At 68.7% G+C, this 220827-nt stretch carries 223 protein-coding genes, 3 tRNA genes, 1 pseudogene and 1 riboswitch (1 of these 228 only partly in view); of the genes and pseudogenes, 129 read left to right on the forward strand and 98 right to left on the reverse strand.

Going from position 1 to position 220827, the window contains the following annotated elements:
* The 3 genes from infB to rbfA all read left to right on the forward strand — a co-directional run.
* Positions 1-2303, forward strand: a 2303-nt coding sequence (gene infB, locus ETO60_RS04250; protein ID WP_234026322.1) for a translation initiation factor IF-2, incomplete at its 5' end; no start/stop codon positions are given.
* A 3-nt stretch (positions 2304-2306) separates the two neighbouring features.
* Entirely contained in the window at positions 2307-2843 is a 537-nt protein-coding gene (locus tag ETO60_RS04255) for a DUF1697 domain-containing protein (protein ID WP_130003127.1), read from the forward strand.
* Positions 2843-3238 carry a 30S ribosome-binding factor RbfA gene (gene rbfA / locus ETO60_RS04260; RefSeq protein WP_130003129.1) on the forward strand — a complete coding sequence of 132 codons (396 nt, stop codon included), beginning with the start codon at positions 2843-2845 and terminating at the stop codon, positions 3236-3238. The genes ETO60_RS04255 and rbfA overlap by 1 nt, the downstream gene beginning before the upstream one ends.
* 110 nt (positions 3239-3348) lie before the next feature.
* Here the strand turns inward: rbfA and ETO60_RS04265 are convergent, their stop codons facing one another.
* Entirely contained in the window at positions 3349-5040 is a 1692-nt protein-coding gene (locus ETO60_RS04265; RefSeq protein WP_234026323.1) for an AbgT family transporter, read from the reverse strand.
* 58 nt (positions 5041-5098) lie between these two features.
* Here ETO60_RS04265 and ETO60_RS04270 point away from each other — a divergent pair, with 58 nt between their 5' ends.
* Positions 5099-5689: a thymidine kinase gene (locus ETO60_RS04270; protein WP_130003131.1), complete on the forward strand. Its 591-nt coding sequence runs from the start codon at positions 5099-5101 to the stop codon at positions 5687-5689.
* 24 nt (positions 5690-5713) lie between these two features.
* Positions 5714-6397 (forward strand): site-2 protease family protein, encoded by a 684-nt coding sequence (locus ETO60_RS04275; RefSeq protein WP_130003133.1) that lies wholly within the window; start codon positions 5714-5716, stop codon positions 6395-6397.
* On the opposite strand, the gene glpD is transcribed toward ETO60_RS04275, so the two are convergent.
* Positions 6335-7891 carry a glycerol-3-phosphate dehydrogenase gene (glpD, locus tag ETO60_RS04280; protein WP_130003135.1) on the reverse strand — a complete coding sequence of 519 codons (1557 nt, stop codon included), beginning with the start codon at positions 7889-7891 and terminating at the stop codon, positions 6335-6337. The genes ETO60_RS04275 and glpD overlap by 63 nt on opposite strands.
* 47 nt (positions 7892-7938) lie before the next feature.
* Between glpD and truB the strand changes: the two genes are divergently transcribed.
* From truB to ETO60_RS04300, 4 genes are all read left to right on the forward strand, one after another.
* A complete protein-coding gene (gene truB / locus ETO60_RS04285) occupies positions 7939-9021 on the forward strand; it encodes a tRNA pseudouridine(55) synthase TruB (protein WP_130003137.1) in 1083 nt (360 codons plus the stop codon).
* 4 nt (positions 9022-9025) lie between these two features.
* Positions 9026-9295, forward strand: a complete 270-nt coding sequence (gene rpsO / locus ETO60_RS04290) for a 30S ribosomal protein S15 (RefSeq protein ID WP_130003139.1) — start codon at positions 9026-9028, stop codon at positions 9293-9295.
* A 178-nt stretch (positions 9296-9473) separates the two neighbouring features.
* Positions 9474-11807 (forward strand): polyribonucleotide nucleotidyltransferase, encoded by a 2334-nt coding sequence (gene pnp, locus ETO60_RS04295; RefSeq protein ID WP_130003141.1) that lies wholly within the window; start codon positions 9474-9476, stop codon positions 11805-11807.
* A 132-nt stretch (positions 11808-11939) separates the two neighbouring features.
* The gene (locus ETO60_RS04300) at positions 11940-12968 is read left to right on the forward strand and encodes a sensor histidine kinase (protein WP_234026324.1); all 1029 of its coding nucleotides are present in this window, start codon (positions 11940-11942) and stop codon (positions 12966-12968) included.
* 3 nt (positions 12969-12971) lie between these two features.
* Here ETO60_RS04300 and pyk read toward each other — a convergent pair whose 3' ends face one another.
* Positions 12972-14426, reverse strand: coding sequence for a pyruvate kinase (gene pyk, locus ETO60_RS04305; RefSeq protein ID WP_130003145.1), 1455 nt, complete (start codon positions 14424-14426; stop codon positions 12972-12974).
* 154 nt (positions 14427-14580) lie between these two features.
* On the opposite strand from pyk, the gene ETO60_RS04310 reads away from it, so the two are divergent.
* On the forward strand, positions 14581-14817 hold the full coding sequence (locus ETO60_RS04310; RefSeq protein ID WP_130003147.1) for a DUF2312 domain-containing protein: 237 nt from the start codon (positions 14581-14583) through the stop codon (positions 14815-14817).
* Between the two features lie 225 nt (positions 14818-15042).
* A complete protein-coding gene (locus tag ETO60_RS04315) occupies positions 15043-15837 on the forward strand; it encodes an SDR family oxidoreductase (RefSeq protein ID WP_234026398.1) in 795 nt (264 codons plus the stop codon).
* Between the two features lie 26 nt (positions 15838-15863).
* Here ETO60_RS04315 and ETO60_RS04320 read toward each other — a convergent pair whose 3' ends face one another.
* Entirely contained in the window at positions 15864-16628 is a 765-nt protein-coding gene (locus ETO60_RS04320) for a CPBP family glutamic-type intramembrane protease (protein ID WP_130003151.1), read from the reverse strand.
* Between the two features lie 54 nt (positions 16629-16682).
* Here ETO60_RS04320 and ETO60_RS04325 point away from each other — a divergent pair, with 54 nt between their 5' ends.
* Both ETO60_RS04325 and ruvC read left to right on the forward strand, forming a co-directional pair.
* Positions 16683-17426: a YebC/PmpR family DNA-binding transcriptional regulator gene (locus ETO60_RS04325; protein ID WP_130003153.1), complete on the forward strand. Its 744-nt coding sequence runs from the start codon at positions 16683-16685 to the stop codon at positions 17424-17426.
* A gap of 31 nt (positions 17427-17457) precedes the next feature.
* Complete coding sequence (gene ruvC, locus ETO60_RS04330) at positions 17458-17934, forward strand: crossover junction endodeoxyribonuclease RuvC (RefSeq protein WP_130003155.1); 477 nt, start codon at positions 17458-17460, stop codon at positions 17932-17934.
* Here the strand turns inward: ruvC and ETO60_RS11210 are convergent, their stop codons facing one another.
* Entirely contained in the window at positions 17935-18102 is a 168-nt protein-coding gene (locus ETO60_RS11210; protein WP_165362111.1) for a hypothetical protein, read from the reverse strand.
* A 182-nt stretch (positions 18103-18284) separates the two neighbouring features.
* On the opposite strand from ETO60_RS11210, the gene ETO60_RS04335 reads away from it, so the two are divergent.
* Complete coding sequence (locus ETO60_RS04335) at positions 18285-18632, forward strand: arsenate reductase (protein ID WP_130003156.1); 348 nt, start codon at positions 18285-18287, stop codon at positions 18630-18632.
* On the forward strand, positions 18626-19687 hold the full coding sequence (locus ETO60_RS04340; protein WP_234026325.1) for a glycerophosphodiester phosphodiesterase family protein: 1062 nt from the start codon (positions 18626-18628) through the stop codon (positions 19685-19687). The genes ETO60_RS04335 and ETO60_RS04340 overlap by 7 nt, the downstream gene beginning before the upstream one ends.
* Here the strand turns inward: ETO60_RS04340 and ETO60_RS04345 are convergent.
* On the reverse strand, positions 19675-20427 hold the full coding sequence (locus ETO60_RS04345) for a bacteriorhodopsin (RefSeq protein WP_130003158.1): 753 nt from the start codon (positions 20425-20427) through the stop codon (positions 19675-19677). The genes ETO60_RS04340 and ETO60_RS04345 overlap by 13 nt on opposite strands.
* Before the next feature lie 52 nt (positions 20428-20479).
* Entirely contained in the window at positions 20480-21244 is a 765-nt protein-coding gene (ubiG, locus tag ETO60_RS04350; protein WP_130003161.1) for a bifunctional 2-polyprenyl-6-hydroxyphenol methylase/3-demethylubiquinol 3-O-methyltransferase UbiG, read from the reverse strand.
* A 50-nt stretch (positions 21245-21294) separates the two neighbouring features.
* Here ubiG and ETO60_RS04355 point away from each other — a divergent pair, with 50 nt between their 5' ends.
* Both ETO60_RS04355 and ETO60_RS04360 read left to right on the forward strand, forming a co-directional pair.
* A complete protein-coding gene (locus ETO60_RS04355) occupies positions 21295-22587 on the forward strand; it encodes an aspartate kinase (protein WP_130003163.1) in 1293 nt (430 codons plus the stop codon).
* Between the two features lie 115 nt (positions 22588-22702).
* Positions 22703-25306, forward strand: coding sequence for a TonB-dependent receptor plug domain-containing protein (locus ETO60_RS04360; RefSeq protein ID WP_130003165.1), 2604 nt, complete (start codon positions 22703-22705; stop codon positions 25304-25306).
* Here ETO60_RS04360 and ETO60_RS04365 read toward each other — a convergent pair.
* Positions 25279-25713: a hypothetical protein gene (locus tag ETO60_RS04365; RefSeq protein WP_130003167.1), complete on the reverse strand. Its 435-nt coding sequence runs from the start codon at positions 25711-25713 to the stop codon at positions 25279-25281. The genes ETO60_RS04360 and ETO60_RS04365 overlap by 28 nt on opposite strands.
* Positions 25714-25845: 132 nt before the next feature.
* Here ETO60_RS04365 and ETO60_RS04370 point away from each other — a divergent pair, with 132 nt between their 5' ends.
* The gene (locus ETO60_RS04370; protein ID WP_130003170.1) at positions 25846-26886 is read left to right on the forward strand and encodes an NAD(P)H-dependent flavin oxidoreductase; all 1041 of its coding nucleotides are present in this window, start codon (positions 25846-25848) and stop codon (positions 26884-26886) included.
* On the opposite strand, the gene ETO60_RS04375 is transcribed toward ETO60_RS04370, so the two are convergent.
* Complete coding sequence (locus tag ETO60_RS04375; RefSeq protein WP_130003172.1) at positions 26883-27479, reverse strand: phosphatase PAP2 family protein; 597 nt, start codon at positions 27477-27479, stop codon at positions 26883-26885. The genes ETO60_RS04370 and ETO60_RS04375 overlap by 4 nt on opposite strands.
* Positions 27480-27666: 187 nt before the next feature.
* On the opposite strand from ETO60_RS04375, the gene ETO60_RS04380 reads away from it, so the two are divergent.
* The gene (locus ETO60_RS04380; protein ID WP_234026327.1) at positions 27667-28542 is read left to right on the forward strand and encodes a dienelactone hydrolase family protein; all 876 of its coding nucleotides are present in this window, start codon (positions 27667-27669) and stop codon (positions 28540-28542) included.
* A gap of 48 nt (positions 28543-28590) precedes the next feature.
* Positions 28591-29250: a Crp/Fnr family transcriptional regulator gene (locus tag ETO60_RS04385; protein ID WP_234026328.1), complete on the forward strand. Its 660-nt coding sequence runs from the start codon at positions 28591-28593 to the stop codon at positions 29248-29250.
* On the opposite strand, the gene ETO60_RS04390 is transcribed toward ETO60_RS04385, so the two are convergent.
* Complete coding sequence (locus ETO60_RS04390) at positions 29247-29687, reverse strand: hypothetical protein (protein WP_130003176.1); 441 nt, start codon at positions 29685-29687, stop codon at positions 29247-29249. The two genes, ETO60_RS04385 and ETO60_RS04390, sit on opposite strands and share 4 nt — an antisense overlap.
* Before the next feature lie 71 nt (positions 29688-29758).
* Positions 29759-30448, reverse strand: coding sequence for a queuosine precursor transporter (locus ETO60_RS04395; RefSeq protein WP_130003178.1), 690 nt, complete (start codon positions 30446-30448; stop codon positions 29759-29761).
* A gap of 165 nt (positions 30449-30613) precedes the next feature.
* Between ETO60_RS04395 and ETO60_RS04400 the strand changes: the two genes are divergently transcribed.
* The 6 genes from ETO60_RS04400 (at position 30614) to ETO60_RS04425 (ending at position 39333) form a co-directional block, all read left to right on the forward strand.
* On the forward strand, positions 30614-31927 hold the full coding sequence (locus tag ETO60_RS04400) for a NupC/NupG family nucleoside CNT transporter (RefSeq protein ID WP_130003180.1): 1314 nt from the start codon (positions 30614-30616) through the stop codon (positions 31925-31927).
* 10 nt (positions 31928-31937) lie between these two features.
* Entirely contained in the window at positions 31938-32867 is a 930-nt protein-coding gene (locus ETO60_RS04405) for an isopenicillin N synthase family dioxygenase (protein WP_130003182.1), read from the forward strand.
* Positions 32868-33089: 222 nt separating this feature from the next.
* Positions 33090-36533, forward strand: coding sequence for a TonB-dependent receptor (locus ETO60_RS04410; RefSeq protein ID WP_130003184.1), 3444 nt, complete (start codon positions 33090-33092; stop codon positions 36531-36533).
* A gap of 131 nt (positions 36534-36664) precedes the next feature.
* A complete protein-coding gene (locus ETO60_RS04415) occupies positions 36665-37390 on the forward strand; it encodes an energy transducer TonB (RefSeq protein ID WP_130003186.1) in 726 nt (241 codons plus the stop codon).
* A gap of 105 nt (positions 37391-37495) precedes the next feature.
* Positions 37496-38524, forward strand: coding sequence for a mannose-1-phosphate guanylyltransferase (locus ETO60_RS04420; protein WP_130003188.1), 1029 nt, complete (start codon positions 37496-37498; stop codon positions 38522-38524).
* A complete protein-coding gene (locus tag ETO60_RS04425; protein WP_165362112.1) occupies positions 38521-39333 on the forward strand; it encodes a class I mannose-6-phosphate isomerase in 813 nt (270 codons plus the stop codon). The genes ETO60_RS04420 and ETO60_RS04425 overlap by 4 nt, the downstream gene beginning before the upstream one ends.
* A 34-nt stretch (positions 39334-39367) precedes the next feature.
* On the opposite strand, the gene ETO60_RS04430 is transcribed toward ETO60_RS04425, so the two are convergent.
* The 4 genes from ETO60_RS04430 to ETO60_RS04445 form a co-directional block, all read right to left on the reverse strand.
* Complete coding sequence (locus ETO60_RS04430) at positions 39368-39757, reverse strand: response regulator (protein ID WP_130003190.1); 390 nt, start codon at positions 39755-39757, stop codon at positions 39368-39370.
* A gap of 80 nt (positions 39758-39837) precedes the next feature.
* Positions 39838-40140 (reverse strand): polyhydroxyalkanoic acid system family protein, encoded by a 303-nt coding sequence (locus tag ETO60_RS04435; RefSeq protein ID WP_130003192.1) that lies wholly within the window; start codon positions 40138-40140, stop codon positions 39838-39840.
* Positions 40140-40895: a hypothetical protein gene (locus ETO60_RS04440; protein ID WP_130003194.1), complete on the reverse strand. Its 756-nt coding sequence runs from the start codon at positions 40893-40895 to the stop codon at positions 40140-40142. The genes ETO60_RS04435 and ETO60_RS04440 overlap by 1 nt, the downstream gene beginning before the upstream one ends.
* Positions 40895-42109, reverse strand: a complete 1215-nt coding sequence (locus ETO60_RS04445; protein WP_130003196.1) for a toxic anion resistance protein — start codon at positions 42107-42109, stop codon at positions 40895-40897. The genes ETO60_RS04440 and ETO60_RS04445 overlap by 1 nt, the downstream gene beginning before the upstream one ends.
* Before the next feature lie 146 nt (positions 42110-42255).
* On the opposite strand from ETO60_RS04445, the gene ETO60_RS04450 reads away from it, so the two are divergent.
* Positions 42256-43329 carry a sensor histidine kinase gene (locus ETO60_RS04450; protein WP_165362113.1) on the forward strand — a complete coding sequence of 358 codons (1074 nt, stop codon included), beginning with the start codon at positions 42256-42258 and terminating at the stop codon, positions 43327-43329.
* Between the two features lie 7 nt (positions 43330-43336).
* Here ETO60_RS04450 and ETO60_RS04455 read toward each other — a convergent pair whose 3' ends face one another.
* A complete protein-coding gene (locus ETO60_RS04455) occupies positions 43337-45076 on the reverse strand; it encodes a fatty acyl-AMP ligase (protein WP_130003199.1) in 1740 nt (579 codons plus the stop codon).
* 131 nt (positions 45077-45207) lie between these two features.
* Here ETO60_RS04455 and ETO60_RS04460 point away from each other — a divergent pair, with 131 nt between their 5' ends.
* The 4 genes and pseudogenes from ETO60_RS04460 to ETO60_RS11370 form a co-directional block, all read left to right on the forward strand.
* Positions 45208-45825, forward strand: coding sequence for a regulatory protein RecX (locus tag ETO60_RS04460; protein ID WP_130003201.1), 618 nt, complete (start codon positions 45208-45210; stop codon positions 45823-45825).
* Positions 45822-46322: a DUF192 domain-containing protein gene (locus ETO60_RS04465; protein ID WP_234026329.1), complete on the forward strand. Its 501-nt coding sequence runs from the start codon at positions 45822-45824 to the stop codon at positions 46320-46322. Before ETO60_RS04460 ends, ETO60_RS04465 begins: the two co-directional genes overlap by 4 nt.
* Before the next feature lie 109 nt (positions 46323-46431).
* Positions 46432-46845 carry an NADH:ubiquinone oxidoreductase subunit NDUFA12 gene (locus ETO60_RS04470; protein ID WP_130003205.1) on the forward strand — a complete coding sequence of 138 codons (414 nt, stop codon included), beginning with the start codon at positions 46432-46434 and terminating at the stop codon, positions 46843-46845.
* Positions 46846-47090: 245 nt separating this feature from the next.
* A pseudogene (locus tag ETO60_RS11370) lies at positions 47091-47270 on the forward strand (DUF2155 domain-containing protein); the annotation flags it as partial.
* Positions 47271-47305: 35 nt separating this feature from the next.
* On the opposite strand, the gene aat reads toward ETO60_RS11370, so the two are convergent.
* A complete protein-coding gene (gene aat, locus ETO60_RS04480; RefSeq protein WP_130003207.1) occupies positions 47306-48058 on the reverse strand; it encodes a leucyl/phenylalanyl-tRNA--protein transferase in 753 nt (250 codons plus the stop codon).
* 153 nt (positions 48059-48211) lie between these two features.
* On the opposite strand from aat, the gene ETO60_RS04485 reads away from it, so the two are divergent.
* From ETO60_RS04485 to ETO60_RS11220, 8 genes are all read left to right on the forward strand, one after another.
* Positions 48212-48287: transfer RNA gene (locus ETO60_RS04485), tRNA-Trp, on the forward strand.
* A gap of 523 nt (positions 48288-48810) precedes the next feature.
* Positions 48811-48960 carry a hypothetical protein gene (locus ETO60_RS11215; RefSeq protein WP_165362114.1) on the forward strand — a complete coding sequence of 50 codons (150 nt, stop codon included), beginning with the start codon at positions 48811-48813 and terminating at the stop codon, positions 48958-48960.
* Positions 48961-49237: 277 nt separating this feature from the next.
* Positions 49238-49432 carry a preprotein translocase subunit SecE gene (secE, locus tag ETO60_RS04490; RefSeq protein WP_130003209.1) on the forward strand — a complete coding sequence of 65 codons (195 nt, stop codon included), beginning with the start codon at positions 49238-49240 and terminating at the stop codon, positions 49430-49432.
* A 58-nt stretch (positions 49433-49490) separates the two neighbouring features.
* Positions 49491-50027, forward strand: coding sequence for a transcription termination/antitermination protein NusG (gene nusG / locus ETO60_RS04495; protein ID WP_130003211.1), 537 nt, complete (start codon positions 49491-49493; stop codon positions 50025-50027).
* A gap of 127 nt (positions 50028-50154) precedes the next feature.
* Positions 50155-51861, forward strand: coding sequence for a cation:proton antiporter (locus ETO60_RS04500; protein ID WP_130003213.1), 1707 nt, complete (start codon positions 50155-50157; stop codon positions 51859-51861).
* Positions 51862-52083: 222 nt separating this feature from the next.
* A complete protein-coding gene (gene rplK, locus ETO60_RS04505; protein WP_130003215.1) occupies positions 52084-52515 on the forward strand; it encodes a 50S ribosomal protein L11 in 432 nt (143 codons plus the stop codon).
* A gap of 2 nt (positions 52516-52517) precedes the next feature.
* On the forward strand, positions 52518-53219 hold the full coding sequence (rplA, locus tag ETO60_RS04510) for a 50S ribosomal protein L1 (RefSeq protein WP_130003217.1): 702 nt from the start codon (positions 52518-52520) through the stop codon (positions 53217-53219).
* A gap of 117 nt (positions 53220-53336) precedes the next feature.
* Complete coding sequence (locus ETO60_RS11220; protein ID WP_165362115.1) at positions 53337-53513, forward strand: hypothetical protein; 177 nt, start codon at positions 53337-53339, stop codon at positions 53511-53513.
* 37 nt (positions 53514-53550) lie between these two features.
* Here the strand turns inward: ETO60_RS11220 and ETO60_RS04515 are convergent, their stop codons facing one another.
* From ETO60_RS04515 to ETO60_RS04525, 3 genes are all read right to left on the reverse strand, one after another.
* Positions 53551-54315 (reverse strand): competence/damage-inducible protein A, encoded by a 765-nt coding sequence (locus ETO60_RS04515; protein WP_130003219.1) that lies wholly within the window; start codon positions 54313-54315, stop codon positions 53551-53553.
* Between the two features lie 60 nt (positions 54316-54375).
* Positions 54376-55890, reverse strand: a complete 1515-nt coding sequence (locus ETO60_RS04520) for a flavin-containing monooxygenase (protein WP_130003221.1) — start codon at positions 55888-55890, stop codon at positions 54376-54378.
* Positions 55891-55972: 82 nt separating this feature from the next.
* On the reverse strand, positions 55973-56746 hold the full coding sequence (locus tag ETO60_RS04525) for a Crp/Fnr family transcriptional regulator (RefSeq protein WP_130003223.1): 774 nt from the start codon (positions 56744-56746) through the stop codon (positions 55973-55975).
* A 156-nt stretch (positions 56747-56902) separates the two neighbouring features.
* On the opposite strand from ETO60_RS04525, the gene ETO60_RS04530 reads away from it, so the two are divergent.
* Genes ETO60_RS04530 through metH form a run of 4 tightly spaced genes read left to right on the forward strand, consistent with a single transcriptional unit; the run spans position 56903 to position 62536 of the window.
* Positions 56903-57892 carry an ArsR/SmtB family transcription factor gene (locus tag ETO60_RS04530; protein WP_130003225.1) on the forward strand — a complete coding sequence of 330 codons (990 nt, stop codon included), beginning with the start codon at positions 56903-56905 and terminating at the stop codon, positions 57890-57892.
* Complete coding sequence (gene metF, locus ETO60_RS04535) at positions 57892-58812, forward strand: methylenetetrahydrofolate reductase [NAD(P)H] (protein WP_130003227.1); 921 nt, start codon at positions 57892-57894, stop codon at positions 58810-58812. Before ETO60_RS04530 ends, metF begins: the two co-directional genes overlap by 1 nt.
* The gene (locus ETO60_RS04540) at positions 58809-59855 is read left to right on the forward strand and encodes a homocysteine S-methyltransferase family protein (protein WP_130003229.1); all 1047 of its coding nucleotides are present in this window, start codon (positions 58809-58811) and stop codon (positions 59853-59855) included. Before metF ends, ETO60_RS04540 begins: the two co-directional genes overlap by 4 nt.
* Positions 59852-62536: a methionine synthase gene (gene metH / locus ETO60_RS04545; RefSeq protein ID WP_130003231.1), complete on the forward strand. Its 2685-nt coding sequence runs from the start codon at positions 59852-59854 to the stop codon at positions 62534-62536. The genes ETO60_RS04540 and metH overlap by 4 nt, the downstream gene beginning before the upstream one ends.
* Here the strand turns inward: metH and ETO60_RS04550 are convergent.
* Positions 62517-63749, reverse strand: a complete 1233-nt coding sequence (locus ETO60_RS04550) for a cation:proton antiporter (protein WP_130003233.1) — start codon at positions 63747-63749, stop codon at positions 62517-62519. The two genes, metH and ETO60_RS04550, sit on opposite strands and share 20 nt — an antisense overlap.
* 143 nt (positions 63750-63892) lie before the next feature.
* A riboswitch (glycine riboswitch) is annotated at positions 63893-64006 on the forward strand.
* 156 nt (positions 64007-64162) lie between these two features.
* Here ETO60_RS04550 and gcvT point away from each other — a divergent pair.
* Genes gcvT through gcvPB form a run of 4 tightly spaced genes read left to right on the forward strand, consistent with a single transcriptional unit; the run spans position 64163 to position 68691 of the window.
* Positions 64163-65305, forward strand: a complete 1143-nt coding sequence (gcvT, locus tag ETO60_RS04555) for a glycine cleavage system aminomethyltransferase GcvT (protein ID WP_130004525.1) — start codon at positions 64163-64165, stop codon at positions 65303-65305.
* Between the two features lie 3 nt (positions 65306-65308).
* Positions 65309-65680, forward strand: coding sequence for a glycine cleavage system protein GcvH (gcvH, locus tag ETO60_RS04560; RefSeq protein WP_130003235.1), 372 nt, complete (start codon positions 65309-65311; stop codon positions 65678-65680).
* A 39-nt stretch (positions 65681-65719) separates the two neighbouring features.
* Positions 65720-67084 (forward strand): aminomethyl-transferring glycine dehydrogenase subunit GcvPA, encoded by a 1365-nt coding sequence (gcvPA, locus tag ETO60_RS04565; RefSeq protein WP_130003237.1) that lies wholly within the window; start codon positions 65720-65722, stop codon positions 67082-67084.
* Positions 67081-68691, forward strand: coding sequence for an aminomethyl-transferring glycine dehydrogenase subunit GcvPB (gene gcvPB / locus ETO60_RS04570; protein ID WP_130003239.1), 1611 nt, complete (start codon positions 67081-67083; stop codon positions 68689-68691). The genes gcvPA and gcvPB overlap by 4 nt, the downstream gene beginning before the upstream one ends.
* Here the strand turns inward: gcvPB and ETO60_RS04575 are convergent.
* A complete protein-coding gene (locus ETO60_RS04575; protein WP_130003241.1) occupies positions 68663-69973 on the reverse strand; it encodes a lipopolysaccharide biosynthesis protein in 1311 nt (436 codons plus the stop codon). The genes gcvPB and ETO60_RS04575 overlap by 29 nt on opposite strands.
* Positions 69974-70089: 116 nt before the next feature.
* Here ETO60_RS04575 and ETO60_RS04580 point away from each other — a divergent pair, with 116 nt between their 5' ends.
* Positions 70090-70824 carry an Nmad3 family putative nucleotide modification protein gene (locus ETO60_RS04580; protein WP_130003243.1) on the forward strand — a complete coding sequence of 245 codons (735 nt, stop codon included), beginning with the start codon at positions 70090-70092 and terminating at the stop codon, positions 70822-70824.
* Here ETO60_RS04580 and mmsB read toward each other — a convergent pair.
* Genes mmsB through ETO60_RS04600 form a run of 4 tightly spaced genes read right to left on the reverse strand, consistent with a single transcriptional unit; the run spans position 70811 to position 74713 of the window.
* Positions 70811-71680 carry a 3-hydroxyisobutyrate dehydrogenase gene (gene mmsB / locus ETO60_RS04585; protein ID WP_130003245.1) on the reverse strand — a complete coding sequence of 290 codons (870 nt, stop codon included), beginning with the start codon at positions 71678-71680 and terminating at the stop codon, positions 70811-70813. The genes ETO60_RS04580 and mmsB overlap by 14 nt on opposite strands.
* A 59-nt stretch (positions 71681-71739) precedes the next feature.
* Entirely contained in the window at positions 71740-72522 is a 783-nt protein-coding gene (locus ETO60_RS04590) for an enoyl-CoA hydratase-related protein (RefSeq protein ID WP_130003247.1), read from the reverse strand.
* Positions 72519-73559 (reverse strand): enoyl-CoA hydratase/isomerase family protein, encoded by a 1041-nt coding sequence (locus ETO60_RS04595; RefSeq protein ID WP_130003249.1) that lies wholly within the window; start codon positions 73557-73559, stop codon positions 72519-72521. The genes ETO60_RS04590 and ETO60_RS04595 overlap by 4 nt, the downstream gene beginning before the upstream one ends.
* Before the next feature lie 2 nt (positions 73560-73561).
* The gene (locus tag ETO60_RS04600; RefSeq protein ID WP_130003251.1) at positions 73562-74713 is read right to left on the reverse strand and encodes an acyl-CoA dehydrogenase family protein; all 1152 of its coding nucleotides are present in this window, start codon (positions 74711-74713) and stop codon (positions 73562-73564) included.
* A 47-nt stretch (positions 74714-74760) separates the two neighbouring features.
* On the opposite strand from ETO60_RS04600, the gene ETO60_RS04605 reads away from it, so the two are divergent.
* Entirely contained in the window at positions 74761-75129 is a 369-nt protein-coding gene (locus ETO60_RS04605; RefSeq protein WP_130003253.1) for a hypothetical protein, read from the forward strand.
* On the opposite strand, the gene ETO60_RS04610 is transcribed toward ETO60_RS04605, so the two are convergent.
* From ETO60_RS04610 to ETO60_RS04620, 3 genes are read right to left on the reverse strand one after another with little or no spacing between them, the layout of a single operon-like run.
* Entirely contained in the window at positions 75116-75424 is a 309-nt protein-coding gene (locus ETO60_RS04610; RefSeq protein ID WP_130003255.1) for an I78 family peptidase inhibitor, read from the reverse strand. The genes ETO60_RS04605 and ETO60_RS04610 overlap by 14 nt on opposite strands.
* Positions 75421-75891, reverse strand: a complete 471-nt coding sequence (locus ETO60_RS04615) for a hypothetical protein (RefSeq protein WP_130003257.1) — start codon at positions 75889-75891, stop codon at positions 75421-75423. Before ETO60_RS04615 ends, ETO60_RS04610 begins: the two co-directional genes overlap by 4 nt.
* A gap of 19 nt (positions 75892-75910) precedes the next feature.
* On the reverse strand, positions 75911-77410 hold the full coding sequence (locus tag ETO60_RS04620; protein WP_130003259.1) for a CoA-acylating methylmalonate-semialdehyde dehydrogenase: 1500 nt from the start codon (positions 77408-77410) through the stop codon (positions 75911-75913).
* 101 nt (positions 77411-77511) lie between these two features.
* Here ETO60_RS04620 and ETO60_RS04625 point away from each other — a divergent pair.
* From ETO60_RS04625 to ETO60_RS04655, 7 genes are all read left to right on the forward strand, one after another.
* Positions 77512-77585 (forward strand) — tRNA-Gly (locus ETO60_RS04625).
* 276 nt (positions 77586-77861) lie between these two features.
* Positions 77862-78887 carry a patatin-like phospholipase family protein gene (locus ETO60_RS04630; protein WP_130003261.1) on the forward strand — a complete coding sequence of 342 codons (1026 nt, stop codon included), beginning with the start codon at positions 77862-77864 and terminating at the stop codon, positions 78885-78887.
* Between the two features lie 128 nt (positions 78888-79015).
* Positions 79016-82399 carry an amidohydrolase family protein gene (locus ETO60_RS04635; RefSeq protein ID WP_130003263.1) on the forward strand — a complete coding sequence of 1128 codons (3384 nt, stop codon included), beginning with the start codon at positions 79016-79018 and terminating at the stop codon, positions 82397-82399.
* Positions 82400-82541: 142 nt separating this feature from the next.
* On the forward strand, positions 82542-83831 hold the full coding sequence (locus ETO60_RS04640) for an alkaline phosphatase PhoX (RefSeq protein ID WP_315850265.1): 1290 nt from the start codon (positions 82542-82544) through the stop codon (positions 83829-83831).
* Positions 83832-83906: 75 nt separating this feature from the next.
* Positions 83907-84368 carry a Dps family protein gene (locus ETO60_RS04645; RefSeq protein ID WP_130003267.1) on the forward strand — a complete coding sequence of 154 codons (462 nt, stop codon included), beginning with the start codon at positions 83907-83909 and terminating at the stop codon, positions 84366-84368.
* Positions 84365-85012, forward strand: coding sequence for a 6-phosphogluconolactonase (locus tag ETO60_RS04650; RefSeq protein WP_234026330.1), 648 nt, complete (start codon positions 84365-84367; stop codon positions 85010-85012). The genes ETO60_RS04645 and ETO60_RS04650 overlap by 4 nt, the downstream gene beginning before the upstream one ends.
* Positions 85000-85482 (forward strand): NUDIX hydrolase, encoded by a 483-nt coding sequence (locus tag ETO60_RS04655; protein ID WP_130003269.1) that lies wholly within the window; start codon positions 85000-85002, stop codon positions 85480-85482. Before ETO60_RS04650 ends, ETO60_RS04655 begins: the two co-directional genes overlap by 13 nt.
* Here ETO60_RS04655 and dinB read toward each other — a convergent pair.
* A complete protein-coding gene (gene dinB, locus ETO60_RS04660; RefSeq protein WP_234026331.1) occupies positions 85479-86573 on the reverse strand; it encodes a DNA polymerase IV in 1095 nt (364 codons plus the stop codon). The two genes, ETO60_RS04655 and dinB, sit on opposite strands and share 4 nt — an antisense overlap.
* A 101-nt stretch (positions 86574-86674) precedes the next feature.
* On the opposite strand from dinB, the gene ETO60_RS04665 reads away from it, so the two are divergent.
* Entirely contained in the window at positions 86675-87961 is a 1287-nt protein-coding gene (locus ETO60_RS04665) for a multidrug effflux MFS transporter (protein WP_234026332.1), read from the forward strand.
* Here the strand turns inward: ETO60_RS04665 and ETO60_RS04670 are convergent.
* Genes ETO60_RS04670 through crtY form a run of 5 tightly spaced genes read right to left on the reverse strand, consistent with a single transcriptional unit; the run spans position 87958 to position 94235 of the window.
* Positions 87958-89865 (reverse strand): acetyl/propionyl/methylcrotonyl-CoA carboxylase subunit alpha, encoded by a 1908-nt coding sequence (locus ETO60_RS04670; protein ID WP_130003273.1) that lies wholly within the window; start codon positions 89863-89865, stop codon positions 87958-87960. The genes ETO60_RS04665 and ETO60_RS04670 overlap by 4 nt on opposite strands.
* A 36-nt stretch (positions 89866-89901) precedes the next feature.
* Complete coding sequence (locus ETO60_RS04675; protein WP_130003275.1) at positions 89902-90900, reverse strand: phytoene/squalene synthase family protein; 999 nt, start codon at positions 90898-90900, stop codon at positions 89902-89904.
* Between the two features lie 23 nt (positions 90901-90923).
* Entirely contained in the window at positions 90924-91505 is a 582-nt protein-coding gene (locus tag ETO60_RS04680; RefSeq protein ID WP_130004531.1) for an LOG family protein, read from the reverse strand.
* Positions 91506-91513: 8 nt separating this feature from the next.
* Positions 91514-93049: a phytoene desaturase gene (locus ETO60_RS04685; protein ID WP_130003277.1), complete on the reverse strand. Its 1536-nt coding sequence runs from the start codon at positions 93047-93049 to the stop codon at positions 91514-91516.
* A complete protein-coding gene (gene crtY, locus ETO60_RS04690; protein WP_130003279.1) occupies positions 93042-94235 on the reverse strand; it encodes a lycopene beta-cyclase CrtY in 1194 nt (397 codons plus the stop codon). Before crtY ends, ETO60_RS04685 begins: the two co-directional genes overlap by 8 nt.
* Before the next feature lie 124 nt (positions 94236-94359).
* Here crtY and ETO60_RS04695 point away from each other — a divergent pair, with 124 nt between their 5' ends.
* From ETO60_RS04695 to ETO60_RS11225, 7 genes are all read left to right on the forward strand, one after another.
* A complete protein-coding gene (locus tag ETO60_RS04695) occupies positions 94360-95265 on the forward strand; it encodes a MipA/OmpV family protein (RefSeq protein ID WP_130003281.1) in 906 nt (301 codons plus the stop codon).
* Positions 95266-95385: 120 nt separating this feature from the next.
* Complete coding sequence (locus ETO60_RS04700) at positions 95386-96627, forward strand: metal-dependent hydrolase family protein (RefSeq protein WP_234026333.1); 1242 nt, start codon at positions 95386-95388, stop codon at positions 96625-96627.
* Between the two features lie 172 nt (positions 96628-96799).
* Complete coding sequence (locus ETO60_RS04705; RefSeq protein ID WP_130003283.1) at positions 96800-97042, forward strand: XrtV sorting system accessory protein; 243 nt, start codon at positions 96800-96802, stop codon at positions 97040-97042.
* Positions 97043-97234: 192 nt separating this feature from the next.
* Positions 97235-98629: an exopolysaccharide biosynthesis polyprenyl glycosylphosphotransferase gene (locus tag ETO60_RS04710; protein WP_130003285.1), complete on the forward strand. Its 1395-nt coding sequence runs from the start codon at positions 97235-97237 to the stop codon at positions 98627-98629.
* Between the two features lie 53 nt (positions 98630-98682).
* Positions 98683-100038, forward strand: a complete 1356-nt coding sequence (locus tag ETO60_RS04715) for an O-antigen ligase family protein (RefSeq protein ID WP_130003287.1) — start codon at positions 98683-98685, stop codon at positions 100036-100038.
* Between the two features lie 13 nt (positions 100039-100051).
* The gene (locus ETO60_RS04720) at positions 100052-101461 is read left to right on the forward strand and encodes an oligosaccharide flippase family protein (RefSeq protein WP_165362116.1); all 1410 of its coding nucleotides are present in this window, start codon (positions 100052-100054) and stop codon (positions 101459-101461) included.
* Between the two features lie 58 nt (positions 101462-101519).
* Positions 101520-101684: a hypothetical protein gene (locus ETO60_RS11225; protein ID WP_165362117.1), complete on the forward strand. Its 165-nt coding sequence runs from the start codon at positions 101520-101522 to the stop codon at positions 101682-101684.
* Positions 101685-101726: 42 nt separating this feature from the next.
* Here the strand turns inward: ETO60_RS11225 and ETO60_RS04725 are convergent, their stop codons facing one another.
* Genes ETO60_RS04725 through ETO60_RS04740 form a run of 4 tightly spaced genes read right to left on the reverse strand, consistent with a single transcriptional unit; the run spans position 101727 to position 105941 of the window.
* Positions 101727-102617 (reverse strand): CpsD/CapB family tyrosine-protein kinase, encoded by an 891-nt coding sequence (locus tag ETO60_RS04725; protein WP_130003292.1) that lies wholly within the window; start codon positions 102615-102617, stop codon positions 101727-101729.
* Complete coding sequence (locus ETO60_RS04730; RefSeq protein WP_130003294.1) at positions 102614-104065, reverse strand: GumC family protein; 1452 nt, start codon at positions 104063-104065, stop codon at positions 102614-102616. Before ETO60_RS04730 ends, ETO60_RS04725 begins: the two co-directional genes overlap by 4 nt.
* A gap of 8 nt (positions 104066-104073) precedes the next feature.
* Complete coding sequence (locus ETO60_RS04735) at positions 104074-105321, reverse strand: hypothetical protein (protein ID WP_130003296.1); 1248 nt, start codon at positions 105319-105321, stop codon at positions 104074-104076.
* Complete coding sequence (locus tag ETO60_RS04740) at positions 105318-105941, reverse strand: polysaccharide biosynthesis/export family protein (protein ID WP_130003298.1); 624 nt, start codon at positions 105939-105941, stop codon at positions 105318-105320. The genes ETO60_RS04735 and ETO60_RS04740 overlap by 4 nt, the downstream gene beginning before the upstream one ends.
* Positions 105942-106003: 62 nt before the next feature.
* On the opposite strand from ETO60_RS04740, the gene ETO60_RS04745 reads away from it, so the two are divergent.
* Positions 106004-107611: a tetratricopeptide repeat protein gene (locus ETO60_RS04745; protein WP_130003300.1), complete on the forward strand. Its 1608-nt coding sequence runs from the start codon at positions 106004-106006 to the stop codon at positions 107609-107611.
* Positions 107608-108390: a WecB/TagA/CpsF family glycosyltransferase gene (locus ETO60_RS04750; protein ID WP_130003302.1), complete on the forward strand. Its 783-nt coding sequence runs from the start codon at positions 107608-107610 to the stop codon at positions 108388-108390. Before ETO60_RS04745 ends, ETO60_RS04750 begins: the two co-directional genes overlap by 4 nt.
* Here ETO60_RS04750 and ETO60_RS04755 read toward each other — a convergent pair.
* From ETO60_RS04755 to ETO60_RS04780, 6 genes are all read right to left on the reverse strand, one after another.
* Entirely contained in the window at positions 108347-109567 is a 1221-nt protein-coding gene (locus ETO60_RS04755) for a glycosyltransferase family 2 protein (RefSeq protein WP_130003304.1), read from the reverse strand. The genes ETO60_RS04750 and ETO60_RS04755 overlap by 44 nt on opposite strands.
* 3 nt (positions 109568-109570) lie before the next feature.
* Positions 109571-110719 carry a glycosyltransferase family 4 protein gene (locus ETO60_RS04760; RefSeq protein ID WP_130003306.1) on the reverse strand — a complete coding sequence of 383 codons (1149 nt, stop codon included), beginning with the start codon at positions 110717-110719 and terminating at the stop codon, positions 109571-109573.
* A gap of 22 nt (positions 110720-110741) precedes the next feature.
* Entirely contained in the window at positions 110742-111626 is an 885-nt protein-coding gene (locus tag ETO60_RS04765) for an EpsD family peptidyl-prolyl cis-trans isomerase (RefSeq protein WP_165362118.1), read from the reverse strand.
* A 22-nt stretch (positions 111627-111648) separates the two neighbouring features.
* On the reverse strand, positions 111649-112365 hold the full coding sequence (epsI, locus tag ETO60_RS04770; protein ID WP_130003310.1) for an exosortase-associated protein EpsI, V-type: 717 nt from the start codon (positions 112363-112365) through the stop codon (positions 111649-111651).
* Entirely contained in the window at positions 112362-113300 is a 939-nt protein-coding gene (gene xrtV, locus ETO60_RS04775) for an exosortase V (protein WP_130003312.1), read from the reverse strand. Before xrtV ends, epsI begins: the two co-directional genes overlap by 4 nt.
* A 201-nt stretch (positions 113301-113501) precedes the next feature.
* Positions 113502-114053 (reverse strand): FxDxF family PEP-CTERM protein, encoded by a 552-nt coding sequence (locus tag ETO60_RS04780; protein WP_130003314.1) that lies wholly within the window; start codon positions 114051-114053, stop codon positions 113502-113504.
* Between the two features lie 368 nt (positions 114054-114421).
* On the opposite strand from ETO60_RS04780, the gene ETO60_RS04785 reads away from it, so the two are divergent.
* Positions 114422-115651 (forward strand): DUF1996 domain-containing protein, encoded by a 1230-nt coding sequence (locus ETO60_RS04785; protein WP_145963479.1) that lies wholly within the window; start codon positions 114422-114424, stop codon positions 115649-115651.
* Between the two features lie 61 nt (positions 115652-115712).
* On the opposite strand, the gene ETO60_RS04790 is transcribed toward ETO60_RS04785, so the two are convergent.
* A complete protein-coding gene (locus tag ETO60_RS04790; protein ID WP_130003318.1) occupies positions 115713-117320 on the reverse strand; it encodes a cryptochrome/photolyase family protein in 1608 nt (535 codons plus the stop codon).
* Between the two features lie 5 nt (positions 117321-117325).
* Positions 117326-119503 carry a primosomal protein N' gene (locus ETO60_RS04795; RefSeq protein WP_130003320.1) on the reverse strand — a complete coding sequence of 726 codons (2178 nt, stop codon included), beginning with the start codon at positions 119501-119503 and terminating at the stop codon, positions 117326-117328.
* 60 nt (positions 119504-119563) lie between these two features.
* Between ETO60_RS04795 and ETO60_RS04800 the strand changes: the two genes are divergently transcribed.
* Together ETO60_RS04800 and cobT are read left to right on the forward strand one after the other, a co-directional pair.
* The gene (locus ETO60_RS04800) at positions 119564-120253 is read left to right on the forward strand and encodes a DUF4197 domain-containing protein (protein WP_130003322.1); all 690 of its coding nucleotides are present in this window, start codon (positions 119564-119566) and stop codon (positions 120251-120253) included.
* A 50-nt stretch (positions 120254-120303) separates the two neighbouring features.
* The gene (cobT, locus tag ETO60_RS04805; RefSeq protein WP_130003324.1) at positions 120304-122118 is read left to right on the forward strand and encodes a cobaltochelatase subunit CobT; all 1815 of its coding nucleotides are present in this window, start codon (positions 120304-120306) and stop codon (positions 122116-122118) included.
* Positions 122119-122143: 25 nt separating this feature from the next.
* Here the strand turns inward: cobT and ETO60_RS04810 are convergent, their stop codons facing one another.
* A complete protein-coding gene (locus ETO60_RS04810) occupies positions 122144-122617 on the reverse strand; it encodes a PilZ domain-containing protein (RefSeq protein WP_165362119.1) in 474 nt (157 codons plus the stop codon).
* A 152-nt stretch (positions 122618-122769) separates the two neighbouring features.
* On the opposite strand from ETO60_RS04810, the gene ETO60_RS04815 reads away from it, so the two are divergent.
* From ETO60_RS04815 to ETO60_RS04825, 3 genes are read left to right on the forward strand one after another with little or no spacing between them, the layout of a single operon-like run.
* Complete coding sequence (locus tag ETO60_RS04815) at positions 122770-123444, forward strand: nitroreductase (protein ID WP_130004535.1); 675 nt, start codon at positions 122770-122772, stop codon at positions 123442-123444.
* A 32-nt stretch (positions 123445-123476) separates the two neighbouring features.
* Positions 123477-124997 carry a cysteine--tRNA ligase gene (cysS, locus tag ETO60_RS04820; RefSeq protein WP_130003328.1) on the forward strand — a complete coding sequence of 507 codons (1521 nt, stop codon included), beginning with the start codon at positions 123477-123479 and terminating at the stop codon, positions 124995-124997.
* Positions 124994-125932, forward strand: a complete 939-nt coding sequence (locus ETO60_RS04825) for a D-2-hydroxyacid dehydrogenase (protein WP_130003330.1) — start codon at positions 124994-124996, stop codon at positions 125930-125932. The genes cysS and ETO60_RS04825 overlap by 4 nt, the downstream gene beginning before the upstream one ends.
* On the opposite strand, the gene ETO60_RS04830 is transcribed toward ETO60_RS04825, so the two are convergent.
* A complete protein-coding gene (locus tag ETO60_RS04830) occupies positions 125919-126272 on the reverse strand; it encodes a hypothetical protein (RefSeq protein ID WP_234026335.1) in 354 nt (117 codons plus the stop codon). The two genes, ETO60_RS04825 and ETO60_RS04830, sit on opposite strands and share 14 nt — an antisense overlap.
* A gap of 1 nt (position 126273) precedes the next feature.
* Entirely contained in the window at positions 126274-126477 is a 204-nt protein-coding gene (locus ETO60_RS04835; RefSeq protein ID WP_130003332.1) for a hypothetical protein, read from the reverse strand.
* Positions 126478-126564: 87 nt separating this feature from the next.
* Between ETO60_RS04835 and ETO60_RS04840 the strand changes: the two genes are divergently transcribed.
* From ETO60_RS04840 to ETO60_RS04870, 7 genes are all read left to right on the forward strand, one after another.
* Complete coding sequence (locus ETO60_RS04840; RefSeq protein ID WP_234026336.1) at positions 126565-127212, forward strand: S24 family peptidase; 648 nt, start codon at positions 126565-126567, stop codon at positions 127210-127212.
* A gap of 67 nt (positions 127213-127279) precedes the next feature.
* Positions 127280-127951, forward strand: coding sequence for an MBL fold metallo-hydrolase (locus tag ETO60_RS04845; protein ID WP_315850266.1), 672 nt, complete (start codon positions 127280-127282; stop codon positions 127949-127951).
* Between the two features lie 160 nt (positions 127952-128111).
* Positions 128112-128291 (forward strand): 50S ribosomal protein L32, encoded by a 180-nt coding sequence (gene rpmF / locus ETO60_RS04850; RefSeq protein ID WP_130003336.1) that lies wholly within the window; start codon positions 128112-128114, stop codon positions 128289-128291.
* Positions 128292-128316: 25 nt separating this feature from the next.
* Positions 128317-129372, forward strand: a complete 1056-nt coding sequence (plsX, locus tag ETO60_RS04855) for a phosphate acyltransferase PlsX (protein ID WP_130003338.1) — start codon at positions 128317-128319, stop codon at positions 129370-129372.
* Positions 129369-130337 carry a beta-ketoacyl-ACP synthase III gene (locus tag ETO60_RS04860; RefSeq protein WP_130003340.1) on the forward strand — a complete coding sequence of 323 codons (969 nt, stop codon included), beginning with the start codon at positions 129369-129371 and terminating at the stop codon, positions 130335-130337. Before plsX ends, ETO60_RS04860 begins: the two co-directional genes overlap by 4 nt.
* A 71-nt stretch (positions 130338-130408) precedes the next feature.
* Positions 130409-130711, forward strand: a complete 303-nt coding sequence (locus tag ETO60_RS04865) for an integration host factor subunit alpha (RefSeq protein WP_165362120.1) — start codon at positions 130409-130411, stop codon at positions 130709-130711.
* Positions 130708-131121 (forward strand): MerR family transcriptional regulator, encoded by a 414-nt coding sequence (locus ETO60_RS04870; protein WP_130003342.1) that lies wholly within the window; start codon positions 130708-130710, stop codon positions 131119-131121. Before ETO60_RS04865 ends, ETO60_RS04870 begins: the two co-directional genes overlap by 4 nt.
* A 42-nt stretch (positions 131122-131163) precedes the next feature.
* On the opposite strand, the gene ETO60_RS04875 is transcribed toward ETO60_RS04870, so the two are convergent.
* The 3 genes from ETO60_RS04875 to ETO60_RS04885 are packed head-to-tail and all read right to left on the reverse strand — an operon-like array spanning position 131164 to position 133271.
* Positions 131164-131934 carry a DsbA family protein gene (locus ETO60_RS04875; RefSeq protein WP_130003343.1) on the reverse strand — a complete coding sequence of 257 codons (771 nt, stop codon included), beginning with the start codon at positions 131932-131934 and terminating at the stop codon, positions 131164-131166.
* 24 nt (positions 131935-131958) lie between these two features.
* Positions 131959-132639 carry a thioredoxin domain-containing protein gene (locus ETO60_RS04880; RefSeq protein ID WP_165362121.1) on the reverse strand — a complete coding sequence of 227 codons (681 nt, stop codon included), beginning with the start codon at positions 132637-132639 and terminating at the stop codon, positions 131959-131961.
* Between the two features lie 59 nt (positions 132640-132698).
* Positions 132699-133271 carry a DUF721 domain-containing protein gene (locus tag ETO60_RS04885; RefSeq protein WP_130003347.1) on the reverse strand — a complete coding sequence of 191 codons (573 nt, stop codon included), beginning with the start codon at positions 133269-133271 and terminating at the stop codon, positions 132699-132701.
* Positions 133272-133300: 29 nt separating this feature from the next.
* Here ETO60_RS04885 and ETO60_RS04890 point away from each other — a divergent pair, with 29 nt between their 5' ends.
* The 5 genes from ETO60_RS04890 (at position 133301) to ETO60_RS04910 (ending at position 138484) form a co-directional block, all read left to right on the forward strand.
* A complete protein-coding gene (locus ETO60_RS04890) occupies positions 133301-134557 on the forward strand; it encodes an A/G-specific adenine glycosylase (protein WP_130003349.1) in 1257 nt (418 codons plus the stop codon).
* Between the two features lie 91 nt (positions 134558-134648).
* The gene (locus ETO60_RS04895) at positions 134649-135971 is read left to right on the forward strand and encodes a serine hydrolase domain-containing protein (protein WP_130003351.1); all 1323 of its coding nucleotides are present in this window, start codon (positions 134649-134651) and stop codon (positions 135969-135971) included.
* Positions 135968-136864, forward strand: a complete 897-nt coding sequence (nudC, locus tag ETO60_RS04900) for an NAD(+) diphosphatase (RefSeq protein ID WP_130003353.1) — start codon at positions 135968-135970, stop codon at positions 136862-136864. Before ETO60_RS04895 ends, nudC begins: the two co-directional genes overlap by 4 nt.
* 127 nt (positions 136865-136991) lie before the next feature.
* Positions 136992-138101 carry a PAS domain-containing protein gene (locus ETO60_RS04905; protein ID WP_315850267.1) on the forward strand — a complete coding sequence of 370 codons (1110 nt, stop codon included), beginning with the start codon at positions 136992-136994 and terminating at the stop codon, positions 138099-138101.
* Positions 138101-138484: a response regulator gene (locus tag ETO60_RS04910; RefSeq protein WP_130003355.1), complete on the forward strand. Its 384-nt coding sequence runs from the start codon at positions 138101-138103 to the stop codon at positions 138482-138484. The genes ETO60_RS04905 and ETO60_RS04910 overlap by 1 nt, the downstream gene beginning before the upstream one ends.
* 42 nt (positions 138485-138526) lie before the next feature.
* Here ETO60_RS04910 and ETO60_RS04915 read toward each other — a convergent pair whose 3' ends face one another.
* Entirely contained in the window at positions 138527-138919 is a 393-nt protein-coding gene (locus tag ETO60_RS04915; RefSeq protein ID WP_130003357.1) for a DUF1489 family protein, read from the reverse strand.
* 40 nt (positions 138920-138959) lie between these two features.
* Positions 138960-140441, reverse strand: coding sequence for a magnesium transporter (gene mgtE, locus ETO60_RS04920; RefSeq protein ID WP_130003359.1), 1482 nt, complete (start codon positions 140439-140441; stop codon positions 138960-138962).
* Positions 140442-140544: 103 nt separating this feature from the next.
* Here mgtE and ETO60_RS04925 point away from each other — a divergent pair, with 103 nt between their 5' ends.
* The 5 genes from ETO60_RS04925 to ETO60_RS04945 all read left to right on the forward strand — a co-directional run bounded on the left by ETO60_RS04925 (position 140545) and on the right by ETO60_RS04945 (position 144933).
* Positions 140545-141012, forward strand: coding sequence for a peptidylprolyl isomerase (locus tag ETO60_RS04925; protein WP_130003361.1), 468 nt, complete (start codon positions 140545-140547; stop codon positions 141010-141012).
* A 62-nt stretch (positions 141013-141074) separates the two neighbouring features.
* Positions 141075-141758: a guanitoxin biosynthesis heme-dependent pre-guanitoxin N-hydroxylase GntA gene (gene gntA, locus ETO60_RS04930; protein WP_130003363.1), complete on the forward strand. Its 684-nt coding sequence runs from the start codon at positions 141075-141077 to the stop codon at positions 141756-141758.
* Positions 141755-142345: a DUF1989 domain-containing protein gene (locus ETO60_RS04935; RefSeq protein WP_130003365.1), complete on the forward strand. Its 591-nt coding sequence runs from the start codon at positions 141755-141757 to the stop codon at positions 142343-142345. The genes gntA and ETO60_RS04935 overlap by 4 nt, the downstream gene beginning before the upstream one ends.
* 47 nt (positions 142346-142392) lie before the next feature.
* Positions 142393-143733 carry a tRNA (N6-isopentenyl adenosine(37)-C2)-methylthiotransferase MiaB gene (gene miaB / locus ETO60_RS04940; RefSeq protein ID WP_130003367.1) on the forward strand — a complete coding sequence of 447 codons (1341 nt, stop codon included), beginning with the start codon at positions 142393-142395 and terminating at the stop codon, positions 143731-143733.
* A 153-nt stretch (positions 143734-143886) separates the two neighbouring features.
* Entirely contained in the window at positions 143887-144933 is a 1047-nt protein-coding gene (locus ETO60_RS04945) for a PhoH family protein (protein WP_130003369.1), read from the forward strand.
* 34 nt (positions 144934-144967) lie between these two features.
* Here ETO60_RS04945 and ETO60_RS04950 read toward each other — a convergent pair whose 3' ends face one another.
* A complete protein-coding gene (locus ETO60_RS04950) occupies positions 144968-145180 on the reverse strand; it encodes a hypothetical protein (protein ID WP_130003371.1) in 213 nt (70 codons plus the stop codon).
* Between the two features lie 171 nt (positions 145181-145351).
* On the opposite strand from ETO60_RS04950, the gene ETO60_RS04955 reads away from it, so the two are divergent.
* Positions 145352-146863 (forward strand): aldehyde dehydrogenase family protein, encoded by a 1512-nt coding sequence (locus ETO60_RS04955; protein WP_130003373.1) that lies wholly within the window; start codon positions 145352-145354, stop codon positions 146861-146863.
* Here the strand turns inward: ETO60_RS04955 and ETO60_RS04960 are convergent.
* Genes ETO60_RS04960 through cysD form a run of 3 tightly spaced genes read right to left on the reverse strand, consistent with a single transcriptional unit; the run spans position 146847 to position 150414 of the window.
* Complete coding sequence (locus ETO60_RS04960; protein WP_130003375.1) at positions 146847-147590, reverse strand: 3'(2'),5'-bisphosphate nucleotidase CysQ; 744 nt, start codon at positions 147588-147590, stop codon at positions 146847-146849. The genes ETO60_RS04955 and ETO60_RS04960 overlap by 17 nt on opposite strands.
* Entirely contained in the window at positions 147590-149512 is a 1923-nt protein-coding gene (gene cysC, locus ETO60_RS04965) for an adenylyl-sulfate kinase (RefSeq protein WP_130003377.1), read from the reverse strand. Before cysC ends, ETO60_RS04960 begins: the two co-directional genes overlap by 1 nt.
* Positions 149512-150414, reverse strand: coding sequence for a sulfate adenylyltransferase subunit CysD (cysD, locus tag ETO60_RS04970; protein ID WP_130003379.1), 903 nt, complete (start codon positions 150412-150414; stop codon positions 149512-149514). Before cysD ends, cysC begins: the two co-directional genes overlap by 1 nt.
* Positions 150415-150738: 324 nt before the next feature.
* Between cysD and ETO60_RS04975 the strand changes: the two genes are divergently transcribed.
* Entirely contained in the window at positions 150739-151878 is a 1140-nt protein-coding gene (locus ETO60_RS04975; RefSeq protein ID WP_234026337.1) for an alkaline phosphatase D family protein, read from the forward strand.
* Here ETO60_RS04975 and ETO60_RS04980 read toward each other — a convergent pair.
* Positions 151836-153254: a sigma-54-dependent transcriptional regulator gene (locus ETO60_RS04980; RefSeq protein ID WP_130003383.1), complete on the reverse strand. Its 1419-nt coding sequence runs from the start codon at positions 153252-153254 to the stop codon at positions 151836-151838. The two genes, ETO60_RS04975 and ETO60_RS04980, sit on opposite strands and share 43 nt — an antisense overlap.
* Before the next feature lie 322 nt (positions 153255-153576).
* On the opposite strand from ETO60_RS04980, the gene ETO60_RS04985 reads away from it, so the two are divergent.
* From ETO60_RS04985 to ETO60_RS05025, 9 genes are all read left to right on the forward strand, one after another.
* Positions 153577-154716, forward strand: a complete 1140-nt coding sequence (locus ETO60_RS04985) for an NAD(P) transhydrogenase subunit alpha (RefSeq protein WP_130003385.1) — start codon at positions 153577-153579, stop codon at positions 154714-154716.
* A gap of 118 nt (positions 154717-154834) precedes the next feature.
* Complete coding sequence (locus tag ETO60_RS11380) at positions 154835-155407, forward strand: PEPxxWA-CTERM sorting domain-containing protein (protein ID WP_234026338.1); 573 nt, start codon at positions 154835-154837, stop codon at positions 155405-155407.
* Positions 155408-155628: 221 nt separating this feature from the next.
* Entirely contained in the window at positions 155629-155934 is a 306-nt protein-coding gene (locus ETO60_RS04995; protein ID WP_130003387.1) for an NAD(P) transhydrogenase subunit alpha, read from the forward strand.
* Positions 155935-155966: 32 nt separating this feature from the next.
* Positions 155967-157490: an NAD(P)(+) transhydrogenase (Re/Si-specific) subunit beta gene (locus ETO60_RS05000; RefSeq protein ID WP_130004545.1), complete on the forward strand. Its 1524-nt coding sequence runs from the start codon at positions 155967-155969 to the stop codon at positions 157488-157490.
* Entirely contained in the window at positions 157487-157819 is a 333-nt protein-coding gene (locus ETO60_RS05005; RefSeq protein WP_130003389.1) for a hypothetical protein, read from the forward strand. Before ETO60_RS05000 ends, ETO60_RS05005 begins: the two co-directional genes overlap by 4 nt.
* Positions 157820-157892: 73 nt before the next feature.
* Entirely contained in the window at positions 157893-159053 is a 1161-nt protein-coding gene (locus ETO60_RS05010; protein ID WP_130003391.1) for a deoxyguanosinetriphosphate triphosphohydrolase, read from the forward strand.
* A 4-nt stretch (positions 159054-159057) separates the two neighbouring features.
* Positions 159058-159732 (forward strand): NAD(P)H-binding protein, encoded by a 675-nt coding sequence (locus ETO60_RS05015; RefSeq protein WP_130003393.1) that lies wholly within the window; start codon positions 159058-159060, stop codon positions 159730-159732.
* Between the two features lies 1 nt (position 159733).
* Positions 159734-160192, forward strand: a complete 459-nt coding sequence (locus ETO60_RS05020; protein WP_130003395.1) for an ABA4-like family protein — start codon at positions 159734-159736, stop codon at positions 160190-160192.
* Positions 160189-160797 carry a DUF938 domain-containing protein gene (locus tag ETO60_RS05025; protein WP_199798857.1) on the forward strand — a complete coding sequence of 203 codons (609 nt, stop codon included), beginning with the start codon at positions 160189-160191 and terminating at the stop codon, positions 160795-160797. Before ETO60_RS05020 ends, ETO60_RS05025 begins: the two co-directional genes overlap by 4 nt.
* 66 nt (positions 160798-160863) lie before the next feature.
* Here ETO60_RS05025 and ETO60_RS05030 read toward each other — a convergent pair whose 3' ends face one another.
* On the reverse strand, positions 160864-160989 hold the full coding sequence (locus ETO60_RS05030) for a hypothetical protein (RefSeq protein WP_390612586.1): 126 nt from the start codon (positions 160987-160989) through the stop codon (positions 160864-160866).
* 96 nt (positions 160990-161085) lie between these two features.
* Here ETO60_RS05030 and ETO60_RS05035 point away from each other — a divergent pair, with 96 nt between their 5' ends.
* Positions 161086-161334 carry a hypothetical protein gene (locus tag ETO60_RS05035; RefSeq protein WP_130003401.1) on the forward strand — a complete coding sequence of 83 codons (249 nt, stop codon included), beginning with the start codon at positions 161086-161088 and terminating at the stop codon, positions 161332-161334.
* 1 nt (position 161335) lies between these two features.
* Here the strand turns inward: ETO60_RS05035 and ETO60_RS05040 are convergent, their stop codons facing one another.
* On the reverse strand, positions 161336-162856 hold the full coding sequence (locus ETO60_RS05040) for a CpaF family protein (RefSeq protein ID WP_130003402.1): 1521 nt from the start codon (positions 162854-162856) through the stop codon (positions 161336-161338).
* 191 nt (positions 162857-163047) lie between these two features.
* On the opposite strand from ETO60_RS05040, the gene ETO60_RS05045 reads away from it, so the two are divergent.
* From ETO60_RS05045 to ETO60_RS05055, 3 genes are all read left to right on the forward strand, one after another.
* Positions 163048-163965 (forward strand): DMT family transporter, encoded by a 918-nt coding sequence (locus ETO60_RS05045; RefSeq protein ID WP_130003404.1) that lies wholly within the window; start codon positions 163048-163050, stop codon positions 163963-163965.
* 66 nt (positions 163966-164031) lie between these two features.
* Positions 164032-165855, forward strand: a complete 1824-nt coding sequence (gene glmS / locus ETO60_RS05050; RefSeq protein ID WP_130003406.1) for a glutamine--fructose-6-phosphate transaminase (isomerizing) — start codon at positions 164032-164034, stop codon at positions 165853-165855.
* 92 nt (positions 165856-165947) lie between these two features.
* On the forward strand, positions 165948-168290 hold the full coding sequence (locus ETO60_RS05055) for a putative bifunctional diguanylate cyclase/phosphodiesterase (RefSeq protein ID WP_234026340.1): 2343 nt from the start codon (positions 165948-165950) through the stop codon (positions 168288-168290).
* A gap of 69 nt (positions 168291-168359) precedes the next feature.
* Here ETO60_RS05055 and purQ read toward each other — a convergent pair whose 3' ends face one another.
* The 9 genes from purQ to infA form a co-directional block, all read right to left on the reverse strand.
* Positions 168360-169028, reverse strand: coding sequence for a phosphoribosylformylglycinamidine synthase subunit PurQ (gene purQ / locus ETO60_RS05060; protein ID WP_130003408.1), 669 nt, complete (start codon positions 169026-169028; stop codon positions 168360-168362).
* Entirely contained in the window at positions 169025-169264 is a 240-nt protein-coding gene (gene purS / locus ETO60_RS05065) for a phosphoribosylformylglycinamidine synthase subunit PurS (RefSeq protein ID WP_130003410.1), read from the reverse strand. Before purS ends, purQ begins: the two co-directional genes overlap by 4 nt.
* Positions 169265-169350: 86 nt before the next feature.
* Positions 169351-170157 (reverse strand): phosphoribosylaminoimidazolesuccinocarboxamide synthase, encoded by an 807-nt coding sequence (gene purC / locus ETO60_RS05070; RefSeq protein ID WP_130003412.1) that lies wholly within the window; start codon positions 170155-170157, stop codon positions 169351-169353.
* A 139-nt stretch (positions 170158-170296) separates the two neighbouring features.
* Positions 170297-170899: an NAD(P)H:quinone oxidoreductase gene (gene wrbA, locus ETO60_RS05075; protein ID WP_130003414.1), complete on the reverse strand. Its 603-nt coding sequence runs from the start codon at positions 170897-170899 to the stop codon at positions 170297-170299.
* Between the two features lie 105 nt (positions 170900-171004).
* A tRNA-Phe gene (locus tag ETO60_RS05080) sits at positions 171005-171080 on the reverse strand.
* Positions 171081-171168: 88 nt separating this feature from the next.
* A complete protein-coding gene (gene yacG / locus ETO60_RS05085) occupies positions 171169-171357 on the reverse strand; it encodes a DNA gyrase inhibitor YacG (protein ID WP_130003416.1) in 189 nt (62 codons plus the stop codon).
* Positions 171332-172315, reverse strand: coding sequence for an Rne/Rng family ribonuclease (locus ETO60_RS05090; protein ID WP_130003419.1), 984 nt, complete (start codon positions 172313-172315; stop codon positions 171332-171334). Before ETO60_RS05090 ends, yacG begins: the two co-directional genes overlap by 26 nt.
* On the reverse strand, positions 172308-172898 hold the full coding sequence (locus ETO60_RS05095; RefSeq protein WP_130003421.1) for a Maf family protein: 591 nt from the start codon (positions 172896-172898) through the stop codon (positions 172308-172310). The genes ETO60_RS05090 and ETO60_RS05095 overlap by 8 nt, the downstream gene beginning before the upstream one ends.
* 9 nt (positions 172899-172907) lie before the next feature.
* Complete coding sequence (gene infA, locus ETO60_RS05100; protein WP_130003423.1) at positions 172908-173153, reverse strand: translation initiation factor IF-1; 246 nt, start codon at positions 173151-173153, stop codon at positions 172908-172910.
* A 177-nt stretch (positions 173154-173330) separates the two neighbouring features.
* On the opposite strand from infA, the gene ETO60_RS05105 reads away from it, so the two are divergent.
* Positions 173331-175793, forward strand: a complete 2463-nt coding sequence (locus ETO60_RS05105; RefSeq protein ID WP_165362122.1) for a TonB-dependent receptor — start codon at positions 173331-173333, stop codon at positions 175791-175793.
* A gap of 64 nt (positions 175794-175857) precedes the next feature.
* Positions 175858-177798, forward strand: a complete 1941-nt coding sequence (gene uvrC / locus ETO60_RS05110; RefSeq protein ID WP_130003427.1) for an excinuclease ABC subunit UvrC — start codon at positions 175858-175860, stop codon at positions 177796-177798.
* 15 nt (positions 177799-177813) lie between these two features.
* Here uvrC and ETO60_RS05115 read toward each other — a convergent pair whose 3' ends face one another.
* The 11 genes from ETO60_RS05115 to ETO60_RS05165 all read right to left on the reverse strand — a co-directional run bounded on the left by ETO60_RS05115 (position 177814) and on the right by ETO60_RS05165 (position 187760).
* Entirely contained in the window at positions 177814-178554 is a 741-nt protein-coding gene (locus tag ETO60_RS05115) for a class I SAM-dependent methyltransferase (RefSeq protein WP_130003429.1), read from the reverse strand.
* Positions 178555-178628: 74 nt separating this feature from the next.
* Positions 178629-179567, reverse strand: coding sequence for an acyl-CoA thioesterase (locus tag ETO60_RS05120; protein ID WP_130003431.1), 939 nt, complete (start codon positions 179565-179567; stop codon positions 178629-178631).
* Between the two features lie 81 nt (positions 179568-179648).
* Positions 179649-181823: a sodium-translocating pyrophosphatase gene (locus ETO60_RS05125; protein WP_130004549.1), complete on the reverse strand. Its 2175-nt coding sequence runs from the start codon at positions 181821-181823 to the stop codon at positions 179649-179651.
* Positions 181824-181968: 145 nt separating this feature from the next.
* The gene (gene thiL, locus ETO60_RS05130) at positions 181969-182799 is read right to left on the reverse strand and encodes a thiamine-phosphate kinase (RefSeq protein ID WP_130004551.1); all 831 of its coding nucleotides are present in this window, start codon (positions 182797-182799) and stop codon (positions 181969-181971) included.
* A 32-nt stretch (positions 182800-182831) separates the two neighbouring features.
* Positions 182832-183293, reverse strand: coding sequence for a transcription antitermination factor NusB (gene nusB / locus ETO60_RS05135; RefSeq protein ID WP_130003433.1), 462 nt, complete (start codon positions 183291-183293; stop codon positions 182832-182834).
* The gene (gene hisD / locus ETO60_RS05140; protein WP_130003435.1) at positions 183290-184582 is read right to left on the reverse strand and encodes a histidinol dehydrogenase; all 1293 of its coding nucleotides are present in this window, start codon (positions 184580-184582) and stop codon (positions 183290-183292) included. The genes nusB and hisD overlap by 4 nt, the downstream gene beginning before the upstream one ends.
* The gene (gene hisG / locus ETO60_RS05145; RefSeq protein WP_130003437.1) at positions 184582-185232 is read right to left on the reverse strand and encodes an ATP phosphoribosyltransferase; all 651 of its coding nucleotides are present in this window, start codon (positions 185230-185232) and stop codon (positions 184582-184584) included. The genes hisD and hisG overlap by 1 nt, the downstream gene beginning before the upstream one ends.
* Before the next feature lie 59 nt (positions 185233-185291).
* A complete protein-coding gene (locus ETO60_RS05150) occupies positions 185292-186203 on the reverse strand; it encodes an alpha/beta fold hydrolase (protein WP_130003439.1) in 912 nt (303 codons plus the stop codon).
* Positions 186200-186553, reverse strand: coding sequence for a DUF1428 domain-containing protein (locus ETO60_RS05155; protein WP_130003441.1), 354 nt, complete (start codon positions 186551-186553; stop codon positions 186200-186202). The genes ETO60_RS05150 and ETO60_RS05155 overlap by 4 nt, the downstream gene beginning before the upstream one ends.
* A 23-nt stretch (positions 186554-186576) precedes the next feature.
* On the reverse strand, positions 186577-187473 hold the full coding sequence (locus ETO60_RS05160) for a pirin family protein (RefSeq protein ID WP_130003443.1): 897 nt from the start codon (positions 187471-187473) through the stop codon (positions 186577-186579).
* On the reverse strand, positions 187470-187760 hold the full coding sequence (locus tag ETO60_RS05165; RefSeq protein ID WP_234026341.1) for a BolA family protein: 291 nt from the start codon (positions 187758-187760) through the stop codon (positions 187470-187472). The genes ETO60_RS05160 and ETO60_RS05165 overlap by 4 nt, the downstream gene beginning before the upstream one ends.
* A 54-nt stretch (positions 187761-187814) precedes the next feature.
* Here ETO60_RS05165 and ETO60_RS05170 point away from each other — a divergent pair, with 54 nt between their 5' ends.
* Positions 187815-188411 carry a J domain-containing protein gene (locus ETO60_RS05170; RefSeq protein WP_130003445.1) on the forward strand — a complete coding sequence of 199 codons (597 nt, stop codon included), beginning with the start codon at positions 187815-187817 and terminating at the stop codon, positions 188409-188411.
* On the opposite strand, the gene ETO60_RS05175 is transcribed toward ETO60_RS05170, so the two are convergent.
* Positions 188406-189299, reverse strand: coding sequence for an oxygenase MpaB family protein (locus tag ETO60_RS05175; RefSeq protein ID WP_130003447.1), 894 nt, complete (start codon positions 189297-189299; stop codon positions 188406-188408). The two genes, ETO60_RS05170 and ETO60_RS05175, sit on opposite strands and share 6 nt — an antisense overlap.
* A 183-nt stretch (positions 189300-189482) precedes the next feature.
* On the opposite strand from ETO60_RS05175, the gene ETO60_RS05180 reads away from it, so the two are divergent.
* Together ETO60_RS05180 and ETO60_RS05185 are read left to right on the forward strand one after the other, a co-directional pair.
* Positions 189483-190430 (forward strand): AAA family ATPase, encoded by a 948-nt coding sequence (locus tag ETO60_RS05180; RefSeq protein WP_130004555.1) that lies wholly within the window; start codon positions 189483-189485, stop codon positions 190428-190430.
* Positions 190431-190505: 75 nt separating this feature from the next.
* A complete protein-coding gene (locus tag ETO60_RS05185; protein WP_234026342.1) occupies positions 190506-192722 on the forward strand; it encodes a transglycosylase domain-containing protein in 2217 nt (738 codons plus the stop codon).
* A gap of 29 nt (positions 192723-192751) precedes the next feature.
* Here the strand turns inward: ETO60_RS05185 and ETO60_RS05190 are convergent, their stop codons facing one another.
* From ETO60_RS05190 to pyrE, 9 genes are all read right to left on the reverse strand, one after another.
* A complete protein-coding gene (locus tag ETO60_RS05190; RefSeq protein ID WP_130003449.1) occupies positions 192752-193171 on the reverse strand; it encodes a PaaI family thioesterase in 420 nt (139 codons plus the stop codon).
* Complete coding sequence (locus tag ETO60_RS05195; protein WP_130003451.1) at positions 193168-193620, reverse strand: PaaI family thioesterase; 453 nt, start codon at positions 193618-193620, stop codon at positions 193168-193170. The genes ETO60_RS05190 and ETO60_RS05195 overlap by 4 nt, the downstream gene beginning before the upstream one ends.
* Before the next feature lie 60 nt (positions 193621-193680).
* Positions 193681-194160, reverse strand: a complete 480-nt coding sequence (gene ruvX, locus ETO60_RS05200; RefSeq protein ID WP_130004559.1) for a Holliday junction resolvase RuvX — start codon at positions 194158-194160, stop codon at positions 193681-193683.
* 2 nt (positions 194161-194162) lie between these two features.
* Positions 194163-195296: a DUF3089 domain-containing protein gene (locus ETO60_RS05205; protein ID WP_130003453.1), complete on the reverse strand. Its 1134-nt coding sequence runs from the start codon at positions 195294-195296 to the stop codon at positions 194163-194165.
* An 83-nt stretch (positions 195297-195379) separates the two neighbouring features.
* Positions 195380-196312: a signal peptidase I gene (gene lepB / locus ETO60_RS05210; RefSeq protein ID WP_130003455.1), complete on the reverse strand. Its 933-nt coding sequence runs from the start codon at positions 196310-196312 to the stop codon at positions 195380-195382.
* Entirely contained in the window at positions 196309-196710 is a 402-nt protein-coding gene (gene acpS, locus ETO60_RS05215) for a holo-ACP synthase (RefSeq protein ID WP_130003457.1), read from the reverse strand. Before acpS ends, lepB begins: the two co-directional genes overlap by 4 nt.
* Positions 196707-196985 (reverse strand): pyridoxal phosphate biosynthetic protein, encoded by a 279-nt coding sequence (locus tag ETO60_RS05220; protein WP_130003459.1) that lies wholly within the window; start codon positions 196983-196985, stop codon positions 196707-196709. The genes acpS and ETO60_RS05220 overlap by 4 nt, the downstream gene beginning before the upstream one ends.
* Complete coding sequence (locus ETO60_RS05225; RefSeq protein ID WP_130003461.1) at positions 196982-197725, reverse strand: pyridoxine 5'-phosphate synthase; 744 nt, start codon at positions 197723-197725, stop codon at positions 196982-196984. The genes ETO60_RS05220 and ETO60_RS05225 overlap by 4 nt, the downstream gene beginning before the upstream one ends.
* The gene (pyrE, locus tag ETO60_RS05230; protein ID WP_130003464.1) at positions 197722-198321 is read right to left on the reverse strand and encodes an orotate phosphoribosyltransferase; all 600 of its coding nucleotides are present in this window, start codon (positions 198319-198321) and stop codon (positions 197722-197724) included. Before pyrE ends, ETO60_RS05225 begins: the two co-directional genes overlap by 4 nt.
* 252 nt (positions 198322-198573) lie before the next feature.
* Here pyrE and coxB point away from each other — a divergent pair, with 252 nt between their 5' ends.
* From coxB to ETO60_RS05280, 11 genes are all read left to right on the forward strand, one after another.
* A complete protein-coding gene (gene coxB / locus ETO60_RS05235) occupies positions 198574-199635 on the forward strand; it encodes a cytochrome c oxidase subunit II (RefSeq protein WP_390612683.1) in 1062 nt (353 codons plus the stop codon).
* Positions 199636-199674: 39 nt separating this feature from the next.
* The gene (gene ctaD, locus ETO60_RS05240) at positions 199675-201414 is read left to right on the forward strand and encodes a cytochrome c oxidase subunit I (RefSeq protein WP_130003466.1); all 1740 of its coding nucleotides are present in this window, start codon (positions 199675-199677) and stop codon (positions 201412-201414) included.
* A 64-nt stretch (positions 201415-201478) separates the two neighbouring features.
* Positions 201479-202396, forward strand: a complete 918-nt coding sequence (locus ETO60_RS05245; protein ID WP_130004563.1) for a heme o synthase — start codon at positions 201479-201481, stop codon at positions 202394-202396.
* Positions 202393-202518, forward strand: a complete 126-nt coding sequence (locus ETO60_RS11450; RefSeq protein ID WP_255416990.1) for a hypothetical protein — start codon at positions 202393-202395, stop codon at positions 202516-202518. Before ETO60_RS05245 ends, ETO60_RS11450 begins: the two co-directional genes overlap by 4 nt.
* A gap of 1 nt (position 202519) precedes the next feature.
* Positions 202520-203131: a cytochrome c oxidase assembly protein gene (locus ETO60_RS05250; protein WP_130003469.1), complete on the forward strand. Its 612-nt coding sequence runs from the start codon at positions 202520-202522 to the stop codon at positions 203129-203131.
* A 14-nt stretch (positions 203132-203145) separates the two neighbouring features.
* Complete coding sequence (locus tag ETO60_RS05255) at positions 203146-203967, forward strand: cytochrome c oxidase subunit 3 (RefSeq protein WP_130003471.1); 822 nt, start codon at positions 203146-203148, stop codon at positions 203965-203967.
* 157 nt (positions 203968-204124) lie between these two features.
* Positions 204125-204697 (forward strand): SURF1 family protein, encoded by a 573-nt coding sequence (locus ETO60_RS05260; protein WP_130003473.1) that lies wholly within the window; start codon positions 204125-204127, stop codon positions 204695-204697.
* A gap of 55 nt (positions 204698-204752) precedes the next feature.
* Positions 204753-206153, forward strand: coding sequence for a threonine synthase (gene thrC, locus ETO60_RS05265; RefSeq protein WP_130003475.1), 1401 nt, complete (start codon positions 204753-204755; stop codon positions 206151-206153).
* Positions 206153-207043: a class I SAM-dependent methyltransferase gene (locus ETO60_RS05270; RefSeq protein ID WP_130003477.1), complete on the forward strand. Its 891-nt coding sequence runs from the start codon at positions 206153-206155 to the stop codon at positions 207041-207043. The genes thrC and ETO60_RS05270 overlap by 1 nt, the downstream gene beginning before the upstream one ends.
* A gap of 9 nt (positions 207044-207052) precedes the next feature.
* Complete coding sequence (locus ETO60_RS05275) at positions 207053-207424, forward strand: dihydroneopterin aldolase (protein WP_130003479.1); 372 nt, start codon at positions 207053-207055, stop codon at positions 207422-207424.
* 3 nt (positions 207425-207427) lie between these two features.
* Complete coding sequence (locus tag ETO60_RS05280) at positions 207428-207763, forward strand: Rossmann fold domain-containing protein (protein ID WP_130003481.1); 336 nt, start codon at positions 207428-207430, stop codon at positions 207761-207763.
* 18 nt (positions 207764-207781) lie between these two features.
* Here ETO60_RS05280 and ETO60_RS05285 read toward each other — a convergent pair whose 3' ends face one another.
* The gene (locus ETO60_RS05285) at positions 207782-208312 is read right to left on the reverse strand and encodes a hypothetical protein (RefSeq protein ID WP_130003483.1); all 531 of its coding nucleotides are present in this window, start codon (positions 208310-208312) and stop codon (positions 207782-207784) included.
* Positions 208313-208487: 175 nt separating this feature from the next.
* Here ETO60_RS05285 and rplU point away from each other — a divergent pair, with 175 nt between their 5' ends.
* The 3 genes from rplU (at position 208488) to ETO60_RS05300 (ending at position 209862) form a co-directional block, all read left to right on the forward strand.
* Positions 208488-208874 carry a 50S ribosomal protein L21 gene (rplU, locus tag ETO60_RS05290; RefSeq protein WP_130003485.1) on the forward strand — a complete coding sequence of 129 codons (387 nt, stop codon included), beginning with the start codon at positions 208488-208490 and terminating at the stop codon, positions 208872-208874.
* A 6-nt stretch (positions 208875-208880) separates the two neighbouring features.
* Positions 208881-209147: a 50S ribosomal protein L27 gene (gene rpmA, locus ETO60_RS05295; RefSeq protein WP_130003487.1), complete on the forward strand. Its 267-nt coding sequence runs from the start codon at positions 208881-208883 to the stop codon at positions 209145-209147.
* Positions 209148-209256: 109 nt separating this feature from the next.
* Positions 209257-209862 carry a TetR/AcrR family transcriptional regulator gene (locus ETO60_RS05300; protein WP_130003489.1) on the forward strand — a complete coding sequence of 202 codons (606 nt, stop codon included), beginning with the start codon at positions 209257-209259 and terminating at the stop codon, positions 209860-209862.
* Here the strand turns inward: ETO60_RS05300 and ygfZ are convergent.
* Positions 209847-210590, reverse strand: coding sequence for a CAF17-like 4Fe-4S cluster assembly/insertion protein YgfZ (gene ygfZ, locus ETO60_RS05305; RefSeq protein ID WP_130003491.1), 744 nt, complete (start codon positions 210588-210590; stop codon positions 209847-209849). The two genes, ETO60_RS05300 and ygfZ, sit on opposite strands and share 16 nt — an antisense overlap.
* Positions 210591-210637: 47 nt before the next feature.
* Between ygfZ and pyrC the strand changes: the two genes are divergently transcribed.
* Entirely contained in the window at positions 210638-211678 is a 1041-nt protein-coding gene (pyrC, locus tag ETO60_RS05310; RefSeq protein ID WP_130004565.1) for a dihydroorotase, read from the forward strand.
* On the opposite strand, the gene rarD is transcribed toward pyrC, so the two are convergent.
* Positions 211665-212591, reverse strand: coding sequence for an EamA family transporter RarD (gene rarD, locus ETO60_RS05315; RefSeq protein ID WP_130003493.1), 927 nt, complete (start codon positions 212589-212591; stop codon positions 211665-211667). The genes pyrC and rarD overlap by 14 nt on opposite strands.
* Positions 212592-212749: 158 nt before the next feature.
* Between rarD and ETO60_RS11550 the strand changes: the two genes are divergently transcribed.
* Positions 212750-213190 (forward strand): glycine zipper 2TM domain-containing protein, encoded by a 441-nt coding sequence (locus ETO60_RS11550; RefSeq protein ID WP_130003495.1) that lies wholly within the window; start codon positions 212750-212752, stop codon positions 213188-213190.
* Between the two features lie 136 nt (positions 213191-213326).
* Here the strand turns inward: ETO60_RS11550 and astD are convergent, their stop codons facing one another.
* Together astD and ETO60_RS05330 are read right to left on the reverse strand one after the other, a co-directional pair.
* On the reverse strand, positions 213327-214739 hold the full coding sequence (astD, locus tag ETO60_RS05325) for a succinylglutamate-semialdehyde dehydrogenase (protein ID WP_130003497.1): 1413 nt from the start codon (positions 214737-214739) through the stop codon (positions 213327-213329).
* 2 nt (positions 214740-214741) lie between these two features.
* A complete protein-coding gene (locus tag ETO60_RS05330; protein ID WP_130003499.1) occupies positions 214742-216214 on the reverse strand; it encodes a protein adenylyltransferase SelO family protein in 1473 nt (490 codons plus the stop codon).
* A gap of 191 nt (positions 216215-216405) precedes the next feature.
* Between ETO60_RS05330 and ETO60_RS05335 the strand changes: the two genes are divergently transcribed.
* The 4 genes from ETO60_RS05335 to ETO60_RS05350 all read left to right on the forward strand — a co-directional run bounded on the left by ETO60_RS05335 (position 216406) and on the right by ETO60_RS05350 (position 220696).
* Positions 216406-217203: an alpha/beta hydrolase gene (locus ETO60_RS05335; protein WP_234026344.1), complete on the forward strand. Its 798-nt coding sequence runs from the start codon at positions 216406-216408 to the stop codon at positions 217201-217203.
* Positions 217204-217238: 35 nt separating this feature from the next.
* Complete coding sequence (locus ETO60_RS05340; RefSeq protein ID WP_165362123.1) at positions 217239-218366, forward strand: glycosyltransferase; 1128 nt, start codon at positions 217239-217241, stop codon at positions 218364-218366.
* Between the two features lie 108 nt (positions 218367-218474).
* Positions 218475-219311 carry a tetratricopeptide repeat protein gene (locus ETO60_RS05345; RefSeq protein ID WP_165362124.1) on the forward strand — a complete coding sequence of 279 codons (837 nt, stop codon included), beginning with the start codon at positions 218475-218477 and terminating at the stop codon, positions 219309-219311.
* 44 nt (positions 219312-219355) lie between these two features.
* The gene (locus ETO60_RS05350) at positions 219356-220696 is read left to right on the forward strand and encodes an outer membrane protein assembly factor BamB family protein (RefSeq protein WP_130003507.1); all 1341 of its coding nucleotides are present in this window, start codon (positions 219356-219358) and stop codon (positions 220694-220696) included.
* Between the two features lie 9 nt (positions 220697-220705).
* On the opposite strand, the gene ETO60_RS05355 is transcribed toward ETO60_RS05350, so the two are convergent.
* Positions 220706-220827 carry the 3' end of a glutamate--cysteine ligase gene (locus ETO60_RS05355; protein ID WP_130003509.1) on the reverse strand. Its footprint extends 1264 nt past the window's final position, so only the last 122 of its 1386 coding nucleotides appear in the window; the start codon falls outside the window, past its right edge; it ends in the stop codon at positions 220706-220708.

Here is a 220827-nt window from a genome sequence, read left to right on the forward strand (position 1 = left end):
CCCCGCGCCCGGCGGCACGCGGTCCGGCACCCGCCGGCGAGACACCGCAGGAGCGCGTGGCGCGCCTCGCCCGCGAGGCCGAGGAAGACCGGCTGCGCATCGCCGAGGAGATGCGTCGCCGCGAGGACGAGGAGCGGCAGCGCGCGGCCGAAGAGGAACGGCGCCGGGCGCAGGAAAGCCGCGCCGCGCGCGCGGAGACGGCCGCCACCGCGGCAACGGCCGAGGAGCCCGTGGACGCACCCGCCGCGGCATCGCCGGAGGCGGACACCGCCACGGACGCGCAGCCCAAGGAGGAAGCGGCGGCCGCCCCCCCCGCTCCGCGGCGGTTCACACCCGTGGCCCGGCCCGAGATCAAGCGGCCGGAAAAGAAGAAGGACGAAAAGAAGGGGCGCACCGAACGCACCGACGACAGCCGCCGCGGCGGCAAGCTGACGGTCAACCGCGCCCTCAACGCCGACGAAGGCGCGCGCGCGCGCTCGCTCGCCGCTCTCAAGCGTGCCCGCGAGAAGGAACGCCGCGCACAGGGCGGAGGCAACCGCACGCGCGAGAAGCAGGTTCGCGACGTGGTGGTGCCCGAAGCGATCACCGTGGGCGAACTCGCCAACCGCATGGCGGAGAAGGGCGCCGACCTGGTGAAGGCGCTGTTCAACATGGGCATGATGGTCACCGTCAACCAGACCATCGACCAGGACACCGCCGAACTGCTGGTCGAGGAATTCGGCCACAACATCACCCGCGTGTCGGAAAGCGACATCGACATCGACACGTCGACCGATCAGGATCCCGAAGACACGCTGCGCCCGCGGCCGCCGGTGGTCACCATCATGGGGCATGTCGACCATGGCAAGACCAGCCTGCTCGACGCGCTGCGCGGCACCGACGTGGTCAAGGGCGAGGCCGGCGGCATCACCCAGCACATCGGCGCCTACCAGATCACCACCAAGGGCGGAGACAGGATCACCTTCCTCGACACGCCCGGCCACGCCGCCTTCACGGAGATGCGGCAGCGGGGCGCCAACGTCACCGACATCGTGGTGCTGGTCGTCGCCGCCGACGACGGGATCATGCCGCAGACGGTGGAAGCCATCAACCACACCCGCGCGGCCGGGGTGCCGATGATCGTGGCCATCAACAAGGTCGACAAGCCCGAAGCCAATCCGCAGCGCGTCCGCGAACGCCTGCTCGAGCACAACGTGGTGGTCGAGGCGATGTCGGGCGACGTGCAGGATGTCGAGCTGTCGGCCAAGACGGGGGCGGGGCTGGACCAGCTCATCGAGGCCATCCAGCTGCAGGCCGAACTGCTCGACCTCAAGGCGCGGCCCGACCGCGATGCCGAAGGGATCGTGGTGGAGGCGCAGCTCGACAAGGGGCGTGGCGCGGTTGCGACCCTGCTGGTCACGCGCGGCACGCTGAAGCGGGGCGACACCTTTGTCGTCGGCACGCAGAGCGGCCGGGTCCGTGCCCTCGTCGATGACAAGGGGCGGCAGATCAAGGAGGCCACGCCTGCCATGCCGGTCGAGGTGCTGGGCCTTGGCGGCGTGCCGATGGCCGGCGACCTGCTGACCGTGGTCGAGAACGAACAGCGTGCCCGCGAGGTGGCGCAGTACCGGCAGGAGCAGGCGACGGCCAAGCGCACCGCGCTGGCGCCGACGAACTTCGACACCATGTTCTCCAACCTCAAGAGCGACGTGATCGAATACCCGGTGGTCGTGAAGGCCGACGTCCAGGGGTCGGTGGAGGCGATCACGACGGCGCTTCACAACCTGTCCAACGATCTCATCAAGGTCCGCGTGCTGCATGCCGGGGTCGGCGCCATCACCGAGACGGATGTGAGCCTTGCGGCCGCGTCCAAGGCGCCGATCATCGGCTTCGGCGTGCGCCCCAACGCCAAGGCGCGGCAGATGATCGAGCGGGACCGGGTGCGGATGATGTATTACGACGTCATCTACCACCTCACCGAAGACGTCGCGCGCGAGATGGCGGGCGAACTCGGACCGGAAAGGATCGAGCATGTCGTCGGCCGCGCCGAGGTCAAGCAGGTGTTCCCGGCCGGCAAGCGCGACAAGGCCGCCGGTCTGCTCGTGCTCGACGGCGTCATCCGCAAGGGTCTGTCGGCGCGTCTCACCCGGGCCGACGTCATCGTGTCGGCCACGACCATCCAGTCGCTCCGCCGGTTCAAGGACGATGTGGACGAGGTGCGCGCCGGCCTCGAATGCGGCGTCGTGCTGGCCGACACGAACGACATCAAGCCGGGCGACAATCTGGAAGTGTTCGAGGTGGAGGAGCGCGAGCGCACTTTGTAGGCGATGAGGCGCTACGCTGCCCTGCTCGGTTCGATCAACGTTGGCGGCAACCGGCTCAAGATGGACGAGCTTAGCGCGGCGCTTGAGGACCACGGGTTTGCGAATGTCGCCACCGTGGTGGCAAGCGGGAATGTGCTGTTCGATCATCCCCAGACCGCGGATGCGAAGCTGGAGGACGAGATCGCCAGCCTGGTCAGGAGCCGCTTCGGCATAGCGACGTTCGCAACCGTTCGTACGCAGGCGGAATTGACGGCGGCGCTTGAGGAAAGCCCGTTCGCGGGCGTGGGCGAGGACAAGTTCGTTCACGTCCATTTCCTCAGCCAGCAGCCGACTAAAGCGCAGTTCGACAAGCTCATCGCCGACCACGAAGGGCGGGGCCGCGAGAAGCTTGCGCCCGGCATCCGGGCGCTGCACATCGATTTTGTGGACGGCGTGGGCACCAGCAAGCTCACTGGCGCCTTCATCGAAAAGCGGCTGGGCTCAAAAGGGACGGCACGTAACGTGCGGTCGATCAAGAGGATTATCGAGAAGCTAGGCTGATGGCACGCAACACATCCACCCCCGAACAGCAATCGGTTCGCGTCCTGAAGGTCGGCGAGCGGGTGCGGCACATCCTGTCCGAGCTGCTCGTCCGGCAGGAGGTGCATGACGACACGCTGACCGGCCACTCGGTCAGCGTGACGGAGGTGCGGATGTCACCGGACCTGAGGCAGGCGACGGCGTATGTGAAGCCGCTGCTTGGCCGGGACGAGGAGGCGGTGCTCAAGGCTCTGAGAACCAACACCGCTTTTCTGCAGCGCGAAGTGGCGCGGCGGCTGGGGCTGAAGTCCGCGCCCAAGCTGCGCTTTCGCGGCGACGACAGTTTCGACGAGGCCGAACGGATCGAGCGTCTGCTCAGCAATCCGCTGGTGGCGCGCGATCTGGAGGACGACTAGGCCGGGCGGCAATCCGCTGGGGTCGTCGCCGCGGCCGGGGCCAGCACAGCGGCGAGCGGTGCCGACATGGCAGGGACTCGCCGCGGACGGTGCGCGAACCTGCCCGTCACTCAGCCGGCCGGCAAGGCCGGAGCCGCGGGCGCCGCGACGCCGGGCGGGGTCATGAACACGCTGGCTCCGGGTCCGAGCGGCAGGTCCAGCGCCACCCACGCGATCACCAGCGCCAGTCCCGAAACCAGCAGCCCGATCGAGTAGGGCAGCATCGTTGCTGCCAGCGATCCCAGTCCGAAATCCTTCTGCCACCGCTGGCAGAAGATGAGGATCAGCGGGAAGTAGACCATCAGCGGCGTGATGATGTTGGTGGCGCCGTCGCCCACGCGGTAGGCAGCGGTGCTCATCTCCGGGGTGATGCCGAGCAGCATCAGCATCGGCACCATGACCGGGGCAAGCAGCGCCCACTTGGCGCTGGCCGACCCGACGAACAGGTTGAGCAGCCCGGTGATGAGGACGATGCCCCCGAGCAGCGCCCACGCCGGCAGGCCGCTGGCCTGAAGCCCCTCGGCGCCGTTCACCGCCAGGATGAGGCCCAAATTGGACCACCCGAACATGGCGACGAAATGCGCCGCCGCGAACGCCAGCACGAGGTAGTAGGCAAGGTCTTCCATCGCCCCGGCCATCATCTTCACGAGGTCGCGGTGATCGCCGATCGTGCCCGCGGCCCGTCCGTAGGCCCAGCCGGCCAGCAGGAACAGCAGGAAGAACCCCGCCACGAGGCTCTGGTAGAACGGGGTCAGCCGCGCTTCGGGGATCGCATCCTCGTTGATCAGCGGCGTGCCCGGGCCGAGCGTGAACACAAGCCACAGGCCGATCACGAACAGGGCCGCAAGCCCAGCGCGCCTCAACCCCTTGCGCTCGGCCGGGGACAGGGGGCGGTCGCCATCCTCGGGCGAGACGCTGGCCCCGTCCATGTCGACCGCCGCCGGATTGCCGTGCGTCTTCGCATCGGCCCGGCGCTGCGCCGCGACGACGCTGCCCGCGCCGGCCGGATTCCAGGGACCGAGCCGCGGCTCGACGATGCGGTCGGTCACGTACCAGATGACCGGGAGGAACACGAACGTCATGGCGGCGATGAAGTACCAGTTGCCGGCGATGTTGGCGGTGAAGCCTCCGAACACCGTCTCCACGGCCGCTTCGGTGATGCCGAACAGCAGGGCGTCTAGCTGTCCGGGCAGGAGGTTGGCGGAGAAGCCTCCCGACACCCCGGCGAAGGCGGCGGCAATGCCGGCGACGGGGTGGCGCCCGGCGGCGTGGAAGATGATCCCGGCCAGCGGGATCAGCACGACATAGGCCGCGTCGGCGGCAAGGTTGCCGATCATGCCCACCAGCGCGACGATCGGCGTCAGCAGCGCCCTGGGCGCGTCGCGCACACCGGCGCGCATCGCGGTGCCGAACAGGCCGGCGCGCTCCGCCACCCCGGCACCCAGCATCACCACCAGCACGTAGCCGAGCGGGTGGAAGTGGGTGAAGGTGGTGGGCATCTCGACCCACAGCCGCTGGATGTTCTCGGGATTGAGCAGGCTGGCAGCCGCGATCACGCGCGGTTGCCCCGTCGCCTCGTCGATCTCGGTCGGGTGCAGGACCTGCCACCCGGCGAGTGCGGCAATGACGGAGATGAGGATCAGCCCGCCGATGAGGTAGAAGAACAGGAACACCGGATCGGGGAGGCGGTTGCCGGTGCGCTCGATCCATCCGAGCACCCCGCCGACCTTGCGTGGGTTTGCCTGCGCCGCCTCACTTGCCAAGATCCGTCCTCCCGCTTCCGGCCTTGTGCGCCCCGTCCATCTGTTCGATGGCGACGGCATGGCCAAGCTGTATTTCTACTATGCGAGCATGAACGCTGGCAAATCGACCAACCTCCTGCAAGCGGATTTCAACTACCGCGAGCGCGGGATGGCGACAATGCTGTGGACCGCGGCGCTCGACACGCGCTCTGCCGGGCAGCCGATCGCGAGCCGGATCGGGCTCGAGGCGGACGCGCACCGGTTCACCGCGACGACGGAGCTGTGGGAGGAGGTGACCGCCGCCAACCGCCTGCAGCCGCTCGCCTGCGTGCTGGTCGACGAGGCGCAGTTCCTTTCCCGCGCCCAGGTGTGGCAGTGCGCGCGGCTGGCGGACGAAGCCGGCATCCCGGTGCTGTGCTACGGGCTGCGGACGGATTTCCGCGGCGAGCTGTTCGAAGGCTCGGCGACCTTGCTGGGGATCGCCGATGCACTCGTCGAGCTGAAGGCGGTGTGCCACTGCGGTCGCAAGGCGAGCATGAACCTGCGCGTCGATGTGCAGGGCCATGCCGTCGCGGAGGGTCTGCAGACGGAGGTCGGCGGCAACGAGCGCTACGTCGCCCTGTGCCGGCGGCACTTCACCCAGGCTCTGGCCGCGCCGCTGGCGGGCTGAACCCCCGCTTCCCATATCGCCCCCATGTCCGACACCCTGACGCTGATCCTTGTCCTCGTTCCGTCGCTCGTCATCGCCATCGTCTTTCACGAGGTTGCGCATGGCTGGGTCGCGAATGCGCTGGGCGATCCCACCGCGCGCGAGCAGCGCCGGCTGACGCTCAATCCGGTGCGGCATGTGGACCCGGTCGGCACGCTGCTCGTGCCGGGACTGCTCGCCCTGGCGAACGGACCTGTCTTTGGCTGGGCCAAGCCGGTGCCCGTCATCAAGGAACGGCTGCGCAGCCCGCGCTGGGGCATGGTGGCCGTGGCCGCAGCCGGGCCGGGCATCAATTTCGCCATGGCGGCGGCGGCGGCCGTGATCATGGGGCTGGCCTTGCGCGCGCTGGCCGCCGGCGCCGACGCGCCGTGGCTGGCGGCCCTGCTCCCCGGCCTCGACCTGTTCATCCTCATCAACATCTTCATCGCGCTGTTCAACCTGCTGCCCATTCCGCCGTTCGACGGTTCGCACATCGTCGAGGGCGTGCTGCCCCGCCGGGCCGCGGCAGTCTATGGCCGGCTGCGGCCGTTCGGCATGGCGCTGTTCTTCGGGCTGATCGCGTTGACCTGGTTCGTTCCGCAGTGGGGGCTGCTGGAACGCGTGGTGCTACCCCCGGTGGAGGGGGCCCATGCTCTCGCCATGCAGATCGCCGGTCTGGTGCGCGGCTAGCCACCGGCCGAGCGCCTCCACGGCCCCGTCTTCCAGATGCAGGCCGAGTTTCGACCGGCGCCAGAGCATGTCCTGTGCCGTGACGGCGAATTCGTCCCGCAGCAGGTGGTGTGCTTCGGCGGCGTAGAAATCGCCGCCGAAGTGCTCGCCCAGATCCTCGAGGCCGTTGGCGCCGCCGAGCACCCGCTCGATGCGGGCGCCGTATGCGCGGGCGAGCCGCCGGGTTCCCGCCGGCGGAAACCACAGCCAGCGCCGCTGGCAGGCGGCGACGAACTCCTCGAAGCCAAGCGGATCGATGCCCTCGCCGCCGGGAAGCGGCGCGTCGCTGTTCCACGCCCGCATGCCGCTCAGACCGGCGGCGCAAAGCCGGTCGAGCGCCTGCATGGCCAGCCGGCGGAAGGTCGTGATCTTGCCGCCGAACACCGACAGGATCGGCGGTTGCGCGCCGTCCACGCCGGTGTCGAGGTGAAGAAGGTAGTCGCGCGTGACCGCCGCGTCCGAGGCGGCCTCGTCCTCGACCAGCGGACGCACCCCGGCATAGGCGAACACCGCGTCGGCCGGGGCAACCGGCACCCGCAGATACTCGCTGACGGCCGAACAGATGTAGGCCGCCTCCTCGGGCGAGCAGGACACGGCCGCAGGGTCGCCGGTGAACGCCACGTCGGTCGTGCCGAGCAGGGTGAAATCGTGCTCGTAGGGGATGGCGAACACGATCCGGCCGTCGCGGTTCTGGAAGATGTAGCAGTGGGGCTCCGTCCACAGGCGCGGCACGACCAGATGGCTGCCTTTCACCAGCCGCAGCCGCGGCCGCGGGCGGTCGGGGAGCGCCTCGCGCAGCACCGTGTCGACCCACGGCCCGGCTGCGTTGACCACCGCCCGGGCGGTGACCGCGAACGGCTCGTCCCCGAGGCTCCGGACCTGCGCAGTCCAGCCGCGCCCGTCGCGGGTCAGGCCGAGGCACCGCGTGCGGGTCATGATCCGGGCGCCGCGCTCGCGGGCGTCGAGGGCGCTCAGCGCGACGAGCCGCGCATCCTCGACCCAGCAGTCGGCATAGGCGAACCCCTGTCGCAGCCTGTCCTGCAGGATGCGATCATGCGGCGGCTGCCTGAGGTTCACCGCCCGCGAGCGCGGCAGCAGGGCGCGCCCGCCCAGATGGTCGTAGAGGAACAGGCCCGCGCGCAGCAGCCAGGCGGGCCGCAGCCCCTCGTCGCGCGGCAGCACGAATTCCAGCGGCCAGACGATGTGGGGCGCCATGCGCAGCAGCACCTCGCGCTCGGCCAGCGCCTCGCGCACGAGGCGGAAGGCGCGGTGCTCGAGATAGCGCAGTCCGCCGTGAATGAGCTTGGTGCTCGCCGACGAGGTGTGCGCCGCCAGATCGTCCTGCTCGACCAGCAGCACGGACAGGCCGCGTCCGGCCGCTTCCCGGGCGATGCCGGCGCCGTTGATGCCGCCGCCGACCACGAGCAGGTCGACGCTGTCCGGGATGGAGGCCATGCGCTTCGAACATGGCGCGCCGCGCCGCGATTGGCTAGAGGCAAGCCATGGCCGACCCTCCCGCCTCTCCTCACGGTTGGCTCATCCTCGACAAGCCGCCGGGGCTGGGCTCGACCCAGGCGGTCGCCGCGGTCAAGCGCGCGCTGCGCGAGGCGGGGCACGGACGGGTCAAGGTGGGGCATGGCGGCACGCTGGACCCGCTGGCGGAAGGGGTGCTCCCGGTGGCGCTTGGCGAGGCGACCAAGCTTGCCGGAAGGATGCTCGACGCAAGCAAGGTGTATGCCTTCACCGTGCAGTTCGGCGAGGAAACCGACACGCTGGACGCCGAGGGAGAGGTCGTCGCGCGCACCGACCACCGTCCGCCGCGCCTGGCGATACCGGCCGTGCTGACACATTTCACCGGCGCCATATCGCAGATGCCGCCAACCTTTTCGGCGATCAAGGTGGATGGCCGGCGCGCCTACGATCGCGCGCGGGCGGGCGAGGCCGTGGAGATGACCGCGCGGCCGGTGACGGTGTTTTCGCTCGAGGAGGCGGGGCCGGTTCTGCCGCCCGACGGAGGGGCGACGCCGCATGGCGGGCAGGAGCGCGCCGCACCGGAGAATGGCCGGGGACGCGGGCGTCCCGATCGTGACCCGCCGCTCGCAAGCACCTTTGCCACGACGCTGGGACGGCCCGACCCCTATGATCCGGCCGCGCCCCTCGAGCTTGCCGACAGCGTGACGCTCGTCGCCCACGTGTCCAAAGGCACCTACATCCGCAGTCTTGCCCGTGACATCGCCCGCGCGCTCGGCACGCTGGGACACGTGACCTGGCTGCGGCGCCTGAGAGCCGGTCCGTTCACCGAGGAGCAGGCGATTTCGCTGGACATGCTGGCCGAAATCGGCAAGGGCGCGTGTCTCGACGACATTCTCCTGCCGCTGGAGGCGGGGCTGGACGGCATCCCGGCCCTGCACCTCGATCCCGACAGTGCGCGGGCGGTCCGCCAGGGCCGCGTCATCTCGGGACTGCCCCACGAGGACGGGCTTCACCTTGCGACGTTGGCGGGCACCCCGGTGGCGCTGCTGGAGGTGAGGAACGGAACGGGCCGCGTGGTCCGGGGCTTCAACATCGCCGATGCCGCGGAGTGAAGACATGACCGTGACCGCCGAAAAGAAGCAGGAAATCATCAAGGACAACGCCCGCGATGCGAACGACACCGGCTCGCCGGAAGTCCAGGTCGCCATCCTGACGGAGCGGATCCGCAACCTGACCGAGCATTTCAAGGACCACCACAAGGACAACCACTCCCGGCGTGGTCTGCTGATGATGGTCAACAAGCGCCGCACACTGCTCGCCTACCTCAAGAAGAAGGATGTCGAGCGGTACAACAGCCTGATCCAGAAACTGGGTCTGCGCAAGTAAGAGGTTCCGGAGAAGGCGGCCTGCGGGGCCGCCTTCTCTGCATCTGGCACGCCGCGGCATCCGGCCGCTTGCGTGCCTCGGGGCCGGACCTTGGCCCCCGCCGGACCGGGACGGTAGCACCCCGGCAATGAGGCCCCGCTGCCGCAATGGGGCGCAGCGGGTCGACAAGGAAAACTGAATGTTCGACACCAAGACTGTCTCGCTGGAGTGGGGCGGAAAGACCCTCACCCTGGAAACCGGCCGCATCGCCCGTCAGGCGGACGGCGCCGTGCTGGCCACCTATGGCGAAACCGTGGTGCTGTGCGCCGTGACGGCCGCCCGCACCGTGAAGGAAGGGCAGGACTTCTTCCCGCTCACCGTCCATTATCAGGAAAAATTCTCGGCCGCGGGGCGCATTCCCGGCGGCTTCTTCAAGCGCGAGGCGCGCCCGACGGAAAAGGAAACGCTGACCAGCCGGCTGATCGACCGGCCGGTGCGCCCGCTGTTCCCGGAAGGGTTCTACAACGAGATCAACGTCATCGCCCAGGTGCTGTCCTATGATGGCGAGAGCGAGCCGGACATCGTGGCGATGATCGCCGCGTCGGCGGCGCTGACCCTGTCCGGCGTGCCGTTCATGGGCCCGATCGGCGCGTGCCGCGTCGGCTTCGTCGATGGCGAATACGTCCTCAACCCGATGGCGGAAAAGGCGCTGGCCGAGGGCCGGCTCGACCTCGTGGTCGCCGCCACCCGGGACGCGGTGATGATGGTGGAGTCCGAGGCGAAGGAGCTCACCGAGGACGAGATGCTGGGCGCGGTGACCTTCGCCCATGCCGAGTGCCGCAAGGTCATCGACGCGATCATCGCGCTCGCCGAACAGGCGGCCAAGGATCCCTGGGAGCTTCAGCCGGTCGAGGACAAGACCGCCGCGCTGGAGGAACTGCGCGGGCTCATCGGCGAGGATCTCGCCGCCGCCTACCGCATCACCAACAAGGCCGCCCGCCAGGACGCGGTGAACGCGGCGCGGGCCAAGGCCCGGGCGCATTACGAAAGCCTCGATCACGAGGATCCGGCCCAGTATCTTGGCAAGCTCAAGCTGGTGAAGACGCTTGAATCGGACATCGTGCGCAAGGCCATCCTGAAGGACGGTCAGCGGATCGACGGGCGGCGCGTCGACGAGGTCCGCCCGATCGAGGCGATCGTCAACTTCCTGCCGCGTGCGCACGGGTCGGCCCTGTTCACCCGCGGCGAGACGCAGGCGATCTGCACCACGACGCTGGGCACCAAGGATGCCGAGCAGATGATCGACGGGCTTGAGGGGCTGAGCTACTCCAACTTCATGCTGCACTACAACTTCCCGCCCTATTCGGTCGGGGAGGTGGGCCGCTTCGGCGCTGCCGGCCGGCGCGAGATCGGGCACGGCAAGCTCGCCTGGCGCGCGCTGCACCCGGTGCTGCCGTCAAAGGAGGAGTTCCCCTACACCATCCGCGTCCTGTCCGACATCACGGAGAGCAACGGCTCCTCGTCGATGGCGACGGTGTGCGGCGGGTGCCTGTCCATGATGGACGCCGGCGTGCCGATCCAGCGGCCGGTGAGCGGGATCGCGATGGGCCTCATCCTCGAAGGCGAGGAGTTCACCGTGCTCTCCGACATCCTGGGTGACGAGGACCATCTGGGCGACATGGACTTCAAGGTCGCCGGAACGGAAGCCGGCATCACCAGCCTTCAGATGGACATCAAGGTGGCCGGCATCACCGAGGAGATCATGCGCAAGGCGCTTGCCCAGGCCAAGGAAGGGCGTGCGCACATCCTGGGCGAGATGACCAAGGCCCTGGGTTCTGCCCGGAGCGAGCTGTCGGCCCATGCGCCGCGGATCGAGACGATGCAGATCGACAAGTCCAAGATCCGCGACGTCATCGGCACGGGCGGCAAGGTCATCCGCGAGATTGTCGCGGAGACCGGGGCCAAGATCGACATCGATGACGAGGGCCTGATCAAGATCAGCTCCTCCGATCCGGCGCAGATCGAAGCGGCGCGCAAGTGGATCGCCGGGATCACCGAGGAAGCGGAAGTCGGCAAGATCTATGACGGCAAGGTCGTCAACATCGTCGATTTCGGCGCCTTCGTGAACTTCATGGGCGGCAAGGACGGCCTCGTCCACGTGTCCGAGATGCGCAACGAGCGGGTGGAAAAGCCGACCGACGTCGTGTCCGAAGGCATGGCGGTGAAGGTCAAGGTGCTCGAGATCGACCCGCGCGGCAAGGTTCGCCTCTCCATGCGCGTCGTGGACCAGGAAACCGGCGAGGAACTGGAAGACACCCGCCCGCCGCGCGAGCCGCGTGGTGACCGCGGTCCGCGCGAAGGGGGCCGGGGCGGCCGTGACGGCGACCGTCGGCGGCCGCGCGGCGATGGCGGCCGCGAGGGCGGACGCGGCGGTGACCGCGACCGCGGCCCGCGCGCCGAACGCCGCGAGGAAAGCGGGGACGGGCAGAGCGGAGGCGATCCCGATCACCTGCCCGCGTTCCTGCGCGACTGACGCGGGCACAGGCTGAGCAACCGGGGGCCGCAGGCAAATGTCTGCGGCCCTTGGCTTTTCCTGGCCACCCATGTAGGTGGCGCGCGCGATGAGGGGGCACACAGGACAATGACCAGCGCGTCCGATTCACAGATGTCGGTGCTTTTCACCCGCTTTCCGCTGGCGAAGGGGCGCCCCTGGATCGGCCATGCGGTGGCGGTGGTGGCCACGCTTGCCGCCTGTGCGCTGCGGTTCGCTCTGGATTCGTCGCTGCCGACGGGCTTCCCGTTCCTCACCTTCCTGCCGGTGGTCATTCTCGTCGCCTTCCTGTTCGGCGTGGGGCCGGGCGTCGTCTCGGCGGTGCTGTCGACGCTGCTCGCGTGGTACTTCTTCGTTCCGCCGCCAAACAGCTGGGTGCTCAGCGACACCTCGGTCGTCGCCCTGCTGTTTCTCGTCTTCATCCTCGCCGTGCAGGTGGTGCTCATCCACTGGATGCAGCGGGCCAACGCCGCGCTCGATGCCGAGCGCCGGCGCAGCGACGAACTCGTGAGTCACCGGGAGACGCTGTTCAAGGAGCTGCAGCACCGGGTCGGCAACAACCTGCAGATGATCGGGTCGCTCATCGCGTTGCAGAAGCGGCGCATGGACGACCCGGCGGCGCGCGCCGCGCTGGACGAGGCGAGCCGTCGGCTTGGGCTGGTCGGGCGGATCCAGCGGCAGCTCTACGATCCGGCCGGGGCACAGCTCAGCCTTGCGGCCTATATCGACCAGATCTGCCGCGACGTGATCGCCGCCTCCGGGCGCGACGGCATCAGCTACGAATTCGTCGCCAATGCCGATGCCAGCCTGCCTCCCGAAAAGGCGATCCCGACCGCGCTCGTGATTGCCGAGGCGCTCAACAATTCGCTGGAGCACGGCTTCGGCAATGGCGGCAACGGCAAGGTGGTCGCCAGCGTGGCGCGGGCCGACAACAAGGTGGAGATCATCGTCGCCGACAACGGCGCCGGGCTGCCGGCTGGGTTCGACATCATGCAGGCCGAGAGCCTCGGCCTCAGGATCGCGCGGACGCTGGCGCAGTCGCTGGGCGGGTGCTTCACGCTCGAGGCGGCGCCGGCAGGCTCGGGCACGGTGGCCCGGCTGGTGATCACGAACGAGCTGGCGTCGCCGCCGCTTCCTGCCTAGCCCTCAGCGCTCGTAGCCGGACAGCTCGTTTCCGGTGAGGGTCACGACATGGAGGAGGTTGGTCGCCCCCGGCGTGCCGAACGGCACCCCGGCGAGCACCACGAGCCGGCTCCCGGCCTGGCCGAAGCCGTGGCGCAGGGCCATGCGCCGCCCCTTGGCGATCATGCCCTCGAAACTGCCGATGTCCTTCGTGACCACCGGATGCGCGCCCCACAGCAGCGCGCAGCGCCGCGCCGTCTCGCGCGAGGGGGTCAGCACCAGCACCGGCACGCTGGGCCGCTCGCGCGCCACGCGCCGGGCGGTCGAGCCGGAGGCGGTGAACACCGTGATCGCGCCCACGGCGATGGTGTCGGCAATGGTCATGCACGCGTGCGAGAGAGCGTCGGCCGTGGTGGCGTCGGGCGGCGTGTCGAGGAACCGGACGCGGGGCAGATAGGCGTCGTCACGCTCGACCTGGGTGGCGATCCGGCTCATGATCGCGACCGCTTCCTCCGGCCATTCGCCCGCGGCGGTCTCGGCCGACAGCATGACCGCATCGGCGCCGTCATAGACGGCGTTGGCGACGTCGGAGACTTCCGCGCGGGTCGGGGCGGGCGACTCGATCATCGACTCCAGCATCTGCGTCGCCACGATCACCGGCTTGCCCGCGCGGCGGGTGGCGTTGACGATCTTCTTCTGGAGCGGCGGCACTTCCTCCGGCAGCAATTCGACGCCGAGATCCCCGCGGGCGACCATGATCCCGTCCGCCAGCTCGATCAGTTCGTCCAGACGCCGCACGGCTGACGGCTTTTCGATCTTGGCGCACAGCAGCGCGCGTCCGCCGATCAGCTTGCGCGCCTCGGCAAGGTCCTCCGGCCGCTGCACGAAGGACAGGCCGATCCAGTCGCAACCCTGCTCGACCGCGAAGGAGAGATCGGCCCGGTCCTTCTCCGTCAGCGCCGGGATCGGGATCTCGGCATCCGGAACGTTGACGCCCTTGCGGTCGGAGATGACCCCGCCGACATCGGCTGAACACAGGATGCTGTCCGCGTCGGCGCGGATCACCCGCAGCTGGATCTTGCCGTCGTTGATGAGCAGCCGCTGTCCCTTTTCCATGATGCCGAACAGCTCGGGATGGGGCAGGTGGACGCGGTTCTCGTCGCCGGGCGCGGAATCGCGGTCGAGGGTGAAGTGGCCGGAATGGCGGATCACCGCCCGTCCGCCCTGGAAGGTCCCCACGCGCAGCTTGGGGCCCTGAAGATCGGCGAGGATGGCGACGGGGCGCTCCAGCCGGGCCTCGATGGCGCGGATCGCGGCGACAACCTCGGCATGCCCCTCGCGCTCGCCATGGCTCATGTTGATGCGGAACGCGTCGGCGCCCGCGCGCAGCAGCTTCTCCAGCATCGCCGGAGTGCGGGACGCCGGACCGACGGTGGCGAGGATCTTGACCTTGCGGGCGCGGGGTTGAAGCTTTGCCATGGGGCCGGGCCTATGCCATCCCGCGCGCCGGACGCAAACCCGTTCGCGCGATCGGGCACGGATTGCGCAGCCGATTGCTGCCTTGCCGCCACGGGCCTCGCTGCGTTAACGCCCTGCCACCGATTCACCCTCTCACCACCGGAGCTTCACGACAATGGCCGATGCCACCGACGACCGTCTGCGCCTGCTGATCGAGCGGATCGAGCGCCTCGAGGAGGAGAAGAAGGGCACGGCCGACGACATCCGCGACGTGTACGCGGAAGCCAAGGCCGTCGGCTATGACACCAAGATCATGCGCCAGATCGTCCGGCTGCGCAAAATGAAGCCGAACGACCGCGAGGAGCAGGAGACGATCCTCGAAACCTACAAGAACGCGCTCGGCATGGGCTGACGCGACGACGGGTCCGGAACACCTTGGGCAGCCCGTGATTGAGGAGGCAAGACCAGCAACGGGCAGGAACCTCTCATGAGCGGCAAGGCTGACGCCAAGGCGTCGAAGAAGGACAAGAAGGGCAAGGGCGGCGAGAGCAAGCCGAAGAAGGGCGGCGCAAAGACCAAGGGCGCCTTCGTCGGCAAGACGGCCGAGGAGCCGCGCCTGCCGGGCCACGAAAGCCAGATGGAGCGCAAGCCGAAATGGGAGCCGCGCTACCCCGGCTCCGGCCGGCTCAAGGACAAGGTGGCGATCGTCACCGGCGCGGACAGCGGCATCGGACGCGCCGTCGCCGTGCTGTTCGCGCGCGAGGGGGCGAATGTCTGCATCTCCTATCTCGAGGAGCATGACGACGCCGAGGAAACCCGCAAGGCCTGCGAGAAGGAGGGCGCGCAGGCCTTCGTGATCGCCGGCGATCTGGGCGACAAGGCGCATTGCGAACGGGTCGTGGCGGAGACCATCGACCGCTTCGGCCGCCTCGACGTGCTCGTCAACAACGCCGGCGAGCAGCATCCCGACGAGGACATCACCGACATCACCGTCGAGCAGCTTCAGCGCACGTTCCAGACGAACATCTACTCGATGTTCTACATGGTGCAGGCCGCCCGGCCGCACCTCAAGCGGGGCGCAGCCATCGTGAACTGCACCAGCGTGACGATGTACAAGGGCGCCAAGATCCTGCTCGACTACAGCGCCACCAAGGGCGCGATCACCGCGTTCACCCGCTCGCTGTCGGAGAGCCTGATCGAGGACGGGATCCGCGTCAACGCGGTCGCGCCCGGACCGATCTGGACGCCGCTCAACCCGTGCGGCGGGCAGCCCAAGGAGAAGATCCCGACCTTCGGCCAGGACACGCCGATGGGCCGCCCCGGCGAGCCGAACGAGGTGGCGCCCTCGTTCCTGTTCCTCGCCTGCGAGGATGCCTCGTACATGTCCGGGCAGGTGCTGCACCCCAACGGCGGCACCATCGTCAACGGGTGAAGACGGCGTGCGGGTGAGGGGCGCGCTCAGCCCGCGCCGGTCACCTGCTCCGTCAGCAGCGCGAGCGTCACGGCCGTGCCGTTGTGCAGCATGTGCAAGGCGATGGCCGACCACAGGCCGTAATGCACCCGGGCATAGCCGAAGATGGTCCCGGCGATCAGCTGCGGAATGACCAGCACGAACACCACCCAGTTCTGCGGGCCGGTGTAGTTCCAGATGTGAATGCTGGCGAAGGCGAGCGCGCTGGCCCAGAAGAACAGCGGAAAGGCGCGGGCATACCACGCCGGCCGGTCATGCTGGCGCAGGGTCCACAGCGCCGCGGCCGCCATTGCCGCCGTCCCGGCCCCGATGGCCAGCGCCGCGATGTTCGGCGACGCGCCTCCTCCCGCGGCAACGAAGGAGAGGGCCGCCGCCCCCGCGCCGAGGGTCAGCAGCGCGAGCGCGTGCCCCGGTCGTCCGGACAGCCAGCCGCGAAAGAGCGTCTCCTCCATCACCGGCGCGCCGACGATGATGAGCAGCAGCACCGGCGCGGTCCAGGCAAGATCCTGCAGCGCGTTGTCCGGGAACTCGGCCCCGGCGAGATAGGCCGTGCCGCCGATCACCAGCAGCGCCGCCATCAGCGCGAAATCGAGCAGCAGCAGCCGCCCCGTCGCCGCCACGCTCCGGCGGTCGGGCCGGCGCGCGCGGGCGGGCACCCGCGGGCGGCGTAGGAAGCGGGCGAACTGCCGCCATTCCCCCGGCAGGGTGGAGGCCGGCTCCGGCCGTGACAGGGTTGAGATTTGGTGCATCATGCGGCTATTGCGCCCTCACCGTAACCAACCCGTGAAAGAGCGACGAACAGCCCCATGGCAGGTCATTCCAAATTCAAGAACATCATGCACCGCAAGGGGGCGCAGGACAAGAAGCGCTCGAACCTGTTCTCCAAGCTTTCCCGCGAGATCACCGTTGCGGCCCGGATGGGATTGCCCGACCCCGACATGAATCCGCGCCTGCGCCTCGCGGTCAACGCCGCCAAGGCGCAGTCGATGCCCAAGGACAACATCCAGCGGGCGATCGACAAAGCGAGCGGGGGTGACGCGGAGAACTACGAGGAGGTGCGCTACGAAGGCTACGGACCGGGTGGCAGCGCGATCATCGTCGAGGCCCTGACCGACAACCGCAACCGCACCGCCACCAATGTCCGCACCGCCTTTGCCAAGAACGGCGGCAATCTGGGGGCGAGCGGGTCGGTGTCGCACGGCTTCGAACGGCTGGGGCTGATCGTCTATCCGGTGGCGGCGGGTTCGGAGGAGCAGGTGCTCGAGGCCGCCATGGAGGCCGGCGCGCAGGACATCGCCTCGGGGGCGGACGGGCACGAGATCTGGACGGCGCCCGATGACCTGCACCAGGTCGCCGCCGCGCTGGAAGCGGCGCTGGGAGAGGCGGAAACGGTCAAGCTGGCGTGGAAGCCGACGCTCACCGTGGCGCTGGGCGCGGCGGAGGCGGCAACGCTGCTCAAGCTCATCGACGCGCTCGACGACGACGATGACGTGCAGACGGTATGGGGCAACTACGAGATCAGCGACGAGGTGATGGAGGCCGTCGGCTGAGCCGCGGACGCGGCCCGGCGCCGGGTAGCCGGTGACGCTTATCCTGGGCCTCGATCCGTCGCTGTCCTGCACGGGATGGGGGCTGATCCGGGTTGACGGCGCGCGCCTTTCGCACATCGCCAACGGGCAGATCGCCCCTCCGCGCGACAGGGGACTGCCGGAGCGTCTCGCGGCGCTTCACGCGGGCGTCGGCCGCGTCATCGCCCTGCACCGGCCGGAGCGCGCGGCGTGCGAGGAAGTGTTCGTGAACAGGAATCCGCAATCCACGCTCAAGCTCGCGCAGGCCAGAGGCGCGGTGCTGGCCGCCTGCGGCGCGGCGGGGCTGCCGGTCAGCGAACACGCCGCTCGACTGGTGAAAAAAGCGGTCGTGGGGACCGGCGCGGCGGAAAAGCCGCAGATCGCCGCGATGCTGCGCGTGCTGCTGCCCGGCGCGGACATCAGCGGACCCGATGCGGCCGACGCGCTGGCGGTCGCCATCGCCGACGCGCATCTGCGCCCGCCGCGTTGATCAGGGCAGGTCGCGCGGATCGGACACGATGCGCGCCTGATCGCTCAGCGGCCCGCCCGCGACCGGCTCCGTGCCGATCCGCGGCGCGGCCGGGGCAAAGGGGCCGGTCCTCTGGGCGTAGTGGTAGCCGAAGTAGCCGATGGCACCCAAGGCGAGCAGTCTGAGCATGGGAAAACTCCTTTGTGGAAGGCCAAACGACCCAGCCCGTCGCTGGCTCCCGGCAAAGGCGCTGTCCAACAGGCTGGCTGATGCTCTAGAACCGGGCCGCCGCTGCGGACGCCGCGCCGCCGGCCTTTGTCTTCAGGACCGTGTCACATGCGGTCCATGTGTGTCTCCGGAGCGACGAGCCGATGACCCTGACCCTCTACGGCATTCCGAACTGCGACACCGTCCGCAAGGCGCGCCGGTGGCTGGACGGGAACGGCATCCGCCACGCCTTTCACGATCTGCGGGGCGAGGGTCTGGAGCGGGACGTGCTTGAGCGCTGGGCGGACCGCGCCGGCTGGCAGTCGCTGCTCAACACGCGGTCGACCACCTTCCGGACGCTCGGCGACAAGGAGCGGGTCGTCACCGACCGCGGCGCCGCCATGGAAGCGATGCTGCAACATCCCACGCTCATCAAGCGGCCGGTGGCGGAGCGCGGCGAAACGGTGCTGGTCGGCTTCAACGCGAGCGAGTGGGAGAACGCGCTGTGCTGAGATGGACCGGGCTGGCATGGCTGGGCGCGGTGCTCGTCTGCCCGCTGGCGGCGCAGCCCCTTCTTGCGGAGAGCAGCATGCTGATCATTGCCCATCGCGGCGCCAGTGGCGAACGGCCCGAGCACACGCTCGCCGCCTACGAACGCGCCATCGACCAGGGCGCCGACTACATCGAACCCGATCTCGTCGTCACCCGTGACGGCGTTCTCGTCGCCCGGCACGAGAACGAGATCGGCGACACGACGGATGTGGCCACCCGCCCTGAGTTCGCCGGCCGGCGGCGCGCGAAAACCGTCGACGGCGTGCTCGTCAATGGCTGGTTCGCCGAAGATTTCACGCTGGCGGAACTGCGCACGCTGCGGGCGCGGGAGCGGCTTGCCCAGCTCAGGCCCGCCAACGCCCGCTTCGACGGGCTGTTCGCGGTGCCCACATTCGCGGAGATCATCGCGCTTGTCCGGGCGAAGGAGGCGGAAACGGGCCGCGCGATCGGCATCTACCCCGAACTCAAGCACCCGACCTTCCTGCTGCGCGAGACGGGGATCGATGTCGTCGATCTGCTGGTCGTGGAGCTGGAACGGGCGGGTCTCAGCCGCCCGGACGCGCCGGTGTACGTGCAGTGCTTCGAGGTCGAGCCGCTCCGCCGGCTGCGGCGGCGCACGCCCGTCGCGCTGGTGCAGCTCGTCGCCGCGAGCGGCGGGCCAGCCGACCAGACGGGGCTCGCCTACGCGGACATGATCACCCCGGCAGGTCTGGCCGACATCGCGACCTATGCCGACGCGATCGGTCCCGATCTGCGGCTCGTCCTTGACGAGAGCGGGGCGGCGACGCCGCTGATCGCGGCGGCGCGGGCCGCCGGGCTGCGGGTGCATGGCTGGACGCTGCGCAAGGAAAATCTGTTCCTCCCGCCGCGCCACCGCGCCGGCGGAGGAGAAGGGGGCACGGGGAACCTCGCGGGCGTGTGGCGCGAACTTGCCGCGGCCGGGCTGGACGGCGTGTTCACGGACGACCCCGGTCCCGCCGTCGCGGCCCGGGACGCGGCCGCTCAGGCGCGCTGACGACCGTAGATCGCGGGATCGCCGTGGTGGTCGTGCGCCTCGCGGGTGTGATGCGCCGGCACGGCCTGTGCCAGCCTGCGCAGCGAGGCGAGGTCGTAGAGCGAGAAGCCGACCTTCGAGAGGATGGGCAGGATCACGAACAGCGCCACGTCGGTCGTGCTGCCCAGCAAGCCGATACCGGACGGACCAAGCGCCCACACCAGCGGGTATCCCACCCACATGACCGACAGGAAGGTCGCGACGCGGACGTAGGTGGAGCCGACCGTCTCCCCCTGCGTGAAGGCGATCCGCCGGAACGGGCCCCAGGTGACGAAGAAGATGATGCCAAGACAGACGCAGCCGACCGCGTACCACACCCACCGGATCGTCTCGTCCACGGTCAGATCCGCCATCAGTCCCGACAGGATCATGATGACGTCGGCGCCCATGATGGTGATGATGAGGGACGCGTGCTTGCGAACGGTGAACATCGCCGTCCAGGCCAGAGTCGCCAGCAGCAGCGGGGTCGTCACCACCCAGTCGATGTAGCGGGTGAGGTAGACCTCCCGCCCGTCGACGAGCAGGATGCCCTGTCCCATCGCGCTCGCCATGTAGGCCAGCCCGGACCAGATGGGGATGAAGGCAGCGGCGGCATATTCGTAATGCGGCACGCCGCGCGGGTCGCGGCTCCAGGCGATGATGACGGCCGCGCCTGCCGCCATGGCGGCCACGTAGATCCACAACCACCCTGCTTCGGCCACACCGTGTCTCCTGCTGCGCCCCTGGCCGCGCGATGGCGCCGCCCTGCTGGCTTCAACAGGTTGGCAGGGTGCAGGTTCCGGTAGGGCGCCGCGCCGCGACGATGAAGTTGAGCGCCATGCTGTCGCTGAGGTGCAGGCCGCGCGCGGGATCGAAGGCGATCCCGCTGCTCTGCATGACGTCGAGTCCCTGTTCCGCCAGCATCGCTTTCAGTTCGTCCGGGGTCATGAAGTCGCGCCACCGATGCGTGCCGCGCGGGATCATGCCCGTCCACTCGGCCGCACCGGCGAGCAGGAGGGCGGACGCCGCGGTGCGGTTCGGCGTGGAGACGATCAGCAGGCCGTCCGGCGCGACGCTGTCGCATACGGCGCGCAGGAACGCGGGCTTGTCGGCGGTGTGCTCGATCACTTCCAGCGCCGTGACGAGGTCGAACCGCCCCACATCAAGCGTCCCCAGCTCGCCGGCAAGGTAGCGGATGGCGAGACCGCTCGCGTCGGCGTGGACGGCGGCGGCCGCGATGTTCTCAGCCGCCGCGTCGACGCCGGTGACCTCGGCGCCCAGCCGCGCGAGCGGCTCGCACAGCAGTCCGGCCCCGCACCCCACATCGAGCGCGCTGCGCCCGCTCAGCGGCCGCCGGTCGGCGCTCCCGGTGTGCCAGTGGCGGTCGATCGCCTCGCGAATGAAGGCGAGCCGCACCGGGTTGAGCCGGTGCAGCATGGCCGAGCTGCCCGCCGGGTTCCACCAGTCCTCGGCCAGCGCGCCGAAATGGGCGGCATCGTCGGGGCGGATGGTGCGGGCCGGGATGGTTGCATCGCTCATGTCGCGTCCCTAACAGCAGGGCGGTTCGCAGGCCAGCGGAGGGAGGTGTCGTGGCGCGCATCGTGATGAAGTTCGGCGGCACGTCCATGGCGGGAACCGAACGCATCCGGCGCGTCGCCAACATCGTGCGCCGGCAGCAGATCGCTCCTGACGGAACCCGGCACCAGATCGCGGTGGTGGTGTCGGCAATGGCAGGCGAGACGGACCGGCTGGTCAATTTCTGCCGCGAGGCGAACCCCATGTACGACCCGGCCGAATACGACGTCGTCGTCGCCAGCGGCGAGCAGGTGACCAGCGGCCTCCTCGCGCTGACGCTGCAGGGGATGGGCTGCCCGGCGCGCTCGTGGCTCGGCTGGCAGCTGCCCATCCGCACGATCGAGGCGCACGCCAAGGCGCGGGTCGACGCAATCGACGCCGACGCGCTGACCGCCTCGCTGGAGCGGGGCGAGATCGCCGTCATTCCGGGCTTTCAGGGCGTGTCGGCGGACGGACGGGTGACGACGCTGGGACGCGGGGGGTCCGACACCTCGGCCGTGGCGGTGGCCGCGGCGCTGAAGGCGGAACGCTGCGACATCTACACGGATGTCGACGGCGTCTACACCACCGATCCGCGCATCGTGGCGCGCGCCCGCAAGCTCAGGGCCGTGACCTACGAGGAGATGCTGGAACTCGCCAGCGTCGGCGCCAAGGTGCTGCAGACCCGCTCGGTCGGCCTGGCGATGCGCGAACGGGTGCGGGTGCAGGTGCTGTCGAGCTTCATCGACGACGATGCGGCGCCGGCGGACACGCTGCCCGGAACGATGATCATCTCGGAAGCCGAGATGGAGCAGATGGTGGAGGAGGGACTGATGGAGCGGCAGCTCGTCACCGGGATCGCGCACGACAAGAACGAAGCCAAGGTCATCCTGACCCGCGTGCCCGACCGGCCCGGATCGGTCGCCAACATCTTCGCCCCGCTGGCCGCCGCCTCGATCAACGTGGACATGATCATCCAGAACGTCGGGCGCGACAAGGGCGAGACGGACGTGACCTTCACCGTTCCGCAGACCGACCTGCTGCGGGCGCAGGCGCTGCTGGAGGACAGGCGGGAGATCATCGGCTACAACCGCATCATCACCGACAGCCACATCGCCAAGATCAGCGTGGTGGGCGTCGGCATGAAGAGCCATGCGGGCGTCGCGGCCACCATGTTCCAGGCGCTGGCGGAACGGGGGATCAACATCCAGGCGATCACCACCTCCGAGATCAAGGTCAGCGTGATGATCGACGAGGACGAGACGGAACTGGCCGTCCGGGTCCTGCACACGGCCTATGGCCTCGACGCGCCGGACGAAGTCGGGTGATTGTCGCCACCGGGCAACAATCGTTCAAAAAACGCGCATTCAGCCATCGCGATGTTTCACTGGCGGTGCCGCGCCCGGTATGACGGGGCGGAACCCTGCTGAAGGAGCACACCGGATGGCGTCTCACCTGCTTGCCCTCTCGACCAGCATCGCGGCCCTGACCATCCTTGCCACCGGCGCCCAGGCGCAGGTTCAGGGCGGGCAGCCGCCTGCCGGATCGCCCGCGGCCGAGGGAGCCGACACGCCGCAGGGGCAGATCATCGTCACCGGCACCCGCCGGCAGGATCGCACCCTCGCGGACAGCCCGGTGCCGATCGATGTCATCGGCGGGGATGCCCTCGTCCAGAGCGGCTTCACCGAGACGAACCGAATCCTTCGCGACCTGGTGCCCTCGTTCAATTTTCCCCAGCCGTCGATCACCGACGGCACCGATGCGCTGCGCCCGGCGACGCTGCGCGGACTGTCGCCGGATCAGACGCTGGTGCTCGTCAACGGCAAGCGCCGTCACACCTCCGCGCTCCTCAACATCAACGGCTCGGTCGGGCGGGGTTCGGCGGCGGTCGACCTCAACACCATCCCGCCGCTGGCGATCGAACGGATCGAGGTGCTGCGCGATGGCGCCTCCTCGCAGTACGGGTCCGACGCGATCGCCGGGGTCATCAACGTCCAGCTGCGCCGGGCGGAGGGCGGCCGCGCCCAGGTGACCTACGGCCAGTATCGCACGACCCTTCGCGGAGTGCCGGAGATCGACGGCCTCCGGCTGGTCGGGGGCCAGCCGGTGGTCGACACGACCAGCGGCAGCACCACCGGCGTCAACACCGTCTACCAGCTCAACGAGATCGGCGAGCGCGAGCGGCGGGACGGCGGCACGCTGACCGTGGCGGCCAACATCGGCCTGCCTGTCGGAGCTGCGGGGTATCTCAACCTGACCGGCCAGTTCCAGGACCGCGATGCCACCAACCGGGCCGGACCGGATCCGCGGCGGCAGTTTCCGCTCGTCGGCACGGCGCTCGACCCGCGCGAGTTCACCTTTGACCGCTTCAGCCACCGCTACGGCGATGCGGCGGTGACCGACTACAACCTGTTCCTGAACGCGGGTTACACGCTGTCACCCGAGGCGGAACTGTACCTGTTCGGCAGCTACGGCATCCGCGACGCGGAAAGCGCCGGCTTCTACCGGCGCGCCAACGACGCGCGCAATCGCGACTTTTCCGCCTCGACGACGGCGTTCGTGCCCTTCTATCCCGAAGGCTTCCTGCCGCGCATCGTTTCGGAAATCGAGGACTCCTCCATCGCCGGCGGCGTGCGCGGCGAGCTGGGCGGCTGGAACTACGACCTGTCCGCCGTCTACGGCACCAACGCCTTCAACTTCAACGTCGAGAACAGCTTCAACACCTCCTTCGGACAGGCGAGCCAGAGGCGCTTCGATGCCGGCACCCTGTCGTTCGGGCAGACGACGATCAACCTCGACGTGCAGCGCGAATTCGACCTCGGCATCGGCAACGGGCTGTCGGTCGCGCTCGGCGCGGAATACCGTGACGAGAACTTCAAGATCGTCGCCGGCGATCCGCAGAGCTGGCAGGCCGGGCCCTTCGCGGCCTTCGGCGCGCCTGCCGGAGCGCAGGTGTTCCCCGGCTTCCGTCCCGCCAACGAGGTCGACGCCAGCCGCAACTCCAAGGCGGTCTATGCCGAGCTGGAGACGGAGTTCTTCGACGCGCTGACCGTGCAGCTCGCCGGCCGGTTCGAGGACTACAGCGACTTCGGCAGCACCACGAACGGCAAGGTCGCCGCCCGGTTCGAACCCGTCGGAGGGCTGGCGGTGCGCGGCTCGTTCTCCTCGGGTTTCCGCGCGCCCTCGCTTCACCAGCAGTTCTACGCCACCAGCTCAACCAACAACGTCAACGGCGTGCTGCTGGAGATCGGGACGTTTGCCGTCACCGACCCGGTGGCGGTGGCGCTCGGGGCGCAGCCGCTGCGGCCGGAGAGTTCGCGCAACCTGTCGGCCGGCGTCACGTTCTCGATGCTCTCCGGCCTCAACATCACCGCCGACTACTACCGGATCGACATCGACGACCGGATCGTCATCACCGAAAACCTGCAAGGCGCCGATGTCGTGCGCATCCTGCAGGGCGCCGGGTTCAACGCCATCACCTCCGCGCGCTTCTTCATCAACGGCATCGACACGCGAACGGAAGGCTTCGAGATCGTCGGAACCTACCGGGTGCCCGATCTGGGCTTCGGCCGCATTGCGCTGACCGCCGGGTTCACCCGCAACGAGACGGAAATCCGCGACCGCGCGGTGCTGCCGACCCTGCCGGGCCTGACGCTGTTCGGGCGGCAGGAATCGCTGCGGATCGAACAGGGACAGCCGCGCACGAAACTCAACCTCGGCGCCGATTGGGATTACAGCGTCTTCGGCCTCACCGCGCGGGCCAACCGCTTCGGCGAGGTTCTGGTGCCGGGCATCGACGCCGCGCGGGACCAGGTGCTCGCCAACCAGTGGGTCGTCGATCTCGAGCTTCGGGCGAGGCCCGTTCCGGCGCTGGAGATTGCGCTGGGTGCCAACAACCTTCTCGACAGCTACCCCGATCCGGTCCGCCGGGGGATCGTGGACGGGCAGAACTACGGCCTGAACGGCTACTTCCTGCCCTACAGCGCGTTCTCGCCCAACGGCTTCAACGGCCGGTTCCTCTACGGCCGGATCAGCGTCGAGTTCTGAGCGGCCTCGGAATTGCGGATGGTGTCGAGCATCGCCTGACCCGCGCGACGGGCCGCCGGGACGTCGTCGGCCGCCGCGGCGGTTCGGGCGGTTTCGAGCTGCTGGCGCAGCGTGCCGCCGATTTCGGCGGGAACGGCATCCCCGGCGCCGCCGAGCCGCTGCTCGAGTGTTCCCACGGCATCCCGCACCGCCGCGGCGTCCGTGGCATCGACAAGGGCGCGCGCCGCGATGCCGAGATCGGAAAAGGCCTGGCGGGTCTCCAGTTCCGTCTGCGCGATCCCCGGGGCCTCGGCCGGCCCATCCGTCACGGCGACGCCTTCTGTTCCACCCTGCGGCTGCTGTCCGCAGGACGCTGCGAGGAGAGCAGCAGCCAGGACGGGGATGCTGGAAAGGGCGGCGTGGCGCATGGTGGTGGTCTCTCGATCGTTGACGACAGGGATCCAACGCGCCGCAATGCGTCGGTTTCCGCGTTCCTCCGCTGCCGACCGCGTGGCAAAGCGGCTTGCTGCGGCGGCAGCGCGCCCGTAAGTGCCGCCGTCATGACGCAACACCCTTGCACGGCACGGCTGATGCGCCGTGGCGCAGACTTTCTCGGCAGCGAGCACGCCATCCTGTGCGGCGCGATGAGCTGGGTCTCGGAACGTCGCCTCGTGTCCGCCATCTCGAACGCGGGCGGGTTTGGCGTCATCGCCTGCGGGGCCATGACCCCCGATCTGCTGGACAGCGAGATCGCCGCCACGCGCGCGCTCACCGACCGCCCGTTCGGTGTCAATCTCATCACCATGCACCCGCAGCTCTTCGACCTGATCGAGGTGTGCGACCGTCACGGGGTGGGGCATGTCGTGCTCGCCGGGGGAATTCCGCCCAAGGGGAGTGTGGAAGCCATCAAGGGCGGCAAGGCGGACGCGAGAGTGATCTGCTTCGCGCCGACGCTTGCGCTTGGCCGCAAGCTTCTGCGGTCAGGAGGGGACGCGCTCGTCATCGAGGGCATGGAGGCGGGCGGGCACATCGGTCCCGTCTCGACCAGCGTGCTGGCGCAGGAGATCCTGCCGGAGCTGGCGGCGGATCACCTCGTCTTCGTCGCCGGGGGCATCGGGCGGGGGGAGGCAATCGCCGGCTACCTCGAAATGGGTGCGGCCGGTGTGCAACTTGGCACGCGCTTTGCCTGCGCCACCGAGAGCATCGCCCATCCCGCGTTCAAGCAGGCCTTCTTCCGCGCGTCGGCCCGGGATGCGGTGGCCTCGGTGCAGATCGACCCGCGCCTGCCGGTGATCCCGGTGCGCGCGCTGCGCAACAAGGGCGGCGAGCTGTTCAACGACCGGCAGCGCGAGATCGCCGCAACTCTCGACCGCAATGAAATCGCGCTGGAGGAGGCTCAGCTTCAGGTCGAGCACTACTGGGCCGGGGCGCTGCGCCGCGCGGTGATCGAGGGTGACGTGGAAAACGGTAGTCTGATGGCCGGGCAGTCCGTCGGCATGGTCAAGCGCGAGGAGCCGGCGGCCGAAATCATCGCGCAGCTGATGGACGAGTGCGAAACGGCCCTGACACGCCGTCGGGAGCCGGCGGCTGCCCTCTCCTAGTCAGGAAACCAGCGGGCAAAGCCGCGCGTCACCGTAGCCTCGGCGATCCAGCCGATGATCGCGCCGGCGGTGATGTCGCTCACATAATGGGCACAGCGCGGGATCTGCACGAGGGCGATCGCCGTGGCGAGCGCGCCTGCCGCAGGGGCAGCAGCGGGATACTCGTGGGCCACCGCCCGCGCGACCGCCACGGCGCCGGCCGTGTGCCCGGAAGGGAAGCTGTTGTACGGGCCCTCGTTCCGCTGCCCTTTGCCCGACTCGTAGCGGTTCTCCTCCACCAGAAGATGCGGCCTGGTGCGATCGACGCTCTTCTTGATGACCGCCTTCATCCCGGTCGCGAGAAGGTGCGCGGCGAGCATGCGGGCGCCTGTGCGGGCGAGCTTCGGGCGACCGGTTGCCAGCCCGGCGGCGAGGGTGGCTGCGCAGATGGCGATCAGCGGTGGCTGATCCGCGACCTCGCTCATCGTGCCCAAGACCCGGATGACTGGCGTGCGCCGGTATTCGCCGGCCTTCTGGGCGATGGCGACGTCGAGCTGCTCGACCGCGTTGGCGTCCTCGGTCGCCGGAGGGACCATCGCATCAGGCGTGTTCATTGACAGGGTTCCGTGTGAGTGGGCAAGGGCGTGACCGCTGCCCGACCAAGACCTGAGGCGCGCCGTGGTTCCCGTCCTCTGCCCGGCTGTGCGCCCGGCGTTTGCCTCGCGCTGCCGCCAGCGCTACGTTCCGGGAAGGATCCGCAAGGCAGTCGACAGGGAGCGCGGGGCGATGTGCGAGGAAGCGATGCTGCGCAGGTGGGCGCACGAGGAACTCAGCCGGCGCACCTTCGGGATGGCCGGAGTGGCCGGCGCCGCGGGCCTGCTTGCGGCGTGCGCGGCGGCCGGTCCGGCCGGGGCGGGCGCAACTGCGGCGGCGTCGGGAACGGTGCGGGGCGGGCGGGTCAACGTGCCGCTGGCAGAGGGCACGAATGACGCCTATTTCACCGCGCTGCGCACGGGCCGGCATCCGGCAGTCATCCTGTGGCCGGACATTGCCAGCCTGCGCCCGGTGTTCACGCAGATGGCCGACCGGCTGGCAGGACACGGCTTCGCGGTGCTGGTCCTCAATCCCTACTACCGGGACACGCCGGCACCCGTCTTCGCCGATTTCGCCGCGTTTGTCGCGCAGGGCGGCTTCCAGCGCGTCGGGCCGTGGCGGAGCCGGCTGACGGCGGAGACGATCGGCGCCGACACGCGCGCGGCCGTCGCCTGGCTCGACGCGCAGCCGCAGGTCGACACCGCGCGCGGCATCGGCACGCAGGGCTACTGCATGGGCGGTCCCTTCACCTTCTGGAGCGCCGCAGCGATCCCTCAGCGGGTGAGGGCCGCAGCGAGCTTCCATGGCGGCGGACTGGTGACCGACAATCCCGGCAGCCCGCACACGACCTTCGGCGCGACCCGCGCCCATTACCTCGTCGCCATCTCGCAGGACGATGACGCGAAGGCGCCCACCCACAAGACGATCCTCTCCGAAGCGGCCGCTGCCGCAGGGCGCCCCGCAGTCGTCGAGGTCTACCCGGCGGACCATGGCTGGACCGTGCCGGACTCGCCCGTCTACGACCGCACCCAGGCCGAACGCGCGTGGGAGGCTCTCCTGGCGCTGTACGCACGCGCGCTCTAGCGGCCCGGAACAGCCGCGGTGCCAGGCATCGATTGCAGTGTCTGCGCGGTGCGCGACAGCGCCGCCTGCGCCTCGCTCCGGCCGGACGAGCGGGCGGCGCTGGCCCGGCTGGGCCATCACCGGGTGTACGAACGGGGCGAGACCGTGTTCGCCGCCGGGGATCCTCAGGACGTCTGCGCCACCCTGACACAGGGACTGCTCAAGGTGTCGCACCATGACGAGCAGGGGCACGAGCGGATCCTCAGCCTCGTGCACCCGTCCGGCTTCGTGGGCGAGTTGTTCTCGCCGCTCATCCGCCATGACGTGATCGCGCTCGCTCGCAGCACCGTCTGCGTGTTCGCGTGGGCGGACTACGAAGCCGCCATCGAACAGCATCCCGCGCTCGCACGGGCGCTGCTGCGCCGTGCCGCGGAGGATCTGTATACGGCCCGTGCCCAGATCGCCCTCGACGGTCGCCGGTCGGCAGCGGCGCGGGTCGCGGGGCTGCTGCTTTCCCTGTCCCATGCCGCGAGCCCGTCCCCCTGCCACGGGGCGGTGCAGTTCGACCTGCCGGTCAACCGGGGAGAACTGGCCACGCTGCTGGGACTGACCATCGAAACCGTCAGCCGCCAGTTCGGGCGGCTCGAGAGGGACGGTCTGCTGCGCCGGCACGGAACGCGCGGCGTCGAACTGCTCGACACCGCGCGCCTCGAGCAGCTGGCAGCCTAGAGGAGAAAGGCCGCGAGGGTGACGATCGCGACACCCCAGCCAAGCACCAGCGCCGGGAGGATGAGGGTCTGCACCACCGCGTCACGGCCACTGCACCGCCCCGTCAGCGTCATGATGCCGTCCCGCGCGAACTCGTCCATGCGCGGCGCGGGAGCTGCGCCGGCCGGACCCATCTGCGCCCACAGCATCGGAACGAAGTAGAACGCCGCCGTGAACAGCACGAAGATGACCATGGGCAGGATCATCTCGGGGCTGGTGAAGCCGACGAACATCACCGCGAGATAGGCGAGGAACAGGCCGAAATAGGTCACGTGCAGGGCAACCGGCAAACCGAAATTGCGCTGCTCGATGTCCTGCCGGATGTTGGCCACCGGCGTGGACAGCCGGGCCAGCGCGGCGCTCTGCTCCAGCTCGGCCTTGGTGATCAGACGGGTCATCGGGCATCTCCTTGGTTGATGCCCGCGTGTGACACGCCTCTCGGCGCCGCGCTTTGATCCCGATCAAATCGTCAGCGGGCGGAGCGCGGGGCCGTTGCGCCGTCAAGCCAGCGGCCCAGCCGCACCGCCGCCACGATCAGGGGCGGCACGAACACGAAGGACAGCACGATCTTGGCCAGCGCCTGCCCCAGGATCAGCTCGCCGATCGGAAACTCGCCATAGAACGCCAGCGTGATGAAGATGACGCTGTCGATGGCCTGGCTGATGGCCGAGGCGATCGCTCCACGGATCATCAGCACTCCGCCGCCCTGCGACGCCGAGGAACCGCCCGATCCGCGCAGCTTGTCGAAGATCCAGACATTGAGGAGCAGGGACACGCCATAGGCGACCGGACCCGCAGCCATGATCCGCGGCGTGCTCGACAGCACGGTCTGGAAGGCCGCAATTCTTTCGGCCGGCATCTGCGCCGAGGGCGGCAGTTGCAGCACCACGAAGATCAGCAGGATGGACAGCGCCAGCGGTGCAAACCCCCACAGGACAAGCCGGTCGGCCGTCTGCCGCCCGTGCAGCTGCGCCACCGCGCTTGACAGCACCACCAGCAGCAGGAAGGCGAAGATGCCGCTTTCCACCGCGAGCGGACCCAGCGCCACCTGCTTGAAGGCCAGCACGCCGGCCACCACGGTCATCCCGCCATAGACGAGGGCAAAGGCGAACAGCGATCGCGCAAGCACCGGCGCAGCGGCGGGAGAACCATCGGGCATGTCCGGCTGCTATGGCCGGCGGGCGCAAAAGGAAAGCCCTGCGCGCCGATGCCGGACAACCGTCCACAAGTGAGTTGCACTGGCGCCGATGGTGTGATTGACGCACCCGCGACGCACACGCGGTAGGGCCGGCACCGTCGGTTGGGTGTGCCGGAGGGAACCGCAATGCCGCCATACGTCATTAGCCTGCTGGGCATTGCCGCCATTCTGGCGATCGCCGTCCTGCTCTCGACGGCGCGCCGCCGGATCCGGTTGCGGGTCGTGGCGGCCGCCTTCGCGCTTCAGGCGCTGCTCGCCTTTCTGGTGCTCGCCACCACCGGCGGACGCCGCGTGATCGGGGCGATGTCGGATGGGGTGGCGGCGCTGCTGTCCTATGCCAATGCGGGAACGGCATTCCTTTTCGGCGCGGACAATCCGCTTCAGAACACCTTCGCGCTCGGCGCGCTGCCGGTCATCGTGTTCTTCGCGTCCCTGGTGTCGATCCTCTATCACCTTGGCATCATGCAGCGCGTCGTGCGCTGGGTCGGCGGCGCGATCGGCTGGCTGACGGGGATCAGCCGGGTCGAGTCGCTGGGCGCGGCCGCCAACATCTTTGTCGGCCAGTCGGAAAGTCCGCTCGTCGTGCGCCCCTATCTTGCCGCGCTTCCGCCGAGCCGGCTGTTCACGCTGATGAGCGTCGGCATGGCTGGCGTGGCAGGCACGATCCTCGCGGCCTATGCGGGGCTGCTCGGCCCGTCCTACCTGCCCTTCCTGCTGGCCGCCGCGTTCATGTCCGCGCCGGGCGGCATACTGATGGCCAAGATCATCATGCCCGACGAGGGCGAGCCGCAGCCTCTCATCGACGGGCCCATCGCGCTGCCCGACACCCGCATCAGCGGGGAAGGGCCGGCCGCCATCACCGAAGGCGAGAAGCCGCACGAAGTGGAGGCCGCCGAGACGTTCGAGGAAGGGCATCGTCCCGCCAATCTCATCGAGGCGGCGGCGCAAGGAGCCCAGACCGGCGTGCGGCTGGCGGTGGCGGTCGGCGCAATGGTGCTCGCCTTCGTCGCGCTCGTCGCGCTCGCGAATGGCGTTCTGGGCTGGGCCGGCGGCCTGTTCGGAATCGCCGATCTGTCGTTCCAGCGGCTGCTCGGCTTCGTCTTCGCGCCGCTGATGTTCCTCGTCGGCGTGCCTTGGGAACAGGCGGGCGTTGCGGGCGGGCTGTTCGGCACCAAGATCGTGCTCAACGAGTTCGTCGCCTTCATCGATCTTGGCGCACTCGGCCCCGAGGCCCTGAGCGAACGCAGCCGCGCCATCGTGACCTTCGCCCTGTGCGGGTTTGCCAACTTCTCGTCCATCGCCATCCAGATGGCGGTCACCGGCGGACTTGCTCCGAACCAGCGACCGGTTATAGCGCGGCTCGGCCTGCGGGCGCTCGCGGCGGGGTCGCTCGCCAATCTGATGAGCGCGGCGCTTGCCGGGCTGTTTTTGCCTTACTGAGAGGGCCGCCATGTCCGACATCGCCATCGTCTCGCTTGCCCGCCCGCTTCCCGATGTGGCCAGCGAACTGGGCCGCTCGTTCGAGGAATACGGCTTCGGCGTGGTGCGCGACCACGGCATCCCGGCCGAACTCATCCGCCGGGCGGAAGAGATGTCGCGGGCCTTCTTCGCGCTCCCCGAGGAGGTGAAGCGGTCCTACCATCTGCCCGGCAAGGGCGGGGCGCGCGGCTATACGCCGTTCGGCACCGAGCGGGCAAAGGACGCGGCCGTGCACGACCTCAAGGAGTTCTGGCACGTCGGGCGCAGCCTGCCGGAAGGGCATGCCTTCTCCGCGGTGATGGCGCCCAATGTCTGGCCGGAGGAGATCCCGGGCTTTCGCGCCACGTTCGAGGCGCTCTATGCCGCGTTCGAGACGGCCGGCGCCCGCGTGCTCGAGGCGGTCGCGCTCCATCTCGGACTGCCGCAGGACTGGTTCGCCGACACGGTGCGTGACGGCAATTCCGTGATGCGGCTGCTCCACTACCCGCCACTTGACGGCGCTGATGCCGAAGGCGCCATTCGCGCCGCCGCGCATGGTGACATCAACACCATCACCCTGCTGCTGGGGGCGGAGGAGGCCGGGCTGGAACTGCTCACCACCGCGGGCGAGTGGAAGGCGGTCGACGTTCCCGAAGGCGCGCTGGTCATCAACATCGGCGACATGCTCGATCGTCTCACCAACGGACGGCTGCGCTCGACCACGCACCGGGTCGTCAACCCGCGCGGCGAGGCGGCCTACCGGTCGCGCTATTCGATGCCGTTCTTTCTGCACTTCCGGCCCGACTTCGTGATCGAGACGCTCCCGTCCTGCATCGACCCGGCACACCCCGACGACCACCCGGCCCCGATCTCCAGCCACGAGTTCCTTCAGCAGCGCCTGCGCGAGATCAACCTGGCCTGAGTCGCGCCGGTCGTGACGAAGCCGCGTGCAGTGCGACCTTTATGCAACATCGAACATGCTGAAAACGCTCGACTTCTTGCGCCCCGTCACAGGGGGCTCACCGGATTGCGCTGCTGTAACGAGCCGGTAACAAAAGCTGTCTCCTAGCCGGCCCGACCACGCCGACGGCCACGGGCCTGCGTGCGCGCATCAGCATGTGAATGGACACTAGGGGTTGATCCGATGAAACTCAGATACCTGCTCGCAGCCAGCGTCGCGAGCCTTTCGGCGGCAGGCGTGCTGGCGCCGGCCGTGACCATGGCGCAGGAGATCACCTCGACAATCCAGGGAACGGTGCTGGACGACTCGGGCAATCCGGTGGCCGGCGCGACGGTCATCGTGACCGACACCCGCACCGGCGCCTCGCGGACCAGCGTGACGGGTGCAGCGGGCACCTTCGTCGTGCAGAACCTTGTCACCGGCGGCCCTTACACAGTGTCGGCGAACGCCGAGGGGCTTGAGGGCCAGACCGTCGGCAACATCTTCACCTCGCTCCAGGGGCCGACCGCGCTGACCTTTTCCCTGTCGGCCGGGACGGGCGAGATCGTCGTCACTGGCACGCGAGTCCGGGTGACTCAGCTTGCCGTCGGACCGGGCAGCAGCTTCACGGCCGAAATCCTCGCCAACGCGCCGACGTTCAACCGCGACGTGCGCGACATCATCCGTATCGATCCGCGCGTCAGCCTCGACCGGGATGACGGCGGTTCGGGCGCCGACCGCATCTCCTGCCTTGGCGGCAACGACCGCGGCAACGCCTTCACCGTCGACGGGATCAGCCAAGGCGACATCTACGGCCTGAACGACACGGGCTTTTCGTCGCGCTCGTCGGCACCGATCCCGTTCGATGCCGTGCGTGAGACGCAGGTGCAGTTCGCTCCGTTCGATGTCGACTTCGGCAATTTCACCGGCTGCGCCATCAACGTCATCACCCGGTCGGGCACCAACGAGTACCAGCTGGGCGGCTTCTTCGAATATTCGAACAGCGACCTTCGCGGGGACACGGTGGCCGGCCGGCCCGTGGCGCGCATTGAACCGGAGAAGCGCTGGGGCGTCTATCTTGGCGGACCGGTGATCCGCGACCGCCTGTTCCTGTTCGGCGCCTACGAGAACCAGCGCGCCGGCCAGTCGCAGGATGACGGTCCGGCCGGGGCCGGCTTCGCCAATGAGCTGCGCGGCGTCTCGCTCCAGCAGTTCAACGAGATTTCCGAAGTCCTGCGCACCGTATACGGCATCGATACGGGACCGCTGGTGACCAACCGGCCGTTCACGAACGAGCGATGGTTCGTCCGCGGCGATCTGCAGATCACCGACGATCACCGTCTGGAGGCGACCTACCAGAAGCTTCAGGAAGCCGCGACGCGTCCGGACGACTTCTTCACCGGCCAAACGTCGCCCCAGGTGGTCGGTCAGAACACCTTCTTCCGCAGCGGCACCGACTCCGACTACTATTCCGCCCGCCTGTTCTCGCAGTGGACGGACAGGGTCGCGACCGAGCTGCGCTTCTCGCGCTCCAAGGTGCAGGACATTCAGGATCCGATCGGTGGCGGCGAGGCGCAGTCGGCCAATCCGATCCCGCGCATCATCGTCGGTGTGCCGAACACGGGCGGGGTGCCGAACGGCACGGTGCTGGCGGGTCCGGGCAACTCGCGCTCGGCCAATGACCTGCGCTCGACCATCGACCAGTACCGGGCGGTGTTGCGGATCGATGCCGACAGCCACCAGCTCAAGTTCGGCATGGAAGTGAACCACGCCGACCTGTTCAACCTGTTCGTGCAGAACGCGACCGGGACGCTGGTCTTCCGCAACATCAACGACCTGCGTGCCGGTCTGCTGTCGCCGGGCCTTGGCAACAACCAGACGAGCACGACCCCGGCCAACGTGGTGGGCGGCCAGACCGAAGGCGCGTTCGGCAACTTCTCCGCCACCGGCGACGTCAACGACGCGGCCGCGGCCTTCAACCGGACCATCTTCTCCGTCTTCGCGCAGGACGAGTGGCGGGTGACGTCGCAGCTCGGTCTGACGGCGGGTGTGCGCCTCGACTGGTATGACGGCGGGCGGCCGGACCTCAACCCGAACTTCGTGCGCCGGTACGGGGTCAACAACAATGGCGGCTTCAGCAGCCTCGATCCCATCATCATGCCGCGCGTGGCGCTGACCTACGACATCGACGAGTTCGGGGTGTTCTCGCGGGCGCAGCTGCGTGCCGGCGTGGGCGTGTTCTCGGGCGGCGATCCGCTGGTGTGGTTCGGCAATGCCTTCCAGAACGACGGCAGCGCCTTCGCCCTGGGCACGACCCAGGCGGCCGGATGTCTTCCGCAGGCGCCTGGACAGATCAGTGTGCTCCAGAACGGGCGCTTCACGGGTCTGCCGACCTGCTTCCGCGACGCGGCGATCGCCACTGCGGCGGCCGGACAGGGCTTCACCCAGTCGATTGATCCGGACATCAAGGTTGCCAGCGTGCTGCGCGCCAATGTCGGCTTCCAGACGACGCTCGACCTGACCGACACCGGCTTCTTCAGTGGCTGGAACCTTAACCTCGACTACATCTACAGTCGCTATCGCAACCCCTACACGGTGGTCGACCTCGCGCAGACGCCCGACATCCGGGCCGGTCTGAACGGCTTCACCATCGACGGACGGCCGATCTACCAGGCGATCGACACGCTGCGTCCGGGCTGCACCGCGACACTCGTCGACATCAATCCGACCCCGGTTTACCAGGGCGTCACGGCTGCCTGCTTCAGCACGGCCCGCATCAACGAGCTGATGCTCACCAATGCCGGTCCGTTCCGCAGCCACAACGCCTCGGTGATCCTGTCGAAGCGGTTCGATGGCGGTGTGCTGACGGAAGGCGGGTCGAGCTTCTTCAGCCTCGGCTATGCGTTTTCGGACGCGCAGGACCGGCGCAATATGTACAACTCGACCGCCGGGTCGAACTACTCGCTGTCGGCCGCCTTCGACCGGCAGAACCCCGACCCGTCGCGCAGCTTCTTCTCCAGCCGGCACAACATTTCGCTGGGGGCGAGCTTCGGAGAGGAATTCTTCTCCGATCTGACCACCCGCCTCGGGCTGACCTTCGTTGCCCGGTCGGGGCGTCCGTACAGCCTGACCTTCACCGGCAACGGCGTGTTCAGCGACAGCCGCTCGGGGGCCGACAACGCCCTGCTGTACATCCCGAGCGGGGCGAACGATCCGAACGTCTCGCCGCTGTCCACCCCTGGCGTGGCCCAGCGCGTGACCGACTTCGCCCAGAGCCTCAAGTGCGCCCGCGACTACATCGGCCGCTCGATCGAACGGAACACCTGTTCGAACGACTGGTTCTATGACCTCGATGTCCAGCTGTCGCAGGAACTGCCCGGTCCCGGCCGGCTGTTCGGCCGCAACGATCGCCTGCGGGTCTATGCGATGGTCGACAACTTCCTGAACCTGCTCGACTCCGACTGGAACGTGCAGCGCCGGCGTGACTTCGCCGGTCGTCAGGACGTGGCGCAGGTGAGCGGTGTCGATGCTCAGGGTCGCTACATTTTCACCAACGCCAACGGCATCGATACGTTCGACGCCGACAACGGCATCAACGTGTCCTCGTCGGTGTGGCGCCTCAAGGTCGGGGTGAACTACGACTTCTGATCACGCCGGCTGTGACTGCGGCGAAGGCGGCGCTCCCCGGAGCGCCGCCTTTGCTGTGCCTGGGCACACGATGTCGTCACAGGGCGGAGCGCAAATGCGGTGTTAAGCGTTCAAGGCTACACTTTGCCGCCATGACCCGCAGCGTCCCCTCCAGCAGCGTGCGGCCCGGCCCGCTGGTGCTGGTGATCGCATTGCACGCCGCGGCCCTGCTCGGGCTCGGCTATGCGTTTGCACCCGCGGCCTTCGCGCCGGCGGAGCGGATGGCGCTGGAGGCGATCAGCGTGTTCACACCGATGCCGCCTCCCGAGCCGGTGGTCGAACCGCCACCCGCCCCTGACCGGCGGCCTGCCGGCGCGGCCGGCGCAGCCGGCGCACGCGGCGAAGCACGCCCGCGCGAGGCGCCGCCGAGCGCAATCCAGCTTGCCCCGCCGCAAGCCTTGCCCCGCGCCGCCTCCACGGGCGCTGATCCCGATGGAGGCGCCGCTGACGCGGGAGCGGGGACGGGCGCGGGCGGAAGCGGAACCGGGACGGGCGGAGGTGGATCGGGGCGCGGAGACGGAGGCGGATTCACGCCGACGCGGCCGGTGAAGATCGCCGGGGACATCAACTCCGCCGCGGACTTCCCGACCCCGCCCGGCGGCCGTCAGGTGCGGCGCGGCACCTTTGTCGAGGTGTTCATGACCGTCGGCGTCGACGGCCGGGCGCGCAACTGCCGGGTGGTGACGCCAAGTCCCGACCCCGAAGCGGACCGGATCACCTGCCGCCTGGCCGAGGAGCGGTTCCGGTTCGAACCTGCCCGCGACGCCTCCGGCAATGCCGTGGCCGCGCAATACGGGTGGCGGCAGCGATGGTTCTGAGCCGGAGGGGCTGATGCGATTGCATGCGGGCGCCGCAGCGCGCATAGCGGCACCGCCGCCGGCGAGACGTGCGGTCGTCCATGGTGACCGGAGTGGCGTGAGCGTATGAGTGTGACACCGGTGGTCCTGTGCGGTGGCGGCGGAACGCGGCTCTGGCCGCGCAGCAGGCGTTCCTGTCCCAAGCCATTCCAGCCCCTGCTCGGCCCGCGCACCCTGTTCCAGAGGACGCTCGACCGTCTCGCCGATCCGGCGCGGTTCGGGCAGCCGATCATCGTGGCCGGCAGCGTTCATGCCGAGCTGGTCGCCGACCAGCTCGACCGGCCGGCCACGCTGATGATCGAGCCAGCCGCGCGCAGCACGGCGCCCGCGATCGCGCTTGCGGCGCATGCGGTCGATGCCACCACGGTTCTGCTCGTCTGCCCGAGCGATCATCACATCGCCGACGACGCCGCCTTCGCCGATGCCGTGGCGCAGGCGGAGCGGCTGGCGCAGGAAGGCTGGCTCGTCTCGCTCGGGATTGCACCGACCGCGCCGGAAACCGGCTACGGCTATATCCGCCGCGGAGCACCACTGGCGCATGGCTTCGTCATCGACTCCTTCGTCGAGAAGCCTGACCTCGCGCGGGCCACCGCCTTCCTGGCGGACGGCGCGCATTTCTGGAATGGCGGCATTTTCGCGTTCATGGCCGGTCGCTTCCTCGAGGAGCTGCAGGCCTTCCGGCCGCACATGGCGGGTGCTGTGGCCGAGAGCATGGCCGCCGCCGCAAGGGGCGCGTCGGTGATCCGCCCGGCAGCGGCGCCCTTCTCCACCATTTCGGGCGAGTCCATCGACTACGCGGTGATGGAGAACACCACACGGGCGGCCGTGGTCCCGGTGGCGATGGGCTGGTCCGACATCGGCAGCTGGAGCGCGCTGCAGGACGCACGGCCTTCCGATGCCGACGGCAACAGCGTGTGCGGAGCGCCAGCGGAACTCGTCGACTGCCGCAACGTCATGGTCGACAGCGACGGTCCGCGCGTCGCGGTCGTCGGCCTCGAGGATGCCATCATCGTCGTCGACGGCAATGACGTGCTCGTCACGTCGCGCGCGCACGCGCAGCAGGTCGGCGCGCTGGCGGCGCAGGCGCGGTCATGAGCAACCCCGGCCTCTCGCTCCTGCCGTCGCGTCTGGTGGAGAAAGTCTGGGGGCGGACGCATCTGCCGCCTCCCTTCAACACCACGTCGGCAGAGCCGGTGGGCGAGATCTGGTTCGAGCCGCCGCCGGAACTGGAGACGCTGCTCGCGAAGTATCTGTTCACGTCGGAAAAGCTGTCGGTGCAGGTTCATCCCGACGATGCGCGCGCGCCCGAAGGGTCCCGCGGCAAGGAAGAATGCTGGCTCGTGCTGGCAGCGGAACCGGACGCCGTGCTGGCGATCGGCTTTACCGAGACACTGCCGGCGGCGCGGATCCGCGCCGCGGCGCTCGATGGCAGCATCGAGGGTCTGCTGGCGTGGCATCCGGTCCGGGCAGGGGACTTCTTCTATCTTCCCGCAGGGACGGTGCACGCCATCGGCGCCGGGGTCACGATCGCCGAACTGCAGCAGCACAGCGATGTCACCTACCGCCTGTTCGATTACGGCCGGCCGAGGGATCTGCATCTCGACGAGGCATTGGCGGTGCTGACACCCGGCCCTTATGCCGATCCGCGCCGATGCCGGGTTCGTGACGAGGAAACGGTGCGCCTTGTCGACGGGCCGCACTTCCGCGTGACGCATGTATCCGGTGCTGCGGACCGGTTGGTGCTCGGCAGCCATCGCGGCGCGGCAATCGTCCTGCCGCTCGACGGCACGCTGTCGGACGCGCGAGGGACGACAGTCGGCGCCGGCCAGTGCGGCTGGGTCGACGATGCGGCAGCGCTGAGCGCGTCTGCCGATGCCCGCTACCTCGTGTTCAGCGCGTGCTGAGCATGCCGGCTGGGGCGTTGCCGGTCACGCGCCCTCAGGCGGCTTTGGCGAGGCCGACCGTCTCCAGCAGCAGCCGCAGATCGGCCTTGCTGTAAGGCTTGCTGAGCACCGCTGCGGCGCCCATCCGTTCAAAATGGACGTCGAGATCGTCGTAGCCGGACGCGACGGCGAACGGGATGCGGCGCCGGGTCAGATCGTCGGCCACCGCCTCGCTTGTTTCGTCGACAAGATTGTAGTCGAGGATGGCAAAATCGACCGGCTGATCCTTGAGGACCTGCATCGCGCTTTCCACGGATCCGGCCACCGCGACATCGCCGAAGCCGAGTTCGCGCAGGCAATCCTCCGCCTCCATGGCGATGATCATGCTGTCCTCGACCACCAGCACCCGTCGCGCGGGAACCCCGTTCATCTCATGCGAACTCATGAGCCCGTCCTATCCCGGCGCCGTTGGCGCAAAGCTCGGGAACCATGGCAAATCTTCCCTGTGAATGCAACTCGCAGGACTCAGCGGTCGCTCAGCAGCTTGCGTCCCTTGTCGGCAATGGCGCCCGCGACGAGCGGTTCGACGAACGTTAACGCCGGTGGCAGGCGGACCTGGAACACGACCTGGCTGTCCTCGATGGTGATGTCGCCGTCGACCCGCGCACCGAGCGCGGCGACGCTGATCTCCATCTGATCCTCGCTGCGCCAGCTGGTCGCCACGTCGGCGACGCGGCCGGGGATGTGCTGGCCGATCTCGCCGCTGTGGGCGCGCAGGCGGCGGCGCACTTCGTCGCGGGGAAGGCTGTGCGGAATGGCCACGCGCATTAAGGGGCATCTCCGTTGTCGCTGCTGCCGTAGCGGGTGGTGAGGAAGCGGTTGCTGATCGCCAGCTTGTCCAGCGACCCTTCGGCGAGCTGGCGGGAAATCGAGTCCACCTCGTCGCTGATCCGCTGCAGGCTGTCGGTCACCTGTTCGTCAGGGGTGACGCCCGCATGGGCATGACTGCGCAGATGTGACGGAATCGCGCGGTAGCTCTCGACCGTCTCGGGCAGAATCTCGCCGACCAGCTTGCGCACCTCGCGCACCTGGGGGTGGTTCTGGTCCACAGCCTGAAGTTGACTGCCAAGCTCGTCGAGCTGAACGCCGAGGTCATCAATGATCCGCACGGCCGGCGGGGGCAGGGCGGGCCGCTGATGCTCCAGCCACAGTTCGGTGCGGGCTACCATCTGCTTCACGTCACCCTTGTTGAGGTCGGCGCGGGCCGGCACGCGGATGCGGGGAAAGGTGGAGAACACCATCACCGCCACGACCATCGCAAAAAGGGTCAGCATCACCCCGAGGAAGCCGAGTCCGCCGATGAGCAGACCCGTGACCATGGCCGCGAACAGAATGGCCGCGATGGCGAGGAGGATCCGCATCAGCTTGCGCAGCATGTGACGGATCTTGGCCTGCGCCGCACCGCGACCCACGGACCGGCGCGGCGGACCGGCGCGCCGGTGCCGTCCCCCCGTGCGGTTGTCGTCGCGCAGGCGCCGTCCCTCGATGATCAGGCGGTCGCTGTCACGGGTCAGATCGCCCATCACCCCTCCAGCGACAGCAGAGACGGTTCGGCGCTCTCGACCTGGCGCTGCGCCCGCGCCTGCCCTTCGGCGCGCGCGATGTAGCCTTTGGATTTCTCCACCTCGTCGGAGAGCACGTTCACCGTCTGCTTCATCGAGTCGAGTGCCCGCAGCTTGAACTGGTCGACCTCGTCCATGGTGTCATAGACGTTCTGGAAGGCGCGCTGCAGCACCTCCAGCGGTATGGTCGACGCGGCGGCCTGCTCGTGGATCTTGCCGGTCTGCTCGCGCAGCATCTTGCCGGTGGAGTCGATGATGCTTGCCGTGGTGTCGTTGAGCGCGGTGATCTGCTGGAGCACGAGCCGCTGGTTGGTCATCGCCTCGCTGACGGTGACAGCCGTGCGCAGGGCGCCGACGGTGGTGGTGCTGGCGCGATCGACGCCTTTCACCAGCTCGACATTGTTCTTCTTGACGAGGTCGAGAGCCAGATAACCCTGCACGCTCACGGCCATCTGGGTCAGCAGGTCCTGCGTGCGCTGGCGCACGTAGAACAGCGCCGTTTCGCGGATCGCCTTCGCCTTGGCCGGATCGGTGGCGTCGAGCTCCGCGGCTTTCTCCTCCAGCTTCTCGTCGAGAGCACGCGAGATGTGGATCATCTGTTCGAGCTTGCCCATGGCTTCCCACAGCTTGGCGCGTTCGACGTCGATGGCGGCGTTGTCCATCAACAGCTCGTCCTTGCCGTTGGCCAGCTTGGTCAGGATGTCCTGGATGTGCGTCTGCGCGCTCTGGTACGAGCGGAAGTAGTCGTTGAGCTTGTTGCCGAACGGAATGATGCCGAGCAGCTTGCGCGGACCGGTCAGCTTGCCGCGGCGGCTCGGGTCCAGCGACTCCACCGTGCGGCGCAGCTCGGCCAGATTGGCCCCGACGCCCTCGTCCTTGTCCATGGCCCGGATCGGCCGGTCGAGGAAGCGGTTGGACATCGCGCTGGCCGCGGCGATCTCCTTGCGGCCCATGTTGGTGAGCTGGTCGACCTTCTTGCCGAATTCGGGCGAGTTGGCATCTTCGGCCACGAGCGCATCGACATAGGCGTCAACCTTCTCGTCCAGCTTCGAGCGCACCTCCGGGCTCACCGGAACCAGGCCCACGGCCTTCTCGGGCGCGACGACCGGCACGGGGTCGGGCGGCGTCAGCTTGAGGTCGGTGGCGGTTGCCGTGGCCGTCGGGCTGGTGCTCATCGCTTTCTCCGCATGTCTCCGCTGTGTCCGCAGCATTTCTGTGTTACATGGCTAAAACACAAGGGGCAAGCGATCGCCGCCTTGCCCGGGTGCAGCGGAATGCCCATTGTCACAGCAGGACACATCGAGCCGAGGGAGGGGTGCACATGACGGAGCTGCGGGTGCCCGGTTCCGCGCGCGTGGGTGACGATGCCGGCTTTGCGCCGTCCGTGGCCATGCCGGCGCATTCGCGTGACCTTCTTCTGACGCTCGTCGAGCAGAGCCGTGATTGCATCAAGCTCGTCGACCTCGACGGGCGGCTGCTGTTCATGAACGGCAACGGGCGCGCCGCGATGGGCATCGAACGGATGGCGGATGTCGAGGGCGCCGAGTGGGCGTCGCTTTGGCCGGCGGAATCGCGGGCTGTCGTCGCAGACTCTGTCAGGCGCGCCGCGGGTGGTGAACCATGCCGCTTCGAGGGTTTCTGCCCCACGGCGCGGGGTGAGGAGCGTTGGTGGGATGTCGGCGTTGCGCCCATCCGCAGCGACGAGGGTGTCATCACCCACATTCTCGCAACATCGCGCGACGTCACCCGGCTCGTCCTCGACCGGATGGAGGAGCAGCGGCGCCGGGAAGCCGCGGAGCACGAGGCGGCGCGGGCCGACACTGTGGCGCGCGAGATGCGGCACCGGTTCAAGAACCAGCTGGCGGTCATCACCTCGCTGCTGCGGCTCAGCGCCCGCCACGCGGCCGACGTGCCGGATCTCGTCGCACGCTTCGATCAGCGGCTTGCCGCACTGGCGCGGGCACAGGACTTCATGGCCGCCGACAGGAATGAGACGATGCCGGCGAGCGAGGTCATTCCGCTGCTGCTCAGGATGAGCGGCGCTGCCGAGAAAGTGCGCACGGGCGACCTCACCGACGCGCTGCTCGGCAACGATGCCATTCAGACCGTTGCGCTCATCCTCGGCGAGCTGCTGACCAACGCGCTCAAGCACGGCGCGCTGGCGCAGGACAGCGGAAGGATCGAGGTCGCGGCGCAGTGCGCGGACGGCCGCCTTGCCGTGACCTGGCTGGAGGACGCAGGGCACCCCGTCCAGCCGCCCGAACGCAAGGGGGGCGGGCTGAACCTGCTCGAACGCATGGGAGCGGTCACGGGCGCCAGGCCGGAGGTGACCTGGTCTCCGACCGGGTTGCGCGTCACCTTCTACGTCAGGGCGACGGTGCCGCCGGTCGCCTGAGTGCGGATCACGCGGCCGCGCGCAGGTCGAGCGGCTGCAATTCGCCCGAAAGATACATGCGCTTGGCCTTGGCGCGGCTGAGCTTGCCCGAACTCGTGCGCGGCAGGGTCCGCGGCGGCACCAGCTCGACCAGACAGGGGACGCCCGTCACCGCCTGGACCTTGTCGCGGATCTGCTGGCGCAGCTTCAGCCGCTCGTCCGGATCGGACACCCGGCAATGCACCAGCACGGCCGGACGTTCTTCGCCCGAGTCCAGCTCGACCGAGAACGCAGCGATGTCGCCATGGTTGAAGCCGGGAAGCTGCTCCACCGCCCACTCGATGTCTTGGGGCCAGTGGTTCTTCCCGTTGATGATGATCATGTCCTTGGCCCGGCCCACGATGAACAGGTGGCCGTCGACCAGATAGCCCATGTCGCCCGTGTCGAGCCAGCCGTCGTGCAGGCATTCGGCCGTCGCCTCTGGATTGCGGAAGTAGGAGTGCATGACCGACTGCCCGCGGCACCAGACCCGGCCGATCTGCCGGTCCGGGCGGGGCTGACCGTGCGGACTGCGCACTTCGATCTCCATGCCGGGAAGGGCGACGCCGCAATCGACGATGGCGCGATAGCGCGCCGGGCGGCTGAGATCGCGCGGGGTGCCCGACAGACGTTCCTCCTCGACCAGTTCGACGCGGATCCCCTCTCCCGGTGGCATCACCGTCACCGCGAGGGTCGCTTCGGCAAGACCGTAGGATGGAGTGAAGGCGCTGGCCTTGAAACCCGCGGCGGCGAAGGCGTTGACGAAGTTCTGCATGACGTCCGGCCGGATCATGTCCGCACCGTTGCCCGCCGTCCGCCACCGCGACAGGTCGAAGCGGTCCTCGACGTGGCTCTGGCTGGAGATGCGCCGCGCGCAGATGTCGTAGCCGAAGGTCGGCGAATAGGAGAGGGTGTAGCCCTTGTTGCGGCTGATGAGGTCGAGCCATGCCAGCGGCCGGCGGGCGAAATGCTCGGTGCGCAGAAAGTCCACCGAGGCCTGATTGGCGATCGGCGACAGGAGGCAGCCGACAAGCCCCATGTCGTGATACCAGGGCAGCCAGCTCACCACGCGGTCGTCCACTCCGAGATCGACCATGGTGGCATGGCCGTACAGGTTGTGCAGCAGGGCGCGGTGCGTCACCGCGACGCCGGTGGGAAACCGCGTGGACCCGCTCGAATACTGAAGGTAGCAGATGTCGTCCGGCGCGGCGTCGTGAAGAGGGCAGTCGGGCGCCTCGCGGGTGGCGAAGCCGTCCCAGCCCTGCGCCGCGCACCCCTGCCGCGCCGCCGCGACATCGATCAGGGACGCCAGCTCTTCGGGGTAAAGCAGCAGCACCGGGTCGCAGCTGGCGAGCTGGTTTCCGAGCTGCTCGAGGTAGCCCTCCTTGCCGCCGAAGCTCGTCGGCAGCGGCAGCGGGACAGGCCAAGCGCCGGCATAGACGCAGGCGCAGAACAGCGTGGCGAACTGCGGCGACGTTTCCGCGATGAGCGCCACACGGTCGCCGGGGCGGATGCCGGCGGCAACCATGCGCCGCGCATGGGCAAGCGCTTGCTCGCGCAGCGCCATATAGGGCAAAACATGCTCGAGCGAGCCGCGCGCGTCGTGAAAATTCAGTCCTTTCTCGCTCCTGGCGGCATAGTCGATCGCCTCCGCAAACGTGGCGAAGTCGGCGCGCCGGCGCGGCAGCGGACAGTCGTTCGGCGTCGGGATAAGTCCAGCGTCGGTCATGGCGTCGTTGTCTCTGAAGTCCCCCGGCCCTGTGGTTGCAAGCCTGTTAAAGCGTGCCATGTCACGAGGCAAGTGACGCCCCGGTGAACACCTGTTGCAGCGCTGCGCATTGCTGTGGCACGTCACCTGTCATGGACCGCAGGCGCAGCAGACAGAAGCCACGGCCGCTGACCGCCGCGCGTCTCGACGAACTGGCGCTGGCCTATGTGGCGCGGTTCGCCACCAGCACGGGCAAGCTGGAAACCTATCTGCGCCGCAAGCTGCGCGAGCGCGGCTGGGATGCGGAGGGGAGTGCCGGCGGCGGCATTCCGGATGACGGCGATGCGGCCGTGCAGGCCATCGTGCAGCGGTTCGTCGCGGCCGGATACGTGGATGACGCCGCCTTCGCGCAGGGACGGGCCCGCGCGCTCGCACAGCGCGGGTATGGGGCGCGCCGGGTCGATGCGGCGCTGCGCGCGGCGGGGATCGACGCGCCGCTGCGAACCCGCAGCGGACCTTCGCCCCGGCAGCAGCGGGAAGCCGTGCTCGCCCTGGCTCGCCGCCGCCGCATCGGCCCCTTTGCCGACGCCTCCCACATCGGAGCGAGCGATCCGGCCGCGCGGCAGAAGGCGCTTGCCATGCTGCTGCGCGCGGGTCACGAACCGGACATGGCCCGGGCGGTGCTCGCGCTGCGCACGCCGCAGGAGGCGGACGCATGGCTCGCGGACACGGACCAAGACCGGCACGAGGACGGAGGAAAAGGCTGGTGAGAACTTGGCACATCCTAGCGGTCGCCGCGGCGACACTGGCGCTGCCGTCATGCTATTCGCAAGCGGCTGAGTCGCAGGCCCCGGCAACCGGTGTCGCCGCGCCGCAAGCGTCCCGCCATCCGCTCAGCGGGCTCGAGGTGGTGCCGCTGACCGTCACCAGCGCCACCGGCACGCACCGCTTCCGGGTGGAAGTCGCCCGCACGCCGGCGCAGCAGCAGCGCGGACTGATGGAGCGCACTTCGCTGGCGCCGGACGAGGGCATGATCTTCCCCTACAATCCGCCGGCGATGCAGAGCTTCTGGATGCGCAACACGCCGCTGTCGCTCGACATCATCTTCATCGGGCCGGACGGGCGCATCATCAACATCGCCGCGCAGACGCAGCCGCTCAGCGACACGCCCGTGCTCTCGGATGCGCCGGCTAGCTTGGTGCTCGAAATCCGGGGCGGGCGGGCTGCGGAACTGGGCATCCGGCCGGGCGACCGGGTGGAGTGGTAAAGACGGCGGGCATGGCTGCGACCGAGCCGGGCGCAGCATGCGCGGGTGCCCTCTGCGCGGTGCACAGGCTTCTTTCCCGGCCGCGGGCTTTCGGCTAACGGCTGCCCGCATGAGCGTATTGGCCAAGATCTTCACCTGGTGGAACGGCGCCACCATCGGCACCGACCTGTTCACGCGCCGACGCGGCGAAAAGGTGGGCACGGACGCGCAGGGGAACGTCTACTACCGCGAGAAACGCCGCGGCAAGGGCGCCGGGCGCGAACGCCGGTGGGTCATCTACGAAGGCGCCAACGATGCGAGCCGCGTGCCGCCGGAATGGCATGGCTGGCTGCATGGGGCCTTCGACGACGTGCCGGAAAGCCACCTTCCCCCGGCGCGCATCTGGGAAGCGGACTATTCCCCCAACGCGACCGGCACGGCCGCCGCCTACCGCCCGCAGGGAGCGCTGGAGCGGGGTGGCCGCCGACCGCGAACCTCGGGCGACTATGACGCCTGGTCCCCCGACAGCGACGCGGCGGCATGACAGGCCTCGGCCCGGCACGCGCGGGCGGAGCGCTCATGGCCGCGACGCTGCTTGCCGTATCCGGCTGTTCGGACGCGTCACCGCCATCGCCGCGCGCCGCCGAGACGCAGCTGCCTCCCGAACTCGCGCAGGCGCCCGCCGAGCCACCGGTCACGGCCGAAGACGCGCCCGGCACGCCGATGGCCGAGCGGGTGGCCACCATCGGCGTGCTGAACAAGCGCAACAATCTGTCGCAGGATCTCGAGATGCGGCCGGGCGAGACGCGGCGGATCGGCGACCTCGTCGTGCGTCTTTCCGCCTGCGAGCGGACGGCGCCTTGGGAAGTGCCGCCCGAGACGGGTGCCTTCGTTCAGGTGCAGGTGGCCGAGCGGCGAGGCGGCGGCGCGGAGAGCTGGCGGCAGATCTTCTCGGGCTGGCTGTTCAAGAACTCGCCCTCGCTCAACGTGGTCGAACACCCCATCTACGATGTCTGGGTCAAGAACTGCGCGATGAGCTTCCCGGGAGACGAGGCGCCGGCGGGTACCGCGCCCGCCGCATCGCCGTCACCGGCGCCGTCTCCGACCCGGTCTCCTGCGCCCACTGCCTGAAACCACGCCACCGCATCGGCGATCGTCATCGCAGGCGTGCCGCGCGCCGCCCTGACCCGGCGCAGGTATTCGGCCTGGTCGATCGGGACCGCGCCCATGCTGGCAAGATGCCCGGTCATGAACTGGCAGTCGAGCAGGCAGAACTCCGCGCGGCGCATCGCCGCGACCAGCCAGGCGAGCGCAACCTTGGAGGCGTTGTCCGCGCGGCTGAACATGCTTTCGCCGCAGAACACCCGGTCGAACGCCACACCGTACAGCCCGCCGACCAGTTCACCCTCCTGCCAGCACTCGATCGAGTGGGCATGCCCGGCCTTGTGAAGCGCGACATAGCTTGCCTCGATCCGTCGGCTGATCCAGCTGTCGGGCTGATCGGGCCGGGGTTCCGCGCAGCGGGCGATGACCTGTTCGAAGGCGGTGTCGCAGGTCACGGCAAAGCGGTCGCGCGCCAGCACCCGGCGCATGGACCGCCCGAGGTGCAGCCCGTCGAGCGGGATCACCGCCCGTTCGCGCGGCTCGACCCAGAAGATTTCGCTGTCCTCCCGCGCCTCGGCCATCGGAAAGATGCCCGAGCGGTAGGCGTCGAGCAGCAGACGCGTCGGAATGGGCTTCTGAACGGCAGCGTGCATGGACGCCTTTCACGACGGTGCGGGTGTGCTCAGGCAGCGCACATCGCCGCCATCGGTTCCGCGTCCCGTCGCATCCGGGCACCCGCGCTGACGTGTGGGGCGCTGCGGCCTCTTGTCACGTTCGCGCAACATGCCTAAGCCCGCACCGGCTGCAGGGGTGTAGCTCAGCTGGTAGAGCATCGGTCTCCAAAACCGAGGGCCACGGGTTCGAATCCTGTCACCCCTGCCATTCCTCCCGCCATGACCGAGGCGCCGGGCCGTGCTTCGGACGCCCTTCAAACCGAGGCGGTGCAGGCTCTGGCTGAGGTTCCCCCTCACGAACCCGGTAATCAGGGCCGCTTGCGCTCGACCGGCCACGTGTGGTTGCCCGAGCAGGGCCTCTCCGACGACAAGGCACGCATGTCGCGGTGCCGCGCCACAGCTGCGCTTCCTGCCGCGTTAAAGGCTTGGTGCAGCGCGATCAGGGAAGCATTCACCGGCCAGCAAAGAGCGGCGGTGCTCGGCTGGCGCGGGTATCCTACACGGCTTTTGGAGCCTGACCCTCTGGCCCGTCGAGATCCACAAACCAGCAGAAGGTGCCGATCGGCGGAAGCAAATGGTCTCGCCAGACGGGCGGCCCGTCATCCGCCCCAATTCGGCACACCTCAACCGAAGCATGCATGATCGGTTGACGAGTGGTCAAAGCAGGAGGAACTTTGCGGCGAGTGGAGTGTTTCTGTCGTTGAGTCGAGGCACTAGCGAGGGAGCGTACCATGGCCACCTACACCATTCGAAGCAGCCAGCCTGATCCGTGGATCGTTCCGCGTCCGTATTGCGACCCCTCGATCCGGCGGCAGACCTACGGTCGGATCCAGCCGATGGAGCAGCCGGGTTTCTGGCGGCGGGTGCTTGGCCGCGCGTGAGACGGTGCGCGGGCGGGCGTTCTTCCGGGTGACGCGCTGCGCCTGCGGCTGACGTGCATCAACCTGTTATCGCGTCCGGCCGTGGCGGCAATACGGATAGCGAGGCGGAACGGCGCTCTTGCGCATCCGGCCGGGTTGGCATAGGGGCGGATGTGCTGCCTGCGGGCGGCGCCCACCCGAGCAGCGTGCCCGCCGCCGACCATCAGGTCCTGACGGTTGGCCGATGGCTCGCGCGGCTGCGGCCGCGTACCCGCCACCCAGATTTCTGCCGAGGACCATGGCCAAGACTTCTCCCGCCGAATTCATCAACCAGGTGCGGACCGAAGCCCGCAAGGTGGTGTGGCCCACGCGCGAGGAAACCGTGCGCCGGGCGATCTTCGTGTTTATCATGACGCTGATCCTTTCCCTGTTCTTCCTCGGCGTGGACTCGGCCTTCGGCGCAGTGGTGCGTTGGCTTCTCTCACTGATCTGAGCGCAGGGACGAGGCTCCCGCGCCGGCATCGGGCATCGACAGGAACACGGAACACCTCATGGCACGCTGGTACATCATTCACGCTTACTCCGGTTTCGAGAACAAGGTCCGCGACTCAATTCTAGCCGAGGCTGCCCGTCTGGGGCTGTCGGACGGTGTGGAGCAGGTCGAGGTGCCGACCGAGACCGTGACGGAGGTGAAGCGCGGCAAGAAGGTGCAGAGCGAGCGCAAGTTCATGCCGGGCTACGTGCTGGCCAAGCTCAACATGACCGACGACATCTACCATCTGGTCAAGAACACGCCCAAAGTCACCGGCTTCCTCGGTTCCAACAACAAGCCCCAGCCGATCTCCGAACGGGAAGCCGCGCGCTATTTCGGCGGAATGGAGGAGGCAAAGGCCGCGCCCAAGAAGCAGGTCAGCGTGCCGTACGAGATCGGCGACCAGGTCAAGGTGCTCGACGGGCCGTTCCAATCCTTCAACGGGGTGGTCGAGGAGCTCGACTTCGACAAGCAGCGGGTCAAGGTGTCCGTGTCGATCTTCGGGCGCGCGACGCCGTTCGACCTCGACTTCGAGCAGGTTGAACTCGTCAAGTAAGCGGCCCGCCCCTGGCGCGGCCTTCCGGACCGGAATTCCGCATCCCGCGGGTGGCGCGCGCGCCTGACTGCGGGCATGGTGGGGCGGCGGCCGGCCGGTGTGCCCGCCGGTCCGAGCGGGAGATCCGATGGCCGAGCTTGTCACCCACTCGCTGTTCTCGGAAATATCGGCCCTGCTCATTCTGGCCGGAGTGGTCGGGCTGATCGGGCACCTCCTGCGCCAGCCGCTCGTGGTCAGCTACATCGTGGTCGGCATCATCGCCGGTCCCTCGCTGCTCAACCTGGTCCAGTCGGAAGGGCCGCTCGAACTGCTGTCGGACCTCGGCATCGCGGTGCTGCTGTTCCTCGTCGGGCTGAAGATGGACTACCGGCTGATCCGGTCGCTCGGCTTTGTCTCGCTGACCACCGGCCTCGGCCAGGTGGTGTTCACCTCCGTCTTCGGCTTCCTCATCGGTCTCGCCCTGGGCCTCGGCGTCGTGCCGAGCCTCTACATCGCGGTCGCGCTGACCTTTTCGAGCACCATCATCATCGTCAAGCTGCTCACCGACAAGCGCGAACTCGACTCGCTGCACGGGCGGGTCGCGCTCGGCTTCCTCATCGTGCAGGACATCGTCGTGGTGCTGTCGATGGTGGCGCTGTCGACCCTCGTGATCGGCAGCACCGTTACCGGCAGCGACACGACCGTCGCCGGTGCGCTGGCGGCGGCGGCGTCGATGGCGGGGCTGGTGGTGCTGATCATCCGCTACGCGGCGCGGCCGCTGACTCGGCGCCTGGCCGAAAACCAGGAACTGCTGATCCTGTTCTCGCTTGGCCTTGCCGCGCTGTTCGCTGCCATCGGCGAGTATCTGGGCCTCGGCATCGAACTCGGCGGGCTGTTTGCCGGCGTCGCCTTGGCCTCGACGCCCTATCGCGACTCCATCGCTTCGCGCATGGCGCCGCTGCGCGACTTCCTGCTGCTGTTTTTCTTCCTCCATCTCGGTTCGCAGCTCGATCTCGAGGTGCTGGGCGCCAATGTGCCTGCTGCGCTGGTGTTCTCCCTCTTCGTGCTGATCGGCAATCCGCTGATCGTGATCGTCATCATGGGGCTGATGGGCTACCGCAAGCGCACCGGCTTCCTCGCCGGGCTGACGGTCGCGCAGATCAGCGAGTTCTCGCTCATCTTCATCGGCATGGGCGTCGCGCTCGGACAGGTGACGGAGGCGGAACTGGGGCTCGTCACCCTGGTCGGGCTGATCACCATCGCCGCCTCCACCTACATGATCACGTTCTCGCACCGGCTGTATCCGCTGTTCGAGCCGCTGCTCGGCTGGGCGGAGCGGGCACGGCCGAAGCGCGAGGAGGCGGACGAGCAGCGCGACCGGCCCGCGCCGCCCAAGGTGCTGCTCCTCGGGCTGTCGAAGCTCGGCGGGGCGCTCGCCCGCCGGCTCCAGGCCGCAAACGTGCCGCTGCTGGCCGTCGATTTCGACCCGGGCGTGGTGGAGACGTGGCAACGGCTGGGGCTGAACGCCGTCTACGGCGACGCGACCGACCCGGACTTCCTGTGCGAGCTGCCGCTCCAGCATGCCCGCTGGGTCATCTCGACCTTCGCGCATCACGGGCCGAGCATGACGAGCCACGATCCGCGCCAGACCCTCATCAACACGCTGAAGGCGGAAGGGTTCGGCGGGCGCGTCGCCATTGCCGTCTACAACCACGATGCGAAGACCGACATGAAGGCGGCCGGCGCCGACATCATCCTGCAACCGTTCGAGGATGCGGCGGAGGCCACCATGGCGCGGGTCATGGCCGAACTGGAGAACGAACAGGAAGAGCCGCCTCAGGCGCAGGCCGTCTGATCCGCGTCGCCACCTCGTCCCGTCCACGGCCTCGCCCGGACAGCGGCGGAGCAGAGGCCGCACCCCGCGCTTGTGTCCCGCGCCCGATGTGCTATGGGGCGCGCCTTCCGAAGACCAACGGAAACCCTTGCGGGAGGCGCTGCGCACGCGCGCCGCTTGCACCGCTTACCATGAGCCGGGCCGCGCCTGCGGCCGGGCGACATTGAGAAAGGAGGCCTCATCATGGCCAAGAAGATTACTGGCTACATCAAGCTGCAGGTGCCCGCCGGCACCGCCAATCCGTCTCCCCCGATCGGCCCCGCGCTCGGTCAGAGAGGCGTCAACATCATGGAGTTCTGCAAGGCCTTCAACGCCGCGACGCAGGATCTCGAGAAGAGCGCGCCCATTCCGACGGTCATCACCGTCTATGCGGACCGCTCGTTCTCGTTCGTCACCAAGACCCCGCCGGCTTCCTTCTACCTCAAGAAGGCGGCCAACCTGAAGTCCGGGTCCAAGGAACCGGGCAAGGTGTCCGCCGGCACCATCAAGCAGTCCGCCGTGCGCGAGATCGCCGAGGCCAAGATGGCGGACCTCAACGCCAACGACATCGAACAGGCGATGAAGATCATCGAGGGGTCCGCCCGCTCGATGGGTCTCGAAGTGGTGGAGGGCTGATCATGGCGAAGATGACCAAGCGGCAGCAAGCCATTGCGGCGAAGATCGACCGCGAGCGGCTGTACACGGTGGACGAGGCGCTTGCCACGCTGCGCGAACTGGGCGAGCTGACCAAGTTCGACGAGACGATCGAAGTGGCGATGAACCTGGGCGTCGATCCGCGGCACGCCGACCAGATGGTGCGCGGCATGGTGTCGCTGCCCTCCGGCACCGGCAAGGATGTGCGGGTGGCGGTGTTCGCCCGCGGCGACAACGCGCAGAAGGCGCTGGATGCCGGTGCGGACAAGGTCGGTGCCGAGGACCTGATGGAGGACATGCAGGCCGGCAATGTCGACTATGACCGGGTCATTGCGACGCCCGACATGATGGGGGTCGTGGGGCGGCTGGGCAAGCTGCTCGGTCCCAAGGGGCTGATGCCCAATCCCAAGCTCGGCACCGTCACGCCCAACGTTGCGCAGGCGGTCAAGGACGCCAAGGGCGGTCAGGTCGAGTTCCGCGTCGAGAAGCAGGGCATCATCCACTCCGGCATCGGCAAGATGAGTTTCGCCGACGACGCGCTGAAGGCCAACTTCCGCGCTCTGACCGATGCGGTGGTCAAGGCCAAGCCGGCCGGCGCGAAGGGCAAGTATGTGCGCAAGGTGTCGCTCTCTTCGAGCATGGGTCCGGGCCTGAAGCTCGACCTTGCCGAGGTCGAGGGGGCCTGAGCCTCACGCCGGAACCCCCCGCGGGATACCACCCGCCGGGGGGTTCAGGCACCGCGCACCGGAGCCATCGGCGTTCTCGGGCGTTCCCGTTTTTGCGAACAGTGAGAAAGGTGAGCGATGGGCTGGCTGTGGATGCTGGTGACGGTGCTTGGGGTGGTCCTGCTCGGGGCGGCGATCCTCTACGCCTTTCGCGCCAACAAGTCCGCGCCGCCGCGCAACGTGGCTGTGGCGGAGGAAGGCGCGCGGGAGGTGCGCGACGAGCTTGCCGAGGATCAGGCGCGCCGCGGGGAGTGACAGGTCGGGGAGTGACAGGCCTGCGGTTCGGCCGTGGTCAGATGCCGCCCTCGGTCACGTCCCAGCCGCTTTGCTCCAGCTGACGGCGCAGGTCATCGCGGCAGGCCGCCATCCGCTCGGCATCGGTTGACCGGATCACGAAGTTCGATCCGACGCGGCCTTCGCGGAAGAAGGGATAGCTGCCGATCTGGCAATCGTTGTGGGCGCGCTCGACGTCGCGCAGCAGGATGGCGACCTCGCTCTCCGGGATGAAGCCGCCGATCGTCGCGCTCTGCAGCGGGCGCCCGCCCTCCAGAGTTCCGGTCAGAGCATCGAGCATGCCGGCGGTGATGTGCGGCACGCCCGCCATGAGGAAGATGTTGCCAAGCCGGATGCCGGGTGCGCCGGACATGCGGTTGGGGATGAGTTCGGCGCCTTCCGGCACCCGCGCCATGCGCAGCCGGCCCTCGGTCAGCCCGCCCTTGTCGCGGTAATAGGCGTCGAGAGCGGCGCGCGCCTCCGGGTGGATCACCACCGCCAGACCCAGCGCCCGCGCCACCGCATCGACGGTGATGTCGTCATGCGTGGGTCCGATGCCGCCGGTGGTGAACAGATAGTCGTGCTCTGCCCGCAGCGCGTTGACGGTGGCGGCGATCCGTTCCTCGTCGTCCGGCACCACCCGCACTTCCTGCAGGCGAATGCCCTGCACCTGTAGCCAGCTCGCCACCTGGGCGATGTTGCGGTCGTGCGTGCGGCCGGACAGGATTTCGTCGCCGATGACGCACAGCGCCGCCGTGTAGATCCGCTCGGAGTCGGGTGTCATGCGGCGGCGTCTATACGAACAGCGTTGTGTCCGCACCAGCCGGACGGCGGCCACTCAGGGTCATGCCGCAGCAGCTTCCGCACGGTCTGCACCCGCGCGGGCATCTGAAAGGGCCTGACCGGGACTTCGCCCGAAGTCGAGGATGCCGTCCTCCACCGGCTGCTGCATCATCCTGCGGTCGCGCCGGTAGTCCTGGCTGAGCCGCCACGGCCAGGTCTTGGCGCTCTGCGGCATCAGGTGCAGCGCGCGCTGAAGATATCCGGAGGAAAAATCGAACACGTTCTCCACGGTCAGTCCGTGCTCCGCCGGCAGGCGCGGAACGGCGACCAGCGCGCCCTTTTCGGCCATGGTGTTGAGCACCCGGCACACGAAATCGGCGTTGAGATCGGCGCGCAGGGTCCAGCTCGCGTTGAGGTAGCCGAACACGACGGCAAGGTTCGGCACGTTCGAGAACATGCAGCCCTTGTAGTAGAAGTGGTCGCTGAACGTGACCGGCTCCCCGTCGAGGCTGATGGCGATCTTGCCGGCGACGGCGAGGCTGAGGCCCGTGGCGGTCACGATGATGTCGGCCGGCAGCAGCGTGCCGGATGCCAGCCGCACACCTTCCGCTTCGAACCCGGCGATGGTGTCGGTGACGATGCTCGCCCGGCCGTCGCGGATGGCGGCGAAGAAGTCGTCATCCGGGACGAGGCACACCCGCTGCTCCCACGGATTGTAGGGCGGGGTGAAGGCCGCCCGGTCGAACTGCGGCCCGAGCGCCCTGGCGATGCGGTCGTGCATCAGCTTGGCCACCTTGTCGGGACGCGTGCGTGCCCGCTTGAAGCCAAGATCCTGCATGACGATGTTCTTCCACCGGGTGAGCCGGTAGGCCAGGCGTTCCGGAAGGATCCGGCGCAGCAAATTCGCCAGCCGGTCCTTGGCTGGCCGGCCGAACATCCAGGTGGGGGTGCGCTGCAGCATCGTGACATGGGCGGCATCACGCGCCATCGCCGGAACGATGGTCACCGCCGTGGCGCCGGATCCGATCACGACGACACGCTTGCCGGTGTAATCCAGATCCGCCGGCCAGAACTGGGGATGAACGACCCGCCCCCGGAACGCGCTCAGGTCGAAGCCGGGATCATAGGGCGTGTCGTAGTCGTAGTAGCCGGCGCCGAGATACAGCCAGCGGGCGGTGACCTGCCGCGCCGGCCCGTCGCCATCCTTGATGTCCACGGTCCAGCGGGCGTTGGCGTGGGACCAGTCGGCGCGGATCACTGTGGTGTTGAAGCGGATGTGCCGGGCGAGATCCCGCTCCGCCACGATGCGGTGGAGGTATTCGAGAATGGCGTCACCGTCCGCGATGCTCTTCTCGTGACGCCACGGGGCGAACTCGTAGCCCAGCGTGTGCATGTCGCTGTCGGACCGCACACCCGGATAGCGGAACAGATCCCAGGTGCCGCCGATCTCCGCCCGGCGTTCCACAATGGCGAAGCTGCGGCCGGGACACTTGTCCTGCATGTGCGCGGCCATGCCGATGCCGGACAGTCCGGCGCCGACGATCAGCACATCCACGTCGACGTCACCGCTCGCCATCACTCGTCTCCCGCGCTCGTTCCGGAGAGACTAGGCCGTCGCCGCCCTTTTGGCCAGACGCTCGCATCGCGCGGTCGGACCGTCAATCCAGCACCCCCTCCAGCGTGCCTAGGCCATCCTCCCCATAAAGGTAGGCCGAAACGAAGTCGCCGAACTGCTCAAGCCGCGCACGGTCCTCCACATACAGGCTGCCGCGACGGAACACGGCGATGCCCGCGCGCCGGAGCTGGCCAAGGCTGCGGTTCATGTGGATGGGCGTGACGCCGCACATCTCGGCGAGGTTCGCCTGCGTCAGTGGCGTGCGCACGACGCCGGGTTCGCCGAGGCCCACCATCTCCAGCCGGTGCCACAGTTCCGCGAAGATGTGCGCAACCCGCTGAGCCGCCTGAAGCTGCTCCAGCTTGCAGATCCATTCGCGGTGGATGGCGGCGTCCAGAAGGGTGGAAAACCACAGCAGCCGCCCGAGCTTGGGATCGGTGGCCAGAACCTCGTCGATCTTGCGGTGAGGGACCACCGCGACGCGCGCCGTGCCAAGAGCCACGAGATCGTGATCGAGGCGCTTCAACGCATAACCATGGAGGTCCACGAAATCGCCTGGCACCTGGAGGCTCACGATCGACCGCTCGTTGTTGTGCCAGATGGTGCGGATCATGAAACCGTCGACGAGCATCGCGCTGCAGTCGAGAACCTCGCCCCGACGGATGAGCACCTCTCCGTCGGCAAGCGTGCGCACATCGCTCGGCAGCGCCTCGAGCCGCTGCTTCTCGGCCGTGCTCAGCAGGCTGCGGCGCCGTCCAAGCAGAAATCGGCCCGTGTTGGGGTAGCGCTCCCACTCTGGAAGTTCAGCCTTGGTCATTGCGCGTCCTGTCCCCTCCTGCCCACGCCGCGCGGGTCGTCGTCAACTCCGGTCCACATGTGGCGCGCTTCACTGGCATGCGCATGAAACCCTTGTCAATTTGTCCGATGGAACTGAGCGTTTACAGATATAAAAAAGCCTTTATATGTAGCGGTCATGCGCAGTGAAACGCTCTTCCGCGCCCTTGGCGACAGCACGCGGCTTCGCATTCTTCATCTGATCGGCTCCACCGAGCTGGCGATCGGGGAACTGGCCGCCATTCTCAATCAGAGCCAGCCACGGGTTTCGCGTCATGTCGCGATCCTGTGCGATGCCGGTCTTGCCGAAAGGCGGCGCGAGGGCAGCTGGGTGTTCATCCGTGCCGCTGCGCCCTTGGCTCGGGACGGGCAAGTGTCGATCGAGGTGGCGCGGCTCTTGGCGGCGGTGCGGCGGGCCGACGGTGAACTCGGCGACGCCTGCCGGCGCGATGTCGAGCGCCTTGAAGAGATCAAGGCGCAGCGCGAGAGCGCGGCGGCCGCCTATTTCGCGGCACACGCGCATCAATGGGACGAATTGCGGCGGATGCACAGTCCCGACACGCAGGTCGAGGACGCCTTGCTGAAGGCGCTCGGCAACAGGTCCATCGGCCATCTTCTTGATCTGGGGACGGGCACGGGACGCATGGCCGAGTTGATGGCGCCGCTGGCGACGCGGGTGACGGCGCTCGACAAGAGCCTCGACATGCTGCGGCTGGCGCGGGCCCGTCTCCAGCATCTGCCGCAGACCGGGGTCGAGGTCGTGCACGGCGATCTGGCGGCGCTGCCCTTTGCGGCCTTCTCCTTCGACACGGTGCTGCTCCACCAGGTGCTCCACTTCGTGCAGGATCCGGTGGCCGCTCTGCTCGAATCGGCGCGGGTGACCGCTCCCGGCGGGCGGGTCGCGGTGGTGGACTTCGCGTCCCATCAGCTCGACGAGCTGCGCGAGCGGCACGCGCATGTGCGTCTGGGATTTGCCGACGACCAGATGGCGCAGATGTTCACCCGTGCGGGGCTGGTGATGGAGGAGACGGCGGCGCTCGAAGGGGGCAGGCTGGTGGTCAAGATCTGGATCGCCGCCAAGCCCGATCATCCCGTCAGCGCGTCGGTCCCTTCGGCGAGGGCGTCCTGATGCTCGACCGTGTCCGCGAACAGCGCACTGCGGCCGAACCGTCGCTGTTCGCGTCCCTGCCCGGTGACATCTCGGCCAGCTTCGAGTTCTTCCCGCCCAAGACCGAGCGGATGGAGGAACAGCTCTGGGACGCCGTGCTCCAGGTCCGGGATCTGCGGCCCGCCTTCGTGTCCGTCACCTATGGGGCAGGGGGGTCGACGCGTGAGCGGACGCACAACACGGTTGCCCGCATCATTGCCGAAGCCGGGCTGCCGGCGGCGGCCCACCTCACCTGCGTGGATGCCAGCCGCGCGGAGACCCGCGCGGTGGCGGAGCGGTACTGGAGTGCAGGCGTGCGGCACATCGTTGCTCTTCGCGGCGATGCCGGCACCCCCGGCGCGCCGTTCACGCCGCATCCCGAAGGCTATGCCAGCGCCGAGGAACTCGTGCGTGGCCTGCTCGAGGTGGCACCCTTCGAGATCACCGTCGCCGCCTATCCCGAAACGCATCCGGACGCCGTGTGCGCGCGCAGCGACCTCGACAACCTCAAGCGCAAGATCGACGCCGGCGCGACGCGCGCCATCACCCAGTTCTTCTTCGATGCGGAGACGTTCCTGCGGTTCCGCGACAAGGCCGAAGAATGCTGCATCGGCGTGCCGCTCATCCCGGGCATCCTGCCCGTCACCAATGTCGCGCAGGCGCGCCGGTTCGCGGAACAGTGCGGTGCGCACATGCCCGAATGGCTCGACGGCCTGTTCGACGGCCTGGACGAGCGTCCGGCGGCGCGGCAGCTGGTGGCCGCCACCGTGGCGGCCGAGCTGTGCCGCAAGCTCTATGCCGGCGGGGTGCGGCAGTTCCACTTCTACACGCTCAACCGGGCCGAGCTGTCCTATGCCATCTGCCACATGCTGGGCATGCGGCCGCACGGGGGCCGTGCATGAACGCCCGCGATGCCCTGCTTGCCGCGGCCAGTGAGGCCATTCTGGTCAAGGACGGCCCTTATGGCACCGCCATCCAGGCGTGCGCCCTGTCGGCCGACGATTATGGCGGATCGCTGGGCCTTGAGGCCGAGCAGAAGGGCAACAACGATCTTCTCAATCTGACCCAGCCCGGCGTGGTGCGCAGCATCTGCGACAGCTACATCGCCGCCGGCGCGCGGCTTCTTGCCACCAACACCTTCAACGCGAACCGCATCAGCCAGGCCGACTACGGGGCCGAGCACCTCACCGGCGCGATCAATCACGCCGCAGCCCGCATCGTGCGCGAGGCGACCGACGCGGCGACGGCGCGCGACGGGGTGCGGCGCTTCGTCGCCGGCGCCGTCGGCCCGACCAACAAGACCCTGTCGCTTTCGCCCCGGGTCGAGGATCCGGGCTACCGCGAAGTGAGCTTCGATGCCATGGCCGCCGTCTACCGCGAGCAGTGCGAGGCGCTGATCGAGGGCGGAGCGGATTTCATCCTGATCGAGACAGTGTTCGACACCCTCAACTGCAAGGCGGCGATCGCGGCGGTGCGGGAGGTGGAAAGGGATCTGGGCCGCTATGTGCCGATGATGATCTCGCTCACCCTGACCGACCTGTCCGGGCGCAACCTGTCGGGGCATACGGTGGAGGCGTTCTGGCATTCCGTGCGCCACGCGCGTCCGGTCGCGGTCGGCCTCAACTGCTCCTTCGGGGCCGAACAGCTGCGCCCCCACGTGCAGCTGCTGTCAGGGATCGTCGATGCCCTGCTGCTGGTCTATCCGAATGCCGGGCTTCCCAACGACCTCGGGCAGTATGACGAGGCGCCGCACACGACCGCCGCGCTGATCGAGCCGTGGGTCCAGGCGGGGCAGGTCAACATCGTGGGCGGCTGCTGCGGCTCCACGGCCGCGCACATCGCCGCCATTGCCGAGATGGTGCGCGCAGTGACACCGCGTCCCCTGCGCACCCTTGCGCCTGCGCTTCGCCTCGCGGGCCTCGAACCGTTCACGCTGGCCGCATGAGCGCGCTGTTCGACACAGGCGAGGCTCTGCCGCGCGGGCATGTGGCTGAAGCTGCCCGACCGGCGACAGGGAGGGGCACGCCGGCGGGGGATCGTTCCGCGCGGTTCGTCAACATCGGCGAGCGCACGAACGTCACGGGCTCGGCGCGGTTCAAGAAGCTGATCCTTGCGGGCGACTACACCGCGGCGGTCGAGGTCGCGCGCGAGCAGGTCGCGGGCGGCGCCCAGATCATCGACGTCAACATGGACGAGGGTCTGCTCGACGCCGAGGAGGCGATGACGACCTTTCTGAGGCTGATCGGCGCGGAACCCGACATCGCCCGGATCCCGGTGATGGTCGACAGTTCCCGGTGGGAGGTCATCGAGGCCGGGCTGAAATGCGTCTCGGGCAAGCCGATCGCCAATTCGATCAGCCTGAAGGAAGGCGAGCAGGCGTTCCTCGCGCAGGCGCGCATCTGTCTCGATCTGGGCGCAGCGGTCGTGGTGATGGCTTTCGACGAGGAGGGCCAGGCGGACACACGGGCGCGCAAGGCTGACATTTGCACCCGCGCCTACGCGCTGCTCACCGGCATCGGCTTCCCGCCCGAAGACATCATCTTCGATCCCAACATCTTCGCCGTCGCGACCGGCATGGAGGAGCATGACCGCTACGCGCTCGAGTTCATCGAGGCGTGCCGCGACATCAAGGAACGCTGTCCTCACGCGCGGATCAGCGGCGGGCTGTCGAACCTCTCGTTTAGCTTCCGCGGCAACGAGACCGTCCGGCGGGCCATGCATTCCGTGTTCCTGTACCACGCCATTCCGGCGGGGCTCGACATGGCGATCGTGAACGCCGGGCAGATGGACGTGTACGACACCATCGATCGGCATCTGCGGGACGCGTGCGAAGACGTCATCCTGTGCCGCCGGCCCGACGCGACGGAGCGGCTGATCGCCCTGGCGGAAAGCTACAAGGGCGCGGGCGAGCACACGGCGAAGGCCGAAGCCGAATGGCGCAGCCTGACGGTCGCACAGCGGCTGGAGCATGCGCTGGTCAAGGGCATCGACACCTTCATCGTCGCCGACACGGAAGAGGCGCGGCAGGCGGCCGCGCGCCCGATCGAGGTCATCGAGGGGCCGTTGATGGACGGCATGAACACGGTGGGTGACCTGTTCGGCAGCGGCAAGATGTTCCTGCCCCAGGTGGTGAAGTCCGCCCGGGTCATGAAGAAGGCCGTGGCGCACCTCATCCCGTTCATCGAGGCGGAAAAGGATCGCCTCGCGCCCGAAGACCGGCGCAGCAAGGGCCGCATCGTCATGGCGACGGTCAAGGGCGACGTTCACGACATCGGCAAGAACATCGTCGGCGTGGTGCTGCAGTGCAACGGCTACGAGGTCATCGACCTCGGCGTCATGGTGCCGTGGCCGCAGATCCTCGATGCGGCGAGGGAGCACCGGGCCGACATGATCGGCCTGTCGGGGCTGATCACGCCATCGCTCGACGAGATGGTGACGGTCGCACAGGAAATGGAGAAGGCCGGCATGTCGCTCCCGCTCCTCATCGGCGGGGCGACGACCAGCAAGGTCCACACCGCCCTGCGGATCGACGGTGCCTATTCGGGGCCGGTGGTCCATGTCCTCGACGCGAGCCGCGCGGTCGGCGTGGCCAGCCGGCTCCTGTCCAAGACGCAGCGCAGCGCCTTCGTGGCCGAGACGGCGACCGAGTATCAGGAGGTTCGGGACAAAAGGCAGGGCAAGGGACACTCGCCGCTGCTGCCGCTGGCCGATGCACGGGCCAATGGCTTTGCCGCCGACCCTGCCCTGAAGCCGCCGCCGCCGGCCCGCCCCGGCCGGCACGTGTTCGCCGACTGGCCTCTCGACGACCTCAGGGAAGCTATCGACTGGACGCCGTTTTTCCGCGCCTGGGAACTGCATGGCACCTTTCCGGCAATCCTTGACGACCCCGTCGTGGGCGCCAGCGCGCGCAGCCTCTTCGATGACGCGCGGGTCATGCTGGATGAAATCGTCTCCGGAAAGTGGCTGACGGCGCGCGGCGTCTGCGGGTTCTGGCCGGCGCGGCGCGAGGGTGACGATGTGGTGGTCGACGGGGGAACGCGTCTTGCGTTCCTGCGCCAGCAGGTCAGCAAGTCGCGCGGCCGCGCGAACTACTGTCTGGCCGACTTCGTCGACGCGCAGGACGACTGGCTGGGCGGGTTCGCGGTCGGGATGCATGGCCTCGAGCCGCATCTGGCGCGGTTCAGGAGTGCCCACGACGACTACCGCGACATCCTGCTGAAAGCGCTCGCCGACCGGCTCGCCGAGGCGTTCGCGGAGCGGCTGCACCAGCACGTCCGCACACGCCTCTGGGGTTACGCGCCCGACGAGGCGCTGTCGAACGACGCGCTGATCCGCGAGGAATACAGCGGCATCCGCCCTGCGCCCGGCTATCCGGCCTGCCCGGATCACAGCCTCAAGCCCGTGCTCTTCGATCTGCTCGGCGCGGAGGAGCACGCCGGGCTGAGCCTCACCGAAAGCTTCGCGATGCTGCCGACAAGCGCTGTGTCGGGCTTCTATTTCGCCCATCCGCAGGCGGAGTATTTCGGCGTGGCGCGGATCGGACGGGACCAGCTCGAGGATTATGCCGCCCGGCGCGCGGTGGCTCTGGCGCAGGCGGAGCGTTGGCTCAGGCCGAACCTCGACTGATCCCGGTCACGCCCGCCGGCGATGCCCCGTCCGGCTCAAGCCGCCGCAGCAGAGGCGTGACCATCGGCACGGTCAGCATGGTCGAGGCGACCGCCATCAGCAGCATGGCCGTGAACAGGTCGGCCGAAATGATGCCCCGGTCCAGCAGCACATTGGCGAAGATGATCTCGATCAGCCCCTTGGTCTGCAGCAGCCAGCCGATGACGCCCGCCTCTCCGGCTCGCCACCGCAGCAGCCGTCCGGCAAGACCAAGGCCGGCGAGCTTGCCCGTCACGGAGGCTGCGAGAAGAAGCGACGCCGCACCGAACACCGCCAGCCCGCCGACGTCCCACTGCGTGCGAAGTCCGGTTGAGAGGAAGAACACCGGCATCACCGTCAGCAGGACGGTGGCGCGGAAATTGTCGAGCGCCTCGCGCCCGAACCAGCGCACATCCAGCACCACGCCGGCCAGGAAGCCGCCCACCATGAAGTGCAGGCCGGCCCAGTCGGCGCCGAGCGCGACGGCCGCCAGCCACACCAGCCCGGCGATCCAGCGGTCCGTGGGCGCGAGGCGGCCGATGACACGCCTGACAAGAAAGGCGAGAACCACGAAGGCGAGCAGGAACAGCGCCTGCCGGCCGATCCGCGCCCAGTCCAGCAGGATCAGCGCCAGCACTCCCCAGATCGCCAGATCGTCGAGCGAGGCGTAGCGCAGGATCCGCTGGCCAAGGGGACGGTGCATCTGCCCGATCCGCTCCAGCAGCAGCACCAGTATCGGCAAGGCCGTCACCGCGCAGCCCATGCCGATGCCCAGCACGAGCTGCCACGGCGCGCCGCGACCGCCGCCCCACGCGGCACCGCTGGCCACCAGCACGAGGGCGGCGAGGCAGCCGAACACGAACGGGGTGACGAGCGCCAGGCTCGCGGTGAGCGCCGTCTCCGCCCGCGCCGTCCAGGCGGCGCGCAGATCGAGTTCCAGACCTGCCGACCAGACGAACAGCAGCACCGCCCACCATCCCAGCCCGTTGAGTGCGGTGACGACCTCAGGCTGAAAAACCGCGGCGTGAACGGCCGGAAAGGCGGCGCCGAGCACGCCCGGCCCGAGCAGCACCCCCGTCACGATCTGCACCACCACCAGCGGCGCCCAGCGATCAGTCCGCAACAGCTTCCAGATCGCCCACGGCGCGGCGAAGATGAGCAGCATGGCAATCAGGTAGAGTTCGACTGTCGACATGCGAGACCCCCTCGCGCGCCTCATACGGGCGGCACGTGTGGCCGGCCATGGGGAAAAGGCGCTCGGGTGGCAGCAAGGTCATTGACGGCCATCGGGCGATGGCGCAGGACCGCACGTGTCGGTCGCGGGAGTGATTCTGCGGCAGGACACGCGCGGGAGAGTTCGCCGGTCTGTCTGCCGCCATGGCGGACCCGCCCGGCGGCGCCGAAGGAGCAACCGCCCCGGAATCTCTCAGGCCACCGGACCGCGCGGGTTCAACGACACTCTGGAAAGCGTCGTCGGCGGCAACGCCGCGGCCACCGAAGGGGGAAACCGCCGTCTGCCCGACGCGGTGAAGCTCTCAGGTTCTCCGACAGAGGGGGCAACGGGTCCGCTTCGCTGGTGAGGCGCGGCCGTGCGTGTCGGGAGCTGCCGTGGACGACGACCTGCAACCGGAACTGCTCCTGCTGCCGCTGGACGGCTGGCATCGCCGGCAGGGTGCGCGCATGGTGCCGTTCGCCGGCTACGAGATGCCGATCCAGTACACGGGCGAGGGCGGCGGGATCGTGGCCGAGCATCACTGGACCCGGACCAGTGCGGGCCTGTTCGACGTCAGCCACATGGGCCAGCTGGTCGCCTCGGGTGCGGGCGCGGGCGCGGCGCTCGACGCGCTCCTGCCCGCGCATGTGTCGCGGCTGAAACCGGGCCGGGTGCGCTACTCGCTCCTCCTCGCGGAGGACGGCGGGATTCTCGATGACCTCATGGTCACCAACATCACGGAAGACGATGGCGAGGCGCGCTATCTCCTCGTGGTGAACGGGGCGACGAAATGGGACGACATCGCCTATCTGCGCGAGCATCTGCCCGATGAGGTGACGCTGACCCATCTCGACGAGCAGGCGCTCCTCGCCTTGCAGGGACCGGCAGCCGACACGGTGCTCCGTCGCCTGTTTCCGCAACTCCCCGAAAATTTCGTGTTCATGCAGTCCGTCGCGATCCGCAACGAGGACACGGTCTTGCGGGTGTCGCGGTGCGGCTACACCGGGGAAGACGGGTTCGAGCTGTCGGTCCCCGCCGACCGGGCCGAGGCGCTGGCCGATCTGCTGGTGGCGCAGCCCGAGGTCCGGCCCGCGGGGCTGGGCGCCCGCGACTCGCTCAGGCTGGAGGCGGGCCTGCCGCTCTACGGTCATGACATGGACGCCAGCCGCGATCCGGTCAGCGCCGACCTCGGCTTCGCGCTGACGAAAAGCCGACGCGAACAGGGCGGCTGGACAGGGCATGCGGCCTGTGCCGCCAAAATTGCCGGCGGCGTGCCGGAGAGGCGGGTAGGCCTCGTCCTCGACGGCCGCCTGCCCGCCCGCGAAGGCGCGGTGGTGTACGACGGCGCGCGTCCGGTCGGGCAAGTGACGAGCGGCGGCTTCTCCCCCACACTCGGCCATCCTGTCGCCATGGCCTATGTCGCGGCGGATCACGCCGCTGCCGGAACCCCCGTCGAGGTGGAGGTGCGCGGCAAGCGGCTTCCGGCCACCGTGGCGCCGCTGCCCTTCGTACCCCATCGCTACCATCGAGGACACTGACGCATGGCACGCTATTTCACCACCGAGCACGAGTGGATCGATGTCGACGGCGATGTCGCCACCGTGGGGATCACGGATTACGCACAGGAGCAGCTTGGCGACATCGTCTTCGTCGACCTGCCGGAGGACGGCGCCGAAATCGCCAAGGGCAAGGATGCGGCCGTGGTCGAAAGCGTCAAGGCCGCCAGCGACGTCTACTCCCCCGTATCGGGGACGGTCGTGGAAGCGAACGCCGCGCTTCAGGACGATCCGGCGCTGGTCAACTCGGACCCCGAAGGCGAAGGCTGGTTCTTCAAGCTGGCGATCGCCGACGAGAGCGAGCTTGCCGGGCTGATGGACGAGGCGGCCTACCGGGAGTTCGTCGCCAATCTCTGACCGGGCCGGAGCGAAACGGCCGAGCAAGGAAGACTGCCCATGCGCTACCTCCCTCTGACCGACAGCGACCGGCAGGCCATGCTCAGCACGATCGGCGCCGGAAGCATCGACGATCTGTTCGCCGACGTGCCGCGCGAAGCATGGCTCGACGGGCCGATCGAGGGTTTGCCGCTGCATGCGTCCGAACAGGCGGTGGAACGCCACATGCGCAAGCTGGCCCGGCAGAACGTGACGGCCGGCGATGTGCCGTTCTTCCTCGGCGCCGGGGCCTACCGGCACCATATCCCGGCATCGGTCGACCACATCATCCAGCGCGGCGAGTTCCTGACCGCCTACACGCCCTACCAGCCCGAGATCGCGCAGGGCACGCTGCAGATGCTGTTCGAGTTCCAGACGCAGGTGGCGCGCCTGTATGGCTGCGCGGTGGCGAACGCGTCCCTGTATGACGGGTCCACGGCCTGCTGGGAAGCGATCGGCATGGCGCGGCGGATCACCCGGCGCAATCTGGCGATCCTCGATGCCGGCCTGCATCCGCATTACGTCGAGGTTGCGCGCACCATGGCGCGGTTCACCGGCGACCGGATCGACCATGTGCCGCCCGTGCTCGAGGCCGGCTGCGGCGAGGACGCGCTGATCGCACGGATCAAGGCCGCCGAGCCAAGCTGCGTCGTCGTCCAGTATCCGGACATCCTTGGCCGCATTCCCGATCTTGCCCGGATCGGCGCGGCCGCGCGGGAGCAGGGTGCGCTGCTGATCGCGGTGAACACCGAGCCGGTGGCGCTGGGCGCGATCCGGTCGCCCGGCGAAGAGGGCGCGGACATCGTGGTCGGCGAGGGGCAGGCGCTGGGCGTGGGGCTGCAGTTCGGGGGACCCTATCTCGGCCTGTTCGCCGTGCGCGATCCCCGCCATGTGCGCCAGATGCCGGGACGCCTGTGCGGCGAGACGGTGGACGCCGAGGGCCGGCGCGGTTTCGTGCTGACCCTGTCCACTCGCGAGCAGCACATCCGCCGCGAGAAGGCGACGAGCAACATCTGCACCAACAGCGGACTGTGCGCCCTCGCCTTCAGCGTGCACATGACCCTGCTCGGAGAGAAGGGGCTGCGCGCGCTTGCGGCCGAGAACCACCGGCTCGCCTGCCACGCCGCTGAGCGGCTGGCGCAGGTGCCGGGCGTCCGCCTGCTGAACGACACGTTCTTCAACGAGTTCACCCTTCTTCTCGGGTGCGATGCGCGCGCCGTGGTCCGGCGCCTGGCGGGGAACGGCGTGCTCGCGGGCGTGTCGCTCGGCCGCCTCTATCCCGACCAGCCGCAGCTTGCCGAAGGTCTGGTGGTGGCGGTCACCGAAACGACCACGGAAGAGGACATCTCCGCCCTGGCCGATGCCCTGCAGGAGGCGCTCGCATGAATGCTCCTAACAAATCCGGATGGAAGCCCGCGATGCAGGCGGCCGGTTCCGGCGAAGGCAGTGCCGCGACCCACACCGGCAACCGCGCCCTGATGCTCGAAGAGCCGCTGATCTTCGAGATCGGCCATCGCGAGACCACCGGCGTCGATCTGCCTGCACCCTCGTCCGGTGGCAGCGACCGGCTTGGCCGGTTCGCCCGGACGGCGCCCATCGACCTGCCCGGCCTGTCCGAACCGGAAACGGTGCGGCACTACACCCGTCTGAGCCGGCAGAACTATGCCATCGATCTCGGCCTGTTTCCGCTCGGCTCGTGCACGATGAAGCACAATCCGCGGCTCAACGAGAAGGTGGCGCGCCTGCCCGGCTTTGCCGACGTCCACCCGTTGCAGCCGGTCGATACCGTGCAGGGCGCGCTCGCGGTGATCGACGAGCTTGCCCGCTGGCTGATTGCGCTGACCGGCATGCATGCGGTGGCGATGAGCCCCAAGGCCGGGGCTCATGGCGAGCTGTGCGGCATCCTGTGCATCCGCGCCGCGCTGGACGCGCGGGGGGAGAGCGGACGGACCGTGATCCTCGTGCCCGAGAGCGCGCATGGGACCAATCCCGCAACGGCGGCGTTTGCCGGCTTTTCCGTCGAGGAAGTTCCTGCCAACGCCGACGGGCGGGTCGATCTGCCCGCCTTGAAGGCGCGGCTTGCCAGGGGCGGCGACGGCGCGGGCGATGTCGCCGGGGTGATGATCACAAACCCGAACACCTGCGGCCTTTTCGAACGCGACATGAAGGCGATTTCCGACGCCGTTCACGACGCCGGTGGTTACGTCTATTGCGATGGCGCGAACTTCAACGCAATCGTCGGGCGGGTCCGCCCCGGCGACCTCGGCATCGATGCCATGCACATCAACCTGCACAAGACCTTTTCCACTCCGCACGGCGGCGGGGGGCCGGGTTCGGGTCCGGTGGTGCTGTCCGAGGCGTTGGCGCCGTTCATGCCGCTGCCCTACACGGCGCGGACGGCGGACGGCCACATCCACCTCGTCGAGGAGGAGCGTGCCGACGCATTCTCGGAAGAGCATTTCGGCGGCGTCATGCAGTCGTTCGGGCGCATGACCGCCTTCCACGGCCAGATGGGCATGTTCACCCGCGCGCTGACCTACATCCTCAGCCACGGTGCCGACGGGCTGAGGCAAGTGGCCGAGGATGCGGTGCTCAACGCGAATTACGTGCTGCGCTCGCTGGAGGACGTGCTCGACGCGCCGTTCGCCCGCAGCGGGCCGTGCATGCACGAGGCGCTGTTTTCCGATGCCGGGTTCGGCGGCGGCCTGTCGACCCTCGATCTCGCCAAGGGACTGATCGACGAAGGCTTCCACCCGATGACCGTCTACTTCCCGCTGGTGGTGCACGGGGCGATGCTGGTCGAACCGACCGAGACGGAAAGCAAGGCGGCGCTAGACCAGTTCATCGGCGCGTTGCGTCACCTCGCGGAGCGGGCGAGGGCCGGAGACGAGACGCTGAAGGCGGCCCCGGTCCATGCGCCGCGCCGCCGTCTCGACGAGACGCAGGCGGCGCGGCGGCCCGTGCTCACCTGGGGCGGAACCGATCCTCGCTGAGAGGGTCGCTCAGAACCGGTGACACATCATCAGCCTCCGCTTCCGGCGCGAGGCGGATGATGCGCAGCGACAGCATCGCGGTCCACAGCCCGAGGACCGACAGGGCGCTGGCAAACAGCACGACGAAAGCGGCGCCTTTCAGCCCCTGCCATCCGATCGCCGCGTCGAGCATGACGAAGCCGAGCGCCAGCGGCGCCGCGCGGACGAGGAAGGTGGTGCCGGCGCGGCCCGCGGAGATGAGCAGCGATTCAAGGCTCGCGCCGGTCATTTCCACTGCGCCCGCGATCGCGAGAATGACCATGGTCCAGTAGACGCCCGAGAACTGAGGTCCGGCGATCACGTCCAGCAGCCAGCGGCCGGCGACCACCGCCACGACCGCCGCCGCGACCCCGGCGACGAGGGCCAGCGTGGCGATGCGCCGCGCCATGTCGACGGCCTGGCTGCCGGCCTGCACCAGCTCCGGGTAAACGGCCTTGGACAGCAGCTGCGCGAGCTGCATCAGGCCCTGTCCGAGTTGCGCGGCGACCCTGAACCCGCCGGCGGCGGCGTCCCCGCCCACGGCGCCCACGAGCAGGATCAGGATCTGCTTGGAGCCGACATTCAGGCTTCCCAGAAGGTTGGTCGACCAGACGAAGCGCCAGACGTCGGGGTGCGACCGGGGAAGATGGCGCAGGCTGATGGTCATGCCGTGCAGGCGTTCCTGGCTCAGCGCGGCGATCCATACCGCCGCCGCCACCGCGATCTCCGCCACCGCCCAGGCAAGCAGGAAGCCGGTCACTGTCGGCAGGAACGCCGATGCCAGAAAGGCGCCCGCCACGCGCATGACCGGCTGCACGGCCTCCGCCGACGCCGCCCGCGCATAGGCGAAGCGCCGCCGGAGAAGCCCGATGGGGGTGGACCGCGTGCAACAGGCGAGCACCGCGCCGTAGGCGAACATCGCCGGCCCCAGCTCGGCGGGCACGGGAAGCCACAGGGCGGCGGTGCCGGCGAGAGCTGCGGCGAGCACGACGCCGATGGCGACCGACACGAGATCCAGCGCCACCGCGAATCCGGTTGCTTCGGCCGGACCGTCCGGGCCGCTGCCCCAGCGCACGACGAGCTGCCAAGTCTGAAATCCCGCCAGACCGGCCACCGTCTGCCCCATGGCCAGAACGACCGCGAGCACCCCGAACGCCTCAAGCCCCAGGGTGCGGGTGGCGACCGCGAGGTAGACGAGGCTGAGAACCGCGTTCAGCCCGCGCCCGCCGAGCAGCCAGCCGAGATTGCGCGCCAGCCGCCTCATCGTCGGCTCCCCGTCCGGCTGCGGCGCGAGACGGTGCGCGGCGCTGTCACCATTGCCCGGCGGCGAGAGTGCATGGTGTTGCCCGCGCGCGCGCGGCAAGGCTATGCACGGTGGCCATGCGGGTCATCCTCAGCCGCAAGGGCTTCGACAGCAGCGCGGGCGGAGGACCATCGCCGATCGTGAACGGACGGCCGGTGACGCTGCCGATCCCGGCCGCATCCGGGTCGCAGACCACCTACGGCGCGCTGGGGCTGGGCGCTCTGGCCGCCCGCGCCAGCTGCGGCCGGTATGGCCCGGACAGCTTCTGCCACCACGATCCCATGTTCCTCGACGACGGAACGTGCCTGTTCGGCCAGTGCTCCGCGGCGCAGACCCATCTGGCCAACCAAGGAGTGACGCGCGGCGATGTCTTCCTGTTCTTCGGCCTGTTTGCCGACGAGGACACGGGCGAGTGGCACCACCGCATCTTCGGCGCCCTCCGGATCGCGCGGATCGTGCATCTCGCGAGTGCCGACGCGGACGAGATCGACCGCCTCGCCCGCCACGGCCATCCCCATGCCTTGCGGATGGAAAGCCGGAACGATGCCGTGTATTGCGGTGAAGGTCGCCTCGCGCGTCATGCCAGCGCTGCGCTCAGGCTGACTGTCTGCGGCGGCCCGCCAAGCGTCTGGCGCATCCCCGACTGGCTGCGGCCCGGGAACCTGACCTACCACGGACGGGCGGATCGCTGGCTGCCCGGCTCCCGCCTGAGATCGGCACCGCGGGGACAGGAGTTTGTCGCTGACCTTACCCGGTCGTCAGCGGGCTTGCAGTGGCTGCGCGGCATCATCGCCGAGATCAATAGGTCGTGATGATGGCGGAGAAATCCCGCTTGCCATTCCCCGCGCCGGCGAAATCCTCGTAGAGAGCGGCCGCCCGCGATCCCAGCGGAACGGCCGCGTCGGCGCTGTCCGCCGCCTCCATGGCGAGGCGCAGATCCTTCAGCATCAGTTCCGTCGCGAAACCGCCCTGATACCCGTTGTCGGCCGGCGATTGCGGTCCGACGCCGGGCACCGGGCAATAGCTGGTCATGGACCAGTTCTGGCCCGAGCTGACGGAGGAGATGTCGTAGAATGTCTGCGGATCGAGGCCCAGCTTCTCGGCCATGCGGAACGCCTCGCAGGTGCCGATCATGTGGATGGCGAGCAGCATGTTGTTGCAGATCTTGGCCGCCTGTCCGTTGCCGGCATCACCGGCATGGATCACCGCCTTGCCCATCGCTTGCAGGATCGGTTCGGCGCGGGCGAACGCCTCGGCGGTGCCGCCGACCATGAAGGTCAGCGTGCCCGCCGCCGCCGCTGCAATCCCGCCGGAGACCGGCGCGTCGACCATCTCGTATCCGGCCTCGCGCGCCTTCTCCGCCGCCTCGCGTGCAGTGGCGACGTCGATGGTCGAGCAGTCGATGAACAGCGCGCCGCGCGGCGCATGGCCGATCACCTCGCCGGTGAAGGCGGACAGCACGATCTGGCCGTTAGGCAGCATCGAAACAACCGCCTCGGCGTCGGCGACCGCTTCGGCAATGGAGGCGGTGCGGGTGCAGCCGTTCTGCTCGGCACGGGCCAGCGCGTCCTCGCTTAGGTCGAAGGCGCGCACCGTGTGGCCCGCCTTGACGAGGTTGGCGGCCATCCCGCCGCCCATGTTGCCAAGACCGATGAAGGCGATGTTCATGTTCTACCTCGCTTCTCTGCGGAATGAGCGAACGGGGTCGCGCTTTTCCTGAAAACGGCTCAACGCCCCTTCCACTGCCCCTGACGCTTTTCGATGAAGGCCTGCATTCCCTCCACCTTGTCCTCGCTTGCGGCGAGGATCTGGAACAGGCGGCGTTCAAAGCGGATGCCTTCGGTCAGGGTCAGCTCTTGAGCGGCGTTCACCATCTCCTTGTTGGCGATGGCGGCCATCGGCGGCATGGCGGCAATTTCCTGCGCGGTTTTCAGCGCCTCGTCCAGCAGCGTGTCGTGCGGCACGACGCGCGCGACCAGCCCGCTGCGCTCGGCCTCGGCGGCGTCCATCATCCGGCCGGTCAGGCACATCTCCATCGCCTTGGCCTTGCCGATGGCGCGGGTCAGCCGCTGCGATCCACCCATGCCGGGCGCGACGCCCAGCTTGATTTCCGGTTGGCCGAATTTCGCGCGGTCCGAAGCGATGATGAAATCCGCCATCATCGCCAGCTCGCACCCGCCGCCCAGGGCAAAGCCGTTGACGGCCGCGATCCACGGCTTGCGCACGGCATTCACCAGATGGCTCTGCCAGCGCGAGAAGAAATCGTGGAGGTAGAAGTCGGCCGCTTCCTTCTCCGCCATCTCCTTGATGTCGGCTCCGGCGGCGAAAGCCTTGTCGCCTGCGCCGGTCAGCACCGCGCACCGTTGCGTCTCGTCGGCCTGATAGGCTGAGAAGGCGGCGATCAGTTCCTCGAGCACGGCGCTGGACAAGGCGTTGAGCGCCTGCGGACGGTTCAGGGTGACGAGGGTGACCGGCCCTCTCGTCTCGGTCGCGATGGTCTCGTACGTCATTGCGGTGTCCACTCCTCGTCAGCGGGCAGGGGGGCGAAGATGGCGTCGAGCAGCGCCTCCGTCACCGCAGCCGGGGTCGGCGGATCCCAGTGCGGATCGCCGGTCTTGTCGACGATCACCGCCCGGACACCTTCGGCAAAGTCGGGGCGGGTGAGCACCCGGCTGGCGATGCGGTATTCCATGGCCATGTTGTCGGCGAAGTCCGTCAGCGTGGCGCTTTGCGCCAGCTGCCGCAGCGCCACCTTGCAGGTCTGCGGGGACTTGCTGCACAGCGTCTCGAGTTCCCGCGCCGCCCACTCGCCGCCATCGGCCTCGAGCGCGGCGATGATGTCCTCCAGGTTGTCAGAAGCGAACAGGCGGTCGATGTCCTCGCGGTGTTCGAGGATGCGCGCGGCGGGCGGAGCAGCGGACAGTGAATCCAGCACGCCGCCGACGGGTTCTCCGCCGCAGATGCGGTCCCTGGCCTCGGCCAGCTTCCCGTTGGGCAGGTAGTGTGTTGCGAGACCCAGCGCGAGGCATTCCGCGCCGTCGAGTCGCGCCCCCGTCAGCGCCATCCACTGACCCGTGCGGCCCGGCAGCCGCGAGAGGTACCAGCCGCCGCCGACATCCGGGAACAGCCCGATGCCCGTCTCCGGCATGGCGAGCTTCGTCCGCTCCGTCGCCACGCGGAAGCTGCAGGGCAGGGCGATGCCGACGCCGCCGCCCATGGTGATCCCGTCCATGAACGCCACGGTGGGCTTGCCATAGGTGAACAGCCGGTGATTGAGCCGGTATTCGTCGAAGAAGAAGGCCCGCCCGCTCCTGCCGCCATCCTCGAGGGCGGACCTGCGCAGAAAGGCGATGTCGCCGCCGGCGCAGAAGCCGCGCCCCTCCGCATGGTCGATCAGCACGGCACCGACCCGATCGTCACCCGCCCATTCGGCGAGTGCAGCGTCCATCGTGCGGCACATGGCGTGTGTCAGCGCATGAAGCGCCTCGGGCCGGTTCAGCGAAAGGTGCCCTGCCGACCCGTCGATGCGTGCCAGAACCTCTGCCATCGTCAGCGTCCCTGCCGCAACAGGTCGCGCCCGACGATGACGCGCATGATCTGGTTGGTGCCTTCGAGGATCTGGTGAACCCGCAGGTCGCGCCAGAACCGCTCGATCGGATAATCCTTGAGATAGCCGTAGCCGCCGAACAGCTGAAGGGCGTCGTTCACCACCCTGGAGCCGTTGTCGGTCGCCAGCCGCTTGGCCATGGCGGAAAAGCGCGACTTGTCCGGCGCGTTGTCCGTCACCTTCGCCGCCGCGAGGTAGAGCAGGGCGCGCGCCGCCTCGAGGTCGGTGGCCGTGTCGGCGAGCATGAACTGCGTGTTCTGAAGGTCGGCGATCGGGGCGCCGAACTGCTGCCGGTCTCGGGTGTAGGCAATCGCCTCGTCAAGGCACCGCTGCGCCCCGCCGAGCGAGCACGCACCGATGTTGAGCCGCCCCCCGTCCAACCCCATCATGGCGATGCGGAAGCCCTGTCCTTCGGCGCCGATCCGGTTGACCACCGGCACCCGCGCGTCCTCGAAGATGACCTGCGCCGTCGGGGAAGCGTTCCAGCCCAGCTTGTTCTCCGGCGCGCCGAAGCTTACACCGTGCGTCTCGCGGTCCACCACCAGCGCCGTAATGCCGCCCGTCTTGTGGTCGCCGGTGCGGACCATGGTCACGTAGACGTCGTTCACGCCGCCGCCGGAAATGAACTGCTTGGTGCCGTTCAGCACGTAGTGATTGCCGTCCAGCCGGGCGCTGGTCTTCAGCCCCGCCGCATCCGATCCGCTCCCCGGTTCGGTGAGGGCGTAGCTCGCGATCCTGTCCATGGTGACGAGATCGGGAAGGTAGCGCGCCTTCAGCTCCGCATCGCCGAAGGCGTCGATCATCCACGCGGCCATGTTGTGGATGGAGATGAAGGCGCTCGTGGTGGGACAGCCATAGGCCATCGCTTCCATGATCAGCGCCGCTTCGAGCCGTCCAAGGCCGATCCCGCCGCTTTCCTCGCTTACATAGATGGCGCCGAAGCCGAGTTCGGCCGATCGCTTGATGACGTCGACGGGGAAATGCTTGTTCTCGTCCCATTCCCCTGCGAAGGGCGTGATGTTGTCGGCGGTGAAGCGCTGCGCCGTTTCCTGGATCGCACGCTGGTCGTCGGTCAGCTGGAATTGTCCGGTCATGGCCCGCGCTGTAGCGGCGCCGGCGGCGAAGCGAAAGGGTGCGGCGGATGGCGGGCGCCGACGAGGTGATCTTCGTGTACAACGCCGATGGCGGGCTCGCGTCGCGGGCGATGGACGCCGTGCACAAGATCGTGCGGCCGGAAACCTACGCGTGCGACCTGTGCATGATCACCCACGGAGCGCTGACCATGCGCCGCGAATGGCGCACCTTCACCCGGCGGCTCGGCGTGCCCAACCGTGCCCTCCACCGCGATGAGTTCGCGCGGGAGTTTCCCGGCTGCGGCTTTGCCTGGCCGGCGGTGATCGCGCGGTCCGGCGCGGCGTGCGAACTCCTGGTCAGCCGGCAGGAGCTTGCCGGCATGACCACCGTGGCCGAACTGGCCACGGCGGTGGAGCGCGCACTCAGCCGCAGGTGATCCGGTTGATCCTCAGGCGCTCGTCATAGGAGACGGTCACCCGGTCCATCCGGTAGTCCATGGTCAGCGCGCTGTTCGGCGGCGCCCAGCGCAGTGTCCGGCTGCGGGTGAGCTGCAGGATGCGCGTGCCAAGCTCGGCGGTGGCGGTCTGCCCGATGTGCCCCTGTGCCGGCTGCGCGTCACAGGTGCCATCGCCCATGTCCCGTCCCGCCGGGTCCACGCTCGACGGGGGCGGCGCGGTCACGCACCCGGCGAGCAACGCCACCGCCCCTGCAGCCAGCACACATCGCATCATCGGCACCTCCTGTATGTAAACGGCCCGAACTGTCCATCCGGCCCCGTGGATGAACGCACGAGCACGTCCCCGTTCTCCCGCAGTGTCAGCATTTCCTGCGTGCGCCACGTCATTCCCTCGCCGGTGAAGGCGAAATGCGCGCCCACTTCATCCGGCGCGCGCCGCGAGGCGCTTTCGAGCACGCCGGCGCTTTCATAGAAGCGTGCCCCGGTCGCGCCGAGCGTCATCAGACCCTTGGCGTCACTGCGGCCCTTCTCGCAGTCGGCCGCCGTCATCCCCCAGCGGCCGCGAAAGGCGGGTGGAATCTCGTCCGCGGCAGCCATGCCGGCCGGAGTGGCGGCGGGACTGGTATCCAAGGGCACGGGCGCCGTGGCACCTGCGGATGGATCGTCACCGCTCGCCGTCCGGTCCGCCGGCGCCGCATCTCCCGAACAGGCAGCGAGCGCGGCGAGCGCAAGCATCAACATGGCGCTGCGCATGGCGGCCTCAGCCCATGGTCGGGATGATGAAGGCGTTCGATCCGTCCCCGCCGCCGTCGGGCCAGCGCTGAGTCACCGTCTTGACCTTCGTCCAGAACTTCACCCCTTCCGTGCCGTACTGGTTCGTGTCACCGAACGCGCTCCGCTTCCAGCCGCCGAACGAGTGATAGGCGACCGGCACGGGGATGGGAACGTTGATGCCGACCATGCCGACATTGACTCGGCTGGCGAACTCGCGGGCGGCATGGCCGTTACGGGTGAAGATCGCGACACCGTTGCCGTACTGATGCTCGGACGGGAGACGCAGCGCCTCCTCGAAGTCACGGGCGCGCACGATTTGCAGTACGGGCCCGAAGATCTCCTCGCGGTAGCTTTCCATGTCGGTCGTCACCCGGTCGATGAGCGTCGGGCCGACATAGAAGCCGTTCTCATGCCCTTGCAGGGTGAAGCCGCGGCCATCGATCACGATCTCCGCGCCTTCGCGTTCGGCCGTGTCGATCCAGCCTTCGACGCGGGCCTTGTGCTCGGGCGTGACGACCGGACCGTAATGCGCCTCGGGATCGGTGGAGACGCCGACGCGCAAGGCGTTGATCGCAGGGACCAGCTTCTCGCGCAGCGCGTCGGCCGTGTCGGCGCCCACGGGCACCACCACCGGAAGGGCCATGCACCGTTCTCCCGCCGAGCCGAACGCGGCGCCGGTCAGATCGTTCACCACCTGGTCTAGGTCGGCGTCGGGCATGACGATGCCGTGGTTCTTGGCTCCGCCCATCGCCTGCACCCGCTTGCCCGCGGCGACACCGCGCTTGTAGACGTAGTGCGCGATGTCGGACGAGCCGACGAAGCTGACCCCGGCGATGTCCGGGTGGTCGAGGATGGCGTCGACCATTTCCTTGTCGCCGTGAACGACCTGCAGCAGCCCCTCGGGCGCCCCCGCCTCGACGAACAGTTCGGCGAGGCGCACCGGGACCGAGGGATCGCGCTCCGACGGTTTGAGGATGAAAGCGTTGCCCACCGCGGTCGCCATCCCGAACATCCACATCGGGATCATGGCCGGGAAGTTGAACGGGGTGATTCCCGCACCGATGCCCAGCGGCTGGCGCATCGAATACACATCGATGCCCGGTCCGGCGCCAAGGGTGAACTCGCCCTTCAGCACCTGCGGAATGCCGCAGCAATACTCGATGACCTCCAGCCCGCGCTGGATGTCGCCCTTGGCATCGTCGATGACCTTCCCGTGCTCCGAGGCGAGAAGATGGGCAAGGTCGGCCATGTTCTTCTCGATCAGTTCCTTGAAGCGGAACATGACGCGGGCGCGGCGCTGCGGATTGGTCTGCGCCCAGCCGGGCTGCACCGCGCGGGCCGCGGCCACGGCACGGTCGAGAAGCGACGCATCGCCGAGGCCGACTTGCGCCTGAACTTCTCCCGTGGACGGATTCCAGACCCGGTGCGTGCGGCCCGGCGTGAGGCCGGCGGTGCCGCCGGCGAGGAAATGGTCGATCATGCGCATGAAGCTGTCCTCTCCGTTTTGCCAGAGCACCTGCGCCCGCCGACTTGCGAAATCAACCGGATTGACGCTGAACCGAGGCTGCGGCAGAGACGATCGGGCAGGCGGGTATGATGTAATGGTAGCCTGTCAGCTTCCCATGCTGAACGCGCGGGTTCGATTCCCGCTACCCGCTCCACACGCTCCCCAGACGCCGGCCGCCGGGGATGCCCAGCTTCAGGGACTGTGTGGCGGTGGTGCGGCATTGCCGGTCGCCCGACCCTCTCCGCCGTGCCCTTGCCGCGGCCAAGCCTCCTCCCGGGAAGTCCCCTGCGCGTGTGCCTCCCGCCGCTGCACCCCTGAGGCGAGGCGCCGCGTCTCTCGCCTTGGACCCTCCGTCTCCCCGATCGTTGTGTCCGTGTCGCGGCGTCTCATGCATCGTGCGGGGCGGCGGCGGACCGGGAGCGACGAGGTGATGACGAAGCCGATCAATCTTGCCCTTCAGGGTGGCGGATCGCACGGGGCTCTGGCGTGGGGAGTTCTCGACCGCCTGCTGGAGGACGAGACTCTCACCATCGCCGAAGTCAGCGGCACCAGCGCCGGGGCGATGAACGCCGTGGTGCTGGCCGATGGCTGGCAGCGGGGCGGCCGCGAGGGGGCGCGCGTCGCGCTCAGAACCTTCTGGGAGCGGGTGAGCCGCGCCGCCGTGTATTCGCCGATCCAGCGCAGCCCGCTCGACAAGCTTCTCGGGCGCTACAGCCTCGACTATTCGCCCGGCTATCTGCTGTTCGAAGGCATCAGCCGGATGTTCTCGCCCTATCAGCTCAATCCGCTGCGGCTCAACCCGCTGCGCGATCTCCTGCTGGACGTCGTCGATTTTGCGAACGTGAACGCCTGCCGGGACGTGGTGATCCATGTCACGGCGACGCATGTGCGCACCGGGCGGGCACGGGTGTTCTCGCGCGGGGAGGTGACCTGCGATGCCGTGATGGCGTCGGCTTGCCTGCCGCAGCTCTTCCCGGCCGTCACCATCGATGGCGAGGAGTACTGGGACGGCGGCTTCTCGGCCAATCCGGCGATCATGCCGCTCGTCCGCAGCCCGGCCAGCCCCGACATCGTGATCGTCCAGATCAACCCGGTGGTGCGGTGCAATCCGCCGCGCACGGCGCGCGAAATCCTGAACCGGGTCAACGAGATCAGCTTCAACACCGCGCTCATCAAGGAACTGAGGACGATCGCGGTGATGCAGGATCTGGCAAAGGAACGGGGCGGGGCAGGCGAGGGCGGGCGCGACACCTATCTGCACCTGATCCACGCCGATGCCGAGGTGCAGGACCTTGCCGCCTCCTCGAAGCTGAACGCGGAGTGGGCCTATCTGGAACTTCTGTTCGAGCGCGGGCGCGGATGGGCCGACCGGTGGCTGAGCGCGCACCGCGACAGCATCGGGCAGCGCTCGTCGTTCGATCTGGAGGATTTCTTCGCCGATCCGCCGGGAGTGTAGCCTGCCCTGCACCAACGGCGGCGTTCCACCCATGGCGGAAGCGCGCGCACCCAAACCATTGACGGGCCTGACGCCGCGATTACGGTCGCGCCCACAGCCGCTTCTTCCAGTGCAAAGGTCGTGCCCTCATGATGTCATCCGTTGCCGGCGCCCTCGCGCTCGCGCTTGCTGCCCAGGCTGCTCAGCCGCAGCCGGTTTCCCCGCCCGTCGAGCAAACCCAGGCGCCCGAGAGCGAGATCATCTCGCAGCAGGCGCAGCAGCAGCATGCGCCGCGCCCGCAGCCGCAGGCTCCGGCGAATGCGCCCGAGCCCGCGGCGCCCAAATGGGACGTGAACGCGCCGCGCGGCCTGACGCTGCGCGAGGCGCGGATCGACACGGACGAGGGCACGTGGATGAACGTGGACGTGTCCCCCGACGGACGTCTGCTGGCCTTCGACCTGCTGGGCGACATCTACGTCATGCCGGTGACCGGCGGGACGCCCACGCGCATCGCGGAAGGGCTGGCGTTCGAGCATCAGCCCCGCTTCTCGCCCGACGGGCGCCGGATCGCCTTCACCTCGGACCGGGGCGGGGGCGACAACATCTGGGTCATGAACATCGACGGTTCGGACAAGCGGCAGGTCACGACGGAGACGTTCCGGCTCCTGAACCAGCCGACCTGGAGCCCGGACGGCCAGTTCATCGCGGCGCGCAAGCATTTCACCACCGGACGATCCCTGGGAACCGGCGAGGTGTGGCTGTATCACGTGTCGGGCGGCTCCGGCGTGCCTCTCGTCAAGCGGGCGAACGAGACGCTGCAGAAGGAGCTGGGGGAGCCGACCTTCGCACCCGACGGCGACGCGATCTACTACGTCCGCAACACCACGCCCGGTCCGATCTTCGAATACGCGCAGAATTCCCGCCAGGGGATCTTCGCCATCGAGCGCTACGATCTGAACACGGGCGAGGTCTCCAGCGTCGTTGCCGGACCGGGCGGAGCGGTGCGGCCCACCCCGTCAAGGGATGGACGGTTGCTGGCGTTCGTGCGGCGCGAGAACAACATCACCAGCCTGTTCGTGCGTGATCTGGCCACCGGCGCGGAACGGCGCCTTCATTCGCCGCTCGACCGCGACATGCAGGAAACATGGGCGGTGACGGGGGTCTATCCGAACCTCGCCTGGACACCGGACAACCGCGCCGTCGTGTTCTGGGCCGGCGGGAAGCTCAACCGGGTGAACGCGGATGGCAGCGGCCATGCCGTGATCCCCTTCCGGGTCAGCGACACGCGGGTGATTGCCGACGCGACGCATCCGGCGGTCGCCGTGGCGCCGGACACGGTCACCACGCGGATGCCCCGCTGGGCCAGCGTCAGCCCGGACGGCCGCACCGTGGTGTTCGAGTCGCTGGGCAAGTTGTGGATCCGGCCGATGTCCGGCGGCGAGGCGCGCCGGCTCGTCGCGGACAGCGGCGACGCCATGGAAGCATGGCCGAGCTGGTCGCGCGATGGCCGCCAGATCGTGTTCGTGTCCTGGACCGACAGCGATCTGGGCGCCATCAGCACGGTTCCCGCCACGGGTGGCCGCGCGCGCGCCATCACCCGCGAACGCGGCCACTACGCCAATCCGCGCTTCTCGCCGGACGGGCGGCTGATCGCGTTCGAGCAGCGCAGCGGCGGCTATCTGACCGCGGCGCGCGGCGGCGGCCGGCCCGGGTTGCACCTCGTCAACGTCGACGGAACGAACCAGAGGCGGCTGAGGGTCGAGGGGAGCACGCCGCAGTGGGGCGCCCGCAGCGACCGGCTGTTCTTCATCGGCTCGCGCGAGGGCAAGGCGGCGCTGCTCAGCACCGATCTCGAGGGCGGCAACAGCCGGACACACGCGACCGGCGAGCTGGTGAACGACATCTCGGTGTCTCCCGACGGGAGGCACATCGCGTTCCGCCAGAATTATCAGGCGTTCGTCACGCCGCTGATGCCGGGAACGCAGGACGTGGCGCTGGCGCCGGACGGCAAGGCGCTGCCGGTCACCCGGGTCAGCGAGGATGGCGCCGATTTCCTCGGCTGGTCGGGGGATGGCGCGCGGCTGCACTGGAGCCTCGGTCCTACGCTCTTCACCGCCACGACGCGCGAGCTGTTCGCCGCGGCGCCCGCTGCCGGACAGGCGGCGCGGTTCACGCCGCCGCGCGAGGGCGTCTCGCTCGCGCTCACCGTGCCGGCCGACAAGCCGCGCGGCGCGGTTCTCCTGACCGGTGCGCGCATCGTCACGATGGCCGATGCCGACGGCGGTGTCCTCGAACGCGGCGACATCCTGATCCGCGGCGACCGGATCGTCGCCATCGGGCCGTCGGGAACGCTGACGCCGCCGCGCGACGCCATCCGTGTGCCTCTGGAAGGCAAGACGATCGTCCCCGGCTTCATCGACGGACATGCCCACGGTCCGCAGGGCGAAGGCGACCTCGTGCCTCAGCAGAACTGGTCGGCTCTTGCCAATCTGGCGCTGGGCACCACCACGATCCACGATCCCTCGTCCAGCGCGCGCACCATCTTTCCGGCTGCCGAGATGCAGCGGGCAGGGGTGATCGTCGCCCCGCGCACCTTTTCCACCGGCGAGATCATCTATGGCGCCCGCGCGGCCCGGGTCTATGCCGAGATCGACAGCTACGAGGACGCGCTGAACAGCGTCCGCCGCCTGAAGGCCCAGGGCGCCAACTCGGTCAAGAACTACAACCAGCCGCGCCGCGACCAGCGGCAGATGGTGACGGCGGCGGCGCAGGCGGAAGGCATGCTGGTCGTGCCCGAAGGCGGGTCGCTCTACACCATGGATGTGAGCCTCATCCAGGACGGCAATTCGACCATGGAGCACAACGTGCCGGGCGAGGTGTTCTACAAGGACTTCGTCGATCTGTGGGCGCAGACCCGCGTCGGCTACAACCCGACGCTGGTGGTGGCCTACGGCGGACCGGCGGGCGACCCCTACTGGCGGCAGCACACCGACGTGTGGAGGCACCCGATCCTGTCGCGGCACGAGCCGATGGCGATGCTGCTGGCCAACAACGCCCGCCGGACCATGGCGCCGGAAGAGGACTATGTCGACGACGACGCGGCGCGCGAGGCGGTCAAGCTGGCGCGGCGCGGCGTGGATGTGGCCATCGGCGGCCACGGCCAGCAGGCCGGCCTGGCGGCGCACTGGGAGATGTGGAGCCTCGGCCGCGGCGGAGCCACACCGCTCGAAGCGCTCAAGATGGCGACCATCATGCCGGCCCGCATCTACGGGTATGAGCGCGACATCGGTTCGCTGGAGGTGGGCAAGCTTGCAGACCTGGTGGTGCTCGACGCCAATCCGCTCGCCGACATCCGCGACACCGACAAGGTGCACCGCGTCATGCTGGGCGGCCGGCTCTACGACCCGCTCACGATGAACGAGGTGGTGACCGGCACGCGGCGGCGCGCACCCTACTGGTGGGAGCAGGAAGGCAGCGGCGACGGCGCCGGCGCGCGGGTGACGCACAGCCATACGCACGGCCACGCGGACTGAGGCGCGCGTGCGTCATCATCCCTTCATGCGTGTTTTGTAGGCAGGGCCGAGCGCCGTGCGTGGTCCCGCACGGCAGACGCCCCGCTGCTCGTGTCCGGAGATCGCCATGGCCGTTGCCGCAAGCGCCACACGGCGCACGTTCATGAAGGCCACCACGGCCGCATTCGGTGCGCTGGTGGCAAGCGGGTGCCGCCTCGACCGGCCGTCCGCGGCGGCCGGGGATGCGCGCTTCTACGGCGCGCTCCAGCCCGATCCGGCAGGGCTGCTCGACCTGCCCCCCGGCTTCTCCTACCGTGTGCTGTCGCGCCTGGGAGAGCCGATGTCCGACGGCGGGCGGGTGCCCGACCGGGCCGACGGGATGGGCTGTTTCGCACGGGCGGACGGGCGTCTGGTGCTGGTGCGCAACCATGAGCTGTCGGCCCATCACGACGCCGGTGGGCGGCCGGCGCACGGCTATGCGCGCAACGCGCAGGGCGAGGTGCTCCCCGGCGGCACGACCACGCTCGTTCTCGATCCCGCCTCGCTGCGCGTCGAACGCCAGTTCCGCAGCCTTGCCGGGACGATCCGCAACTGCGCCGGCGGGGTGACACCGTGGGGATCGTGGCTCACCTGCGAGGAGCCGGGCGACGAGGTGCTCGCCCGCGAGCGCGCCCATGGCTACGTCTTCGAAGTGCCTGCGGCTGCCGACACGCTGGTCGAGGCCCGGCCGATCAAGGCCATGGGCCGCTTCAACCACGAGGCGACCTGCGTCGATCCGGCGACCGGCATCGTCTACCAGACCGAGGACCGCGACGACGGGGTGATCTACCGCTTCATCCCGCGGGTGCGGGACCGGCTGCACGAGGGCGGGCGGCTGCAGGCGCTCGCGATCGACGGCCCGCTGCGCGACAGCCGCAACTGGGTCTCCCCCGACCTCACCGTGGGTCGCAGGCTGCCGGTGCGGTGGGTCGATCTTGACGATGTGGAGGCTCCGCGCGACGATCTGCGCCTGCGCGCCGCTGCCGCCGGCGCACTGGTGGTGGCGCGCGGAGAGGGCATCCACTGGGGCGAGGACGAGCTGTATCTGTGCGCGACCAGCGGCGGCGCCGCGCGTCTGGGTCAGGTGCTGCGCCTGCGGCCGGGGCGCGGCGGTGCTGCCGACACGCTCGACCTGTTCTTCGAGTCGACCAGCCCGGCACAGTTTCACTACGGCGACAACCTGACCGTCGCGCCCAACGGGCACCTCATCGTCTGCGAGGATCAGCCCGGCATGGTGGTCGACAATCACCTGCGCGGGATCACTCCGGCCGGAGAGGCCTACGCGATCGGGCGGCTCAGGATGCAGACAGAGCTTGCCGGCGCGTGTTTCTCGCCAGATGGTGCGTGGCTGTTCGTGAACGCCTACAGTCCCACGATGACGTTCGCCATCCAGGGTCCGTGGACGCGGAGCTGACGGGCGGGAAACCTGTGCGGCGCGGACCCGTTCTGAAATGCACACGGCAAGACCCGAGCAGGAAAAGGAGGCACCATGCCGACGGCTGGCAACAATGCCCGCACCGCGTTGATCGAAACCCTCAACGGTGCGCTCGCAGACCATCTGGCGCTGTTCGTGAAAACCAAGAACTTCCACTGGCACGTCGCCGGTCCGCGGTTCCGCGACCTGCATCTGCTGTTCGACGAGCAGGCCCAGCAGATCCTCGCACTGGTGGACGTGATCGGCGAACGGGTGCGCAAGAACGGCGGCGAGACGATCACCTCGATCGGCGCGGTCGGCAAGCTCACGCGGATCGCCGACGAGGACGATGCCACTCTGGACGCGCAGGCGATGGTCGAGCGGCTGCTTGCCGACAACCGGCAGCTGCGCGAGCGGCTCGAGGAGGTGAAGGCCGTCAGCGGCGAGGCGGATGACCATGCCACCAACGGGATGGTGGATGACTGGATCGATCAGACGGAAGAACGGATCTGGTTCCTGTCGCAAAGCCTGAAGTGAGCGCGGGCGACCCTCTGCCCGCACCGGACCCGGTGCGGGTGCACGACGGATGGACCGCCGACGCCGTGGCCGACTGGCTTGCCGGGCGGCTCGGCCGTCGTCTGCGCTCCAGCCCCGGCGAGGTGGCGATCACCGTCCCCGGCGGTGCGACGCCGTTCCCGATCCTGGAGGCTCTGGTCTCGAAACCGCTGCCGTTCCCGCGGTTGACCGTGTGGCCGAACGACGAGCGGGTGGTCCCCGACGGCCACGCTGCGAGCAACGGCGCGCGGCTCCGCGCCCTCTTCGCACCGGTCGGAGCCGCGGTCGCAACTCTGGAGCCGGGTGCTTCTCCGCCGCGTTTCGCGCTCACCTGGATCGGCATGGGCGCGGACGGGCACATCGCCTCGCTGTTTCCAAGCAGCGAACCGGACCCGCGCGATTCTGAAGCTATCCGGCGGATCACGCCCGAGCCTCTACCTCCCGAAGCGCCCTTCGCGCGCATCACCCTGACCCTGCCTGCGCTCCTCAACTGCGAGGAGGTTCTGCTGGTCATCAGCGGCGCCGGGAAGCGCCGGGTGTTGGAAGACGCTCTGGCGGGCCGGAGCGACCTGCCCATCGCCCGGTTTCTGCGGCACAGGCGTCAGCCGATGACATGTTTCGCCTGATCCCGCCGCCGCTGCATCGTGCGCTGCTGCGGGTGGCGCACCGGGTCCGCATCCGGCTGTTCCGCATCCTGAAGCCGCACTTGCGCAGCGTCACCGTCGTGGCGCTGTCGCCCGATCGCCGCATGCTGCTCATCCGGCTGAGCTATGGCCGCAAAGGGTGGTCCTTTCCCGGCGGCGGCATCCGCCGGGGGGAAGCGCCGGAGGAGGCGGCGGTCCGCGAGCTGCGGGAGGAGACGCGGTGCCGCATCGCCGGGCTGCGCCGGGTCGGCGTGGTGGCGGAGCAGGTGCTGGGCACCCACGCGACGAGCTACCTGTTCACCGGAACGCTGCTCGACATGCCGCGGGCAGACAACCGCGAAGTGGTCGATGCGCGTCTTTTTCCGCTTCACTCGCTTCCCGAGCCGCTGATCGGCAAGGCGCCGCGGATGCTTGCGCTCTGGCGCGATCACGCGCGCGGGGATCATGGCTAGAACAGGCTGAGCTGGGCCGCCCGCGCGGCCGCGTCCCGCCGCGACCCGGTCGGCGCGTCCTGAAGAGCCGAGAGGCTGAGGCCGAGCAGCCGGATCGGCCGCGGGAGCGGCAGTTCCTGCTCCAGCAGCAGGGTGGCCAAGCGGGCGAAGTCCTCCTTGTCCTCCAGCGGCCGCGCGGCCGAACGGCTTCGGCTGTGCAGGCGGAAATCGTCATCTTTGAGCTTCAGGGTAAGCGTGCGTCCGCGGGCCTCGACGCGTGCGATCCGCTCCCAGACGAGGTCGATGATCGTCGCCAGGGCGGCACGGACGGAGGCCTCGTCGCGCAGGTCCTCGCCAAAGGTTCGCTCGCCGCCGACGGACTTGCGGGTCCGGTGCGTGCGGACCGGGCGCAGGTCGATGCCGCGGGCGACGCGGAACAGATACTCGGCAGCGCTGCCGAAATGGGCGCGCAGGAACACCATGTCCCTGGCGGCGAGATCGGCGCCGGTGCGGATGCCGAGCCGGTGCATCTTCTCTTCCCCGCGCGGGCCGATGCCGTGGAAGCGGCGGATGGGCAGGCGCTGCACGAAGTCGGCGCCTTCGCCCGGACGGATCACGCACAGCCCGTCGGGCTTGTTCTGATCGCTGGCGAGCTTGGCGAGGAACTTGTTGTAGGACACGCCCGCGCTCGCCGTGAGCCGTGTCTCCGCCGCAATCTCCCGCCGGATGGCGCGTGCGATCGCAGTGGCGGTCGTCCCGCCGGAACAGGCGTCCGTCACGTCGAGATAGGCCTCGTCGAGGCTGGGAGGCTCGATGATGGGGGTGTAGCGGGCGAAAATCGCGCGGATCTGTCCCGAAACCTCGCGGTAGACGTCGAAGCGGCTCTTGCAGAACACCAGGTCGGGACACAGCCGGCGCGCCGTGGCTGACGGCATCGCCGATCGCACGCCGAAGCGGCGCGCCTCGTAGGACGCGGCGGCGACTACCCCCCGTCCGCTCGATCCTCCGACCGCGACGGGCCGGCCGCGCAGGGAGGGATTGTCCCGCTGCTCGACAGAAGCGAAGAACGCGTCCATGTCGATGTGGATGATCTTGCGCGAGGCGGCGGCCATCTCGGCTGCATCCGGCGTCAAACAAGTCGGGTTCATCGGAACAGAACTGGTACAGGATCGGCGCCGGCGGAACAACCGGGGCGAAGGGACATTCGGTGCAGATGCTTACCTCCCGGATGCAGGATCGGCCCGGCGAGCCTCCGGCGCCTGCCGAGCGGGCGCGGCCGCGCCGTGCTCCGGGCGAGCGTGAGTTCATCTGGATGATGGCGCTGCTGATGGCGTTGAACGCCTTCGGCATCGACGCCATCCTGCCGGCGCTCGACGCTGTCGCCGCTGATCTGGGCGCGTCGGGGAACAACCGGCAGTTCGTTGTCGGCGTCTACCTCGTCGCCGCCGGTCTCGGCGCTCTGGTGCCCGGGAGCCTGGCCGACCGATATGGCCGCCGCCCGGTGCTGTTCACGGGCCTTGCCGTCTATGTCTCCCTGTCGGTCGCCTGCGCGCTGGCCGCGGATTTCGCGACGCTGCTGATCCTGCGCGCGGTGCAGGGCTTCGGCGCGGCCGCCATCATCGCCCTGCCGCCGGCGATCATCCGCGACCGCGTGGGCGGCGACCGGATGGCGCGCATGATGAGTCTCATCTTCGTCATCTTCCTCATCGTCCCCGCCATCGCGCCGACCATCGGGCAAGGCGTCCTGATGCTGCTGGGCGACTGGCGGTGGATCTTTGCCTCCATGGCCGCGGCAGGTTGCGTGATGGCGGCCTGGGTCCACGCCCGCCTGCCTGAAACGCTGCACGAGGAGGACCGCCAGCCTATCCACTTGCCGAGCATCGCGCGGCACATGACGCAGGCGGTGACGCTGCGGAGCACCATCGGCTACACTCTCGGCAGCGCGCTGGTGTTCGGGGGGCTGTTCGGCTTCATCAACTCCTCGCAGCAGCTCATCGGCGAGGCGTTCGGCGCCGGCGAGCAGTTTCCCTTGATCTTCGCTCTGTGCGCCGGCGCGATGGCGCTCGCCAACTGGTCGAACAGCCGCATCGTCGAGCGTTTCGGCGCGCGGCGCGTCAGCCACACCGCCCTGTTCGTCTTCATCGCCGTCGCAGCAGCACAGCTGTGGTTCTCGTTCGATCCTGACGAGACGCTGTGGACCTTTGCGCCGCTGATGGCCGCCAACATGGCGCTGCTCGGGTTCATCGGCGCCAATTTCGGCTCCGTCGCCATGGAGCCGTTCCGGCACATCGCCGGCGCGGCAAGTTCGGCGCAGAGCTTCCTGCGTCTCACCACCGGTGCGGGTCTTGGCGCCCTGATCGGCTACGCCTATGACGGCAGTGCACGGCCGCTGGCGACTGCCCTCGTCATCACGGCCCTGAGCTCGCTCGCGCTGGTGCTGTTCTCCGAGCGGGGTCGGCTGTTCGGCCCGCCGCGTCCCATGGCCGACGTCCGCGCCTAGTCGGCGTCCGGTGCGACGATCGCCAGAACGTCGTCGACCTGCACCTGCTGCCCCTCAGCGGCAGAAAGCTGCGTGACGGTGCCGTCAAACGGTGCGGTGAGGGCGTGCTCCATCTTCATCGCTTCCAGCACCAGCAGCCGCTGCCCGGCGGTGACGGCCTGACCTTCGGCGACATCGACCGCGATGACCTTGCCCGGCATCGGCGCCGCGACGGCGCCGTCGGCAGCCGAGTGGTGGCCGGTGCCGCGCTTCGCCAGCGACACGGCGTATGCTTCACCGTTCTCGTACCAGGTGAACCCGTCCTCAGCCGGCTCGAAGGCACTCGGATGGGGCGTGGCGGTGGACGCTTCGTCGTCTCCCCATGGCACCTCGCGGGCGACACCGTCGACATAGATCGTCGCAGTGCGTTTGGGCGGTGCGTTCAGCCGGACGCCCAGCATCCGCTCGTCCCCGCTGCCCCGCGCCTGGGACGTCCGCTGAAGCTCCTGCCGCAGACGCTTTGCCGCATGGACCAGCGACTCCTGCGACAGCGGCGGCTTGTCGCCCAGTTCCGGATGATCGCCGAGCAGGGACGTGGTCATGGTGCCGGCGACGAAGGCATCGAGGGTCAAGACGCGGTGCAGGAACGCCGCGTTGGTCCTGACCGGCCGGATGCGGATGCCGGCGACCGCGCCTCGCAGCGCCTCGATCGCATCGTCGCGAGTGTGCTGGTGGACGATCACCTTGGCGATCATGGGGTCGTAGAACGGGGTGATCTCGTCGCCCTGACGCACGCCCGTGTCGATCCGCGTGTCCCCGCCGTCTTGCGGCATGTCGAACGTGCGGAGCACGCCGATGCTCGGCAGGAACCCCCTGGCCGGATCCTCCGCGTACAAGCGGGCCTCGATGGCGTGGCCGGTGATCGACAGCTCGGCCTGCTGTCTGGGCAGCGGCTCGCCCCCGGCCACGCGCAACTGCCATTCGACCAGATCGACGCCGGTGATCTCCTCGGTGACGGGGTGCTCGACCTGGAGGCGGGTGTTCATCTCCATAAAGAAGATGCGGTCGGCGCGCAGCCCCTCGCTGGCATCGGCGATGAATTCGATGGTGCCCGCGCCCTCGTAATCGACCGCTTTCGCCGCGCGCACGGCGGCGGCGCAGATCGCCTCGCGGGTGGCCGCGTCCATGCCGGGGGCAGGGGCCTCCTCGATGACCTTCTGATGGCGGCGCTGCAAGGAACAGTCGCGCTCGAACAGGTGGACGACGTTGCCGTGGGCATCGCCGAACACCTGCACCTCGATGTGGCGCGGCGAGGTGATCCACTTTTCCAGCAGCACCTCGTCATTGCCGAAGCTCGCCTGAGCCTCGCGGCGGCAGCTTTCAAGCGCCGCCGCGAAATCGGCCGGAGCATCGACCTTGCGCATGCCCTTGCCGCCGCCGCCCGCAACCGCCTTGATGAGCACGGGATAGCCGATGGTGTCGGCCTCCCGCGCCAGCCGCTCCACGGACTGATCAGACCCGTCATAGCCCGGCGTCACCGGCACACCCGCGCTGCGCATCAGCTGCTTGGCCGCGTCTTTCAAACCCATGGCACGGATGCTGGCCGGCCTGGGGCCGACCCAGATCAGCCCCGCGTCCAGCACCGCCTGAGCGAAATCGGCGTTTTCCGAGAGGAAGCCGTAGCCGGGGTGGACCGCGTCCGCCCCTGCCGCTTGCGCCGCCGCGATGATCCTGTCGCCCCGCAGATAGCTTTCGGCGGCGGGCGGGGGACCGATGTGCACCGCCTCATCCGCCGAACGCACGTGCAGCGCCGTCGCATCGGCGTCGGAATGGACGGCCACCGTCGCGATGTTCATCGCGCGGGCGGTGCGGATGATGCGGCAGGCGATCTCGCCCCGGTTGGCGATGAGAAGTTTGCGGATCATCGCCGCGCACTTATCGCGGCGGACCGTGTGCGTCCACTACCAGCCCTTCACCGGCTGCAGCTTCGAGCGGGTCCACACCGGCATCGGGTGGGGCGCCACCGGGCGGTTGACCACCGCCTCGCGAAAAGCGGCGGCGACGTGGCGCAGCTTGGCAGCCTTGCCGATCACCACGCGCTCGTCCCAGGCGTTCTGCCCTCGGGCGAGAACTTCGTGCCCGATGGCGGCATAGATGCGGGCGGCAGCGAGGATCGCCCAGCGCTGCCGGAAGGGCAGCCGGGCTGCGCCGAGACGGGCCGCCGCGACGTGCGTGTCCATCATGCCGATCAGCCGCGGCATGATGGAGGCGAGGACGAAACGATTTTCGGGGCGCGCGTGCGCGCCGGGCGCAAGATCCTTCTCGGCCAGCCATTCCTGCGGCAGGTAGCAGCGCCCGGCCGCCGCATCCTCGACCACGTCCCTGGCGATGTTGGCGATCTGGAAGGCGAGGCCGAGATCGCAGGCGCGGTCATAGGTGTCGAAGTCCTCTCCCGGCACCCCCATCACCTTGGCCATCATCACGCCCACCGCGCCGGCCACATGGTAGCAGTAGCGCATCATGTCGCCCTCCGACCGTGGCTGCCACCCCGTCGCGTCGAGGGCAAAGCCGCCGATCACGTCGTCGGCCATGTCGCGGGTGATGCCGGCTTCGGCCGCGACCATGCCGAACCCGTCGAAGGCGGGGTCTGCGGTCGGCAGTCCGTCAAAGGCACGGCGGGTCAGGACCCGGATCGCCTGCACCTTGTCCTCGGCCGCCTTGCTCTCGCCCATGCGGCCGCCGAGGTGCTGATCGTCGGCGATGTCGTCGCAGCGCCGGCACCAGGCATAGAGCAGCCACACCCGCTCGCGGGTGTTCCGGTCGAGAAGCCGGGATGCGAGCGCGAAGGATCGCGACCCCTTGGCGATGGCCTCGCGCGCCTTCCACACCAGCTCGGCGCGATCGTTGCCGCCGCCCGCCCGCGCGGGCGTCTCGATCAGGACGCGCGAAGGCGCCAGCATCCGCGGACTGCGTGACTGGACGTTCACAGCTCCGCGGCCTCCATCTGGAAGATCGGCCGGTGCGGCTCATGCGCCTCCAGCAGGCCGAGCAGCGCCGGAAGATCCTCGGCCACCTTGAGGATCGTCTGGTGCGCAGGTCGGATGAAGCCGACCGCCGCCATGTGGCGGTTGAAGGCGACGAGATGGTCGTAGAAGCCGAACGCGTTGAGCAGACCGACCGGCTTGTCGTGGTAGCCAAGCTGCGCCCAGCTGATCGCTTCCCACAGCTCGTCCATCGTGCCCACCCCGCCGGGAAGGGTGATGAAGCCGTCGGACAGGTCCGTGAACTGCTGCTTGCGCTCGTGCATGCCGCCGACGAGGCGCAGGTCGGTGCAGTCGCGGTTGGCGACCTCGCTTCCGGCGAGGGCATGAGGGATGACGCCGATGACCTCGCCGCCCGCCTCCAACGCCCCGGCGGCAAGCGCACCCATCAGTCCCAGCCTGCCGCCGCCATAAACGACGCCGATGCCGCGCCGCGCCAGCTCTGCGCCCGTGGCCCGTGCAAGGGTCATGTAGCGCGGGTCCGCCGGCGTGGCCGACCCGCAATACACCGCCACTCTGTGCAATCGCCGTGTCACCTGACGAGATCCTCGACCATGAGTTTCGCCGTTGCCTTGGCGCTGCCCACCACCCCCGGTATGCCCGCGCCCGGGTGAGTCCCGGCTCCGACGAGGTAGAAGTTCTGCAGCACGTCGTCGCGGTTGTGGCCGCGGAACCATGCACTTTGGGTTAACAGCGGTTCGAGCGAGAACGCGCTGCCGACATGGGCATTGAGGTCGTGGGCGAAATCCGTGGGCGCGTAGTGGAACTTGGTCACGATCCGCGCGTGGATGTCGGGGATCAGCCGCCGGCCCAGCTCGTCGAGGATGCGCCGCTCCAGCACGGGGCCGATCTCGTTCCAGTCGATCGCCAGCTTGCCCATGTGGGCGACCGGGACGAGGGCATAGAACGTGCTCTTGCCTTCGGGGGCCATGCCGGGATCGGTGACCGTCGGGTGGTGCAGGTAGATGGAAAAGTCCTGCGGCAGCACGCCGTGGTCGTAGATGTCCTCGAGCAGCCCCTTGTAGCGCGGCCCGAACAGGATGCAGTGGTGCGGAATGCCGGGCCAAGTGCCCTCGATGCCGAAATGAACGACGAACAGGCTGGGCGAAAAGCTCTTGCGCTTGAGGCTGCGGGCGTAGGATCGCCCCCGCGCCGTTCCGCCCAGAAGGTCGCGATAGGAATGCATGATGTCCGCGTTGCTGGCGACGGCATCGAAGGTGCCGCTCCAGCCTGAAGCGGTCTCGACCTGCTGGACCCGGTTGCCCGGCGCGTGCAGGGCGGTGACCGGATCGCCCAGCCGGATCGTGCCGCCGATCCGCTCGAACTGCGTCACCATCGCAGCGACCAGCCGGTTGGTTCCGCCCTTCGCCCACCACACGCCGCCGTCCTTCTCCAGCTTGTGGATGAGCGCATAGATGGCGCTTGTCCGCATCGGATTGCCGCCGACGAGCAGGGTGTGGAAGCTCAGCGCCTCGCGCAGGCGCTCGTTGGTGACGAAGCTCGACACCATGGAATAGACGGAGCGGTACGCCTGGTTCTTCGCCAAAGCCGGCGCGGCCTTCAGCATCGACTTGAAGTCGAGGAAAGGCACATGGCCGAGCTTGATGTATCCTTCCCGCCAGACTTCCTCGGAATAGGCCAGGAACCGCTGGTATCCGCCGACATCCTCCGGATTGAGCTTGACGATCTCGGACCTCAGGTGATCCTCGTCGTTCGAATAGTCGAACTGCGTGCCGTCCGGCCACATGAGCCGGTAGAATGGCTTCACCTCCAGAAGTTCGACATCGCGGGCCATGTCGTGCCCGGTGAGCGCCCACAACTCGCGCAGGCAGTCGGGGTCGGTGATGACGGTCGGTCCGGCGTCGAACGTGAAGCCGTCCCGCTCCCAGAAATAGGCCCGGCCTCCCGGCTTGTCGCGGCCCTCAACGAGCGTGGTGGCGATGCCCGCGCTCTGTAGCCGGATGGCCAGCGCCAGTCCCCCGAACCCTGCGCCGATGACGCAGGCGCTGCGTCCCGTGTGCGGTGCGGTCTCGCTGGCCGGCCGGGTGCGATCAACGACATCATGCATGGCTGGGATCCGTTCGGGCAAGGGGAGGGCAGTGGCTGGCGAGCGCGCCGAAGGCGCGGGTGACGGGGACGGGCGGGCGCCCGGCAAGGATACGCGCGCGGTCGGCCCAGGTCGAGCGGGCCGCGTAGAACCGCTCGATCAGTGGCGCGGGCAGGCGGTAGAAATGCTGGAAGACGCGATACCGCTGCGCAGGATGTGCGGCTCCGAACAGCATCCGTCCGAGCAGGCGGTAAAATCCCGTGGCCTGCCAGTGCCGGCGGGCCTCGGCATCCAGCATCGCGGCAAGATCGGCGTGCGGAGCCGACAGGGCCCTTGCCACGAGAGTCGCCACGCGAGCCGCGTGCGGCAGGGTGTAGGAGGTCAGCGGATGAACGAACCCGCCGCGCGCGCCGGCGCGCGCCACGCCGGGAGTGCGGTGTGCCTCCTGGAAGGCCGCAAAGTCGCCTCCCGTGATGACAGGCAGCGTGCCCGTCTCCTCCGCCATCGGCTTCCCCGACCAGCCGCGGGCGCGCACGTAGTCGGCAATGCGCTGCCGCAGCAGCGGTTCGTCGAGCACCGGCGTGTCGGCGTAGTAGGTGTCCTCGAGGAACAGCGTGTCGGCACCGAGCGGAAGGAGATAGAGGAAGCGGTAGCCATCCGCCTGCACAACCGTGGCGTCCATGATGACCGGCCCTGCCATGCCATGCGGGCGGTCGAGCCGCCATTCCTGGCCTAGGAACACCTGCCAGCCGCCTCTCAGCGTCCGGGTTTCCTTCAGGCCCCGGCAGTCGATCACGTGGCGCGCCTCGATACGTGTGCCGCTGGCAAGCGTCACGCCCCCGGCATCAAGTCCCGCCACGGTCTGCCCGGTCATGATGCTGCCCGGCTTCAGCGTGCGTTCGAGCGTGTCGGCGAAGTCCCGGCTGGCAAGGGAATTGTATGGCGTCGGCAGCGCCCGCGAGTAGGCGGGAAAGCGCACCGTGTAGCTGTCGTTCCAGCGCGCCGAGGGAAAGCAGGACAGCAACGCCGCGCTTTCGGCGTCGAGATCGCTGCCGAACCAGCTCCAGCGATGATTGCCCCCCGGGCGTTCGCCACCCTCGACGAGCGCGATCGCCGCCGCGGGGTGGCTGCGCGCCACCGCCAGCGCGATCAGTCCGCCCGCGAGGCCGCCACCCGCGATGGCGATGTCTGCCTTCTGGAGAGCCATGCCGCGCCCAAGTAGGCGTGAACCGCGTCCGGGGCAATTGCTTGCCTGCCCGTTCGCGAGGGTGCAGGAACACAACCGGACGCCAATGGTTCGCGGCGGAGCAAGGCAGACGAGTGGAGGGGGCATGGAACGACGCAGGGAGGGCGCGCGGAGCGGACGCTGCGGGGTGGCGCGCTGGGCCGCGGGGCTGCTCGGCCTGACGCTGGCGACCGCGGGTCAGGCGCAGGAACGTGGTGCGCCGGCGACCCTGCCCGACCTGCCGGCCGAAAGCGTCTTCGACGGCGATTTCATCACGGTGGGGATCGGGGTTGCGCGTTCGCCCAGCTATTCAGGGTCGGACGACTATGTCTTCACCGTCCTGCCGCTGGTCCAGGGGCGGGTCGGGGGCATCGGCATCAGTCCGCGGCCTGCGGGCCTCGCGCTCGATCTGCTGCCCGACGACGACACCGGCCCTCAGTTCGCGCTCGGTCCGGTGATCCGCCTCAACCGCGACCGTGTCCGGCGGATCGAGGATCCCGTGGTCGCCGCCTACGGGCGGCTCGACACGGCCGTCGAGGTGGGGCCGAGCGTCGGGATTGCGTTTCCCGCGGTGCTCAACCCGTTCGACCGGCTGAGCGTCAGCGTGGATGTGGTGTGGGATGTGGCGGGCGCGCATCGCGGCAGCGTGGTCTCTCCCTCGGTGTCGTACTTCACCCCGCTGAGCCGGGGCGCCGCCGCCTCGCTGTCGGTCGGGGCGAACCGGATCGATGACGATTATGCGCGCTACTACTACTCCGTTCCCACGGCCGCGCCGGGCGTTGCCGGGCAGACGCTCGCCCCGTTCGCCGCGCAAGGCGGGTGGGAAAGCGTGAACGCCGGTCTGCTCGGGGCGGTCGACCTTGACGGCGACCTGACCAATGGCGGCTTCTCACTCGTCGGCATCGGGGCCTACACGCGGCTGGCCGGTTCTGCGCGCCGCACCCCCTTCACCAGCGTCCGAGGTAGCGCCGACCAGTGGCTGCTCGGCCTCGGGGTGGGTTACACCTTCTGATCCTCCGCCCAGCCTGAGGGTTGTCGAGGAGGCGCGCCTGCGGCACACTTGCTCGGGCGCAAAGGGGGCAGCGGCATGAGACACGCGACGCGTTTGGCAATGACGGCGGCGGCATGTGGCATGCTGCTGACATGGTCGGCTTCGGCCCGCGCCGAGACGATCGTCATCCACGCCGGCTCCGTCATCGTCGATGCCGCAGGCGAACCGACCGGACCGGCCACGGTGATCGTGCAGGACGACCGGATCGTCGCGGTCGAGCAGGGGCACAGAGCCCCTGCGGCCGGGGAGCGGGTCGTCGACCTGCGTGCCCTGACCGTGCTGCCGGGCCTTGTCGATCTTCACGTCCACCTGACCTCGGATCCGGGCGGCGAATTCTGGCGCGATGCGACCGATCCGCCGGAATGGTCCATGGTGGTCGGCGTCCGCAACGCGCGCCGCACGCTGAAGGCCGGCTTCACCACCGTCCGCGAGGCAGGAAGCAGCGGGCAGAGCGCCTTCGCCCTGCGCCGGGCGACAGAGGAAGGAGTCATCCCCGGCCCCCGCATCGTGGCCGCCGGCCCGCCCATCGCGATCATCGGCGGGCATGGCGATGTGAACGGTTTCCGGCCCGACGTGAACGCTGTGCTGACCAGCGGCTTCACCTGCACCGGGCCGGTCGAGTGCGCGGCACGGGTGCGGCGGGCGGCGCAGAACGGTGCCGATGTCATCAAGATCACCGCGACCGGCGGCGTGCTGAGCCAGCAGGGGCGCGGGCTGGAAGCGCACTTTTCCGACGCGGAGATGACCGCAATCGTCGACACGGCACGGTCGCTCGGCCTCAAGGTCATGGCTCACGCGCACGGCGCGCGGGGCATCGAAGCGGCTGCCCGGGCAGGCGTGGCGACGGTGGAGCACGGCACCTATCTCGATCCGCCGGCCGCCGCAGCCATGCGGCGCAGCGGCACGGTGCTGGTGCCGACGCTGATGGCGTTTCAGGGGATCAGCGAGCGGCTGGGCAAGGGCGTCTACACGCCGGTGGTCGAGGACAAGGTGCGGGCCGTCGCGCAAAGCGCCGGCGTGTTCCTGCGGCGCGCCCTCGATCTCGGCGTGCCGGTCGCTTTCGGCACCGACGCCGGGGTGTTCGAGCACGGGCGCAACGCGGGCGAGTTCCGGCTGCTGCTGGCGCAGGGCATGACGAGCCGGCAGGCCCTGGCGAGCGCGACGACGGATGCGGCCCGCGTGCTGGGGCTGGAGACGCAGATCGGCCGGCTTGCTCCCGGATTCAGCGCCGACCTCATCGCTGTCGCCGGCAATCCGCTGCGCGATGCGACCGTGCTTGAACGCGTGGAATGGGTCATGGCTCGCGGACGGGTGGCAGAGTAGCCGCGCTGCCCCCTTTGGAATTCCGCCCACGCGCGGAGCCGTCTCATTGCGGGTCATGCGGCGAGGAGGCTCCGCCTTCGCACTGGCAATTCCGCACCGTCTGACGCATACAGGCCCGGTCTGCCGCTGCCGGATGACCGGGTCTGCGGATGCGTGGTCATGGGGAAGTGCGGTGGAAACTGTTTGGGACTGGTTGACGGTTTTCTGCTTTGCCGGACTGGTGACACTGATGCTTCAGCGGTCGAGCGAGGAGGTGTTGCGCGACAAGCTCTGGCACTACGCACCGCCGGCCGTGGGCTGCGCCGTCGCCAATTACCTGGGCAATGAGGAGATGCATGTTCCCGCGGCGATCGTCCTTGCGGCAGTCATCGTTTACGTGTTCGTGGTCCTGAAGGTGCGATTGCCGCGGTTCTGACAGCCTTAGGCGGGAGCGGCACGGGCCGCAAAGCCTGCCTCGATGCCGGAACGGTTCCGGGTGTCGTGCTGAACGCGTTGTGAGGTTGTGTGGCATGAGGGATAAGGACAGCGATCCCCACGCGTCGTCCGCTGCCGCAGCGGGATGGCCCGGCGGCTTGCGACGTTCCATGACCCGGCGGGGGCCAACCTCGTGAACATCGAAACGCGCTTGGCGGGACAGTCCGAGCCGGGGTGGGCTGGCGCGGCGCAGCCACACTGGGCCGCGCGGGACAAGCGTGCCGTGCTCTACGCGCTGTCCCTCCTTGCGGACGTGATCGCGCTGGTGCTCGGCTACCTTGTCGCGACCCACCTGCGCCCGGCCGAGAACCTCAACATCGGCGCACACTCCATCATTGCGGTGGCCCTGCCAGTGTTCGTGATGTTCGCCATCGCGCGCGAGGTGCAGTCGGTCGACAGCCTCGAAAGCCGCTCGGTCGCCATCAACCGCGCGCTGGGAGCGCTGGGTGCGACGGCGCTGATCATGCTTGGCGGCATCTTCCTTTTCGATGTCGACACCTTCTCACGGGTCGGTTTCCTCGTCACCTTCGCCACGGCAGCGCTGCTGATCATCGCGTTCAAGGTGGTGCTGGACAGTGTGGCGACGCGGTGGCTCGGAAGGGAAGCCACCTCGACCATCCTCGTGCTCGACGATCTCGAAGTTCCCCGCGACCTTGCGCACAGCGTCGTCGATGTGGCGGCTCTTCAGCTGTCCCCGTGTCTGCAGCACCCGGCCCGCATGGATGCGCTGTCGCGGATCATTGCGCCGTATGACCGGGTGGTGGTGGCCTGCACCTACGAGAAGCGGGCCAACTGGGCCATGTTCCTGCGCAGCCACGATGTCGGGGGCGAGATCATTCTCGACCGCGATCTGCTTCACGGGGCCGTCGCCATTGGCGAGTATGCGACGAACGACACCATCGTCCTGTCGCGCGGTCCGCTGAGCCTGGCGGCGCGGATCCAGAAGCGCATCTTCGACCTTGTCGTCGCGGGGCTTGCCATCGTGGCGCTGGGTCCGCTGCTGCTGCTCATCGCCGCGGCGATCAAGATCGACAGCCCGGGTCCGGTGCTCTTTCGTCAGGCACGCGTGGGACAGGGCAACCGTCAGTTCTCCATCTTCAAGTTCCGGTCGATGCGGGTGGAGCAACTCGACGCCGCAGGTCACGTCTCGACCCGCCGGGACGATGACCGGATCACCCGCGTCGGACGCTTTATCCGCAAGACGAGCCTCGACGAGCTCCCGCAGCTGTTCAACGTGGTCCTTGGCCACATGAGCATCGTCGGTCCGCGCCCGCACGCGCTCGGCTCGCATGCCGGCGACGCGCTGTTCTGGGAGGCGACCAACCAGTACTGGCTGCGCCACGCCTTGAAGCCGGGCATCACCGGTCTCGCGCAGGTGCGCGGTTTTCGCGGCGCGACGGAACGGGTGGAGGATCTGCAGGCGAGGGTGCGTGCCGATCTCGAATATCTGGCAAGCTGGTCGCTGATGAACGACATCATCATCATGCTTCGCACCCTGCGCGTCGTGGTCCACAAGAACGCGTTCTGAACGGGCTTCGAGGTCAGGCATCTCATGACAGACACCGGCGCAGGAACCATGGCATGAGGTATGTCGGCATCGTGCTGGTGCTGCTGGCGGTGCCGGTGCTGATCGTTCTGCTCCGCAACAACCGTGCCCTTCGGCCGTACGCCTATGCGTGCATCGGCGTGTTCCCGGTCGTTCAGGGTTCGCTGAACCTCGATGCGAGCCTGTGGCAGTTCGGCGGGCTCGGCTACGTCAAGGGTCTGGTGTTCACGCTGCTGGACGCGCTGTGCATCGCGATCCTTGCCAACACGCGTTTCCGCGTCGGCAATCTGCCCTTCGTGACGTTGTTTCTCGCCTACATCGTCGCCGTGCTGCTCTCCATCCTTCAGGCGCCCGGCTTCTTTGCGCCCTTCAGCTACGCCTGGCAGCTCCTGCGCGCCTTTCTCGTCTTCATCACGGTGGCGACCGTCGTCCAGCAGCAGGGCGGCCTGCGGTGGATCGCCATCGGTCTGTCATGGGGCGCCATCATCCAGGGCGCGGTGACCACCTTCCAGCGCCTCGGCGGCGACATGCAGGCGCCCGGTACCCTGGGGCACCAGAACATCACCGGCATGGTCATGCACTTCTCGACGCTGCCTCTGCTGGCGCTGCTGCTCGCCGGCAGCCGCTCCAAATTGTACATGGCGGGGGTGGCCGGCGGCTTTGTCACCGTGGCGCTTGGCGCGTCGCGCGGCTCGATCGGCTTTCTCGGTCTCGGCCTGGCCCTGCTGCTCGTGCTCTCGCTGGCGCGGCGGGTCACCGGCGCGAAAGTGGCAACGGTGGGCGTCACCGCGCTTCTGATTGCGGCGGCTGCACCCGTCATGCTGGCCGGGCTTGAACAGCGTCTGTCGAACCTGTCGCAGTTCGGCGCTGTCGACGAAGAGCGGGAGGCGTTTGAGAAGGCGGCTGCCGCGATGTTCGCCGACAATCCGCTCGGGGTCGGCGCCAACCGATATACCTTGGTGGCGAACACGGAGGGCTATTCGGAACGCGCTGGCGTGTTCTGGGGGGAAGGCAGCCGGTCGGCCGTTGTTCACAATCTCTACTACCTGACCGCCGCGGAACTAGGGTGGTTTGGTCTCGTAACGCTGATCCCCTTCCTCGCGTGGAGCATCGCGCTTGGCTTGTTCTACACCTTCCGAAGCCGGCATGATCCGCGCGGCGACATCGTTCTCGGCTGCACCTGCGCCTTGCTGGCCATGGCGTTGCAGAGCCTTTACGAGTGGGTGTTCGTGATGAGCTCGATGAACTACGCCTTCGCCACCAGCTTGGGGATCATGGCGGGGTGCATCGTGAGAATGCGACAGGAGACAAAGGCGCGCCACGCGACGCGTGCTGCGGCACATGCTGCCTCCCGCAAGCGCCACTCGCCTGCGCCGGGCGTTGCTGCCTAGACCGCCACAATTGATGCTGACCCGCCTGCAATCCACCGCCTTGGTGCTGCGCGCCGAGCTGGACAGACGATCAGTCCTGATGGCCGCCGGAGGCTGGGTCATCGCCGCCTTCATCGTCGGACAGATCCTGCGGCTCGGCACGAGCATCGGCCTTGCGGCTCTGCTGGCACCGGAACTGCTCGGCCTGATGGCGTTGATCAACACGGTGCAGACAGGCGGCGAACTGCTCAGCGACATCGGCATCGGGCAAAGCATCGTCCAGCACAAGGATGGCGATAAGTCCCGCTTCTACCGGACTGCCTGGACCTTGCAGGTCGTCCGCGGGCTGGTGCTGTTCGCGGCGATGGTCGCTGCGAGTGTGCCGATTGCGCATCTGTATGACGAACCGCTGCTGCTCTCGCTGCTGCCTGTTTCGGCACTGGTCTTTGTCATCAGCGGCTTCATCTCACCGGCGCGCTTTCTTTTGCAAAGAGACATTCGAACTCGTCGACTTGCCATCTTCGGCATCGTTCAGGGGACCTTTTCCGCCGCGGTCCACCTTTTTCTGGCATGGTACCTGCAGTCAATCTGGGCACTTGTCTACGCGCTGCTCATCAGTGCCTCTTTCGTCGCCATTTCGTCGTTCTTCATGATGGACTGGCGTATTCATCGCTTCACGTGGGATCGGGGAGCGGTGAGAGCGATCTTCGGCTTCGGCAAATGGGTTTTCCTCTCGACGCTGATTTTTTTCCTCGCGGCCAATTTCGATCGTCTTTACGTGGCGCAGGCGGCCTCGTTTGCCGCGCTCGGCGTGTACGGCATCGCACGCACCTTTGCCGACACCGCCACGGCACTCACGCAGCATCTGGCCTCCCAGGTGCTGTTCCCCAAGGTGGCGACGAGCCCCTTGCGCGGCGTGGCGTTGCGCGAGGCGGTTCGCCCGGTGCGCCGGGCGATTGTGGTGATCATCGCCGTCGGCATGGCGTGCGGCCTTGCCGTGGCCGACCGTTTCATCACCCTTGCCTATGATGCGCGGTATGCGGCGGCCGGCTTCTACCTGTCCGTGCTGTTGACCGGAGGCTGGTTCGCCATGCTGGCAACCTTTGCGGACAATATGCTGATGGGCATTGGCAAACCTGCCAACATGGCCATAGGGAACGGCGCGAAGCTGCTGGCGCTCGTCACGCTCGTGCCGCTGGTGCTGCCGCTTTACGGCATGGCGGCGGCGGTGGTCGTCTTCTCGGCGGTGGAGATGCTGCGCTACGCCGTGCTGACCGCCCGGGCAGGTGCACACGGCCTGTCGTTCTGGCGTCAGGACGCCGAAGCCACTGCGCTGTTCGTGGGGCTGGCCCTTGTTCTAAGGGAACTGACCGGGCTGGCTGGTCTCACTAGCGGTGTTGCAGGGTGGGTGGACCTGACCCACTCGGCACTGCCTTTCGTGTAGGGATGAGCTTTCGTAGGCGGATGGCAAGAGAAGAAGATCGCGTCACGGATCCTCTCTTGTGGAGGCGAGACATTTCGAATCATCGGAGAACCGCATCGAACTGGTCGCGCGGCCGGAGTTCGCGGCGGAGATGGGGCGCCGGGGCAGGGAGCGAGTCGGCCGGGAGTTCGTGGTCGATCGGGCGGTGGAGCCGCTGCTCGCCGCCTTCAGGGCCACCTCCTGAACAGCTCAGCTCCTGCGGGGAGAGCGGACGATCCGCCGACGCTCAGCGATCGTAATATTTGCTGTACTGCGCGCCGGAGCCGTAACCGTACGTGTCGAGCACCCCGCCCTTGTACCGGTTGAGAACGGTGCCCAGCGGAGTGGCGGGCTTGAGCAGGTCCATTGCGTCGCGCACCTGCCGGGCCGTCGTCTTCCCGCTTTCGACCACCAGCATGTAGCCGTCGAGCGCCTCCACCAGCAGCATCGCATCGTCGTTCGCGAACACGGGCGGGAGGTCGACCAGCACGATCGCCTCGCGCGAGATGGCACGCATCCAGCGCATGAGATTTTCGAAAGCGCTTCCGGTGAGAAGCTGGGAGGAGTCGCCCTTGGTCACGCGGGTGGGCATCACGACGAGCGGCAAGCCTTCGATCTGGACGCACAGCTTGGCCGGGTCACCCCGGCCGCTGGCGAGCAGATCGTCGATCCCGTGCTCCACCGGCAGGCCAAGCGCCTCGGCAACGCTGCCCCGCCTCAGGTCGAGATCCGCCAGGACGACGGGCACGTCCTTCAGCCGCGCGAGCGCCGCCGCAAGGTTCACCGCCATCATCGACTTGCCCGCCGAGGGCGCGGGAGAGGTGATGCCGACCATTCGCATCTTTTGCAGGTCAAGCTGCTTGGCGAACCGGGTGCGCATCAGGGTGAAGGGACGCGCGCGCATGTCGCGCCCGTCGAACGCGACGATGTGGTTGGCCTCGAGCACAGCCGGATCGGGGGTGAAGGAGGGCACGTCGGCAAGATTGAGCAGCCGCTCATCCGCCTCGGCCGGTCGAGGGGTTGCCGACGCAAGGGCCGCCGGGCGCGTGCCTGCTCCCGGCAGATCGTCCGCAGGCTCGCCGGCCCGCGAGGAATTCTCGCCGCGCATGCCGCCGTTCACCGTGTCCATCATGTTCATGCTTTCGCCGCCGATCGACGCAAGGGGAAGGGGAGGCGCAGACCGCGCCGCCGGCCCGCCGGCCGCGAGAGCGCCGGGATGACCGCCAGAGGCCCTTCGCCGGTCACTGCAGCCAGGCTGTCAGGGTCGCGGATAGGGCGGAAGATCATCTCGACCGCCAGGGCAAGAACGATGCCGAGCGCCAGTCCGCCGCCAAGGCTGAGACCCAGAAGCAGCCAGCGGTTGGGCCAGACCGGCTCGTCCGGCACCACCGGTGGCTCTACGACCGACAGCCGTTCGGCAATCTGCTCGTCCTCGGCCTTCACACCGGCGCGGGCGAGCGTCAGGCGTTGCTGAACGTCCTGATACTGTGTGTTCAGGCCGGAAAGCTCCTGCTGGATATTGGCGAGCTGTTGCTGCACGAGCGGCGCGCGCGACTGCGACGCGATCTGGGAACCGATGGTGTCGCGCTCGCGCGCCTGCGCCGCGCGCAAGGCTGCGATCTGGGCGTTGTTGAAGGCGATCTGCTGATCGAAGTTCTGCGTCGGCATGGCGCGCTGGTTCTGCGCCGCGAGCTGCCTCGCCTGCGCCAGCTGCTGCTTGGCAATCGCGACGTCGGGATGGTTCTCGGTGTAGATGGCGCGAAGGCTGGCCAGCCGCGCTTCGGCGGCCACCACGTTGGGGTCGCTGGTGTCGACGTTCTGCAAGGCCTGACGCTGGCTCGCCAGAGCGACATTCTCGCGCTGCAGCTGTGCGATCTGGAACTCGTAATTGCCTCCGCCGCCGGTCACGATCGGTGACGTTGCGCCGGCAAGAACGCCGCCATAGCGCGCGGTGATGGCGTTCTGCTCGCCCTGAAGCTGGGCGATGCGGGCCTCGAGGTCGGCGGCCTGATCGGTGAGGAACTGCACGGTGTTGGTCGCCTGCTCGACATTGCCGCTGGCGTCGAGCTCGAGGATGCGGTCCATCAGATCCTGCGTGACCGCCTGCGTCGCCCGTGGTTCGGTGTACTGGTAGGCGAGGCGGAAGGCGATGGTCCGGCTGTCGTTCTGCCGGTCGGCGACCTGCACCTCCGTGGGCTGCAGCGTGATCGCCTCGCGCATCCGGGTGATGGTGGACGACAGGGGTTCGGACCGGCGTTCGTCGGGGTAGAGGTTGTGCCGTTCAATGAGGCTGATGAGGTTGGGGCGGCTGATCACCTCGGCCTGAATGCGGGCGATGCGCCGGTCCACCACTTCCCCGCTCATCTGCGAGAGCGCATTGTCCTGGATCTGCGGCGACTGCACCACCATCAGCGCCGAGGACTCGTAGAGTGGCCGGATGAAGACGAGCGTGGCGACCGCCGCCACAAGCCCGAGCAGGATGGGGACGATCAGCCACCACTTGCGATCCGCCAGGATCATCGGCAGCTGCGAGACGAGCGCGCCGATCCCCGGTCCGCGGGGTTCGTCGAAGATGACCTCATCCATTGCCGCTGTCACCGCTGTCTTCCAAAAATGTAGGTCACGCCGACTAGGGCGCGCACATTCGCATCGCGATCCGGAAACAGTTCGGACCAGATCCGGGTATAGGAGGCATTAGCAAAGCCGACTAAACGATTGGTGAAGGCCCGCCGGAACTCCGCCCCGAAGCCAAGCAGCTCGTCCTTGGCACTGATCGGAAGCTCGCCGAATGCCATCGGCGCCAGCTGCTCGCTGCGCTGGTAGGAGCCGGTGAAGCCAAGGGAGTCCCGCCGGTTGAGGGTCACGTCGTAGCCCACGTTGACGCCGGTGGTGTTGGTGAAGCCGCCGAAGGTGGTGGGGCGCGGCTGCTGCTGCGCCGCGATGCACAGGTTCGCGTTGGCCGAGCGCCGGCAGCCGCTCACCGAGAAGGCGAAGGTGGTGCTGTCGATCGTCAGCCCCGGCCCGGCGTTCACGCGCGAGTAGGCCAGCCCGGCCTGCGCCGACCAGTTGAGGCGTTCGGAGATCTGCTGCTGGATGCCGATCAGGGGCGTCACGCTGAATGCGTCGCCCGTGGCGCTGTTCAGCAAATCGGAGCGTGACAGGGCAAGATTGCCCTGGAGCGTCGTGCGCTCGTTCAGGGCGCGCCCGTAGCCCAGCACGAGATCGGCCACCCGGTAATCGAACCCGAAGTCCCCGGACGTGCGGCTTTCGTTGAATGCCAGCCCGACGGACGCCACGTCGCGCGGCGTCAGCCGCCGCTGCACCCCGGCCTCCGCGCCGTAGCGCGTGAAGCGCTGCCGGCTTCCCGGAACCGTGGGGTCGATGAGATCAAAGGTCGGCACGGTTCCCGGCTCGAGGCCGATGAGACCCCCGGTTCCGCCGAGGAGAAAGGCGTCCTGAATCGCCGACCGGCTGCTCTGGAAGGTGGCGCCGCCCGTCAGCGTCGTGCGCTCGTCCACGCGGGTCGAACCGGATGTGCCCAGCAGCACAGAGGCATCCGTGCCGTAGTTCTGGAAGAACTGGCGCAGCCGCAGATTGCCGTAGAACCGGAGCGTGGTGCGCTCGTCCTCAAGGTAGAGGCTCGGCTCCACCTGGATCTCTGCCGTGGCCGCAACGCCTTCGCCGCTGTCCTCGACAGTGAGGAACGGGTTGTTCTCCACGCCCAAGGCCCCCGACACGCGCACTTCGGTGCGGGGGTTGGCCAAGGCAGGGGACGGCACCAGCAGCGCCGCCGCGGTTCCGAGCAGAACCGCTCTGGAAAGCCGCTCGCGAAGGGCGGTCATGGGATGATCACCGTGTCGCCGCTCTCGATGCGGACGAGGTTGGCGCGCTGCACGTCGGCGGCGCTGGCGCCGCTGCGGAAGAGCGGGGCCATCCGCACCCTCAGCGTGCGCACGCCGTCGCCGGCCTTGCGGATCACCACGACGTTGTCGAGGTCGGCGAACTCGTTCGGACCGCCGGCAAGGCTGAGCGCCTCGAGGACGTTGACATACCGACCCGGCGCGAAGCTTCCCGGTGAACGCACGCGCCCCATCACCGAGAACTGCATTCCGGTGGGGGCGACGGACACCGTGACCTGCGGCACTTCGCCCCGGTACTGGCTCTGCAGCCCGCGGCGGATCTGCGCCTCGAGTTCCTGCGGCAGCAGACCCTGCGCCCGCAGCTGGCCCACCAGCGGGAACGCCACCGTCCCGTCCGGAAGCACGTTCACCGTGCGCTGGAGCCGCTCCTCGCCCCACACATAGATTTCCAGCGTGTCGCCGGAATTGATGCGGTATGCGGACACCTGCGCCACTTCAGCCGGAGCGGCGGCATCCTGCGCAGCCGCAGCGGCGGCGGGCGCGATCCAAAGGAACGTGCCGATTGCGGCCGTGTACAGGATTTGGTCAAGCTTGAGGCGCATGGTGAAGCAAGTATCCCTTGAGTGGACTTGTGGTGTGTGCCGACAGGCTAGTAAGGCAATTCATGACTTCAATCCAACCGTTTTGCCGTGTTTCAAATCCGGGCACCGGACGCCTGACTGCGCTCGCCGCAGCAGCGCTGCTTCTGCTCGCCTGCTCAAGCAGCGCGGAAAAGGCATCCGAGGCTGGCGCGGTCGCTGAATACCACCTGCGGAGCGGCAATGTCGAGGAGGCGCGCCGGGCGATTCGCGACGCCATCCGGCACAAGGATGACATCGCGCAGCTGCATCTGCTGCGCGGCCAGATCGAATTCGCCGCCGGAGACCGCGCCGCGGCGTTCGAGGCCTATTACGATGCGCTTGCGCTCGATCCGCTCAATCCGGAAGCGCTGCAGGCGGTGGCGCAGCTGGGCGTGACGACGGGCAACATCCGGGAAGCCGAGGCGGCGGCCGACCGGATCCTCACCCTCGCGCCGGAACAGCCCGACGCACTGCTCGTCAAGGGGCTGGTGGCGCTGGCCCGCCGGCGTCACGACCAGACAATCGCGCTGGCCGAACGCGCCCTTGCCGCGCGTCCGGGCGACGAGAACGCGCGCATCCTCAAGGCGAGGGCGCTTTACCTCAAGGGCAATCCGGCGGGCGCTCTGGCGGCGCTGGAAGAGGGGCGGCCGAGCGGTGCACCCATCACCGTGGGCGTCGCGCTGACCCGGCTGGAAATCTTTCGCCAGACAGCGAACACGGCCGGTTTGGACGAGGAATTCACGCGCTTGCGCAATCTGCGCCCCAACGATCCGGGTCTGCGGATCGACGAGGCCAATTACCGCTACAAGCGTGGGCAGGCAGCCGAGGCGGTGCGCCTGATCGTCGCGCTGCTCACCTCGCCTGAGGAACAGTTCCGCGACGCCGGCGCAACGAGCGCCGAGGCGGCGGCGCGCGTGGTCTCGCTGTGGCAGCAGTATGGCGACGACGCGGTGACCCCAGCCGACTGGAGCCGGCTCGCCCAGGGCGCGACGCCGGCCGTGCGCGCGATCCTCGCGCGGCACCTCGTCCTGGCAGGCCATGCCGCGGCGGCGGAGCGGATGAGTGCCGGGCTCGCACGTGACGAGCAGGAGGCGTTTGCCGCCAAGCTGCGGATGCTGAGCGACGATGCGGCCGGTGCCCTCCGGCTCGCCGGAGGTGTGCTTGCGCGGGACGAGACGCATTGTGACGCGCTCGTCGCTCACAGCCAGGCGTTGCGCGCCCTTGGCCGGGCGGCTGAGGCCGTTCAGTCCGGCCAGCGCGCGGCGGCCGAATGTCCCGACCGGCCCGACGCCGTGATCGCCGCCGCCGCGGCTTACGATGCGTTCGAGCGCCCGGCGGGTGCGGAGCGCGTCTTTGCCCAGGGGCTGAGCCGCAATCCGCAGGATCTGCTGCTCGCCCGCAGCTATGCGGAGTGGCTGTTCGCCAACGGGCAGAAGCGGCAGGCAACGGCAATCCTGCGGCGCTACACCCGGGACACACCGGCCTCGGTGCGCGGATGGCAGCTCTACGCCGACATGTGCCGGCGGACCGGCAGCGGCTGCGCGGGGGCGGCGGAAGAGGGTGCGGCGCGCGCCCGCCGCATGTACGGCATCGACCTGCCGCCCGGACAGATCCAGCCCAACGGGCTGTTTGGCCGGTTCATCGAACGATGACGCCTCCGCCCGCCCGCGCCCGGACCGAGTTCCTCGGACTGGGCTTCGACCGCATGGATCAGGAGGCGACCCTCGAATGGCTGTTCGACACCTCCCGGAGCGCGCGGTTCGCCTATGTCGTGACCCCGAACGTCGATCACATGGTCAGCCTCAACCGCGATGGCGGCGATCCGCAGGTCCGTGCCGCCTATGACGGGGCGGACCTCGTCCTGTGCGACAGCCGCATCCTGCAGCTGCTGGCGCGCTGGTCCGGCATTACCCTGCCGCTGGTGACGGGCAGCGACCTGACGATCAGGATCCTCGAGCGCGCCCAGGCACGCGGCAGCACCACCATCGCCGTCGTCGGCGGGGACGCGGCCATGATGGAGCGGCTGGCCACGCTCTTCCCCGGCATCGGCTGGCACCAGCATCTCCCGCCGATGGGGGTCCGCCGGAACGCCGCGGCGCAGGCGGCCATCGCCGGCTTCGTCGAGGAGACGGGGGCGGATGTCGTCCTTCTGGCCATCGGCGCGCCCCAGAGCGAGCTGGTGTGCGCGAAGATCGCCGCCCGGGGAAGGGCGCGAGGCGTGGCCTTGTGCATCGGGGCGTCGCTCGAATTCGCCACGGGCGTCAAGCGCCGCGCTCCCGTCATCCTGCAGCGGCTGAAGCTGGAGTGGCTGCACCGGCTTCTGAGCGAGCCGCGGCGGCTGTGGCGGCGCTATCTGGTCGAGGGACCGAAGATCCTGCCCTTGTGGTTCAGGTGGAAGGCCCGCCGGGCTCCGGCTCGCGCCGCGTCCTGACCCACTGCCCGCCGCGGCGCCTCGCCAGGCCGAGATAGAGCGGGACCTTCCACAGCACGTAGGCCGGCGCCGCCGCGGCGGCGCGCAGCGACAGCACGCCCCGGCCTTCCCGCAACCACGCGAGCGCCGTCAGCGCCAGCGCAAGGCTGAGTGCCACCGCAAGCATGAACGCAGGTGCAGCGCTCGCGCCGAGGACGCTCAGCCCGGTTGTGAGCAGCAGCATCGCACCCGCGAGCAGCAGCAGCATCGCCAGCGGCGGCACCAGCAGATGCATTCCAAGGGCAAATGCATGACGCGAGCCTGCGCGCACCCCTTGAAGCAGCAGGGGCATGGCCTGTCGCCGGGCAATGGACAGGAAGCCGCCTTCCCAACGCCGCCGCTGCGCGGCGAGGGCCGCGGCGGGTGCGGGAGCGCTCTCGATGCCGGCGTCCTCGACCAGCGTCACCCCGACTCCCTGCCCGGCGAAGGTGACGGCGAGTTGCAGGTCTTCCGCAAGATGCCCGCTAGCGAGCGGCGCGGCGGCAAACAGCCGCCAGGGAAACGCCATGCCCGTGCCGAACAGAGTGATGCCGCCGCCCAGCCGCAGCAGGCCGCGTGCGCGGACGAGGTTCTTCACCAGCATGGCGAAGTTGGAAATCTGCGACAGGGGAGGCGTGTGCGGCCCGCCGACGAGAAGGTTGCGCGCCTGTGCCGGACGGTTGAGGGCGCGGGCCACAGCCGTTAGCCGCGCGATCGCGCTCCAGGTGGTGCGGCAATCCCCGTCGAGCACGACGACGACGCATGGCTGCCGGTCCGGTGGGCGACAGGCGAGATGATCGCGCCCCCAGGCCAGCGCGTAGCCCTTGCCCCGCCGCGCCGGGTCGTCCCTTTCGGTCACCTCCGCGCCCGCCCGGCGTGCGCGCGCCGCCGTGTCGTCGGTGCAGTTGTCCGCCACCACAAGGATTTCGGCTCCGGGCGGGACCGGCGTCAGGCCGGCAAGTGTCGCCTCGATGCCCGCTGCCTCGTCATGCGCGGGGATCAGCACCGCGATCCGCTTCGGTGCCCGCGCGTCCGGCATCACGACCGTCCGCCAAAGGCCGAGCGCCACCTCCAGCGCATACCAGCCCAGCAGCACGAGCAACGGCGCCGTCACCAGCCATGCGAGCGCGGTGAGGAAGGGAAGGGCGGCACCGGACATCGATCAGGCGACCTGGCTGTTTTTCTCGTGGCGGCGGCGGGCGACCGTCGCCGTGACGAACTCGGCGTAGGCGGCAGCGATGCGCGGCCAAGCGAAGCGCGCAAGGTCCGGCGCGCAAGAGTTCCGGCCGCCCAGAGCGTCCCGCAGCGCCGCAGACACGCCCCCCAGATCGTCGGTGTCGATCAGGCCAGGCGCGTCGCCGCCAAGGATCCACCGGGTCAGCCCGCAGTCATGCGCGACGATCGGCAGGCCCGTGGCACCGGCTTCCAGATAGACGTTGCCGAAGGACTCTACCTTGGAGAGGTGCAGGAACACGTCGGCGCTGCGATAGAGAAGGGGCATGTCGCCGGCCGGAACCTCCAGCCGGCGATAGCGGCCGGGCAACATCTGCGCCGCCAGCCGCTCCGCCTCGTCCCGCAGCGGGCCGTCGCCGGCGACGACCAGCATGGCGTCGGGAACGGCAGCCATGGCGCGGATCCCGTCGAGCACCCGCTTGGTGTCCATCAGCGCGCTGACCATCAGCACAACAGGGCGCTCAGCAGGCAGGGCGAAGCGCGCCCGGTCCCCGGCGCCAGGGGCAAACCGCTCCAGATCGATCCCGTTCGGGATGAGAGCCGCATTCCAGCGGTCGCGGTTCCGCGCGAAGTATTCGGGGTTCGTGCAGACCAGCCCGTCGCATCCGAACCACCGGTACTCGGCGTTGCCCGCCAAGGCCGGCCAGTCGCCGTTCTGCGTGACGAAGATGTGGGCAGGGGCGCGCGACCGGTGACGGCGCAGGATCCAGTTGGTGAAAGGGTAGGCGCAGGTCAGCGTCGCATCGAAACCGCCGAGCGGCAGCCGCGAGAGGCGCAGCGCGAAGGCGGCATCCTCCCAGTGCGTCTCGTTGCGGAACGGCGGGAGCGCCGGCAGACGTTCGAACCGCTCGCGGCCGGGCGACGGCACATGGACGAAGCGATAGGCGGTGTCCGCGCGCGGCAGGCCGCTGCCGGCCACGACCACCTCGGCCGCGCCCGTGCCGGCAAGCTCCTGCGCGACGCGCAACAACGCCGTTTCCGCACCCCGGTCGATCCGGTGGAAGCCGGACAACGCGAACAGCAGCCGCAGTCGACGGCCGCGGGACGGATCCCCAGCGCGCACGCCCGTGCCTGTCATGACCCTTGCGGCCGGGCGGCGCTCAGTTGGCGGCCGGCGGTGTCGCCTGCGCCGCTGGCGACGCGCCGGCGGTGCGCGCATTGCCTGCACCCTGGCGAGCGGGCGGCGCAAACCCTTCCTGATAGGTGATCTGCGCGGTGCGGCGTGCTTCCTCCAGCCGCGTCTGCAGCGCGCGGTTGACGTTCTCGCTGCGGATCGCCTCGAGCGCGACGGGGCGTGCGGCCTCGGGCGGGATCGGTTGCGAGGTCGTGCCCGTGATCACCGCCACGGTGACCATGCCGCCTTCGGGGGTGATGAACGGCTCTCCCGCCGGCAAGCGGCGGATCTGGGCCAGCCGCTCTTCGCCGAGCCGGGCGCTGTCCATCTGGGCCGGCCCGCGGTTAAACTGGATCCCCAGCCTGTTGAGCGTCGCGGCGACTTCCGCCATCGAGCTGGCGCTCTCGAGCGCGCGGAGCGAGGTGATGTCGGCGGGAAGGGGGAACTGGATCCGGTCGAGCGTGTAGATCGTGCGTTCGGCGAAGATGCCGGGATTGGCCTGCACGTAGGCATCGATCGCGCGCTGGTCGGGCACGGAGGCGGCGCGCTCCTGTCGCTGCCGGTAGAGTTGAACCAGCAGCGCATCTTCAAGCTGCCGCTTGCGGATCAAATATTCGGGCGACTGCTCCACCCCTTCCTCGCGGGCGATGTTCGCGAGGAGGCGCCGTTCGATGATCCGCTCCAGAGCGGTTTGCTGCACCTGCTTCTCGTCGACCCCGGCCGGGATGTTGAGCCCGCTGAGTTCGGCGTTGATTTCCTGAAGCGTGATCTCTTCCCCGTTGACCACGGCCGCGACCTGTCCGGTCGGCTCCCGATCGCAGGCGGCCAGTGCCGTGGTGGCGAGAACGGCCGCTAGAAGCGCTTTCTTCATGTTCTGATCCCTGTTCGTGACGTCAGCCGTTGCCGATGAGCAACCGGCGAAGCGGAGGTGGCGAGGCGCCGATGAGGGCGGAGGCGAAACTCTCCAGCTCGGCCGCGGCGGCGCCCGCATCTGTGCCGAGGAGCGACACCCGCATCATCATGCCGTCCGGGATCGCGCCGGCGATGTTGGCGCGCACCACGGCGAGCCGCTGCTCGGCCCAGGTGCGGGGGAAGGCGTCGCCGAGGCGGGTGAAGTAGCCGACCTGTTCCACACGATCCGGGCCGGTGGCGGTGAAGAAGTTCGCCGGGATGGCGAGGCCGGGCACGTCGATGCGGAAAGGACGGGTTTCGCTGAGCCGGAAACCGCCGACGGGGTAGCACACCTCAGGCCGGTGCACCTGCAACATGCCGTCCTGCCGGTTGTTGTAGGCGAGCAGCAGCATCGTCGACGGCTGTCCCGGCGACGTATAGGTGCGGGTGACCAGGCTGTCGTAGAGACGGTCGCGCAGGGCGTCGGGCGGCGGCAGAACGACGCTTGACGCCTCGACGGTGGTCCAGCGTCCGAACTGCTTGGGAACCCAGCTTTCGAAAACCTTGGGATCGACGCGAGGCGCCCGCACTTCGGGCTGCCGCGCATAGGCGATCCCGGACGCGCTGAGGAGAACGCCGCCGATCAGCAGGTTGCGGCGGCTGAGCGTGACCGGGGCGGGTTGCGCAGACCGCTCGCTGGCAAGATCCGGGGGGGTCATGAGAGATGCTCCCGATCGGCCGCAGTGCCGGAGAGACCCGGCGAACGACGCTGCTGGTAGCGATACCAGAGCGGGCGCAGCAGCTCGTCCAGCGCGAACATGATGCCGAGCGCGATGGCGAACATGAACAGGCCGGCGAAATTGTGGAGGAAGCCCTGGGCGGTGGCCTCGCCCGCATGGTAGGTCAGCAGGATCAGGATCAGCACCCGCGCGAAGTTCGCCAGCAGGGCAACAGGGATCACCAGCAGGACCAGAAACAGTGCATACCGCCATTCGGCCTGATGGCGCAGATAGACATAGAACAGGGTGATCGCAGTCAGCGAGATCAGCGAATTGAGACCGGAACACGCCGCCGCGACCAGCAGTTCGTACTGGCCGATGAAGATCCGCACACCTTCGCCGCCGATCGGGTAGCCGAACAGGCGCAGGAGCGCGATCGACCACTCGGAAAGCGCCATCTTCAACGGCACCGTCAGGGCCGCGATCAGCGTTTCGGGCGGCGGGAAGGCGAAGGCAAGGTAGAGCAGGGGGAACCAGAGCGCCCGGATCACCCGCTCTCCGACCAGGCTGTAGAGGACGGTGACGAGCACCGCGTACATGACGTAGCCTTCAAGCTCGACGATCTGCGTCACCCGCGTCAGCACGAAAAGCGGCACGAGCACCGCAAGCCCCAGAGCAACAACTGCGGCCCGGCCGGGGCGGGCAAGGTGCCGCACCTCGGTCCATTCGCGCCACAGCAGCCACAGACCCGTGGCCAGGATGATGGGGCCGTGTGCGCCTTCCTCGCCCGTCCAGCCGTTCTGGGCGACGAACATCATGGTGGGCACGACGAACGCCACAAGAGCGAGGAGAAGCACGAGCCGGTCGGCGGTCAGCACCCGGCCCAGCCTCGCCCGCGGACGCGCCTCCTGTGTGTCGGCGATGAGTGTGGCCATGGATCCTTCGCAGCAGCAGGTGCGCCGATCTGCCAATCGGAACGCGCGTGAAGCAGTCTAGGGGCGAACGGCGCGACTCACAATCGCTTTCGCGGACGACGGCAGCGGCGTGCCAAATAAGGGCAGCTTCGCAAAACAATTAGCGCAAAGAAAAAGGGGCGACAAAATGCCGCCCCTTCCCCGTGAGAGTGTGTCGTACGCTCAGGCGAAGCTGTAGCGAACGCGCGCTTCCTGCGCGGACACCTTGTTCCGACGCATGGAGAAGCCAACCGCCGCGAAACCGAGCAGCAGCAGCGCCCAGGTCGTCGGCTCGGGAACCGCAGCCGTCGGCGAGAAGGTGATGCTGCCCCCGAAGGAACCGACGCCGCGGCTCAGGCCGTTGACGACGAGCGTCTGCGTCCCCGCCATGGTCGGGAAGTTCGAGATGGTGGCGAACTCGTTGGCGCCCGGGATCAGCGTCAGCGCCGTGCCGTTCAGCAGCACGGAGGTGAAGTCGATGTTGTTGGTCGCCGTGGTCGCGCTCGTGCTGAGGGCGACGCTGGTGAGGCCCATCGACGGCAGCTCGAAGGTGAACGTCTCCGTGAAGGAGAACGGCGACTCCGGCGTACCGCCGCTCACAACCATGTCGACAGCGCCGGTGCGCACGCCGCCCGGTCCCGGCGTGAGGGTGATGACGGTCGCGGCACTGGCCGGTGCCGCCAGCGCGACGAAGGCAGCGGCGGACGCTGCGGTGGAAAGAAGAATGTTGCGCATTGAAGAAGAACCCCTTGATCGATCTTTGCAAAGCCAGGAACGAGTCCTGATGAGTGGCGCGACCCTGTGCTGCGGCTCCCACCTGCCGCATGCCAGCTCCTCCGGTGTGCAGAAGCTGACAGTTGCCAAAGCGTTAACCACGCAGAGGGTTCCGCTGTCTAGGCATTTTTTTGCAGATGCACACGAGTTCGTGCGGCGCTGTGCTGATCTGGGACGTTGGAATTGCGTCCCCCTTCAACCCAGCGGCAGGCGCTCCTCAAGCGTTAAGCCGCTTTAACCGGACGCCTTAGACCTCCCTTAACCTCGCCCTTCGACAAGACGGGCAACGCGTTAGGGCGGGGGAAAGCATGAAACCTGTCGGATATTCGGTGGCCACGCTGGCGGCTCTCCTGAGCTTGGGGGGATGCTACAAGGAGAAGGCGGGCAAGCCCGGCAAGGCTCCGCCTGCGGAGATTGCCAGCCCGGCACCGACACCGTCGCCGACTCCCACCCCCAGTCCGACGCCCAGCCCCACACCGACGACGCCGCCGTTCACCGGTACACCCACGGCCGTCGGGCCGGATGCGAGCGGGATCAGGCAGCTCGCCTCGATTCCGAGCAATTTCGACACCAGCGTTCATTACGAGGCAATACCTCCAGCGAGTAGCGGCGCCCCGGACGTGGTGGGTGCCTTCCGGTTCCTCTGCCGACCGTCGCATCTCGCCTATGACGACCCGATCGTGTTCCCCGGACAGAAAGGCCGGTCGCACCTGCACCAGTTCTTCGGCAACACGCTGGCAGACGCGAACTCTACCTACGAGTCGCTGCGCACGACTGGCGACAGCACCTGCAACAATATGCTGAACCGGTCCGCCTACTGGATCCCGGCCATGCTGAATGGGTTTGGCAAGGTGGTATTGCCTGACGCCATTTCCGTTTATTACAAGCGCCGCCCGGCTTCCGACCCGCTTTGTCGAAACGGGAGCACCAAGGGATGCATCGCGCTCCCGCGTGGCTTGCGCTACGTCTTCGGTCGCACGATGGACGGCAAGCTTCCCGCTGGCCAGTTCGGCATCGAATGCATAGGCGGCTCAGGGCCACACCAGAAGTTTGCCAATATTCCCGAAGCAGCGCGTTCTTGCCCGGTCGGGGCACAATTGCTGATTTCTGTCTCTGCTCCGGACTGCTGGGATGGCGTGAACTTGGATGTCCCTGATCATCGTTCCCATGTCTCGGACCAGGTGCTGGTGAACGGACAGGATGCGTGCCCCGCATCGCATCCCTATCGTATTCCGAAGTTCACCTTGACCGCCATTTACACACTGGATGACACCATCGATCGCTCCGGAGATTTGTCCACATCGCGAGCCACCTGGCACTTTTCCTCGGATCGCCAGGAGGGGATGACTCCTCAGATTGCAGGTACGACATTCCACGCGGACTGGTTCGGCGCATGGGATGACGACGCCCTCAAAGCATGGACGGCCAACTGCATCGACAGACTGCTCACGTGTGCGAGCGGGAACCTGGGAGATGGTCGCATGCTCCGCATCAACAGCATCTCTCGCGAAAGAACCGGCTCCAAGCTCGTGGACGTTCCTGCGCGGCCGAGGGTCTGAGGCTGGATGAGGGCGACGCGCGACTGCGCGTCCTCCTCGTTTCACCATTGCACTCCCGCATTCAGGCGCTCTGCGGATCGGTGGCAGCCCGTTCCTCGTGGGCTTCCGGGTGCGGCCGGCTCCAGCCGCGCTGTGCGGGGGTGAGCGACTTCAGAAACGCATCCGCCGTGTCGATGGTTTCGCGCCGGCGATCCTCGCTCATCCGGTCCCAAGTGGCGTAGATGCGACCGATCCGGCGGTTGCGCTCCAGCCGGGCGCGGTGTCGGTCCATGAAGTGCCAGTAGAGCGGATTGAACGGGCAGGCGTCCGGGCCGGTCTTCTGCCTCACATCGTAGCGGCAGCGCCCGCAGTAATCCGACATGGTGTTGATGTAGTTGCCGCTGGCGGCATAGGGTTTGGTGGCCAGCCGGCCGCCATCGGCGTACAAAATCATGGCGGAGACGTTGGGCAGTTCGACCCATTCATAGGCGTCGGCATAGACCACGAGGTACCAATCCTGCACCTCCCTGGGCCCGACGCCCGCCAGCAGGCAGAAATTGCCAAGCACCATCAGCCGCTGGATGTGATGCGCATGGGCGTCGTCGCGGGTTGTGCGCACGCAGTCCGCGACGCAGCGCATGTCCGTCTCGCCGGTCCAGAAGAACTCCGGCAGCGGCAGGCGCGCATCAAGCGCGTTCGCCTCCGCAAGCTGCGGCATGCAGTACCAGTAGAACCCGCGCACATATTCGCGCCAGCCGATGATCTGCCGCACGAATCCTTCGACGGAATTGATCGGCGCCGTGCCTTCGTCGAACATCCGTTCGGCCCGGCGGCACAGCTCGCGCGGCTCCAGCAGGCCGAGGTTGAGACTGGTCGACAGCATGGAGTGGAAAAGCTGGTCGGCTCCATGCAGCATGGCGTCCTCGTAAGGACCGAAAAGCGCCAGCCGTTCGGCGAAGAAGGCGTCCGCGGCCTCGAGCGCCTGGGCACGCGTGACGGGCCAGCCGAAGCTCTCCAGACTGCCGAAATGGTCTCCGAACCGCTCCTCCACCAGTCGGATGCAGTCGCGGGTGATCGCATCGGGTCCGAACAACGGCCGCGGCGGTGCCGAAAGCCCGCGTGCCGGCGGGCGCCGGTTCTCCTTGTCGAAGTTCCACGCGCCGCCTTTCGGCTTTCCTGCGGCATCCATCAGGATGCCGGTCCTCTGCCGCACTTCGCGGTAGAAGAATTCCATCGTCAGGTGCTCGCGCCCGTCGGCCCATTCGCGGAACTCGGCCAGAGAGGTGACGAAGCGGTCGTCGGGCAGGATCGTCACCTCTGCCGGAAACATGCCGGCCCACGCATCCATCGCCCCGCGCACGCGCCACTCACCCGGCTCGACCACGACGATCCGGTCAGGCGCATGGCGCTCCACCGCCCGGGCGACCTCGCCGGTGAAGGTGCCTGCGTTGTCCGGATCGTCCAGCGCGGTGTAATCCACCTGCCAGCCGGCCGCGCGCAGCTCCCCGGCGAAGTGGCGCATCGCGGAGAAGATCAGCGCGATCTTCTGCTTGTGATGCTTCACGTAGGTGGCTTCCTCCCACACCTCCATCATCAGCACGACCGTGTTGCTGCGGTCACGCCCTCTGAGCGAGGCAAGTTCATGAGAAAGCTGGTCGCCAAGGACCGGCACGAGGACGCGTTCGGACATGCGCCCTAAACGAAGCTGTAGGGATCGATATCCACGGTGACCCTCACGGAACGGGGCAGGGTGAGCGCGCCGAGCCAGTCGCGGATGACCCGCTGAAGCTGGGCCGTGCGTCTGGCGTTCAGCAGCAGGCGATAGCGGTAGCGCCCGCGCAGCAGCGCAAGCGGCGCGGGGGCAGGGCCGAGAACGGCGATGTCGGGCACCTCAGGACGCGCGCCGCCGAGGGCGCGGGCGGCGTCACGCGCCTCGGCCTCGTCCTCGGACGAGACGATGATCGCCGCCCACCTTCCGAAAGGGGGGGCGTTGGCATGACGCCGCGCCTCAACCTCGCTGGCGTAAAACGCGTCACGGTCGCCATTGGCGAGCGCCGCGATCACGGACGAGCGCGGATGCCGGGTCTGGATCAGCACCTCGCCCGGCTTCGCTCCGCGTCCGGCGCGGCCGCCGACCTGCGCGATCTGCTGATATGTGCGTTCGGCCGCCCGCAGGTCTCCTCCCTCGAGGCCCAGATCGGCATCCACGACGCCGACCAGCGTCAGCTCGGGAAAATGGAAGCCTTTCGTGACGAGCTGCGTGCCGACGATGACATCGATCGCTCCTGCCTGTGCCTCCTCGATGAACGCGGCGGCGCGACCCGGCGTCGACAGGGTGTCGGACGTGACCAGCGCGACGCGGGCGCCCGGCAGACGTTCCGCCACCTCGTCGGCGATCCGCTCGACACCCGGACCGCACGCGACGAGGCAATCCGGTTCGCCGCATTCGGGGCAGCAATTCGGTGGCGCGGTTTCGAAGCCGCAATGGTGACAGGCAAGACGACGGGAAAGCCGGTGTTCGACAAGCCACGCGGTGCAGTTCGCGCAGCGGAAGCGAAATCCGCAATGGCGGCACAGCGTCAGCGGCGCATAGCCGCGGCGGTTGAGGAAAAGCAGCGACTGCTCTCCTCTGGCGAGGCGCTCTGCCATGGCCACGACCAGCCGTTCGGCCAGCCAGCGTCCTGCGCCGGGCTTGTCCTGCGTCAGGTCGATCGTGTCGATCGCCGGCATCCGGGCCCCGCCGAACCGATGGTCCAGCACCAGTCGGCGGTAGACGCCCTGCTCGGCCATGTGCAGGCTCTCCAGCGCGGGGGTGGCGCTTGCCAGGACAATCGGCACCCCTTCGAAACGCGCCCGCATGACGGCCACGTCCCGCGCGTTGTAGCGCACGCCGTCGTCCTGCTTGAAGCTCACCTCGTGCGCCTCGTCCACGACGATCAGACCCAGATCGGCGAAGGGGAGGAACAGTGCGGAGCGCGCGCCCACCACGACCTGGGCGCCGCCTTGCGCGGGAGAGGTCGCGATTGCCCGCCACGCGCGCCGGCGTTCGCTTGAGCGAAGGGACGAGTGCCACAGAACCGGCGCGGCGCCGAAGCGGGCGGCGAAACGCTTGAGGAAGGCCTCGGTGAGGGCGATCTCGGGCAACAGGACGAGCACCTGCCGCCCCGCGCCGACAGCGGCCGCGATCGGCTCGAAATAGGTTTCGGTCTTGCCCGAGCCGGTCACGCCGTCAAGCAGGAAGGCATCCGGCCGCTGTGCAGTCACCGCGTCCGTGATCGTGGCGGCGGCCGCGGCCTGCGCGGAGTTGAGCGCGGGCGTGACATGCTCCCGCTGAATCCGCGGGAACGGCCGGTCAAGGTCGACCTCCACCGGCAGCAGCACGCCCTGCTGCACCAGTCCGCGCAGCACAGCTTCGGACACGCCCGCCTTTGCCGCGAGTTCGCGGATGGAGCCCTGCTCTCCCGCCAGTCTTTCCACCGCCTGCCGGCGCAGCGGCGTGGCGCGGCGCAGCGGCGTGTCCGACAGGCGGTACTCCGTGACAGTGGCCGGCCCTGCCAGCGCTCCGCCGCTTGCCAGCACCATCCGCAGGACGGGTGCCATGGGCACGCAGTAGTAATCGGCGGTCCACTCGACCAGCCGCCTGAGCGCCGGGCGCAGCGGTGGCACCGGCAGAACGGCGCGCAACGGGCGCAGCCGCGCGTCGGGCACCTCGCCGCCGGCCAGCCGGTCGGCATCCCACACCACGCCGATGATCGTGCGTGGGCCGAGCGGGGCTTCCACAACCGCGCCGGGGGCGACCGGCATGCCTTCGGGCACGCTGTAGTCCAGCACCTCCACGGCGGCGTTCAGGGTCAGGATACGGGCCCGGTTCATCTTCGCCCCGTCATATGGGCGTCTTCGTCCAGGGAAAACAGACAGCGAACGGAGTTTGCGATGACCATGCAAGAGCCGCTTGGACGGCGGACGTTTTTCATGGCCGTGCTGGGTGCGGGGGCGGCGCTGACGCTGCCGGGGTGCCAGACCGCGCGGCCGCTCAGCCTCGAGGAGGCGGTTCGCCGCCTGCTGTTCTTTGCCAGCGACAACGCCTTTGCCCGCATGACCCGGCCGGGCGGGTTCTGGGACCAGCAGGTCGCGGCCATCGGTCTTGGCAACCTGTTCGGGCTGCGCGGCGATGCGATGGCGCGGGTGCTGACGTCCCCGTTGTTCAGGGACCGGATGCAGGCCGCCTTTTCCGACTGGGCCATCGATGCCACCGCGCGCGCGGCACCCGTGGTCACCGATGCGGTGCGAACCATCGGTTTCCGCAACGCCTATGATCTGGTGCACGGCGACCCGCGCGGCGCCACGGCCTATCTTCGCGCGGCGTTGGCGGGGCGGCTCATAGAGGTGATGGTGCCGGGCCTAGCGAATGCGATGGCGGTGGCATCCGACCCGCTGATGGCAGAGTTGCTCAACGCCGCCACGGGCGTCAACGTCGCGGCGGTGGCGCGCAGCGCGGCGGACCGGATCGACGACGTGATCTGGCGGGTGATCGCCGAGGAGGAGGCGCTGATCCGCGCCGATCCGCGGATCACCCGTGACCCGGTCCTGATGGGCGTTTTCGGACCCGCTGCGCGGCGCTGACTCACGCGCGCACTTGACGGGCCGCGCAAGGGCCTGTTCACGGTGCGGGTGTGAGCGACAGCAGTTCCCTTGACCGGTTCCGCCGCGTGCTGACGGGGGCGGCCCGCGCCCTTGCGCACGAGCCGGAGGTGGAGGTCGCCTGGAGCGCCGACACCCCGTCGGCGTCCGGGCGGAACATGCGCGTGCCGCTGCCGGGACGCACCCTGCCGCCCGCTCAGGTCACCGAAGCGCGGGGCGTGGCCGACAGCTTCGCGCTGAAGCTGCGTCATCACGATGCCGCCCTGCACGCGGCCAATGCGCCGGACGAACCGCTTGCCCGCGCGGTCTATGATGCCGCGGAGCAGGTCCGCTACGAGACGTGGGGGTCCGCGGGGCTGGCCGGTGTGCGCGCCAATGTCGGGGCCGCGACGGACGGGCGCCTGGCGGCCGACCCCATCGCTCGTGCCAAATCCGCAGGCGAGGTTCCCCTGCCGAGCGCCATGGCGCAGCTGCTGCGCGAAAAGCTGACCGGCCGTCCTGTCGCTCCTGCCGCCGCCGCCGCCGTCGGGCTGGTGAGGGAGACGCTGGAGGAGCGGATCGGCACCCAGCTCCGCGGCCTCGACGCCGCGCTGGGCGACCAGCGCGCCTATCAGCGGCTGACGCTGGACATGCTGCGCCAGCTCGACCTCATCGGGCCGCCGTCATCGGAGCCATCGTCCGAGGAAGGGGACGAGGCCGAGGACAATCAGGCGCCGGACGAGGATGCTGCCGGTGACGAACAGTCCGGTGCCGCTCCCGACCCGGCCGAGATGGCGGGCCAGCCCTCGGCCGAGCCGGCTGAGGGCGAGGACACGGCGGATGGCAGCGCGCGCGAGGAGGAAGGCGAGGCAGCCGCTGCGGACGAGGCCCTTGACGGCATGCAGCCGGTCCGCCCCCGGCACAACTGGACCGACCTTCCCGCCTCCTTCGCCTACCGGGCCTACACCACCCGCTTCGACGAGGTGGTCGACGCGGCCGCGCTGTGCGATCCGGCCGAACTCGACCGGCTGCGCGCCTACCTCGACAGCCAGCTCACCGGGCTGCAGGGCGTCGTCACGCGCCTCGCCAACCGTCTTCAGCGCCGACTGCTGGCGCAGCAGAACCGGACGTGGAACTTCGATCAGGAAGAGGGACTGCTCGACGCCGCGCGCCTGGCGCGGGTGATCGTGTCGCCGGGCCAGTCCCTGTCCTACAAGGTCGAAAGCGACATCGCCTTCAAGGACACGGTGGTCTCGCTCCTCATCGACAATTCCGGCTCCATGCGCGGGCGGCCGATCTCCATTGCCGCCATCAGCGCTGACGTGCTCGCGCGGACGCTGGAGAGAGTGGGGGTCAAGACGGAGATCCTCGGCTTCACCACCCGCGCGTGGAAGGGCGGCCAGTCGCGCGAGGCGTGGCTCAACGACGGCAAGCCGCCCGATCCGGGACGCCTCAACGATCTGCGGCACATCCTCTATAAGCAGGCAGATCAGCCATGGCGCCGGGCGCGGCGCAACCTTGGCCTGATGATGCGCGAAGGTCTGCTGAAGGAGAACATTGACGGCGAGGCGCTGCTGTGGGCGCACGAGCGCCTGCTCGCCCGCCCGGAGGACCGACGCATCCTGATGGTCATCTCCGACGGCGCGCCGGTCGATGATTCCACGCTCAGCGTGAACAGCGCGGGCTATCTGGAAGCGCACTTGCGCAAGGTGATCGACTGGATCGAGACGCGCTCACCGGTTGAACTGATCGCGATCGGCATCGGCCACGATGTCACCCGCTACTACCGCCGCGCCGTCACCATCATGGATGCCGAGCAGCTGGGCGGCACCATGATCGAGCAGCTTGCGGCGCTGTTCGAGGACTGAGCGTGCGGGAACGCGCCGCCGCAGGCTAGAACAGGGCGGAAAACGCTGCGGCCAGCACCGCCCAAGGTATGACCGCGCCGGCGATCATGATGAAGAGCTTGGCGCGCACCGACAGCGGACGGCCGTCAGTCTCACCTGCGCTCGCATCCGAACCCGCGGCCGCGCGCTCCTCCGGCTGCGGTCGCCGTGCCTCTCCCTGCAGCAGCGCGGCGCTGAGCGCGGCGCGCGACAGCGGCGCGTCGAAGTTGCAGCCGGCCAGATTGCCGCTCCGCCAGACCACGGCCGCCTCGCGCGGTCCAGCCTCGGGGAGGATGAGCGACAGGCGGTCGCCTTCGGACAGAGGCGCGGCAGTGCGGACGAGAAAACCCGTGCGCGAAATGTTGAGCGCTTCGACCGCAACCGTGCCGTCCTTGACCTGAGCCACGAGACGAAGCCTGAGCTCCTGCCGCTGCGTCAGACGCTGCGGCCACTGGGCGAACTGGGTGTCGTGCTGTGTCATGCCTGCCATGGCTCGCCCGTGAGGATGGTCTGGCTTCACCTTCGGAGAGCCGGGTAAACAAACCCTTAGCATCGCCCCTTGTGTCTTGCGTGCCTGCGCGATCGGTGCTTGCGCGCAGCGGGAGCATGACCGCCGAAAGGAACCGACCCGCCATGGACGTCTCGCAAGCTGTCGCCACCCGCCGCTCCGTGCGCGCCTTCACCGCCGATCCGGTGTCCCGCGACACGCTCCGCCGGATACTCGAGCAGGCGCAGCGCGCCCCGTCGGGGGGCAACACGCAGCCCTGGCACGGCGTCGTCCTGACCGGGGCGCCGCTTTCCCGCCTCCACGAGGCTGTCGGGGCGGTTCTCGCTCACGGCAGGGAGGCGCAATCTCCCGAATACGACATCTACCCGCGAGATCTTGCCGGACCTTACGAGGAGCGGCGTCGCGGCGTCGGCGAGGCGCTGTACGGCGCGCTTGCCATCCCGCGCGAGAACAAGGCAGGCCGGCTCATGTGGTTCGCGCAGAACTTCCGCGGCTTCGGCGCGCCCGTGCTGATGCTGGTGCACACGCCCCGCTACATGGGGCCGCCGCAATGGGCCGACATTGGCATGTGGCTGCAGACCGTCATGCTGCTGCTGCGCGAGGAGGGTCTGGACAGCTGCCCTCAGGAAGCCTGGGCGATGTATTCACGCCAGATCCGCGAGGTGGTCAGCATCCCTGAAGACCACATCTTCTTCTGCGGGCTTGCCATCGGGCACCGCGATCCGGACGCGGCGGTGAACGCCTTTCCCGTTCCGCGCGCCCCGCTGGACGAGGCGGTGCGCTGGGAGGGGTGGGATTGACCGTCGCCCCGGCGGCAGGGCAGAGCCACGTCATGTCCGACACGCCGCTCCGCCTCTACAATTCCCTCACCCGGCAACTTGAAGAGTTCCAGCCGCTCCACCCCGGCGAAGCGCGCGTCTACACCTGCGGACCGACGGTCTACAACTATCCGCACATCGGCAACATGCGCGCCTATGTCTTTGCCGATGTGCTCGGGCGGGTGCTCGAATGGAAGGGTTACACGCTCACCCATGTCATCAACATCACCGATGTCGGCCACCTGACCGACGATGCCGACGCGGGCGAGGACAAGCTGGAGAAGATGGCCGCGCAGCGGCGACAGTCGATCTGGGACGTCGCGCGGCACTACACCGACGCGTTCAAAGCGGATGTCAGGGCGCTCAACATCCGCGAGCCGTCGCAATGGACGGTGGCGACCGATTACGTGCCGCAGATGATCGCATTCGCGCAAGGAATTGCGGAGAAGCACTGCTACCTCATCGACAGCGGCCTTTACTTCGACGTCTCCACCGTCGCCGACTATGGCCGCCTTGCCCGCGCCAGCACGGACGAAGGAGAGAGCCGGATCGACCCCGTGGCCGGCAAGCGCAATCCGGCCGATTTCGCCATCTGGCGCCGCACGCCGGCGGGCGAGACGCGGCAGATGGAGTGGGACTCGCCCTGGGGCCGCGGCGCGCCGGGCTGGCATCTGGAATGCTCAGTGATGAGCGGGGCGGTGCTCGGCTTCCCGTTCGACATTCACACCGGCGGCATCGACCACCGCGAGATCCACCACCCGAACGAGATCGCGCAGAACCAGGCGCATTGCTGCACCGATGGCCTCGACGTGGCGGAGAACAGCGGCGCGCGCTTCTGGATGCACAACAACTTCCTCGTCGACCGAACGGGCAAGATGTCGAAATCGTCCGGCGAGTTCCTGCGCCTGCAACTGTTGATCGACCGCGGCTACCACCCGCTCGCCTACCGCCTGATGTGCCTGCAGGCGCATTACCGCAGCGAGCTGGAGTTCAGCTGGGAGGGACTGCACGCGGCGCTCACACGGCTGAAGCGGATGATCATGGCGGTGGAGGCTGTCACGCTTCGTCATGCTGAACTCGTTTCAGCATCCAACTTGCCGGAAAGCGTTCAGCGCGATGGGAAGAGATGGACCCTGAACCAGATCCAGGGTGACGGTGCAGGAGGGCTGCAGGGGCAGCTCCACACCTTCGATGGCGCAGTCTCGGACGACCTCAACACCGCCATCGCGCTGACCAGCCTCGAGGACGTGCTCGGCGCGAAGCGGGTGGAGCCGGAGCGGAAGCTGTCGCTGGTCGCGGCCATGGATCGCGTGCTCGGCCTCGACCTCCTCAACCTCACCCGCGCCGACCTTCGGATCCGCCCCAAGGCGGCGCAGATCACCGAAGCCGAGATCAAAGCCGCGCTCGAACGTCGCAGGGAAGCGCGCGCGGCGAAGGATTTCGCCACTTCGGATGCCATTCGCGACGAGCTCGCGGCGCAGGGTGTCGAGGTGATGGACGGCGATCCGCTGGGCTGGGAGTGGAAGCTGGGATGACCATCGCCGTCCTGTCCGCCCTGATCCGCCCGCTGGTGGAACCGCGCCTGCCCGCATGGGTGGAGCCGCGCTGGTTCCTGTCGCAGGAAGAAGCGCTGGATCTTGCCCCGCAGGCGGAGATCGGCTGGTTCGACTTCCCCCGGCCGGAACCGATGGTTGAGGTGGTCACCGCCGCCACGAACCTCCGATGGCTCAACTCGATCTATGCCGGACTCGATTTCCTGCCGCTCCACCTGCTGCACGAGCGCGGAGTGACGGTCACCAATGGCGCCGGCATCAACGCCGTGACGATTGCGGAATACGTCGTCATGATGATGCTTGCTCATGCCAAGGGACTTCCTGAGGTCGTCCGGGCGCAGGACCGGCGCGACTGGCTGCACGACAGTCCGGGCAAGCGCGAGCTGGCGGGCGAGCGCGTGCTCCTGCTGGGACTTGGGGCCATCGGTTCGCTGATCAGGACGAGGCTTGAGGCGTTCGGCATGGAGGTGACGGCGGTGCGCCGTTCAGCCGCGGGCGGGGCGCTCGGCCCGCATGAGTGGCGGGCGCGGCTCGGGGAATTCGACTGGATCATCCTTGCCGTTCCCGCCACGCCGGAAACCGAGCGGATGATCGGTGCGGACGAGCTGGCCGCGATGAAGGGCACGGCGGTGCTCGTGAACGTTGCCCGCGGCAGCGTGGTGGACCAGCAGGCGCTCGTGTCCGCGCTGGCGCAGCGCCGGATCGAGGCGGCGCTGCTGGATGTCACCGACCCCGAACCGCTGCCGCCCGGCCATCCGTTGTGGGCCGCGGCCAACGCGCTGCTGACGATGCACCTGTCCGGCCGCGCCCAGACGAAGATGTTCGCGCGCAGTGCCGACCGCTTCGTCGAAAACCTCGCGCGCTGGCACGCGGGTGAGCCGGTGCAGCCGCAGATGGATCTTCTCAGGGGCTACTGACCGGCGGCCCGCCGTCTTCCAGCAGCAGCAGATCACATGTGACGACCACGCGTGGCCGGGGCGCGAACACCTGATCGACGGAGGTGATCCGGGCATCGGCAACCAAGCGGCGTGGCAGGCTGAACTCGTGCTCCTCCAGCTCGGTGATGAAGCGGTCGGCTGCCTCCAGCGTTCCGTTCCCTGCGAATTCGAGCGTGAGCACATGACGGCACCCCGTGAAGGTGATGCTGGACCATGGCCGTTCCTCGTGGCTGAGGACCGACGCCGCGTGCCCGCAGAGCCGCATCAGCGCCTCGCGCAGCCGCGCGCCATCGCCGCGCGCTCTGTTCGCCGCCCGCATCCTATGCACTCCGCCGCGCCGGGTCGCGCCGAGCGGACGCGTACCGCTCCATGAACTGTTCGACCCGGCGGGCCGTCTCGGCACGCGGCGTTCGCCCGTTGCGCAGATCGAGCACGAAGCGCGGATCGTGAGTCGCGAGGCGCCCGAACAGCGTCGGCGGCATGTCGTGGTCGCGCAGGAAACGCTCGATTTTGCGGATGAGCATCAGCTTCCCTCTTCAGAATCACTGTCGTTCCTGATTTGTTCCAGATGTCCTACTTGTCTAGGAAAAAAACGAGACTACATGGGAAACATGGCGTCTCATGCCGATGATCCGCGGGAAGTGCTGCTGGCGGCGGCCAAGGCTGCGGACACCAGTCTGTCGCGCCTGTCGGTTTTGATCGGGCGGAACCCGAGCTATCTGCACCAGTTCGTGACCCGCGGAAGCCCCCGCCGTCTGGATGAGAGGGCGCGCCGCATCCTGAGCCAGTTTCTGCAGGTGAGCGAACGCAGTCTCGGTGCGGAGGAAAATTCCCATGCGGAGGCGGCAGCGGACGGCGGCTGGGCCGAGATCCCGCGGCTCGACCTCGGTGCGTCGGCAGGCGGCGGGGCGGTGGCAATGGAGGAGACGCCCTATGACGCGCTGCGCTTCTCGAGGCGCTGGCTGCGGACGCAGGGGCTGACCGCCGACCGGCTGTCGGTCATTCGGGTCGCCGGCGACTCGATGGAGCCAGTCCTGCGCGACGGAGACGAGATTCTCGTTGACCGGTCCGCACATCGCTTCCGGGACGGCCTCCACGTCGTTCGTCTGGGCGACGCGCTGCTGGTGAAGCGGGTCGCCTCGCAGGGGTTCGGCCGCGTCATGCTGATCAGCGAGAACAAGGCCTATCCCCCGGTCGAGGTCGCCACCGAGGAACTGGAAATCATCGGCCGGGTGGTGTGGAAGGGCGGCAGGGTCTGACCGGCTTCGGGCGTCACCCGCGCTGCGGGGGGTTGCGGGATGCGGCAGGCGTGGCAAGGACAGCGGCATGAGCGACACCCGCCCCTCGTCCCCGATGAAGGCCGCCATCCTCCCGGTCACGCCCCTGCAGCAGAATTGCACGCTGATCTGGTGCACGGCCACGCGGCGCGCGGCGCTCATCGATCCCGGAGGGGACCTGCCGCGGATCAAGTCGGCGGTGGCCAAGGCCGGTGTGGAGGTGGAGAAGATCCTGCTGACCCACGGGCACATCGACCATTGCGGAGAGGCCGGTGTGCTGGCCCGCGATCTCGGGGTGCCGATCGAGGGCCCGCATGAGGCGGACCGCTTCTGGATCGCCCGGCTGGACGAGGACGGCCAGCGCTTCGGCATCGCCGGGCACGTGTTCGAGCCTGACCGCTGGCTGGTGGACGCAGACACGGTGACGGTGGGCGACCTGGTCCTCGACGTCTATCACTGTCCCGGTCACACCCCCGGTCATGTGGTGTTCGTTCATCCGCCCAGCCGCTTCGCCATGGTGGGGGACGTGCTGTTCAAGGGGTCGGTCGGACGGACGGATTTCCCGCTCAGCGACCATGCGCAGCTCATCGAGTCGGTGACCGGCAAGCTCTGGCCGCTTGGCGACGACATCACCTTCATTCCTGGCCATGGTCCGGTCGGCACCTTCGGCGAGGAACGGCGCAGCAATCCGTTCGTCGGCGACGCGGTGCTGCGGTCCTAGGGTGACGACCAGATTGATTTGTGCGGAGGATGGCGTATAGGCGCGCGCTTCGCCGCCATCGCTGAACCGGTGCTGGCAACTGCCCGGCGGCTTGTGCGAGAGCCGTCCGTCGCGTAGGCGGGCGGGCAGTACCGAGACAACACGAAGACAAGGTGCCACCATGGCAGTCCCGAAGAGAAAAGTATCGCCGCACCGCCGCGGCAACCGCCGTTCGCACGATGCGCTGAAGGTTGAGGCGTTTCACGAGTGCTCGAACTGCGGCGAGCTGAAGCGTCCGCACAATCTGTGCACCAAGTGCGGGTTCTACAACGGCCGCGAAATCCTCGCCGTCGGCGCCTGATCCTCCACGCCTGCCGGAGATCGCGATGAGCCTGCCCCGTATCGCCGTCGATGCGATGGGCGGCGATGAAGGCGTGCGTGTCATGATCGAGGGCGCTGCGCTCGCGCGGCGCCGTCATGACCGCTTCAAGTTCCTCCTCGTCGGCGACGAGCAGCGCATCAAGGCGGCGCTGGACAATCACCCCGGCCTGTCCGGCGCGTCGGAAATCCTCCACTGCGACGATGTGGTGGGCGGTGACGAACGCCCGACCCAGGCGCTCCGCCGCGCGCGGACCACGTCCATGGGTCTGGCGATCGACGCGGTGAAGCGCGGGGCCGCCGGTGCGGCGGTCAGCTCCGGCAACACCGGCGCGCTGATGGCGATGAGCAAGCTCGCCCTGCGCACCATGCCGGGCATCGACCGCCCGGCGCTGGCGGCGTTGCTGCCGACGCTTGGCGACAACGATGTCATCATGCTGGACCTCGGCGCCAACAGCGAGTCGGACGTGCGCAATCTCGTGCAGTTCGCCATCATGGGCGCGGCCTATTCGCGGATTGCCACCGGGCGGGCGGCGCCGCGCGTGCGGCTGCTGAACATCGGCACCGAGGAGATTAAGGGAACCGACGAACTGCAGGAAGCGGCCGCGCTGCTGCGCGGGGCGGAGGGGCTGTCGCTGCAGTTCGACGGCTTCATCGAAGCCGACAAGATCAACCGCGGCGACGTTGATGTCGTCGTCACGGACGGGTTCTCCGGCAACATCGCGCTCAAGGCGATCGAAGGGGCGGCCCGCTTCGTCACCGACCTGCTGCGGGCGGCGTTCACCAGCTCGCTGCGCTCGAAGATCGGATTTCTGGTGTCGCGTCCGGCCACGGAGCTGCTGCGCCATCACCTCGATCCCAACAACCACAACGGGGCGGTGTTTCTGGGCCTGAACGGGGTGGTCGTGAAAAGCCATGGCAGCGCCAACGCACTGGGCGTGGCCAATGCGGTGGCGGTTGCGGCCCGGCTGCTGGAAGACAGGCTCATCGACCGGATCGCGGCCGACCTCGAGGAACTCTCCCACCGGCAGGTGTCGGGCGGCCGTCCTCCCGAGGCGGCGTGACCCTGCGCGCCGTCATCCGCGGCACGGGCTCGGCGCTGCCGGCGCGGGTGGTCACGAACGCCGAACTGGCGCAGACGGTGGACACCAGCGACGAGTGGATCCGCGAGCGCACCGGCATTGCGCAGCGCTACATCGCCGGTGACGGGGAGACGACCGGGACACTCGCCACGGCCGCGGCCCGTGCGGCCGTCGACGCGGCCGGCATCGATCCGCAGACGATCGACCTCATCATTCTGGCAACCGCCACGCCTGACCGCACCTTTCCGGCCACCGCCACGAGCGTGCAACGCGCGCTTGGCTGTGGCGGGGGCATCGCCTTCGACATGCAGGCCGTCTGCTCGGGCTTCGTCTATGCTCTGGCTACGGCGGAGTCGCTGCTGCGGACGGGCGTCGCCAGGCGGGCGCTGGTGATCGGTGCCGAAACCTTCAGTCGCATCCTCGACTGGGAGGACCGGGCGACCTGCGTGCTGTTCGGCGACGGGGCCGGGGCGGTCGTGCTGACGGCCGAGGACGTCGCCGACGAGGGGCCGGGCATCCTGTGCGCGCGGCTGCACGCCGACGGCACGCACGAGGACCTTCTGTACGTCGATGGCGGCCCGTCGAGCACCGGAACGGTCGGCAAGCTGCGCATGGCCGGGCGCGAGGTCTTCCGTCATGCCGTTCACAATCTGGCGACCGTGCTGGAGGACGTGATCGGCAGCGCCGGCATCACCGCCGACGCCATCGACTGGATCGTTCCGCATCAGGCCAACGCGCGCATCCTCTCCGCCACCGCCCGGAAGATCGGCGTGCCGGAGGAGCGCGTGGTCGTGACGGTCGACCGGCATGCCAACACCTCCGCGGCGTCGGTGCCGCTCGCACTCGATGCGGCGGTGCGCGACGGCCGGGTTCAGCCGGGACAGCTGGTCCTGCTGGAAGCGATGGGAGGCGGGTTCACCTGGGGTGCCATCCTGCTCCGCATGTAGCCCGCCGTTTGTGTTTTCACTTGATAAGTGTTAGAGTGCAACCGGGTGGCGTCGCTTTTGGGAGGCGGAAAATGCGAATGCTGGGAACCCTGACCCGGGCTGATCTGGCGGAAACGATCAACCGCAAGATGGGGCTTTCGCGTGCGGAGTCGCTGCAGCTGGTCGAAGCGATCCTGCGGCACATGTGCCAGGCGATGTCGAACGGGGAGAACGTGAAGATCTCCGGGTTCGGCAGCTTCATTCTCCGCGACAAGAACGAACGGATCGGACGCAATCCCAAGACTGGCGTGGAGGTGCCGATCACGCCGCGCCGGGTGCTCACCTTCCGTGCCAGCCAGCTCATGAAGGACCGGATCCAGCAGGCCGACATGTGAAAGACGACCTGTTCCCGGACGGGAAGACCGACGAGGCCTTGCGCACGATCGGGGAGGTCTGTCGCGCGCTGGACCTCAAGCCCCATGTGCTCAGATACTGGGAACAGCAGTTTCCGGAGCTGCAGCCCCTCAAGCGGTCCGGCGGGCGTCGTTACTATCGCCCGGAGGACGTGCGCCTGCTGAAACGCATCGACGACCTGCTGAACCGGCAGGGTTACACGATCAGGGGAGCGCGGGTCGCGCTGTCATTGGCCCGGAAAACGGCTGCGGGCGCCGCGGAGAGCACGGGACCGGCTCGCACCCACGCAGCGGCCGAGCCGCCTTTGTCTCCCGCACCCTTCGACACGCAGCAACTCGCCGAGCGTCTGCGCCAGATCCGCAACACGCTGGCGGCAGCACTGACGCGCTGACGCGCGGCGGGCGCGGCATGCGGCCGCTTTACCTACCCTGCCTCAGCGGGCGCCGGCGCGCTGAAGAACGGGTTCCAGCTGCGCCCAGGTGGACGCCTCGACCTTCTGCCCATTGACGAGGAAGGACGGGGTTCCCCGGATGTCGAGCTGCTCCGACTGGGTCTGCGACTGCTGCGCAAGGCGCTCGAGCGACGCCGAGTCGGCAAGGCATTGGCGCGCCTGCTGCTCGCCAAGGCCGCGGGCGGCGAAGAAGTCGAAGAAACCCGCGACTTCGGCGGCTCGTACGAAGCGCTGCTGCTCGGGCAGGGCGAGTGCCTGCTCGAACGCCGCCTGGTTGGCGAACACCGGCTCGAGCAGCGCCTGCTGGTTGGCGAGCACCTGCTCCGACAGGGCAGCGCCCGTGCCTTCCGGCCCGCAGCGGACGAGGCGTGCCAGCACGAGATCGTGAGGGCCGTGAATCTGGTTGCGCATTTCGAGGCTTACGCGCCCGGTGCTGACATAGCGCTCCTTAAGCTCGGGCGTGCCGGTCTGGTTGAACTGCGCGCACGCCGGGCAGGTCAGCGAAAGGTATTCGACGACCTGGATCGGCGCCTGCGGATTGCCGATCAGGAAGCCGCCTTCTGGGGTGGTCTGCACCACATCGGTCCATGACTGCCCCGCCGGCGGGGCCACTGCGGCGACCGGATCACCCTCGAGCGCGCCCGCCGACGGCGAACCGCCCGACCCGCAGCCCGCAGCCAGTAGCGCGAGCGGCAGGGTGAAGGCAGGCAGGGCGCGGCGCGTCCGGGCACCGCCGGCAAGTCGGGTCGTCATGCAGTCAGTCCTCATGCAGTGGAGTCAGCGTTGTGCGGCGGGATTGGCGGTCCGGCGCGGCGAGGCCGCAATCCGCGCGTCGAGTTGCGGCTGGAGCATGGCCCAGTCGTGCGTTCCGGCAAGGGGCGTGCCGTCGATGGCGAAGCTTGGAGTGGAGGTCACCCCGAAACGGTTGCGGTTGCCCTCCGCCGCCCTGACCAGAGCGGCGGCCTCGCGATTGTCCGACAGGCAGCGGTCCGCGGCGATGCGGTTGACGCCGAACCGCTCGACCATCGCGTGCAGCCCGAGAGTGCTGGCAATGGAGCGCCGCCGCTCTGCCGAAGTGAAGGCATCGGTCCAGACGGCCTGCTGCGCCTGTGGCACGGACTGGGCGCGTGCGAGCCAGCCTGCCTGCCGTTCCAGGAACATTGCATGTGCCGCCGCCATCCGGCGCGGCGGCGTGCACCGCACGAGCATGGTGACGGTGAGGTCGACGGGATCGCGCACCATGCTGCGATGCTCGACCTGAAGGTGGCCGCCGCCGACATAGACGAGCGCCAGAGTGCCTTCGGCCTCGCGCGAGAAGGCGCCGCATGCCGGACAGGTGTAGCTCAGGAAGCTCGTGAGCCTGACCGGCGCGTCGGGGTTGCCGATCCGGAAGCCGCCATCGGTCGGAACCGCCGTGGTCGCCCAGTCCTGCGCCGACGCAGCCACGGGCGCGCTCAACGCAAACGCTGCAAGCGCAGCAAACACAGGCGCGGAACGCCAGTTGCCAGAAAGTGCAGTCAAGGGGTCCAATCCTCCTTTGCGGCAAGGCTGCTCGCCAGCCCCTCAAGCACCGCGCGAAGTTCGGGATCTCCGATCCCGCGCAAGCCTTCGCCAAGGTCGCAGGGGATCGCACGCCGGCCAGGCACGGTGCGATGCTCCAGAGCACGGGGCGCCTTAACTTCGCCTTGCCGGAGCTTCACCCGGCTCACCGCCTGATAACCGAAGAAGCGGTTGACGCGTTCGATGATCTCGGGCGTGACGTGCTGGATCAGCGGCGCGTGGGCGGGGATCACGACCAGCTGGAGAATGCCGTCCGCCCGTCGTCCGGCCGGAAAACGGATCGATTCGGGTGCCGTGACCCGGCTGTAGCGCTCGCCGACGATCTCGGGCCAGCGCGAGACGACCGACGACTGCACGAAGCCGAAGCGCCGGAAGGCCGTGCCGCCGACCTGCGGCATCAGATCGGCAATGGCGCGCGCCGGACCTCCGCGCGGCCGTTCATCGGCAACGGCTGCGGTCCGGGAGGCGCGACGCTTCGGACGCGGCGACGCCGCGGTGGCAGGCGCGGAGCTGTGTTCTTCCCGTTCCATTCCGCCTGCGTCCATGGCACAGCCGCGCCATGTCCGCCAGAGCGCAGACCTTGGCTGGCGATCTGCTCGCATGGTTCGACACCGCCGCCGTCGCCCTGCCGTGGCGCGTCCGGTCCGGGGACGGCGAGCCTGACGCTTACCGGGTGTGGCTGGCGGAGGTGATGCTCCAGCAGACGACGGTCGCCGCGGCCGCGCCTTACTGGCAGCAGTTCGTCGCCCGCTGGCCAAGCGTCGAGGCGCTGGCCGCCGCGCCCGAGGAGGACGTGCTGAGCGCCTGGGCCGGCTTGGGCTACTACTCCCGCGCCCGCAATCTTCTTGCAACCGCGACGCGGGTGGCCGCTGCGGGCGGGTTCCCGGCGACGGAGAGCGCGCTGCGTCAGTTGCCGGGCGTCGGCGCCTACACCGCCGCTGCCGTCGCGGCGATCGCATTCGGTCAGCGCGCGGTGGTTGTCGACGGGAATGTCGAACGGGTTGTCGCGCGGCTGTTCGCGATCGGGGACAGCCTGCCGGGTGCGCGTCCGCTGATCCGGGCGCGGATGGATTCCATCACCCCGGATGAACGCTGCGGGGACTTTGCTCAGGCCGTCATGGATCTCGGCCGGCTGGTCTGCCGTCCGCGCGCCCCCGCGTGCGGCGCGTGTCCTGTCTCGAGCCGATGCGCCGCATTTCGCCTCGGGCTGGTCGACGTTCTGCCGCGCAAGAACGGCAGGTCCGCTCCGCCCGAGCGGCGTGGCCGCGTGTTCGTCCTGCACAACCGGCGGGCGGTGTGGCTCGTGCGCCGGCCGCCGCGCGGGTTGTTCGCGCGCATGCACGCTCTGCCGACGGACGGCTGGAGCGCATCAGCAGACGGCGCCGCGGCGGCTCCGGTTGCGGCCGATTGGCAGGACGTCGGGACGCTGCGCCACACGCTGAGCCATGCGAGGCTGGTGCTGACGGTGCACAGGGCCGAAGCTGCGGACGCTCTGCCCGCAGAGGGCGAGTGGTGGCCGCTGCCCACCCTGCCGGACGCCGGCCTGCCGACCGTGTGCAGGAATGCCGTGCGGCTGGCGTTCTCGTCACAGGATCCCTCCGCCGAGCATCAGGCGCAGCATGGCGATGACGAGCACGATCAGGCACAGGTTGCGACCCGTGTTCCGCCGCGACAGGGCGCCGACCACCACGCCCGTCAACGCCACCGGCAGGACAAACCAGTTGCCCCACCCCAGAAACGGAATGGTCGACGGGATCGCCATGAGCAGGGCGACAAGGCCGATGAGGATCGAAATGACGTTGAGCATCACCCGTAGCTAGGGGGAAGGGGCCTTGCTGCCAAGCGGTTGACGCCTGCCTGCCCGCTCCGCACAAGAGGCGGCCAATCCACCACGGGAGACGATCGCCATGGCCTTTCGCGAGTTTGACGCCGCGTTCACCCGCCGCAACCTGCTGCGCGGGGGCGGTGCCCTTCTGGGTGCCGGAGCGTTGCTGGGCGCCGGGCCGCTGACGAGGAGTGTCCTTGCGCAGCCGGCGGCGTCAGGCTGGCCGACGGTCACGGCGTTGCTGGACGAGTATGTGAACAGCCGCCGGGTTGCGAACATGGTCGCGACGCTCGGCTGGCAACAGCAACCGGCCGTCACCATTGCCCGCGGACGTCACGCGCTGGACGCCGGCCCGGAAGCCGGACCCGACAGCCTGTTCCGCATCTATTCGATGACCAAGCCTGTCACGGGCATGGCGGCCATGATCCTGATCGCCGAGGGCAAGCTCGGCCTCGATCAGCCCATCTACGATCTCCTGCCGGCGTTCCGGACCATGCAGGTGCAGCGGACCTACGACGGGTCGCTTACGGAGCTGGAGCCTGCCGCACGGCCGATCACGGTCCGCCATCTGCTGACCCACACGGCGGGACTTGGTTATTCGGTCGTGCAGCGAGGACCGATCGCGCGCGCCTATGAGGCGGCGGGGATCGTGCCGGGGCAGGTCACGCGGCTCCCGGTGGCCGAGGCGTTCGGACGCGGACGGCCGGCTCCCAGCCTCGAGGCGTTTGCCGACAATCTGGCGCGCCTGCCGCTGGTGGCGCAGCCCGGCACGCGGTGGAGCTATTCGGTGTCGCTCGACCTTCTGGGGCGGGTCATCGAAGTTGCCTCGGGCATGCATTTCGACCAGTTCCTTCAGCAGCGGCTGTTCGATCCGCTGGGGATGACGAGCACGTTCTTCCGTGTTCCGGAACGCGAGCTGCCCCGCCTCACCACCAACTACGGTGTCGTCGCCGGCGCGCTCGTACCTATCGATCCGCCGGAACTGTCGATCTACGCCCAGGCGCCGGCGTTCCCCTTCGGCGGCTCGGGGCTGGTGTCGAGTGCCCGCGACTACGACCGCTTCCTGCGCATGCTGGCCGGGTTCGGCCGGCTCGACGGACGGCGGGTGATGGGCGAGCTGGCGGTGCGGGTCGGCACCTCCGACCTGTTGCCGGAAGGCGTGCAGACCACCGGCACCTTTGTCGACGGGCAGGGTTTTGGCGCCGGCGGCCGTGTCGGCCGGGGTGAGCAGGCCGGCGTCTTCGGCTGGGGCGGAGCCGCGGGCACGCTCGCCTTCGTCAACATGCGCAACGGTCTGCGCGCCAGCCTCATGACGCAGTACATGCCGGCCGAAGCCTATCCCCTGACGGCCGCGTTCGGGAGCGCCGTGCTGCGGGACGCGGCCGCAATCGCCGGCCGCTCTTGACGCTCGCCTTCGCTGGCGCCCCGCTCGACCGGGCGGACCGGCTGCGCAACGACGACGAGGCGCTCCGCCGCCTCGTCACGGGAGCGGCGCGGCTGCTGATGCTTGATGGATTGGCGCCGGTGCCGGCCGCAGACGGCGGCCTGTGCTGGGACAGTCCCGGCAACGCGCCGCCCGACAGCGAACTCGTGTTCCTCGGCCTGCTCGACGGGCGGGCTTGCTTTGCCGCCGTGCCCGAACACGGCGCGGGCGGTCCGGCCTACGCCCAGCCGGCGATCTGGGCCGCGATGCAGACACTCTCCCCTTCGGAGCTTGCCATCTATGGCGCCGCCCGGAGCCTCGTCGACTGGCACGCCCGGCATCGCTTCTGCGCGCGGTGCGGCGCACGCACCCGGCTGGCACGCGGCGGCTGGCAACGCGCCTGCGCTGCATGCGGCGCCGATCACTTCCCGCGGACGGATCCGGTCACGATCATGCTTGTCGAACATGACGACGCCGTGCTGCTGGGCCGACAGCACCGGTTTCCCCCTGGCGTGTTCTCCGCCTTGGCCGGCTTTGTGGAACCCGGCGAAACCATCGAGGAGGCGGTCGCCCGCGAGGTTGAGGAGGAAGCCGGCCTGCAGGTGCGCAAGGTGCGCTACATCGCCAGCCAGCCCTGGCCCTTTCCCTCGCAGCTGATGATCGGCTGCCATGCGCTCGCGGCTGGAAGAGATCTCCATGTCGACGGCGCGGAACTGGAGGAGGCGCGGTGGTTCACCCGCGCCGAAGTCGCCGCTGCCCTGTCCCAGGCGACGACGCCGCACCGCGAGATCGGCAATCCGCCGTTCCGTCCGCCACCGCCTGCCGCGATCGCCCATGCCCTGCTGCGCTGGTGGGTTGATGGTGCGCGGAGGTGAGCCTTGCCCCGGCGGGCCAGCCCCGCCGCGGGTGCACGGCGGATATTTTGCCTTTTGTTACTGTTCAGGGAACCTGCAGGTTGCTAGTCCGTCGCCGTGTTGATGTTTGGCAAGACCTCTTCCCGTCGTGTCGCGAGATGAACGGGCGCGGTTCGGCGCGCTGCAATCGTCCGACATGGCTCATCGCGAACACAGCGGTCTGAAGGCGGCTGACGCTCTCCCGGCGACGGATGAGTTTGCCGGGCGGTCCGGCATGCTGTTCGAACAGGCGATGGCGCAGACCCGGATGGCGATCTGCCTCACCGATCCCAACCAGGACGATCAGCCGATCGTGTTCGCCAACCGGGCGTTTCGCGAGCTGACCGGGTACGCCAACGACGAGATTGTCGGCCACAACTGCCGCTTTCTGCAGGGTCCGGAAACCGATCCGGCGAAGGTGCGCGAAATCCGCGCGGCGCTGGAAAGCGAACGGGTGGCGGTCGTCGAACTGCTCAACTACCGCAAGGACGGCACGACGTTCTGGAACGCCCTGCACCTCGGGCCGATCTATGACCGTGACGGACGGCTGCTCTACTACTTCGGCAGCCAGTGGGACGTCACCGATGTCCACACCGCCCGCGCGGAGCAGATGCACGCCAAGGCCATGTCGCGCGAAGTGTCGCATCGCATGAAGAACATGTTCTCGGTGATCGGCGGCATCGTCAGCGTCACCGGACGGTCCATGGGCGCACAGTCCGTCGCGAGCCGGATCAACGAACGCATCCAGGCGCTCGGCCGCGCCTACGAGCACACGCTGGACGAGGCGGCGTTCGGCACGATCGAAGTGGGGCAGGCCATCCGCGCCGTGCTGCGCCCGTACGATCCGGAGGACTGCCGGATCGTGTTCAAGGGGAACGGCGTCAGAACCGATCCGAACATTGTGTCCGTGGTCGGCCTCACCCTCCACGAGCTTGCCACGAATGCGACCAAGTATGGCGCCCTGTCGGGCGACTGCGGCCAGGTGAGCGTCGACTGGCGACATGAAGGCGACCGCCATGGGCGGCAGAACCTCGTGATCGAATGGTGCGAGCGGGGCGGGCCGCCGGTCGAGGCGCCCGGCGGTGGCGCAGGCGGAGGCACCGGCTTTGACATTGTGGAAACCTTGTTGCGTGTAGCCAAGGGAACCCTTGATCGAAACTGGGACCCGGGCGGTTTGGTGGCCCGCGTGGTGATCCCCATCGGCTCAAAGGATCAGTGATGACGCAGCTTGCCATCCAATGCGCAGATCAGCCGCTGCTCATTCTCGTCGTCGAGGACGAGCCGATGATCGCGCTCGACCTGCAGCTTGCCCTCGAAGACGAAGGCGTCACGGCGCAGGTCGCGGCCTCCTGCGACGAAGCGCACGCGCTGCTGGAGCGCCATGCATTCGACGGCGCGATCCTCGACGTGAACCTCGGGCCCGGTGCGACGTGCCGCAAGGTTGCCGGAACGTTGCGGAGCCGCGGCATTCCCTTCGTGCTCCACACGGGCGACCTTGACCGGCAGGGCGAGGCGATGCGCGAGCTGAACGCGATGATCATTCCCAAGCCCACGCCCGCACCTCAGGTGATCCGCCACATCCTTGAACAGATCGACGCCTGAGACTTTCTGCCGGGCGCGATGCCCGCTCTCCCGTTCCATCTGCTAGACCAGCCCCAGCTCCGCCAGACGCCGGCCCAGCCGCGGCGGCAGCAGGTCGCCCGCGGCCTCTCCGGGCGCAAGATCGGCCGGAGCATCCGCCGCCTCCAGGTAGCGCCAGCCCTGATGCGCCCGCCGAGGCCGCGGCTGGACGCGGATCAGCTGCGCCTCGAGATCGATGAACCACCTCCCGTCGGGCTGCGGCGAGAACCCGGCAATGGGCGAGCGCGCGACGAGCATGTGCTGGTGGATCCAGAACAGCGAGCCGCCGATGCAGTGCTCCCAGCGGCTCGGCCGGTAGCGCGTGTTCACGCTCAGCCGGGGGCGCCCGGCGAACCAGCTCTCGATGTCCTCGAAGCTGCGGGCGCCGAACGCAATCTTGGTGAGGTGAAGCGGCATGGCGCCGAGATAGGTGCGGCCCTTGCCGCGCCCAAGGGCGTCAGCCGGTCAGACCGGCGGCCTTGGCCAGGCCCAGGAACACGAGAAAGCCCATCGAGTCCGTGGTCATGGTCACGAAGATGGACGAGGCGATCGCCGGGTCGATGCGCATCTTCTCCAGCGTGAGCGGCACGAACACGCCCGCAAACCCGGCGATGAGGATGTTGGCCATCATGGCCATCGCGATGACCGCGCCAAGGGACGTGTTCGGCTCCACGAGGCTCCAGCCGTCCCATGTGCCGAAGAGAACGCTGACGGCAAGGCCGATGACCACGGCCACGGTGCCGCCGTTGAGGATCGCGATCGACATCTCGCGCCGCACGGCGCGCCAGGTGTTCGAGGCGGTGAGTTGGTTAGTGGCGAGGGCGCGGACCGTCACCGCGAGCGTCTGCGTTCCGGCATTGCCGCCGATGCCGGCCACGATCGGCATCAGCACCGCCAGAGCCACCATCGCGGCGATGACATCCTCGAAGTTGGAGATGACGGTCGAGGCGACCGCCGCGGTCAGCAGATTGGCGAGGAGCCAGCGCACCCGCGCCTTATAGGAGTCGCGGATCGGCTCGTTGATGTCGCCTTCGCCGGCGCCGGACAGGAGCATGGTGTCTTCCTGCGCCTCGGCGGACACAATGTGCAGGACATCGTCCACCGTCATCTGGCCGACCAGCCGCCCGTTCTCGTCCACCACGGCCGCGGAAATGAGCGCATACTTCTGGAACATGAGCGCGACTTCTTCCTGATCCATTCCGACCGGGATCAGGGTCTGGTCACGCTTCATCACTTCGGCCAGCGGCACGGCGCGCGGGGTGCGCAGGATGGCCGACAGTTGGCACGTTCCGACCGGGTGGTGAGCCGCGTCGACGACGAACACCTCGTAGAATTCATCCGGAAGATCGCGCTGTTCGCGCAGGAAGTCGATGAGGTCGCCGACCGTGAGATGCACCGGCACGGCGACGAACTCCCGGTTCATCAACCGGCCCGCAGTCTCCTCCGGGTAGGCGAGCGCGCTTTCGATCGGATGACGGTCTTCCGGATCGAGCGCATCAAGCACCGCCTGCCGTTCCGGCCCGTCGAGATCTTCCAGCAGCTGCACCGCATCGTCGGTTTCGAGCTGCTCGGCGATGGCGGCGACCGTGTCGGCGTCCAGCGCCTCCATCATGTCCTCGCGCACATAGTCGTTCAGCTCGGCGATGACCTCTCCCGACATGAGGTCCGTGATCGCCGCCGCGAGGTGGTTCCGCTCCGCCGGCTCGAGCAGCTCGAGCAGGTCGGCAATGTCCGCCGGATGGAGCGGCTCGACCAGCGCATAGACGGTGGTGCGGTCATCGGCCGCGAGCGCCTCCCGTACGGTTCGCACGTATTCCGGCTTGAGCCGGTTCTCCCGGTCGTGGCGCTCGTCATCGATGCGATCGTCCGGCCGCGCGCTCTCGCTGTCCGGCCGTCCGGCAGCAGGATCGATGGCGAGTTCTTCGGCCTCGGTGGTCATGAGTGCGGCCTTAGGGCTGAACGATGCAAAAGCAAGCTGCCGGGTGACAAGCGGACCGTGTCTCTGTATCCGGCCCGGCGCAAGCCGTGGAAGGATGCTCCCGATGACCGCGCAGACCCTCACCCTGACCCTCGACACCGGCGACGGCCAGCACGGCGATGTTGTCATTCGCCTCAGGCCCGATCTCGCGCCCGGCCATGTGGAGCGGATCACCGAACTCGCGCGGGAAGGGTTCTATGACGGCGTGGTGTTCCACCGCGTCATCCCCGGATTCATGGCGCAGGGCGGCGACCCGACCGGCACCGGCATGAGCGGCAGCGACAAGCCGGACCTCAGGGCCGAGTTCAACAGCGAGCCGCATGTGCGCGGCACCTGCTCGATGGCCCGCACCTCCGCTCCGGACAGCGCCAACAGCCAGTTCTTCATCTGCTTCGACGATGCCCGGTTCCTCGACCGCCAGTACACTGTGTGGGGCCAGGTCGAGAGCGGGATGGAGCATGTCGACGCCCTGCCCAAGGGAGAGCCGCCGCGCAATCCGGGCAAGATCGTCCGGGCGACCGTCTCGGACTGACGCGTTCCCTGCAAACAAAGGTCAAGACGGAACCCCGACGCCTGGGGTGGCGTTGCTGGGGGATGTTCACGGAAGCGGGCGCCGGTGGCGAGCCTTTGACCACCGAAGAGGCGTTTTTCGACAAGATCCGCCAGAAGGACTTCCCCTGTGTCGGGGCGAAATCTGCCCTGGCCAACGGGCGCATGAAGGTCATGGCGGCGCGTGACCTGACCAGTGCCTGGAACGATCTGGCCATCCACGACGCGCTGCTCGACTGGGCCGCGCTCGACCTCGCGCCTGATGATCTGCGCTCCTTTGCCGTCATCTTCGAGGGGCCGCGGGATCTGTCCGAGCTGGCGTTCGAGCGGGCGATGTGGGAGCGGCTGCAATCGCTGTCGGACAAGGACGTGTGGAAGCATCAGCCTTATGACCCGTCGGTCAGCAGCGATCCCGAGAGCCCCGACTTCTCGCTGAGCTTTGGCGGCTCCGCCTTCTTCGTCGTCGGGCTGCACCCCCACGCATCGCGCCCTGCGCGCCGGTTTCCCAATCCGACGCTGGTGTTCAACCTGCACGAGCAGTTCGAGCGGCTGCGCGAAAAGGGGCTGTATCACCGCATGCGGGAGCGCATCCTCGATCGCGACGTCAGCCTTGCCGGCGACATCAATCCGATGCTCGCCGTGCACGGCGAGAGCAGCGAGGCGCGCCAGTACAGCGGCCGCGTCGTGGAGGCGGACTGGCGCTGCCCGTTTCACCGGCGCACGCCGTGAGCGGCGCCTGCGTCACCATTCCGCCGCGCAGCGGCGTCGCCTTTCCCTTGCGGGCCGGACAGCGGCTGACGGTGATCGATCCCGAAGGCACCCAGTGCGCCGACATGCTCGCCTTCGATGCCGCCGATGTGCGGCATGTGATCTCCAACGGGCGGACCTTCGATTACGAGGAGACGCTCAAGCTCACGACCGGGAACCGGCTGTGGTCGAACCGCTCTGCTGTCATGCTCGAGATCGTCGAGGACACGGTGGGCGTCCACGACTTCCTGCTCACCCCGTGCAGCGCCGACACCTTTCGCCATTTCTATCCCGACAAGCCGGTGCATCGTGGCTGTTTCGGCAATCTGGCGGAGGCGCTCGCCCCCTTCGGTGTGGCCGAGGATTCGATCCCGACCGCGCTCAACATCTTCATGAACGTCCCGTTCGACTCCGCAACGGGGGCGCTGCGTGTCGAGCCTCCGCCAAGCCGCCCCGGCGACCATGTCACCTTTGCGGCCGCCATCGATCTGGTCATCGGCCTCACCGCCTGTTCCGCCTACGCGTCCAACGGCGGGACCTTCAAGCCGATCGCCTACCGGATCGACTGAGCCGTCGTTGAATGTCGCCTGGCCTTCGGGTAGGGCCGCCCTGTCCCATGCGCCCGACCGATCCGCCCCGAACCTTCCGCGTCAAGAGCTTCGGCTGCCAGATGAACGTCTATGACGGCGAGCGCATCGGCGAGCTGCTGGCGGAGCATGGCATTGCGCCGGCCCCCGATGGCGAGGACGCCGATCTCGTGGTGCTCAACACCTGCCATATCCGCGAGAAGGCGGCCGAAAAGGTGTATTCCGACATCGGCCGGATCACCAAGGCCGGACGCGAGGCGGGCAAGACACCGCTCATCGCTGTCGCCGGCTGCGTGGCGCAGGCCGAAGGCGAGGACATCATGACCCGTGCTCCGGCGGTCAGCATGGTCGTCGGACCGCAGGCGTATCACCGGCTGCCGCAGATGCTGGACCTCGCCGTGGCCGGACGCCGCGTGACGGACACCGACATGCCCGCCATCGCCAAATTCACCGCCCTGCCCGAGCGGCGCCGCGTGGCGGCGAGCGCCTTTCTCACCGTGCAGGAGGGGTGCGACAAGTTCTGCACCTATTGCGTCGTCCCCTACACAAGGGGCGCCGAGATCAGCCGGCCGTGGACAGACCTCGTGGCGGAAGCCTGTCGGCTGGTGGAGGCGGGGGCGAGGGAGATCACGCTCCTCGGCCAGAACGTGTCCGCCTGGCGGGGGGAAGACAGGCGTGGCCGGGCGGTCGGCTTGGCCGATCTCATCCGGGAGCTGGCACGCATCGACGGCCTTGCCCGCATCCGCTACACCACCAGCCACCCGGCCGACATGGACGAAGCGCTGATCGCGGCTCATGGCGAGGTGGACAAGCTGATGCCGTTCCTGCACCTGCCTGTGCAGGCGGGCAGCGACCGGATCCTGAAGGCGATGAACCGCAGCCATACGGCAGACGGATATCTGCGCCTTCTCGACCGGTTCCGGACCGCGCGGCCGGACATCGCGCTGTCGGGCGACTTCATCGTAGGGTTTCCGGGCGAGACGGAGGCGGACTTTGCCGCGACTCTCGCCCTTGTCGACTCGGTCGGCTACGCGCAGGCCTTCTCCTTCAAATACTCTCCGCGGCCGGGCACGCCTGCAGCCGGTCTGCCGGATCAGGTGCCGCGGGAGGTCATGGACGAGCGCCTGCATCGCCTTCAGGCCGCGCTCAACCGGGACCAGCTCGCGTTCAACCGCGCGAGCGTCGGACGCCGGTGCGCGGTTCTCGTCGAACGGCGTGGCAAGGCGCCCGGCCAGTGGCTCGGCAAGTCGCCGTGGCTCCAGTCGGTGTGGTTCGACAAACCGGGGGCCGGCATCGGGGATTTGGTGCCTGTCGAGCTTGTGGAGGCGGGGCCGAACTCCCTCGGGGCGCGGGCTGTCGGGCACGCTTAGGCGGCGACGCAGCCGCCGCAGCATGAGCGTGTCCTCTGGCCTGAACATCCGTCAGCGGACCTGCACTCCGAACCGCGCCTCCGCTCAGCAGCGGAGCACGCTTGCGCGCGCGGACGACTTCCCTAGAATCCGCGGGCCAACTGAAAGGATGGAATGGCCCGCAAACCGCCACGGGACGCGTCTGCGTCCTTCTCCCCTCCGCCGGCCCCGCAGCGGGAGGCACGGCGCGCCCGCGCGGAACTGAGCTTCGACAATCAGGCGCTGCTCGTGCCGCTGTTCGGCCAGTTCGATGCCAATCTGGTGCAGATCGAAAACCGGCTGGGCGTTTACATCGGCGCCCGCGGCGGCGCGGTCCACATCGAGGGAGCCGAGGAAGAGGTGGCGCGGGCGCGCGACGTCCTGCGCACGATGTATGACCGGCTGGCGCAGGGACAGGATCTGGACTCCGGCGCGGTCGAGGCGCTGATCGCCATGTCGGTCGAGCCGACGCTGGAAGGCATCATCACCGGCCGGCACGACGCGCCTCCGGTGATGATCCGCACACGGCGCAAGACCATCGTCCCGCGCTCGCCGGGCCAGATCCCCTACATGATGCAGCTCGCGCGGGAGGACATCATCTTCGCGCTCGGACCGGCCGGCACCGGCAAGACCTATCTCGCCGTGGCGCAGGCCGTCAGCCAGCTGGTCACCGGCAGCGTGCAGCGGCTGATCCTGTCCCGGCCCGCGGTGGAGGCGGGGGAACGGCTCGGCTTTCTGCCCGGCGACATGAAGGAGAAGGTCGATCCCTATCTGCGGCCGCTATACGATGCGCTTTACGACTGCATGCCGCCCGAGCAGGTCGAGCGACGCCTCGCCAGCGGCGAAATCGAGATTGCGCCCATCGCCTTCATGCGCGGCCGCACGCTGGCCGAAAGCTTCATCATTCTCGACGAGGCGCAGAACACCACCCGTGAACAGATGAAGATGTTCCTGACGCGCTTCGGCCAGAACAGCCGCATGGTCGTCTGCGGCGATCCGCGGCAGGTCGACATTCCCGGCGGCGACCGCATGAGCGGTCTGGCCGACGCCGTCGAACGGCTTGAAGGGGTCCAGGGGATTGCGGTGTCGCGCTTCACCGCGAAGGACGTGGTCCGCCACCCGATCGTGGGGCGGATCGTCGAGGCCTACGAGGGATCCGCGCAGGAAGCGCCCGACGGCTAGGCCGGTCAGGGGCCTTCATGCGGCCGGCGCCTGCTCAGCGGGGCACGACGCGCCAGAACGGGCGGTCGGGAGGGCCGGATTTCACGAGCCGGCCGAGCGGAAGACCGTCCTGATGCAGATCGGCGCAGCAGAACCCTTCGGCGCGGGTGGCGATCTCGATGGCATCGGAGAGCCTGTCGGCCTCGAACTCCATCTCCTGCACGCGGGTCGGCACCCGATCGAGAAAACTGAGCTTGAAGCGCGGCAAGGGACGTCTTTCGCCTGAACGGAGAACATTCACTCATGCGCATGACCGGAGCAGCGCGTCAACACGCTCGGTCGCGGAAGGCGCAGCCCGGACGCGCGGGCGTGTTGCGCTGGCGGCGGTTCCTCAGGTAGCGTGCTCTCCGCTTCCACGCGGCAGCCCCGGGGACATGTCATGAACGAGATGCCAACAACGCGCTTCAGCCAGCCACCCTATTCCGAGGCGGCGGCGGCCATGCTGGACCGCCAGCCCGCTCTGTTCATCGACGGACGCTGGACAGCGGCGGACCATGACGGCGTGCTCGAGGTTGAGGACCCCTCCACCGGTCAGGTCATCGCCCGGATTGTCGATGCCACCGAAGAGGATGTCGACAGGGCCGTGGCCGCGGCGCGGCGCGCCTTCGACGACGGGCGATGGAGCGGACTGCCGCCGGTCCAGCGGGAACGTGGGCTGCGGCGGCTGGCCGACCTGCTCGAGGCGAACGCGGAGGAGTTTGCCGAACTCGAGGCCATCGACAACGGCAAGCCGGTCGGCATGGCGCGCGCGGTCGACATTCCCGGCGCGATCAGCCAGCTGCGCTACATGGCCGGCTGGGCCACGCGCATCGCCGGCGAGCAGATCGCGCCCGCCAATGCACCCGACGGCGCGTTCCTCGCCTACACACGGCGCGAGCCGCTGGGCGTGGCGGGGCTGATCGTCCCGTGGAACTTCCCGCTGCTCATGGCGGTGCAGAAGATCGCGCCGGCGCTCGCAAGCGGCTGCACCCTCGTGCTCAAGCCGGCCGAGCAGACCTCGCTGACGGCGCTGCGCTTTGCCGACCTGGTGGCCGAGGCGGGCCTGCCGGACGGCGTGTTCAACATCGTCACCGGCCGCGGCGAAGTTGCCGGCAACCGGCTCGTGATCCATCCCGACGTCGACAAGATCAGCTTCACCGGCTCCACCGAGGTCGGCAAGATCATCAACCGGGCTGCCACCGACACCCTGAAGCGCGTGACGCTGGAACTGGGCGGAAAAAGCCCTGTCATCGTGCTGCCCGACATGGACCCGGCGCAGGTCGGCAGCGCGGCCGCGTCGGCCATCTTCTTCAATTCGGGGCAGGTCTGCACCGCCGGATCACGCGTCTATGCGCATCGGGACATCTTCGACCGGCTGCTGGACAGCATGGCCAAGGCGGCGCCGAGCTGGGCTCCGCGACCCGCGCTTGACCCCAAGGCGCGCATGGGCCCGCTCGTCTCGCGCGAGCAGCACGAACGCGTGTGCGGCTACATCGAGGCCGGCAGGAAGGCCGGTGCCGATGTCGTGACCGGCGGAGACAATCCTGCGGACGCGGGCTACTACCTCAACCCCACGATTCTCGCCGGAGTGACACCGGACATGAGCGTCGTGCGCGAGGAAATCTTCGGTCCGGTGGTGGTGGTGCAGCGCTTCGACGATCTGGACGCGGTGGCGGCCGAGGCGAACGCCACCCGCTATGGTCTCGCGGCGAGCGTGTGGACCCGTGACGTGTCGGCCATGCACACGCTGGCCGCCCGGTTGAAGGCGGGCACCGTGTGGGGCAACCTCCACGGCAATCTCGATCCCGCGCTGCCTTTCGGCGGTTACAAGGAGAGCGGCATCGGCCGGGAACTCGGGCGGCACGGGGTGGATGCGTACCTCGAAACCAAGACCGTCATGATCCGTCTCTGATCGCCGCAAGGGCCGCTGCCGCAAACTGCGGATGGCAGATCAGCAGATCCGGCATGTCCACTTCGGCCGGATCGTAGCGGAGCCGCGATCCGTCGAGGCGGGAGCAGTGCAGCCCGCTCGCCCGCGCGACGGCGACCGGCGCGCAACTGTCCCACAGCCGCTGACCGCCGGCGTGCAGGTAGATCTCGGCCTCGCCGAGCAGCACCGCCATCGCCTTGGCACCGGCGCTGCCCATAGGCAGGACGTCGCCATCAAGCGCGGCGGCCAGCCGGGCGCCGGCGGGAGGAGGGCGGTTGCGGCTGACCGCGATGCGCGGGCGGCTGGCCGGCGAAGCAAGGCTGCGTGGCCGGTCGGACCGCAGCACCAGTCCCCGCGAGGGCAGCGCAACTGCGCCGCACACCGGCTCGCCATCCACCGCCAGAGCGACATGAACCGCCCAGTCGCACCGGCCCTCGGCAAACTCGCTTGTGCCGTCTATTGGATCGACGATCCACACCCGGCCCCGGCCGGCGTCCGCTGTCAGCAGCGGCCCTTCTTCCGACAGGACGGTGTCACCGGGGCGGTGCAGCGACAGTCCGCGCAGCAGCAGGTCATGGGCAAGCCGGTCACCTTCCCTGCCAAGCCCGTCGCCATCGAACCGGCCGGAAGACCTCAGGACGAGGGCCGCTTCGCCGGCTTGCGCGGCCAGCTTCGCGGCGAGATCGGCGTCCGCGTCGTGACCCGGCATCAGAACGGCTTCAGCCGCTCGATCACGAGGTCGGCGGCTTCCTCGGGGGAAAGGGAGGTCGTGTCGACGGTGAGTTCGGGGGCGAGGGGCGGCTCGTAGGGGCTGCTGATGCCGGTGAAGTTGGCGATCTCGCCGGCACGGGCCTTTCGGTACAGGCCTTTGACGTCGCGCGCCTCGGCCACGGCGAGCGGGGTGTCGACGAAGATCTCGACGAACTCACCGGGGGGGAGCAGGCTGCGCACCATGTCCCGCTCGGCCCGAAAGGGACTGATGAAGGCGGCGAGGACGATCAGGCCGGCATCCGTCATCAGCCGGGCCACCTCGCCGATGCGGCGGATGTTCTCCACCCGGTCCGCGTCGCCAAAGCCCAGGTCGCGGTTCAGACCCTGGCGGATGTTGTCGCCATCGAGCAGGAACGTGTGGTGGCCGGCCGCGACAAGCCGTTCCTCCACGGCGTTGGCGATCGTCGACTTGCCGGCGCCTGAAAGGCCGGTGAACCAGAGCACGCGCGGCCGCTGGCGCTTCAGGCTGGCGCGGGTCTGGCGCGTGACGGCCAGCGGCTGCCACTGCACGTTCTGCGTCCGCCTGAGCGGCGCGGTGATCATCCCGGCGCCCACCGTGCGTCCGTTCGCAGGATGGACGAGGATGAAGCCGCCAAGCGCGCGGCTGGTGGCATAGGGTTCGAACAGCACCGGCTGATCGCACAGGATCTCGGCCACCCCGATGCTGTTGCGCCGCAGGGTGCGGGCGGCGAGGTGCTCGAGCGTGTTGATGTTCACCTCGTGCCGCGGCTCCTGCACCCGGACGGAGACGGTCTGCGTCGCCAGTTTCATGGTGTAGGCGCGGCCGGGCAGAAGCGGTTCCTCGTCCATCCAGACGAGCGTCGCTTCGAAGGCGGCGGCGTGTTCCGGCGCAGTGCCCGCGGCGCAGATGACGCTTCCGCGCGAGCAGTCGACCGGGTCGGCCAGCACGAGAGCGACCGACTGGCCGGCGGCCGTTTCGTCGACGCTGGCGAAGCCGGACAGGATCTGCGCCACCGTCGTCGATGCGCCCGACGGCAGCACCGTCACCCGCTCGCCGCGCCGCGCGGTGCCGCTGGCGACCAGCCCGGCAAAACTGCGCTCGCCCGCCGGGGCGCGGTGGACCGCCTGCACCGGCATCCGGAACGGCCCGGCCAGCCCGCGCGCATCGTCCGGTTCGGCCGCCTCCAGCGCGCCCACAAGCGTGGGCCCGTCATGCCAGCCGAGCCGGGGCGAGGGGGTGAGCACGTTGTCGCCGGCAAGGGCGCTGATCGGAACGGACGTGATGTGTGCGATCCCGAGCGCATCGGCGAAGGCGCGGAACTGCGCGTCGACCGCCTCGTGAGCAGCCCGATCGAAGGCGACCAGATCCATCTTGTTCACGGCAAGGATGACCTGCCGGATGCCGAGCAGATGGCAGAGATAGGCGTGGCGGCGCGTCTGGGTCGCAACCCCGTGCCGCGCGTCGACCAGCAGCACCGCTGCGGCCGCGGTCGAGGCGCCGGTGACCATGTTCCGCGTGTATTGCTCGTGCCCCGGACAGTCGGCGACGATGAAGCGCCTGCGGGCTGTCGAAAAGAAGCGGTAGGCCACGTCGATGGTGATGCCCTGTTCGCGTTCGGCCGCGAGTCCGTCGGTGAGCAGGGCAAGGTCGAGCCGCTCCCCCTGCGTGCCGAACCGGCGGCTGTCGCGGCGCAGCGCGTCGACCTGGTCCTCTCGGATTTGTCCGGTGTCGTGCAGCAGGCGTCCGATCAGCGTGGACTTGCCGTCATCCACGCTGCCGCAGGTGATGAACCGCAGCAGGCTGAGCACAGGCCGGTCGCCGCCGTCCGGCGTCCGGACAGGCGCCGCGGCGCTCTCGCCGGCGGGGGTCGGCGCGTGGAAATCGGCGTCCTTCCGCATCAGAAATAGCCTTCGCGCTTGCGGTCTTCCAGCGTGCCCGAGGCCGTGTCCCGGTCGACCGTCCGTCCGCTGCGTTCCGAGGACGGAGCGGCCCGAAGCTCGGCGATGACCTCGTCGAGCGTGGCGGCGGTGCTGTCGATCGCCCCCGTCAGCGGATAGCATCCCAGCGTCCGGAACCGGACGGAGCGAAGCTGCGGCTGCTCACCCGGCCGCAGCGGAAACCGCGCGTCATCGACCATGAGCCATTGCTTCTCCCGCTCCACCACCGGGCGCGGCGCGGCGAAATAGAGCGGCACCAGATCAAGGCGTTCCCGGCGCACATAGTCCCAGATGTCGATCTCGGTCCAGTTCGACAGCGGAAACACCCTGAGGCTGGTGCCGCCGGAGGTGCTGGTGTTGTAGAGGTTCCACAGCTCGGGCCGCTGCTGACGCGGATCCCACGCATGGGCCGGCGTGCGCACGGACAGGATCCGTTCCTTCGCGCGCGTTGGCTCCTCGTCGCGCCGGGCACCGCCGAAGGCGGCGTCGAAGCGGTAGTGGTCGAGCGCCTGCTTCAGCCCTTCCGTTTTCCACATGGTCGTGTGCCGGGCGCCGTGATCGAACGGATTGATGCCCTCCCGCACCGCGTCGGGATTGCGCCAGACGAGCAGTTCCATGCCCGCCTCCTGCGCGTCGCGGCCGCGCTGTTCGTACATGGCCCGGAATTTCCACGTCGTGTCGATGTGCAGCAGGGGGAAGGGCGGTGTCGCCGGATGGAAGGCCTTGCGGGCAAGGTGCAGCATCACCTTGCTGTCCTTTCCCGCCGAGTAGAGCATCACCGGGCGGGAGCATTCGGCCGCGACCTCGCGGATGATGTGCATCGCCTCGCTTTCGAGGTGCGACAGGTGATCGATGGGGCGCATGCTGTCCTGAGTGCAGAGTCACCGGCGTCGGCTCGCCACGATGCGCGGTTTACCCCGCGCGGAAAAGATGCTTTTGCGCGGCCCGTCAAGGCGCCGGAGCCGGCCCGCGCCCAAATGTCGCCGGCGCCCTGTCACGGGACTGGAACACGGGCGTGCTTCACGTCACGAACTGCGGGCGAGCACCGGCGACCCGATGCGGAGACACAGATGCTGCGGATTCTTGCACCTGCCCTTCTTGTTTCGGCCGTGCCGCCGCCCGCCGCTGCGCAGCCGGTGCTGCCAGCTTCTCTAGAGCCTGGCACAAGCGGCACCGCAACCGTTCCGATGGCGGCCGAAGATGTTCTCGACGCCTATTTCCGCCAGCTCGAACGCCGGATCGACCTGCCCCGGGCGCCCGCCGGGGTGTCGCTCGCCTCGGGCACGACGCTGACGCGGATCGCGTTCGGCAGCTGTGCCAGCGAAATTCGCGACCAGTCGTTCTGGACCAGCATCGCCGCAGCGCGTCCGCAGCTGTTCATGATGATCGGCGACAACGTGTACGGCGACACGAACTGGCGCGGCGATGCCGAACTGGGCACGCTGCGCGCCTCCTACGCCAGGCTGGCGGCCGAGCCGCGCTTCGCCGCCTTTCGCGCGCAGGTGCCGATGCTCGCCACCTGGGACGATCACGATTTCGGCTTCAACGACGGCGGGCGCGACTTCGCGTTCCGCCGGTGGAGCCAGACCATCTACCAGACGTTCTGGGACGTGCCGGCGGAGGTGCGGGCGCGCGACGGCGTGTATGAGAGCCGGATCGTCGGTCCCGCAGGCCGCCGGGTGCAGATCATCCTCCTCGACACCCGCTTCTTCCGCTCGGCCCTGCGCCGTGCCGAGCTTCCGCCCGGTCAGCGGCCGCCGCTTGGCCCCTACGCCCCGGAGACGAGCGCCGACGCGACCATGCTTGGCGAGGCGCAGTGGGCATGGCTGGAGGAGGAACTGCGCCGCCCGGCCGACCTCAGGATCGTGGTCTCCTCGATCCAGGTGCTGACCGAGGCGCACAATTTCGAAAGCTGGGCGACGATGCCGCGCGAGCGCGAGCGCCTGCTTGCCCTGCTGGCCGCGCGCAGCGGCGGCGGGCTGCTGTTGCTGAGCGGCGACCGGCACGCGGGCGGCATCTATCGCGACACGCCGGCGGCCATGAACGGGGAGACGGTGTGGGAACTGACCAGTTCGTCGCTCAACATGCCCTTCACAGATACGGCGACCAACACGGCGCGCGAGCCGGACCCTCGTCGGGTTTCGGCATTCATCTCCGAGGAGAACTTCGGCGTGCTCGAGATCGACTGGCCGCGCCGTCAGGTCACGCTGAACCTGCGCGGGCTGGCGGGCGAGGTGCGGGCGGGCCAGACCGTGACGTGGACGCCGCCGTCCCGCCGCGGTGCTCAGGCCACGTTCTCGATGCCGAGCACCGTCAGCTTGCGGTAAAGGGTCGAGCGGCCGATGCCGAGGCGGCGCGCCACCTCGGTCATGCGGCCCGAATAGTGCACGATCGCCAGACGGATCACGTCCGCTTCGATTTCCTCCAGCGGGCGCAGATTGCCGTCCTCGCGGTAGAGAAGGACACCCAGACCCTGAAGCCGCTGGTCGTCCGGGCTGGCGACGTTGCCCAGCATTTCGAAGAGCTGGGGGAAGCTGTCGGTCGTTAGGCTCTCGTCGTCGCAGAACACGGCAGCGCGAAACAGCGCCGCCTGAAGCTGGCGCACATTGCCGGGCCAGTCATAGGCCGCGAGCAGCGACAGGGCGCTGTCGGTGATGGAATGGTGACGCAGTCCCGGCTGCTCACCGATGCGGCGGAGGAAGTGTCGGGTCAGTGCGGGAATGTCGCTGCTCCGCTCGCGCAGCGGCGGCAGCGCGATGGTGACAGGCGCGATCCGCTCCAGCAAGTCGCGGGAGAACACACCCGCCTCGCACAGCGCCGCCATGTCGCTGTTGCTGGAACACAGCAGGCGCACGTCGACACGGTAGCCATGACGCGCGCCGATCGGGCGCACGATCCCCGTCTTCAGCGTCTCTGCCAGTCGGGTCTGCACCGCCGGGTCGAGCCGATCGACATCCTCGAGCAGCAGCGTTCCGCCGTCCAGCGATTGCAGGACGCCGGGCTGGCTGTCGAAGGCGCCGGGAAAGGCGTTCTGTTCGTGGCCGAACAGCAGCGACTCCATGCTGCTGACCGCCATGCCAGCGGCGCTCACCGCCTTGAGAGGCGCCTTGGCGCGCGGGCTGGCGGCATGGATGGCGCGCAGCACCATCTCCTTTCCGGTGCCGCTCTCGCCCTGCACGAGCACGTTGCTGTGGCTGCGTGCGACCTTGGCCGCCTGGGCAAGCGCGGAGCGGAACGCCGGCGCGTCCCCGATCATCGCGTCGAAGTCGATCGCGCCGGTCAGCTTTTCCGACAATGGCTGCAACTCGTCGCGCGGCTGGGCACGGGCCGTGGCCCCCCGCAGCGCCTGCAGCAGCCGGTCTGCGCTCACCGGCTTGATCAGGTAGTCGGTTGCGCCGGCCCGCATGGCTTCGACGGCGAGGAGAGGCGATGCGCTGGCCGTGAGCATGAGGATGGGGGTGCCGGGACGCTGCTGCTTCAGCTCGGCGATGAGCGTGCAGGCCTCGTCGCCGGGAACCCACTGGTCCAGCAGGATCGCCGACACGCCCGCCCCCTCGCGCGAGGCGAGCTTGGCGTAGGCTGTCTGCGCATCCGGCACGACGAGGCAGCGCCAGCCTTCGCGGGCGGTGATCGCGCAGATCAGCCGCGCCTGCGCCGGCTCGTCGTCGATGAGCATCAGCAGCCGTTCGTCGCTGTCAGACATCCTTGCGTTTCCGACCGTTGTTGCCCATGCCCATGGCGCAACGGGCTACGCAGCAGACGTAAAATTACGATTAAGCCTGTTCCCGTCGTGCAGCCGGGCGAGGGCGGATGCCGTTGGTGCGGGGGACGGGGTTGAGCCGTGCATGTGGCTGCGGTAACACCGGCGCGCACAGTTCACATCGGAAGGGGCAACGTGGCCGGGATGAGAGAAGAACCGAAGGCGGCGATCCGGACCTACAGCGGGTTCGTGCGCGCCCTCAAATGGGCCGTTCCGCTGATCGCGGTCGTCACTGCCATTGTCATCCTGCTCATCGCGCCCTGACGTGAACGCCGGCGCCCCGCGCATCGGTGTGCCGGCCGAACGCGCGGACGGCGAACGCCGGGTCGCCGCCACGCCGGAGACGGTGCGCAAGCTCATCGCGCTGGGTGCGAGGGTGGCGGTGGAGACAGGGGCCGGCACCCACGCCGCGATGGGCGACAGCATGTTCGCCGATGCCGGAGCCGACGTCTGCTCCCGCGACGCGGTGTTCGACGGGGCGGAAATCGTGCTGGCGGTCAATCCGCCGCCGGTCGCCGATCTGAACGGCGCTGCGCCGGGGTGTCAGGTCGTCGCGATCTTCGATCCCGCGCGCAATTCGGCGCTGGTGTCCGACTATGCCGCGGCCGGGCTCGTTGCCCTGGCGATGGACCAGATGCCGCGCATCACCCGTGCCCAGAGCATGGACGTCCTGTCGAGCCAGGCCAACTTGGCCGGTTACAAGGCTGTCATCGCCGCTGCAGACCGCTTCGGGCGGGCCTTGCCGATGATGATGACCGCCGCCGGCACGATCCAGGCGGCGCGCGTCTTCGTCATGGGCGTCGGTGTGGCCGGGTTGCAGGCGATCGCCACCGCCCGCAGGCTCGGGGCCGTCGTGTCCGCGACGGACGTGCGTTCGGCCACGCGCGAGCAGATCCTGTCGCTCGGCGCCAAGCCGGTGTTCGTGGAGAATGTCGCCGGGATCGAAGGCGAGGGCGCCGGAGGCTACGCAGCGGAGATGAGCGCCGAGTATCAGGCGGCGCAGGCGGAGCTGGTGTCGGCACACATCACCCGGCAGGACATCGTCATCACCACTGCGCTCATTCCCGGGCGGCCGGCGCCGCGGCTCGTCAGCGATGCCCAGATCGCCAGCATGAAGCCCGGCAGCGTCATCTTCGATCTGGCGGTCGCACAGGGCGGCAACGTGGAGGGCAGCGTGCCGGACGAGGTGGTCATGCGCCACGGTGTCGCCGTCATGGGATACCGGAACACCGCCGCGCAACTGGCTGCCGACGCGTCGGCGCTGTATGCTCGCAACCTGTTCAACTTCCTTGCGGCATTCTGGGACAAGGAAGCCGGCGGGCTGATCCTCGACGACGAGATCGGCGGGGCCGTGCGGCTGACCGGAACACGCGCGGAGGCCGAAACGGCGCCGGCCATTTCCTAGCTGTGCCGGAATGAGGCATGCGCGGCGAAACGTCCGACGCGGAGCCAATTAGGGCTGGCGCTGACCAACTCCACCTTTACGGTGCCTACGGGGTCGCGCACTGTTCAGGGGTTTGTTCATGCGATTTGCGAAATCTGCGCTGGCGCTGGCCGGCGCCGCTGTCCTTTCCGGTGCTCCGGCGACGGCGGCGGTCAACATCGTGGTCGAGGGCGGCGGCACGCCCATTGTGTATGAGGGGGACAATGGCAACCGCTTTGCGGTGCTGGGCATCGACGCGCGGCAGCAGGACGCCAACACCATTGTCGACCTGCCCAACTTCACCGTGGACGAGGCCTTCATCCGCAGCCTGATCGTCTCGGGCCCGGCCTCCCGCCTGCAGAACGCCTTCTTCTGCCCCGATTTCGCCGGCGGGTCGGGCTGTGCGCCGCTGACCAGCGTCTCCGTTCCGGACGAGGCGCGGCTCTTCAACTCCCTGCTTCTCGAGTTCACCGGAACCGGCAACATCGTGCTGTCGCGGCCGAGCGGCGGGACCACGACGCTGTCGCTGAATGTCACCCGGCAGGGGCCGCCGCCGCTTGCGGCTGCCGTGCCCGAGCCATCGACCTGGGCCATGCTGCTGCTCGGCTTCTTCGCCATCGGCGCCGGCCTTCGCCGCCGGGCCGCGCAGCTGCGGCCGGCGCTGACCGCCTGACCTGATCGTCGGCCGTGCGGCTGAAGGGACGTGCAGGGTTCGCCTTCGGGGCGGCTTTGCACGTCTTTTCGCGGCTCCGGCTTGCCAGCCGACCCGCTTTGGCGGAGAACGGCGGCCGCAGACGGAGTACGGGGCATGGGCGGAAGACGGGGGGAACAACGCAGCGCGTTCTGTGAAAGCCGGGACCGCGGGTTCGGGCCGAGCAGCGGAGCGACCCGGCCATGAGCTTCATCGCCATCCTGTCGATCTTCGTGCTGGCCTGCTTCGTCGGCTATTACGTCGTGTGGTCGGTCACGCCGGCGCTGCATACGCCGCTGATGGCGGTGACAAACGCCATCTCGTCGGTGATCATCGTGGGCGGGCTGATCGCGGCGGCCGCGGCCGAGGTGCCGGGGGCCAAGTGGCTGGGGCTGCTCGCCATCGTCCTTGCCAGCGTCAACATCTTCGGCGGCTTTGCCGTCACGGCCCGGATGCTGGCGATGTACCGGAAGAAGGACAGGGCGCCGGATGCGGGAGGCAGGTCATGAGCCCCGCGCCGCCGGTCCCTTTACAGGCCTTCATGGTGGCGGCGGTGTGGAACGGCACCGTTCCGGACCCCGCTCTTCCGCTGCATGCCGCCGGCGACGCGTCGAGCCCGTGGGTGGGGCTTGCCTATCTCGTTGCCGGCGCGCTGTTCATCCTGGCACTGCGCGGGCTTTCGCATCCCTCGACCAGCGTGCGCGGCAACCGGTTCGGCATGGCGGGCATGCTGATCGCCGTGGTCACCACGGTCGTCACGCACGATCTGGCCAGCCTGCCCGAGATCCTGGCCGCCATCGGCATCGGCGGCGCGATCGGCTGGATCATCGCCCGCCGCATCGCGATGACCGACATGCCGCAACTCGTGGCGGCGTTTCACTCGCTGGTCGGCATGGCCGCGGTGCTGGTCGGGTGGGCGGCGTATCTGAACCCGGCGGCCTTCGGCATCCTGCGCAGCGTGGGCGATGCGTTCACCCATCCGGTCATCGGCGCCGAACTCACCTTGTGGCGCGAAGAGATCAACCCCGTCAGCCGCATCGAGCTCGGGCTTGGCGTCGCCATCGGGGCGATCACCTTCTCCGGTTCGGTCATCGCCTTTCTCAAGCTCGCGGGCAGGATGAGCGGCGCGCCCATCCTCCTGCCGGGCCGGCATGTCATCAATCTCGGCACGCTTGCCGCGATCCTCGTGCTCGTCGCGCTGTTCGCGGCGGCGCAACCCGGCGCGACACTGCCGCTGATCATCGCGATCACGGTGCTCGCCTTTCTCATTGGATTCCTGCTCATCATTCCGATCGGCGGTGCGGACATGCCGGTCGTGGTGTCGATGCTGAACTCCTATTCGGGGTGGGCGGCGGCCGCGATGGGGTTCACGCTGGGCAACACCGCGATGATCATCACCGGCGCGCTGGTCGGAGCTTCCGGTGCGATCCTGTCCTACATCATGTGCCGGGCGATGAACCGGCGGTTCCTGTCCGTCATCGCCGGCGGTTTCGGGGCGGATGCGGCGGTGGCGGGCTCAAGCGGCGGCGAAGCGCGCCCGTTCCGGCAGGGAAGCGCGGAGGACGCGGCCTACATGCTCGAACAGGCGGAGCGGGTCATCATCATCCCCGGTTACGGAATGGCCGTGGCGCAGGCGCAGCACGCCCTGCGCGAAATGGCGGACCTGCTCAAGAAGAAGGGCGTGGACGTGCGCTACGCCATCCATCCGGTCGCCGGGCGGATGCCGGGCCACATGAACGTCCTTCTGGCCGAAGCCAACGTGCCGTACGACGAGGTGTTCGAATTGGAGGATATCAACTCCGAGTTCGCGCAGACCAACATCGCCTTCGTCATCGGCGCCAATGACGTGGTCAACCCGGCTGCCAAGACGGACAAGTCCTCGCCGATTTACGGCATGCCGGTGTTCGACGTCGACAAGGCGGAACAGGTGTTCTTCATCAAGCGTTCGATGAGCGGAGCCGGATATGCCGGTGTCGACAACGAGGTATTCTACATGCCGCAAACCACCATGTTGCTGGCGGATGCCAAGAAGATGGTCGATGACATCGTGAAGGCGCTGTCGTGATCCGGCCGGTCGTGCTTGCCGGGGCTGTCCTGCTGCTGGGAGGCTGCGCCCAGACGATTGCCGAGAACCGCGTCCGCGCCGCGCTGGTCGATGCGGGCGTCGCCGAACGCAACGCCGACTGCATGGCTCAGCGGATGGTCGACCGGCTCACGATCCAGCAGCTTCGCCGGCTCGAGGCGCTGCGCACGCCGCCGGAACAGCGCGGGCAACCGGTCACTCTTCCCGAATACGTGGAGCGCGTGCGCCGCGTAGGGGATGCGGAGGTGGTCGCGGTGACCGCCTCCTCGGCGGCGCTCTGCGCGACCGGACTGGCAGCGCCGCGCCCCTGACGCGATCGGCCTGCCTGCATCCACCCCCGCATCCGCCTTGTCGCGCCGGATTGCGGCTTCTAGACAGCGGGCGATGAGCCGAGCACCCTTTGCCAGCGACCCGGACCAATCCCGCGGACGGCAGCATGGCGAGGCAAGGGGGGCGGAGCGCGGCCCGCGCACCGAGTATCAGCGCGACCGGGACCGGATCATCCATTCCATTGCCTTCCGCCGCTTGCGCGGCAAGACGCAGGTGTTCATCGCCCCGGAGGGCGACCATTATCGCACCCGCCTGACCCACAGTCTCGAAGTGGCGCAGATCGGGCGTGTGATCGCCCGCGCCCTCAACCTCGACGAGGATCTGACAGAGGCGCTGTGCCTCGGGCACGACATAGGCCATCCGCCGTTCGGCCATGCCGGCGAGCGCGCGCTCGACGAGGCGGCGGCCCGCCACGGCGGCTTCGATCACAACGGTCACACCCTGCGCACACTCGCGCATCTCGAGTGCACCTATATCGGTTTTCGCGGCCTCAATCTCACCTGGGACACGCTCGAGGGGCTGGCCAAGCACAACGGTCCGGTTTCTTCGCCGCGCTGGGCGTTGCGCGAGGTCGATGACGCCTATCCGCTTGAACTTCACACCCACCCGTCGCTGGAGGCGCAGGTCGCCGCGATCAGCGACGACATCGCCTATGACAATCACGACATGGACGATGGCCTGCGGGCGGGTTACCTCCAGCTCGACAGCGTGCTTGCGATCCCGCTCACCGGAACACTGTTCCGCGAGGTGGAACGGCGCCACCCGCGCGCTCCGATGGAGCGGCTGCTGCGGGAACTCATCCGCACTCAGATCGGGGTCATGGTGCAGGACGTGATCGCGGAAACCCGTCGGCGCTGCGAGAATCTGGGCAGCGCGGACGAGGTGAGGAGCGCCGGCCGCGCCTCGTGCGCCTTCTCCCCCGCGCTCGAGGAGGACGAGCGGCGGCTCAAGAGAGCGATGTACGAGCTGCTCTATTACCATCCCGAACAGGTTGCCACGGCCGAACGGGCGCGGGAGGTGGTGGCGCGCCTGTTCGCGGCCTACAGCCAGGACGCGGCGCTGCTGCCGGACGCGTGGCGCCACACCCTTCCCGGGGAAGAGCCGGGGCGCACGCGCCACATCGTCGACTTCATCGCCGGGATGACGGACCGTTACGCCATGGACCGGTGCGCCGCCATCTACGGCCGGGTGCCCGGCGGGCTGCGGCTTGTCTGAGCCGATGCGGATCGCGCTCGTGGGCGCGAGCGGCCTTGTTGGCCGAGCGGTTCTGCAAGCGGCGCGGATCCGGTCCGGCCAAACGCTGCTGGCGCTTGTCCGTCGCCCGCCCGACCCTGCGCTCGCGGCGCATGCCTGCGTCAGGGTGGCTGAACCGGCGGCATGGGCGGACATTGTCGCGGGGTTCCGGCCGGAGGCGCTGATCTGCGCGCTGGGCACGACCTGGCGCAAGTCCGGCCGCAGCCGGGCAGCGTTCCGCGCGGTGGATCACGATCTGGTCGTGGACATGGCGGCGGCGGCCCGGCGCGGCGGTGCCACATGCGCGGTGATTGTCAGCGCCGTGGGGGCGGACGCAGCGTCCCGCTCGCTCTATCTGAAAACGAAGGGCCAGATGGAACGCGACCTTGCCCGGCTGGAGTTTCCCCGGCTCCATTTCCTGCGGCCGGGGCTGCTGCGGGGCGAGCGGCTGGGCGACCGCCGGCTGAAGGAGGGCGCGGCGGTGTCGCTCAGCCCGGTGTTGGACCGGCTGCTCCCTGAGCGCCTGTCCCGCTTCCGCTCGATTGCTGCGGACGATGTCGCTGTGGCGGCGCTCACCCTGTGTCATGACCGTGCCACAGGAGTCCGGGTGCATCACAACGCCGAAATTGTCCGTGCGGCCTGCAAGACGGAGGAGTCCTGAGATGTGGGACGCGCTGTTCACGCTGACGAATGCGCTCGCAATGTCGGGCTGGGCTGTCCTGTTGCTGCTTCCGCGGCGCGAGGCACTGCTGTCGGCGGTGCTGTATCTTGGTGTCGGCGTCCTCTGCCTGCTCTATGCGGTGCTGCTGCTCGGGCTCGTGTCGGGCGTGCTGGATGGGGGCGGTGCAGGCAGGGGGCTGCCACACTATTCGGTGGACGGCCTCATGCAGATCTTCGACACGCGGGGCGGGTTGGTGATCGCGTGGACACATTATCTGGCCCTCGACCTGTTCGCCGGGCTGTGGATCGCCCGTGATGCGGATCACAAGGGGATCGCGCGATGGGTTCAGGCACCGGTGCTGATCCTCACCCTCGTTGCCGGACCGGCGGGGCTGCTGACCTGGCTTGCGCTGCGCGAGCGTCGCGCCCGGATCGTCGGCACGCGCGGCAGCCGCCGGTGAAACGTCACGCCCCCGCCACCGCGCGCAACAGCGCGCCGATTGCTGCCGTTCTGGCGCAGGAGCTTCCCGAGGCCGGCCTGGTGCTCGAGATCGCCAGCGGCACGGGCGAGCACGCGCTCTTCTTCGCGCGCCGGTTCCCGCACCTGCATTGGCAGCCGAGCGACGCAGACGCAGACGCCCTGCGCTCCATCGCGGCGTGGAGAGAGGAACACGGTCCGGGAAACCTTCTGCCGCCGGTCGCTCTCGACGCGCGCGATGCGGACTGGCCGGTGGCGCGGGCTTCGGCCCTCGTGTGCATCAACATGCTCCACATCAGCCCGTGGTCGGCGACAGAGGCGCTGATGGCGGGCGCGGCCCGCCTGCTGCCCGAAGATCACCCGCTGATCGTGTACGGGCCGTTCCTGGAGACTCGCGTGGAGACGGCGCCCTCAAACCTCGCCTTCGACCGGAATTTGCGCGCCCGCGACCCCGAGTGGGGCCTCCGCCAGCTCGATGCGGTCGACAAGGTGGCAAGCGCCCACGGCCTTGTGCGGAGCGCGCGGCACGTCATGCCCGCCAACAATTTGACCGTGGTCTACCGTCGCCGCAACGCCAAGGCCGCGTAAGACAGCGCCGCTGCGGGACGAGAGCGAGGCGCGGCGACGCCGCGGCCGCCGCGCCTGGGCATGTTTTTAGAGCGCCCCTTCGACGGTGTTCGCCGCCGACTGCAGGTCTTCGCCGGCACCGCGAACGGTGTTGCACGCCGCAGCCGTCAGGGTCATGGCGGAAAGGCCGAGGGCCAGGATGATCTTGCGCATGATTGTTCTCGTCTTCTTGCCTGAGGAACGGATGATGAAACGGCAACGTCCCGGTCATGTTCCTGCGCCTGAGTGCCGGTCGGGTGCGGTCCCGGCATGAGGATGCAGACCCTGCTCGATCAGTGGCGCTTTGCCAGCGACGCCAAACTGCTGGTGCTGGCCGGCATCGCGCTGCTGGCGACGGCCGGCGTGCTGGTGCTGCTGGAGCGGGCGCTCGCCGCGCGTGCGCGGGCGCGGTCCGTTCCGCCACCTCCGTTGCCCGGCGCAGGGCTGTTTCTCCTGCTCGTCGGGGCGGGGCTGCTGTGCCTCGCGCTGGGTCTGCCGCCGCTCCTGCGCGAGCCTTGAGTCAAAGGCAGGCTTCGAGGAACGCCTGTTCGAACCCGTACTGCCGCGCCTTTTCCAGCGTGTAGGGGCGAAGGCCGCTCGACTGGTATTCGCCGATGATCTTCCCGTCCTCGGTCTCCTCGAGATACTGGAACTTGAACAGCTCCTGCGTGACGATGACGTCGCCTTCCATCCCGATCACCTCGGTGATGTTGGTGGTGCGCCGCGATCCGTCGCGCAGGCGCTTGACCTGCACGATGAGATCGACCGATTCGGCGATCTGCCGGCTGATCGCCTCCTTGGGGATCTTGATGTCGCCCATGAGGATCATGTTCTCCATGCGCCCGAGGCATTCGCGCGGGCTGTTGGCGTGGAGCGTGCACATGGAGCCGTCATGGCCGGTGTTCATGGCCGCGAGCAGATCGAAGCATTCGGCGCCGCGGATTTCGCCCAGGATGATCCGGTCGGGCCGCATGCGCAGGGCGTTTTTGACGAGATCGCCGATGGTGATCGCGCCCTGACCTTCGAGGTTCGGGGGTCGCGTCTCCAGCGGCAGCCAGTGCGGCTGCTGCAGACGAAGCTCCGCCGCGTCCTCGATCGTCAGCACACGCTCGCCCGGGTCGATCATCTTGGACAGGGCGTTGAGCATGGTGGTCTTGCCCGAGCCGGTGCCGCCCGAGATGACGATGTTCATCCGGCTCGCCCCGGCGATCTTGAGCGCCGTGCACATCTTGTCGCTCATCGAACCGAAGTTCTTGAGCATGTCGAGGGTGATCGGCTTTTCAGAAAACTTGCGGATGGAGATGGCCGTCCCGCGCAGCGACAGCGGCGGCACGATGACGTTGACGCGGCTCCCGTCCTTGAGGCGCGCGTCGGCGAGCGGGGTCGTCTGGTCGACGCGGCGCCCGACCTGGTTGACGATCCGCTGCGCGATCTGGAACAGGTGCTGTTCGTCGCGGAAGTGGATCGGCGCAAGCTGGAGCTTGCCCTTCTTCTCGATGTAGGTCTGTTCCGGCCCGTTGACCATGATGTCGGACACGTCCGGGTCGTTCAGCAACTCCTCGAGCGGGCCGAAACCGAGCAGTTCATCAACCAGCACCTTTTCCAGCGCGAACTGTTCGCGCCGGTTGAGGGTAATCTTCAGCTCCGCCAGCACCTCCATGATGATGGGGCGGAATTCCTGCGACAGCTCGTCCTTCGACAGGGTGGCGGCCGCTTCGGGATCGACGCGCTCCAGCAGCCGCGGGAGCACCTGTTCCTTGATCTTGTGGACCGACGCTTCGAAGCCGCCGACCTCGACCCTTTCCGCAACCGTGGCGTTGGTGCGCTCGTTCAGCCGCGCCATGGCATCGTCGAGCGGCTTGCTGCCGCCCGCCGGCTGGGAGGGAGCCGGCGGCGCCCGGTCGCGGGCTTCCTGGTCCGGCAGCGGCGGAAACTGCGCCCCGCCCGGCACGGGACCGCCCATGGGCCGTGCCACGCCGAAGCTGGGACGACCGTTGGCTGCCGCCCCGGCAGGTCCGCCTTTACGTCCGAATGCGCTCATTCCGCTCCCTCAGCTTTCTTCCTCCCGCGCGGCCGGACAGCCGTGTGCGGCCGTCGCCCGGAGAGGAGACGGGTTGGTGAATAGGATTTAAAGCTTGAAACTTTCCTAAGTCGCTCCGCTGCGGGGCAAGGCCCGCTCTTGCGAAGTGCGGCGCGGCGGCTAAGCGCGTCTGTCATGCGGACACACAGGAGATGAGCGGCGAGCGACGCGGCGTCGTGCTGGCCGTGACCGGTTTTGGGCTGCTGTCCGTCGGCGACGCGATTATCAAGACCATGGCCGGCGCGTGGTCGCCGCTCGCAGTGGCGGGCCTGCGTTTCGCGCTCGGGGCGATCGGCCTTGCGGCGCTGCTGCGCTGGCGCGAGGGGGCCGGTGCGCTCCGCCCCGCCGCGCCGCTGCTGCAGCTCGGGCGCGGGGCCTGCCTTGCGGGTGCGACCCTGTGCTTCTTCTCGGCCATCTTCCTGATGCCGCTTGCCGAGGCGATGGCGCTGACCTTCATCTCCCCGGTGGTGACGGCGCTGCTGTCGCGGCCGCTGCTGGGCGAACGTGTGCCCGGCAATGTCTGGGTGGCCATGCCGGTGGCGCTGGCGGGAGTGGCGCTGGTCCTGCGTCCCAACCTGCTCGCGCTCGGCTGGCCGGCGTTGCTGCCGCTCGCCTCCGCCACCTTCTTCAGCGGCATGGTGATCGCCAACCGCAAGAGCGCCGGCACCGGTTCGCCGCTTGCCATGCAGGCCTACATCGCCGTGGTGGCCGCACCGATCCTGATCGGCGCGGCCGTTCTCGGTCACGCCAGCGGCGCGCCGCTGCTGCGCGTCTCGTGGCCGGAGGCGTCGGTGGTGGCCCGCTGCGCGATCGTCGCCGTCACGGCCAGCACGGCGCATGCGCTGATCTACCTTGGCACCACGCGCGCCGGAGCCGCCACGATCGCCCCGACCACCTATGTGCAGATCATCATCGCCGGTGTTCTGGGGTGGTGGTGGTTCGGCGACCGGCCCGACGCGGTGGCGCTGGCGGGCATGGCGCTGATCGTGACGGCGGGTCTGGTGCTGTGGTCGGGCAACCGACTGTTCCGCGGCCTGCTGCTGTTCAGGGCAAATCGTCCGTTGCCGTGATTGCCTGTTCACTGTTTGCCGCTATGACCGCGCTCCTGACACAATCATCAGCGGTGCAGGCAGAGCATGTGTGGCATTATCGGCATTGTGAGCACGACACCTGTCGCCGACCGGCTCGTCGACGGCCTGCGGCGCATGGAATATCGCGGCTACGACAGCGCCGGGGTGTGCACGGTGCACGAGGGCGAGCTGGTCCGCCGGCGGGCCGAAGGCAAGCTGGCGAACCTGGTGGCGGCGCTGGCCGCTGATCCCGCGCCGGGCACCGTCGGCATCGCTCACACCCGCTGGGCCACTCACGGGGCGCCGACCGCCCGCAACGCGCATCCCCACGCAACCGAGCACCTTGCGCTGGTGCACAACGGCATCATCGAGAATTACAAGGAGCTGCGCGCCGAGCTGAACGGCGAGGGGCGGGTGCTCGAAAGCGAGACCGACACGGAGGTGGTGGCACACCTTCTCTCGCGCGAGGTCGAGCGTGGCGCCTCGCCCGAGACGGCGATCCAGACGGTCCTCCCTCGCCTGCGCGGCGCTTTCGCCCTCGCCGTGGCGTTCCGCTCCCGGCCCGACATGCTGATCGGGGCGCGGCTCGGTTCGCCGCTCGTCCTCGGTCATGGCGATGGCGAGATGTTCCTCGGCTCGGACGCACTCGCGCTGGCGCCGCTGACGCAGCGCATCAGCTATCTCGAGGAGGGCGACTGGGTGGTGCTTACCCGCGACGGCGCCGACATCCGCGACGCGGGTGGTGCACCGGTGGAGCGGGAGATCGTCACCTCCGGCGCGACGGCGGCGGCGGTCGAGAAGGGCAACTACCGCCACTACATGCAGAAGGAGATCTTCGAGCAACCCACCGTGGTGGCGCAGACGCTCGGCTCCTACATCCGCCAAGCGGATGCAACGGTGGCCCTGCCTCAGCTGGACGTGGACCTGTCCACCGTCAAGCGGATCACGATGGTCGCCTGCGGCACGTCGTTTTACGCCGCGATGATCGCAAAGTACTGGTTCGAGACCTTTGCACGCGTTCCGGTCGATCTCGACGTGGCCAGCGAGTTCCGCTACCGCGACCCGGTGCTCGAACGCGGCGGACTGTCGCTGTTCATCTCGCAGAGCGGCGAGACGGCCGACACGCTGGCGGCGCTGCGCCACTGCAAGGCCGCGGGCCAGACCATCGGTGTCATCGTCAACGTGCCCACGAGCACGATGGCGCGCGAGGCGGACATTCTCCTGCCAACCCATGCCGGTCCGGAAATCGGTGTCGCCTCGACCAAGGCCTTCACCTGCCAGCTCGCCGTGCTGGCGGCGCTGGCGACGCATCTGGCCGTCCGCCGCGGGCTGATGAGCCGCGCCGAGGAGCAGGACGTCGTCGCCCATCTGCTCGAGGCTCCGGCATCGCTCAACGCGGCCCTGAAGCTCGACGGGGCGATCGAAGCCATCGCGCCGCTGGTCGCGCCGGCCAGGGACGTCCTGTATCTGGGCCGCGGGCCAGACTACCCGCTTGCCCTTGAAGGGGCGCTGAAGCTCAAGGAGATCAGCTATATCCACGCCGAAGGATATGCGAGTGGCGAGATGAAGCATGGGCCCATCGCCCTCATCGACGACCGGGTGCCGGTGATCGTCCTCGCCCCCAGCGGTCCGCTGTTCGAAAAGACGGTGTCGAACATGGAGGAAGTGCGGGCGCGCGGAGGCAAGGTGATCCTGATCTCGGACGAGGAGGGGGTCCGTCAGGCCGGCGACGGGGCACTTGCCACCGTCTGCATGCCCAGGGTCCATCCGCTGATCGCGCCGCTCGTCTATGCCGTGCCGGTGCAGCTTCTCGCCTACCACGTGGCGGTGGCGAAGGGAACGGATGTGGATCAGCCGCGCAATCTGGCCAAGTCGGTCACCGTGGAATAGGCGCCACGCCGCCTGCACATCGTCTCGGGCGCGTCGCACGGTTTACCCGTCTGAAAGGAAATCGCTTTTAGGTCGCCGGCGTGCGATCCGAAGTGCTTCATCCATCCGTGACGGCGGGCGAGCTCTCCTGGCGGAACATCCTCGGCCTCAATGCCGAGGCGCGGCGGCAGTGGGCCGACCTCGCCGGGTTCAGGGGAGAAGCCGTCACCCGCTGGACCCTGTTCCGTGCCCTGTGCCATCTGATCGCCTTCGTGGTTTCGGCCTGGCTGTTCGCCGGGGCGGACAACTGGCTCGTCTTCGCCGCCGTCGGCGTGGCGCTGGCGATCAACACGGGCCTGTCCTTGCGCCAAGGACCGCGCAAATGGCGGGGCTGTGCCATGACGGGCGTCGCAAGCGGCGCCCGCCAGCAGATCATGGTGTCCACCATTGCCGGACTCGTGTGGGCGATCCCGCTGATCCTGATGGGGGCGACCGGCTCGCTGCACGCCTTTCTCGGCATGCAGGCGATCGTGCTCACGCTCGTCATCGCGGCGTCGATGAACGACACGGCGCCGCCGCTCACCGCCATCGGCTTCACCATCGCGTCCATGCTCGGGGCGGTCGCGGGATCGCTGCTGCAGCAGCAGGTCATCCTCAGCCTTGTTCCGGTCGTGGTTTCGGTGCTGACGAGCATCGGCACCTACCGCAAGTCACGGACTCTGCTGGCGGCACGGCTGACGACCCGGAGACTGGCCGACACGTCGGACACGGTGTCGCTGCTGCTTCGCGAGTTCGAGGAGAACGGCGCGGACTGGCTCTGGCAGATCGACGGCGCGAGGCGGTTGCGCGGGGTGTCGCCGCGGTTCGCCTTCGCCCTCGGCATGACTGCCGACGAGGCGGAGGGCAAGCCGTTCCTCCAGGTGATCGGCGGCATGACCCGCGACGGCGACGACACTCCGCACGGACTGCGCGAGCTCGCTGAGAAGCTGAAGCGGCAGGAGAGCTTTTCCGACGTCGCCGTCAGCGTCGAGGTCGGCGGGCAGCTGCGCTGGTGGGAACTGTCCGGGACGCCCATCTACGACGAGAAGAACGCCTATGTCGGGTTCCGCGGCGTCGGCTCCGACATCACCGAGCGCCGCGAGTCGGACGAGAAGATCGCCTTTCTGGCGCGCTACGACATGCTGACCCGCCTGCCCAACCGCGTGCTGCTGACCGAACGGCTTGGCGAGGCGTTGAAGCATTGCCAGCGGTGGCGTTCGCGTTGTGCGCTCATGATGCTCGACCTCGACCGGTTCAAGGCCGTCAACGACACGTTGGGTCATCTGGCCGGAGACCGGCTGCTGTCACAGGTCGCCACGCGCCTGCAGTCGATCACCAGCGGGGTCGCGATGGCGGGGCGCCTCGGCGGCGACGAATTCGCGGTCGTCCTCGACACCCTCGACGACTCCGGCCAGGCGGAAAAGCTCGCCCGCCTCATCATCGAACGCCTGTCCGAACCGTATCTGGTCGACGGGCAGACGCTCTACATCGGCGCCAGCGTCGGTTCCGCCATCGGGCCACGCGACGGCAACAGCGTCGAGGAACTGATGCGGAACGCCGATCTGGCCCTGTATCAGGCCAAGGACGACGGCGGCGGTTCCTACTGCGAATACGAACCGGCTCTGCACCAGCTCGCCGAAGAGCGTCGCAAGCTGGAGCTGGCCCTGCGCAGCGCGCTTGCACGCGGGGAGATGCAGCTGGTCTTCCAGCCCGTCGTCGACGCCAACGGCGAGCATCTGGTCAGCTTCGAAGCCCTGCTGCGCTGGCAGAACAAGGAGTTCGGCACGGTCAGCCCGGCGAAGTTCATCCCGCTGGCCGAAGACACGCGGCTCATCGTCCCGATCGGCGAGTGGGTGCTGGAGCAGGCCTGCATCGAGGCTGCCCGCTGGCCCGAGCACATCATGGTCAATGTCAACGTGTCGCCGGCGCAGCTGCTCGACGCGAATTTCGTGCCGAACCTGACGCGCATCCTCGACTCCACCGCGCTCAAGCCGAGCCGGCTGGAGATCGAGGTCACGGAAAGCGTCTTCATGGCCGATCCGACGGTTGCGCGGATGGCGCTGGAACAGGCGATGGCGCTCGGGTGCAGCATCGCGCTCGACGACTTCGGCACCGGCTATTCCTCGCTTGGTTATCTGCGCACGTTGCGCTTTTCGACGATCAAGGTCGACCGCCTGTTCGTGCAGGGGGCGGCTCACGGCAACCGCGAAAGCCTGGCCATCATCAGGGCCGTCGTGGCCATGTCCGACAGCCTCGGCATGACCACGACGGCGGAAGGGGTGGAAAACGGCGACGAGGCCGCCCTGATCCGCAGCCTCGGCTGCACGAAGATTCAGGGCTATCACTTCGGCCGGCCCATGGAAGCCGATCAGGCGCGCAGCCTCATGCGCCGCGAGAGTTTCAGCCTGAGCGCCTGAGGGTCGCCGAACAGCCGGGCACGCACGGCATAGTCTCCAACCCGGCGCGGCGGCGCAGGGGCGGTCTGCTCAGCCGAGGGCAAGCGCGGCACAATGGCGCAGCAGCTTCAGTCCGTCGGTCCCGCCATGCGCCGCGTCGACCGCGCGCTCCGGGTGGGGCATCATGCCGACGACATTGCCCGCCTCGTTGGCGACGCCGGCGATGGCCCGCCGCGATCCGTTCAGATTGTCGACATAGCGCAGGACGACCCTGCCGCTCTGCTCGAGCCGGTCGAGCACCTCCTCCGCGGCGAAGAAGTTGCCGTCGTGATGCGCGACGGGAATGCGGAGCGTCTCCCCGACTTCCAGATCCGCAGTGAACACGGACGCGGTGCTCGCGACCTCGAGTTCCGCCGTCCGGCAGATGAAGGTCTGTCCGGCATTGCGGAGCAGGGCGCCCGGGAGGAGGCCGGCTTCGCAAAGGATCTGGAAGCCGTTGCACACGCCGAGCACCGGCACGCCGCGCGCGGCAGCCTCGGCGACGGCCCGCATGATGGGGCTACGCGCCGCCAAGGCTCCGGAGCGCAGATAGTCGCCGTAGGAAAATCCGCCCGGCACGGCGATCATGTCGACGTGCCGCGGCACCTGCGTGTCGCGATGCCACAGCCGGACGGGGGAGCGGCCTGTCACCTGTTCCAGCGCGACCGCCATGTCCCGGTCGCAGTTCGAGCCGGGAAAGGTGATGACGGCAGCGGTCATGCCGGCTCCGTGACGGTGAAGCTGTAGTTTTCGATGACGAGATTGGCGAGCAGTTGCCGGCACATCGCATCGATGGTGTCCGCGGATGTGCCATCCGCCACCTCGAGGTCGATGACGCGGCCGACGCGCACGTCCTGCACTCCATCGAAGCCAAGGCCCTCGAGCGCATGGAGGACCGCCCGGCCCTGCGGATCGAGGACACCGGGCTTCAGACTGACGTGAACGCGCACCTGCACCGTCTTCTTTCCTCCATTCTTGCACCGCACCCTGCGTCACGACACCGCGCAAGGGCGCCGGCCGCAACGGAGCGGCCGGACATCGGTCACTTCTTCGGCTTCAGCGGGAAGCCGCGCCGCATGTTGCGATGCTGCGACAGGTCGAACACTTCGCCCGGCGCATTGTCGTCATTCTGCAGCACACCGAGGCGCCGCGCGACCTCGTTGTAGGCTTCCTCCTCGCCGCCGAGGTCACGGCGGAACCGGTCCTTGTCCAGCTTTTCGCCGGTGACGAGATCCCACAGCCTGCATCCGTCGGGGCTGATCTCGTCGGCAAGGATGATCCGCGAGTAGTCGTTGTCCCAGATCCTGCCGAACTCGAGCTTGAAGTCGACCAGACGGATGCCGATGGCCGCGAACATGCCGACGAGAAAGTCGTTGATGCGGATGGCCATGGAGGCGATGTCCTGCATCTCCTCGTGGCTGGCCCAGCCGAAGCAGGCGATGTGCTCCTCCGCGATCAGAGGGTCGCCCAGCTTGTCGTCCTTGTAGTAGTATTCGAGCAGGGTGTGCGGCAGCGGCTCGCCCTCCTCGATGCCGAGCCGCTGCGACAGCGAACCCGCCGCCACGTTGCGCACCACGACCTCGATCGGGATGATCTCGACCTGCCGGACAAGCTGCTCGCGCATGTTCAGGCGGCGGATGAAGTGCGTCGGGATGCCGATATGGCTCAACCGGGTGAAGACGAACTCGCTGATCCGGTTGTTGATGACACCCTTTCCGTTGATGGTGCCCTTCTTCTGCGCGTTGAAGGCGGTGGCGTCGTCCTTAAAGTACTGGATGATCGTGCCCGGCTCCGGGCCTTCATACAGGATCTTGGCCTTGCCCTCGTAGATTTGGCGGCGACGTGACATGACGGAGAGTTCCCGATCCAGCGCGACCCGGCGCACCAGTGGCGCAGACGCGCACCGCGCCGGTCGTTTCCTTGCTCCTTAGGTGCCGGTGCGCGCGAACGCAATCCGGCACCCCGCCGCGGCACCGCCGGCGGCTGGTTCAGCCGGCAAGTTTGAGGGCCGTCCGCGCCACCCGCTCTCCCAGATGGCGTGCCCCGGCGAGATCCGCCTCGCCGGGCTGGCGCGACCCGTCGCTGCCCGCCACCGTGGTTGCACCGTATGGCGCGCCGCCCTTGACCTCGTCCACGCCCATCTGGCCCTTGTAGCCGTAGTCCAGGCCCACAACGGTCATGCCCATGTGCAGCAAGTTGGTGAGGATCGACAGCAGCGTCGTCTCCTGCCCGCCATGCTGGCTAGCCGTCGAGGTGAATGCCGCACCCACCTTGCCCACCAGAGCATCGCTGGCCCACAAGGCGCCGGTCTGGTCCCAGTAGGCGGCCATCTGGCTCGCCATGCGGCCATAGCGCGTGGGACAGCCGACCACGATGGCATCATAGTCGCGCAGGGGTTCGATGCCGGCGATTTCCTCGTGATGATCAGCCACGCGGAACCCCGCCTGACGCGCCACGTCCGCCGGCGCCGTTTCCGGGACGCGGCGCACGTCGCACTGTGCGCCGGCCTCCCGCGCGCCTTGCGCCACCGCGTCCGCCAGCTGGGCCGTGTGCCCGTAGGACGAGTAGTAAAGCACCAGCACCCGCGCCATGATCATCTCCTTGCTGTGATCGCCAAAGCTTCCTCAACCGCCACGCTCCGGCGCGGTTTCCCGCTCGTGGATTTAGACCGCGGCAAGCAGAAGAAGGGCGCGCAATGGTGCCCAAGGGCGGGATCGAACCACCGACACTACGATTTTCAGTCGTATGCTCTACCAACTGAGCTACTTGGGCATCGTTGCGGCGACGGTCCTCGCGGGACCGGCGAACGACAAGGCAGACGGCGCTATGGCGAACCGTGTCCGCCTTGGCAAGCGGCTTTTCAGTCGTCCCCGGTTTCGGACGGCGGAGCCGCGGGGCCGGGCACGGCATAGCCGCCGCTCAGCCAGCGGACCAGATCGCGATCCTTGCACCGCGTGGAACAGAACGGCCGCGCCGCTTCGCAACGTGGCTTGCCGCAGACGGGACACGGTTTCGGCGCGGGGTCAGTCACGCGGCACCAGCTGGGCATGGGCGTGGTGGCGGTCAAGTCCGGAGGGGGCGCTTCCGACCCGGACTGCGCGGCCGGTGCGACGGGAAAGCTCCGCCAGCCATTCCCCCTTCAGTGCGCCCTCCACCGCGTCGCTGCACGCAAGGAGGATGTCGCCGGACCCGCTCAGCAGCTCGGCATCCCGCAGCACCCTTCGCGCCAGCGCGGCGGCGGGTTGGAAGGTCAGCAGGGCCAGCAGGGAAGGGCGGGTCTGCCGCGCGACGATCTGCACGAAACCAAAGCCGTTCATGGCGGTACGCTCGTGCGGCCATGCTAAAAGCGCCGCGGCCAGCGCCGCATCGATACGGCGACGCTCCTCGCGAGCGGTGAGGGTCGGGAAATCGATCCCGATGTTGCCGCCGACGTCCATCTGCCGCAGCGCACGCGCAAGGGGCGTGACCGCGCGCCCGGCGAGATCCGCAGCGCGCCCGTCGCCGTCGACGTCGATCAGCGTCATGGCCGGCGTGGGGTGAAACAGCAGCCGCCCGCCGGGAAACTCAACTTCCCGCCCGCGCACCTCTGTCCACAGCCCGTTCCAGTCCGCATCCTCGGGAAAGCGCCTGACGAGCCGCGCCGGTTGCCCTTCATCGCGCAGCTGTTCGAGGAGTGTCGGGGCCGCGCGGGTTTCCAGATTCGTGGGGCGCACCTGCGCCGCTTTGACCCGTCCCTGTTCACGCAGGGCGCTCCTCACGACGATGCAGCGGAGCTTGGATCCTTCGGTAGCCGTCTTGGGAAGCGCGTCGGCGAGCGCCTCCTCGCCGCTGCCGAAGCGGACGAGGCCGCGGGACGTGCCCGCGCGGCGCGTGATCAGGCGGGCATCCTCGACCTGCCCGGCCGTCAGCGTGCCGGGCCAGTGCAGGCGGGCGGCTTCGATGCGGCCTCCCTCCAGAAGCAGGGCGCGGTGTTCGCCGATCCCCTCCTCGACCAGCCACTCAGCCAATCGGCAGCCCCGCCGCCCTGAGCAAAGCCCGCGTCTCGAACAACGGCAGTCCGACGACACCGGACGGGCTGCCTGCAAGAAAATCGACGAAGCCGGCCGCGCGGCCCTGCACGGCATAGCCGCCCGCCTTGCCGACGCCTTCCCCGCACGCGGCGTAGCAGGCGATCTCGTCCTCGGTCAGCCGCTTGAAGCGGACGATGGTGGAGGACAGGCGGTGCCGGGCCTGCCCGTCGAGGGCGATCACCGTGATGGCGGAATGGACGGTGTGCCGGCGGCCCGAGAGCATCTTCAGGCACCGGGCGACTTCGCCCGCGTCATGGGCTTGCCCGAGAATGCGGCGGCCCAGCGCCACGGTCGTGTCGCCGGCAAGGACGATCTCGCCGGGGTTCCGGGCCACCGCCGCGGCCTTTTCCCGCGCAAGGCGCTGCGCGTAGGCGGCGGGTTTCTCGTCCCGCGCGGGTGTCTCGTCGATGTCGGGGGACACGATGCGGTCCGGCGTGACGCCGATCTGCGCCAGAAGGGCGCGCCGGCGCGGGCTGGACGAGGCGAGAACGAGACGCGGCCCGCAAGGCGGCGCGGCCATGAAGCCGGCCTAGTCGATGCCGGGTCCGCCGCGGCCCGGCATGAAACGGTAGGTGATCCGCGCCTTGGTCAGGTCATAAGGCGTCAGCTCGCAAAGCACGTCGTCGCCAACCAGAACACGGATCCGGTTCTTGCGCATCTTGCCGGCCGTGTGGCCAAGCACCTCGTGGCCATTTTCGAGTTCGACCCGGAACATGGCGTTGGGCAGCAGTTCGACGACCCGCCCGCGCATTTCCAGGAGTTCTTCCTTGGCCATACCGAAATCTGTATCCTGTTCCGTTGCGATCTGTTCCGGCGCCCTTAGCCAACCTTTGCCCGAAAGGGAAGAACGGCTGCGGCCGGGGTGGAACCGGGCAGCTCTGCGGGCGGTTGTTCACCTGACATCAAGGCGGCGGTGTTCATCGGCCACCGCAAACAACACGCCGAGGACCCTGTGAGCATCATCACCCTTCTCCTTGCGTCGACCGCCGGCGCGGTCGACCCCGGCGCGGCCTCATCCACGCTTCAGCAGATCACCGCGTCACAGGACGCCGGGGCACGCGCCGACGCGGCGGACGACACGGCGCCGGCCGGCAACGAGATCGTGGTGACCGGACGGCGTCTGCGCGGAGAGGTGCTCAGCGAGCAGCCGCCGATCGCCGAATACGACGAGCGCGACATCCAGGCGCTTGGCGCCAGCTCGCTGACCGAGCTGCTCGCGGCGCTCGGCCCGCAGGTCAGTTCCGGCCGGGGCCGGGGTGGCGGTCCGCCGCTCATCCTCGTCAACGGTCGGCGCATCTCCAATTTTCGCGAGCTGTCCTCCTACCCGCCGGAAGCAGTGCAGCGGGTGTCGATCCTGCCTGAGGAAGTGGCGCTGCAATACGGCTTTCCGCCAGATCAGCGGGTGGTCAACATCATCCTGCGGGACAACTTCGCCAGCCGCGAGGTCGAGGTGGAATATGGCCAGCCTGACCGCGGCGGCTATCGCCAAGGCGAACTCGAACTGACCTATCTGCGGATCGACGGTCCCGACCGGCTCAACGCCAATCTGCAGCTGCAGGAGACGACGGCGCTGACGGAACTCGAACGCGGCGTGATCCTGACGGCACCGGTTCTGCCGGGCGACCCCGATCCGGCCGCATTCCGCACCCTTGTCGCCCCGTCGGACAGCATTGCCGCGACGCTGAACTGGTCGCGCGGGCTGGGCGTGGAAGGCGCCGGCGGTTCCTTCGGCCTCAGCGGCCGCTACGGACGCAGCCGCTCGCGCAGCGACGAAGGGCTGGTGACGGTGCTGCTGACCGACCCGGCCGGCCGAACCGCGCTGCGCGCGCTGCCGCTCGTGCTTCAGACCCGCCAGGTCACGGACAACTACGCCGCCGGCGCCAGCCTCGACAAGCCGGTCGGCGACTGGCGGCTGAATGCGACGCTCGATGCGACGCTCACCGACGTGGCGACCGATGTCGGCAACGCCCCTGGTCTTGCGTCCCTCGTCGATGAGGCGGCGGCCGGCAGGCTGCCGATCACCGGCGCGTTGCCCTCGCCCGACCCCGGCGGGATCGACACGGCGCGCTCGCGGATCATCAACGTCGCCCCTGTCGTCACCCTGTCGGGACGCCCCGTGTCGCTGCCCGCCGGGCGCATGTCGGTGACGGCCGATGCAAGCTATTCCTGGCAGCGGATCGAGAGCAGCGACACGCGCTCGGCCGCCGACGTGCAGCTGACGCGGGGCGTGCTGTCGAGCGGGCTGAACGTCAATCTTCCGGTGGCGGCGCGCGATGCCTTCCTCGGCGCGCTTGGCGATGTGAGCCTGCAACTGGGCGCCGGTGTCGATCACCTCTCGGATTTCGGGACGTTGTGGGATGCCAATCTGGGCCTCACCTGGCGGCCGACCGGACGCCTGACCTTGCAGATGACGTATGTGCCGCGCGAGGCGGCGCCAAGCCTCGCGCAGCTCGGCAACCCGGTCATCGTCACGCCGAACGTTCCCGTGTTCGATTTCGTGACCGGGCGCACGGCGCTGGTCACCATCACCCGCGGCGGCAATCCCGACCTGCTCGCCGAGCAGCAGCGCGACTTCAAGGCGTCGCTGAGCTGGCAGCTGCCTTCGATCACCGAGCTGATCCGCGACGCCAACATCGACGTGGAGTATTTCCGCAACCGCTCGCGCGATGTCAGCGCATCCTTTCCGTTCCTGACCCCGGCGATCGAAGCCGCCTTCCCGGCACGGGTGCTGCGCGACGGTGCGGGACAACTGATCGCCATCGACCAGAGCCCGGTGACGTTCGCCCGGCAGGACGCCAGCCGTCTCCGCTTCGCGCTCAACCTCGGCGGAGCGTTCGCGAGGGACGAGGCTCCGCGCGGTGGCGCAGGTGCGCGTCCCGGCGGTGCACTGGGCACAGGGGGCGGACCGGGTGCGATGCTGCGCGCCGGCCCGCCTTCCGGTGGCCGCTGGCGCCTGACGCTGGACTACACGCGCGAGCTTGAAAACACCGTGCTGATCGCGCCCGGCGGACCGGTGCTCGATCTGCTCGACGGAGATGCGCTCACCGCCGGCGGCATTTCGGCCGACCGCATCGGTGCGCGGCTGTTCGGCTTCTACCGCGGCGTCGGCGGGCGGGTGGCGTTCGACTGGTCATCGCCCACGGAAGTGCGCTCGACCGGCGTTCCGGGAGGATCCGATCTGCGCTTCGGCAGCGTGTCGCTGCTGAACCTCAGGGTGTTCGGCGATCTGGAGCGGCTGCTGCCGGAGCGCGAGTTCCTGCGCGGCACGCGCCTGTCGCTGTTCGTCAACAACGTGTTCGACTCGCGGCGCGACGTGCGCGACGAGGCGGGTCTGACGCCGGCCAGGTACCAGCCGTTCCTGCTCGATCCCACCGGGCGCTTCGTCGGCATCGAACTGCGCAAGCTGTTCCTCTGACGCATAGGGACGGTGCCGGCGCAACAAGGCTGACGCGGAGGCTCGCAACGCCTATCTCGCCACGATGAGCGATCCGCCCCGCACCCGGTCCTCCGCAGCACCGCCCGACCGCTTCACCGAAAGCCATGCCATCGCGGCCGTGGCTTCGGCACAGCCCGACCTCGACGCAGGCGTCCGTGCGATCCGCGAGACGTTGCGGACGCTCAAGGCGCGCCCCGGCGTGTACCGCATGATCGACGGGCGGGGCGACGTCCTTTATGTCGGCAAGGCCCGCAGCCTGAAGGCGAGGGTGGCGAACTACACGCAGCTCAGCGCCCTCACCAACCGCCTGCGTCGCATGGTCAGCCAGACGCGCGCGATGGAGATCGTCGTCACGGGATCGGAAGCGGAGGCGCTGCTGCTGGAGGCGCAACTGATCAAGCGGTTCCGGCCGCCGTTCAACGTCCTGCTGCGCGACGACAAGAGCTTCCCCTTCATCCTGCTGCGGGCGGAGCACGACTTCCCGCGCATCACCAAGCATCGCGGCGCCCGGCGGTTCAAGGGCTCCTATTACGGTCCGTTTGCCAGCGCCGGGTCGGTCAACACCACGATCAACGCGTTGCAGAAGCTGTTTCTCCTGCGTTCGTGCACGGACAGCTTCTTCGCCACCCGGCGGCGGCCATGCCTGCTTTACCAGATCAAGCGCTGTTCGGCGCCCTGCGTCGGGCGGATCGACAAGGCGGGCTATGACCAGCTCGTGCAGCAGGCCAAGGACTTCCTCGCCGGCAAGTCGAGCCAGGTGCAGGCCGGGCTGGAGCGGCAGATGGCGGAGGCGGCCGCCAATCTCGACTTCGAGACCGCCGCCCTCCTGCGTGACCGCCTGCGGGCGGCAACCTTCATTCAGGGAACGCAGGCGATCAACGCAAGCGGTGTGGGCGATGCCGACGTCTTCGCGCTTGCGAGCAAGGGCGGGCATGTCTGTGTCCAGGGGTTCTTCATCCGCGGCGGACAGAACTGGGGCCACCGCGCCTTCTTCCCTGGCAACACGCACGATCTGGACGAAAGCGACGTGCTGATGCAGGTGCTCCTCCAGTTCTACGAAGAGGTGCCGCCGGCGCAGACCATTCTTGTCGACCGCGAATTGCCGGAGCGCGCGCTTCTGACGCAGGCGCTGTGCGAACTTGCCGGCCGCCGCGTCGACATCGCCATGGGACAGCGCGGCGACCGGCGCCGGCTGATCGATCAGGCGCGGCGGAACGCCACCGAAGCGCTGGAGCGCCGCCTCGCCGAGAGCGGCACCAAGGCGCGGCTGAACCAGGAGCTCGCCGAATTCTTCGAACTCGACGCGCCGCCGCGAAGGATCGAGGTCTACGACAATTCGCACATCCAGGGCCAGAAGGCCGTCGGCGCGATGATCGTCGCGGGTCCGGAGGGGTTCGAAAAGGGTCAGTATCGCAAGTTCAACATCCGCTCTGCACAGACCAACGACGACTGCGCCATGATGCGCGAAGTCATGCAGCGCCGCTTTGCCCGCGCGATGGAACAGGATCCGGACCGCCAGAGCGAAGGGGTCTGGCCGGACCTCGTCCTCATCGACGGAGGCAAGGGGCAGATGTCGTCGGTGCGCAGCGTCCTGGAGGAGCTTGGCATCGAACACGTGCCCCTGATCGCCATTGCCAAGGGGCCGCATCATGGCCGCGAGGGGCGCGAGGTGTTCCACTTCCCCGACGGGCGCGAAAAGACCTTGCCGGTCAACTCGCCGCTGCTGTTCCACCTTCAGCGCCTGCGTGACGAAGTGCACCGTTTCGCCATCGGCGCCCACCGTGCCAAGCGCAGCCGCGCCATTTCCGCATCACCGCTCGACGAGATCCCCGGCATCGGACCGGCCCGCAAACGCGCCCTGCTGCTGCATTTCGGCACCGCGGCCAAGGTCAGGGCCGCGGCTCTGGAAGACCTGAAGCGCGCACCCGGTGTCAGCGACAGCGTGGCGCAGAAGGTCTACGACTTCTACCACGCCGGGGGCTGATCCGGACCGAGCCGGTCAGGCGCGGCGTCCGATCAGCAGGCCCTTGCTCCCGCCGCGCTCGAACTGGAAGGCGATGTTGCGCCAGCGCCGCTTCCACCTCCGGGCCACCACACGCTCGCCCGGCCGGGCCGCATCGTCAAGCAGAACAGCGCCGCCGCTGGCGAGGCGCGGGAACAGGGTTTCGGCCGCGCCGCGCACGAGCGGGTGAATGGTCCACGGCGGACCGTCGACGATCAGCAGGTCGATCGCGTCGGGCACGTCGTCGAGGTCATACCACACGCCCGGCCAGGCCGGGGACCGGTTGCGCAGCGGGGCATGCCGGAACGATGCGTCGAGGCCATGTTCGGCGAGCCACTCTCCCATCGCCGAGACAAAAGGGCGATGCTGGTCATAGCTGTGCAAGCGGCCGCCGCCGTGGTGCCGCAGCGCCGCGGCGATGACCAGCGAGGTCGCGCCGGATCCCAGTTCCACCACCACCGCCGGACGCCGGGCCTCTATCTCGTCCACGATCCGGTGCAGGAGAAACGTGTCCGCTTTCCAGCTGCCGAGGTTGGGCAGGGCATCGCGGGGAAGCCCGATGCGGTCGAGCAGACGTTCCTTCTCGGCACGCGAACCGCCCCACAGGCTGCGCAGCAGCCAGGGCCACTGGATGAGCGAGAAGCCGATTTTCTCGAGCCACTGCCGCGTGAAGGCCGCGTCCGCAAGGCTGGTGCCGTCGCTCGTGCTCAGCAGACCGGTGGAGTTCTTTGTCGTCACCCGCTCACCAATCCGCCAGCATCTTCAGCAAAGCTGCACTTACAGCCCAGCGGGAACACTGGCAAGCTGCGTCCTCAGCCGGTCCGTGTCGCCGGCGGAGTGCCGCGCTGCCGCCGGATGACGCCTTCCTGCGCCACACTGGCAATCAGGCGGCCGGCAGCGTTGAAGATCTGCCCGCGATTGAAGCCCCGCCCGCCGCCGGACCAGGGGCTGTCGCAGACGTAAAGGAGCCATTCGTCCACGCGGGCCGGATGGTGGAACCAGAGCGCATGGTCGAGACTGGCGCTGACCAGTTCGCCGCGCGTCCAGCTCAGTCCGTGGGGCAGGGCGCTGGTGCCCAGCAGCATGAAGTCCGATGCGTAGGCGATGATTGCACGATGCAGAGCGGGATCGTCGCCGGGCGATGCGACGGCCCGGAACCAGGCGTGCGCCAGCGGCGGGCGCGGGTCGCGGCTGCGGCCGTCGCGGGGCTCGACGCTGCGGAACTCGATCGGGCGCGGGCGCAGCATCCAGGCGCGCTGTGCCGGCGTGATCGCGTCTCCCAGCCGCTCCGCCACGCGGCGCATCCGCACGGAGTCCGGCTCGAGGCTTTCCGGGCCGGGGACGTTCGGCAGCTCGGCCTGCTGGTGGTGAAGCCCGTCCTCCGGTCGCTGGAAACCGGCGCTCATCGTCAGGATCGCCGTTCCCTCCTGCTCGGCCACCACGCGCCGGCTGGCGAAGCTGCGTCCGTCAAACTGGCGTTCGACACGATAACGGATCGGCCGACCCTCCTCGCCGCCGCGAAGGAAATAGGCGTGCAGCGAGTGCGCGACCCGTTCCGGGCTGACCGTGGCGCAGGCTGCCTGCAACGCCTGCGCGATCACCTGGCCGCCGAAGACGCGGCCCACGCCGCCGGGCTGGGGCTGGCCGGTGAAGGCGTCCTCGCCGTCGGGCGCGAGGGTCAGCAGGTCGGCAAGCCCCTGCACCAGCGCCTGCGGGCTGGCGGCGGCTTCGTCCGCGGATGTGTTCGTCATGCCGCGGCCCTGCGCCGCCGAGGGCGAGGCGTCAACCGGCCGCACCGTCTCCGCGGCGGCGGCTGATCAGGCCCGCCGGCGTCATGCGCCGCCGCCCGCAAGCGCCGCCAGGAGCAGCAGCGCGACGATGTTGGTGATCTTGATCATCGGATTGACGGCCGGGCCGGCCGTGTCCTTGTAGGGATCGCCGACGGTGTCGCCGGTCACCGCCGCCTTGTGCGCGTCGGAGCCCTTGCCGCCGTGGTTGCCGTCCTCGATGAACTTCTTGGCGTTGTCCCACGCGCCGCCGCCGCTGGTCATCGACAGGGCGACGAACAGGCCGCCGACGATGACCCCGAGCAGCAGTGCCCCCAGCGCGGCAAAGCCGTTCTGCTGTCCGGCGACCGCGGCGATGGCGAAATAGACCACCACCGGCGCAAGCACGGGCAGCAGCGACGGCACGATCATCTCCTTGATGGCCGCCTTGGTGACCAGATCGACCGTCCGGGCGTAGTCGGGCTTTGTCTCGAAAGTCATGATGGCCGGATTTTCGGCGAACTGCTGCCGCACATCGGTCACCACGTCCCCCGCGGCGCGGCCGACGGCGGTCATGCCGAGCGCCGCGAACAGGTATGGCAGGAGCGCACCGAGGAACAGTCCGACGATGACGTACGGGTTCTCGAGGCTGAAGTCGACGTCCGTGCCGGGGAAATACTCGGCGAGATCGGCGGTGTAGGCGGCAAACAGCACCAGCGCGGCCAGCCCGGCCGAGCCGATGGCATAGCCCTTCGTCACGGCCTTGGTGGTGTTGCCCACCGCGTCGAGCGCGTCGGTCTTTTCACGCACCGCGGCATCAAGGCCAGCCATTTCGGCGATGCCGCCCGCATTGTCGGTGACCGGCCCGTAGGCGTCGAGGGCCACCACCATCCCGGCAAGCGCCAGCATGGCCGTCGCCGCGTAGGCGATCCCCAGAAGGCCCGCGAGCTGGAAGGCGACGATGATGCCGCTGACGATCACCAGCGTGGGGAGGGCGGTCGCTTCGAGCGAGATCGCCAGCCCCTGGATGACGTTGGTGCCATGGCCGGTGACGGACGCCTTGGCGATGGACTGCACCGGGCGGTATCCGGTGCCGGTGTAGTACTCGGTGATCCAGATGATGAGAGCCGTCACCACCAGGCCCAGGATCGCACACCAGAACAGCCCCCAGCCCGTGAACGCCACCTGCGACGACGTTCCTTCCTCGGCCAGAGGCGCGCCGATGTCCACATTTCCGAGGTTGGCGCCGCCGATCACGGCGTTCATGTCGCCGAGCGTCGCCTGCATCGCCAGCCAGATCAACGGCACGGCCAGCACGGCGCTGATCAGGAAACCCTTGTACATAGCCCCCATGATGGAATTGCCGCGCCCCAGCCGCACGAAGAAGGTGCCGATGATCGAGGTCAGGATGCACGCGCCCCCGATGAGCAGCGGCAGGGCCATCAGCGGGAGCAGCAGATCCCCGGCCGTCCGCACGAGCAGGGCGGTGAGCACCATGGTCGCCCCGACGGTCACGACATAGGTCTCGAACAGGTCGGCCGCCATGCCCGCGCAGTCGCCGACATTGTCGCCGACATTGTCGGCGATGACCGCCGGGTTGCGCGGATCGTCTTCGGGGATCCCCGCCTCGACCTTGCCCACGAGATCGGCGCCGACATCGGCCGCCTTGGTGAAAATGCCGCCTCCCAGCCGCGCGAAGATCGAGATGAGCGAAGCGCCGAAGGCAAGCGCGACAAGCGCGTCGATGACTTCCCGGTCATTCACCGGCAGACCCATCGGTCCGATGAGCACGGCGAAGAACACGGCGATGGCCAGCAGTGCCAGCCCGGCGACGAGCAGGCCGGTGATGGCGCCCGCGCGGAAGGCGACCGTCAGGCCCTGCTGCAGCCCGCTCTGCGCCGCCGCCGCCGTGCGGACGTTGGCCCGCACAGAAATGAGCATGCCGATGAACCCGGCGGCACCCGACAGAAGCGCGCCGAGCAGGAAGCCGGCCGCCGACACCGGCACACCGCCTCGTGGCAGGTCGAGGAAGACGTAGACCAGCGCGGCAACGACAACCCCGACAAGGGCGATGGTGGTGTATTGCCGCCGCAGGTAGGCGCGGGCGCCCTCCTCGATGGCGGCGGCGATCTCCCGCATCCGGTCGTTGCCCGACCCCATGCGCAAGACCTGCCGGCTCGTCACGAACCCGTACAGGATGGCGAGGAAGCCGAGGACGATGGCCACGATCACATATTGCACCAGAATACCCCCCGCACACGGCCGGTCCCGGCGACAGGGCCAGGCCTGCATCTTCTTACAAGTTGACGACAGGTATAGGCGCAGCAAATTGCGTGGCAAGGGGAGACCGGCTCCGGTTCCTTGCGCCTGAAGCCCGTCTTGCGAATTATTCGTGCAGGAAGCCGAGCCCATCGTCCTCATCGACGGGCAGGCCGTCAAGGCAGAGCGCGGCAGGCTCGCGTTCGGTGAGGCGGCCGATGGCGTGCGCGGGAACCGGGGATCGGCAGTCCGGGGGCAGGGCAAACAGCAACTGGTAGTCGTCCCCCCACCGCAGGCACGCGTCGCGGCGCGAGGGGTCGGCAACGGGAACCGCTGCAGTGTCGATGTCGATCGTCAGCCCGCTAGCGAGGGCCAGGCGCTGCGCGTCGAGCAGCAGGCCGTCGGACACGTCCATCATCGCCGTGACCACCGGCGCAAGAAGGCGACCTTCCTTCAGCAGGGGCGCCGGCCGGCGGTAGGGAGCGCTGTCTCCGCGGCCTGCGCGCAGGGCTTCGAAACCGAGCATCGCGCGGCCGATCACGCCGGTGACATGGAGCACGTCGCCGGCACGGCCCCCGCGGCGGTCGGGGACGGAGCCGCACCCCGCCTTGCCGATCGCCGTGACGCCGAAGCTGCGCGGCCCCCGGCTTCCCGTCGTGTCGCCGCCGAGCAAGGGCACGTCGAACGCTCGCAATGCCTCTTCAAGCCCGCGAAGGAATGCATCCTCATCCCCGCCAAGCTGGTAGGAGAGCAGCACGCCCAGCGGCTCCGCCCCCTTCGCGGCCAGATCCGACAGGGCGGCCGCCAGCAGCTTCCACGCCACATCCGCCATGTCCTGCTCGGCAAGCCAGTGGATGCCCTCGACCATGGAGTCGTGGGTCAGGACGAGCGTTTCAGCGCCCAGTGCGAGAACGGCGGCATCGTCGGCAAGGCCGCGGGCCGCGGGATTGCCCGCCAGGCCGCGAAGGGCGGCAAGGAACGCCCGCTCGTCTACGGCCGCACCTCGCGGGCGACGGCGTCCAGCACTCCGTTCACGAACCGCGCCTGATCGTCGTCGAAGAAGGCCTTCGCGACATCCACATACTCGCTGATCGCCGCGGCTTTGGGGACGTCCGGCCGCGCCAGAAGTTCGAACGCACCGGCGCGGAGCACCTGGAGCATGGTTTTGTCCATGCGTTCCAGCGTCCAGCCGCGCGCCAGCTTGCCGCCGACCAGCGCGTCCAGATCCTGCTGCCTCGCCGCCACCCCTTGCACGAGCGAGTCGAAGAAGGGCACGTCGGCCTGCTCCATCTCCAAGTCCTCGATGACGCGCCCGAGCCGGTGCTGGTGGAACTCGTCGAGCAGGCGCGCAACGGGCGTGCGCTCCATCTCGCGCTGATAAAGCGCCTGAACCGCCGCCAGCCGGGCGGCCGAGCGTGTGCGGGCGCGCTGCGGCGTGCTGCGCCCGGTCATGCCAGCCGGACCTCGATCGAGCGGGCGTGCGCCGGCAGCCCCTCCGCATGGGCAAGCGCCGCCGCCGCCGGGCCGATCTGCGGCAGCCCGCCCTCCGGCACCGCGATGAAGCTCGTCCGCTTCATGAAGTCGAGCACCGACAGCCCGCTGCTGAAACGGGCACGACGGCCGGTCGGCAGAACATGATTGGGCCCCGCAATGTAGTCTCCCACGGCTTCGGGTGTGTGCCGGCCGAGAAAGACGCTGCCGGCGTGGCGGATGCGTGCAAACATCGCCTCGGGATCATCCAAGGCCAGTTCCACGTGCTCGGCGGCAAGCCTGTTTGCCAGGGCCGGCGCCTCCGCCAGCAGGTCATCCACGACGACGACGGCGCCGTTGACCGACCAGCTCTCGCTGGCGACCGCGGCAGTGGCCAGGCCCCGCAGTTCGTCGGCGACCGCCTCGACCACCGCCTCGGCGAACGCATCGTCGTCGGTGATCAGGACCGCCTGTGCCGACGGGTCGTGTTCGGCCTGGCTGAGCAGATCGGCGGCGATCCAGCGCGGGTCGTTGGCCGCATCGGCAATGACGAGGATTTCGCTCGGGCCCGCGATCATGTCGATCCCGACGACGCCGAACACCTGCCGCTTGGCCTCGGCGACGAAGGCGTTGCCCGGTCCCGTGATTACATCGACGGGACGGATGCGCCCGGTGCCGAAGGCGAGGGCGCCGATGGCCTGCGCGCCGCCGATGCGCCACACTTCGTCGACTTCGGCGACGTGCGCGGCCGCCAGCACCAGAGGATTGACCTGGCCGCCGGGAGTCGGCGTTGTCACCACGAGCCGCTCCACCCCCGCCACGCGGGCCGGAAGCGCATTCATCAGGAGGGACGAGGGATAGGCCGCCCGCCCGCCGGGCACGTACAGGCCCGCGGCATCAACCGCACTCCAGCGCGCCCCGAGGCGGATCCCCGCCGCATCGGTGTAGTCCCGGTCGGCCGGCAGCTGCCCCTCGTGGAATGCCCTGATCCTGTCGGCGGCGAGCGTCAGCGCCGCGCGCAGGTCGCCGCTCAAGGCGTCGTACGCCTGACGGCATTGCGCGGGCGAAATGCACCAGTCCGTGTCGTGTGCGAGCCGGTGGCCATCATGAGCGGCGGTGTGCTCTGCCACTGCGGCATCGCCGCGCACGCGCACATCCGCCAGGATTGCCGCCACCGTGTCCGTTACGTCCGGACTGTCGCCGCGAGGCCCGCTCGCCAGCGCCTCGAACTGCGCGGCAAAGCCGCCGTCCCGGCTCCGCAGAAGGCGCATCACGAGGCCTCCCGGCGGGAGCCGTCACGGAACGCGGCGATCAGCGCGGCGATCCGCCCGTCCGTCTTCCACGCGGCCCGGTTGACGATGAAGCGGCTGGTCACGTCGGCGATCCGCTCCACTTCCACCAGCCCGTTGTCCCTCAGCGTGCGTCCGGTGGACACCAGATCGACAATCTGGTCGGCCAGTCCCAGGACGGGCGCGAGTTCCATGGCACCGCTGAGCTTGATGCATTCGGCCTGAATGCCCCGGCGCTCGAAGTGCCGGCGGGTCAGATTGGGGTATTTGGTGGCGACGCGCAAATGGCTCGCGCCGTCCGGCTGTGCTGCGGCCGCCGGGCGGGCAAGCGCCAGACGGCATCGGCCGATCTCAAGATCGACTGGGGCGTACAGTTCGGCGTAGCCGAACTCCTCGATAACGTCGGAGCCGACGATGCCGACCTGTGCCGCGCCATGAGCGACAAAGGTCGCGACATCGAAAGCGCGCACGCGGATCAGGCGAAGGTCGGCACGCGCGGTCGCGAAGGTCAGCGCCCGGCAGGCCTTGTCGTGAAAGGCGGCTTCCGGCACCACGCCCGCCGCCGCCATCACCGGCAAGGCCTCGTCGAGCACGCGCCCCTTGGGCACGGCAAAGGTCAGCGGGGAAGGCATGGGCGGTGCAGATAGAGGAGGGGTGCTGAAAGGGCAATGGCGGTGGGAGCCCGCGCCGATCAGGGTCTGCGTGACAGGAACCGCTCCATCGCCGCGTTGACCGCGTCTGGCGCTTCCCATGGAACGAAATGCCCGCAGCCGTGCACCGGCTCCACCGTCAGGTCGGTGACGACGCCCTCCAGTCCGTCCAGGTTGGCCGGCGGCAGGGCAAGGTCGTCCATCGCCCAGATCACCAGCGTCGGGATTGTCAGCGTCGGCAGTGCGGGCGGGTTCCACCCCTCGGGCAGCGCGTAGGGGGCATCCAGAGGGGGCACGTCGATGGGCGAGGCGCGATACCAGTTGAGCATCGCGAAAGCCGCGTCCCGGTCCTGCCATTCGGCGAGCAATGCGGAGCGCTCCTCGGGTTCCATGGAGGAGGGGCGATCCCAGCGCACCTCCTTCAGCAGAATGCCCACGAGCCCCTGTTCACGCACCAGCGCGTCGTTGGCCGGATCACGAAACCCGCGAATGTACTGGCTTGCCTCGCGCTGGACCCGATCGGTGTAGAGCAGTCGCTGGAAGATGGCGGGATGCGGCGCGTTGGCAACCACTGCCCGCTCGACCCTGCCGTTCTGCTGTCCGCCAAGCGCCACGCCCCAGGCGATCGCTCCGCCCCAGTCGTGGCCGACGATCGTGAAGCGCTCGACCGCGAGCGCGTCGGCGAGGCGGAACACGTCACCGATGAGCTTGTCGGGCGTGTAGGCGTGGACGTCCTGCGGCTTCGACGAGCCGCGGTAGCCGCGCTGATCAGGCGCGATGCAGCGGAACCTGTCGCTGAAGTGCCTGATCTGGTGCCGCCAGGTGCGGTGGCTTTCCGGAAAGCCGTGCAGGAACAGCAAGGCAGGCGCGTCGCGCGGCCCCATGTCCACCGTGTCGAGAGCGATGCCGCCGCCCAGATCGACGCGGTGCTGCCGCAGCGGGTCCGGCGTCATGCGTGCCGCTCGACAAGCGGAGTGAAGCCGCCATGGACCATGCGGGCGCCGTCGAACGGCATGTCGCCGAACTCGGCCATGCGCGGATCGGCCATCACCTTCTCGTGCGCCGCGTCAGCCGTGGCCTTGTCCGGCCAGATCATCCACGCAAAGACGATCCGCTCGCCCTCGCGTGCATCGACCGCCCGGCGGAAATCCGTCACCTCCCCGTCGCGGACATCCTCCTCCCAGCACTCGACATGCGAAAGGGCGCCGTGATCGCGGGCGATCGGCCAGAACCGCTCGGCCGTCGCCGCATACGCATCCTTGTTCCCGGCCGCGACGGGAACGATGAACCCTTGCACGTACATGCGCCCTCTCCTTGAACACCCTCTCAGGGGTAGCTGACCGTCGTCGGCCGCTCCGGCAGGGGGATGTACTCCTCCGTGTCGCCGGGCACCAGCGGGAAGCGGCCCGCCAGCCAGTCGCGTTTCGCCTGTTCGATACGGTCGCGGCTGGAGGACACGAAGTTCCACCAGACGTGGCGCGGGGTGCGGAACGCCTCTCCGCCCAGGAGCACGACGCGTGCGCCGGTCGCGCTTTCCAGCTTGAGCGCGAGGCCGGGGCGGAGCACCGTCAGCTCGTAGAGGTTCAGCGGCACTCCGCCGATGGCTGCGTCTCCGGCGATCAGCATAACCGCGCGTTCGTCGGCGTCGGCATCGACCGGGATGGAGCTGCGCGCGCCGAGCACGATGTCGGCATAGATCGTGTCCGCATGGGTTGTCGTCGGTGCCCGCCGGCCCCACAGCGTGCCCATGACCACCGTTGCGCGCGCGCCGCTGTCCTCGACGATCGGCAGTTCCGTCTGCGCCTCGAAAGCCGGGTCGAGCTCCTCGCGTTCGTCGGGCAGAGCCAGCCAGGTCTGCATCCCGTAGAGCCGCGGCCCCCGCGCCCGATCCTGGGACGGCGAGCGCTCGGAATGGACGATGCCTCGCCCGGCCGTCATCAGGTTCACCTGTCCGGGCCGGATCGTGGCGAAGCTGCCCACGCTGTCCCGGTGATCGATGGCGCCCTCGAACAGCCAGGTGACAGTGGCAAGATTGATGTGCGGGTGCGGCCGCACATCCATGCCCTCGCCGAGCGCCAGCTGCGCGGGGCCGAACTGGTCGACGAAGATGAACGGTCCCACCATGCTCCGCGCTTTCGAGGGCAGGGCGCGCCGCACCTCGAACTGGCCGAGATCGTGGGCCACCGGAGTGATGGTCTGTTCGACCGGATCATCGTTGATCATGCGCCCTCTCCCGGAGCGGCGGCGCGGATGGCCACGGCGTGCACGCGGTTCCCGGGAATGTCGCCCAGTGCCCGGATCACAAGCCGCTGCCGCTCCAGCCGGGTTCGGCCGGCGAAGGCCGGCGCCTCGATAAGGATGCTGAAATGCGAGGCGCCGCTGCCATCGTCACCGGCATGACCGCGGTGACGGGCGCTGTCGTTGATCACTTCCAGTCGCGTCGGCGCGAACGCCTGCGTCAGCAGGGTCGTGATCTCCTCGTCGACGCTCATGGTGTGCGGATGTGTCATCGGCGCAGGCCTCTCTTGGTTTTGTGACGGTCGCCCCCCACACTGGAAAGCTTCATGACGCGCGACAAGTTCCATGGACGCCACGAGAGGAAGGGCAGGGTGTGCGAAGATCCGGGCTGCGATCAGCCCGGCGAATTTCGGGCGCCATCCGCCCGCGGCAGCAGCTCCGACGGGCCGGGCGCCTATCACTGGTACTGCCTCGACCATGTACGCGCCTTCAATCAGCGCTACGACTGGTTCGCGGGGATGAGCGCCGAGGAGATCATGGCGGCGCAGTCGCCCGTTTACGGCTGGCGGACGGAGAGCATCGGCTCGCCGGCGGCGGCGATGGCCGGAGACATGCCGCGCTGGGCCGATTTCCGCGATCCGCTTGACGCGATCGAGGCGCGGGCGCGCGGGATGCGGATGCGCGCGGCCGGCATGGCGGCTGCCGGCACAGGCGGCCGCTTCACCCCGGACGAGGTCAGCGCCTTGGCGACGCTCGGTCTGAATGCGGAGACCGACCTGCCCGCCCTGCGCCGCCGTTACTCCGAACTCGTCCGCCGCTACCATCCAGACCGCAACGGCGGAGACCGCCGGCACGAGGACCGCCTGCGCCGCGTTCTGGACGCCTATCAGCTGCTGCGCGCCAGCACCGCGTTTGCTTCATGAGCCGGCGCTGTCCGGCGTGTCAGGGTGGGGACGCCGGAAGGCCCAGCGCAGGGTGCTTCCGGCGGCGCGCGTGCCGGCACGCGCCGCCACGGCCAGCGGACCGGGATGGGGCAGGTTGAGCATGGCGCGGGCGAACGGCGGCAGCATCGCAACCGCTTCGGCCGCGATCATCTTCTGCAGCGCGGCGGGCGCGCCGGCGGGACGTTCGGCCAGCACGATCCGCGCCACGTCGCGCGCTTCGGCCGATGTGCGCAGGTCGCCGCGAAACGCCTTCATCAACCGCTCCGCCTCGGCGCGCGAATGCGGGATCGGATCGGCACCGAGCTTGCGGGCGATGACTGCGAACTGGCGGTAGTATGCGTCCTGCTGCGAGGCTGGAAAATCCGGGCGGGTGAGCCGGGTGTAGGCGGCAAGGAAGCTGTGCGCGCCGGCAAGATGCACCCAGGCGAGCACGCGCGGCTCGCGGGCCGAATAGGGCGTCCCGTCCGGCAGATTGCCGCTCACCCGTTCGTGGATGCGGTTCACCGCCGCAATCGCCGCTTCGGCCTGCGCCCGCTCGCCATAGGTGGTCAGCGCGATGAAGCGGGCCGTGCGCCGCAGCCGCCCGTGCATGTCCACGCGGAAGTCCGAGTGGTCCAGCACCCCCTGCAGGGCATGGGGGTGGAGCATCTGCAGCAGCAGGCTCCTGAGGCCCCCGACCATCATGCTCACCACATCGGCATGGACGAGCCGGATGGGCGAGTCGCGCTCGAACAGGGCGTCGTCGGAGGGCAGCACGGGCGCCTCTCCCGCCGCGCTGTCGTTGAAGATGGACCGCACCCGTGCCACGAGCTTCGCCCGGACCGCGTCGGCCACGGGCTCGAAAGGCTGCGGACGGGCAGGTCGCATCACCGAAAGCTAGGGTGGCGCGTCGGCGAATGCGAGGCGCAAGACGCTGAAAACGGCATGTTGCTCCGCTGACAGGGCAAGTGCGCTTGCGCCCTTACGCCGCCTTGTCTACCGCCACCGGCCATGACGCTTCACGCAACGGCGCACGCTCCGGCCGCTCCCGGCGGCAACCCGGCCGACACGATGCCCAGCGAACCCGACCGCATGGTGGATGTCCGCGAAACTTTCGGCATCGACATCGACTGGCAGGTGCCGGCCTTCAGCCAGCGCGACGAGCGGGTGCCCGCCACCGACGACACCTACGTGTTCGACCCGGACACCACCCTCGCGATCCTTGCCGGCTTCGCTCACAACCGGCGTGTAATGGTGCAGGGCTATCACGGGACCGGCAAGTCCACCCACATCGAGCAGGTCGCCGCCCGCCTGAACTGGCCGTGCATCCGCATCAATCTCGACGCGCACATCAGCCGCATTGACCTCGTCGGCCGCGACGCCATCGTTCTGCGCGAAGGGTTGCAGGTGACCGAGTTCCGCGAAGGCCTGCTGCCATGGGCGCTTCAACGGCCGGTCGCGCTGGTGTTCGACGAGTACGACGCCGGTCGGCCCGACGTCATGTTCGTGATCCAGCGTGTGCTGGAGCAGCAGGGCAAGCTGACCCTGCTCGATCAGAACCGGGTCATCAGCCCGCATCCGTATTTCCGGCTGTTCGCGACCGCCAACACGGTCGGCCTCGGCGACACGAGCGGCCTGTACCATGGCACCAACGCCATCAATCAGGGACAGATGGACCGCTGGAGCATCGTCGTCGGGCTGAACTACCTGCCCGCCGAAACGGAACAGGCCATCGTCACCGCCAAGTCGCCGGCGACCGATCCCGCGGTGGTCGCGTCCATGGTCAAGGTGGCCGAGCTGACGCGGCAAGGCTTCATGAATGGCGACATCTCCACCGTGATGAGCCCGCGCACCGTGATCGCGTGGGCGGAGAATTACGCGATTTTCAACGATGTGGGCTTCGCCTTCCGCCTGTCGTTCCTGAACAAGTGCGACGAGGAGGAGCGGGCCATCGTCGCCGAGTACTTCCAGAGGGTGTTCAACACCGATCTGCCCGAGAGCATCGCCAGCGCGGCCTGAGCGAGCGGCGGGTCGGTTCCCGTTCAGGATGGACCGGCTATGCAGGTGTGTATTGTTCGTGCAATACAGTAGGTCATGACCTCAGCGAAGATGCGCGCGCCCTTCTCCTCGCTCCCACGCCGCCGCGACACCGGTCACGAAGAGGCCGGCGGCTACTACACCTTGGCGGAGCCGTGGGCCGCAACATGGGACGATGCGTCCCTCGAAGACGAGCCGTCCCAGGGCTCGCCCTCCCACGACCGACCTGATGCCGGGCGTCTGCGCTGGGTTGTCCGTGGTCTTGCCGGCGCGCTGCTGCTCCTGTTCGTGGCCATCGGCTACCTGTTCTTCACCGCGCCGCTCAGCAAGTCACTGGAACCGCTGGCACCGCCGCAGATCACCCTTCTCGCCGCGGATGGCACGCCCATCGCGCGCAAGGGGGCGTATGTCGACGATCCGGTCCGCATCGACGCTCTGCCGCCGCACGTCGTCAACGCCTTCCTCGCCATCGAGGACCGGCGCTTCTACACGCACTGGGGCATCGATCCGCGCGGCATGGCCCGCGCCGCCTGGACAGGGGTGGGGGGCGGATCGACGATCACCCAGCAGCTCGCCAAGTTCACCTTCCTCACGCCCGAACAGACGCTGACCCGCAAGGCGCGTGAGGTGATGATCGCCTTCTGGCTCGAAGCGTGGCTGTCCAAGGACGAGATCCTCGAGCGCTACCTCTCGAACGCCTATTTCGGGGATAACACCTACGGCCTGCGTGCCGCATCGCTGCACTTCTTTCATCGTCAGCCCGAACGCCTGACACCGGCGCAGGCGGCGATGCTGGCGGGATTGCTGCAGGCGCCGTCCGCGTACAATCCGGTCAAGCACTACGCCCGCGCCGAACGGCGGATGCGGCTCGTCGTCGGCGCGATGGAGGACGCGGGGTACATATCGGCCGACGAGGCGCGCAGCATGAAGGCGCCGCGCCTCGACGTGCGACGGCGCGACGAGCTGCCAGCGGGCACGTATTTCGCCGACTGGGTGATGCCGCAGGCGCAGCAGGTGATCGAGCGCGGCTACGAGACGCAGGAAGTCGTCACCACGCTCGACTCGCGCCTGCAGCGCCTTGCCGAGCGGGTGGTGCGGCAGGCGCCGGCCGGATCGGCGCAGATGGCGTTGGTGGCGATGCGTCCCAGCGGCGAGGTCGTGGCGCTGGTCGGCGGGCGCAATTACGCGCGGTCGGCGTTCAACCGGGCCACGCAGGCGCGCCGCCAGCCCGGATCCACCTTCAAGCTGTTCGTCTATCTCACGGCGGTCAGGCAAGGCATGGATCTCGACGACACGATCGACGGTTCACGCTTCACCACCGGCACCTACCGGCCGCAGAACTTCAATGGCGGCTACCGCTCCGAAATGACCCTGCGCGAGGCGTTCGCGGAGTCCAGCAATGTCGCCGCCGTCCGCCTCATCCAGCAGGTCGGCACCGGCGCGGTGATCGATACGGCCCGGGCCCTGGGCGTCACCGCTCCGCTCGACCCGGGCGATCCGACCATGGCGCTGGGAACGGCCGAGATGAGCCTGATGGAACTGACCGCTGCCTACGCGGCGGTTGCAGCGGGCGCGTACCCCGTGAAGCCGCACGGTCTTCCGCAGGCGGAGCGCGGCTGGATCAGCCGCATGACCGACGGGCCGAGCCACTTCTCGCGCGGGACGCAGCAGAAGATGCAGGAATTGCTGCGCAGTGCGGTGGATGACGGCACCGGCCGTGCGGCGCGGCTGGCCATCGCCGCCTACGGCAAGACCGGCACGACGCAGGATCATCGCGATGCCCTGTTTGTCGGCTACGCAGGCGATCTGGTCGTCGGTGTCTGGGTCGGCAACGACGACAATTCGCCCCTGCAGGGCGTGTCGGGCGGCGGCCTGCCCGCGCGCGTCTGGCGCGAGTTCATGGGTGGCGCGCTTGGCGTGGGCGCTGCTCCGGTGGTGCAGCCGCTGCCCCGAGCGGCCGAGGAAGAGGTGTTGCCGGATGTGCCGCTTGATGCGGGTGAACTGCCGCTGCTGCCGCCGGTGCAGGTGCCCGGCTCTGACGTCCGGGTCCGGGTGCGCGAAGGGGATGCGGTCGTCTCCACCGACATCGGCGGAGAGCCCCTCGAGGTGTCGATCGGGCGTGACGGCGTTCGGTTCGACGGGCGCGGACCGGCCGAGATGCGTCGCCGTGCAGCGGAACTTCGCCGCGAGGCGCGCGAGCAGGCCCGGCAGATCGAGGAACGCGGGCGCCGGGCAGGCGAACGGGCCTTCGAGGAGGCGTTCCCGCCGCGCTGAGGACGCCCCGCCACGCGAACGTGCCTGCGTCAATCGCTCCCAAGCGGCGGCCGGGCGGGCGCGACCATGATGTTCATCACGGCCGTCGCGATCGGCTTAGCGCGATCCGCCTGCCACGCTTCGACGGCCACGTTCGCCACGCGCCGGCCGAGGCGCACGATGCGTCCTTGCGCATAAGTTGGATGCGGTCTGCCCGCGCTGAGGAACTGCACGGTGACGTTGATCGGCTTCAGCCGCCGTTCGATCTCCTGCTCCGCCAAGGTGATCTGCACAGCAGCATAGCCGGCCGTCTCCAGCAGCCCGCCGATCGCACCGCCATGCAGCACGCCCGGCCGCCCCTCGACTGACGAGGCGAACGGCAGCACGAGAGCGATGCCGCCGTCCATTCCGGCCACCTCGATGCCGAGCGCCCGCGCGTAGGGGGTCAGGACGTCAGGTTGCACGCTCATGCCACGGCAGGCCGGTCGATGCGCATGAAGCAGCCGCTGAAGCGGGCCACGGGATCGCTGCTGTCCCCGTCGTGGGCGGTGCCGGTGACGAACGCCGAGGAACGGGTGAGCGTGTAGCACCGCGCCCGCGCGTGGACGGCGTGGCGGGGGCGGGCAGCGCGCTGATAATCGACGCGCAGGTCGAGTGTGGCGATCGGGACGAACCGCGCCATGGCGTTCCAGATCGCCATGCCGCTCGCCATGTCGCACAGGCTGACGATCGGGCCGGTGGCGAGAAGCTCCCGCTCGCTGTCGCCAAGCAGGTCATCGCGCCAGGGCAGAACCAGCTCGGTCCAGTCATCCCCGTGGCTGTGATACTCAAGCCCCAGCCAGCCGACATGACCCAGGCGCAGCAGCAGGGGCGCCGCCTGGGCGGGGTCGAAGGTGGATCCGTGCGCGGGTCGGTTCATGCGCGCGCGCTTGGCAACCCGCAGCGGTTTGCGCAACCCTTCCCGCAGGCGTGGAGTCGGTCAGATCGAGGCCTGTCCCGTGCGGGTCAGGCGGTCGAGGGCCGCCTGGAGGATGACCGCGGCTGCATGAGCGTCGACCATCCCGGCGCGGCGTGAGCGACTGAAATCCTGCTCCACGAGACTGCGCGTGGCCGCAACGGTGGACCAGCGCTCGTCCCACAGCAGGACGGGCAGGCCGAGCCGCTCCGCCAGGTTGCGACAGAAGGCCCGGGCGCTCTGCGCCCGTGGCCCCTCGCTGCCATCCATGTTGCGCGGCAGGCCGCACACGACGCCCTTGACCGACCGTTCCGCCGCGATCGTGGCCAGCACCTGCGCATCGGCGCCGAACTTCCCGCGCCTGTGGCTGAGGTGCGGCGTGGCGAAGCGCCAGCCCGCATCGCACAGCGCCACGCCCAGGGTGCGTGTGCCGGGATCCAGCCCCATCAGCGCGCCGCCGTCCGGAAGATGGCGGGCGAACTGCTCCGCCTCCTCCGTGACCATCGTCATGACGCGGCGCCTGCCAGACGCCGAGCGAAGTCGGCGCGCAGATTGGCCCAGAACAGCGGAATGTCATAGACGTGGTAGTTGTTGCCGGGCAGCACGGCCGAGCCCATCCGCGGGGGCGCGCCGATCAGCAGCAGGCCGCGCCGGTCGCAGCGGGCCGGAACGGCCCCGGGGACCAGCACGGCATCGCCGTTGTTCTCTTCCGGCTTCAGGGTGCCCAGATTGGCGGCAGCGGGCGCTTCCCCGCCGCTGCGCCCGGTCAGGGGGTTCGTGCACACGATCGGACTGTCTCCGCGCGCCTGACCGTCGAAACCCAGCGAGGCGGCATAGGTGCCGAGCAGCGCGGACGGATCCGCCGGCTCCGCGAAGCTCGACCAGCTGACGATGCAGCCGCGTTGGTCCGGCTGCGCACAGGCCGGCAGCCCAAGCGAAGGCAGGTCACGGTCGGCGGAGACGGGCCAGCCGATGATGTAGGCCACGGCGAGGCGGCGGCGCAGATCATCGCCCACCGTCTCGTTCAGCAGGCGCAGGATGTGCAGTGCGCCCTGCGAATGGCCGGCAAGAACGATCGGCAGGTCTGCCGGCACGTCTTGCAGGAACTGTGCGAAAGCCTGCGCCACGTCCTGATAGGCAGCATCGATCGCCGCATCGGCATCGGGCGACCGGGCGAGGAAGGCGCCCACCGTGGCCTGGCGGTAGCGCGGCGCCCAAACCTGGGTTGCGCCGGCGAACGGGCTGGCCATGCCGCGCAGATAGGTGCGCGCCAGCTCCTGGGACTCGGGGTCGTCGAGAGGCGCGTTCCACTGGCTGCGCGCCACGAAGCTCGTCGGGTGCACGAAGAACACGGCGGCGCGGACGGGCGTCGGAGGGGCGACGCGCCCGTCGCCCCCGTCCGGCGCATTCTCGAGCCTGGGGCGGAACAGGACTGGGTTCGGCCCCTGAAGACCGGGCCGGGCGAGCCACAGAGCCGGGTCGGCATAAGCGTTCGGCGCCAGCGCCGCCTGCGGCTCGAACTGCCGGGTCGGCACAAAGGCGAGCCGGGTCAGCTCGCTCGAGAACAGGCGCAGCACGATGAGCGTCCCGATCGCGAGGACGATGAGAAACGCCACGACGTAGAGGAACTTGCGTGCCATCCGTGATGTCGCGTCTCAGATGCGCGGCCGCGGTTGGCCGAGGCCCGCGACGCCTGGGCGGTTCGTGTGCAATAGCCCTGGCGTCATGGAGCAGGGCGGATGTCCGGCCGCAGCGAGGTCCAGGCGCGGTCGCCTCGCAGGGAGGTGAACCAGGTCACGGGGTTCAGGCTGGTGGTGCCGTCGAGCGAGAAGGTGACGAACTCGGCCCGGCCGCTGATGTTGGCGAGCGGGACCGGCCCGCCTAGCCCGCCGCCTTCCACCGTCAGCGGAGCGCGGCTGTCGGCCGAATGGTCGCGGTTGTCGCCCATCACGAAGACGGAATCCTGCGGCACCACCATCTCGTCCATGTCGTCGAGCAGCTGCGAACGATGGTCGATGATCAGATAGCTCGCTCCGTTCGGCAGCGTCTCGCGGTAGACCGGCATCTCGCAGACGATCCGTCCGTCAGGCAGGCGGGTGCGCATACCGGGGTAGGCGCCCGGGTCGCAGCGACTGTTCAGATCGACCGGCAGGCGGACCGGCGGCTCGACTTCCTGCGGCACGGGACGGCCGTTGAGAATGATCTGGCCATTGCGGATGGCGATGCGGTCGCCGGGCAGGGCAACCACCCGCTTGATGTAATCCTCGCTGCGGACCGGGTGCACGGGCACGACGATGTCCCCGTAGGCCGGCGTGCTGCCGAAGAGGCGCCAGTCGCCCCGCGGCAGAAGGTGGAAGGAGATGGACGACCAGTTGAACCCGTAGGGATACTTGCTCACGATCAGCCGGTCGCCGACCATGAGGTTCGGAAGCATGGACTCGCTGGGAATGTAGAACGGCTTGGCGACGAAGCTGTGGAAGCCGATCACAGCGAGGAGCATCAGAGCCAGGCCACGCAGTTCCGCCAGCCAGTTGATCGGCTCCCGCCTTTCCTCGCGCCGCTCGGAGGCGGCAGCCGACCCGTCCTTTGCCAGCACGGTCTCGCGCGGCGAGCGGGCCGCGGCGGGAGGATTGGCGGGATCTGATGGTGGGCTCATTGCTTGACTGCCTCGATGATTACGAACGCCTGAGCCCACGGATGGTCGTCGGTCATGGTCAGGTGGATGAAGGACAGATGACCCGGCGGAATCAATTCCGCAAGGCGTTTTGCCGCCCCGCCGGTCAGGTGCAAGGTGGGCGCGCCGGACGGCGCGTTCGTCACGGCGATGTCCCGCATGTAGACGCCGCGGGCGAAGCCGGTGCCGACCGCCTTCGCGAACGCCTCCTTGGCGGCGAACCGCTTGGCCAGCGTTCCCGCCTTCGTGTGCGGCCGGCTCGCCGCCTTGGCGCGTTCCCCGGCCGAGAAGACCCGCTGCTCGAAACGGTCACCCCAGCGGTCGAGCGAGGCGGCGATGCGCTCGATGCTGCACAGGTCGGAGCCGATGCCGACGATCACAGCGCACGCACGAAGACTGCGGCGACGAGCGCCAGCACGAGAAGGTGCAGCGCGACCTGCGCCTTGAACAGCGGGTGCGTGACGTCGCCTCCGGCGATACGGAAGGCGCCCGCATAGCCCGCCACCTGAAAGACGAGCCAGGCCGGCGCGAACAGCCACAGCGTTCCGGTGCCCACGGCCAGCCCAAGCAGCAGCAGCGATGCGAGGAACGGCACGGCCGCCGCCGCCAGCACCAGACCGGCCCCGCGCAAGCCAGTATCGTCCGGAGCGGTCATCGCGCCGCATCCATCAGGCGGCGCATCTTCAGCACGGCCTGTTCGAGCCCGACGAAGATGGCCTCGCCGACGAGAAAATGGCCGATGTTGAGTTCGGCAAGCTGCGGAATGGCGGCGACAGGCTGGACGTTGTCGTAGGTCAGCCCATGGCCGGCATGCGGCTCGATGCCATTCTTGGTTGCCAGCGCCGCCATGTCGGCAAGCCGGCGCAGTTCGGCTGCCCTTTGCTCGGGCGAGGCATGGGCGTATTCGCCGGTGTGGAACTCCACCACCGGGGCGCGCAGGCGGATGGCCGCGTCGAGCTGTCGTTCGCACGGGGCAATGAACAGCGACACCCGGATGCCGGCGGCAAGCAGCCGGTCAACGAAAGGGTACAGCAGATTGTGCTGCCCGGCCGCGTCCAGCCCGCCTTCGGTCGTGCGCTCTTCCCGGCGTTCGGGGACGAGGCACACCGCGTGCGGCCGGTGGGCAAGGGCGATGTCCAGCATCTCCGCGGTGGCCGCCATCTCGAGGTTGAGCGGGAGATCGGTGGCCTCGGCGATGCGCCGCAGATCGTCGTCGCGGATGTGGCGGCGGTCTTCGCGCAGGTGCGCGGTGATCCCATCCGCGCCGACGGCGGCGACCTGCTGTGCCGCGCGGACCGGGTCGGGATGATCGCCCCCTCGGGCGTTGCGCACGGTGGCGACATGATCGATGTTGACGCCCAGCCGCAGCTTGCGTGGTGCCGGCACCGTGGTCATGGCGTCGCTGCGGAGGGCTGCGCGCGGCTGCCCGGTTTGACCGGCGGAATGGCTGCCAGATCGGCCGGCACCGCGTCCGGCGCGTAGGAGGGAACGTCTAGGTTGAGGAGCGCGTGCAGCGGCACGCCAAGATCCGCGTTGCCGCCGCTGCGGTCGACCAGCGCCGCCTCGGCCACGACCTCGCCGCCCAGCGCCGCGATCGCCGCCATGGCCTCACGGCTCGACAGCCCGGTGGTGACGACATCCTCGACCAGCAACACCCGCTCGCCCGGCGCGATCGTGAAGCCGCGGCGCAGCACGAACCCGTCGCCGCCACGTTCGAGAAACACCGCGTCGCGGTCGAGCGCACGGCCCATCTCGTGCCCGATGATCAGCCCTCCCATGGCCGGCGAGACCACCTTGTCCACAGCTTCGCGCAGCTCTGCCGGAAGGCGCCGCGCGAGCGCCTCGGCCAGACGGGCGGCGCGCCGGCCGTTCATCAGCACGCGGGCGCACTGGAGGTAGTGCCGGCTGTGGCGGCCGGACGACAGAAGAAAATGCCCTTCAAGCAGCGCGCCGCTGGCGCGGAACTCTTCCAGCACGTCCTGTGGGGTCATCGCATGCTCCGGTTCCGCAGCGGGGTTGAGGCCCCTTGACGCGGGCGCAAATCTCCTAGAAGCGCTTGAGCAGAGGCACAAGCGGTCCTATATCGCCGGCGCTGACGAGGCGCTGGTCCGACTGTGCAGGAGCGGGAAACCGCGGAACGTGCCGACAACCCGGTAGTGAAAGACCTAGGTGTGACGCTATTCCAATCGAAAGGGCCGGCAGCGGGTGTTCCCCGTCTCGCGGTTCTGGCCAGCGCGCTGCTGATGATCGCCGGTGTCGGAATGACTCCGGCCGTGGCGCAGCAGCCGTCGCCTTCGCCGACCGTTGCGGCGCCGCTCGCGCCGCCGGCGCCGGACGCCGCTGCCAACGTCGCGCCTGACGATCCGCAGGGCGCGACGCCTGGCAACGACACCGCTCCGCAGGAAATCCGTGGCGGGGACGGGCCGGAAGCCGCCGGGGCGGACGCGTATCAGCCGCTCGGCCCGGAGTGGATCCGGGGCGTCCCGGCCGATCCGCGGCAGGATTTTGCCAAGGCGCTGACCTTCCAGGACCAGTATTCAAACACTGGGAACTATGCCCTGTGGATGCACAACTGGGTGCTGCTGCCGATCATCGTGGCGATCACCCTGTTCGTGCTCGCCCTGCTCCTGATCGTCATCGTGCGCTACAACCGGCGCCGCAACGCGGTGCCGTCCAAGACGACGCACAACACGCTCATCGAGGTGGTGTGGACGGTCGTTCCCGCCCTGCTGCTGCTCGTCATCGCCATCCCCTCGATCCGCCTTCTCGCCAAGCAGTACGAGGCGCCGCCGGAAAACGCGGTGACCATCAAGGCGACGGGCTACCAGTGGTACTGGACCTACACCTACATGGACAACGGCGAGTTCGAGATCATCTCTAACATGATGCCGGAAGAGGAGGCGCAGGCGCGCGGGTTCCCCTCTCATCTTGAGGTGGACAACCGCCTCGTGGTGCCGGTCAACACGCCAATCCGGCTGCAGACCACGGCGGCCGATGTGATCCACTCGTTCGCCGTTCCGTCGCTTTGGTTCAAGCTCGACGCCATTCCGGGTCGCCTGAACGAGCGGATGCTGACCATCCGCGAGCCGGGCATTTATTACGGGCAGTGCTCCGAATTGTGCGGCGCGCGCCACGCCTACATGCCGATCGCGATCGAGGCGCTGCCGCGGCCGCAGTGGGAAGCCTGGGTGCGCGCGCAGGGCGGCACCCTCGGCGACGAGGCGGAGGCCGAAGCCGGAGCGCAGCCAGCTGCGGTTCCTGCCGCCACGGAGGCGGCCGCGCCCGCTGCCGGCGCCGCAGAGTGATTCCAACTTATTCCTTTCCTGCAGTGAAAGACTGACGAGATGGCCACCACCGCAGACGCCTTCCAGGCCCACGGCGATGTTCCCGCCCACAGCCACGCGGATGACAAGCCGGGTTTCTTCGCCCGCTGGTTCATGTCGACGAACCACAAGGACATCGGCACGCTGTACCTGATGTTCGCCGTGTTCGCCGGGCTGGTCGGCGGTGCCATTTCAGGCATCATGCGGGCCGAGCTGGCCGATCCGGGGATCCAGTATCTCGGCTGGTGGGTCAGCCTCATGGGCGGCGAAGCGTCGTTGAGCGCGAACCTGCACATGTGGAACGTGCTGATCACCGCGCACGGTCTGATCATGGTGTTCTTCATGGTCATGCCGGCCATGATCGGCGGCTTTGGCAACTGGTTCGTGCCGCTGATGATCGGCGCGCCCGACATGGCCTTTCCGCGCATGAACAATGTGAGCTTCTGGCTCACCTTCGTCGGCTTCATGAGCCTCATGTTCTCCCTCTTCGTTCCGGGTGACATCAGCGGTGCGCTCGGGGCCGGAACCGGCTGGACGCTCTATGCGCCCCTGTCGACCGATATCGGTTCGCCCGGTCCGGCGGTGGACTTCGCCATCTTCGCCCTTCACCTGGCGGGGGCCGGGTCGATCCTGGGCGCAACCAACTTCATCACCACCATCTTCAACATGCGCGCGCCGGGCATGACCCTGCACAAGATGCCGCTGTTCGTGTGGTCGGTGCTGGTGACGGCGTTCCTGCTGCTGCTCGCCTTGCCGGTGCTGGCGGCGGCGATCACGATGGTGCTGACCGATCGCAACTTCGGCACCACCTTCTTCGAGCCGGCAGGTGGCGGCGACCCGGTGCTCTATCAGCACCTGTTCTGGTTCTTCGGCCATCCCGAAGTGTACATCATGATCCTGCCGGGCTTCGGCATGATCAGCCAGATCGTCGCGACGTTCAGCCGCAAGCCGGTTTTCGGCTATCTCGGCATGGCCTACGCCATGGTCGCGATCGGCGTGATAGGGTTCGTGGTGTGGGCGCACCACATGTACACGGTCGGCCTCGACGTGAACACGAAGATGTATTTCACCGCCGCCACCATGATCATCGCGGTGCCGACCGGGGTGAAGATCTTCAGCTGGATCGCGACGATGTGGGGCGGCAGTCTCGAATTCAAGTCGCCGATGGTATGGGCGCTTGGATTCATCTTCCTGTTCACCATCGGCGGGGTGACCGGCGTGGTGCTCGCCAATGGCGGGATCGACGACGCGCTGCACGACACCTACTACGTGGTTGCGCACTTCCACTACGTGCTGTCGATGGGGGCCGTGTTCTCGATCTTTGCGGGCTGGTACTACTGGTACGGCAAGATGTTCGGCCGCATGCACAGCGAATTTCTGGCGCATCTCCACTTCTGGATGTTCTTCATCGGCGTGAACATCACCTTCTTCCCCATGCACTTCCTGGGGATGAACGGCATGCCGCGGCGCATTCCCGACTACCCGACCTACTTCCAATACTGGAACAACGTCGCGTCGGTGGGCTACATGGTCATCGCCGCCTCGCTGATCCCCTTCATCGCCAACATCATCTACGCGCACACGGTGGGCCGCCGCGCGCCGGCGAACTACTGGGGTGAAGGCGCGACGACGCTGGAGTGGACCCTGTCCAGCCCGCCGCCCTACCACCAGTTCGAGACGTTGCCGGTGATCGAGGATCATCACAGCTACCACGACCACATGCCGCGCGATCCCGGTGTGGCCACTCCCGCGAGAACATGAGGGCAGGCGCAGTTGGTCCGGCCCGCCGCCGGCAGCCGGGCCGACTGCGCATGCTGACAGGATGATGATCACAGCTGCCACGTCTCTGCAGAGCGCCCGACCGGCCGATTGGCGGGATTTTTTCGCCCTGACCAAGCCGCGGGTGATGAGCCTGGTGATCTTCACGGGCCTGTGCGGACTGCTCGCGGCGCCCGGATCACTCCATCCGGTGCTGGGGTTCACCGCCATCCTGTGCATCGCCATGGGAGCCGGAGGCGCCGCCGCCCTCAACATGTGGTGGGAAGCCGATCTCGACCGTCTGATGCGGCGGACCGCGGGGCGGCCGCTGCCGGCCGGGCGGCTCGAGCGGCGCGACGCGCGCGACTTCGGCGTCGCACTCGCGGTGGCCTCCGTCGGCATCATGGGGCTGGCGATCCACTGGCTGGCGGCGGCGCTGCTCGCCCTGTCGATCGTGTACTACGCCGTAGTCTACACCATGTGGCTGAAGCCCCGCACGCCGCAGAACATCGTGATCGGTGGCGGGGCCGGGGCGTTTCCGCCGCTGATCGGCTGGGTGGCGGTGACGAACGAGATCACCGTCATGCCGCTGCTCCTGTTCGCCATCATCTTCATGTGGACGCCGCCGCATTTCTGGGCGCTCGCCCTGTTCGCCCAGACGGACTACGCCAAGGCGGGCATTCCGATGATGCCCGTCGTCCGCGGGGAGAAAGCCACGCGCGCGCAGATCCTGATCTATGCCGTGCTGCTGTGTCCGATCGCGCTCGCGCCCTTCATCATCGGCGCGGCGGGGGCGCTGTACGGCGCCGCGGCGCTGATCCTGTCGCTGGCGTTCGTCGCGCTGGCGGTGCCGGTGTTTGCCGGGCGCAGCGAAGAGGCGAGGGCGGAGAAGCGGCTGTTCGGCTTCAGCATCCTCTATCTGTTCGCGCTGTTCGCGTTGCTGGTCGCGGATGCGCTGCTGGCCCGGGCGGGACTGCTGCAATGACGCCCGACGAAGAAGCCGACCTGCAACGGCGACGCCGAAGCCGCAACCTCGTCGTGGGCGGCGCGCTGCTGTTCTTCGCCGTGCTGTTCTACGCCATCACCATCGTGCGCATGGGAGATTGAGATGGAGGCCAGTCGCAACCTCCGCACCGGTCTGCTGGCGGGCGGCATCGCGCTGGCGATGCTTGCGCTGGGTTTCGCGGCCGTGCCGCTTTACCGCATCTTCTGCCAGGTAACCGGCTTTGGCGGCACCACGCAGATCGCCAGCGAAGCGGACGCTGTGCTCGCGGAACGTTTCGCCCGCAGTGCCGGAACGCGGCCGATCTCCATCCGGTTCGACGCCAGCACGGCCCGTGACCTCCCGTGGTCATTCCGCCCCGTCCAGATCACCGACCGGGTCCAGATCGGCGAACGGGATCTGGCGTTCTACACGGCCCGCAATGACGGCGACCGGCCGATCACGGGAGTGGCCTCGTTCAACGTGTCGCCCGCCTCCACGGGCAAGTACTTCCACAAGGTGCAGTGCTTCTGCTTCACCGAGCAGACCCTGCAGCCCGGCGAGGAGGTGCGCATGCCGGTGCTGTTCTACGTCGATCCCGCCATTCTGGACGATGAGAACGCCCGCAATGTCGAGCAGATCACGCTGAGCTACACCTTTCACGAGGCGCTTGAACCGGCCGCCGGAACGTCTGGACCGGCCGCGGGCGGCGCACTAAGGAGCCAGCAGGCGAGCTGAGAAGGAAGAGCCACATGGCCGGAACTGCCAATCACGACTACCACATCCTTCCGCCCGATATCTGGCCGCTTGTCGGATCGCTTTCGGCGCTGACGTTCACGACCGGGCTCGTGCTGCTGATGCACGACATGCCGAGCCACTGGCTCGTGCTGGGGCTGGGCATCGCCGGCCTGATCGCGACCTTCTATGGCTGGTTCTCCAAGGTTGTCGCAGAGTCGCAGGCCGGCCACCACACGCCGGTGGTGCAGCTGCACATGCGCTACGGCATGATCCTGTTCATCGCTTCGGAGGTGATGTTCTTCGTCGGGTGGTTCTGGGCCTGGTTCAGCTTCGCCCTGTTCCCGAGCGAACTGGCCGATGTGATCGGCGGCCGATTCCCGCCGGCCGCCATCGAGTCGGTCATCAATCCCTTTCAGCTGCCGCTGCTCAACACGCTGATCCTGCTGTGCTCGGGGACGACGGTGACCTGGGCGCACCATGCGCTGATCCATGGCGATCGCGACGGCCTGAAGAAGGGTCTGTGGGCGACGATCATCCTTGGCGTCATCTTTTCGCTGATCCAGGCGTACGAATACGCCATTGCGCCGTTCCCCTTCGGGGAAAACACCTACGGCTCGGCCTTCTACATGGCGACGGGTTTCCACGGGTTCCACGTCATCGTGGGGACGATCTTCCTCATCGTGTGCTTGCGTCGCGCCTATCTTGGCCACTTTACGCCGCGGCAGCATTTCGGCTTCGAGGCGGCGGCCTGGTACTGGCACTTCGTCGACGTTGTCTGGCTGTTCCTCTTCATCGCCGTGTACATCTGGGGCAGCGCCGGCGTTCCCTACCACTGATGGATGAGAATGCCGGGGTGAACGCCGCGCCTGCGAAGGGGCGCATGGCGTTCACCCGTGTCGCCGCAGGTGACCGGCCGTGGTGCGGTATAGGTGCGCCAAAGTCCCTTGGGCTGTGCGGCGGCGCGGGTGGAGCGCACACGTCTGCGGACGAGGCATGACGCTGAGGCAGGTTCCGCTGGTGCCGACCGTTCTGGTCGTCGTGGCTGTGGCGGTCATGATTGCTCTCGGTGTCTGGCAGCTCGGGCGGGCGGAGGAAAAACGCGCGCTCATCGCGCAGTACAGGGCAGCCGTGACAGACGCGCAGCCGGCCGCGTTTCCGCACACCGCATCCGCCGCCGCGCGGGTGCTCTATCGCCGGACGCAGGTGCGCTGCGTCTCCGCCAGTCCGGCGGGCGCCGTCAGCGGGACGAGCGCGGACGGGCGCAAGGGATGGGCGCACCGGGCCCGGTGCCGTGACGCCAACGGAAGGGACGTACTCGTCGACCTCGGCTTTTCCGACCAGCCGGTGGCGCCGTCCTGGAGAGGCGGCTCCGTCGCCGGCGTGATTGCCCCCGGACCCCGGCTCGTTGCCGATCCGCCGCTCGCGGGGCTGTCGCCGCTCCGCCGGCCCGATCCTTCCGATCTGCCGGACAATCACCTGGCATATGCGATCCAATGGTTCGTCTTTGCCGGGGTGGCGGTCGCCATTTACGTGCTCGCGCTGCGCCGAAGGTCCACCGGTTCCTGATCCGGCCGTCGGCGCGGCTTGCCCGCCGTTGCGGGCCGGGCTAGGTGCCCAGCGGATGGACTACATCTCCACGAGGGGCGCCGCCGACCCGGTGGGGTTCTCAGCGGTCGCCCTCGGCGGGACCGCACCCGACGGCGGCCTCTATATGCCGCGCATCTGGCCACAGTTCACGCCTGAACACCTGCGCCGCATGCGCGGGCTCGATTACCCCGACCTCGCGGCGGAAGTGATGGGGCCGATGATCGGCGACGCGGTCGCAGCGCCCGACCTGTCGCGGCTCTGCCGGGACACCTACACCCGCTTCGACCATCCCGCTGTCACGCCGCTCGCGCAGCTGTGCCGGCAGCATTGGGTGCTCGACCTGGCGCGCGGGCCGACCCTGTCGTTCAAGGATGTTGCGCTGCAGTTCCTCGGCCGCCTGCTCGAGCACCTCACCGCGTCGGATCCCCTGCCTCTCGTCATCGTCGGCGCCACGAGCGGCGACACCGGCTCTGCGGCCATAGAGGCGGTGGCGGGTCTTGCCCATGTGGCGATTGTCATGCTGCATCCCGCCGACCGGATCAGCGACGTGCAGCGGCGGCAGATGACGACGGTGCGCGCGCCCAACGTGCACAACCTCGCCATCGAGGGCACCTTCGACCATGCGCAGGCGCTCGTGAAGCAGCTCTTCGCTGACGAGGAACTGCGCGCGTCGATGACCCTGACCGCCGTGAACTCGATCAACTGGGTCCGGATCATGGCGCAGTCGGTGTACTATTTTCAGGCCGCCCTCGCGCTTGGCGCTCCCGACCGTCCGGTCGCGTTCAGCGTTCCGACCGGCAATTTCGGCAACGTCTTCTCCGCTTACGCCGCGTCGCGGATGGGACTGCCGGTGCATCGGCTGGTCGCGGCAACGAACGTCAACGACATCGTGCACCGCGCAATTGCCACGGGCCGCTACGAACGGCGGCGCGTGCAGCAGACGGCGACGCCCTCGATGGACATTCAGGTCAGCTCCAATTTCGAACGGTTGCTGTTCGAGGGAGCCGGGCGTGACGGAGCGCGGATGCGCGGCCAGATGGAACAATTCGAGGCGCACGGATCGGTGGCGCTGGCGCAGGACCAGCAGGCCTTTCTGCGCCCCCTGTTCCTCAGCGAGCGCGTCGAGGGGGACGACATGGTCCGCACGATGGCAGCCGCGTGGGCCGACGCGGGCATGCTGCTTGATCCCCACACCGCCATTGCTCTCGCTGCCGCGCGGCGCCAGCCATTCCCGCCCGAGGTTCCGGTGGTGACGCTGGCAACTGCCCACCCGGCCAAGTTCCGGCAGACGGTCGAGCGAGCCACCGGAACGCGCCCGTCGCTGCCGGCGCGGCTCGGCGACCTGTTCGCGCGCGAAGAGCGACTGGAACGGCTGCCCGCCACCTACGCCGCCACCCGCGACGCGGTGCGCAGAGCGGCGCGCGAGATGGCGTGATGGCGTGGCTCGAGGAATCCCCGCTCCTGATGCGGGGGGCAGGCTGGGCCGACTACGAACTGCTGGACAGCGGCGGTTCGCGCAAGCTCGAGCGATACGGACCTCTGCGCTTCATCCGGCCCGAGCCGCAGGCCTTGTGGCGGCCGCGTCTGCCGCACTGGCGCGCGGATGGCGAGTTTCTCCCCGCCTCGGACGAGGATGGCGGCGGACGCTGGACCTTCGCCTGCGCGCCCGCGCCGCCGGGATGGCCGCTGGCGTGGGACGATGTGCGGTTCACCGCCCGCTGCACTCCGTTCCGTCACCTGGCGTTCTTTCCCGACATGGCGCCGGTCTGGCAGTGGATGCGCGAGCAGCTCGCCGGCCGCCACGATGCGCAGTTGCTCAATCTGTTCGGCTACACGGGCGTCGGCTCGCTCGCCCTGTCGCGGCACGGGACCGTGACGCATGTGGATGCATCGCGCAAATCGGTGGCGCAGGCGCGCGAGAATTGCGCCCTGTCTGGGATGGAAGACCGGCCGATCCGCTGGCTGACGGATGACGCGGTGAAATTCGCCGCCCGCGAATGCCGTCGAGGGCGGCGGTATGACGGGATCATCCTCGATCCGCCCAAGTTCGGACGGGGACCGGACGGAGAGGTCTGGCGGCTGGAGAACGACCTGCCCGTGCTGCTCGAGCACTGCCGATCGCTGCTCGACCCGCGCAGCCGCTTCCTGTTCCTCACCGTGTACGCCGTGCGGATGAGCAGCCTTGCTCTTGGCACCCTGCTGGTGCAGATGCTGGCCGACCTGCCGGGCCGGGTCGAACACGGGGAACTCGTCACTGTCGAGAGCGGAGGTGACGGGCGGCTGCTGCCGACGGCCATCTTCGCGCGCTGGTCCAATCACGATTGAGTAACTGACATGGCCGAGACGCTTACGCTGGAGGTCGCCGATCTCGAGGTCGACGTGCTCACCGGCATCTACTCCGAGGAAACGGGCAAGCCGCAGCCGCTCCGCATCACCGTCACCGCGGAGCTGCCGGCCCATCACCGCTACGCGCCGGACACGCCGCTTTCGGCCAGCAAGAACTACATGGACCTGAAATTCGCCGCGACGCAGGCCCTCCCGCCGGGCGTGCATTTCAAGCTGATCGAAGCAGTCGCCGATCACATCTGCGAAACGCTGTTCTTCCAGGACGAGCGGATCACGGCGGTGACGGTCAAGATCGTGAAGCTGGCCATCGCGGAGAACGGGGAGAAAATCGGCATGACCCTGCGGCGCGAGAGGCGCTGAGGGATGCAGCGCGTGGTCAACGTCACGGACCTGCCGACGGGCGCGCTCGAAGCCGCGTGCGCGTTTCACCGGGCATGGGTTCCGCAGGTGATGGACACGCTGCGCCTTGCCGGTTCCCCGCTCGATTCCGTGCTGATCGTCCTCCCACCGGCGGGGCACGCACACCGCGAATGGCGCGCCGCGGCCATGCGGATGCTGGCACGCGAGGCTGCGCCCATTCGCGTCAACGGCATCGCTCTGGAAGACGACGCCGACGTGCTGGAACGCTGTCGCCGCTTCTTCGAGCAGGCGCCGGGGGTGACCGGTCATTACCTCCCGATCGAGCCGGCTCGTCCCTGACCACAGCCGGGCGGGGTTTCAGCGGAGCGCGGTTTCCAGCGGTGCAAGCGCCGTGCGCTGCTGCGCGACGAGAGCGGTTATCTGGCTGCGGGCCTCGCCGACTTCCTCTGTTCCCTGCATGGCGTTGCTGCGCTCGACCAGCAGCGCGTCGATGTCGGCCAGCGCGAACACGGTTCCGCTGCCAAGGGTCTGAAGGTTTCCCAGGGCAATCTGCGCCGCGGCGTAGGCGTCGCTGTCGATGCCCGCGCGGGCACCGGCCGCCACAGCGCGCCGGGTCGCCGGCAGAGCGGCAAGGAAACGCTGGTGCGCGCTCCGGGCGCGAGCGACGGCGTCATCGAGGCGCGCGCGCGACGCGGCATCGAGCGGCGAGGTGTCGACGAGCGCCAGCGCCTCCTGCGCCGAGGCGCGCGCATGGTCGGGACGCTCGGCCGGGCGCAGAGCGAGCGACGGATAGTCGGTCCGCGCCGGAGCGCAACCGCCGAGCAAGGGCGGCGCCAGCAGCGGGACAAGGAGCGCACCAGTGGCGCGCGCGAGGAGGCGGAAACGCATCGCCTGCGCCTAGCAGCCGGCTTACGTTCTGTCAGCCGCCAGAGAACGCGGCGGGTCGGTTGACTTGCCCGTCCCGGTCGCTTATCGGCCTTGGCTTCGGGCGCACCCGCGAAGGTGTGCTGCGTCATGCCGTCCCGGCGGGGCGGCGACACCACAGATCGGAAGTGAGTACACCATGTTCGCAGTCGTGCGCACGGGCGGCAAGCAGTATCGGGTTGCCGCCGGAGACAAGATCGCCGTTGAGAAGCTGGCCGGCAATGCCGGCGACACGATCACCCTTGGTGACGTGCTGCTGGCCGGCAAGGGCGATTCGTTGCTGGACGCGGCGAGCACGACCGTATCGGCCGAGATCATCGCCCAGGCTAAGGGCGAAAAGGTCGTGGTGTTCAAGAAGCGGCGCCGGCACAACTATCGGCGCAAGAACGGCCACCGGCAGCAGCTGACCCTGCTGCGGATCGTTGCCGTCGGGGACGACCGTTACGACCCCGCCGCCGCAAAGGCGGCACAGGGCGAGGCGCAGCCGGAACAAGCGACGCCGGCGGCAGATCAGGCTCAAGGATAAGTTCGGATGGCACACAAGAAAGCAGGCGGCTCCTCGCGCAACGGCCGCGACTCGGCAGGCCGGCGGCTGGGCGTCAAGAAGTTCGGCGCGCAGGAAGTGATCGCCGGCAACATCATCGTCCGCCAGCGCGGGACCAAGTTCTACGCCGGCAGCAATGTCGGCATGGGCAAGGATCACACGCTGTTCGCGCTGTCCGACGGCGTGGTGCGTTTCCACAAGGGGCGGCTCGGCCGTCAGTTCGTCTCCGTCGAGCAGCACGCCGCCGCTGAGTGACGCCGGTTGGCGGCGCGGTGGCGGCGCGGTGGCGCGCGGGCGGCGCGCGATGCCTGCGCGGCAGACGCGCCGTTCGTGAAGCGCTCCGCTGCCGGAGCCAGAGTACGAAATGCACAGCCGCAAGCGCCTCAACGCCGGTGCCCTGCGAGAGCAGGCACTCGACGCAGCACGGACCCTGCTGATCGAGGCTGGCCCGCAGGCCGTGACGCTGAAGGCGGTCGGCGCCCGCATTGGTCGCACTCACGCCAATCTGCTGCACCATTTCGGTTCCGCCGCGGGGCTTCAGGCGGCGCTGGCCGCGCACCTCGCCCAGACCGTCTGCGCCACCATCCGCCAGGCGGTGAGCGACAGCCGGGCCGGGCTGGGCAGCCCGCGCGCGGTGGTGGACCTGACCTTCGACGCCTTTGACGGCGAGGGCGCGGCGGCGCTGGCCGGGTGGATGCTGCTGACCGGAAACGAAAATGCGCTGGATCCGATCGTGGAGACGATCCATGCGCTTGTCGATGACATCAGCGTGGGGACGGACGGGTCGGGAGACGTCGACCCCAAGGGTATTCACGAGGAGACGCTTCACCTCGTGCTGCTGGCGATGGGCGATGCCATGCTCGGGGCGCCGCTGGCCCGCTCGCTCGGGCTCCCGCGAGACGTGGTGCGGCGAAGGGCCGAACTGATCCTCAAGGAGCGGGTGAGTGACGGCGTTCAGCCGTCCGGATGAATCGCATTGCGCTGCCACTGCGGGATGGGAAGCGCCGCAAGGTCCTCCACCCTTCGGTGGTCGACGGCCATGCCAAGCTCCTCGTGCACGATGCGGCGTCGCTGAGGGTCCGAAAACTCCAGCGGCAGCACCGCGAGCCGGCGGTTGATCTTCTGCCGCCAGTTCATCCGCGCCGTGTTCTCCTGCCCGACATAGCACCCCTTGGTGAACGACACGCCGTTCAGTTCGGCGGCGTTGGTCTCCAGCCACAGGATGTCCGCCATTTCCGCCGCACCCTCGGGAACGCCGCAGGCAATCCGGTGCGCGGTCCAGTCGGCATCGGCGGTGCCATCGACAACCTCGCCGCCCGCCGCTGCGAGCCAGCGCCAGCCGAGCGCGGCGAGGCGCGGATCGCGCACGGCGCCTGCCACGGGTTCAGGCGACCAGTGAACGGCAACGTCCTGCGCGCGCGCGATGCTGACGGACCGGCGCAGCCGGTACAGCGTCAGCCGCTTGACGAGGGCATCGGCGCTCGCCGCCTCGCAGTCGAGGGCCAGCGCGTCCTCCCATTTCCACACCACCATGTCGAACAGCGTCTTGCCCTGCGGGCTGAGCAGCCCTGCATAGACCGGCAGTGACTGGCGAACATCGTTGGTGAGCAGGTCCTGAAGGAAGGCGTGCGCCTCGTCGCCGCCGGTCTGCGACCGGACCAGAACAAGGGCGCGCGACGCGAGACGGGTGGCGGCCATGGGTGACAGATAGGCGTGAACGCGCCATGGCAACAGCCATGACCGATCTGCGCGACCAGCTCACCATTCGCCGGCCCGACGACTGGCACCTCCATCTGCGCGACGGCCCGGTGCTGCGCGATGTCCTGCCGTACACGGCGCGCGTGTTCGGGCGGGCGATCGTCATGCCCAACCTCTCGCCTCCCGTCACGACGACGGCGGCGGCCCGCGCCTATCGCGACCGCATCCTGGCCGCGCTGCCCGACGGAAGCGATTTCACGCCGCTGATGACCTGCTATCTCACGGACGAGACGCAATCGGGGGATCTGATCGCCGGATACCGCGACGGCGTGTTTGCCGCCGCCAAGCTCTATCCTGCCCACGCGACGACGAACTCCGCAGGCGGCGTCACCGACGTGCACGCGATCATGCCGGTCCTCGAAGCGATGTGCGAAGCCGGGATGCCGCTGTGCGTTCATGGCGAAGTCACGGATGCGGCGATCGACATTTTCGACCGCGAGGCCGTGTTCATCGACCGCGTGCTCGCGCCTTTGCTGGACCGGCTGCCGGACCTGCGCGTGATCTTCGAGCATGTGACGACCCGACAGGCGGTGCAGTTTGTCGATGACGGCCCCGCGAACCTTGCCGCCACGATCACGCCGCAGCACCTCCACCTCAACCGCAATGCCATGCTGGTCGGGGGCATCCGGCCGCATACCTACTGCCTGCCGGTGCTCAAGCGGGAGGAGCACCGCCTCGCCCTGCGCCGTGCGGCCACGTCGGGTTCGCTGAAATACTTCCTCGGCACCGACAGCGCGCCGCACCTGCGGGCGACGAAGGAGAGCGCGTGCGGCTGCGCCGGGATCTTCAACGCGCCGCAGGCGCTGGAGAGTTATGCCGCGGTGTTCGAGGAGGAGCAGGCACTGGACCGGCTCGAGACCTTTGCCTCGGTCGCCGGGGCGCTGTTCTACCGGCTGCCGCTCAACACCGGCACCGTGACCCTGCGTCGCGAGCCGCAGCAGGTGCCCGGCGAGATCGCCGTGGCCGAAGAAACGGTGGTGCCGTTCCACGCCGGCGAGACGCTGCGCTGGAGGATCACGCCGGCGTGATCGCGCGGGCGGCAGCCGCCGCTGCCCGGCGCTGCAGCCAGAGGTCGGCGATGAACAGTGCCGCGGCGCACCAGATGAACGCAAAGCAGATGGCCTGAGCCGGTTGGAGCGGCTCGGCGAACACGGTGAGGCCGAGCACGAAGACGATGCTGGGCGCGAGGAACTGCACGAAGCCGAGGGTCGAGTAGGGAAGCCGCCGCGCAGCCGTCGCGAACAGCAGCAGCGGCACGGCCGTGACGAGACCGCTGGCAAGGATTGCAGCGTCCCGGCCCGGATCGACCCCGAGCGCAACCCCGTGACCTGCGCGGGTGCTCAGCAGGATCAGCCCCACGGCAAGCGGCAGCAGCAGGAGGGACTCGACGGTCAGTCCCGGCACCGAACCGACCGGCACGCGCTTGCGCACGAGGCCGTAGAGCGCGAAACTGACCGCCAGACCGAGGCTGACGAGCAGCGTTCCCGCAGCGCTCCACGCCAGCACCAGCACTCCGGTGCCAGCCAGGGCAACGGCCCCCCAGCGCAGCCTGCTGAGCCGTTCCCTGAGGAAGATCGTGCCGAGCAGGACGTTGAGCAGCGGGTTGATGTAGTAGCCAAGGCTTGCGGCCAGAACATGCCCTCGCTGCACCGCCCAGACATACAGCACCCAGTTCACCGCAATGAGGATGGCACTCACCGCAAGCCATGCCAGGACGCCCGCCGAACGCAGGGCCGCGGCGAGCGCCGGCATCTGCCGCCGCGCGGCGACGAGAACGAGGCACGCCGGCGCCGTGAAAACAATCCGCCAGCCGACGAACTCCAGCGCGGGAACCGTCGCCACAAGCAGCAGATACAGGGGCAGAAACCCCCAGATCGCGTAGGCGCCGAGAGCGGCAAGGAGGCCGCCCCGTTCCCGCTGCGCCGGAGCGTCAGCCCGCATCGTTCGCTGCACACCATTTCGTAAGACAGCGGCGGCACAGAGATGATCCTGCCGCAGCCTGACAGCCGCGTTGCATAGTGTTCAGAATAGAGAGCCTAGACATGAACGCAGCAGGCGAATTGCTGATTCGCCGCTCGGGGAAAGAAAGGTCGACGACAATGAACACATTCGCAAAAACGCTCACCGCTTCCACGCTGGCCCTGCTGGGCGCCGGTCTGGCCGTTCCCGCCACGGCAGCGACCACGGGCACGGGTCTGGTCACGGGCATCACTGCGTCGTCCTTCGCACCGGCCGGCATCTGGGAGGACAGCGTTGCCGAGCATCGCCGCGGTCACCGGCACCGGCACAATCAGGATTACGGGCGGCGTGCATATGACGATGCGCGGTACCGCGAAGCACAGGTCTGGCGCGACCGCGACGGCACCCTGCGCTGCCGCCGCAGCGACGGCACCATCGGGCTGATCGTCGGTGGCGCCGCCGGGGCCCTGCTCGGGCGCGAGATCGACCGCCACGGCGACCGCACCCTTGGCACGGTGCTCGGCGCCGCTGGTGGCGCGATCCTCGGCAAGGAGGTCGCCAGCCGCGTCCGCTGCCGCTGAACCCGGCAGCACTCCTCTTCAGTCGTGCCCACCCACGGCTGTGGCACGGAGCCACGACGGTTCCGTGCGGGCGCCCTCTCACTGCCAACAGGCAGGGGAGGGCGCCCTTCTTCGTTGAAGCGCAGGCGCGCCGCCATCAGCCTTGCCGCAGGCCGAGAAGGATGGAGGCGCGAGGCTGTTCCATCGTGTTGCTGGCCACGGGATAGGCGCAATAATCGGCGGCATAGAAGGCGGCGGGACGGTGATTGCCCGACAAGCCGATCCCGCCGAACGGTGCGGCGGACGAGGCTCCGCTGGTCGGCCTGTTCCAGTTGACCACCCCGGCCCGGATCTCGGTCCAGAAGCGCTCGAAGTCTTCGGGCGCTCCCCCCACGAGCGAGGCGGACAGGCCGTAGCGGGTGGCATTCGCTTCCGCGATCGCCGCATCGAAGTCGGCGACGCGGATCACCTGGAGCAACGGGCCGAACAGTTCGATGTCGGGGCGCTCGGCGATGCCGGTCGCATCGAGGATGCCGGGTTCGAGGAAGGGAAGATCAGGGTCGATGCGGCGCATGTGGCGCAGCGGCCGGCCGCCGCGGCTGATGAGGGTGAGAAAGCTTTCGCTCAGCTGGTCGGCCGTGTCGTTGTCGATCACCGGACCCATAAAGGGTTGCGGATCGGCGAGCGGCTCGCCCACGATCAGCCGGTCGGTCAGCTCCTTTACGACGGGCACGAGCGTGTCGAAGAACGCGTCGGGCACGATCAGCCGCCGCGCCGCCGTGCAGCGCTGGCCGGCGGTGGTGAAGGCTGATTGCACAACCAGCGTCGCGGCATCCTCAACCAGTGGTGTGGGCAGGACCACGATGGGGTTGTTTCCGCCCATCTCCAGCGCGACGATCTTGCCGGGATCGGACGCCAGCGCACGGTTGATCGCCACGCCCGCGCGGGCCGATCCGGTGAACAGCACGCCGTCGACGCCTGCATGAGTGACCAGCGCCTTGCCCTGCTCCGGGCCGCCATGGACGATCTGCACCACATCGGCGCCGATCCCCGCCTCGTGGTAGCAGCGGACGAGGAATTCCGCCACGGCGGGGGTCTTCTCGCTCGGTTTCAGCACCACGCTGTTGCCGGCGATCAGCGCGGGCACGATGTGACCGTTCGGCAGATGGGCGGGGAAGTTGTAGGGGCCGAGCACCGCCATGACCCCATGCGGCTTGTGCCGCACGAGCGCGGTTCCGTTCATCGCCGAGTCGAGCCGGGTCTGCCCCGTCCGGCGGGCGTATGCGGTGATCGAGATTTCCACCTTGGCCGCGACCGACTGCACCTCGGTCAGCGCCTCCCACAGCGGTTTGCCCGTTTCCCGCGCGATCAGCTCCGCGAATTCCGATTCGTGCCGGCGCACCGCGTTGGCGAACTGCCGCACCAGTTCGATGCGGCGTCCCAGCGGCTCGCGCACCCAGCGGGCATAGCCGCTGCGCGCCGACGCGACGGCGGCGTCCACGTCTCCGGCATGTCCGCGCCAGACCAGCTCTCCGGTTGCAGGTTCGGTCGAGATCAGTTCCTCCGCCACGGTCAATGTCCTGTCCCTGAGGTGTGCAGCCGCCCGTGCGGGCTGCCGTGATTTGCTTGTGGCTTGCCGGCTGGAACGTGTCCGGCCGGAGCCGGCGCGGGACCGAGCATCCGGCCAAAGGCGCGCGTCCGCTCGACATGGAGGCGCAGCGGCGCCCAGTCGTCCTGTGTAGCGATGGCGTTCCAAAGCCGCTCGACCTCTGCGTGGACAAGCATCGGCGGCTCCGCCGCGTACGCGGATGCGTGGGTGTCGGGCGTGCCGAGCACCTCGTGGCGGGCGAGCGCGCGGGCCACTGCGTCGGGGCGGGTGTCGACCTGCCGGGCGCGCCAGAAAAAACGGTCCGGCGCCTCGCCGCTCTCGATCATGTGCGCGACACTCGCGCGGACCACCGCTTCGTCCGCCTCGGCATCGCGGCTGGCATGACCCAGCCGCCAGCACCAGCGCCGTCCCAGATGCCGGCGGTACAGAGGCTGGAACTGCTCCAGCACCGCCACAAGCGCGGCGGCCGGGGCGAGCGGCTGAAGGGCGACGGCAAGCTGTCCGCAGTTCCAGCTGATCGCCTCGGGCTGGCGACCGAAGGCATAAAGGCCGGCGTGATCGAAGTAGGCGGCGGTGAAGCCCGGTTCCCAACGGGGCAGGAATCGCCACGGCCCGTAATCGAAGCTTTCGCCGGTGACGTTCATGTTGTCGGTGTTGAGCACACCGTGCACGAAACCGGCCACCATGTAGCTGGCGGCAAGGTCGGCCAGCCGCTCCACCACCTGATAAAGGAACTCGACGGCCGGCAGGGCGGCGTCGGGAATGGTGTCCGGTGCGGCAGGTCCGGGGAAGTGCCGTCGGCAATAGTCGACCAGGGCAGCGAGGTGTTCCGTCTCGCCGAGGACGAAGAGGCGCTGGAACGTTCCGATGCGGATATGTCCGTGGCTCAGCCGCGTGAGCACCGCGGCGCGCGTGGGCGAGGGTTCGTCATGCCGCTCAAGCGCCTCGCCCGTCTCGATGATCGCGAAGGTCTTGGACGTGTTCACGCCCAGCGCGTGGAGATGTTCCGTCGCCAGCCATTCGCGGACCGCGCCTTGCAGGGTCAGCCGGCCATCGGCCGTGCGCGAATAGGGGGTGCGCCCCGAACCCTTCGTGCCGAGGTCGAGCAGGCGGTCCTCCCGGTCGCGCAGCTGCGCAAACAGGAAACCGCGGCCGTCGCCGATTTCCGGATTGTACACCCGGAACTGATGCCCGTGATAGCGCAGGGCGAGCGGGCGAGAGAGATTGCCGGGCAGCGGCCGGAAGGCGGCGAAATGATCCAGCCATGCCGTGTCGTCGAGGTGGGACAATCCCACCTCGGCCGCCCAGAGGTCGTTGCGCAGGCGCAGCTGCGGTGCGGGAAACTGTGCCGGTTCGACAACATCGCCGATCCAGTGCGCCAATTCCGCCAGTGCAGGGCATGGGCGGTATGGAGCGGGCGGAGCGTCGGCGTGCATGGGAAAACGCCATGCAAACCATTCGGGTCACTTGCAAGCCGCGTGGCCAGCCGCCAAACACCGCGCTGATCGCCGCATCCTCGAGGAGGGCCCGCATCTCGGTTCAGGATCACGCGTTCCGGTCCGCATTCTGGAACACGCAAGACGGTTTGCGCCTGCACTATCGGCGCTACGACCCCGCTCGCGGAGGCGTGCCCGGCCGCCCGCCCGTCATCTGCCTGCACGGCCTGACCCGCAACGGGCGCGACTTCCACCGCCTCGCCCTGTGGCTTGCCGAGAGCGGATGGGAGGTCATCGTGCCGGACATGCGCGGCCGCGGCCAGAGCGAGCGTGCCACCGACCCGTCCTCCTACGCCGTCGAACAGTATGTGCGGGACGTCGACCGCCTGCGCACCCGGCTCGGGATCGACCGCTATGTGGCCATCGGGACGAGCATGGGGGGGCTGATGACCCTCGTCACGGCGGCGACCGAACCTGACGTGCTGGCGGCGGCCGCGCTGAATGACATCGGTCCGGAGGTGGAGCCGGAAGGCCTGCGCCACATCCTTGGCTACATCGGCCGTCAGGAAAGTTTTCTTTCGTGGAGTGATGCCGCCGAAGCGCTGCGCCAGGTGCATGGGCAGGCTCATCCCGCATTCTCTGAACAGGACTGGCTGGACATGGCCCGGCGCACGATGGTGGAGGACGACAACGAGCGCATCGTGTTCGACTACGATCCGGCAATCGCAGCTCCGCTGCAGAGCAACGGTCGCAAGGAGGCTGCCGTGCCGCCCGACCTGTGGCCGGCCTTCACCCGGCTGAGCGCGAGGCCGCTGCTTCTGATCCGCGGTGCCCATTCCACGCTCCTGTCCGCGCGCACCTTTGCGCGCATGCAGGGCGCGGCGCCCGCCGCGGCGACGGTGGAGGTGGCGGACGCCGGGCATGCGCCGACCCTCGACGAGCCGGAAGTCCGCGCAGCCCTGGCGACGATGCTGGCGCGGGTCGACTGATGGTGCAGGGACGACCATCGCGAGGAAAGGCTCCCGTGCGGATCCTGCACGTCCTGCCCCGTCCGGAGGCGACTGCGGTCACGCGGACGAGTCAGCTGCTGCGGATCTTCGGCGGTGAATTCCAGCACACGCTCTGGGGCGAACCCGAGCAAGTCCGGCGGATCGCGTCCGAGGCCGGAGTCAACGCTGCCGCGGTGGACCTGCCCTATCCCGAACAGACGCGCTGGCAACCGGGGGCGCTCCACCGCCTCGCGCGCGAGATGTTGACGCACGATCTCGTCGTCACCCACGGGTTCGCGGCCATGACCGTCGGCATGGCGCGCACGATCTTCTCGAAAGCCTACCCCTTGCCCCCGCTCGTCCATCACGAGTGGGACCACCAGCCCCGGATCACCACGGCGCAAAGGCGGCGGCGCAACTGGTACCGGCGGATTGCCCTTGGCCGCGCGGCGGCGCTGATCGTGGATTGCGAGCCTGTGCGTCAGCGCGCGCTCTCCGACTGGGATCAGCCGCCTCGCCGCGTGCATCTCGTGCCCGACGCCGTCGACCTGGCCGCATTCGCCAAGCGACCGCGCCCGGACGCGCTGCCCCGTGTGGTGAAGCGTCCGGACGAGCGGTGGGCGGTCCTTGTCGATGCCGGGCAGGATCCGGCGCCGGGTGCCGCGGCGGTTTCGGCTCTGGCAGCCATGCCGGGCGAGTGGCACCTCGTGCGGGCTGGCGCCTCTCAGGGCGAACGCGCCGTCGCCGACGCTGCGGATGCGACCGGCATCATCCACCGGGTCCACACGCTGCCGGCGAACCTGCCGCTCGCCGCGCTGGCGGGGCTGGCCGACATCGTGCTCGTGACCGGAAGCCACGGGGCGGAGCGCGCGGGGACGCTCGCGGCCATGGCGGCGGGCAAGCCGGTGCTGCCGCTGGAGGGCACGGGGGCTGCGGACATGCTCTCCCCCGCCAACAGGCAGCTTCTGGCCGGTCAGGATCGGGTCGAGGGCGCATTGGCGGCCTTGTCGGGTGACGAGAGCTTGAGAAGGCGCATTGGAGTGGACAACCAGCAGCGCGCGCGCGAGGTGCATGATCTTCGGGCTCTGGGTGCGTTCTATCGCGGGTTGTTCGACAGCGCGCTGGCGCTGCGTCCGCGGCCGGAGGAGGCGACGGCACGCTGACCATTGCTCTTGCCCGGTTGCGCCAGTATGTCCGCCCGGTTGCCGGTCCGGCCCGCCAGCTCGCGAGGCGTCCCCGACCGTCCGGCTCGATCCAGGCAGAGGATGATTGTGAGCAAGCCTCCTGAAACGTCCATTCCGATGCGCTCGCCGCCGCTGTCGCCCGATGCGGCGCGGGCGGAGGAACTGCGTCGGCGTCGCGAAGCCGAGAGCGAGGCGGCGCTGCGGGAAATCGACGAGGCCTATCGACAGGACCAGATGGCCGAGTTCGGCCGCCGGTATGGCAAGCCGCTGCTCGCCGGAATCCTTCTCGCCCTCGTCGCTCTCGGCGGTTTCCTGTTCTGGCAGCACCGGCAGGAACAGGAGCGGGAGCGCGGGTCCGAGGCGCTGGTCACGGCGCTTGACCAGGTCGAGGCGGGCAATCTCGCCGCGGCGGAACAGGGGCTGGCACCCGTTCTGGCGGAAGGAAGCGACGGCGCGCGGGCGCTTGCCCGGATGCTGACGGCCGGGATTGCGGCGCAGAACGGCAATGCGCGGCGCGCGGGCGAAGAGTTCGCCGCGATCGCCGATGACGGCAGTGTTCCGGCCGAATTGCGGCAACTCGCCCGCATCCGCCAGGTGGCCCTCCAGTTCGACCAGCTGCCGCCGCAGCGCGTGGTTGCCCTGCTCGCCGATCAGGCGCGTCCGGGGCAGCCCTTCTTCGGCAGTGCCGGCGAGCTCGTCGGCATGGCTCTCCTGGAACAGGGCAACACCCAGCAGGCCGGTGCGCTGTTCGGGCAGATCGCGCGCGACGCGGCAGTGCCTGAGTCGCTTCGGTCCCGCGCGCGCCAGATGGCGGGCCTGCTCGGCGTCGACACGATCGAGGACGTGCGCGAAGTCATCGGCCAGCAAGGTGCCGTGCCGCAAGGAGAGGCCGGACCCGCGGCTGCGGCGCCTGCCGCCGAATGACAGTCGCATCTGTGACCCACTTTTCGCAAACCGGATCAAACGTGATGAGCGCCTTGCTGACCAGGAACACCTTTGCCGCCGTGGCGCTTGGCCTCGTGCTTGGCGGCTGCAACAGCGGTGTGTTCGGCCGCGCCGAATCCCGGCAGACGCCCACCGTCGGGGAGCGGGTGCCGATCCTGTCGCGGATCGAGAATGCGGTCACGGCCGATCCTTCGCTCGCCGCGACGCCCGTGGCGCTGCCCGCGGCGCAGCAAAATGCCGAGTGGGGACAGGCCGGAGGCAATGCGAGCAAGGCCATGGGGCACCTCGCCTTGTCCGCGGCGCCGACACAGGCGTGGACGGCGCAGATCGCCGGCGCCACCAACCGCCGTCGGCTCGCCGCGGCGCCGGTCGTCGGCGGTGGGCGGCTCTTCGCGATCGGTACGGATGGGATGATTCGGGCCTTCGACGCCGCGACCGGCGGCGCCGTGTGGGCCTTTCGCCCCGAGGTCGCGGCCAATGTCGCGGATGCGCTGTTCGGGGGCGGGGTGACCTATGCCGATGGCCGGGTCTACGGCACGCTCGGAACCGGCGAGGTCATGGCGCTCGACGCGGCCACCGGCGCGCTCCTGTGGCAGGTGCGTCCGTCCGGGCCGCTGCGCGGTTCGCCGACGGTCGCCTTCAACCTCGTCATGGTGATGACGCAGGACAACCAGATCCTCGCTCTCAACGCCGCGAACGGCGCGCTTGAATGGCAGGAGTCCGGCTCCTCGGCGCAGGCGGGCGTGTTCGGCGTGGCTGCTCCCGCGGCGGCTCAGGGCACGATCGTGGCCGGTTACTCCTCGGGCGAACTCGTCGCTTACCGCTACGAAAACGGCCGGGTGCTGTGGTCGGACGCGCTGGCGCGCACCTCGATCTCGACCGAGGTCGGCGCGCTGACCGACATCGACGCCGACCCCATCATCGAGGGCGGACGCGTGTTCGCGCTGGGGCAAGGCGGGCGCATGGCGGCCTACGACCTGCTCTCCGGGCAACGCGCCTGGGAACTGAACCTCGCGGGGATTTCGACGCCCGCGATTGCAGGGAACTGGATCTTCACGCTGACCGACGACGGGCGGATGCTCGCCATCGCGCGGGGGAACGGCCGCATCCGCTGGATCACTCAGCTTCAGCGCTACCGCAACGCGGAGAAGCGCACTGGCCCCATCTTCTGGACCGGGCCGGTCCTGGCCGGGGGGCAGTTGTGGATCGCCAACTCCGAAGGGGCGGTCATGCGCGTCAATCCTGCGGACGGAGCGGCGGTGCCCTTCGTGTCACTCGGCCAGCCGGTCAGCCTCGCGCCGGTCGTCGCCAATGGCACGCTCTACATCCTGGACGACAGCGGCAGGATCACCGCCTGGCGGTAGCTCAGGCGGTCAGAAGCTGTCGCGATAGACGCGGGAGACATCGCCTTCCCACTCGCCGTGATAGCGGTCGAGCAGGGTTCGCGCCGGAACCTTGCCGCTCTCGACGATCTGGTGAAGCGTGTCGAGGAAGC

It is taken from the genome of Qipengyuania thermophila, from assembly GCF_004153605.1.
Classification (GTDB): Bacteria; Pseudomonadota; Alphaproteobacteria; order Sphingomonadales; family Sphingomonadaceae; genus Qipengyuania_B; species Qipengyuania_B thermophila.

Coding starts and splice junctions, on each gene's coding strand:
- ETO60_RS04255 (WP_130003127.1), top strand. CDS start 2,307: ATGAGGCGCTACGCTGCCCTGCTCGGTTCGATCAACGTTGGCGGCAAC.
- rbfA (WP_130003129.1), top strand. CDS start 2,843: ATGGCACGCAACACATCCACCCCCGAACAGCAATCGGTTCGCGTCCTG.
- ETO60_RS04270 (WP_130003131.1), top strand. CDS start 5,099: ATGGCCAAGCTGTATTTCTACTATGCGAGCATGAACGCTGGCAAATCG.
- ETO60_RS04275 (WP_130003133.1), top strand. CDS start 5,714: ATGTCCGACACCCTGACGCTGATCCTTGTCCTCGTTCCGTCGCTCGTC.
- glpD (WP_130003135.1), bottom strand. CDS start 7,891: ATGGCCTCCATCCCGGACAGCGTCGACCTGCTCGTGGTCGGCGGCGGC.
- truB (WP_130003137.1), top strand. CDS start 7,939: ATGGCCGACCCTCCCGCCTCTCCTCACGGTTGGCTCATCCTCGACAAG.
- rpsO (WP_130003139.1), top strand. CDS start 9,026: ATGACCGTGACCGCCGAAAAGAAGCAGGAAATCATCAAGGACAACGCC.
- pnp (WP_130003141.1), top strand. CDS start 9,474: ATGTTCGACACCAAGACTGTCTCGCTGGAGTGGGGCGGAAAGACCCTC.
- ETO60_RS04300 (WP_234026324.1), top strand. CDS start 11,940: ATGTCGGTGCTTTTCACCCGCTTTCCGCTGGCGAAGGGGCGCCCCTGG.
- pyk (WP_130003145.1), bottom strand. CDS start 14,426: ATGGCAAAGCTTCAACCCCGCGCCCGCAAGGTCAAGATCCTCGCCACC.
- ETO60_RS04310 (WP_130003147.1), top strand. CDS start 14,581: ATGGCCGATGCCACCGACGACCGTCTGCGCCTGCTGATCGAGCGGATC.
- ETO60_RS04315 (WP_234026398.1), top strand. CDS start 15,043: ATGGAGCGCAAGCCGAAATGGGAGCCGCGCTACCCCGGCTCCGGCCGG.
- ETO60_RS04320 (WP_130003151.1), bottom strand. CDS start 16,628: ATGATGCACCAAATCTCAACCCTGTCACGGCCGGAGCCGGCCTCCACC.
- ETO60_RS04325 (WP_130003153.1), top strand. CDS start 16,683: ATGGCAGGTCATTCCAAATTCAAGAACATCATGCACCGCAAGGGGGCG.
- ETO60_RS11210 (WP_165362111.1), bottom strand. CDS start 18,102: ATGCTCAGACTGCTCGCCTTGGGTGCCATCGGCTACTTCGGCTACCAC.
- ETO60_RS04335 (WP_130003156.1), top strand. CDS start 18,285: ATGACCCTGACCCTCTACGGCATTCCGAACTGCGACACCGTCCGCAAG.
- ubiG (WP_130003161.1), bottom strand. CDS start 21,244: ATGAGCGATGCAACCATCCCGGCCCGCACCATCCGCCCCGACGATGCC.
- ETO60_RS04360 (WP_130003165.1), top strand. CDS start 22,703: ATGGCGTCTCACCTGCTTGCCCTCTCGACCAGCATCGCGGCCCTGACC.
- ETO60_RS04365 (WP_130003167.1), bottom strand. CDS start 25,713: ATGCGCCACGCCGCCCTTTCCAGCATCCCCGTCCTGGCTGCTGCTCTC.
- ETO60_RS04370 (WP_130003170.1), top strand. CDS start 25,846: ATGACGCAACACCCTTGCACGGCACGGCTGATGCGCCGTGGCGCAGAC.
- ETO60_RS04375 (WP_130003172.1), bottom strand. CDS start 27,479: ATGAACACGCCTGATGCGATGGTCCCTCCGGCGACCGAGGACGCCAAC.
- ETO60_RS04380 (WP_234026327.1), top strand. CDS start 27,667: ATGCTGCGCAGGTGGGCGCACGAGGAACTCAGCCGGCGCACCTTCGGG.
- ETO60_RS04390 (WP_130003176.1), bottom strand. CDS start 29,687: ATGACCCGTCTGATCACCAAGGCCGAGCTGGAGCAGAGCGCCGCGCTG.
- ETO60_RS04395 (WP_130003178.1), bottom strand. CDS start 30,448: ATGCCCGATGGTTCTCCCGCCGCTGCGCCGGTGCTTGCGCGATCGCTG.
- ETO60_RS04400 (WP_130003180.1), top strand. CDS start 30,614: ATGCCGCCATACGTCATTAGCCTGCTGGGCATTGCCGCCATTCTGGCG.
- ETO60_RS04405 (WP_130003182.1), top strand. CDS start 31,938: ATGTCCGACATCGCCATCGTCTCGCTTGCCCGCCCGCTTCCCGATGTG.
- ETO60_RS04410 (WP_130003184.1), top strand. CDS start 33,090: ATGAAACTCAGATACCTGCTCGCAGCCAGCGTCGCGAGCCTTTCGGCG.
- ETO60_RS04415 (WP_130003186.1), top strand. CDS start 36,665: ATGACCCGCAGCGTCCCCTCCAGCAGCGTGCGGCCCGGCCCGCTGGTG.
- ETO60_RS04420 (WP_130003188.1), top strand. CDS start 37,496: ATGAGTGTGACACCGGTGGTCCTGTGCGGTGGCGGCGGAACGCGGCTC.
- ETO60_RS04425 (WP_165362112.1), top strand. CDS start 38,521: ATGAGCAACCCCGGCCTCTCGCTCCTGCCGTCGCGTCTGGTGGAGAAA.
- ETO60_RS04430 (WP_130003190.1), bottom strand. CDS start 39,757: ATGAGTTCGCATGAGATGAACGGGGTTCCCGCGCGACGGGTGCTGGTG.
- ETO60_RS04435 (WP_130003192.1), bottom strand. CDS start 40,140: ATGCGCGTGGCCATTCCGCACAGCCTTCCCCGCGACGAAGTGCGCCGC.
- ETO60_RS04440 (WP_130003194.1), bottom strand. CDS start 40,895: ATGGGCGATCTGACCCGTGACAGCGACCGCCTGATCATCGAGGGACGG.
- ETO60_RS04445 (WP_130003196.1), bottom strand. CDS start 42,109: ATGAGCACCAGCCCGACGGCCACGGCAACCGCCACCGACCTCAAGCTG.
- ETO60_RS04450 (WP_165362113.1), top strand. CDS start 42,256: ATGACGGAGCTGCGGGTGCCCGGTTCCGCGCGCGTGGGTGACGATGCC.
- ETO60_RS04455 (WP_130003199.1), bottom strand. CDS start 45,076: ATGACCGACGCTGGACTTATCCCGACGCCGAACGACTGTCCGCTGCCG.
- ETO60_RS04460 (WP_130003201.1), top strand. CDS start 45,208: ATGGACCGCAGGCGCAGCAGACAGAAGCCACGGCCGCTGACCGCCGCG.
- ETO60_RS04470 (WP_130003205.1), top strand. CDS start 46,432: ATGAGCGTATTGGCCAAGATCTTCACCTGGTGGAACGGCGCCACCATC.
- aat (WP_130003207.1), bottom strand. CDS start 48,058: ATGCACGCTGCCGTTCAGAAGCCCATTCCGACGCGTCTGCTGCTCGAC.
- ETO60_RS11215 (WP_165362114.1), top strand. CDS start 48,811: ATGGCCACCTACACCATTCGAAGCAGCCAGCCTGATCCGTGGATCGTT.
- secE (WP_130003209.1), top strand. CDS start 49,238: ATGGCCAAGACTTCTCCCGCCGAATTCATCAACCAGGTGCGGACCGAA.
- nusG (WP_130003211.1), top strand. CDS start 49,491: ATGGCACGCTGGTACATCATTCACGCTTACTCCGGTTTCGAGAACAAG.
- ETO60_RS04500 (WP_130003213.1), top strand. CDS start 50,155: ATGGCCGAGCTTGTCACCCACTCGCTGTTCTCGGAAATATCGGCCCTG.
- rplK (WP_130003215.1), top strand. CDS start 52,084: ATGGCCAAGAAGATTACTGGCTACATCAAGCTGCAGGTGCCCGCCGGC.
- rplA (WP_130003217.1), top strand. CDS start 52,518: ATGGCGAAGATGACCAAGCGGCAGCAAGCCATTGCGGCGAAGATCGAC.
- ETO60_RS11220 (WP_165362115.1), top strand. CDS start 53,337: ATGGGCTGGCTGTGGATGCTGGTGACGGTGCTTGGGGTGGTCCTGCTC.
- ETO60_RS04515 (WP_130003219.1), bottom strand. CDS start 54,315: ATGACACCCGACTCCGAGCGGATCTACACGGCGGCGCTGTGCGTCATC.
- ETO60_RS04520 (WP_130003221.1), bottom strand. CDS start 55,890: ATGGCGAGCGGTGACGTCGACGTGGATGTGCTGATCGTCGGCGCCGGA.
- ETO60_RS04525 (WP_130003223.1), bottom strand. CDS start 56,746: ATGACCAAGGCTGAACTTCCAGAGTGGGAGCGCTACCCCAACACGGGC.
- ETO60_RS04530 (WP_130003225.1), top strand. CDS start 56,903: ATGCGCAGTGAAACGCTCTTCCGCGCCCTTGGCGACAGCACGCGGCTT.
- metF (WP_130003227.1), top strand. CDS start 57,892: ATGCTCGACCGTGTCCGCGAACAGCGCACTGCGGCCGAACCGTCGCTG.
- ETO60_RS04540 (WP_130003229.1), top strand. CDS start 58,809: ATGAACGCCCGCGATGCCCTGCTTGCCGCGGCCAGTGAGGCCATTCTG.
- metH (WP_130003231.1), top strand. CDS start 59,852: ATGAGCGCGCTGTTCGACACAGGCGAGGCTCTGCCGCGCGGGCATGTG.
- ETO60_RS04550 (WP_130003233.1), bottom strand. CDS start 63,749: ATGTCGACAGTCGAACTCTACCTGATTGCCATGCTGCTCATCTTCGCC.
- gcvH (WP_130003235.1), top strand. CDS start 65,309: ATGGCACGCTATTTCACCACCGAGCACGAGTGGATCGATGTCGACGGC.
- gcvPA (WP_130003237.1), top strand. CDS start 65,720: ATGCGCTACCTCCCTCTGACCGACAGCGACCGGCAGGCCATGCTCAGC.
- gcvPB (WP_130003239.1), top strand. CDS start 67,081: ATGAATGCTCCTAACAAATCCGGATGGAAGCCCGCGATGCAGGCGGCC.
- ETO60_RS04575 (WP_130003241.1), bottom strand. CDS start 69,973: ATGAGGCGGCTGGCGCGCAATCTCGGCTGGCTGCTCGGCGGGCGCGGG.
- ETO60_RS04580 (WP_130003243.1), top strand. CDS start 70,090: ATGCGGGTCATCCTCAGCCGCAAGGGCTTCGACAGCAGCGCGGGCGGA.
- mmsB (WP_130003245.1), bottom strand. CDS start 71,680: ATGAACATCGCCTTCATCGGTCTTGGCAACATGGGCGGCGGGATGGCC.
- ETO60_RS04590 (WP_130003247.1), bottom strand. CDS start 72,522: ATGACGTACGAGACCATCGCGACCGAGACGAGAGGGCCGGTCACCCTC.
- ETO60_RS04595 (WP_130003249.1), bottom strand. CDS start 73,559: ATGGCAGAGGTTCTGGCACGCATCGACGGGTCGGCAGGGCACCTTTCG.
- ETO60_RS04600 (WP_130003251.1), bottom strand. CDS start 74,713: ATGACCGGACAATTCCAGCTGACCGACGACCAGCGTGCGATCCAGGAA.
- ETO60_RS04605 (WP_130003253.1), top strand. CDS start 74,761: ATGGCGGGCGCCGACGAGGTGATCTTCGTGTACAACGCCGATGGCGGG.
- ETO60_RS04610 (WP_130003255.1), bottom strand. CDS start 75,424: ATGATGCGATGTGTGCTGGCTGCAGGGGCGGTGGCGTTGCTCGCCGGG.
- ETO60_RS04615 (WP_130003257.1), bottom strand. CDS start 75,891: ATGTTGATGCTTGCGCTCGCCGCGCTCGCTGCCTGTTCGGGAGATGCG.
- ETO60_RS04620 (WP_130003259.1), bottom strand. CDS start 77,410: ATGCGCATGATCGACCATTTCCTCGCCGGCGGCACCGCCGGCCTCACG.
- ETO60_RS04630 (WP_130003261.1), top strand. CDS start 77,862: ATGACGAAGCCGATCAATCTTGCCCTTCAGGGTGGCGGATCGCACGGG.
- ETO60_RS04635 (WP_130003263.1), top strand. CDS start 79,016: ATGATGTCATCCGTTGCCGGCGCCCTCGCGCTCGCGCTTGCTGCCCAG.
- ETO60_RS04640 (WP_315850265.1), top strand. CDS start 82,542: ATGAAGGCCACCACGGCCGCATTCGGTGCGCTGGTGGCAAGCGGGTGC.
- ETO60_RS04645 (WP_130003267.1), top strand. CDS start 83,907: ATGCCGACGGCTGGCAACAATGCCCGCACCGCGTTGATCGAAACCCTC.
- ETO60_RS04655 (WP_130003269.1), top strand. CDS start 85,000: ATGTTTCGCCTGATCCCGCCGCCGCTGCATCGTGCGCTGCTGCGGGTG.
- dinB (WP_234026331.1), bottom strand. CDS start 86,573: ATGGCCGCCGCCTCGCGCAAGATCATCCACATCGACATGGACGCGTTC.
- ETO60_RS04665 (WP_234026332.1), top strand. CDS start 86,675: ATGCTTACCTCCCGGATGCAGGATCGGCCCGGCGAGCCTCCGGCGCCT.
- ETO60_RS04670 (WP_130003273.1), bottom strand. CDS start 89,865: ATGATCCGCAAACTTCTCATCGCCAACCGGGGCGAGATCGCCTGCCGC.
- ETO60_RS04675 (WP_130003275.1), bottom strand. CDS start 90,900: ATGCTGGCGCCTTCGCGCGTCCTGATCGAGACGCCCGCGCGGGCGGGC.
- ETO60_RS04685 (WP_130003277.1), bottom strand. CDS start 93,049: ATGCATGATGTCGTTGATCGCACCCGGCCGGCCAGCGAGACCGCACCG.
- crtY (WP_130003279.1), bottom strand. CDS start 94,235: ATGGCTCTCCAGAAGGCAGACATCGCCATCGCGGGTGGCGGCCTCGCG.
- ETO60_RS04695 (WP_130003281.1), top strand. CDS start 94,360: ATGGAACGACGCAGGGAGGGCGCGCGGAGCGGACGCTGCGGGGTGGCG.
- ETO60_RS04700 (WP_234026333.1), top strand. CDS start 95,386: ATGCTGCTGACATGGTCGGCTTCGGCCCGCGCCGAGACGATCGTCATC.
- ETO60_RS04715 (WP_130003287.1), top strand. CDS start 98,683: ATGAGGTATGTCGGCATCGTGCTGGTGCTGCTGGCGGTGCCGGTGCTG.
- ETO60_RS04720 (WP_165362116.1), top strand. CDS start 100,052: ATGCTGACCCGCCTGCAATCCACCGCCTTGGTGCTGCGCGCCGAGCTG.
- ETO60_RS04725 (WP_130003292.1), bottom strand. CDS start 102,617: ATGAACATGATGGACACGGTGAACGGCGGCATGCGCGGCGAGAATTCC.
- ETO60_RS04730 (WP_130003294.1), bottom strand. CDS start 104,065: ATGGATGAGGTCATCTTCGACGAACCCCGCGGACCGGGGATCGGCGCG.
- ETO60_RS04735 (WP_130003296.1), bottom strand. CDS start 105,321: ATGACCGCCCTTCGCGAGCGGCTTTCCAGAGCGGTTCTGCTCGGAACC.
- ETO60_RS04740 (WP_130003298.1), bottom strand. CDS start 105,941: ATGCGCCTCAAGCTTGACCAAATCCTGTACACGGCCGCAATCGGCACG.
- ETO60_RS04745 (WP_130003300.1), top strand. CDS start 106,004: ATGACTTCAATCCAACCGTTTTGCCGTGTTTCAAATCCGGGCACCGGA.
- ETO60_RS04750 (WP_130003302.1), top strand. CDS start 107,608: ATGACGCCTCCGCCCGCCCGCGCCCGGACCGAGTTCCTCGGACTGGGC.
- ETO60_RS04755 (WP_130003304.1), bottom strand. CDS start 109,567: ATGTCCGGTGCCGCCCTTCCCTTCCTCACCGCGCTCGCATGGCTGGTG.
- ETO60_RS04760 (WP_130003306.1), bottom strand. CDS start 110,719: ATGACAGGCACGGGCGTGCGCGCTGGGGATCCGTCCCGCGGCCGTCGA.
- ETO60_RS04765 (WP_165362118.1), bottom strand. CDS start 111,626: ATGAAGAAAGCGCTTCTAGCGGCCGTTCTCGCCACCACGGCACTGGCC.
- epsI (WP_130003310.1), bottom strand. CDS start 112,365: ATGACCCCCCCGGATCTTGCCAGCGAGCGGTCTGCGCAACCCGCCCCG.
- xrtV (WP_130003312.1), bottom strand. CDS start 113,300: ATGGCCACACTCATCGCCGACACACAGGAGGCGCGTCCGCGGGCGAGG.
- ETO60_RS04780 (WP_130003314.1), bottom strand. CDS start 114,053: ATGCGCAACATTCTTCTTTCCACCGCAGCGTCCGCCGCTGCCTTCGTC.
- ETO60_RS04790 (WP_130003318.1), bottom strand. CDS start 117,320: ATGTCCGAACGCGTCCTCGTGCCGGTCCTTGGCGACCAGCTTTCTCAT.
- ETO60_RS04795 (WP_130003320.1), bottom strand. CDS start 119,503: ATGAACCGGGCCCGTATCCTGACCCTGAACGCCGCCGTGGAGGTGCTG.
- ETO60_RS04800 (WP_130003322.1), top strand. CDS start 119,564: ATGACCATGCAAGAGCCGCTTGGACGGCGGACGTTTTTCATGGCCGTG.
- ETO60_RS04810 (WP_165362119.1), bottom strand. CDS start 122,617: ATGACACAGCACGACACCCAGTTCGCCCAGTGGCCGCAGCGTCTGACG.
- ETO60_RS04815 (WP_130004535.1), top strand. CDS start 122,770: ATGGACGTCTCGCAAGCTGTCGCCACCCGCCGCTCCGTGCGCGCCTTC.
- cysS (WP_130003328.1), top strand. CDS start 123,477: ATGTCCGACACGCCGCTCCGCCTCTACAATTCCCTCACCCGGCAACTT.
- ETO60_RS04825 (WP_130003330.1), top strand. CDS start 124,994: ATGACCATCGCCGTCCTGTCCGCCCTGATCCGCCCGCTGGTGGAACCG.
- ETO60_RS04830 (WP_234026335.1), bottom strand. CDS start 126,272: ATGCGGGCGGCGAACAGAGCGCGCGGCGATGGCGCGCGGCTGCGCGAG.
- ETO60_RS04835 (WP_130003332.1), bottom strand. CDS start 126,477: ATGCTCATCCGCAAAATCGAGCGTTTCCTGCGCGACCACGACATGCCG.
- ETO60_RS04840 (WP_234026336.1), top strand. CDS start 126,565: ATGGCGTCTCATGCCGATGATCCGCGGGAAGTGCTGCTGGCGGCGGCC.
- ETO60_RS04845 (WP_315850266.1), top strand. CDS start 127,280: ATGAGCGACACCCGCCCCTCGTCCCCGATGAAGGCCGCCATCCTCCCG.
- rpmF (WP_130003336.1), top strand. CDS start 128,112: ATGGCAGTCCCGAAGAGAAAAGTATCGCCGCACCGCCGCGGCAACCGC.
- plsX (WP_130003338.1), top strand. CDS start 128,317: ATGAGCCTGCCCCGTATCGCCGTCGATGCGATGGGCGGCGATGAAGGC.
- ETO60_RS04865 (WP_165362120.1), top strand. CDS start 130,409: ATGCGAATGCTGGGAACCCTGACCCGGGCTGATCTGGCGGAAACGATC.
- ETO60_RS04875 (WP_130003343.1), bottom strand. CDS start 131,934: ATGACGACCCGACTTGCCGGCGGTGCCCGGACGCGCCGCGCCCTGCCT.
- ETO60_RS04885 (WP_130003347.1), bottom strand. CDS start 133,271: ATGGAACGGGAAGAACACAGCTCCGCGCCTGCCACCGCGGCGTCGCCG.
- ETO60_RS04890 (WP_130003349.1), top strand. CDS start 133,301: ATGTCCGCCAGAGCGCAGACCTTGGCTGGCGATCTGCTCGCATGGTTC.
- ETO60_RS04895 (WP_130003351.1), top strand. CDS start 134,649: ATGGCCTTTCGCGAGTTTGACGCCGCGTTCACCCGCCGCAACCTGCTG.
- ETO60_RS04910 (WP_130003355.1), top strand. CDS start 138,101: ATGACGCAGCTTGCCATCCAATGCGCAGATCAGCCGCTGCTCATTCTC.
- ETO60_RS04915 (WP_130003357.1), bottom strand. CDS start 138,919: ATGCCGCTTCACCTCACCAAGATTGCGTTCGGCGCCCGCAGCTTCGAG.
- mgtE (WP_130003359.1), bottom strand. CDS start 140,441: ATGACCACCGAGGCCGAAGAACTCGCCATCGATCCTGCTGCCGGACGG.
- ETO60_RS04925 (WP_130003361.1), top strand. CDS start 140,545: ATGACCGCGCAGACCCTCACCCTGACCCTCGACACCGGCGACGGCCAG.
- gntA (WP_130003363.1), top strand. CDS start 141,075: ATGTTCACGGAAGCGGGCGCCGGTGGCGAGCCTTTGACCACCGAAGAG.
- miaB (WP_130003367.1), top strand. CDS start 142,393: ATGCGCCCGACCGATCCGCCCCGAACCTTCCGCGTCAAGAGCTTCGGC.
- ETO60_RS04945 (WP_130003369.1), top strand. CDS start 143,887: ATGGCCCGCAAACCGCCACGGGACGCGTCTGCGTCCTTCTCCCCTCCG.
- ETO60_RS04955 (WP_130003373.1), top strand. CDS start 145,352: ATGAACGAGATGCCAACAACGCGCTTCAGCCAGCCACCCTATTCCGAG.
- ETO60_RS04960 (WP_130003375.1), bottom strand. CDS start 147,590: ATGCCGGGTCACGACGCGGACGCCGATCTCGCCGCGAAGCTGGCCGCG.
- cysC (WP_130003377.1), bottom strand. CDS start 149,512: ATGCGGAAGGACGCCGATTTCCACGCGCCGACCCCCGCCGGCGAGAGC.
- cysD (WP_130003379.1), bottom strand. CDS start 150,414: ATGCGCCCCATCGATCACCTGTCGCACCTCGAAAGCGAGGCGATGCAC.
- ETO60_RS04975 (WP_234026337.1), top strand. CDS start 150,739: ATGGCGGCCGAAGATGTTCTCGACGCCTATTTCCGCCAGCTCGAACGC.
- ETO60_RS04980 (WP_130003383.1), bottom strand. CDS start 153,254: ATGTCTGACAGCGACGAACGGCTGCTGATGCTCATCGACGACGAGCCG.
- ETO60_RS11380 (WP_234026338.1), top strand. CDS start 154,835: ATGCGATTTGCGAAATCTGCGCTGGCGCTGGCCGGCGCCGCTGTCCTT.
- ETO60_RS04995 (WP_130003387.1), top strand. CDS start 155,629: ATGAGCTTCATCGCCATCCTGTCGATCTTCGTGCTGGCCTGCTTCGTC.
- ETO60_RS05000 (WP_130004545.1), top strand. CDS start 155,967: ATGGTGGCGGCGGTGTGGAACGGCACCGTTCCGGACCCCGCTCTTCCG.
- ETO60_RS05010 (WP_130003391.1), top strand. CDS start 157,893: ATGAGCCGAGCACCCTTTGCCAGCGACCCGGACCAATCCCGCGGACGG.
- ETO60_RS05015 (WP_130003393.1), top strand. CDS start 159,058: ATGCGGATCGCGCTCGTGGGCGCGAGCGGCCTTGTTGGCCGAGCGGTT.
- ETO60_RS05020 (WP_130003395.1), top strand. CDS start 159,734: ATGTGGGACGCGCTGTTCACGCTGACGAATGCGCTCGCAATGTCGGGC.
- ETO60_RS05030 (WP_390612586.1), bottom strand. CDS start 160,989: ATGCGCAAGATCATCCTGGCCCTCGGCCTTTCCGCCATGACCCTGACG.
- ETO60_RS05035 (WP_130003401.1), top strand. CDS start 161,086: ATGAGGATGCAGACCCTGCTCGATCAGTGGCGCTTTGCCAGCGACGCC.
- ETO60_RS05040 (WP_130003402.1), bottom strand. CDS start 162,856: ATGAGCGCATTCGGACGTAAAGGCGGACCTGCCGGGGCGGCAGCCAAC.
- ETO60_RS05045 (WP_130003404.1), top strand. CDS start 163,048: ATGAGCGGCGAGCGACGCGGCGTCGTGCTGGCCGTGACCGGTTTTGGG.
- glmS (WP_130003406.1), top strand. CDS start 164,032: ATGTGTGGCATTATCGGCATTGTGAGCACGACACCTGTCGCCGACCGG.
- purQ (WP_130003408.1), bottom strand. CDS start 169,028: ATGACCGCTGCCGTCATCACCTTTCCCGGCTCGAACTGCGACCGGGAC.
- purC (WP_130003412.1), bottom strand. CDS start 170,157: ATGTCACGTCGCCGCCAAATCTACGAGGGCAAGGCCAAGATCCTGTAT.
- wrbA (WP_130003414.1), bottom strand. CDS start 170,899: ATGGCGCGGGTGCTGGTGCTTTACTACTCGTCCTACGGGCACACGGCC.
- yacG (WP_130003416.1), bottom strand. CDS start 171,357: ATGCCCAGCTGGTGCCGCGTGACTGACCCCGCGCCGAAACCGTGTCCC.
- ETO60_RS05095 (WP_130003421.1), bottom strand. CDS start 172,898: ATGGCCGCGCCGCCTTGCGGGCCGCGTCTCGTTCTCGCCTCGTCCAGC.
- infA (WP_130003423.1), bottom strand. CDS start 173,153: ATGGCCAAGGAAGAACTCCTGGAAATGCGCGGGCGGGTCGTCGAACTG.
- uvrC (WP_130003427.1), top strand. CDS start 175,858: ATGAGCGATCCGCCCCGCACCCGGTCCTCCGCAGCACCGCCCGACCGC.
- ETO60_RS05120 (WP_130003431.1), bottom strand. CDS start 179,567: ATGACGAACACATCCGCGGACGAAGCCGCCGCCAGCCCGCAGGCGCTG.
- nusB (WP_130003433.1), bottom strand. CDS start 183,293: ATGACCGGGCGCAGCACGCCGCAGCGCGCCCGCACACGCTCGGCCGCC.
- hisD (WP_130003435.1), bottom strand. CDS start 184,582: ATGCGCCTTCTGCGGAGCCGGGACGGCGGCTTTGCCGCGCAGTTCGAG.
- hisG (WP_130003437.1), bottom strand. CDS start 185,232: ATGCCTTCCCCGCTGACCTTTGCCGTGCCCAAGGGGCGCGTGCTCGAC.
- ETO60_RS05150 (WP_130003439.1), bottom strand. CDS start 186,203: ATGACGCCGGACCCGCTGCGGCAGCACCGCGTCGATCTGGGCGGCGGC.
- ETO60_RS05155 (WP_130003441.1), bottom strand. CDS start 186,553: ATGTACGTGCAAGGGTTCATCGTTCCCGTCGCGGCCGGGAACAAGGAT.
- ETO60_RS05160 (WP_130003443.1), bottom strand. CDS start 187,473: ATGATCAACGATGATCCGGTCGAACAGACCATCACTCCGGTGGCCCAC.
- ETO60_RS05165 (WP_234026341.1), bottom strand. CDS start 187,760: ATGACACATCCGCACACCATGAGCGTCGACGAGGAGATCACGACCCTG.
- ETO60_RS05170 (WP_130003445.1), top strand. CDS start 187,815: ATGACGCGCGACAAGTTCCATGGACGCCACGAGAGGAAGGGCAGGGTG.
- ETO60_RS05175 (WP_130003447.1), bottom strand. CDS start 189,299: ATGCGACCTGCCCGTCCGCAGCCTTTCGAGCCCGTGGCCGACGCGGTC.
- ETO60_RS05180 (WP_130004555.1), top strand. CDS start 189,483: ATGCCCAGCGAACCCGACCGCATGGTGGATGTCCGCGAAACTTTCGGC.
- ETO60_RS05185 (WP_234026342.1), top strand. CDS start 190,506: ATGACCTCAGCGAAGATGCGCGCGCCCTTCTCCTCGCTCCCACGCCGC.
- ETO60_RS05190 (WP_130003449.1), bottom strand. CDS start 193,171: ATGAGCGTGCAACCTGACGTCCTGACCCCCTACGCGCGGGCGCTCGGC.
- ETO60_RS05195 (WP_130003451.1), bottom strand. CDS start 193,620: ATGAACCGACCCGCGCACGGATCCACCTTCGACCCCGCCCAGGCGGCG.
- ruvX (WP_130004559.1), bottom strand. CDS start 194,160: ATGGTCACGGAGGAGGCGGAGCAGTTCGCCCGCCATCTTCCGGACGGC.
- ETO60_RS05205 (WP_130003453.1), bottom strand. CDS start 195,296: ATGGCACGCAAGTTCCTCTACGTCGTGGCGTTTCTCATCGTCCTCGCG.
- lepB (WP_130003455.1), bottom strand. CDS start 196,312: ATGAGCCCACCATCAGATCCCGCCAATCCTCCCGCCGCGGCCCGCTCG.
- ETO60_RS05220 (WP_130003459.1), bottom strand. CDS start 196,985: ATGACCGCTCCGGACGATACTGGCTTGCGCGGGGCCGGTCTGGTGCTG.
- ETO60_RS05225 (WP_130003461.1), bottom strand. CDS start 197,725: ATGACCACGGTGCCGGCACCACGCAAGCTGCGGCTGGGCGTCAACATC.
- pyrE (WP_130003464.1), bottom strand. CDS start 198,321: ATGACCCCACAGGACGTGCTGGAAGAGTTCCGCGCCAGCGGCGCGCTG.
- coxB (WP_390612683.1), top strand. CDS start 198,574: ATGATCGCCGGTGTCGGAATGACTCCGGCCGTGGCGCAGCAGCCGTCG.
- ctaD (WP_130003466.1), top strand. CDS start 199,675: ATGGCCACCACCGCAGACGCCTTCCAGGCCCACGGCGATGTTCCCGCC.
- ETO60_RS05245 (WP_130004563.1), top strand. CDS start 201,479: ATGATCACAGCTGCCACGTCTCTGCAGAGCGCCCGACCGGCCGATTGG.
- ETO60_RS11450 (WP_255416990.1), top strand. CDS start 202,393: ATGACGCCCGACGAAGAAGCCGACCTGCAACGGCGACGCCGAAGCCGC.
- ETO60_RS05250 (WP_130003469.1), top strand. CDS start 202,520: ATGGAGGCCAGTCGCAACCTCCGCACCGGTCTGCTGGCGGGCGGCATC.
- ETO60_RS05255 (WP_130003471.1), top strand. CDS start 203,146: ATGGCCGGAACTGCCAATCACGACTACCACATCCTTCCGCCCGATATC.
- ETO60_RS05260 (WP_130003473.1), top strand. CDS start 204,125: ATGACGCTGAGGCAGGTTCCGCTGGTGCCGACCGTTCTGGTCGTCGTG.
- thrC (WP_130003475.1), top strand. CDS start 204,753: ATGGACTACATCTCCACGAGGGGCGCCGCCGACCCGGTGGGGTTCTCA.
- ETO60_RS05270 (WP_130003477.1), top strand. CDS start 206,153: ATGGCGTGGCTCGAGGAATCCCCGCTCCTGATGCGGGGGGCAGGCTGG.
- ETO60_RS05275 (WP_130003479.1), top strand. CDS start 207,053: ATGGCCGAGACGCTTACGCTGGAGGTCGCCGATCTCGAGGTCGACGTG.
- ETO60_RS05280 (WP_130003481.1), top strand. CDS start 207,428: ATGCAGCGCGTGGTCAACGTCACGGACCTGCCGACGGGCGCGCTCGAA.
- ETO60_RS05285 (WP_130003483.1), bottom strand. CDS start 208,312: ATGCGTTTCCGCCTCCTCGCGCGCGCCACTGGTGCGCTCCTTGTCCCG.
- rplU (WP_130003485.1), top strand. CDS start 208,488: ATGTTCGCAGTCGTGCGCACGGGCGGCAAGCAGTATCGGGTTGCCGCC.
- rpmA (WP_130003487.1), top strand. CDS start 208,881: ATGGCACACAAGAAAGCAGGCGGCTCCTCGCGCAACGGCCGCGACTCG.
- ETO60_RS05300 (WP_130003489.1), top strand. CDS start 209,257: ATGCACAGCCGCAAGCGCCTCAACGCCGGTGCCCTGCGAGAGCAGGCA.
- ygfZ (WP_130003491.1), bottom strand. CDS start 210,590: ATGGCCGCCACCCGTCTCGCGTCGCGCGCCCTTGTTCTGGTCCGGTCG.
- rarD (WP_130003493.1), bottom strand. CDS start 212,591: ATGCGGGCTGACGCTCCGGCGCAGCGGGAACGGGGCGGCCTCCTTGCC.
- ETO60_RS11550 (WP_130003495.1), top strand. CDS start 212,750: ATGAACACATTCGCAAAAACGCTCACCGCTTCCACGCTGGCCCTGCTG.
- ETO60_RS05330 (WP_130003499.1), bottom strand. CDS start 216,214: ATGCACGCCGACGCTCCGCCCGCTCCATACCGCCCATGCCCTGCACTG.
- ETO60_RS05350 (WP_130003507.1), top strand. CDS start 219,356: ATGAGCGCCTTGCTGACCAGGAACACCTTTGCCGCCGTGGCGCTTGGC.